Raw genomic sequence first — 230,686 nt, forward strand, 5'->3', positions numbered from 1 at the left:
AAGGCCATCGTGCACTTCGACACGAAGAAGGACGACCAGGGCGACCGCGACATCAGCATCGACAGCACCAAGAACAGCCTCGCCTCGTTCAAGAAACTCGCCGCCAACCCGATCTTCAACGTCAAGCTCGGCTGACCCGACAGACACGACACCGAAAGAGCGGCTCTTCCCTCGTACGGGAAAAGCCGCTCTTTCGTCTTTGATTCTCAAGGCCCGCGAATTACGCACCGACTCGTCCGTTATGCGGCATCATGGGTGCGTACCTGCCATCGTCACCAGTTGCCGCCGGATTGGATTCCTGCCGAGAATCGGACTGCAAGAGGAAGTCGTGGGCATGAAGGATTCTGTCGCGTCATCGTTCACGACGATGCAGGAAGACGTGCTGTTCGATGTTCCGTACAGCAGCGCCGCCCCATTCCACGAGTACTACGGCGACGGTCCGCCACCCAGCCGGCTGGGCATGGGGTGCGGGTGGCAGTCGTTCGAGGTCGCCCGGCGGGTGCGGGAGCGGACCGGGGTCAAGGCCACGCTCCTGTTCTCCGGCCGGCACATCGTCGCGGTGTATCCCGGTGCCGACGACCTGGTAGTGCTCGATCCGTACCTGCTGCACCGCCTTCCGGTGGTGCTGCGCGGGGCGGACGCGGCCGACGGTGTCGTGACGGCGACCGAGGACGCGTTCCCGTTCCGGACGACCGCGAGCGGCGAGCCGAGGCCGTCGAAGCTCAGGTTGCGATGGACTCCCACGAGCGGCGGAATGCACAGCGAATACAGCCGGTACAGCCCGCGGCTGGACCGGTACGTGACTTTCCGGGCGTTCACCTTCCGCCCCGGGTCGAGGCTGCCGGCCTTCCCGCCGCCGCGTGGACTCGTCCTGCGGCTGCTGCTGCACGCCGAGCAGAACAACGTGTCGATCAGGAGCATCGATCGGGACAGCGGCCGCATGCGTGAGCTGGTGCTGCCGTTCACCGGACGGCCGCGCGACCGGCTGGTGGACGAGCGTTTCCTGATCACCAAGGACAACCAGGGAGCGGTGAGCCACGCCGGGACCGACGGGTTCCAGCGCGACCTGACCGAGATCTGCGCGTCCGTCGCCGCCAGCCCGGAGGAGCTGGTCGGCTACCTGCTCGGCGCCGCCGAGATCTACGCCGCGAAGGCCCCGGAGGACCTCGAGGTTCCGGAGTACTCCCTGGAGGACGAATGAGCACCGGTTCGTTCTTCGTCGCCGGACTCATGCAGGGGGCCAGGCCGGGCGCCGACCTGGCGGACCAGAGCTACCGGCAGGAACTCCGCGAGGTGATCGGGCGGCACCGGCCGGACGCCGTCGTGAGCGATCCCGTCGAACTCCTCCTCGAACGGTTCGCCGGCGAGGTGACCCGGATCCGCGCGGCCCACGCGGCGCTCGCCGGGCAACCGGTGCTCCGGCGCGACCGCCTCGATCCCGTCGTGCTCGAGCTGATCGACGCGTTCCACGAGATGACCGAGCTCGCCGCCGCCTCGGACGTGTGCGTGGCCTGGCTGCCCGGCCGGGAGCCGAGCATGGGCACGGCGATGGAGATGTACCGCGCCTACCTGGCCGGACGCACGGTCGTCGCGATCACCGAGATGCGCCAGACGCTCGCGATCCTGGCGTGCTCGACGGTGATCCTGCCGGATCTCGCCGCGTTCGAGGAGTGGCTGGTCGCGGAGGCGCCATGAACCAGGAAGCACTGGCTCCCGGTCCGGCCGTGCTCCGTGCCGCCGCGGAGCGACCGGACACGATCGCCATGACGTTCGTCGACCACTCGACCGCCCGCGACGGTGTGGCGACCGAGCTGACCTATCGTGACCTGGCGGAACGAAGCGCCGCGGTGGCGGCCTGCCTGCTGGAGTGCACCCGCCCGGGGGAACGTGCCGCGATCCTCTGCGGACACGACGCGGACTACGTCATCGCCTTCCTCGGCTGTCTGCGCGCCGGCGTGATCGGCGTGCCGCTGTTCGCACCCGAACCGTTCCGACCGGCCGACCGGCTGCTCGACGTGATCGCCGACTGCACGCCCGAGATCGTGCTGACCAGCGGTGGACACCTCGACGCCGTACAGCGGCTGCTCGCCTCGCCCCGGCTCGCGGTGCTGCCGAAGGAGGTCCTGCCGGTCGATCGGATCGGGCCCGGCTCCCGCCCGGCGCCGCCGGGCCCGCTCGACGGCGATGCCGTCGCCTACCTGCAGTACACCTCGGGATCGACGAGAAGACCGGCCGGTGTGCGGGTCACGCATCGCAATGTGCTGGCCGGTGCCGCGCAGCTGACCGCCTGGGTACCGCCCGACGCGTCGTCGCGGCTGGTCAGCTGGCTCCCGTTCTTCCACGACATGGGCCTGATGTTCTCGATCGTGCTCCCGCTGGCCCGCGCGGTCCCGGTGACCTGCTTCGCGCCGCTGGCGTTCGTCAAGCACCCGCGGCGCTGGCTGGAGCTGCTCACCACCGGGCACGCCACCCACACCATGTCCCCGAACTTCGGGCTCGACCTGTGCGTCGACCGGGTCGGACCGCAACAGCGCGCGGGAATCGACCTGTCCGCGCTGCGGGCGCTGGGCAACGGATCGGAGCCCGTCCGGATCAGGACCTTGAACCGGTTCACCGAAGCGTTCCGGGGCAACGGGTTCCGGCACGAGGCGCACTGCCCCGGCTACGGCCTGGCCGAGGCGACCATGGCGGTGACCGGGCACGAGCCGGGGCGGCCGGTGCGGGTCGGCGCCTTCGACCGGCGGGAACTCTCCGCCGGCCGGATCCGGCCGGTCGACGCGGCGGACCCCGGAGCGCGGCTGATCGTCAGTTCGGGCCGGCCGATCCGGCAGGAGGTCCGGATCGCGCGGCCGTGGGCAGACGGTCCCGGTGAGATCCGGGTGCGCGGCGACAACGTCTGCGCGGGGTACTGGCGGCAACCCGAACGGTCCGCCGAGACGTTCGGCACGGACGAGGACGGGAACGCCGGCTGGCTGCGCACCGGCGACCTCGGGTTCCTTTTGGACGGCGAGTTGTACGTCACGGGCCGGCTCCGCGAGCTGATCGTCATCGACGGCCGCAACCACTACCCGGCGGACATCGAGGCCACCGTCGAGGAGACGTGCCCGCAGCTGCGCCGGGGCCGGGTCGTCGCATTCGCCTCGGAGATCGACGACGCGGAGCGGCTGGTCGTGGTGGCCGAACCGCGGTCGCCGGCGTCCGCCACGGACGTCGAGACGATCCGGGCGGCGGTACGGGCCGGGGTGGCCGGGCGTCACGACGTGCGCGTCCACACCGTGGCCCTGCTCAGAAGGGGCAGCGTGCCGATCACGTCGAGCGGGAAGCCCCGGCGGCGGGAGTGCCGGATCCGGTTCGAGCGTGGGGACTTCGGCCATGGATGACGTACGGCGGTGGCTGACCGAACGGCTCGCGGCGCAGGTCGGCGTACCGCCCGCGGAGATCGACCCCGATCGCCCGTTCGCCGACTACGGCATCGGCTCCCGTGACGCCGTGGGGATCGCCGGTGAGCTGGAGGAGCTGCTGGACCGGCCGATCGAGCCGATCGTCCTGTGGCAGCAGCCGACCCTCCGCAGACTCGCCGACTCCCTCTCCGCGGAGCACCCGCCGCTCACGGCGAGGGCGGCACAGCCGTCGGCGGAGGTCTCCGTGGTCGGCATCGGCTGCCGGTTGCCCGGCGAGGTCGACTCACCGGCGCAGCTCTGGCGCCTGCTGAGGTCCGGCGGTGACGTCGTCACCGAAGTGCCGGCCGACCGCTGGGACACCGGTCCCGTCCCGGAGGGGACGACCACAGCGGGCGCCTTCCTCAGCCGGGTCTACGACTTCGACGCGGAGTTCTTCGGGATCTCGCCGCGGGAGGCCGTCGAGATGGATCCGCAGCAGCGCATCCTGCTCGAGGTGGTGTGGGAGGCGCTGGAGCACGCGGGCATCCCGCCGGACGGCCTCGCGTCCAGCCGGACCGGGGTGTTCGTCGGCGCGTCCACCAACGATTACGGCCGGGAGCGGCTGGCCGACCCGGCGGAGATCAGCGGGTGGACCGGAACCGGCGTGGCGGCGAGCATTCTGGCCAACCGGATCTCCTACGTGCTCGACCTGCGTGGCCCGAGCCTGACCGTGGACACCGCCTGCTCGTCGTCGCTCGTGGCGCTGCACCTGGCGAAACGCAGCCTGGACGCGCGGGAGTGCGACCTGGCGATCGTCGCGGGGGTGAATCTGATCCTCTCCCCGGCGATCACGGTGAACTTCGACCGCTCGGGCGCGATGGCGCCCGACGGGCGGTGCCGCCCGTTCGACGCCGCCGCGGACGGGTACGTCCGTGGCGAGGGCTGTGTCGTGGTCGTGCTCAAGCGGCCCGAGGAGACCGACGGGCGGCACGCGACGGTGATCGCCAGCGCGGTCAACCAGGACGGGCGCTCGAACGGCCTGATGGCGCCCAATCCGTCGGCGCAACGGGACCTGCTGGCCGAGGTCTACAGCGGGATTCCGCACGAGACGGTCTGCTACGTCGAAGCGCACGGCACCGGGACACCGCTCGGCGACCCGATCGAGGCGACCGCGCTGGGGACGGTGCTGGGCCGGGACCGGGCCCGTCCCCTGCTGATCGGCTCGGTCAAGTCGAACCTCGGCCACCTGGAGGCGGCCGCGGGCATCGCCGGTCTGGTCAAGGCGGTGCTGTCGCTCGAACACGGGCACATCCCGCCGACGGTGCACTACCGCTCCCCGAACCCGCACATCGACTTCGACCGGCTGGGCCTCGCCGTGGCGGACGAGACCACGCCGCTGCCGGACGGCGACGCGCTGATCGGGGTCAGTTCCTTCGGATTCGGCGGCACGAACGCGCACGCCGTGCTCCGCCGACCGTGAACACGAGGTGCCACCATGGATTTCGGGGTGATGATGCTGGTCACCGACTACTCCCTGGACGCGGCGTCGGTGGCCCGGGCGGCCGAGGAGCGGGGATTCGAGTCGTTCTTCGTGCCCGAGCACACCCACGTACCGGTGAGCATGGCGACCCCGCTCCCGGGCGGTCTGGAGATCCCGCCGGAGGCCCTGCAGGGCATCGATCCCTTCATCACGCTGGCCGTCGCCGCCGCGGCCACCAGCCGGCTACGGCTCGGAACGGGCGTCTGTCAGGTGCCGCTGCGTCATCCGATCCAGCTGGCGAAGCAGGTGGCCAGCATCGACGTCGTCTCCGGTGGCCGGTTCCTGTTCGGCGTCGGCGCGGGCTGGAACCGCGAGGAGATGCTGAACCACGGTGCGGACCCGCGGACCCGGACCGCCCGGCTGCTGGAGCACGTGGCGGCGATGAAGCGCATCTGGACCACGCACGAGGCGTCGTTCGCGGGCCGGTTCGTCAACTTCGAGCCGCTGTGGTCGGTCCCGAAACCGGTGCAGCGCCCGCACCCGCCGATCCTCTACGGTGGTAACGGACCGCACGCGATCGACCGGGTGCTGGAGCTCGACGCCGAATGGATGCCGTGGCACGCGCTGCTCGGCGAGGACTTCGCCGATGACGTGGCCGAGCTGCGGCAGCGGGCCGCGCTGGCCGGGCGGATGTCGGTACCGGTCACGGTCTTCGACGCACCGGCCGACGAGGAGATCCTCGACGGGTACCGGGAGGCCGGTGTCTCCCGCTGCGTCTTCCCGCTGCCCCCGGCCTCGGCCGACGAGGTCCTCGCCATCATGGACTGGTACGCGGAAGTGGCCGAGGAGCTGAGATGACCGGTCTCTTCCCGATCTCCGCCCGCTCACCCGAATCGCTGGAGGCCAACGCGAAGCGCCTGGCGCACTGGCTGGCGAACGAGGGCGCCACGGTTCCGCTGGCGGACGTCGGCTACACACTGGCCCGGCACCGCTCCCACCTGCACGAACGGTTGACCGTCGTCGCCGACGGCCGGGAGCAGCTGATCGATCGGCTGGGTAGCGGCGACTACCAGCACGGCACGGTGGCTCCGCGAGAGCCCGGTGCGGTGTTCGTCTTCTCGGGTCACGGTTCGCAGTGGACCGGCATGGGCCGGGAGCTGCTGAGAAGTGAACCGGTCTTCGCCGGACTGGTCGAAGAGCTCGAAGCCGTGTTCGCGCGGGAGTGCGGCCGCGCGCTGTCCGACCTGTTGACGAGTGCGGATCTCGGCTCGGCCGGGGCGGATCTGGTGCAGCCCGCGCTCTTCGCCACGCAGCTGGGGCTGGCGAGGATCTGGCGCCACTACGGGATCGACCCGGCCGCGATCATCGGGCAGTCGATGGGTGAGGTCGCCGCTGCGGTCGTGGCGGGTGCCCTGTCCGCGGCCGATGGGATGCGGGTGACCTGCCGGCGGTCGGCCCTGATCGAACGGCGACTGGCCGGTCGTGGCGCTGCCGCGGCGGTGGAGTTGCCCGTCGCGATGCTGACGCGGCGAATCGGCCGCGAGGGTGCCCTCGACATCGCGGTGTACGGCTCGACCAGGGCGTCCGTGGTCTCCGGCGGCTCGGCGGAGGTCGAGCGGTTCATCGCCGGCTGCGAGGCCGACGAGATCACGGTGCATCGGGTGCCGGGGGTCCGATTCGCCGCGCACACCCGGCAGGTCGACCCGATCCTCGACGAGCTGACCGCGGTCCTCGGCGACATCGAGCCCCGCGACCCGGCGATCCCCTTCTACGGCACGGCCGTACCGGAGATCCCGCCCTCGTTCGACGCCGGCTACTGGGCGGCCAACCTGCGCAATCCCGTTCGGTTGGAGCAGGCGGTGCGGGCCGCGGCGGCGGACGGGTACCGGTGTTTCATCGAGATCTCACCGCACCCGCTGGTGGTCGCCGCCATCTCGGACACGCTGGCCGACTCCGGGATCGCGGGAACCGCCGTGTTCGGGTCGCTCAAGCGGGACCAGCCCGCACGGCAGACGCTGCTGGCCGGCGTCGGCCAGGCGCACTGTCTCGGGTTGCCGGTGGCCTGGGACGCGCTGCATCCCGGCGGCCGGCTGGCCGAGTTGCCGACGATGGCGTGGAACCGGAAGCGGTACCGGGCGGCCGCCCCGCGCTCCGACGACCGGCATCCGCTGCTCGGAGTGCACGTCGAGCTTCCCGACCGGCACGTCTGGCAGGCGACGGTCGATCTCGACCGGTTGCCGTGGCTCGCCGACCACAGGGTGAACGGCCGGGCGGTGCTGCCGGGCTCGGCCATGGTCGAGATCGCCGTCGCCGCCGCCCGCGCCGTCTGGGACGCCCCGCCGGCCACGATCGAGGTGTCCGATCTGGAGCTGCGGCGCCTGGTGCCGCTGTCCCGGCCGGTGACGCTGACGACGACCATGTCCGTCTCGGGTGACACCGCGACCGTGGAGATCGCCGTGGACGGGACCGGGCACGCCGGTGCGACCGTCCGGCGGGCGGCGTGCCGGGCCGACGGCGACGTCGTACCCGTGACGCGGTGGGGTGACCCCGGTCCGGCCTATCAGCGACTGCGCGCGGCCGGGCAGGAGCACGGCCCCGCGTTCGCCGCGATGACCGGGGTGTCCGGCGAGTGGTCCAGGGTGTCCTGGCCGGCCGGGTTGCCGCGGGACGGCCGGTTCGTCCTGCACCCCGCGATGCTCGACGCGTGCCTGCACGGGATCGCCGCGGTCGTCGCCGGGGAGACGACCGGGACCGTCCTGCCGGTCGGGATCGGCAGCGTGCGGGCCCGGCGCCCGCTCGGCCGTGACCTGATCTGCCGGGCGAGCGTCAAGCCCGCGGAGGACGGCGACAGCCTGGCGACCGTCGGGGTGTACGAGGTCTCCGGGGAGTGGGTCGCGACGCTCGACGGCGTGCGATTGAACCGGCTCGACGACGTCCCGCGCTGGGAAGACCTGTTGTACGGCGTCGAGTGGGTCGTCTCCCCGCCGCCCACCGGGCCAGCCGAGCAGGTCGGCCGGGTCGTCCGGGTGCCGGCCGGCGTGGACGGCCCGCGCCTCGTGCTCGACTTCGCGACGACCGTGCGGGACCTCCTGGCGGCCGGGCCACCGTACGACCGCGTCTTCGTCGTGGTCGATGCGGCGAACCCGGAGCACGCCGCCCTGCTCGGCCTGGTTCGCACGCTCCGGCACGAGCACCCGGAGCTCCCGATCTCCCTGGTGGACGACCCGGACGGCACCGGGGACGTCACGTCGGGCACGGAGGACGAGGTCAGCTACCGGCACGGGGTCCGCCGGACCGCCCGGTTCGCGCCCCTCGAGCTCCCGGCGCGAACGCACTCCGTGCTGGTCCGCCCGGACGGCGCCTACCTGGTGACCGGCGGCACCCGCGGTCTCGGTCTGCGGACCGCGCAGTGGCTCGCGGAGCAGGGTGCGGGCACGATCGTCCTCTGCGGCCGGTCGGACCCGGACGCCCCGGTCGCGAACACCCTGGTGCTCACCGGCGACCTCACCGAGACCGCCGATCGGGCTGTCACGCTCGCGGAGAGCAGGGGGCATCCGCTGCGCGGGGTCGTGCACGCCGCCGGAGTCCTGGACGACAGCCTGCTGGAGGAGCTCGACGCCGGACGGATCGAGCGGGTCTGGCATCCGAAGGTGCTCGGTGCCGAGCGGGTGCGGGCCGCGCTCGGCGACCGGCGGCTCGACTGGTGGGTGAGCTACTCGTCGCTGGCGTCGTTGGTCGGCGCTCCCGGGCAGGCCGCGCACGCGGCGACGAACGCCTGGCTCGACGCGTTCGGAGCCCGGTTGCGCGACGAGGGGATCCGGGCGGTCACCGTGAACTGGGGCCGCTGGGCGGAGCACGGCTCGGCGGCGGACAAGCAGGTGGCCGGCGTCGCCGGGATAACGGCCGGCACCGGCCTGGCCGTCCTCGCCGAGCTTCTGGCGAGAGACGTCGCCCAGGCCGGCGTGGCACGGTTCGATCACGCCGGGCCGGCGGCCGCGTACCCGCACATCGCCAGGTCGGACTTCTTCCGCCACTTCCACTCCACGGCCCGGTTCTCCGTCGAGGAGTTGGCCGGGCTCACCGACCGGGACCGCCGGCGGGTGATCGGCGGGCAGGTGCTCGCCCGGGCCGGGGCGGTGCTCGGCTTCGGCGCGGGCCAGCTGCTCGAGGACCGGCCGCTGGTCGACGCCGGGCTGGACTCGCTGGCCGCGGTGCAGATCAGGAACGCGGTCCGGGAGGACTTCGGGGTGGACGTCCCGGTCGCCCGGTTGATCGGCGGCTGCACCGCGGGAGAGCTGGCGGACGACGTACTGACCGGGCTCGGGGACGCGGCCGGCGCCCCGGCCGGCGACCTGAGCACGGCGGCCGCCGAGCGCGCCCGCCTCCGGGCGACGCGAATGGCGGAGCACCGCGCCGCGCGGAGGCGATCATGAGCTCGGATCCCGGCACCGGGGAGTCCGTCGCCATCATCGGGATGGCGGGCCGGTTCCCGAAGGCCGGCGATCTCGACGAGTACTGGGCGAACCTGGTGGCGGGCCGGGACTGCCTGGACGACCTGGACGAGCGGGAGCTACGGGCCAACGGTGTCCCGGAGAACCTGCTGCGCAGCCCGGACTACGTGCGCAGAGCGGCCACCCTCGCCGGGTTCGCCGAGTTCGACGCGGAGTTCTTCGGCTTCGCGCCGGGGACGGCCGCGGCGCTCGATCCGCAGCAGCGGTTGTTCCTGGAGAGCTGCTGGCACGCGCTGGAGGACGCGGCCTACGTGCCGGACGACTTCGACGGCGCGATCGGGGTGTTCGGCACCGGGTCGTTCACCGGCTATCTGTACTACAACGTGCTGTCCCAGCACGACCCGCGGCGGTTTCTCGGCGCCGGCACGTCGATGGCGACGATCGAGACGCTGTCCCTGGTGGACAGCAACTTCTTCGCCACCCGGGTGGCGCACACGCTGAACCTGCACGGTCCCGCGCTCACCGTGCAGTCCGCCTGTTCGAGCTCGCTCGTCGCGGTGCACCTGGCCTGCCAGAGCCTGCTCTCCGGCGAGTGTGACCTGGCCCTGGCCGGTGGCATGGCGGTGAAGGTGCCGCATCGGGTCGGCTACCTCTGCGACGTCGACTCGATGATGTCCCCGGACGGTCGTTGCCGGCCCTTCGACGCGGCCGCGAACGGCACGGTCTTCGGCAGCGGTGGTGGTGCCGTCCTGCTCAAGCGACTCTCGGACGCGTCGGCGGACCGGGACAACATCCGGGCGATCATCCGGGGCAGCGCCGTGAACAACGACGGTTCGCTGAAGATGGGGTTCTCGGCGCCGAGCGTGCGGATGCAGTCCGCGGTGGTCGCCGAAGCGCTCGCCGTGTCCGGAGTCGAACCGCGGGACCTCGGATACGTCGAGGCGCACGGGACGGGTACCGTCCTCGGGGATCCGGTGGAGCTGGCCGCGCTGCGCGACGCGCTCCCGACGGCGGCGCGGTGCCTGGTCGGTTCGGTCAAGGGCAACATCGGTCACCTGGAGGCGGCGGCCGGGATCGCCGGGCTGATCAAGACCGTGCTCATGCTGGAGAACGGCTGGATTCCCGGCACCGCGCAGTTCACCGCGCCGAATCCGGAGCTGGGCCTCGACGATTCGCCGTTCATCGTCCGTGCGGACGGTACGAGCTGGTCGCAGCGGCAGAAGATCGCCGGGGTCACGTCGCTGGGCATGGGCGGCACCAACGTGCACATGATCGTCGCGGAGGCGCCACGGCGGCCGGCGCGGCCGGCGGACGAGCGGCCCAGCGTGCTCGTGCTGAGCGCCCGGAACCAGGAAGCGCTCGCGGACATGCGCAAGGCCCTGGCCGCCCACCTGCGGCAAAAGCCGGAGATCCCGCTGGCGGACGTGGCGCATACGCTCGCCGTCGGCCGGCGGCGGTTCGAACATCGCTTCGCGGTATCGGCGTCGACGTCCTCGGAGGCTTCCGAGCTTCTCGAGGCGGGGCAGGCCCGGTCGGACGCGCCACCCGCCGCACCCGACCCCGACGCGATGCGCGTCTCCCTTCCCGGCTATCCGTTCCAGCGGGTACGCCACTGGCTCGAGCCCCGCGCAGCCGTCGCCGAGGCCGATCCGGTGACCCCGGGGGACGTCCACGACGCGCTCACCCGGCTGTGGCGGGAGACGCTCGGTGTGGACGACGCCGCACCGGGCGACAGCTTCTTCGAGCGGGGCGGCGACTCGGTGATGGCGACCAGGTTCGCGTCCCGGGCCCGGGAACAGGGCCTCGACGTGCGCCCCGGCGACCTGTTCGAGCATTCGACGCTCGCTTCGCTCGTCGCGCACGTGAAGGGCAAGACACCACCGCCGGCCCAGCCGGTGGACGACCGGGACGTCCCCCTGACGCCGACGCAGCTGTCGCATCTGCGGACCGCCGGGCCTCGCGGGATGCCGCTGGCGTTCCGGCTCGCGCCGGACGTGGATCGAGCGGTCGTACGACAGGCGGTCGCGACCGTCGTCGCGCGGCACGACGCGCTCGGTCTCGTTCCGGTCGGCTCGCACGGCGTGTGGCGCCAGGAGCGGGGCGGGCCGCCGGAGGACCCGGCGAGCGTCACCGCTGATCTCGCCGGCCTGACGACGGCCGAAGCGGTACTGGACCTCGTCGACCGGACGGCCTTCGCCGGCACCGAGGGCGACGCCCACCTGGTCCTGGTCGTGAATCGAGTGGATCAGGCGTCCGTGCGCATCCTCACCGAGGAGCTCACCACGGCGTACCGCCATCTCGTCACCGGCAACGCGGTGACCCTGCCCGGGACGACGCCGTGGGAGCGATGGGCCCGGTACACGCAGGGTCTGGTGAACGATCGGAGTCTGCTCGCCGAGCTGAACCACTGGGCGGCGACCCTCGATGTTCCGCCCGACGGGCTGTCCGTGCCGGACCGTGCCGGACCGTGGCGGGTGCTCAGGCACGCCACCGGCGCCGAGCCGCTGACCGCCCTGCGCCGGACCGCGCGGGTCAAGTGGGTGGAGATCCTGCTCGCCGCGATGGCCTCGGCCTGGCATCGGATCACCGGGCGGACCACGATGACGGTCGACGTGCTGGGCGACGTCCGCGGCGCCGGCCCGGCGATGGGGCTCGAGCGGTCGGTGGGGCTGTACTCGGCGATCTACCCGGTCACCCTCGCCGCGGCGGAGGACTCGCTCGAGGCCGCTCGGCGGTCCTGGCGGGACGTCCCCCGGCACGGACTGGGTTACGGCGTGCTCCGCCACCTGCACGCCCCGACCGCCGAGTACCTCCGCGACCTGCCCGAACCCAGCGTCCTCGTCGCTCCACAAGGGACGAGAAGCGGATCGGTCCGCGCGTCGGCGCAGCCGCTCACCCCGCTGAGCCTGGACCCCGCGCCGATCGGCGGCCACCCCATCGAGGTGCGTTGCCGGACCGCGGGCGGCGCGTTCGTCGTCGAGTGGTGGCATGACCCGAAGCGGTGTGCCGCCGATTCGCTCGCCGCCTGGAGCGAGCAGACCGCGGCCGTGCTCGACACCTGGTCGACGACGCAGAGGTCGCCCGATCCGGAACCCCCACACTTATGATCACTCCCCGAGCTTCATCGAAACGGGGAAATGCCTTGAGAAGATTGCTGGCCATGGTCGGAGTCACCGCGGCGGTGCTGGCCACCGTCGCGGCCGTCCGGATCGCCGTCCCGCAAACGCGGCAACCGGTCGTACCGGCGGCCGCCACCGACCCGGACGGGCTGGGCTACCAGCGCGAGTCCATCCGCATGCTGACCTGGAACATCTGTGGCGAGGCCGGGGGCAGCCGCGGCAGCCTCTCGTACTGTCCATGGCGGTCACGACCGCAGGCGAAGGCCGCCGCCATCGAGACCATCGTCCGCCAGCGCGACCTCAACGTGATCATGCTGCAGGAGGTCTGCTACCCGGACGACGCCGCCGGCCGCGGTGGCGACCGGAACGACCTGGCGCCGCTGATGGCCGCGCTCGGCCCCGGCTGGACCTATCGCACCGCCGTCGTGGCCCGCCCGGACGGCCGATCCGACTGCCGCGGCGGCGACCTGGTCGGCACCGTCGGTGAGGTCGTCGCCGTCCGCGGCACCATCACCTCGTCGACGGTCACGCCGCTGCTGGTCGCCGGGGACCCGAACTACTACCCGGACGCGACGACCAAACGGACCTCCAACCTGCTCTGCGTACGGGTCGACGGCTGGCAGAACACGCCCTGCGTCACCCATCTGCTGCACAACAGCGACCCCGAGTACGCCCGCGAGACCGCGTCGCTCAAGCAGAAGGTCGGTGCTGTCGCACTGCCGGTGCTCGGCGGCGATCTCAACACCAGTCAGGGCTCGGCCTCGACATCGCCGATCCGGCCGCTGTTCGACGCGTACCCGGAATGCGATCAGCAGGCCTACGCGCCCGGCGACGCGGTCACCGAGATGACCCACTTCAACAGCGAGGACGCCGCACCGGCGGTCGCGCAGCAGAAGCTCGACTACGTCTTCGCCACCTCTGGATTCGCCTACTGCGACTCGCTCACCGAATTCGCCGACACCAACGCCAACACCGCGGCGGCGGACGACCCGGCGGCCCTGTCGGACCACGCGCCGGTCGTCGCGTTCACCCGCGGGCAGTCCCTGACCTGGAAGTTCGACGAGACCAGCGGCGACAGCACGGCGGACGGCTCGATCAACGGCCTCACCGGGACGCTGCGGAACGGCGTCACCCGCTCCACCGAGCGGGTCCACTCACTGCGCTTCGACGGCACGGGAACGGTCACCAGCGGTGTCGACGGCACCGTCAACAAGTTCGACACCCGGCGCGGACTCACCGTCTCCCTGTGGGCGAAGCCGGACACGGCGGCTCCCACCGGATCCCTGATCAACCAGCCGAACAACAGCGGCAGCCCGCTCGACCTCTCCTACACCGGTGGCAAGTGGCGGTTCGCCATGGTCACGGGTGACGCCTCCGGCGCCGCTTCCGATCAGGTCACCGCGACCGCCCAGCCCGGCGTGTGGACGCATCTCGCGGCCACCTACGACCCCGTCGCCGGCCGGATGAGCCTGTTCGTCAACGGCACCCTCGCCGGGACCGCGGCGCACACCAAGCGCGTGCCGAGCGGAACCGCCATCACCATCGGCGCCGCGTACCAGGGTGGCGTCGACGACCTGCAGCTCTTCCCCTACGCCCTGGCCAGCGCGGAGATCACCAAGCTGCGCGCCGGCCAGACCATGCTGCCGGCCGTGCCCACCGGCACGGTGACCATCCCGGCGACCAGCACCGGCAACCCCGGCTGCCACCAGAACGGCGGCTACGGCACGGTGGCGTCGCTGACCCCGCGCCTGAGCGCCGCCGTCCAGGACGACGACCCGACGGTCCCGGTCCGCGGTGAGTTCTCCATCTGGGACAACACCGACCCCAGCCAGCCGCAGCCCATCTACCTGGGCGGGCCGGGCTCGGCCAGCGGCTACGTCACCGGCTCGGGCACCGTCTCGGTGCAGGTGCCCACCCTGATCGCCGGCCACTCCTACGGCTGGTACGTCCGGGCCTCCGACGGCACGAACGTCTCCGCCACGGCCCCGGTCTGCCACTTCGTGGCGGCCGCCTCCTGACAGACTCGCCCTCGGCCGGGGCCGTCGACCCGGCCGAGGACACACCTGGCGGTCAGCGGGCGTGGCGCAGTGCCCAGTCGAGGACGGTGTCGGCGATCTCCTGCCAGCCCTGCTGGGCCGGGAGGAGGTGGGCGTACCCCTCGTACTCGATGTGTTCGGTGATGGTCTTGGACTTGTAGTGCTTGGCGTTGGAGCGCTGGATCGCCGGGGGCATGATGTGGTCCTCGCTGCCGGAGACGAACAGCAGCGGGGCGCGGTCGTCGTTGTGGTAGTCGACCCAGGTGTCCTGGTGGCCGGGCTGGAAGTTGGCGAGCACGCTGCCCCAGAGGATGCCGCCGTTGGCCGGGATGTGGTAGCGCTCGTAGAGCGCCTTCGACTCCTCGTCGGTGAACGTGTTGGTGAACGCGTACTTCCACTCCTCCAGCGACAGGCCGACGGACTTGTGCCGGTTGGCCGGGGACCGCAGCACCGGGAACGTCGACTTGACCTGGGACAGCGGGACCACCTTGACGCCCTCGGTCGGCGCCGAGTTCAGGGCGACGCCGGCGGCGCCGTAGCCGTGGTCGAGCAGGATCTGGGTGAACGCCCCACCGGCGGAGTGACCGATGATGATCGGCGGCTTGGACAGCTCCTTGAGCTGCGTCTCGATCTTGTCGATGATCGCCGGGACGGTGACCGCGGTGATGATGTCCGGGTTGGCGTTCAGCTCCTCGACCTCGACCTCGAAGCCGGGGTAACCGGGGGCGAGAACCCGGAAGCCCTTGTTCTCGTAGTGCGTGATCCAGTGCTCCCAGCTGCGGGGAGTGACCCAGAAGCCGTGAACCAGAACGATCGTGTCGGGTGTGGTGGTCATGGTCAGGCTCCGTAGGTGTCGAGGAAGGCCAGCAGGTCCTCGCTGAGCCGGGACTTGTGGGTGTCGGTGATGCCGTGCGGGGCGCCCGGGTAGACGATCAGCTCCGCGCCCTTGACCAGCGCGGCCGACGCCTTGCCGCCGACCTCGAACGGCACCACCTGGTCGTCGTCCCCGTGGATCACCAGCGTGGGGACGTCGAACCCGGCCAGGTCGTCGCGGAAGTCGGTGGCCGAGAACGCGGCGATCGACTCGTAGGCGTTGCGGTGCCCGGCGGCCATCGACTGCAGCCAGAACGCGTCGCGGATGCCCTGCGAGACGTTCGCGCCGGGCCGGTTGTTCCCGAAGAACGGCCCGTCGGCGAGGTCCCGGTAGAGCTGCGACCGGTCCGCGGCCGAGCCGGCGCGGATGCCGTCGAACACCTCGACCGGTACGCCGCCGGGGTTGTCGTCGCGGCGCACCATCAGCGGCGGGACCGCGGAGACGAGCACGGCCTGGGCGACGCGGGACGTGCCGTGCCGGCCGATGTAGCGGGTGATCTCCCCGCCCCCGGTGGAGAACCCGACCAGCGTCACGTCCCGGAGGTCGAGGTGTTCGAGGAGGGTGGCGAGGTCGTCGGCGTAGGTGTCCATCTCGTTGCCGCCCCAGGACTGGGTGGAGCGGCCGTGCCCACGCCGGTCGTGGGCGATCGCGCGGTAGCCGTTCTCGGCGAGGAACAGCTGCTGGGCCTCCCAGCTGTCCGAGTTCAGCGGCCAGCCGTGCGCGAGCACGACCGGGCGGCCGCTGCCCCAGTCCTTGAAGAAGATGTCGGTGCCGTCGGAGGTGGTGACGAAGGGCATCGTGGTGGTGTCCTCTCGATCGCTGGTCGCCGTACCGGGAACGCTACGGAGCCGGGACCGGTCCGCGCGTGAGTCACATGACTGCGACTCAGCGCTCGTGCTCGGCGGCGATCCGCCGCAGGTCCCCACGCGAGGTGATGCCGAGCTTCGGGAACATCCGGTACAGGTGACTGCCGACGGTGCGGTGCGAGATGAACAGGCTCTTGGCGATGTCGCGATTGGTCAGGCCCCGCGCGACCATCGACGCGATCTGGATCTCCTGCGGCGACAGCGTCTCCCAGACGTCCGTGGCCGGCGAGTCGCTGCGCTCGCCCGCCGCGCGCAGCTCGGTCCGGGCGCGTTCGGCGAGCGGGTGGGCGCCGAGGCTGTCGAACCCGTCACGGGCGCTCCGCAGGTGGTCGCGGGACTCGCGGACCCGCCTGCGGCGGCGCAGCGCCATGCCGTACGTGAAGAGCAGGCGGTAGCGCTCGTACGGCCACATCGTCAGGTCCATCGCCATGGCATCGGCGAAGCTCGGCTCGTCGCCGTCGGCGAGCACGGCCCGCGCGACAGCGAGGTTCATCCGCCCCGCCGGTGACGTCGTCGCGCGCACCTCCGCGGGCAGCCGCTCGAGGAGCGACCGTGCGGCGGCGACCTGGCCGCACGCGACGGCGGCCTCGGCCAGGCTCGCCAGGGACCACAGGGCGTGCGCCGGGTGATAGGCGCTGTCCGCCGGGTCGTGCAGCCGGGCGAGCGAGGTGAACGCCGGCTCGTACCGGCCCTGTCCCGACGCGATCGCCGCCCGTGCGAGCAGGGCCACGGCGTCGATGGTGGCGAACCGGCGGGGGTTGAGGTGCTCCGCGGCGGCGACCAGGTCCTCGGCCGTCGTGAAGTCGCCCCGGAACGCGGCGACCATGGCGTGGGCGACGAGGGACGCCGCCTCCCAGAACGGCTGCCGGGTCTCCGCGCACAGGCGGGTGCTCTCCTCGGCCGCGACCACGGCGTGCGACCAGGATCCGCGGCGCATGGCGGACCAGGCGAGCAACGACAGCGTCCGGCCGAGGGTGTGCAGGTGGCCTTCGGAGCGGGTCCGTTCGGCCGCCGCGGTCAGCAGGCCCTCCGAGACGTCGAAGGCTCCGGCGCACGCGGCCGCGTGGGCGAGTCGATAGGCGGTGGCCGCGTCCCGGGCGGCGGGCGGCACCCGGTCGATCAGCGTACGGATGGTCTCGTCGCTGTCGAAGGGCGAGCCGTAGGCGAGCAGCTGGGCCCGGGTCGGCAGGTCCGCGACCGCCAGTCGCTCCCCCGCGGCGATCACCTGCCTGCCCACCGGCCGGCCGGGCCAGAGGTTCCAGCACCGCAGCGCCGCCGCGCGCAGGAAGTCGGTCGCCAGGGTGTCGTCGCCGAGCACGGTGGCGCGTTCGGCGAAGTCGAGCAGCGTGTGAATGCGCTGCTCGCCGCCGTGTTCGCCGTCGGCCAGCTCGTTGAGCCACTCCTGCCGGAGCCCGTCGTGCCCGGTCTCCACCAGGTCCCGGTGGTGCCGGCGGAGCCGTTCGCCGGCTTCGGGCTGCCCGGCCGTGTAGGCGAGCACGACCGCCCGATAGGTGCGGGCCGCCCTGTCGGCACGGTCGACGGACAGCTGGGCCGCGCGCTCCAGGGCGCGTACCGCGAAGGCCTGCGCCCCGCGCTCGATCGCCTGCTCGGCGCGCAGTTCGAGTTCCGCCGCGAGCGCGGCGTCCGGCCGCAGCGCCGCGCCGGCCCGGTGCCACACGGACCGCTCCGGCCGGTCGACCAGGACTCGGGCCAGTGCGGCATGGCAGCCGCGCCGCCGGTCCGGTCCGAGGCGCTGCAGGATCGCCGAGCGGATGAGCGGATGCCGGAACCGGACGGATCCGCCGTCCACCACGATCAGCCCGGCGGACACGGCCGGATCCAGCGACGGCGGGTTGTCCGATTCGGACAGCAGCTCGGCGGCCGCGACGATCTCGGCCACGTCGTCGGCGTCGCTGAGCGCCGCCACCTCCAGCACCGTCGTACCGGCGACGTCCAGCTCGCCGATCCGGGTCAGGAACGAGTTCTCCAGCCGCGCGGTCAGCGGGAGCCGGTCGGTGTTCGCGCCGTAGTAACCGCCCACGGCGCGAGGTAGCTCCAGCAGGGCGAGCGGGTTGCCGCACGCCGCTTCGAGCAGCAGCGACCTGACCTTCGGGTCCAGCCCACCGGCCACCCCGTCGAGCAGCACGGCTGCGGAGTCCGCGTCGAGCGGGGCGAGCTCCACCGCGGGGATGGCCGCGTCGAGCAGCGGGCCCGGCTCGTTGTCGCGGTGGGTCGCGAGCAGGACGACGCGATCGGCGGTGACCCGCCGCGCGAGGAACGCCAGCGCCTGCTGGCTGGCGAGGTCCATCCACTGGGCGTCGTCTGCCAGCAGCAGGATCGGCCGCTCGGCCGCCGCCTCCACCAGCAGCTCGAGCGCCGCCATCGCCACGGTGTACAGGTCCGGCGGCGCGCCCGGCGCCCGGCCGAACGCGACCTCCAGGGCGCGCCGGTACTTCGGCGTCAACCGGTTGCGATGACCGAGGATCGACCGCATCACCTGATGCAACGCGGCATACGGCAGACCGAATTCGGTCACTGAACCGACCGTGCGCAGCACGCGGAACTTGTCGCCGGCCGTCCCGGCGGCCCAGTCCAGCAGCGCCGACTTGCCCACCCCGGGCGTGCCGCGCAGGACCAGTGCGCCGCCGCCCTCCGTGGCCCGGTCCAGCAGACCGCAGATGGTCGCCTGCTCCGGCGCCCGCCCGACCAGGAAGTGCTGTGCGCTCATGCTCGGCTCCGGCTCCCCCGCGTCCGACCGCGATGCTCCACTCACGACCATGACCAGCATAAATTCCGGAGTGGGCGAGCGGGCTCGGCTGTTGGTCCCGTCTCCGATCGTTCTCACAACGGCCGACGACAGGCCCACAACCATTTCCCGGTACGACCGATGGGGCCCAGTGGCCAGGCTCGAGCCGAGTCCCGTGGCGATCTCGCGCGAGGCCCGCGCCACCCGGGCTGTCGCCGCGCGTCCCGGCCGCCCTCGGATGTGGATCGCTCGGCGCAACACCTTGAGCTAATCCGGAAAGGGCCCTTAGTATTGACCCACGTCACTATTTGAAACGTTTAAATATGTGACCCGGTTTCTTCACCACCGAGGAGATCACATGGTTCGAACCGTTTCACGCCCGCTCTCGATCCTCGCCTGTCTGACCCTGGCCGCCGCCGCCGTCGTGCCCGGTGACCCCGCCCGCGCCGCCGCACCCGTCCCGCTCAACGGCGCACACTGGATCTGGTACCCGGAGGGCAACCCCGCCACCCAGGCCCCGCCCGCCACCCGCTACCTGCGCCGCACCTTCACCGCGCCCGCCGGCCCCTACACCGACGCCCAACTCGTGGTGACCGGCGACGACACCGTCGACGTCTGGCTCAACGGCAGCTACCTCACCGGTTCCGCGCGCCGGACCGACTCCTGGAAGCAGGCGGCCTACGTCGACCTCGGATCCGCGCTGAAGGCCGGGAGCAACACGCTCCTCGTCGCCGCCCGCAACACCAGCCTCAGTCCGGCCGGCGTACTCGGCCACCTGCGCGTCGCGTCCGCCGCCGGCGTCACCGATCTCGTCACCGACTCCTCCTGGCAGGCCGCGCAGACGGTCGACGAACGCCTCGACGGCACCTGGACGGGCGCGGCCGACCTGGGCGCGTACGGCACCGGCCCCTGGGCCTCCGCCGTCGCGGCCCCCGACCCGAACGCCGGCTCCCCGGTCACGGTCACCGGCCTGACCACCGAGCACACAACGAACCCGATCGGCGTCGACCGGGCCGCACCGCTCTTCGGCTGGCGGCTGCTCTCCGGCACGACCGGGCAGACCCAGGGCCGCTACCAGCTGTGGGTCGGCCGGACGGCGGGCGCCGCGGACGTCTGGGACAGCGGTCAGGTCGCCTCCGCCACGTCGACCGACGTCGCGTACGGCGGGCCGGCCCTGACCGCCGACACCACCTACCACTGGCGGGTCCGGGTGTGGGACGCGCAGGGCCGGCCCAGCCCGTGGAGCGCGGACGCGACCTTCGACACCGGGCTGCGGGGCTCCTGGCCCGCCGCGTTCATCGGCGTGCCGAACACCCTGTCGCTCTCCGGGGCGTCCTGGATCTGGCATCCCGAGGGTGATCCCGCGACCAGCGTGCCCGCCGGCACCCGCTACTTCCGGCGCACCTTCACCGCCACCTCGGCCACCACGGCCACGCTCGTGGTCACCGGCGACGACACGGCCGACGTGTGGCTCAACGGAGCGTCCGTCAGCGGCTCGCGCCGGGTCACCGACTCGTGGAAGCGGGCCACCACCGTCACCGTACGGGTACCGGCCGGCACCAACACCATCGCCGTCGCCGCTACCAACATGTCGGCGGGCCCGGCCGGCGTCGTCGCCAAGCTCGGCTCGATCCTCGTCACGGACGGCAGCTGGAAATCCGCGCCGACCGGCCCGTCGGGCTGGGAACAGCCCGGCTTCGACGACTCGTCCTGGGTCCCCGTGCACGTGACCGCGGCCTACGGCGGCGGCCCGTGGGGCACTCAGGTGACCGTGCCGGCTCCCGCCCCGTACCTCCGGAAGGGTTTTGTGATCGGCAAACCGGTCGCCCGGGCCCGCCTGTTCACCACGGCACTCGGCCTGCACGACACCTATCTGAACGGCACGCGGGTCGGCACGGAACGGCTCGCCCCGGGCTGGACCGACTACACCAAGCGGCTCCAGTACCGCGGCTACGACGTGACCGCCCAGCTCCAGCAGGGGGACAACGTGCTCGGCGCGGTGGTCGGCAACGGCTGGTACTCGGGCAACGTCGGCTTCGCCGGCAGCCGCCTCTGGGGAGCCTCACCGTGGTATTCGGCGCAGTTGGTCGTGCGCTACACCGACGGCACGTCGAGCACCCTGCTCACCGACTCGTCGTGGCGGAGCGCGCCCAGCTCGATCCTCGCCGACGACCTCTACCAGGGCGAGGACCAGGACGCCCGGCGGGCGGTCGCGGACTGGAACCGGCCGGGCTTCGACGACGCGGCCTGGGCCACGGCGACCGTCTCCACCGCCGCCAAGCCCACCCTGGTCGCGCAGGTCGACCCCGGGGTGACCGTGCAGCAGGAGATCGCCCCGGTGGCGATCACGCAGCCGAAGCCGGGCGTGTTCGTGGCCGACCTCGGGCAGAACTTCGCCGGCTGGGACCGGCTGCGGGTGCGCGGCGCGGCGGGCACGAAGGTCACGCTCCGGCACGCCGAGATCCTGAACGCGGACGGCACCGTCTACACCGCCAACCTGCGCGCGGCCCAGGCGACCGACACGTTCACGCTGGCGGGCACGGGCGCCGACGAGGTGTTCGAGCCGCGCTTCACCGTCCACGGCTACCGGTACGTGGAGATCACCGGCTTCCCCGGCACACCCACCACGTCCAGCCTCACCGGCCTGGCGGCCTGGACCGCCGGCGCCGCGACCGGCACCTTCACCACGTCCGACGCAATGATCAACTCGGTGCAGCACGCGATCCTGTGGGGTGCGCGCTCCAACCTGCTGTCGATCCCGACCGACTGCCCGCAGCGCGACGAACGGCTCGGCTGGACCGGTGACATCGCGGCGTTCGCGGCCACGTCCACGTTCAACTTCGACACCCGGGGGCTGCTCGGCAAGTTCGCCGACGACCTGACCGACGCCCAGCGGCCCGACGGGGCGTTCACCGACGTGGCGCCGTTCGTCTCGGCGGGGTCGGGCACGGCCGGCTGGGGTGACGCGGGCGTGATCGTGCCGTACCAGCTCTGGCAGCGCTACGGCGATCTGCGGGTGGTCGACGAGCACTTCGACGCGATGGCGCGCTGGATCGAATATCTGCGCTCGACGTCGGGCGGCGATCTGATCCGCGACCACCAGACCTACGGCGACTGGCTCAACGTCGACGACAACACCGCGAACAACCTGACGAGTACGGCCTACTTCGGCTGGTCGACCCGGCTGGTCGCGCGCATGGCGGCGGCGACGGGTCGCACGACGCAGGCCCAGACCTACTCCGCCCTGGCCGACCAGATCGCGGCGGCGTTCGCCAGCCGGTTCATCGCCGCGGACGGGACCGTCAGCGGCAACACGCAGACCGGCTACGTGCTCGCGCTGGCCTTCGGGCTCGTCCCGGCCGCTCGGGTGCAGGCGGTCGCCGACAAGCTCGCCGCGAAGGTGGCCACCCGCGACGGTCACCTGTCGGTGGGCTTCATGGGCGTGGAGAACCTGCTGCCGGTGCTGGCCGAGCACAACCACCTGGACACGGCGTACCAGATCCTGCGGCAGCCCGGCTATCCCGGCTGGGGCTATATGATCTCGCGGGGCGCCACCACCATCTGGGAGCGCTGGGACGGGATCCGGACCGACGGCACGCTGCAGGACCCGGGCATGAACTCGTTCAACCACTACGGCCTGGGCTCGGTCGGCGACTGGCTCTACCGCACGGTCGGCGGGGTCGCCCCGGCGACACCGGGCTACGGCAGGGTGCTGATCGCGCCGCGGCCCGGTGGCGGCCTCACCTCCGCAACCTCGGACCTGACCACGGCGTACGGCCGGACCAGGTCGTCGTGGACGAAGTCGGGCTCGACCCTGACGCTGTCGGTGACCGTGCCCCCGAACGCCACGGCGACCGTACGCGTGCCCGCCTCGTCGGCGGCGTCGGTCAACCCGCCGGCCGAGGCGGTGCCGCTGGGCTATGCCGGCGGGACCGCCTCATACGCCCTGCCCTCCGGCGACTACACCTTCACCGTGACCGGGTGACCATGACGGGGGCGGCGGGCCGGTCCCGCCGCCCCCGGCCGGTGGACGGGCCGCGGCACGCTGGTTGATCATGTGGCGGTGACGAACCCCGTGGAATCGACGAACTTCGGGTTGGCCACCCCACCGCTGTTCGCCGCGCTGGCGCCGGCCCGCCGGGTCCTGATCGCCGGCGCGGGTGGCGGCTTCGACGTCTATGCCGGCCTGCCGCTGGCACTGGCGCTGTGGCACAGCGGGGTGGAGGTGCACCTGGCCAGCCTGTCCTTCTCCGAACTCGAACTGGTCGACCGGGACTCGTGGGTGACGGAGCAGGTGGTGGCGGTGACGCCGGAGTCGACCAGCCCCGACTGGTACTTCCCCGAGGGCACGCTCGCCCGCTGGCTGGCCGCCCACGACCTGCCCTCGACCGTGTACGCCTTTCCGCCGCTGGGTGTCCAGACGCTGCGGGAGGGCTACCGGTACCTCGTCGACCGCCTGGATCTCGACGCGGTGGTGCTTGTCGACGGTGGCACCGACATCCTGCTGCGCGGTGACGAGAACGCGCTCGGCACCCCGGTGGAGGACGTCACCAGCCTCGCCGCGGTGGCCGGCCTCGACCTGCCGGTGAAGCTGGTGACCTCGCTCGGCTTCGGCATCGACGCCTACCACGGCGTCAACCACGTCCAGGTGCTGGAGAACATCGCCGCCCTCGACCGGGAGGGCGGCTATCTCGGCGCGCTCTCCATTCCCGGCACGAGCCGGGAGGCCGTGCTCTACCGCGACGCCGTCGCCCACGCCCAGGCCGCCACGCCGCAGCGGCCGAGCATCGTCAACGGCCAGATCGCCGCGGCCACCAGCGGCGCGTTCGGGGACGTCCAGTTCACCCGGCGCACCAGCGGCAGCACCCTGTTCGTCAACCCGCTGATGGCCGTCTACTTCACTGTCGACCTGGACAAGCTCGCCGCCCGGGTGCTCTACCTGGACCGCATCGAGGACACCTACGGCAGACGGCAGGTGATCAGCCGCATCGAAGCGTTCCGCAACGAGATCCCCAGCACCCGCATCCCCCGAGCGTTCCCCCACTGACACCTACGCTCGACCACCGGTAGCCTGTCCGGCCATGGAGCTGCTGAAACGTTCGGTACTGATGGCGGCAGCGGCCGTTTCGGCGGCGACGTGGGCGATCGGTGTGACCGTTCTGCAGCCGCTGAGCGAACCCGGCGAACCGGACGTCCTCGCCGAGAACAACACCTACTGGGCCCGCGAGCTGCGCTGGGGAGCGCTCATCGCGCTGGTCCTCGCATTGATCGCGCTGGGCCGCGGTGGCCGCTGGGTGACCGTCGGCGCGCTGATCACCGGCGGTGCCTGGATCGGGGTGGACCTCGGTCTCGACCGGATCGACATGGCCTCCGGCACCTGGCAGCTGGCGGCCGGCGCCGTCGCGACGGCGCTCGTCTGCTGCGCCGTCGCGGCCGCCGTTCCGTCCGTGCCACGCCCCGGCGCGTTGTTCACCGCGGCGACCGTCGCGGCCGTCACGGCCGGCCTGGCGACGAGTACCGAGTCGCCGACGGACACCGAACCGGCTCTGAACAGCGGAAGCGCCACGGTCGGCATGGCACTGGCCGTGGTCGCCGTCGCCGCCGCGGTTCGTGCGGCCGGACCGGCCGGCCGGCCGCGGTTCCGCACGGTGGTCGCGGCCGGCTGGCCGCGGGTCCGCACGGTGGTCGCGGCCGGTGCCGTCGCGGCGACGGTGCCCTGGCTGCTCCGCCTGATTCCGGTCGGCGGTGGTCGGCTGCTCGGCATCCTCGCATTCACTGTGCTGCTGGTGGTCACGGTCGCCGTGCTCGCCGCACCCCGCCCGCCGGCCCGGCGGGACCGGCTCCACTACGGGGCCGTCGCGGCCGTCACCGCCTTCGCTCTGCCGGTGCTGTTCCTGCCGCTCGCCCTCGTCTCCATCGTGCTGAAGATCGGCGATCCGTTCACCGCCCTGGCCGCCAACCCGCCGATCGAGGTCGACGAGGACATCGTGATGATCCTCCTGGCGATCCCGATCGGACTGGTCCTGGGCCGCTTCCTGCTGGCCTTCGGCCTCGAGCCGCGAACCGATGCCACCGAGGACTCGAACCCCCGCTTCGCCGCCGGCGCCTGACGGCACAAATCGGCGAATCGCCCCGCGAGTGAGCATGGCCTCGTAGCGTTCGGGACGGTAGGCGGTCAGGTTCCGGAACCACGCGCGGACATTGACATCGATTGATCGCCAATGACAACGTTGTCAGACCCATGTCATGTCCGAAGGGACGGCAACAATGCTCCGTACCCTCGCTGCCGCGGCCCTCCTCACCGCCGCGGTCCTCTCGATGCCACAGGCGGCCCAGGCCGCCGACCTCGACCTCACCGGCTACGTCAATCCGTTCGTCGGCACCGACGACAGCAACTCACCGAACCCCGTCGGCGGCGGCGCCGGCGGCAGCACCTTCCCCGGCGCCACCGTGCCGTTCGGAATGGTGCAGTTCAGCCCGGACACCCCGACCGGCTCGCCCTCCGGTTACCGCGACAAGGACCGGACCATCGAGTCGTTCAGCCTCACCCACTTCAACGGGGCCGGCTGCCCGAACAACGAGGACCTGCCGATCCTCCCGATCACCGGCAACCTCGGCTCCTCCCCGGGCAGCGCCTGGACCTCGTACGCCAGCGCCTACACCAAGACCAACGAGTCGGCCGCCCCCGGCTACTACAAGAACCGGCTGGACAAGTACGGCATCGACGCCGAACTGAGCGCCACCACCCGCACCGGCGCGCTGCGGCTCACCTACCCCGCGACAACCACCGCCCGAGTCCTGATCAACGCCTCGCGATCGGCCACCGGCGACCGGGCCGGCACCGTGTCGATCAGCGGCAACCGGGTCTCGGGCGAGCACACGGCCGGCGGATTCTGTGGCGGCCGCACCTTCAAGATGTACTACTCGATCCAGTTCGACCGCACACCCACCGGCGTCGGCACGTTCAACGGCGGCACCGTCACCGCCGGGTCCACCAGCGTCAGCGGGAACCAGGCCGGCGCCTACGTCACCTTCGACACCAGCTCGAACCAGGTGATCAACGCGACGATCGGCATCTCCTTCGTCAGCGTGACGAACGCGCAGAACAACGCGACCGCCGAGGCGGGTGCCTTCGCCACCGTACGAGCGAACGCCGACGCCGCCTGGAACACCGCGCTCAACCGCATCCAGGTCACCGGCGGCGGCACCACCGACCTGCAGAAGTTCTACACCGCGCTCTACCACGTGCTGATGAACCCGAACATCTCCAGCGACACCAACGGGCAGTACATGGGCTTCGACGGCGCGGTGCACTCCGCGTCGCACCCCGTCTACCAGAACTACTCCGGCTGGGACATCTACCGCTCCTGGGCCGCACTGACCGCGCTGATCGCACCGGACGTGATGACCGACATCGTCAAGTCGATGGTGCTCGACGGCCAGCAGGGCGGCCTGCTGCCGAAGTGGTCGCACCAGACCGCCGAGGACTTCGTCATGCCCGGCGACCCCGGGCCGATCATCGTGGCCAGCGCGTACGCCTTCGGGGTGCGCGACTTCGACACGGCGGCGGCGCTGGCTCTGATGAAGAAGAGCGCCACCGGCGGCAGCACCCAGGGCACCGTGCTGCGCGGCAACCGCGGCTCCTACGAGAGCGCGCACTACATCCCCGGCAACCCGTCGGAGACCCTCGAGTACGCCTCGAGCGACTTCGCGATCAGCCAGTTCGCCAAGGCCCTCGGCGACACCGCGGCCTACAACACGTACGCGACCCACTCGCAGTACTGGCGCAGCCTGTTCAACGGCGAGTCGTCGTACATCCACACCCGCGGCAGTGACGGCGCCTACGCCTGGCCGCTGAACCCGGCGACCGAGAGCCCGTACGTGGAGGGCAACGCCGCCCAGTACACCTGGATGGTGCCGCACAACCTGGGCGCCCTGGTCACCCTGATGGGCGGGCCGGCGACCGCCGTGCAGCGGCTCGACCACCACTTCACCGAGCTCAACGGGGGCCTGTCCCGGCCGTACTTTTATGTCGGCAACGAGCCGGAGCACGGCGTGCCGTGGGCGTACAACTACGCCCGCAAGCCGGCCGGCACCTCCGACGCGGTCCGCCGGGTGATGAGCGAGTCGTTCACCACCGGCGCCGGCGGCCTACCCGGCAACGACGATCTCGGCGCCACCAGCGCGTGGTACATCTGGTCGGCGCTCGGCCTCTACCCGGTCGCGCCCGGCTCCGACCTGCTGACCGTGCACGGTGGTCTCTTCCCGCAGGCGCTGATCCAGCGTCCCGGCGGGAACATCACCATCACCGGCGGCAGCGCCACCAACCGGTACGTGCAGTCGCTCTCCGTCGACGGCACCGCCACCAGCCACAGCTGGATCCGGTACCCGCAGATCGGCGGCGGCGCCACCATCGCGTACACGATGGGCTCCTCCCCCGCCTCCTGGGGAACCGCGGCCGGCGACGTGCCGCCCAGCTTCGGCGACGGCGCGCAGCAGCCGCCCGCCGAGCCGGACCTCGGGCCGAACCTGGCGCTGAACAAGACCGCCACCGGCGGGGCCGCCGCCTGCGGCAGCACCGAGGGCCCGGCCAAGGCCGTCGACGGCCTGCTGAAGGACAACAGCAAATGGTGTACGACCGGAACACCGCGCACGTTGACCGTCGACCTCGGCTCCGCGCAGAACGTGTCCTCGTTCGTGGTCAAGCACGCCGGCCTCGGCGGCGAGCGGACCAACTGGAACACCGGCGCCTTCACCATCGCCACCAGCACCGACAACGCGACCTGGTCGAACGCGGTCACGGTCGGCACTGCGCGGGCCAGTCGCACGTACGCACCGATCCCGGCGCGTACCGCCCGCTATGTTCGCCTCGATGTCACCACGCCGGCCAACGACACCAACACCGCGGCCCGGATCTACGAGCTCGAGGTGTACGGATCGAGCAGCGCCCCGGCCGACCTGGCCCTGCGCCAGCCGGCCACCGCCGATTCCACGTGCGGCGCCAACGAGGGCGCGGACAAGGCGGTCAACGGCAGCTGGCTGGGCGGCTGGAACGACAAGTGGTGCTCGGGCGGCTCCAGCAAGTGGCTGCAGACCGACCTGGGTGGCACCAAGCACGTCGGCTCGGTGGTGATCCGGCACGCCGGTGCCGGCGGTGAGTACCCGGCCTGGAACACCCGGGACTTCGACCTGCTCACCTCCAGCGACGGTACGACCTGGACCACCCGTGCCACGGTGCGCGGCAACACCGCCGACAGCACCACCACGACGATCGACGCGGATGCGCGGTATGTCCGGCTGAACATCGTCACTCCCGCCAGTGACGGGAACACCGCGGCCCGGATCTACGAGTTCGACGTACGCGGCTGACCCGCACCGATGTACCGACCGGCCGGGACAGGAGTCCCGGCCGGTCGGCTATCGCTCGCCCGAGCCGCGCGGGATCAGGGTCGTCGGGATCACGACGGTGCGCGGCGGTCCGGTGTAGCCGCCGATGCGCTCGATCGCCATCCGGGCCGCCATGCTGCCCAGCTCGGTCGTGTCGTGTGAGATCACGGTCAGCCCCAGCACGTCGGCCAGCTCGAAGTCGTCGAACCCGACGAGCGCCGGCTGGAACCGGCGTCCGCGCAGGGCCCGCAGAGCGCCGATGGTGAGCCGGTTGTTGGTGGTGAACAACGCGGTCGGCGGCTCGGGCAGGGCGAGCAGCTCACTGACGACGTCTCCGGCGGTGGCCGCGTCGTGCACATCGGTCCGCAGATACGGTTCCCAGTCCACATTGCCGGCCGACCGCATCGCGGCCGAGAACCCGTTGATCCGCGCCTGCTGCGACGCGGTCCGCACCAGGTCGGCGACCAGCGCGATACGACGATGGCCACGGGCCAGGAGATGCTCGGCGGCGGAGTGGGCACCGCCGGCGTTGTCGATCAGAACACTGTCCGCGACCAGCCCGACGGGCGGCCGGTCGATGAACACGCACGGGATGTTGTGGCTGTTCGCCACGATGCCGCCGCCGCTCGGGATCACCAGCAGCGCGCGCACCCGGCGCTCCACCAGCGCCTCGACGAGGCTGCTCTCCAACTCGCCGTTCTCGTCGTTGTTGACGGTGACCAGCAGCAGACCGCGCCGGCGCAGCTCGCGCTCCACCCCGCTGGCGACCGCGGAGTAGAACGGATTCGCCAGATCCCCGCTGATCAGGCCGACCAGCGCGGAGGTCGCCCCGGTCCGCAGCTCGCGGGCGAGGCCGTTGAGACGGTATCCGAGCTCGTCGGCGGCCGCGCGGACCCGCTGCTCGGTGGCGCCGGAGACGTAGGGCTCGCCGTTGAGCGCGCGGGACGCGGTCTTGAGACTCACGCCGGCCCGGGCCGCGACCTGGCTCAGGGTCGGTGGCCGGACGGGCGGCTCCTCGGCGGGCATGCCCAGAGTATGGCAATAGTTTTCGCGGCACGGCGCGGCTCGACCCGCGCTTCCCACGTCACGTCGTGAGCCGGCGATCCCTGATGATCCGCGGGACTTCGACGTCCCGGTTGTCGATCAGGACGGTGGCCCGCTGCCGGGGCGAGCACGTCCGAAGATAGATGCGCTGCCCCTCGACATAGCGGCGCATGCTCGGGTGCTCGGGATCCGGGTTGGAGCCGTCGCGTACCGCCATCCGCTCCGCGGTCACCGCGAACGGCACGTCCAGGAACACCGACAGGTCCCAGGCCGCGGAGAGTTCGTCGCGGTGCAGGAACAGCCCATCGACCAGCAGCACCGTTCCGGGCACGGCCACATGCGGCTCCGGCTCCAGCACCGTGTCGGTACCGAGGTCGTACGCGACAGACCGGTATCGCCGTGAGCCGCCGGGCCGAAAGGCTGTCAGCACGTCACTCTCGAAGCGCCGGTAGTCGTACGAGTCCGCCCAGAAACCCTCCGGCGAGGTGCGTCCTCGCTGATAACGCACCGCACGGGTGTTCAGGAAATCATCCAGCGAGATGCGCACCACCGGCCGGCCCGACGCCTTGACCACCGCCGCGAGCTCATCGGCGAACACGGTCTTGCCGGCCCCGTCCACACCGTCGACAGCAACCCGGACACAGTCCTCGCCCTCACTCGCGGGAATGCATCGCGCAACCCGCTCGATCACCGCACGCCGCTCCACAGACAGCCTCACCGGCCAACCCTCTCAAAGCCCTTCCACTCAGAACGGGTAGGTGGGCGTTTCCGCGCGGACGGTGACCCAGCGGGTTTCGGTGAACGCGTCGATGTTCGCGGCCGCGCCACCGAGGCGGGACCCGGTCCCGGAGGCGCCGACCCCGCCGAACGGTGCGTTGGCCTCGTCGTTGACGGTCTGGTCGTTGATGTGCACGATGCCGGTCGGCAGCCGATCGGCCAGGGCCAGCCCCTTCATCACGTCCCGGGTCACGATCCCCAGCGACAAGCCGTATTGACCGGCCCCGGCCAGGCGGGCGGCGTCGTCGACGCCGCTGAACCGGGCCACCGGCGCGACCGGCCCGAAGATCTCCTGGGTGAAGGCCGGGGTCTCGGCGCTGCTGTCGGCCATCACGGTAGCCGAGTAGAACAGGTCGTCGTACTTGCCGCCGGCCACCAGCCGGGCGCCCTGGTCGGCGCTGGAGACGACCAGCGCATGGATCTTGTCGCGCTGTCCCTTGTCGATGACCGGACCGAGCGCGACCTGCTGCCGGGCCGGATCGCCGACGGGCAGGGCGGCCGCCTTGGCGGCGAGCCGCTCGACGAACTCGTCGTAGATCCGGTCGTGGACCAGGTGCCGGCCGGTGGTCATGCAGATCTGACCCTGGTGGAAGAAGCTGCCCCAGGTGGCGAGGTTGACGGCCCGGTCGAGGTCGGCGTCGTCGAGCACGATCAGGGCGGAGTTGCCGCCGAGCTCCAGGTGGGCGCGTTTGAGGTGCTGGCCGGCGAGCTGGCCGATGCGGCGGCCGACGGCGGTGGAGCCGGTGAACGAGATGACCCGGACCAGCGGGTGGGTGACCAGGGCTTCGCCGACGTCGACGCCGCCGGGCAGCACCTGCAGCACGCCGGGCGGCAGGCCGGCCTCTTCGAAGACGCGCGCGATGGTGACACCGCCGGTGACCGCCGTTCGCGGATCCGGTTTCAGGATGACGGCGTTGCCCAGGGCCAGGGCGGGCGCCACCGACCGGATGCCGAGGATGATCGGCACGTTGAACGGCGAGATGACCCCGACGACCCCGGCCGGGACGCGCCGGGCCATCGACAGCCGGGGCTGCTCGCTCGGCAGCAGTTCCCCATACGGGCGGCTGGGCAGGCCCGCGGCCTCGTAGCACTCCTGCTCGGCGACGTGCACGGCGAAGCCGGCCATGCCGGGAACCGCGCCGACCTCGCGCACGTTCCACCAGGAGATCTCCTCGGCGTGCCGGGCCCACAGCTCGCCGGCGCGGCGCAGCACCGCGGCACGTTCCGGATGTGGGCGGGCGGCCCAGGCGGTCTGCGCCGCGGCCGCGGTCTCGGCGGCGCGGTCCAGGTCGTCCGGGCCGGCGATGCCGATTCCGGCGAGGCGGGAGCCGGTGGCCGGTTCGACGACGTCCCGGGTTCCGCCGGATCCGGGCACCCAGGAGCCGCCCAGGAAGATCTTGTCCTGCCAATGTGACGCGTCCAGGAACACCACGACGTCCTCTCTCCAGCGGGTGCGGCCGAATGTAGGCCGATGTCCGGACCGGCTCAACAGGCTGTTTCACTTAGCGCGTCAGGTGTTCCGACTGCTGAATCAATTGGCCGGGCGATAGCCGAGACGAGCGGAGATCTCAGCGGCGGTACGGCGGAGCGGCACCTCCAACCGGCCGACCACCGACTCGATCGCGGCGGTCCAGGTCGTCAGGTGCACGGCGACGTTGATCGCGGCGACCACGTGGCCGGTCCGGTCACGTACGGGCGCGGCGATCGAGCGCAGCCCGGGCGCCAGTTCCTCGTCGCTGATCGCGATGCCGGTCTGGCGCACCCGGGCCAGGGCGCTGGTCAGCTGCTCCCGCATGGTGATCGTCTTCGGGCCACGGCGGGCCAGGTCGGTACGGTCCAGCAGGGCCCGCAGGGTGCCCGGCTCCCGGTACGCCAGCAGCACCTTCCCCATCGAGGTGCAGTAGGCCGGCAGCCGCGAACCCACGTGCAGGTTGAGGTCCATGGACATGGTGCCGGCGCGCCGGCTGCGGCACCGTTCAACGTAGACGATGTCCTGGCCGTCGAGCACCGCCATGCTCGCCGCGCAGCCGGTCTCGTCCGACAGCGCCTGCAGGTGCCGCATCGCGACCCGGGTCACCTCCATCGAGGCCAGTGCGGCGAACCCGAGGTCGATCACGCGCGGGCCCAGCGAGTACTTGCGGGTGTCCGGGTCCTGCTGGACGTAGCCGAGCTTGGCCAGGGTGGCCACGTACCGGTAGGCGGTGGAGCGGTTGAGACCGACCGAGCGGGCCAGGTCGGCGATGCCGAGCAGCAGCCCGCCGTCGGCGAACGCGGAGAGGATCAGCAGGCCGCGCTCGAGCGACTGGGAGAGGGCGACCTGGCCGGTGGAGCCGGAGCCGGGATCGTTTTCGGCGGTCATGCGGTGAAGGTAGCAACGGCGTTTCATTAATCGAAACACTTCGTTGACTCTCTCGTACAGACGCTCCTAGATTCCTGCGCACCTAGTTCCCGGAGGAATCAATGATCAACTCCCCGGAAATCCCCTTGTCGTTCTCCGCCTCCCGGCGTTCCCTGCTTCGTGCTCTCGGCGCCGGTGTCACCGGCCTGGGCCTGGCCGCCTGCGGCAAGCTCGCCGACGACGGCGCGCAGGCCACCGGCTCCACTCTCAAGATCGGTTTCGTGAGCCCGCGGACCGGCCCCGCGGCGTCGTTCGGCGAGCCGGACGGATACGTGTTGTCCCTGGCCCGCAAGGCGTTCGCCGGCGGCCTGACGATCGGTGGCACCCGGTACGACCTCCAGATCATCGACCGGGACGGCCAGTCCAACCCGCAGCGCGGGGCCCAGGTAGCCAACGATCTGATCAACAGTGACGGCGTCGACCTGATGCTGGCCACCTCGACACCGGAGACGGTCAATCCGGTCTCCGACGCCTGCGAAGCCGCCGGAGTCCCCTGCATCTCCACAGTGGTGCCGTGGGAGGCCTGGTACTTCGGCCGCGGCGCCAAGCCCGAGGACAAGCAAGCGTTCAAGTACACGTACCACTTCTGCTTCGGGGTGGAGCAGTTCCATCAGGCGTACACCCACCTGTGGCCGCAGGTCCCGACCAACAAGAAGGTCGGCGTGATGTGGCCCAACGACTCCGACGGCAATGCCATCCGCGCGGCGCTCGGACCGCTGCTGGCCAAGGACGGCTACACGATCGTCGACCCGGGCGCGTACACCGACGGGACCAACGACTTCTCGGCCCAGATCGCGAAGTTCAAGGCCGAGGGTGTGGAAATCTTCAACACCTTCCCGATCCCGCCCGACTTCGCGACGTTCTGGCGGCAGGCCGCCCAGCAGGGCTTCCGGCCGAGGATCGCCCAGATCGCCAAGACCGGGCTCTTCCCGTCCCAGGTCGAGGCGCTCGGTGACATCGGGGCCGGGCTGGCCAGCGCGGCCTACTGGACGCCGACCTACCCGTACACGTCCGCACTGACCAAGGTGTCGTCGAAGGAGCTCGCCGACGGCTACCAGAACGAGGCCGGCAAGCAGTGGAGCCAGCAGCTCGGCCCCAGCCTCGCCCTGTTCGACGTCGCGGCCGCGGCGCTGCGGGCGGTCGCGAACCCGAAGGACAGGGCGGCGGTCGCCAAGGCGATCGGCACCCTCGACGTCCAGACCCCGGTCGGCCGGCTGCGGTGGGGCAAGGGCCCGAACGGCAACGTCGTGGCCACCCCCATCCTCGGCGGCCAGTGGGTCAGGACCACCGGCGGCAAGTACCCGCTCGACTTCGTGCTCTGCGAGAACTCGTCCGACCCGAACGTCCCGGTGGCCGCCCAGCTGAAGGCCTACGGCGCGTGAGCAAGGCGATCCCGGCGGCCCGCGCCCTGACCGGGCGCGGCCTGTCCAAACGCTTCGGCGACCTGGTGGTCCTCGACGATGTCGACTTCAGCGTGGTCGCGGGCGACGCCGTCGGCATCGTCGGGCCGAACGGCGCCGGCAAGACCACCCTGCTGAACCTTCTCGCCGGCTCGCTACGACCGAACGCCGGCACGATCACCCTCGACGACCAGGACATCACCACCACCTCACCGGCGACCCGCTGCCGGCGGGGCATCGGCCGGGCCATGCAGATCCCACGACCGTTCGCCGGCCTGACCGTGCTGGAGAACGTCCTGGTCGGCGCTTCGTACGGGGCCGGGCTGCGCGGGCAGCACGCCTATCGGCACTGCGCCGAGGTGCTCGACACCTGCGGCCTGATCGAGCTCGCGAACCGGCGCGCCGACAGCCTCGGCCTGCTGCACCGCAAGCGCCTCGAACTGGCCCGGGCGCTCGCCACCGGCCCGCGGATCCTGCTGCTCGACGAGATCGGTGGCGGGCTCACCGACGCCGAGGCGGTCGACCTGGTGGTCACCGTCCGCAAGCTGCGCGAACGCGGGATCGGCGTCGTCTGGATCGAACACATCGTGCACGTCCTGGTCCAGGCCGTCGACCGGCTGGTCTGCATGGACGCCGGAAGGATCATCGCGGACGGCGACCCGCAGGCGGTCCTGTCCGACGCCGTCGTCGTGGACGCCTATCTGGGAAAGGCCCAATGAACGAGCTTGCGAGCGAATCGGTCAGTTCAGGTGTCAGGTCATGTCGACGCCGGAGCGAAGCGGAGGTGGCGGCATGAGCTTGCTCGAGGTCGAAGGGCTCAGCGCCCGGCACGGCCTGCTGAACGCCGTACGGGAAATGTCATTTTCGGTCGCCGACCAGCAGGTCGTCGCGATCGTCGGCGCCAACGGCGCCGGAAAGACCACCCTGCTGCGTACGATCGCCGGCGCGCACCCGGCAGCCGGCGGCACGATCACCTTCGACGGCCTGGACATCACCCGGATGCCCGCACACCGCCGCGTACGGGAGGGCATCGCCCTGGTCCCGGAGGGCCGCCGCCTCTTCAGTGAGCTCACTGTCGAGGAGAACCTGCGGGTGGCCGGACGCCGCGCCCGCCCCGGCCCGTGGAACGTCGGCAGCGTCCTGGACGCGTTCCCGATGCTGACCCCGCTGCGTGATCGCCGCGCGGCCAACCTCTCCGGCGGCCAGCAGCAGGTCACCGCCATCGCCCGGGCGCTGATGACCAACCCGCGCCTGCTGATCGTCGACGAGGTCTCGCTCGGCCTCTCCCCCACCGCCGTCGACACCGTCTACGCCGGCCTCGGCCGGCTCCGTGACGCCGGAGCCACCCTGATCCTGGTCGAGCAGGACCTGCGGCGCGCGCTGTCGTTCGCCGGTCACGTCCTCTGTGTCCTCGAGGGACGCGTCGTCCTGGCGGTCCCCGCCGGCGACCTCACCCGCGAGCAGGTAACCGAGGCCTACTTCGGCCTGCAGAGTTCGGAGCCGCGATGAACTGGATCAACGCCGTCGTCCAGGGCCTGCTGCTGGGCGGGCTCTATGCCCTGTTCGCCTGCGGCCTGTCGCTGCTGTTCGGGGTCATGCGCATCATCAATCTCGCCCACGGCGACATCGCCGTACTCGGCGCGTTCCTGGTCTGGAGCATCACCACCCGGGCGAACGTCTCGCCCCTGCTCGGGCTGGCCCTGGCGCTGCCGGTCATGCTGGCGCTGGGTTACGCGCTGCAGTACACCGTCCTGGCCCGCAGCCTGCGCGGCGGCACCCTGACCCCGCTGCTGGTCACGTTCGGGCTCAGCATCGTGATCCAGAACGGACTTCTGCAGGCGTACTCGCCGGATGTCCGCTCCCTCGGCGGGTCGGCCGGAACCCTGTCCACCGGCAGCTGGCACCTGACCGCGCAGCTGTCGATCCCCTACCTCGGCGTGCTCACCCTCGCCACCGCCGTCCTGATGCTCGGCGGCCTGCAACTCTGCCTGCGACACACCGGCTGGGGCCGGGAGATGCGCGCGACCGCCCTGGACAGCGACACGGCCGCCCTGGTCGGCGTGCCCGCCTCCGCGGTCTACGCCCGGGCCACCGCGATCGCGGTCGGCGTCGCGACGGTCGCCGGCACGTTCCTGGCCGTGCACTCGACCTTCGACCCGTCCTCGGGCCCGACCCAGCTGATCTTCGCGTTCGAGGCGGTCGTCATCGGCGGGCTCGGCTCGCTCTGGGGCACCCTGACCGGCGGCATCGTGCTCGGCGTCGCCCAGACCATCGGCGCCACCATCGACCCGCAGTACTCCATCCTCGCCGGTCACCTGGACTTCCTCGGCATCCTCGCCAGCCCGCGCGGCCGGTCCCTGATCACCCGGAGCACCACATGACCAGCACCTCAGCGGACGTCCCCGCGCTCTGGGCGGTGCGCCGGTCCAGCACCGGCACCCGGATCTCCTCCGCCGCACTGCTCGCCGCCGGGGTCGCCCTCTTCGCGGTCCCCTTCGGGTTCGCCGCCGGTGTCGTGCAGCAGCTGACCACGCTGTTCATCTTCATGATCCTGGCGGTGATGTGGAACGCCCTGGCCGGCTACGGCGGGCAGGTCTCGGTCGGCCAGCAGGCGTACCTCGGCTCCGGCGCCTACGCGACGATCTTCCTCACCCAGCACGCGGTGCCGCCGTACCTCGCGGTGCTGCTGGCCGCGGTCGCCTCGGCGCTGCTGGCGGTGCTGCTCGCGCCGCTGCTGTTGCGGCTGCGCGGTGGCCAGTTCGCGGTCGGCAGCTGGGTCGTCGCCGAGACCCTCGCCCTGCTCGTCGCGCTCGACGCGGACCTGGGCGGCGGCACCGGCATCTCGCTGCGCGGGCTCAACGCGTACGCGCCCAACCTGCGCCGGGCCTACACCTACTGGATCACCCTCGCGATCCTGCTGCTCCTGCTCGGTCTGGTGGTCTACCTGCTGCGGCACCGGATGGGCGTGGCCCTGCAGGCGATCCGGGACGACGAGGACGCCGCGGCCGCCCTGGGCGTACGCACCGGTCCGCTCAAGTTCGGGCTGTTCGTGCTCGCCGGCTTCGGCTGCGGTGCGGCCGGCGCGCTGACCCTGGCCAACACCCTGTTCATCCAACCGCAGTCGATCTTCGGGGTGCAGTGGACCGCGTACATGATCTTCATGGTCCTGGTCGGCGGGATCGGCACCTTCGAGGGACCGATCCTCGGCGCGATCCTCTTCTTCCTGCTGCAACAGCAGTTCGCGCAGTACGGCGCCGGCTATCTGATCGGCCTCGGCATCATCGCCGCCGGGTTCGCACTGTACCTGCCCCGCGGCCTCTGGAGTCTGCCCGCCGACCGCCTCCACCTGCGACTTCTTCCCGTTGGATACCATCTGCAGCGGCGCGTCGCCCGACCGTCGGCGAGGAGATCTGACGTGTGAGCACCGGCGACGAGCGCCTTCGCGAGGTGCGGCACTACATCGACGGCGAATGGGTCGCATCCCTCAACGGGCGCGACCACGCCGACAACGACCCGTGGACCGGCCGGCCTCTCGCCCGTGTCGCCTCCGGCGACGCCTATGACACGCAACGCGCGATCGAGGCCGCCCACGCGGCGTTCCCCGGCTGGGCGGAGCTGCCACCGGACACCCGCCAGCTCGTCTTCCTGCGCGCCGCCGACGCCCTCGAACAGCGCCGACGCGAGGTGACGGACCTGCTGGCCGCGGAGACCGGCTGCGGCGCCCACTTCGCCGACGTCCAGCTCACCTTCTGCCTGTCCCTGTTGCGGCAGTCCGCGGCCCTGGCCTACTCCCCCTCCGGGCAGATCCTCCCGTCGAACCTGCCCGGCAGCCGCGCCCTGGCGGTCCGCCGCCCGGTCGGCGTGGTCGCCGCCATCGCTCCGTGGAACGCCGCCCTCGCCCTCGCCGGGCGGGCCGTGGCCGGCCCGCTCGCCCTGGGCAACACCGTCGTCCTCAAGCCCTCCGAGGAATCGCCGATCACCGGCGGGACCCTCTGGGCCGAACTCTTCGCCGAGGCCGGGCTGCCGGCGGGCGTCCTCAACGTAGTCACCCACGCCTCCGGGGACGCCGGCCTGATCGCCGAGGAGCTCGTCACCCACCCGCACGTACGCCGGATCAGCTTCACCGGCTCCACCGTCATCGGCCGGCGCCTCGCCGAACTGGCGGCCCGTCACCTCAAACGGCCGGTCCTCCAGCTGTCGGGTCACAACCCGCTGATCGTCCTGGCCGACGCCGATCTCGACTACGCCGTGAGCGCCGCGGCCTACGGAGCGTTCGTCCACCAGGGCGAGGTGTGCATGTGCGCCCGCCGCATCCTGGTGGAGCGCCCGATCGCCGACGAGTTCACCGCCAGGTTCACCGAGAAGGTCGCGTCGCTGCGGACCGGTGACCCGCGGGACCCGGCGACCGTCGTCGGACCGCTGATCAACCAGTGGGCGTTGTCGCTGGTCAGCCGCCGAGTCGAAGAGGCGGTCGCGATGGGCGCGCGGGTGCTCACCGGCGGCACGCCCCAGCCGCCCTGCTACCCGCCGACCGTGCTCACCGACGTGCCCGCCGACGCCGAGATCGCCACCGAGGAGACGTTCGGCCCGGTCGCGATCGTGGCGGTCGTCGAGGACCGCGACGACGCGCTCGCGCAGGCCAACGCCACCCCGTACGGGCTGACCGCGAGCATCTTCACCGGCGACACCTACCGGGCCCTCGATCTGGCCCGCCGGCTCAACGTGGGCATCGTCCACATCAACGATCAGCCGGTCAACGACGAGCCGCAGATGCCGTTCGGCGGGCTCAAGGACAGCGGCTACGGCAGATTCGGCCTCGCCTTCACCGCCGAGGACTTCACCGAACTGCAGTGGGTCTCGCTCCGCGACACCCCGCGTCCGTTCCCGTTCTGAGCCGGCCCTCAGCCCGTCACACGCGTCCATTGAGGACGGATCACCCGACAACGGGACAACCCGCTCGCGGATCAACGGATAGGCTACGGCGTATCCCTTGATCATCGACGCATCAGGAGTCTGTTGCATTGCGCCGCACACTTGCCATGACCCCTCACCTTCTCCTCGCCGTGGCGCTGGTCGCGGCAACGGCCGTCACGAGGACCGGTGGTGACCGGTCTCCCACGCCGGCGCCGGTCGCCGCGACCACCACGAGCACGGAATCGCCGCTGGTGCAGAGCGGTCCGCAGAACCTGGTGACGCGGGTGCAGGACACGTTCATCAGCAACGTCAACAACACCGACAACAGCCGTGGGGCGTTCCTGCACATCGGAACGCCGGACAACGGGACGACGAAGTACCGATCGCTGATGCAGTTCGACCTCTCGAAGCTGGCGGGGGCAAGCATCGAGAGCGCGTCGCTGCGCCTGTACAACTCCTACACCGGTTCCTGCGACGGATGGTGGATGTACGCCACGCCGATCACGGCCAAGTGGAACCAGACGACCGTCACCTGGGCCAGCCAGCCCGCCGTGAGCTCGAACACCGGCCTGCAGGCGGCCGCGAAGTTCGGCATCGGCAACGCCAACGGCTGCCAGGACCACCCGAACTTCGTGGACCCCTCGACGTCCGACGGCCTCAATCGGCTGGACGTGACCGCGATGGTCCGCGCCTGGGTCTCCGGCGATCTGGCCAACAACGGGATCCGGCTGTCCGCCGGCGAGAGCGAGACGAAGGCGTACAAGGACTTCTGCTCCATGAATCCGGGTACGCAGGCGGCCGCCGGACCGTGCAGCATCGCCTACCACATCCCCACTCTGGAGATCCGGTTCAATTCGACGCGTCCGGTGCTCGCCACCACCAACGGCGGGTCGAAGCACATCGAACTCTACGACGGCTCGGACGCGAACGCGTTCGCCAAGGGCCCGTTCCAGCGGTGGGCGCCGGACACCTATCACTCGATCACCGACAGCTCCCTGCTCGCGGGCGGGGCGTTCGGCGGCGGTGTGGACGTCAAGCTCCGCCCGGCCGGTCTCTACGGGTCCGGTCAGGTGATGGTGGTGGCCGACAACAGCAGCGGCTTCGTCGGCGTCATCCCCTACCCCGCGCTGGCCGGGCGCAAATGGGCGATCAACGTCGGCGGGAGCGGCCTTTCGAACATCCACGGCGCCGAGCTCATGCCCGACGGAAACGTGGCGGTGGCGCTGGCCCGCAGCGGCCGGTTGCAGGTGTTCACGGCCGCGCAGGGCGTCAACTGGACGGCCGGCACGAAGCCGGTGGTGGACGTCGAACTGCCCGGCGCCCACCAGGTGCTGTACGACCCGACCGGTCCGTGGCTGTGGGCCATCGGTAACACCGAGCTCGTCAAGTACCGGTACACCGCGGGCACCGGGGCGATCGAGCAGGACACCGCGTACCCGCTGCCGCCGCAGACCACGTTCACGGCGACCACCCCGGCGTACGGACACGACCTGAACTCGGTCCCGGGCGACCCCGACCGGCTCTGGGTCGCCACGAACGGTGGAGTCGTGCAGTTCTCCAAGTCGGCCACCGCGAGCTGTGGGGTAACGGGCACGGCGACGCGGTGGCCGGACCCGGCCAGCGCCGAGGTCGGCAGCCGCTGGTGCGGTGACTACCCGGGCGTCGCGTCGATCAACGCGAATCGGCTGGCCAAGAGCGTCGACACGGAGCCCGGCTCCGGCAGGGTCGCCATGATCTGGGCGGACGAGCCTGAGGGCACCTCCACGAAGGTCACCTTCGTCTCGGGGGCGACTCAGACGACCGGCGGTTCGGGCACCGGCCCGTCGTACTACAAGGCGCGCTGGCTGGTGGCCGCCTACTGAGTCCGCAGCGGCCCGGCCAGCCCGTGCTGGCCGGGCCGGCCGCGAAAATGATTGGCCTGGAACGCGGGCGGCTGGTAGCTTCCCTCGCGCCGTGACACTGCTTGAGGAGGTGAGACCCGTGAACGTTGTTCGATGTGGGTGCTCCCCCTCGTTGTCACGGACCGGCCAGTGACCTAGGTGTCGCCGGGAGCGCCCCCGACAAGGCGATCCCCGAAAGGCACCGATTCATGAGTCCTGTTGAATTCAGCGACGCCGTGCTGCTCTCGCGCGTCGCGCCCGGGCAGTGGCATGCCCTGGAGGACGACCTGGTGGTCGGCCGCGGCGAGGCGTCGCGCCGGCCCGACGGGCGAATGTTCGTCAGCATCGACGCCTGGCACGACGTGGCGTTCGACCGGCTGGCCGCAGCCATGCTGGCGGCGTTGCCGAGGCCGCTGCATACGGTGGTCGACGAGGCCGACCTCGACCTGACCGCCCGGTGGCGGCGAGCCGGCTTCACGGTACGGCGCCGGGAGTGGGAGTACGCCGTGCCCACCGATCCACGCGTCACCGGCCTCGACTCGGTCCCGCCGCCGACCGGTGTGACGATCAAGGCCTTCGGCAGCGCGGAACAGGCCCCGCTGCACGCTCTGGACCGCGCGATCCGTGACGAGGTCGACGCCGGCCCCGGATGGCCGGACATGCCGGCCGAGGTGCTGGCCCGCCCCGTGCTGGACCCGTCGAAATGCGCCGTGGCGGTAGAGTCCGGCCGATACGTGGGCCTGCTGCGGATCGCGATGGTGACCCGGCTGCCACGGATCGGGCTGATCGCCGTCCTCGCCGGTCACCAGCGCCGCGGCATCGCCCGGGCGCTGCTGGCCCACGCGCTGGGCGCGTTGCACCACATCGGCAAACAGACGGCGGCGGCCGAGGTGACCGAGTCCAACGTGGCCGCCACGGCCCTCTTCGCGGGCGTCGGCGGCCGGCGCACCGGCGGCAACCTCGAACTGGTCCTTCGCTGACCCTGACGAAAGAGGAACTGATCATGGCTAGAACGTCGAACGGCATCGAACTCGAGGGCACCGTCCTCGAGTGCCTGCGGAACGCCACCTTCCGGGTGGAGCTCCAGAACGGCCACAAGGTCCTGGCCCACATCAGCGGAAAGATCCGCAAGAACTACATCAAGATCCTGCCGTACGACCGGGTGCTCGTCGAACTCAGCCCGTACGACCTGACCCGAGGCCGGATCCTGTTCCGCTACCGCAACTAGCACAGTCCCGGCGGTGCGGGCGTTCGCACGCACCGCCGGCCTGGTTGACGTCACATCCTCAAGGAAGATCTGTCGCTGTCCTTGACGAACATCAGCGCGTCGATGCTCGCCAGGTGGGCCGGGTTCAGTGGGGCGTAGCCGAACCAGGGCGAGACCCGGGGAGCGGGCGTCAGGTCCCCGAGGGCCGCCGCCAGCCGTCCCGGGTCGACGAGGTACCGGTCCTCCGGGAGGGCATACAGCATTCCCTCGACGGTGTCCGGGGGCGGCGTCTGCACACCGTGGTGGCGGATCGTGCCGAGGGCCGTGGCCAGGAAGGCGTACTCCTCCCCCAGCCGGGCGCCGACGATCGCCCCGGCGCTCCACCATTCCTGCCGGGCCCCGGCCATCCACATGCTGCTCCTGTCCCGCTGCAGATGGCTGTTGTGGGCGTGCACCAGCGTCGGGCCCCGCTCGGCGACGGCGAGCAGATTGGCGGCGATCATCGTGTCCCGCACGCTGAGCAGCCGGATCAGGCGGCTCGGCGAGGTGTCGGCCAGCCAGTAGTGGTACCGCAGCAGCCCGGTGGCGGTGCGACCGTACAGGCGCGCCCAGTCCCACTCGTCCGATGTGGACGCCGTGATCAGGTGTGGCGTCTGCCAGTCGAGCAGGGCCACCAGGTCGTCGGCGAGCAGCCGCAACCGTGCCGCCTCCGGCGTCTGCCCCACCGACCGGGACGGGTCCATCATCGCCCCGGGGTCGGTCCACCGGTCGTCGGCGCCGAGCAGCCGGTCGAGTGTCTCCGCGGTGCAGGGCAGCAGGCCGGCGTCGACCCGGGCGGCCAGGTAGTCGTGGAGTGCGGTGAGGACGGGCCGGGGACTCGCGGCGCCGGTGATCTCCAGCGGGCCGTCGACACCGGCGAAGCGCAGCCGCTCGGAATCGGGCCGGCCGTCGTTGTACGTACGCATCCAGCGCACCAGCTCGCGGTTGCCCTCGAACTCGCCCCATCCGTGGCTGAAGCCGCGCGCCATGGCCTCGTCGAGGGTGCCCGTGCCCGAGGTGACGTAGTCGTCCACGACGAGGCCCATCAGGCAGTCGCTCTCGATCGCGATCGTCCGGTAGCCCTCCCGCTCGACGAGTTCCCGGAAGAGGTCGTTGCGGACCTCGAGCAGGATCTCCTCCCCGTGGGTGGGTTCGCCCAGGGCCAGCAGTCGTGGCCTGGCCCTGAGCGTCCCCATGACCGCGGTAGCGTCGACGACCTGAACGGCGGCTTTGATGGAAGCATTCATTCCCTGAACGGTATCGTTGAACTCTCGGGTTAAACTTTCCCTCGATGTCAGCAGTTCGGTGCGATGCAACCCTCAAACAGCCAGGTCAGCGGCCGGCCAGCTCACGCTTGAGGATCTTGCCGGTCGCCGTCATCGGCAGTTCGTCGACGAACTCGACCACGCGGGGGTACTTGTAGGCCGCCATGGTCTCGCGGCACCAGGCGATCAACTCCTCCTCGGTGATCTCGCCGGCCCGGATCACGAACGCTTTGACCTCTTCGCCGTAGCAGGAATGCGGCACCCCGATGACGGCGGCGAGCGACACCGCCGGGTGGGTGAGCAGCACCTCCTCGATCTCCCGGGGGTACACGTTGAAGCCGCCCCGGATGATCATGTCCTTCGCGCGGTCGACGATGTAGTAGAAGCCGTCCGCGTCCCGCCGGGCCAGGTCGCCGGTGCGGAACCAGCCGTCGCGCATCACCTCGGCGGTCGCCTCCGACCGGCGGTAGTAGCCCTTCATGATGTTGTGGCCGCGGATCGCGATCTCGCCGACCTGGTCCGCGCCCTCGACGGTCTTCCAGTCGTCGTCGATCAGCTTCACCTCGACACCCCAGATCGGGACGCCGATGGAGCCGGGCCGGGGCTCGCGCTCCGGGTCGCTGAACGTGGCCACGGGCGAGGTCTCCGACAGCCCGTACCCCTCGAGGATCTGCACCCCGAACCGCTCGCGGAACTGGTTGATGATCTCCACCGGGAGGGACGCGCCGCCCGAGACGGCCACCCGCATGTTGCGGGCGATCTCCTCGACGTCGACGCCCTCACGCAGCGCGCCGAGCAGGCCCCAGTACATCGTCGGCACCCCGGCGAAGAAGGTGATCTTCTCCCGCTGCAGCAGCTCCACCGCCTGCTCCGCCTGGAAGCGGGGCAGCAGCACCAGCGTGGAGGCGACCGCGAAACCGGCGTTCATCTGCACGGTCGAGCCGAACGAGTGGAACAGCGGCAGCGTGATCAGGTGCCGCTCGTGGTCGGTGGCGAGGTTGCCGAACAGCCGGTTGCAGGTGAGCGCGTTGAACACCAGGTTGGCGTGCGAGAGCTCGGCTCCCTTCGGCTGCCCGGTCGTACCGCTGGTGTAGAGGATGACCGCGGTGTCGGTCCCGCCGGTGGCCACCGTGTCGAAGGTGCCGGACCGGCCGGCGAGCGCTTGGCCGAGCGTCCGCGCGCCCTCGATCGGGCTGTCGGCCGCCGGGTCGGCGGTGATCAGCAGGAACTGCTCGCACCCGGGCGTCTGCTCGAAGCCGGCGAAGCCCTCGGTTCCCATCGGCAGCTCGGCGGTCCCCTCGAAGCACAGGTACGCCTTGGCCTGCGAGTCGGCCAGGTGGTAGGCGATCTCCCGGCCCTTGAGCAGCACGTTGAGCGGGACGACCACCGCGCCGGCCTTGAGGATGCCGTAGTAGGCGATCGGGAAGTACGGCAGGTTCGGGCAGGACAGCGCGACCCGGTCGCCCGGCTGGACGCCGAGCTCCGCCAGGAGGCCGGCCACCTGGCCGGCGGTCCGGTCGACGTCGGCGTACGACAACCGGGTGTCGCCGAGCACGACCGCGTCGCGGTCCGGGTGCCGTCGGGCGCTGTCTTCCAGCAGGGTGGCGAGGTTGAGGATCATGGCAGTGCCTTCACGTGGTCGAGTTCGTTGATCAGCGGTTCGGCGCCGGGCCAGGCGCCGTAGCCGGATGCCGGATTGAGGTGGCCCACGGCGCCGAGCTCGTGGTGGCGGCTGCCCCAGGCGTCGGCGAGGGCGCGGACCCGTGCCGGATCGCCGAGCGAGTCGTCGGAGCTGGCCGCCACGATGCTGGGGAACGGCAGTGGCAGCCGGGGTATCGGCAGCCAGCCGTGTTCGGCCAGGGTGGCGAGCGACGGGTACGGGTCGGGTAGCGGGGCCGCCAGGTCCGGCGGGGTGGCCAGCAGGGCGCCGCGAACCTGCCGGGCCCGGCCGTCGGTCCAGGCGTGGCGGGCGGCCCAGTGGACGGTGGCGATCACCCCGGCGCTGTGCGCCACGATCACCACCGGTCCACCGGCCGTCTCGACCGCGAGTTGCAGGGCCTTCACCCGCTCGTCCAGGCTCGGGTTCTCCCGCCCGAGCGGGACGACCGGACGTACGTTGGGCCGGCTGGCGCCCAGCAGGGTCTGCCAGTGGTCGGGTACGTGCCCGCGGAGCCCGGGCACCGTGATGATCGTCGTGCCCGGGCCGGGGATCACGCCGGGTCGCCGTTCGGGGCGTCGGCGACGGTCGCGGGCTCGAGCCGCCGGATGCTGGACGGGTAGGTCTGCCGTCCCGCGATCAGCAGGACGACGGCGACCACGGCCACCAGCGGGACGTACCGCATGGCGGTCTCCAGGCCGAACCGGTCGGCGAGAATGCCGGTCACCAGCGAACCGGCGGCCAGGCCGAGCACGTTGTTGAAGAACGTGAGGGTGCCGAACGCGGTGGCCCGGATCGATTCGTGGGTCAGCCGGGCCACCATCGCGCCGGTGGGTCCGGTCGTACCGGCGGCGAAGAAGCAGCCCACCGCGAGCAGCAGCTTCTGCGGTCCGCCCGGTTGCATCGCGAAGCCCGCGCCGAGGAAGGCCAGCGTCAGGGCGCCGAAGACGATGGCCACGGTCCACTTGCCGACCGGCCGGGTCTGTCCGACGCGGTCGGTGATCATGCCGCATACGACCATGCCGGCCCCGATGATCAGGATGTACAGGGCGGCGACCTTCGCCGCCCGGTCCGGGGCCATGTCGTACGCCCGGTTGAAGTAGCTGGGCAGCCAGGCGAAGAGCGAGCCGGTGATGAAGAGCTGCAGCCCGCCGCCGAGGTACGCGAAGACCACCGCGGGGGTGGAGAAGAGCGTGGCCAGGCGGGCGCGCTGCTCGCCGGCGGCCAGCGACGGCCCGCTCTCGACGCCGTCGTCGATCTTGTGGGCGGTCAGCTTCCGCTCATTGATCATGGCCCAGTACAGGCCGGCGAGCACCAGGCCGAAGATGCCCATCACCGCGAACGCCCAGCGCCAGCCAAAGTGGGTGGCGAGCACGCCGCCGAGGGCGACGCCGAGCACGGAGCCGAACGAACCGGCGGCCATGAAGGCGCCGGTGAGCGAGGCGCGCCGCTTCGCGGAGAAGACCGCGAGGACGACCGCGAGACCGACGCTGCCGTACGCGGCCTCGCCGACGCCGATGAGCAGGCGGGACGCGAGCAGGTGCCCGTAGCCGGCGGCGAGCGCGCAGCCGAGCGTGGCGAGGCTCCACACCACCGCCATGACGACGATCGCCCGGACGCGTCCCCAGCGGTCGCCGACCAGCGACAGCGGTACCGCGAGGATGCCGACGGTGAGCGCGACGATGCTGGTCAGGCTGCCCAGCTGAGTGTCGGTGAGCCCCCATTCCTCCTTCAGGAACGGGAACACCGCCGACAGAACCTGCCGGGACATGTAGTCCGACAGCAGGAGCCCGAAAGTGAGCGTGAAGACGACCCACGGGAAGACCCGGGAGACCCGGGAGAGGGGGGAGGCCGGGGCCACGACGCCCGCACTGATTGGCAAGGCCATGCTCGCTCCAAGAATGAGCCGGGAGGGGAAAGTGCTATGTGAGACCAGAAGGGGGTGAAGGCGTGGGGTACGACACGGCGCACCCCACGCGAGCGGACGGGCGGATTCGGGCTCAGGCGTGGAAGGTGAAGCCGACCTGGCCGGGCTTGCGGTTGGGTGCGTAACCGAGCTTCGCGAGGGCTTCGTCGGCGCTGTCCCAGTACTCGCCGATCTTGTAGATGTCGCGGGCTTCCTTGCCGTCGGCGACCTTGCGGCCCAGCTCTCCGGCGATCCGGACCAGCTGCTCGACCTGCTTGACCGAGGTCATCTTCTCGCCCTTGGCGTACCAGAGGTTGTCCTCGTTACCGCAGCGGGTGTGCAGGCCCATGGCGATGCCCATGGTGTTGATCGGCAGCACCGCGCGCATGATCGATTCCATGGTCAGCGACGCGCCGTCGGGCACCCGGCGGACGAAGTCCATCATGGTGTACGGGTTCGGACCGTCGAAGCCGCCACCGATCGCGACCCAGCTGATGTTGAGCGGGCCGGTGTAGACGCCCCGGCGGATCAGGCGCTCGACGGTCTCCAGCTGCGCGCTGTGGGCGAGCTGGAAGTGCGGCTGGATGCCGGCCGCGCGCAGCCGCTTGAGGTGCTCCTCGACCCAGGCCGGCTCGGCCGGGACGACCATGTTGCGGAACGCCTCGTGCAGCGCGGGACGCTCGAAGGAGGTGCCGGCGATGTCGTCGGCGGTCATCAACTCCACGATGTTCATCTGGCTGGTGTTGATGGCGATGGTGACCTGGTCCGGCGCCGGGTCCAGGGTGGTCAGCAGGTGGCGGGCCTCGTCCTCGAGCCATTTGGCCGCTTCACCGTCGTTCTCCGGGGTGAAGGAGATCGAGCCACCGATCTGCAGGATCATGTCCGGTACGGCCTCGCGCAGCCGGCCGAGCAGCTCGTTGAACATCGACATCCGCTTGGAGCCCTTGCCGTTGAGCTCGCGCACGTGGATGTGCAGCACCGTCGCGCCGGCGTTGTAGCAGTCGACCGCGGTCTGGACCTGCTGGTCCATCGTCACCGGGATGTCCTCGGGGAAGTCACCCGGCTCCCACTCGGGGCCGTACGGCGCGGCGGTGATGACCAGCTTCTCCTGGTTCTCCGGCCACAGCGAGTCGTCGAGGAAATGCATGAGGGGTTCTCCTGTCCGGGGATGGGCTCAGAACGTCTTGTCGCCGATGACCCCGGCGCGTTCCATCTTGCGGACGGCGGGCCAGTAGTCCTGTACGGCGTAGTGCTGGGTGCTGCGGTTGTCCCAGATCGCGAAGCTGTTGCGGGTCCAGCGCCAGCGGACCTGATACTCCGGGACGGCGGCCTGACGGATCAGGTAGTTGAGCAGTTCGCTGCCGCCGGGGGTGTAGTCGAACCCGAACCGCACGTTCGCCGGGGTGTGGAAGTTGGTGAAGTGCGTGGTGAAGGCGTTGACGAACAGCACCTTCTCGCCGGTCTCCGGGTGCGTGCGGACCACCGGGTGCTCGGCGTCGGGGAACCGCTCGTGCAGCGCGAGCCGCTGCTCGATCGGCATGTTCGCCCCGAAGCTCGCCTCGATGCTGTGCCGCGCCCGCAGGCCCTCGATCCGGGCCTTGACCTCTTCGGGCAGCCGCCGGTACGCCTCGGCCATGTTCACCCAGATCGTGTCGCCACCGACCGCCGGGCCCTCGACCATCCGCAGCACGCAGCCCAGCGGCGGGGCCTCGCGCCAGGTCGCGTCGCAGTGGTAGGCGTTCTCGTAGTGTTCCGCCGGGCTGTCCAGGTCCTTGTAGATGCGCACCAGACCCGGGTGATCGGGGTCGCTGCCGGCCACCGGGTGGTCCTCGAGGGGCCCGAACCGCTCCGCGAGGGCCACGTGCTCGGCCCGGCTGATGTCCTGATCCCGGACGAACAGCACCTTGTAACGCAGCAGCAGTGACCGCAGCTCGCCGAACAACTCGTCGCTGCGCGAGACCTCGGCCAGATCCACGCCCCGCAACTCGGCGCCGATGTGCACCGTCAACGGGTGCACCTCGAACGGGCTCTCCACTGCCGCCACCTGCTCGGCGGTCTGGGCGATGGTGTCCTGCATGTGTGCCTCCCTCAAGAATCGGGATGTCAATCGGTGATGGTGTCCAGGGAGAAGACCGAGGAGCCGATGCTGCGGCCGGCCTCCAGGTCGTGATGTGCCTGTACGGCCTGGTCGAGCGGGTACCGCTGGTTGATCTGGATCTTGATCCGGCCCGACGAGACGTGCTCGAAGAGCTCACCGGCGAGCGCCGCCCGCTCGCTCTCGTCCGCGATGTAGTCGGCCAGCGCCGGCCGGGTGACGAAGAGCGAGCCGTGGATCGCCAGTTGCATCGCGTCGATGGGCGGCACGGCGCCGGACGAGGTGCCGAAGCAGACCAGCAGTCCGCGGCGCTTCAGCGACTTCAGGGACTGCTGGAACGTCGTCGCGCCGATGCTGTCGTAGACCACCGGCACGCCGGCCCCGTCGGTCAGCTCGCGGACCCGGGCGGCCACGTCCTCGCGCCGGTAGACGATGGTGTGCGTGCAGCCGTGGGCACGGGCGATCTCGGCCTTCTCGTCGGTGGAGACCGTGCCGATCACGTTGACGCCGAGCAGGCTCGCCCACTGCGTGAAGATCAGGCCGACACCGCCGGCCGCGGCGTGCAGCAGCACCGTGTCGCCCGGCGCCAGCGTCGCGATCCGCCGAAGCAGGTACGCCGAGGTCAGGCCGCGCATGGTCATGGCGGCCGCGGTCTCGAACGAGATGGCGTCCGGCAGCTTGATCAGCGGGGCGGCGGGCATCACCCGGCTGGTGCTGTACGCGCCGAGCGGGCTGCCGGTGTAGGTGACCCGGTCGCCGACGGCGAAGTCCGCGACGCCGGGACCGACCGCCTCGATGACGCCGGCCCCCTCGACTCCCATGCCGGCGGGCAGGGCGGCGGGGTAGAGCCCGCTGCGGAAGTAGGTGTCGGCGAAGTTGAGGCCGACCGCGTGATGCCGGACCCGGACCTCGCCGGGACCCGGTTCACCCACCTCCACCGACTCCCACCGCATGACCTCCGGCGCACCGGGCTCATAGAAGCGGATGGCCTTCGCCACGAGGTACCTCCAGGGGATGGGCGATGTTCGCCGCCGGGCGGCGAGGCCGCCCGCGGTGCCGTGATGCAGCAAACAGTAGGCGTGACGCCCGTCACCTGCTTTACTCCACGGGACACATTCCTTACCCCTCGGGGACATCGAAGGGGGTAGTTTGCAACCCTGTATCAGGTACGCAACACTCAGCGGCTTTCTGCAGCTCGCCGAGTCCCTCGGAGTCGATCCGGGCTCCCTGATGCGCGCCGTCGACCTCGACCCGGCCGACCTCGCGACACCCGACAAATGGGTGCCGGTGGTCCGCGTCGCCCGGTTGCTGGAGCTCTCCGCCCGGGTGTCCGGCCGTGCCGACTTCGGGCTCCGGCTGGCCGAGTACCGCCGGCTGTCGACGCTCGGCCCGCTGAGCCTCGCCCTGCGCGGAGAGACCACCCTGCGCGACGCGCTGAGCCTGCTGATGCGCTACGAGCTCAGCTACAACGAGGCGATCCGGATCCGGCTCGTGGAGACCGAAGGGCTCGCGTCCATCCGGATGTGGTTCGAGATGGGGGAACCGGCGCCCTCCGCGCAGGCCGAGGCGCTCGCGGTGGGCGCCCTGCACGGCATCATCCGCGAGGTCGTCGGCGGCCGGTGGCAGCCGCTGTCGGCGTGCTTCACGCACGACGCCCCGGATGACGTCAGCACCTACAACCGGCTGCTGGGCGGGCGCGTGCACTTCGGCCACGGCTTCACCGGCCTGGTGCTGTACGCCAAGGACCTCGACGCGCCGAACGTGCTCGCCGCCCCGGAGTCGTTCAGCCGGCGCGACGAGATGCTCGATTCGCTGGCCGCGCAGCGCGACATCACCACCGCCGACCGGGTCAGGGAACTCGTCGAGGTGCTGTTGCCGACCGGACGCTGCGGTGCCGAACAGGTCGCCCGCACTCTGGGCATGGACCGGCGGACGCTGCACCGGCACCTCGCCGCCTCGGGCGAGACCTTCACCTCGACGGTGGACCTGGTCCGGGCCGGGCTGGCCGAGCGCTACCTGTCGAACGAGCGCTACCGGCTGACCGAGATCTCCGACCTGCTCGGCTTCGCCGCGCCCAGCGCGTTCACTCGCTGGTTCCGCCACCGGTTCGGCGACAGCCCGAGCAAGTGGCGCGCACGCCGCGCTGAGCTGCCGGCCCCCTGATCAGCCCCGCGCCGCGCCGGCCAGTTCCAGGACGTACGAGTCCCCGTCGCGCTGGAAGCCCAGCCGGTCGTAGTACGGCGCCCGCATCGCGGGCGGGGTGATCACCGTGCGGCAGCCACGGTCGACGAAGTACCGGTCCCGCCGGAAGACGAACTCGCCGGGCGTGAAGTCCCGGTACCGCTCGGTGACGTAGTCCAGATCCACCTGGGCCACACCGCTCTCCAGCACGTGGAACACCACCACGCCGACCACCTCGTCCCCGCTCGCCACCAGGAACGCCGCCGCGTCACGGCGGGTGAGGCTCGCCGGGGTGAAGGTCGGGTTGAACCGCACGATGTCGTCGTGATGCGACCGCAGGACGTGACCGAGGAACTCGTCGTCGGTGCGCACCTCCACGACCTGGTACGCCTTGTCGTCGTGCCGGGTCGCCAGCATCCGCCACAGGTACCAGATGTTGATCGCGCAGAGGACGACGTTGAGCCCCACCATCGGCCAGACGCCGAGCGCGGCGTTGAAGCCGATGAGCACCAGGCAGCCGAGCAGGTTGAGGGCTCTCAGGCGCAGCAGCCGGCTTTGCAGGAGAGACCAGACGAGCAGAGCCGATCCGGCCCAGCCGATCAAGTCGAGCGATTCCATCCGGGCAGCGTAGAGGGCCGCTCGAAGCCCCTGGTCGGCACACCCGCTCCGGCCGGCCACGGGTTCCGCCGAATCCGCGTACATCATCGAAATCGGTCTTCGACGATTAAGTCGGGAAAGCGGTCCGTAGAATGCCGTAATTCAATTCCGGCACAGATCATCGGTTAATTGCGTCGCCCTCGGCGCCACATCCGACAGAGTTGGCAGGAAGGTTACCTGAAAGCGCTCTCATCCGGCAACACAGCAGGTCAAGGCGCTTATAGATCGGCGCGAAGCTCCATGAAGGAGCCCGGCGCGCCGCCGACCTGCATCGATGCGAATTTCGCACCCCCGACCGGTAGCCGTGACCGGAAGGTGGGTAGCGTGGCCGCGCTGCATGATCAGAACAAATGCGCCGCGCACGGGGAGAAACGGATGCACGCAGGTTCGGTCAACGGTTTCACGGAACCGGCCCACGTACGCAAGGCCTGCCTGGTCCTGCCCACGCACCGGGAGTGCTCCGCCACCATCGCGGCCATGGCGGCGGAGGCCGCCCACGCCACCGCGCACTTCGACGTCGAGGTCGTCTTCCTGATCCTCGACTCCACCGGCGAGACCACCCGCGCCGGGCACGCGGCCGCCGTCCGCGCCCTGCCGCCCGCCCGGAACGTCACCGTGCTGCACCTCGACGAGGAGGCTCAGCGGCGCTTCCTGACCGAGGTCGTCGCCGGCGCCGGCCACCCCGAGCCGGACCTGATCGCCGGGCTGATGCTGCCGGCGGGGGTGTCCTACGGCGCCTGCACCAACCGCGCCTTCCTCATCGCGGCGGCGCTCGGCTGCGACTCGGTGCACCGCCGGGACTCGGACATCGAGTTCCAGCAGCACCACGGCGCCCCGCTCTACCCGATCCACCACGAACTGACCGCGCTGGGACGGCCGGCGGCCGAGGTCGCCGCCGACGTGTCCCGGGTCGACCTCGACCCGGCCGACCTCGGCAAGCCCGTGGTGACCGCCGGCGCGTCGTACGTCGGTGAGCTGTCGGTCGACATCGAGGAGATCCGGCAGCTCGACAAGCAGGCTTACCACGACATCGTCAGCCTGTGGGCCGCCGAGGGGACGACCGAGCAGGAGAAGCGCGACCTGGTCGCGGAGTCGTTCGCCGGGGCTGACTCGGAGGTCTTCGAGCAGGACGACTCGCTGCTCTGCCTGGTCGATCCGATGCGCGTCGACATGGGCAACATCAGCTACCACCGGGTCCACGAGGAGATCCCGCTGCCGCCGATGACCGAGACGATCGGCAGCGACTACTTCCTCATCCATCTGGTGCCTGACAGCCGCCTGCCGGGCGTGCTGCACAACCGGCACGTGATCAACCGGCACACCCCCGACCGCAAGACCGACGCCGCGTTCCACCCGTACCACCTGCGGCTGGCGAAGTTCTTCCTGTCGATGCTCTACCTGCACGTCATCTACGAGCGGATGGGCGACGAGGGCGAGCGCCTGCTGGACGCCGATCACCGGGTCCGGGCCGACCGGGTCGCCGCCATCGTCCGGGAGAGCGTCGATCTGGACCGCGCGCCCAACGTCCGCCGGCTCGACGAACTCGACCACGCGTACCGCAGGCTCGGCGGCCGGTACGCGGTCTTCGCCGAGCGGCTGGCGCCCCGGCGCGAGGAACTGCTCGACGCGGCCGCGCGGGACATGGCTGAGTTCGCGACCCTGATCGACGCCTGGCGGTCGCTGGTCGTCGCGGCCAAGGCGGCGGGGCCGGCCGCGCTGACGGGCCGGGCGCGGTGAACCCGGTCCCCCGGCCGCTCACCGACGACGACTGGCCGGGCGTGCTCGCGCTCGAGACCGAGACGTACGCCGGGAGCGGCCTCTCCGAGGACCCCGCCGCGCTGGCCAGCCGGGCCGGCCGGGACACGTCGTTCGTGCTCGCCGCCGACCGGCGCATCGTGGGCTACGTGCTGGCGCTGTCCTACCCCCGGTTCCACTTCCCGGACCTGAGCCATCCGGACACCACCGCCTTCGCCTCGGACAACCTGCACCTGCACGACCTGGTCGTCGCCCGTGGCCATCGCCGGGTCGGGCTGGGCACGCGGCTGCTGCACCATCTGACGGCCGAGGCGCGGCGGCAGGCGTACCGCCTGATCTCGCTGGTCGCGGTGGGCGACGGCGCGCTCTTCTGGTCGGCCAACGGCTTCCGCCCGCATCCCGGGATCACGCCTCCGGTGGCCTACGGGCCGGGAGCGGCGTACATGTCCCGGCCCCTCTGAGTGAAGGCGATCAAAGCATGTCGTTCCACCGGTCGCGGCTGGCGATCGCCGCGCTCTTCTGCTTCCTGGGCTTCCAATACAGCACCTGGGTGTCGCAGATTCCGGCGTTCCGGGACCGGCTGCACCTCGACGAGGCGGACGTCGGCCTCTTCCTGCTCGCCCCGGGCATCGGTGCCACCGTGTCGTACCCCCTGGTCGCCCGGCTGATGCGGCGGTGGGGTTCGCGCCGGCTGGCCGGGGTCTCCGCGCTCGTGCTGCTCGCCGTGCTCCTCGGGCTCGCCGCCGCGCCCAGCTTCCCGGTGGCCCTGGTAGTGCTCGTCGTCGACGGCCTCGCCGTCGGCTGCCTGAACGTCGCGATGAACGCGCAGGGAGCCGCGCTGGAGGCCGCCTTCGAGCGCAACACCATGGCGCGGCTGCACGCGGTGTTCAGCGGCGGCATCCTGGCCGGAGCGCTGCTGACCGCCGCGGTGACGGCGGCCGGCGGCGGCCAGCGGGTGCATTTCGCGGTGGGCGCGGTGCTCCTCGCGGCGCTGCTGGCGCTGTCGCGCGACGGGACGTTCCGCGAAGACCACCAGCAGCCGGCCGCCGCGCCGGAGAGCCCGCGATGGCGGCTCCCGGGCCGGGTCACCGTGCTCCTCACCCTGGCGATGGTCTTCGCCGAGCTGACCGAGGGGGCGATGAACGACTGGTCGGCGCTCTACCTGCGGGACGTGGCCGGCGCCCCGGCCGGGCTGACCCCGATGGGAATCGCGGCCTTCGCCGGGACCATGCTGGTCACCCGGCTCTTCGCCGACCGCTGGCGATCGCGCTGGGGTGACCAGGCGGTGGTGACCGCCGGTGCGGCGCTGGCCGCCGCCGGGCTCGCCGTCGCCCTGCTGGCCGGCGGCGTGGTACCGGCTCTGCTCGGCTTCGCCTCGGTCGGCCTGGGGATGGCGGCGGTCACGCCGTGCATCTACGTCGCCGCCGCGCGGGTCGCGCCGGAGACCCTGTCGCTGGTCGCCTCGGTCGGCACCGTCGGCCTGCTGGCCGGCCCGCCGATCATCGGCTTCGTGGCGAGCGCGACGAGCCTCGTCGGCGGCCTGACGATCGTGGTGGGCGCCGCCGCGCTCGTGGCGGCCTGCGTCGGCGCCCTGTCGTGGCCGCGACCTCCGGAAATCGCTGCCGCCGACAAACGATCCGGATGGCACGAAGGCATGATTACAGACACCCCGGAGTCGCTTTAGGTTCCAGACAGGAATCGCGTCGTCGGGGGAGCCACAAAATGTCCGCACGTGCAGTTTCCGCCCTTGTCCTGGGCGGCTTTCTGATCGCCGGTCTCGCCGCCTGCGACAGCGGCACCACCACATCGCAGCCGCCGGTCGGCCCGCCCACCGCCACCACCGCGCCGCCCGCTACCACCACCACGCCGCCCGTCGCCGTGACGCACGCGGCGGGCTGCCCGGTCAGTGCGGACACCCTGCTGAAGGTGGTTACGGACAAGTACGGGCGCATCCCGGGGCTGGAGTTGCGCGACGTGCAGTGCTACCAGGACTACGCGATCGCCGGACGGTTCGCCGCCCGTTCCGACAGCGAGGTGGCGACCTTCCACTACGTCTCCGGATCGTGGCGATACTTCACCGGCGGCAGCGGCGGTTACTGCGAGGGCGTGCCGGAGAACGTCAAGAAGCATTTCCGCACGATGGGCTACGGCGGCTGCGACTGATTTCGTCAGTCCTCAACGGGCACTGAGAATCGCCTGTCCGAAACGACTGTTGCTGATCCGGCGAATGAGGTCCGGCAGCAATCGCCGGTCCGCCAGCACCGGCAGCGACTGCAACAGGGCGTACAGGTCACGACCGATCGCTTCGATCTTCTTGTCGCCGTCCTGACTGAGCGGCGCCCACAGTGACGACGGATCTCGTTGCTCTCCGGTGGGCGCCGGCGCGGTGAGCCGTAACGCCTCCTGCTCGATCTCGGCCAGGCGCAACAGCAGCTCGACCACCTTGCGGTGGGTCGCGGCCTCCCCACCGTCGTCGGCGACCAGCATCTGCACGGTCTGGTAGTCGGCCGCGGCCAGGTGGACCAGTTCCTCCCGGTCACCGGGCGGCGCCTGCGGCAACTGGCGCAGCAGGACGTTCTCTGCGGCTATGAGCGACAGCATCACCGGGTCGTCCTCCTGGTTCTCCGCGCGCGGAGGAAGGTTTGCGCCGAAACCGTCCAGACTCCGCAGTATCCCGATCAGTTCGTTCTCCGCGTCCGGGCGCAGCCGGTACTGGATCTGCTGACCGCCACGGCGGCCGTCGGCACGGACCCCGACCCGCTCGACGAGGCGAGCCTCCCGGTTCAGCACCGTCCGGACGGTGTTGTCCTTGACCCCGCTGTAGCGCACGAGGTCGCTGACGGTGAACTCCCGAAGCGCCAGGATGGCGTCGAGGATGCGATAGCGGTGAAGCATGGCCATCGACCTTCTTCCACTGGCTCAGTGCCCGGCTGACTCCAGGCTCCACTCCCGCTATTCGTTCGTCAAGTGAACAGCCATAACGTACCCTCGACCAGGTGAACGAGGTCGTCACCTCGGAGATACTCACGCAGCCGGGCGACGAGCTCGTGGTCGACGCCCTGCAGGGTGCCCTTGTGGACCGCGGCGACGAACCGGTCCCGCTCGGCGTTGCCGAACTCGCTGACGTTCAGCTGCAGGCTCAGGCGCCGGAACGCCGCGGTGGCGGCGGCCGGGTCCCCGCCCAGCTCGGGGAGCCGGAGTAGCAGGTCGGCGAGGTTCCGGGCGGCCCGCACGCCCATCGCCCGAGCCGCCCACGCCCGGTCGTACGGGTTGCGTTCGTAGCGGGCCCGGTGCACCCGGCCGGCGTGTTCCCGCAACGCGCCGGGGCGCGGCACCTCCAGCAGCGACGGCGCGGCGATGCCGCCGGGCAGCGCCTGGGCCTGCTCGAGCGCGATCGTGTACGCGACGTAGTCCATCCAGCCCTCCGCGAACCGGCTGTCGGCGTCCGCCTGGACCCGGCCGGGCTCCCACGGCCCCTGCAGGACATGGCAGACGCACTCGTGCAGCAGCACGTAGGGCAGCGAGAACGTCGTCACCTCGTCCAGCTGGCCGGCGCCGATGACCACATCGACCCGGGCCGACGGTCCGTCCGGGGTGTCACCGATCCGGGTGGTGGCGATCAGCTGGATCGGCAGCGCAGACTGCACCGGTGCGAACTGATGGTCGAAGGTCACGTCCACTCGTTGCACGAGGTCGGCGGGCACCTTCAAGCCACTCGCCTGGTAGACGTCCACAGCGGTCTGCAGCGTGTCGGCGAACGCGGCCAGCAGCAGATCGTGCCGGATCTGGTCGGCGTCCGCGCGGATCCGGCTGGCGTCGGCGAGAACCTGATCGATGTCATCCAGCAACGGGGAACACACCCTCTCCGCGCCGTCCGGGAACGGCAGGACGCTTGCCCGCAGTTCCCGCGCCAGCGTGCGCAGGTAGTCGCCGAGCGGCCCGGGCGGGCAGAACTCCAGCTGCCGCGCCGTCGAGGCGAGCAGCCGTTGCCTGAGGCCCTCCCACAGCAGGCCGTACCCGGCGGCCTCCACCGGCAGCTGGTGCAGGTCCAGCAGCTGATAGACCAGCGCCCGCCCCCAGACCGCCTTCTGCACGTGCGACGGAAGCGGTCCGCCGGCGTTCACGCTTGCGGTGGCCGCTCATCGCGGACGGCGTCACGGCCGTAACGGCGGCGGATCCGCGGCAGGATGATCTGTTTCCACAACGTGATGAGCACGGTGTTGGCGGTCGGCGCGAACGACAGCACGAGGGCGACACCGGTCGGATCCAGGCCCGCGCCCCGGACACCGACCCGTACGGCGCCGGCGCGCTCCTCCGATTCCGGCAACACGTCCGGGTCGATGCCCGCGGCGGCCAGCTCCGCACGCACCTCGGCGCTCCGGTCGAGCTCTTCGAAGAATCGGCGCACATCTTCCTGGATCTCCTCGGCGGAACGAGTTCCTCGCACGTACACCAGCTCTGTCATCTCGTCCTCCCGCTCGCAGGGCCGCGCAGCACGGCGAATCGACCATTTCGCATATAAGCGGCAATAGCCGCAAAGAACACCTAACGGGAGGAACCTAATCAGAAGCGGTCAAGGCGCAACATGGGCCGAACCGATGATCCAGGCCCGCCACCAGGGGTAACCTTGGCTTCGACCGCGGCCACCAGCAAAAAGACCACCCGTAAGAGCTACCTCCTGACCGGACGGTTCGCTCCGGGACCGGTCCGGCGGCGCGAAACAGCGGCGGTGCCCTCCCGATCATCTTCAGGACGCTCGAAGGAGACCGCATCTCCGATGTCGACCACCGACGCGTACCGGAAGAGTCGGCTCTCCCTCCGCGACGAGCCCCGGCACGCCTCTCCCGGCTTCCTCGCCGCCCTCACCCTGGCCCACTTCGGCATGTGGGTCGCGCTGCTGACGCCCGCGATCGCCGCCCTGCAGCTGAAGATCAACGCCATCGGCCCGGCTGACCGGGAGACCAGCCTCTCGCTGGTGCTCGGCCTCGGCGCGGTGCTCGGCCTGCTCGCCAACCCGGTCTTCGGTCACCTCAGCGACCGGACCACCGCCCGGCTCGGCATGCGCCGCCCCTGGCTGATCGGCGGCGCGACGGCGGCGCTCGGCGGTCTGGCCCTGACCGGCGCGGCGAACTCCGTGGTCACCCTCGCGATCGGCTGGTGCGTGGCCAGCCTGGCACTAAACGCGCTGCTGGCCACGATGCTGGCGCTGCTGCCGGATCAGGTGCCGGCGGGACAGCGGGGCACCGCCTCGGCCCTGATGGCGGTGGGGCAGGCCCTGGCCGCCGGTGCGGGCGCGGGAATCGCGAACGGTCTCGCCGGTACGCCCGTCGCCATGTTCGCGGTGCCCGGGGTGATCGCCCTGGTGACGGTGCTCGTGCTGGCGGCCCGCCTCGACGACCGCCGCCTGGATCCGGCCGACCGGCCGCCGCTGGCCCTGCGCGAACTGGCCCGGAGCTTCCGGGTGGATCCGCGCCGCTGTCCGGACTTCGGCTGGGCCTGGGTCAGCCGGTTCATGATCTTCATGGCGATCTACTCCGTCCTCACCTACCAGGTGTTCTATCTGGACGCGCGGATGGGCCTGACCGAGCAGGAGGCCACCCGGGCCATCCTGACCGGAGTGCTGGTGCAGATCGTCGCCGTGGTCGCCAGCGGCAACCTGGTCGGCTGGCTCTCCGACCGGTTCGGCCGGCGACGGATCTTCGTCTGCGTGTCCGCGCTGATCGCCGCGACCGGTCTGCTGACCCTCGCGGTCGCCTGGAACATGCCGCAGTTCTACCTGGCCATGGTGCTGACCGGCCTGGGACAGGGCACGTACTTCGCGGTGGATCTGGCGCTGGTGACCGATGTGCTGCCGAACCGGTGGGCCGACGCGGGCAAGGACCTCGGCGTCATGAACGTCGCGAACACGCTGCCGCAGTCGCTCGCACCGGCGATCGCCCCGCCGCTGCTGGCGATCGGCGGCGGCGGGAACTACACGATGCTGTTCCTGACCGGGGCGCTCTTCGCGCTCCTGTCCGGGTTGAGCGTCCTGCGCGTCAAGGGCGCCCGGTGACCACCCGTCAGGCCCGGCCCGGCAGGCGCAGCACGTCGGCGATCACCGCCCCGTCCCCGGTCAGCCGGGCCTTCGCCGGGCTGTCGTAGACCACCAGGATCCGACCGTCGCCGAACATGCTCAGGCCCTCGGCGTGGTCGTCGCCCTCGCCGAAGGTCAGCTCCAGCTCCCGGCTGATCAGCTCGCCGCGGACGATCGACGGCATCTCCGCGCGGCTCGCGCCGTGCCAGCGGTAGACCCGCACCGGGCCGTCGAGGGCCATCGTCGGGCCGGCCAGCAGGAGCAGGTCGTCGCCGTCCGGGCAGAGGTCCCGGACGCCGAGGCCCTGCAGATCGAGCACGTGCTTGCGGTACGGCTGCCCGTCCTCGAACGGCCGCAGCCGCAGCCGGGTCGGGTCGTCCGGCGTCACGTACGGCCGCAGCTCCAGCACGAACGCCCAGCCGCGCAGCACCGGACCACGCAGGCCGAGATAGACCCGGTCGCCGTGGACCGCGATCCCCTCGACGTCCAGGCCGTTGTCCTTGCCGGGGATCGGCAGGAACGGCGCCAGATGCTCGTCGTCGCGCAGCAGCCGGCGCAGGTCGTCGCGCGCGTCCAGGGCCGCGGCGCGGTGCCGGACGCCGTCCACCACGATCTCCCGCACCGGCGTGGGCACACCGCCGACCTCGGCGATCGGCAGCCGCACCAGGATCTGCCGGTTCTGCTGGCCCTCGACCCGGGCGAGCCGCTTGAGCGCCTTCGGCCCGTCGTGCCGGTCCCGGATCCGCTTGCGGCGCAGGCTGTGCGAGCCGACCGCCCAGAGGAAGTGACCGGTGCGGGCCAGGCCCTCCACATCGGCCTCCTCGTCGGCGTCCGTGCCGGGCAGGTCGACCAGGTCGGCGAGGCGGAAACGGGCCTCGTCCCCGAACTCGGACGGCCGGTCCGGGGAGTCGGCGAGCAGTCGTTCGACGGTCGCGGTCTCGTCGCCGGCGATCCAGAGCACCGGCCCGTCGAGCCGAACCGCCGAAAGGTTGGTATGGGTGGCCGCGGCCTGCGAGTCGTCGGAGAATCGCAGCCGTACGGTGTAGTCGACCGTCATGGTCGACATCGTCGCATCACATGCTGGCGATCAGACGTTCCACCCGCTCGTCATAGGCGCGGAACGGGTCCTTGCAGAGGACCGTGCGCTGCGCCTGGTCGTTGAGCTTGAGGTGGACCCAGTCCACGGTGAAGTCCCGCCGCTTCTCCTGGGCGTGCCGGATGAACTCGCCGCGCAACCGGGCCCGGGTGGTCTGCGGCGGCGTCTCCTTCGCCTCGAAGATCTGCAGGTCGTTGGCGATGCGGTCGACCTGCTTGCGCTTCTCCATCAGGGCGTAGAGGCCCCGGCCCCGGCGGATGTCGTGATAGGCCAGGTCGAGCTGGGCGATCCGCGGGTGACTCAGCGGAATGTCGTGCTTGGCCTGGTAGCGGTCGATCAGCTGGTACTTCGTCACCCAGTCGATCTCGCGGGCGACCGGGTCGAGGTTGCCGGTCTCGATCGCGGTGAGCACCCGCCCCCAGAGCTCGACGATCCGCTTGGCGTTCTGGTCGCCGTTGCGCTCGGCGAACTCGGTGGCCTTCGCCAGGTACTCCTGCTGGATCTCGAGCGCGCTGATCTCCTTGCCGTTCGCCAGGCGGATCTTGCGGCGGCCGGTCAGGTCGTGACTGACCTCGCGGATCGCCCGGATCGGGTTCTCCAGGATCAGGTCGCGCATCACCACGCCGGCCTCGAACATGCGCAGCACGATGTCCGCACTGCCGACCTTGAGCAGCGTGGTGACCTCGTTCATGTTCGAGTCGCCGACGATCACGTGCAGGCGGCGGTAGCGCTCCGCGTCGGCGTGCGGCTCGTCGCGGGTGTTGATGATCGGCCGGGACCGCGTCGTCGCGCTGGAGACGCTCTCCCAGATGTGCTCGGCGCGCTGGGACAGACAGAAGACCGCGCCGCGCGGCGTCTGCAGCACCTTGCCCGCGCCGCAGATCAGCTGCCGAGTGACGAAGAACGGGATGAGCACGTCGGCGAGCCGGCTGAACTCGCCGTGCCGGGAGACCGAGTAGTTCTCGTGGCAGCCGTAGGAGTTGCCGGCCGAGTCGGTGTTGTTCTTGAACAGGTAGATCTGGCCGACGATGCCCTCGTCGTGCAGCCGCCCCTCGGCGTCGACCAGCAGGCCCTCGAGGATCCGTTCCCCGGCCCGCTCGTGGGCGACCAGGTCGGAGAGGGAGTCACACTCCGGGGTCGCGTACTCCGGATGGGAGCCGACGTCGAGGTAGAGGCGGGAGCCGTTGCGGAGGAAGACGTTGCTGCTGCGACCCCACGAGACGACTCGGCGGAACAGGTAGCGGGCCACCTCGTCCGGCGACAGCCGCCGCTGTCCCCGGTAGGTGCACGTGATGCCGTACTCGGTTTCTAGGCCGAAGATTCGCCGTTCCATGTCAGCTCCATCCGGTCACCTGTCGACTTTCAAGGCGCAAGGTTCTACGCCGGCTTGAGGGTGGCCATCGCCTCGTCCAGCAGATCACTCAACGGCTCGGTCCGCCCACTGGCGATCCAGACGTTCTTGGCGGCGATCAGGCAGGACAGGGCTCCACCGGCGAGGACGGACGGGCGTGGGTCGGCGGGTGAACGTTGTCCGATACGTTGCCCGATGAGGTCGGCGAGCTGGTCCTGAACCCGCGAGAGCCGCTCCAGTTCCCCGGCGCCGAGCGCGGAGTTGTCCTGGATGACCTTCTCCACGGCGAGGGTGCGGGGGAGCTGTGTCGCGTCGTCGAAATGGGCGACCACGACGTCGAAGGCCCGCCGGAGCGAATGCCACACCGGCTCGGCGTCGGGACGGGCGGCGAACGCCTCGATCAGCTCCTCGACCCAGACGTCGCGCTTGTCCAGGACGAGGTCTTCCTTCGAGGTGAAATAGCGGAAGAACGTACGTTTCGAGATCCCCGCGGCGGAGACCAGGTCCTCGATCGTGGTCTGTTCGTAGCCCCTGGTCACGAAGAGATCCTGGGCGAGCATCGCCAGCTCGCTGCGCATGGCGCGGCGGGCGCGTTCGCGAACCGGACTGCGCTGCTGCACGTCCCGACCGTACCACTCAGCGGCGCAGTTGCCACTCAGTAGCACTTTCGGCACCGGAAGACACCTACGGCTTCGGGACGGGCTGGAAATCGTTCAACAATCCGGCGATACTTCAATACGGAGCCGGACAGAGGAGAGCCATGCGGATACGCCGGGCCGGGCCGTCGGCCGTCCTCCTCGAAGTGGCCGACACCGCCGCCGTCTTCGCCGCCTACGACCTGCTCACCGCCGCTCGGGCGGAGGGGACGCTGCGCGCCTCGGAGATCGTCCCGGCGGCGCGCACCGTCCTGATCGACGGCGTCGCCGAGCCGGACCGGATCGCCGCCCTGCTGGAGACCGGCCGGTCCGCCGCGCCGCCGTCCGCCGCCGGATCGCCGCCGACGATCGAGATCCCGGTTCGGTACGACGGGGAGGACCTCGACGACGTGGCGCGACTGTGGGACACCGACCGGGCGGGCGTGGTCGCGGTACACACCGGCACCGAGTTCCGGGTGGCATTCTGCGGTTTCGCGCCCGGGTTCGCCTACCTGACCGGGCTGGACCCACGGCACCACGTGCCACGCCGGGCGTCGCCGCGGACCCGGGTGCCGGCGGGCACGGTCGCGCTGGCCGGGCCGTACAGCGGGGTCTATCCGGTCGCTTCGCCGGGTGGGTGGCAGTGCGTCGGTCGTACCGCCGCAATTCTTTTCGATCTTGATCGTGATCCGCCGGCCCTGCTGTCCCCCGGCGCGACCGTGCGTTTCGTCGAGGTGCAATGAGCGAGCTTGCGAGCGAATCGGCTAGCTCAGTTGTCAGCTCATGGTGGCGCCGGAGCGCAGCGGAGGTGACGCCGTGAGCGAGTTGGAGGTGGTGCGCGCCGGGGTGCGGACCACGGTTCAGGACCTCGGGCGGCCCGGGTTCGCCCACCTCGGCGTGCCGCGCTCCGGCGCCGCCGACGCGGGCGCGCTGCGGCTGGCGAACCGGCTGGCCGGCAACCCACCCGGCGCCGCGGGGCTGGAAATCCTGCTCGGCGGCGCGCGGCTGCGGGCCACCCGCGCGCTCACTCTCGCGGTCACCGGCGCACCCTGCGTGGTCACGGTCGGCGGCCGGCCCGCAGACCCGGGTCTGCCGCTCGCCGTGCCGGCCGGCGCGCTCGTCACCATCGGGCCGGTGACCGCCGGGCTGCGCGTCTATCTGGCCGCGGGCGGCGGGATCGCGGTGCCTCCGGTGCTGGGCAGCCGGTCCACCGACACGCTCTCCGGCCTCGGCCCCGATCAGGTGCGGGACGGCGACGTCCTCCCGATCGGTCCGGTGACCGCGCGGCCACCCGGCGTGGACCTCGCGCCCTACCCGCCGCCCGCCGGCGAGCTGCGGCTGCGCGTGTGGCTCGGACCGCGTGCCGACTGGTTCACCCCGTCCGCACTCGCGACGCTGTTCACGGCGGCCTATCGGGTGTCGCCCGAGACGGACCGGGTCGGCGCCCGACTGACCGGCCCGGCGCTGACCCGCGCGATCGACGGCGAGCTACCCAGCGAGGGGCTGGTGCTCGGCGCGATCCAGGTGCCGGCGGACGGCCAGCCGCTGATCTTCCTCGCCGACCATCCGACGACCGGTGGCTATCCGGTGGCCGGCGTGGTCGACCCGGCCGACATCGACCTGCTCGGCCAGGCCCGGCCGGGGACCGTGATCAGCTTCGTTGCGGCGGCATAGTAATGTCTCGTCAAATTTGATCGAATCGGCAGGCAACTTTTCGGGCCTCGGCCGCGTCATGTCATATACGGCCATCATGGGCACGGCCGAGACCCCCCTCGATTGCGAGAGCCATGATTCAGCGACGCAAGGTCATCATCGGCACGATCGGCGCGGCCGCCGCCGCCGCGACCGCCGGTGGTTCCGCGCCGGGTACGGCGAACGCCAGCATCCAGGTCGCGGCCGAGCAGGCGGGCACCGTCCCGCCGCCGCCCGCACCGGTCCTGCTGAACGTGGTTCCGGCGAGCGGCGCCACCGGGGTGTCCCCGGCGAAACCGATCGTCGTCACCGTCGAGAGCGGCACCCTGCGGTCGGTCACCGTCACCGCCGGCAAGACGGAGATCGACGGCTCCCTGCAGGCCGATGGCTCCTGGCAGTCCAGCGACGACCTCGCCTACGGTAAGTCGTACAAGGTGACCGCGACGGCGGTCGACAGCTCGGGCGCGCCGACCGAGAAGACCTCCACCTTCAAGACGATGCAGCCGAGCCACGTCGTCAAGACCACGTTCCGGGTCAACGCGATGACCTCGATGAAGGCCGGCCACACCTACGGCGCCGGGCAGCCGGTGATCATCTCGTTCAGCCGCGCCGTCGACAAGAAGGTCGCGGAGAAGGCGATCGACATCACGACCTCGCCGTCGGTCGAGGGCAAGTTCTACTGGTCGAGCGACACGACCGTGCACTGGCGGCCGGCGAAGTACTGGGCCAAGGGCACGAAGATCAAGGTCAACGTCAATACGCTCGGCGTCCGGCTCGGCAAGGGGCTGTACGGCGAGAAGAACGCGTCGACGCACTTCAACATCGGGCGCCAGCTGATCGCGATCGCCGACAACCGGTCGCACCTCACCAAGGTCTACGTCGACGGCAAGCTGGTTCGCACCATGAAGAGCAGCTTCGGCAAGGGCGGCGGCACCACCGGTGCGAACGGCCAGCGGATCAGCTACTGGACGGCCGGCGGTCCGCACGTCGTGCTCTCCAAGGAGCGCAAGCACTCGATGAGCTCGGCGAGCTACGGCATCACCGACCCCAACGACCCGAACTACTACGACTCCCCCGACATCGAGTTCTGCACCCGGATCACCTACTCGGGCGAGTTCCTGCACGCCGCCCCGTGGAACGGCTCGCTGGGCCGGGCGAACCTCTCGCACGGCTGCGTCAACCTGAGCACCTCCGACGCCAGGTGGGTCTACGAGAACTTCCTGCTCGGCGACGTCGTCGACGTCACGCACAGCCCGCGGAAGCTGCACATCTCGAACGGTCTCGGCGACTGGACGGTCCCCTTCGACAAGTACGGCCGCGACTGAACCTCCGGACCGTCCGGGGGCGCGACCGCTTCAACCATTCCTCCGGTACGACCGATGGAGCTCCGTGGTCGGGCCTCTCGGCCGAGCACCGTGACGGTCTCGCGCGGCGTCTGTGCCGCACCGGGCCGCCACGGCGCGCCGAGGCCCGGCGGTCAGGCCACGGCCGAGTACGCGGCGAGCAGCCGCGCCTCCGCGTCGTCGAAGTAACTTTGCAGCGCCCGCTCGGCCGCGGGCGCGTCGCCCGCGGCCAGCAGCCGGTGAAGCGCGCGGTTCGCGGCCAGATAGGGCTCGTGCAGCTGCCGCGAATCGGGCACGACCAGGAACACCAGCCGCAGCTCGGCCAGCAGCGCCCGGACCGTCCCGGCCACCCGGCGGCTGCCGGACAGGTCGGCGATCGCCTGGTGGAACCGCATGTTCGCGGTGCCGACCGCGACCCAGTCGCCACGTGCCGCCGCCTCGTCGGCCGCCTCGATCGCCGCGCCCACCCGGGCCACCGCCTCCGGTGGCACGGCCGCCAGGTTCCGCAGCGCCCCGCACTCCAGGATGCGCCGGATCGCGTACAGGTCCCGGAGGTCCTCGCTGCTCAGCAGCCGCACGAAGACGCCCCGGTTGAGCTGGTGCTCGAGCAGTCCCTCGTGGGAGAGCAGCCGGAACGCCTCCCGCAGCGTGTTGCGCGAGACGCCCAGCGCGGCTCGCAGGCTCTCCTCGCTCAGCCGGGTGCCGGGCCGGAACACGCCCTCGGTGATCCGCTGCCGCAGGAGGTCCGCCACCCGCTCGGCCGTGCTGCCACGGTCGAGCAGCGCCCGATCCCCCGCCAGCCGGTCACCCCACTCGTCGGTCACGCCGGAATCGTAGAACAATCCGTTGCCCACCACCGGTTAGGCGCCACCGCACGCGAGACAGGCGTCATCGAGCGCGATCGAGCATCTTTTCGCGGCATCACGGTGATCCCGTGACCGGGGCGACCTCCGCCCCCACCACGACCGCGGCGGCCATTGCGGCCGCCGCCGGGCACGTCTGGGTGGTGACCCGCGCCGGCGGCGCGGCGGTCGCCGTCTACGAGGCGGCGACCGCCGCGCCCGGCCTAGCGATCATCCGCTGACGGTGACGCCCGGGCCCCTCTCCGCGTCCGGTCCGGGCTCGAGGCGGTGCAGCACCACGACCGGGATCCGGCGGGTGGTCCGCGCCTGGTAGTCGGCGAAGGCGGGCTGCTGCTCCACCACCTTCGCGAAGAGCCGATCGAGCTCCTCACCCTCGGCGAGGACAGCCGTCGCGCGGTACCGGTCCGTGCCCACCTCGACGGTGACCACCGGGTCACGCCGGATGTTGTGGAACCAGCCCGGGTTCTTCGGGCCGCCCATCGCCGAGGCCACCATGACCGGCTTCCCGTCGACCTCCAGATAGGCGAGCGGCACCGTGCGCTCCAGGCCGGTCCGGGCGCCGGTGGTGGTCAGCAGGGCCAGCCGGGCGTCCTGGAACATGCCACCGACTCTGCCGCCGTTCTCGCGGAATTCCTCGATGAGGCGCCGCTGGAACTCATTGACGTCGAAGTTCTCGTACGTTTCCGTCATGTACTCCCCATCCCTGATCGTGTTCGGTGTCTTGATTGAACTGCAACGTCAGCTGCCGCGTGGGTAGCAGCAGGCTGACGGCGGCGATGGCCAGGGCGACTCCGGCCGCCAGGCCGAAGACCAGCTCGTACCCCGAGGCCAGCGCCGCCGGTGCGGGGCTCGCGCCGGCCCGGGCGGCGGCCACGGTCGCGTACACCGCCAGTGCCACCGCACCGCCGACCTGACCGGCGGCGTTCGCCACGCCACCGACGATCCCGGCGTCGCCCGGCTCGACCCCGGCGGTCGCCGACGCCATCAGCGTCGGGAACACCAGCCCGATGCCGACCGCGACGAGCAGCGTCGGACCCAGCACGCCGGTCACGTAATGGCTGCCGGCGCCGGCCTGCGAGAGCCAGCCGAACCCGGCCACGAAACCGGCGCACCCGGCCAGGATCAGCGGCCGGACACCGGTCCGGGACAGCCGGCCGGCGGCGAGCCGGGCGACCACCACGAACGTGACCGCGGCGGGTGTCTGCCCGAGCCCGGCGGCGAGCGCGCTGAAGCCCAGCACGTTCTGCATGAGCAGCGACGAGAAGAACCACATCGCGACGGCGACGCCCCCGAACAGCACGAGCAGCACGTCGCTGACGGCCACACCGCGGTGCTCGAACAGCCGGAAAGGCATCATCGGTGCCGCCGCGAAGTGCTTCTCCACCAGCAGGAAGACCGCCAGCAGGAGCGCACCGGCCAGGACCGGGACGAGCACCCGCGCGGATCCCCAGGCGTGTTCGGCGGTCTGCATGACGCCGTAGACCAGCGCCGCCAGACCGGCCGTGCCGGTGACCGCGCCGGCCAGGTCGAGCGACCCCCGGCGGGCGGCCCGCGTCGCGGTCAACGACGTCATCGCCACCGCGACCAGCAGCACCCCGATCGGCACATTGATCAGGAACACCCACCGCCAGGAGAGTCCGGTGGTCAGCACGCCGCCGGCGACCGCGCCGACCATGCCGCCGACCCCGCCCGAGGCGGACCACGCCCCGAACGCCCGGGCTCGCGCCGGCCCCGCCGGGAAGCAGGTGTTGATCACGGCGAGGGTGGCCGGGGCCAGCATCGCACCGCCCAGGCCCTGCATGGCGCGGGCGCCGACCAGCAGCTCCGGGGTGCTCGCCAGCCCCGCGCCCAGGCTCGCCAGGGAGAAGAGGCCCAGCCCGGCCACCAGCACGCGACGACGGCCGAACAGGTCGGCCGCCCGGCCGCCCAGGAGCATGAGACCGGCGAACGCCAGTACGTAGCCGTTCACCACCCAGGCCAGGCCGGCGTCGGTGAACCCGAGGTCCCGCCGCACCGACGGCAACGCGACGTTGATGATCGACACGTCCAGAATGACCATGAACTGGCAGGCGCACGCCAGCGCGAGAACCAGCCGGGCCGCCCGAGTCTCGGTACGGTTCTCGATCACGACCTACCGCCTCCTCGCTGCCGGATAGCATTAGTTACGCGCCTAACGGTTATGCGCATAATCTTATGCGCATAACGAATGCGGTTGTCAAGGAGAGCCCGTGGATCCCGACTACGCCGACGCCCTCAACCAGGCGATCCGCCTGCTCAGCCTGCGCCATCGAGCGCGGGCGGCACAGCTGCTGGCCCCGCTCGGTCTGCACGTCGGCCAGGAGGCGCTGCTCCTGGAACTCGACCGGACCGGCCCGCGCAACCAGGCACAGCTCAGCGACGCGCTCGGCTGCGAGCCGCCCAGCGTCACACTGATGACCCGCAAGCTGGAGGCGGCCGGCCACATCCGGCGCGCACCCGATCCGGCCGACAAGCGCGCCACGATCGTCGCGCTGACCGACAGCGGCAAGGCGCTGGCCGATCAGATCCGGCGACTCTGGGTCACCCTCGCGGAGGAGACGGTGCGGAGCCTGTCCGCCGAGACGGTGGAGCGACTGCCCGCCGTCCTGCAGATCATGACGACCAACGTCGATGGCAAGTCGCCGAACCAGCCTGCGGCCCAATCCGCCCATTCAACAACCGATCGGCCGCTAACGTAATACAAAGTCAGCGGGAGAGGCGCCTCGCCATGTCCGCGAAGCGCTATGCGACCCTGCCTGGTGCGTGAGACTTCCTGCAGGGGAGTAGGGGCATGCGGATGTTGCGTCGAGTTCGTGTCGGCGTGCGGCTCGGCGGCGCCTTCGGAGCGGTCGCGCTGCTGTTGATCATCATGATCGGCGTGGCCGTCGCGACCACCCTCGCGCAGCGGCACGCTGACCAACGGGCGTCCGAATCCGTGGCGTTGCGACATGACGCGATGGTCGCCAAGTTCCGCACGGCCGACTTCAACGGCTGGCAGACCGCGTACGCGTTCGACACGATCCGGGGCGTGCCGGAAGCCACCGACGACACCGTGGGGACGCGGGCGAAGTTCCTGGCCTCGACGGCCGCCTTCCAGCAGGATCTCACCCGGCTCGCGTCCCACCAGCTCACCTCGACCGAACGGCAGCAGGTGACCACCGCCGAGAACGCCTTCACCCGCTTCATGGAGGTCGACGCGCGGATCGTATCCGGATACCGGACCGGCACCTCCGCCTCGATCGCGGCGTCCAACGACCTGGTCTCCGGTGAGGCGCTGTACTGGTTCGACCAAGCCGCCACCGCGGTCGATCAGCTCGCCGCCCAGGCGGAGGCCGACACCAACGCGGACGCCGCCGCGGCAGACACGACGAGCAACAGAGGGCTGCAGCTCATGGTCGTGTCCGGCGTCATATGTCTCGGGATCACCGCGGTGCTGGGCTGGCTGACAACCCGCATGATCACGAACGCGGCTCGCAACCGGGCGATCCTGGCCGCGATCGTCGAGCAATCCGCCGACGCCACCCTCGCGGTCACTCTCGACGGAACCATCACGACCTGGAACAGCGGCGCCGAGCGCGTCTACGGCTACACCGCCGACGAGGTCCTCGGCCATTCGGTGAAGATGCTGCTGCTGCCCGACCGCGAAGCCCTGCTCGCCTCCGTACTCGCTGATCTGGCCGCGGGCCGCCAGTTTCAATACGAGGAGGCGCCTCGGCTGCGCAAGGACGGCAGCGAGATCTTCGTATCGGCCCTGCTCGGGCCGCTCTGCGACGACGACGGGAGGATCATCGGTGGCGCCGCCACCGAGCGCGACATCACCGCCCGCAAGCAACGCGAGGCCGAGCAGAAGATCGCCGACCAGCATGCGGCGATCGCCACCCGGCTGGAGAGCCTCGGCCTGCTCGCCAGCGGGGTGGCACACGACTTCAACAACATGCTGGCCATCATTCTCAACTGCACGGAGTTCGTCGCCGAGGACACCGGTGACGAGGTGGCGGAGGACCTGAACCGGATCCGCAACGCCGTCAAACGGGCCCGGGAGCTGACCAGTCAACTACTGGTGTTCGCCAAACGGGAACCGACCCAGGTCGAGATCGTCGACCTCAACGTGGTCGTCACGGACGCCACCGACCTGTTGCGCCGCTCCATCGGGGCCAACATCACGCTGAACAGCCAGACCTGCTCCGGTGCCCTGCCGGTGCGAGCCAACCGCGGCCGGCTCGACCAGATCCTGCTCAACCTCGTCGTCAACGCCCGCGACGCGATGCCCGACGGTGGAGCCGTGACCATCACGACCGGCATCACCGAGGTGCCCGAGGACCCGGCCCGGAACCTGTCGGCGGGGCGTTACGCCGAACTGGCGGTCAGCGACAACGGCACCGGCATGAGTGCGGAGGTCAAGGACCGCCTCTTCGAGCCCTTCTTCACCACCAAGCCGGCCGACAAGGGCACCGGCCTCGGCCTCGCCACCGTCTACGGCATCGTCGGCGACGCCGGCGGCACGATCACCGTGGACTCCACGCTCGGCGTCGGCACCACCTTCCGGATCCTGTTGCCCGTCGTCGTCCACCCGGCCGGCGCCGAGGCCGAAACTCCGGAGACACCCGAATCCGGATGCGGCGAACACATCCTGATCATCGAGGACGAGGACACCGTACGCGAGCTCGTGGTCCGGATCCTGAACCGGAACGGCTACCGCGCGACCGCGGTCGGCGACGCCGACTCCGCCCTCCGCATGGACCTGGACGACATCGCCCTGTCCGTCATCGACATGAACCTTCCGGACCGGCCCGGCCGGGCCATCGCCGCCGAGCTGCAGATTGCACACCCCGCCCTGCCCGTACTGTTCATAACCGGTCAGGGCGACGATTCAGCCGATCCCACGACTGACGCGAACGGAGCGACCCGCATCGTGTACAAGCCGTTCACCGCCGCCGAACTGCTCAGCAACGTCGCCACAGCGCTCCAGACCGCGGGAGCCTGAACCCGGGATGTCGTACCGCTCGCTTACCGTGGTCGGCAGGGAGCGGGCGGACGAAAGGGATCGGGGTGCCTCGACGCAGACGCCGGCGCCGCAAGGGCCGGCACGACGGTTCGCTAACCGTCCTCGGTGGACTCGGGCTGCTCGCACTGTTGACGCTGCTGGTGCGGCAGGCGCAAGCGCACCCGGTGGCGGCGACGCTGATCGCGGTGGGGCTCGCCGCGGTGGCGGCGGCCGGGGTGTCCGTGTGGGTGAGCGGCCGCCGCCGGATCGCCGGGCACGAGCGGGAGGTCGCGGTCACCGACGGCATGTCCGGCGACCAGTTCGAGCACTTCACCGCGCGCTTGATGCGGGCCAGCGGCTTCCGCCGGGTCGAGGTGGTGGGCGGCAGCGGCGACATGGGCGCCGACGTGTTCGCCTACACACCGGACGGCCGCCGCGTCGTCGTACAGTGCAAGCGGTTCGCGGGAAACCTGGGCAGCCCACACGTGCAGCGGTTCGCCGGCACGGCCCGCGACATCCACGGCGCTGACGTGGCCCTGCTGGTGACCACGGGCCGGCCCACCGCGCAGGCCCGCGAGGTCGCGCTGCGCTGCCGGATCACCCTGATCGACCGCCCCGCCCTGGCGGAGTGGCTCACCACCCGATCCCTCGACTGCTGACGCCGCCGGGCGGGGATTTGTGTTCGAGCACCGGCCGCAGCAAGATGCTGAGGCTTCGTGTCGGCCGGCTTGAGGGATGATGATCGATGACTTGGCGACGGCCGTGACCGGCCTGCTCGAGCTTCTCGAGACGCTGCATCCGGGCTGGTTCGCACTGCTGGCCCTCGCGGAGAACGTCGTTCTGGTCGGGCTGGGTGCCCTGCTCGGGCACGGGGCGTTGCGGCTGCCGGGTGCGCGGCGCCTCACGCCGGATCCGGGCCCGGTGAGCACGCTCGAACTCGCGCTGGTCGCCGGCACGACGGTGCTGAACACCGTGATCACCGTCGCCGGCTGGTGGCTGTGGAAGGCCGACGTCATCGTCCTGCGCACCGACCTCGGCCTCGGATCGATCGCCGAGCTCGCGGTGCTGGTCATGGTCATGGACGTGCTGATGTACGCCGGGCACGCGACGGTCCATCTTCGTGCGCTGTTCCCCTGGGTGCACCGGCTGCACCACGTCTTCGCCGACGCTCGCCCCATCACCCTGTTCGCCCTGCATCCGCTGGAGGCGATCGGTTTCGGGGCGATGTGGCTGCTGGTCCTCGCCGCCCACCCGTTCTCGATCTGGGCGCTGGCCGCCTACACGGTGCTCAACCTCGTCTTCGGCATCCTCGGCCACCTCGGGGTGGAGCCGCTGCCCCCACCCGTACGCCGCAATGCGGTCTTCCGATGGGTCGCCACGCCGACCATGCACGTCGGGCACCACGCCGATCCGCGCTACAACCTGGGCTTCTACACCACCGTCTGGGACCGCCTGTTCGGAACCCTGGAACCCGGCTACGACGTCCGGCGGACCGCCCTCACCCCCGAGCCCTACCGCAGCGAACCGCGACAGTCCCCGACCCGATGATCATTACGGCGAGCAGGTCCACACCAGGCTGAGGTAGACGCCGTAGCCCGCGGAGACCAGCGTCAGCAGCCCCAGCACCACTCCGGTCGCCGGGCGGCGGGCCTTCGACAGGGCGGCGGCGATCGGGAGCAGCAGCGGGAAGGCCGGGATCAGCAGCCGGGCCTTCGAGTTGTAGTAGCTGTCGCCGAAGAACGCCATGGCCAGGATCAGCGCGGAGTAGACCGTCAGCTGCCACGGCACCCGATCGGTGACCAGGAGGATCAGCAGGGCGAAGGCCACGGCGACGACCAGCGTGACCACGTACAGGGCCAGCGGTGACGCCTCGGTCAACAGGACGTACGCGCTCCGCACCGTGTACTGCCCGAGGTCGTACGACATCTTCCAGGCTTCGTTCTGCAGATGCAGGTAGCCGTCGGCCCGGTCCACCCGGTGCCCGACCCAGGCGAGGTAGCCGAGCAGGCCGAGCGGCGCGACCGCCCCGGCCACCCACGGCCGCCAGCCGTCGCGACGCCGCACGACGGCGGTGAGCACGGTCAGCTCGAGCACCGCGATCAGCGCGGACCCGGTCGGCCGGGTCGACCCGGCCAGCAGGCAGAGCAGACCGGCGGTGATCCAGTTGCGGCGCAGCATCGCGAACAGCGACCAGGCGGCGAGCGCCGTGAACAGCGTCTCGGTGTAGCCCATCGACTCGATGAACGCGTGCGGAAGCACCGCCCACAGCGCCGCGAGCAGGATCCCCGTGCCGCGATCGCGCAGGTGGGCGCCGATCGCGTACAGGCCCCACGCCGCGGCGAGCCCCGCCAGCCAGGAGATCGCTATGCCGGCCGCGCCCGGTCCGCCCGGCAGCACCGGGTCGGCGGCCGCGATCAGGCCGGGAAAGAGCGGGAAGAACACCAGGTTGGTCATGGCCAGGCCGCCGTCCGGCTTCAACGGGATCGCGGTGTCGTAGCCGTGTCGCACGATGCCGGCGTACCAGCCCGCGTCATAGCCACCCAGCAGCTGCGGCAGGCCGCGACGCCGGTCGATCGCGAACGCCCAGACGACGCCGACGCCGAGGACGCGCAGGACGGCGTACGACGCGATCGCCGGCCACGCCCCGCGGACGCCGAACCGGGGTTCCGGCGCTTCAGCCGACCCGGACAATTGCCCTGTTCTTCCACAGCGACAAAGAGCCTGAAAAGGCATTCATTCCGTAGCCGACCCCCTACCCGCTGCGCATTTTACCAAATGCAAATGAAGCTATATCCTTTTCATGTAACGGCTCCCGGACGCGGGAAATCCGGCACCGCACGCTATCCACGAACGCCTTTGCATGCAGGGCATTCAGTCGCGGTTTCCCGTCTGTTCGACGGCGCTTTCTGGCGCCCGTTTCCGGAGGTCATGGTGGTCTGGTTCATCGGCCAGTCGCTCGTCTTCATCCTGCTCGCGTTCGTTCTCGGCATCATTGTAGGCCGCCTCACCGCGCGCCGAGGCAAGCTCGAGGAAACCATTTCATCAGCCCCGGCTAAATCGAACGGAGCCGCCGGAGAAAAGGCCGCGAAGCCGGGTGAAACAGCGGACGAAGAACTGGAGCGGATCGAGGGCATCGGCCCTAAGATGGCCGACGCACTCAGGGCGGCCGGCATTCGCACGTTCGCTCAGCTCGCCGACACGGACGACGACACCAAACGCCGAGCCGTGAACGCCGCGGGCATGACGTTCGCGCCGAGCCTCGTCACCTGGAGCCGTCAGGCACGCCTTCTCGCCGACGGCGACGAGGAAGCCTTTGCCGAGCTCACCGCCCGCCTGATCGCCGGCCGCGACACGGAGGTCGCCCGATGACGACGACCGCCGCCCACCCCAAGCGCCGGATCTGGCTGGCCGCACTGGTCGCCGTGCTCGGGCTGACCGGGATCGTCGCCGGGCAGGCCGGACCGAACCGGCACCGGATCGAGAACGACCTCGCCCACCGCTCCGTCCAGGCGCTCGCCGCCGCCGGGCAGGACGACGCCCGGGTCTCCTTCGCCGGGCGTGACGCCCTGGTGGTGACCGGTTCCCCGGCCGAGGCCGATCAGGTCCGGACGATCGTGGCGGCCGTGACCGGGGTCCGCGCGGTCCACGTCTCGGTCGAGGCCGCGGAGGTGGCCCGCACCCCGGCGGCCGTGCTGCTCGCCGCGTCCGGCGAGCGGGCCGTGCTGACCGGCACGGTTCCCACCGCCGAGATGCGAACCACGCTGCGCGACGCCGCCGACGCGGCGTTCGGCGCGGGCGTGGTCGACGACCGGCTCACGGTCGCCGGCACGGTCGCCGCCGACAACGCGCTCTCGGCGTTGCCCGCCCTGTTGCGGTCGCTGCCGGCCGGCGTCCCTGATCTGTCCGTACGACTGGAGGCCGGTGCCCTGACCCTCAGCGGGACGGCGCCGTCCGAGGCCGCGCGCACCGCCCTGACCACGGCGGCCGGGCGCACCGGCGTCCCGGTCACGGACCGGATGACCGTCGCCGCCCTGCAGCCGCGCCTGTCCGCCGTGGCCCCGCTGACGTTCCGCACCGGCAGCGCCGAGCTGACCCCGGCCTCCCGGAAGTCGCTACGCCAGATCGCCGACCTGCTGACGGCGAATCCGAGCACGGACCTCCGCGTCGAGGGGCACACCGACTCCCGTGGTTCGAGGGCGACGAACCTTCGGGTCAGCCGCGCCCGCGCCGACGCGGTCCGCTCCGGCCTGCTGAAACTCGGCGTGGCCGCGGACCGTCTGAGCACCGTCGGCTACGGCGAGGCGCGTCCGAAGGTCGCCAACGACTCCCCCACCCACCGCGCCGAGAACCGCCGTGTGGAGCTGGCCGTCGTCAAGAGCTGAGACCGCGGGTCGGCCATTCGGCCGATGCGCTGGACGGCCGGCTCCGACCGGGGTCCGATGCGCGGGGGCGCCGAACTTCCTACGATCGGCGCCCATGAAGATCACCCGAAGTGCGGCCCTGGTGGCCCCGGCGACCGGTCTGCTGCTGGGAGTCCTCGACTTCATCTGGATCAAATACGTGCCGTTCCCGTTCGGCGGGCTCGGCAACTCGATCGCGGTGTGGGCGGTGGCGGCGTTCCTGCTCACCCTGCTCAACCGGTGGAGCCTGCCGGTCTCCGCGGCCGCCGCGGCCGGCCAGCTGGTGATCGCTGTCCCGGCGTACTACCTGGCCGCGACGATCATCCAGCACGACGACCTGTCGAACCTGTACGACGCCAACGCCGTACTGTGGATGATCCTCGGGGTTGTGGCGGGTCTGGTCTTCGGCGCCGGAGGCGCCCTGGCCCGTCGCGCGGACGCCCCGCGGCTTCTTCGCGACGCCGCCCTCGCGCTGCCCGGCGCCGTGCTGTTCGCCGAGGCCGTCCTGGAGATCGGCCGCATCGGCGACCCGTCCTACTCGACCGGCAGCCTGGTCGCGTACGTCACCGTGCTGATCGTTCTCGGCCTCGGGACCACCCTGCTGATCACGCCGGCCGCGCATCGCCGCGCCCGGGTCCTGCTGCTCGCGCTGCCGCTGACCGCGCTCGGGTACGCCCTGCTCAGCCTCACCGGCTTCCGGTGAGAGCGGCGACGCCGGTCCTCGTCCGGGTGCCGCCGATCCCGGCGCGGAGCTCGGTGGGTCACCGGCCGGCGGCCCACCGCGCCACTCGCCACGGCGGTCAGCCGGCTTCCGGGTGCTCCGTGACGTTCTGCAGGTAGAGCGCCTCGCCCAGCTTCTCGATCAGGCCGAGCTGGGTCTCCAGGTAGTCGACGTGGTGCTCCTCGTCGGCCAGGATGTCCTCGAAGATCCGGGCCGAGGTGACGTCACCGATCGAACGCATGTACTCCAGCCCGCGGCGCAGCCGGTCGACCGCCTCGACCTCGATCTTCAGGTCGCACTCGAACTGCTCCTTGACCGTCTCGCCGATCCGCAGCGGAGACAGCTTCTGGTAGTTGGGGAGCCCTTCGAGGAACAGGATCCGGTCGGTGAGGACCTCGGCGTGCCGCATCTCGTCGATCGACTCGGCCCTGGTGTGCTTCGCGAGCACGGTGTAACCCCAGTTGTCCTGCATCTTGGAGTGCAGGAAGTACTGGTTGATCGCGGTCAGTTCCGCGGTGAGCTGCTCGTTGAGGAACTCGATGACACGTGCATCGCCTTGCATGCCGAATACCCCCGTAATGTGACCATTCGGGGGTCAGCGTACTGCGCGTAGTGGCTACGCAGCGGACGGTAGTCGCGTGTCGGCGCGCTCCTCCTCGATCAGCTCCTCGATCCGATCAAGGCAACTGCCACAACCGGTGCCGGCTCCACAGGCGTCGCCGATCGCCTCCTCCGTGCGCGCACCGCAGCGGATCGCGGTGCGCACCTGGTGTTCGCGGACCTGGTAACAAATGCAGACGAACATCGGGCGACGACCTTTACTTGGTTAGCCTTACCTTGCTTAGGGTGCCCTAAAACACCTGGTCGCGCAAACTTTTGGGGCACCTCCGAGGAGCAGGGGCGGTTACATCGATGCCCCGCCGAGCGGGGACATCGAGTCGTACTGATTGCTAACGGATGATGACCCCGTTACGTTGGGAGCGCTCCCAGTCGATCCTTCTCCCCGGAAGGAAGCCCATGTCCACTATTTCCCCTCGCGCCAGATGGCTGGCCGCGGCGGCCGCCGGCGCCACCGCCGCGGCCGGCGCACTACTGATCGGCACCGGCACCGCCGAAGCCGGCACGATCAGCGGCACGCTCTACCGCGACACGAACACGGCGGTCGCCCGCTGGGTCGCCGCCAACCCGGGCGACTCCCGCACGGCGGTCATCCGCGACCGGATCGCCAGTCAGCCGGCCTCACACTGGCTCAGCAACTTCAACCTCAGCACGATCGGATCCGAGGTCTCGACGTACGTCAACGCGGCCAACGCCGCCGGTCAGATCCCGGTCCTGACCGCGTACGCCATCCCCAACCGTGACTGCGGCGGCGCCAGCGCCGGCGGCGCACCCGACCTGACGCAATACCAGACCTGGATCAGAGCCGTCGCCGGCGGGCTCGGCAACCGCACCGCGATCATCGTCCTGGAACCGGACTCGATCGCGCTGCAGACCTGCCTGAGCTCCGCCGAGATCACCGCCCGCGGCCAGGCCCTGGCCACCGCCACCCGCACACTGAAGGCGGCGAACCCGAACGCCAAGGTCTACCTCGACGCCGGGCACTCGGCCTGGAACAGCGCCGCCGACCAGGCCGGAAGGCTGGCCGGCGCCGGCGTCGCCGACGCGGACGGCTTCTACACCAACGTGTCGAACTTCAACGCCAACTCGGCCGAGGTCAGCTACGGCAAGGCGATCATCAGCGCCCTGAACGGGCGCGGGATCAGCGGGAAACACTTCGTCGTCGACACCAGCCGCAACGGCGGCGCGTCCGGAGACTGGTGCGGCGACGACAACACCGACCGGCGGATCGGGACCTACCCGACCACGGCGACCGGGGACGGCGACGTCGACGCGTACCTCTGGGTGAAGCCGCCTGGGGAGGCCGACGGATGCCGGTACGCGGCCGGGTCGTTCCAGCCGGACCTCGCGTACAGCCTGGCCAGCAGCGCGCCGAACCCGCCGGTGACCAGCTCACCGACCGCGTCGCCGTCGTCCTCGTCGGCCTCGCCCTCGCCGTCGTCTCCGTCCCCCTCCGCCTCGTCGCCGAACCCGGGCGCCGGCTGCACCGCGACGTTCAAGGTGACCGGTTCGTGGCAGGGCGGGTTCCAGGCGGCGGTCACGGTCACCGCGGGTGGCAAGGCGATCAGCGGGTGGGCTGTGGGGTGGACGCTCGGTAGCGGGCAGTCGATCAGCCAGGTCTGGAACGGCACACTGACCACCAGCGGGACTGCGGTGACGGTACGCAATGTCTCCTGGAACGGGGCGCTTCAGCCCGGGGCGTCTGCGGAATTCGGTCTGATCGCTTCCGGTAGTGCCGTTACGCCCGCGTTGACCTGCACCACCGCGTAGCCGCGCCGACCTGCATCGTCGCGAAGCCGCGCCGACCTGCACCGTTGCGAGGCCGCGCCGATCTGCGGTTTCGCTGACCTGCACGACCGCGAGGCTCCGCCGACCCGCACCACCGCATGACCCCGCTGAACCGCACCACCGCGCAGCCTCGCTGACCTGCACGACCGCGCAGCCTCGCTGAACTGCACCACCGCGCAGCAGAGTGGGCCCCGGCACAACGCCGGGGCCCACTTGTTGCGTATCAGCTATTGTCGATGCGGCTTTGCTCTCAAGTCCGGAGAGGACAAACGACTGTGCGAGGCAGACACCGCTGGGCCATCGCCGCTCTCACCCTCTTCTGCACGCTCGCCGGCACCGCATCACCCGCGCATGCCGTCGCCAATGGCGAGCCCGTGCCGGACGGAAAGTATCGCTTCTCGGTCAAACTGACCATGACCGGCATCCCGACCGCGTCCGGCGGCAAGCGCAACAGCGCCTGCTCCGGTGCCCTGATCGCACCACAGTGGGTGATCACCGCCGGTCACTGTTTCCGGGACGCGAACGGGGTCCGGGTCGAATACCCGGTAGCCGACCTGACCACCGCCACCGTCGCCCGCACCGACCTCACCGGCACCGGCGGCCACGTCCTGAAGGTGATCGCGGTCCGCCAGTCCGCAACCGCCGACGTCTCCCTGGCCCGCCTGGAAAAACCGATCTTCGACGTACGACCGATCCGGCTCGGCACCCGGCCCCCAGAGCTGGGCACGATCCTGCGGGTAACCGGCTACGGCTCCGTGACCAGCACCAACCCGGTACCGTCGACTCGCCTGCGGACCGGCCAGCTGACAGTGCTATCGGTCGCCGACTCGGTCATCGGGCTCCACGGATACGCGCCGCAGCCGGACACCACACCGTGCCCCTACGACTCCGGCGGCCCGTACTTCACCGAACGCGGAAAGCTCGCCCCAATTCTGGCGGGCGTGGTCAGCAACGGTCCAAGCTGCCCGCACACCGGAACCGAGAACGCCGCCCGCACCGACAACATCACCCCCTGGATCCGCTCGGTCATCTGGGGAAAGCATCAATAACCCCGGCGCGAGCTCCCTCTCTCCCCCGGCGTTACGACTCGTCCGCCCCAGACCTGACGGCTCCTCCACACGACACAACCCCTCGACCCCTCAACCTGGGAGGGTGGTTCGAGATCCTTCGGGTTGGTCTATACGTTGAGTCCGTTTGGAGATCGCTCCGCAGGTTCGCTACAGATAGCGATCGCTCGATGGCGTGAAAGATGAATCCCGGTCATGATCGTGCCGCTAGCTTCGGCGTTGGCCGGTCATGGGAGATCGAAAGCCGTACCCCAGCGATCAAGAAGCGATGGATCGTCGAGCAGGTCTACGGCATCCTGATGCCGCACCGCCGCCTGGCCCGCGAATACGAGAGCCGCCCTGAATCGAGCGTGTCTCGCACCCTGTGGGCGTCGATGGCCGGCATGGTCCGCCGGCTTACCGGCACCAGCACCTCGACCTGGCGCAACGCGTAAGGCCCGCCGGTGCACCTCGACACGATCCTCGGCCTGATCGCCGAACGCGAGACCACCGCAGCAGCGACCGCGGGCAGATCACCCTGCTCACAGCCGAACTCACCCACATCGACCGTGACCTGGCGACCTGGCGACCACCCGCACCATGCTGCAGCGCCTCGCCGCGACCGAGTTCACCGCCGACGACCCCACCATCGTCAGCTCCGCCTACCAGCAGATCCTCGCGATCCTGGGCACCGCGACCGTCGGCATACGAGCCAAAGACGTCTGCCTCGCCCTCGGCATCGAGCCTTTACCGAAACACGTCGAGGGCACCCGAGCGAAGCTGAAACGCCTGGTAAACCGCGAGATCGTGACGGAGAGACAGCCCGGAATCTTCACCGTGATCCATAAACGGACCTAACCTCCCGGAACGTCCTCCAAATACCCCTCAGGAACTCTGCTTGCGGCGTTGCCGAACGACAATCTGGTCGGGGCAGACCGTGGACAGAAAGCGGCCCACGCACAGCGCCAGCCGTTCTGGGACCAGTGAGTAATAGATCTTGTTCGCCTCGCGCCGCTCCTGAATCAGACCGGCTGAGCGCAACGTGCTGAGATGGCGGGAGACAGAGGGACCGCTCATGGGGAAGCGCTCGGCGATCCCGCCGGCGGTCAGCTCGCCGTGCCGGAGGTCTTCGAGAATTTGTCGACGCGTGGGATCCGCCAGTGCACGGAACACGCTCGCATCCTCGGCGCCGATCGACATGTCATCCATTTTCGTCCTTAGCAATCTAGCAATCTAGCCAAATAAGCAACTCAATGCACCGAGCATATCCCGCTCGGGCAGGGTTCAGCTCCCAACCGCCTTGAGGCTCTGCGGTGACTCTGCCAACCACCCAAGGCCCGATCGTCTTCGTGCCGCCCAGGCCCCTGCAAGGTCAACAGCGGCTACGTGGACACCTGCGGCTCTGAACGGCGTCGGCACAGTGGCCGGCAGGAAGTTAGGCGTGAAGCTCAAGCCGGCATGGGCGGCCTGTCGGTTGCCAATGAACTGGTCCGTGCCGGCGAAGGATGCGTCAGCCGCGCGGCGGTCGTCGTCCAGCGACGGCCACCCACCGCCGAGTACGTGAACCGGGGAACGCCACATGGCGCCGTTGCGTGTTCGCGTCGCCAGGCGGTCAACAAGGCGCGTCGCGGTCGACATCCGCCGCTCCCGCCTTGCCGGATCACATGCCGGCCAGCGGTTCCGCCGCCGAAGCGGCGCCGCCGCATGCCGCAGCGGGTTCCGGCCAGGGGTGCCGCGCGCCGCCTCCGACGTACCGTGCTTAGCAATGTAGCTTGATAGCTTCATTGCTAAACTGCTATAAACCCTGGCGTGGATGCGTTACCCCGACACCGGCACCGCACGTCGTCCTGGCCACTTGGTGCGCCGCCGGCCGGTGGCGCTGACGGCAGCGCCGGCTTTGCCAGACCGTGCCGGCCGCCGACGCGTTTCTCCGCAGCCGGCGACCTGGCCGCCGGCGATCCGAATCAAGAAAGCGGGTTCTCATGACCGTGACCGCGCCACCCATCATGCTGTGCCGCCAGAAAATCGCCGACGCTCATTGGCTGCTGTGGCTACCGGCACATCTTGGCCCCTACTACGCGTTCAATCTCGCCTTCATCACGGCGGGAACATACCTGGACAGCAGGGGAATGTCGCTCAAGTTGTCGGCGCTCGAGGCCCTGGTCGGCCTGCTCTGGACCCTACCGTTGACTCTCCCCGCCATCCTGGTGAATTTCAGCCTGATGCGTCTGCTCGCCGACGTCTCACCGCGCTGGTTCCGTATCGCCGCCGTGACGTTCGTAGGCGCCCCGCTGCCGCTTCTGGCCTGGTACTCGCAGATGGACCTGATCGGCTATGTCGCCGCCGCTCACGTCGCAACCGCGCTTATTCTCGTACACCCCGGCCGAAAGCTCCGGTGACCACGTCCGCGCACGGACCTGCTCGGCGGCATGGCGGGCGGTAGCTTCACCTTCAGTGATCAGGCCGAAAGTGTCCACGCGGCCGGCGACCGAGGTGCGCTTGGCCCGCCATGCCTCCAGGCACGGACCGATCAGCCCGCTGCTCGTCGGTAACGTCGCTCGGGTACGGCTTTCGACAACCCATGGACCAGCCAACGTCGCAGCCACGAAACCGGTCGTGACCGGGATCCACTTTTTGCGCCATCGAGCAATCGATACCTGTAACAAAGTCGCAGAGCGATCTCCGAACGGACCCGACGCATAGATCAACCGCAAGGATGTCGAACCACCCTCTGACGACTCCTCCACACGACGCAACCGCTCGACCTCCCCCGACTTTGACGGCTCACTCCACCCCGAGCCCGACAGTTCGACCACCCTGATGGGCGGGAGGAGCCTGTTTCCTCAGGCCCTTGAAGGTCAGGCCAAGCGGACCGGGAGCGAGGCGTAGGAAGGAATGAGGACGCTACGGCGGTAGCGCCGACTCTCGATCCGCCACGGGCGGCCGGTCTCCAGAAGTGTCCGCAACAACCCGGAGATCTCGGCGCGGGCCAACGGCGCTCCGAGGCAGAGGTGGCGACCGGCACCGAACCAGAGTTGGCGCTGGTCGGGCTGGTAACCACGGTCCAGGTCGAAGCCACCGGCCGCGTTGTTGGCGGTGTAGGTGAGCATCAGCACCCGCTCCCCCGCCCGCAGCCACCGACCGTCCACCGTGACGTCCGCGGAGACGGCCCGTCCGATCAGCGGCGCCGGCGTCGTCACCCGCAGCCCCTCGCGAACCGCGTCGGGCAAAAGTTCCGGATTGCCGCGAAGCCGATGCTGGGCACCGGTGTCGTGCAGGATCGCAACGGTCCGGGCCATCGCGCTCGCCGCCGTCTCGGTGCCGGCGACCATCAGCAGAGTCGCCAACCCCTCCGCCTGACGCCGCTCCAGGCCCAGTTCACGGCAGCGACCCAGGACCGTCTCCGCCGGCGCACTCCGCCAGGAGTCCGCGACGTTGGCGGTCAACCTGCTCACGATCGCCTTGGCCCTGGCCACGGTCTCCGGCCCGAGACGGGTGGAAGCCGTGGTCCCAAGAGCCAGCGAAGCAAGCTCCTCCCCGGTAGCGAAAATCTCCCGGTACGACTCATCACGGTCGACCACCGCCAGTTGCAGCAGGTCCGCCACGATCCGCCCCACCAGCACCCGCGCCAAATCGGCAACGTCGACGGTCCCGCCACCCCGCAGTTCAGCCCCGGCCCGCGCAAGCCGCGCCCCGATCACCCGGTCGGTCAGCCGACGAGCGCTCTCGTCGGTGAACAGATCGCGGGTCCGGGCACGCAGTTGATGGTGGCCGGGACCATCGAAGATCTCGTACACCCAGTCACCGAGCACCTGAGCCCAGAGATGCCCCACCCCACCCTCACCAAGCAGGCTGAAATGCTCCGGATCGTTGAGAATCCTCCGAGCAGTCAACGGATCAGCGGTGACCCACCCGATCCTCGGCACCCGCCGCAGCCGCCGCACCAGCCGACCCGCGGTAAGCAGCACGGAAAGCCTGGGATGAGCGGCTGCGAGAACACGAAACTCATGACGCCCGGCGGTGTCCATCACCCCGCCATCATGACCTCATCCGACGCTCCAATCGCACCCCTCACGCAGCATGAACCGAGACGCCCAGCATCCGCCGGCCCAGCACCCCAGCCACCAGGCAGAGCCGCCGACCACGAGCCAGAGCCATCCAGCACTCCCAGCCCAGCACCAAGCCCAGTCAGCAGCCCAGCAACAGGTCCAAGCTCAGGCATCGGCCCAGCACCAGGCCCACGCGCCGAGCCAGCAGGAGGTCCAAGCCCAGGCGCCAGGCCCAAGCACCAGGCCCACGCCCAGGCACCGGCCCAGCACCAAGCCCACGCGCCGGGCCAGCAGGAGGTCCAAGCCCAGGCCCAGGCACGAGGCGAAACCACCGGGCAAAACTCAAAACCACTGGCTACGAGCCAAATCACCAGCGACTGGGCACCAAACATCCGGCAGAGGGCAGCAGACACCAGGCAGAGCCCACCAGCCGACGACAATCGGTCACCGATAGTCGGTCAGCGACTTCGCCACCTGCCGGCAGGCCAGCCAGGTGGTAACCACCTTGACCACTCGCCGCGCGGAACAGAATCCAGATCAGCCGATTTCAACCCCAGCCCGCAAAACGAAAACCAACACCCGGGGCGGCGCGCGATTTCGGCAGACCTTTCGCCCAACCCCTATAGCCCGCTGGGGCAGAAAGAAATACAGAAACAAGGACGAGCAAATTCCGCCTGATTTAACACCATCCCCCGCACAGCAACCATCAGGAACCCGGCCATACCAGATATCGCCGAGTGCCACCAGCACCACTATCCCGCGACGACCACCCTCATTCATGAAAAACCAGCCGTAAGCCGATCGAGGCAGAAGCGACACCCGCAGCCCAGCCCACGAGCCAGGCTGCAGTGCCACCGGTTGCGCCGCCTCGGGCCACCGAACCGCTGCCGTTCGCCCCGGCACCCTCCGACCCGGCGAAGAAGCCGTCGACCACGACACCGGAGCCACTGACCGTTTCCGTTGCGATATCCGCGGTCGCCGTTTCGACACCACCCGCCGAGTCGGCGCCGACGCCGACTGCGGCATGAGAGACCACTCCGCCTGCCGCGACAAGGGCACTACCGACTCCGGCACTGGGGCCGGGGCCGGGGCCGGGGCCGGGGCCGCAGCCGGGGCCGCAGCCGGGGCCGGGGCCGGGGCCGGGGCCGGGGCCGGGGCCGGGGCCGGGGCCGGGGCCGGGGCCGGGGCCGGGGCCGGGGCCGGGGCCGGGGCCGGGGCCGCAGCCGGGGCCGCAGCCGGGGCCGCAGCCGCAGCCGGGGCCGCAGCCGGGGCCGCAGCCGGGGCCGCAGCCGGGGCCGCAGCCGGGGCCGCAGCCGGGGCCGCAGCCGGGGCCGCAGCCGGGGCCGGGGCCGGGGCCGGGGCCGGGGCCGGGGCCGCTCGCGGTGCAGGCGGCATCACGGGTGGTGAAGTGGATGCGGCGGAGTTGGACTGGGAGCTTTCCGGGGTGGGCGCTGTCAGCGGTCCCGAGCGGCTCTGCCGGATTCGACGAAGCTTCGCGGCGTGGCGCTGCTGAAGGCCCCAAGCACGGTGGCGCTCGTGCTCACGACGGAATTCTTCGCGTTCGGCGGAATAGTTGCGCGCGAGGGTTCGATCCCGCATCGCAGCGATTTCCGACCTGCCGAACAGCGATAACTGGCCCATGACATCAATTCTCTCGCGCCCCCGCCCAGCCTGCCAGTAGACGATCATGCCAAAATCAATTTCCGCAATGCGCGCACCAATAGTTCCGCAACGATTTCGGGCACAGCATCGGGCTCGCAGAAATGATTTCTGCCGATAGATTCAGCTGGTCTCCTGCTCATTGGCCGGACGAGGCAGCGCCGAGTCCCACACAATGGCTGACTGATCAAGCACGGCTACCCCGCGCCAGGTAGAAGGGTCACCGATCGAGGATCGGTAACCCCGTGCCAGACACAAGGCTCACCGATCGGGCGCGGTGACCCCGTGCCGACACGACGCCCGACCGCGTCGTCATGGAGCGACGCCCGACCCCGTGGTCACGGAGCGACGCCCGACCCCGTGGTCACGGAGCAACGCCCGACCGCGTCGTCATGGGACAACGCCCCCACCACATCGCTTCGGCATGACGCCGTCTGCCTGGGAGGATTCTCTCGACATCGCGCCGACGACGACACAGACTGTCCACTGTGATCGAAAAGAGCGGGCCGGGTCACAACGACACCGCATCGGCACTCCGCTTCCTCACCGAACTGATCGCCTGGGTGGCTACCCCATGGGCGCTGTGGTCGTACTCGCCGATCCTGGCGATCGCCGCGGTGGTGTTGCTGATCGGGCTGCCCACCGTCTTCGGTACGCCGGGAGACAAGCCGGGTGGCGTGATCGTCCCGGTGCCGGGCGCGGTAACCGTGTTGTTGGTGCTGTTGCAGATCGTGGCGGCCGCGGTGGCGGCCTGGGTGGCCTGGCCGTGGTGGGCCGCGGCGCCCGTGACCGTGCTCTGCCTGGTCGTGCCGTTCACCGAGCTGCCTCGCTGGCGGCGATTGCTGCGCACAGAGGTCCCCACACCAGACCGATGATGGCCACACACACCTGACCGCGAATACCGCCCCACTGACAACGACCGCCACGCGCAGAAGCCCCCACACCAGACCAATCACGGCCACACACACCCGACCGCGAATACCGCCCCACCGACAACGACCGCCACGCGCAGAAGCCCCCACACCAGACCAATCACGGCCACACACACCCGACCGCGAACACCGCCCCACCGACAACGACCGCCACGCGCAGAAGCCCCCACACCAGACCAATCACGGCCACACACACCCGACCGCGAACTCCGCCCCACCGACAACGACCGCCACGCGCAGAAGCCCCCACACCAGACCAATCACGGCCACACACACCCGACCGCGAACACCGCCCCACCGACAACGACCGCCACGCGCAGAAGCCCCCACACCAGACCAATCACGGCCACACACACCCGACCGCGAACACCGCCCCACCGACAACGACCGCCACGCGCGGAAGTCCCCCCAGCACACCAACGAGGGCTGCACGCGGCCACTGCCACGCTGGCAGCGACTGTTGCGCGCGGAGATCTCCGCACCAGGCCAGCGACGGCTGGGCGGACCCCAGCCAGGCGCGGCTGGCAGAAAGAATCCTGCCGAGGTCAGCGCGTTCGAACGAAGCGATCCGTGAGGTCCTATCCTTTCGCGATGCGCCCCCGTTTGATCAACCAGCGGCGACTGGAAGGCGTACGGGATATCACTTCCGCGGCGGGCGTGGGATGGATCGCCACCGAGCCAACCTGCAACGCTGTCAGCCTGTTCGACCATGACCTGCAGCTCCGACGACGGCTTCGGGTGCCGCTTCACGGCCCTCGCATCAACGCCGCTGCCACTGATCGCTTCGTCGTGGCCGGCGACGACAACGGGATGGCGGCTGTCGACCACACCGGGAAGATCATCTGGCAGAGCGCCTGGGACCGATTCGCTGATAATGCTACAAATCGCGATACCACCCTCCACATCGACGCCCAGGGCGTCCTCTGGATCAGGTTGGCCGATGCCCAGCAGCTCCTGGCCCTTGACGCCACGAGCGGCAGGGAGATCCACCGCGTACCGCTGGCCGGCCCCGAGGCCGCCCGCTTCCTGCACCGCCCCGGAGACGCCCGCACCGGCCTGGTTCTTTCTCGGCCGTACCCTTCACCGAGCGCCCTGATCAGCCTGGTGGACGGCCGCATAGCGCTGCACCCGCTGGACGGCTTCGATCTCGACGGCTTCAACCCGGCGGGGTCGCACTACCTGACCGAGGACCTTGAAGGCTTTCTCTCCGTACGGGACCTCGCCACCGAATCAGTACTGGCCTGGCGCCACATCAACGACCTGCCTGAACTGCCGTCCGATCTTGCCGGTTCGAGGTTCACGGACTGGGCGACGTTCCTCACCGACGAATTGATCCTGATCTCACTCAGGCCTGAGGATTCCCCTGACGACGCCGGGCAGCACCTACTGCTCTCCGCACGAAGCCTCAGGTGCCGGTCCGTGGTGCGTTACCCGAACGACCTCAGCCCTGGTTCGATCACCGCAAGCGAACGGCCGGGCCGATGGCTCACCCATCACCATAAGACGGGCACACTGCGGCTGTGGCAGCTGGGAGACCACCTGGACGACGGACCGTTCCCCGGCCAGCTCAGCCTGCTCTGACGTCGGGAGCCGCCCGCCGGGCAGGTCGCGTCAGCGACGGCCGGTCGCCAGGGTGACGAGGAACTGGCCGCCGCCCGCGTCGACGCTCGCGGTCACCGGCAGTCCGGGCATCAACCGGGAGAATCGGTCGACCAGCCAGTCCGCCGCCTCCTGGGCGTCCTTCCGGCTCGGGCAGCGGGCGACCAGCTCGCGGCCGCCCTTGCGCTCGAGCCGCTCGGCGACGGCGATCAGCGGCGCGGGCTCCACCACGTGCAGGCGGTCCGGCCAGGCGATGACGACCTTGACCGCGCCCTTGCGGGTGTTGCAGGCGCGGTGCGCGAGCCGCTCGGTCACCTTGGCCTTCCGGTCGGCGGTGCGGCTGTCGACGCTGGGACCACGCGGGTCGTTCACCGACATGTCGGCGTCGACCGGCTCATCGCACACCCAGCATCGCCAGCCGTCACGCTTCGCCACATCATCAAGAAGAGCCATCCGAACAAGCTATCCCCTCGCCGGGGCGGACCGTCGGGCCAGCCCCTCACCGGGGCGGCCTGTCGCGCGGGCTCCTCGTAGAGTGCGCGGGTGCCTGATCATCTACCTGACTGCTCGTGCTGCGGCACGCCCTTGGACGGTGTCGAGTTCGACATCCGATCCGAGCTGCCGGACGCGTTGCTGACGCTGTCTCCGGAGCAACGCGAATCGGTCTGGGGCAACAAGGATTTCCAACGGCTCGAGGGCGTGGGCGGCTTCCTCCGCTGCCTCATGCCGGTGCACCTCACCGGTGGCGCAAGCGTGACGTACTCGGTCTGGCTGAAGCTCGACGACGACCAGCTGCGCCACGCCCTCAACGTCTGGACCGAACCCGGATACGTCGACCTCAACCTCCGCGGCGAGGTCGCCAACGCCGTCAAACCGTGGGCCGGCCTGCTCGGTGAGGTCGCCAGGGCCGAGGTCCGCGACGCCAAGAGCCTGCCCTATCTGGTCGCCGAGGAGGGCAGCCTGCTGGCCAGGGTGCTGACCGAGGTGTGGGACCGGGACGACGTGCTCAGCCGGATCTGGCACCCGCTGCCGGTCCCGGTGCGGCAGCAGATCACCCCGACCTGGTCGATCGAACGTACCGCGGGCCTGAGGCCGAGAGAAATCAGCAATGCCGTGAGGTTCATCGGCCCCGGCCGGACCGTCCACGTCGAGACGTTCACCGTTCCGGCAGACCACTGCCCTGACGTGGCCATCACGAACATGAGCGGGGGCCTGCCCGAACGATGTGCGGGCGAGGATTCGGAACACGACGGCGAGCTGGTGCGACGCGCGTTCTGGCTCACGGCGACGGTCGACGGCAAACCACAGCACGAGCTCTACGGCTACGCCGCGATACCCGGCGGCCTGCTCGGCGTCACCTGCATGTACGACGACTCGGCCGACCTGGCCTGGGCACAGAACGTCTGGCGTTCGGTGCGGCACGAAGCCGGACGTTGACCGCCGAGCGTGGCGTGTCCGTCAGCGCCGGTAATCCTGATGGACGCGTTCCGCGACCTGGCGGGTCTGCTCGTCGAAGAGCACGAGCCGGACCACCTCCACGGTGGTCTGCTCGGCGTCCAGGGCCGTCAGGGCTTGCGTGACGGCGTCGTCCTTCGGCCACCGGTACACGCCGGAAGAGATCAGCGGGTACGCGACCGATCGCGCGCCCAGACCGGCGGCGATCGCCAGCGACGTGGTGTAGCAACTGCGCAGCAGCGCGGAACGATCCTCGTCCGCGCTGAACACCGGCCCGACGGTGTGGATCACCCACTGGGCGGGAAGCCGCCCCGCGGTGGTCGCCACCGCCTGTCCGACCGGCAGCCCTCTGCCGTACCGGCTGGCCCGCAGCGCGCGGCACTCCTCCAGGATCGCCGGACCGCCCTTGCGGTGGATCGCCCCGTCGACCCCACCGCCGCCCAGCAGCGACGAGTTCGCCGCGTTGACGATGGCGTCGACCCGCTCGGCCGTGATGTCGCCGGTGACCAATTCGATCCGCATCGCACCACCTTTCGCGTCGATGCTATCCGGGGCAGATTCACCGGCGCTGGGTCAGCACCAGCAGCAGTTCGAAGCGGGCGTCCGGATCGTCGAGATCGGGGCCGAACAGCTCACGAAGCCGGTTCAGCCGGTAACTGACGGTCTGCGGATGAACGAAGAGTTCCGCGGAGACCGCCGCCCGGGACCCCCAGTGCCGCAGCCAGGACTCGAGCGTGACCAGGAGCTGTTCCCGCTGGGCGGGACGCAACCCGGCCAGCGGCTCGAGGCGCCGGGCGGAGAGCGCGGCCAGCGCTCCGGTCTCGCCGCGCAGGGCGAGGGCGGCGAAGTGGTCCTCGACGAAGACCGGGACCGGGCCGGTTCCGATCAGTTCGGCGGCGCGTTCCGCGAGGCGGACCGCCTCCGGGACCTCGGTCCAGGGCAGGGCCGGGCCGACCACGGCGTCCCGGCGGTCGAGGGCCTCGGTCAGGGCGCCACGTTCCGCGCGCGGGCCGGAGCGCAGCAGCAGGACCGCGTCGCGAGCCCGTTCGGCGACCACACCGTCCGCGGCGAAGCGGAACCGGGCGTCGCGGGCCTGGTCGGCGGGGAGCAGCACGGGGACGACCCGGTCCAGGGCGGGCCAGCCGATCGCGGCGACCGCCTCGCGGGCCACGTCGGCCGGCGCACCGCCGCGGAGCAGCAGGTCGGCGGCGCGGCGCCGGCGGCGGTCGCCCTCGCCGGCCTGTTCGCGCAGCTGGCGGGCGAGGCCGTCGGTGCAGGCGGAGGCGAGTTCGTCGACGAACGCGCTGGTGGCGTCGGAGAGGTCGATGATCTCGTCGACGGTGACCGGGCGGGACTCGGCGAGGGCCGCCGAGGCGGTGCGCAGCAGCAGCCGCGCGGCGGTGCGCAGGGCACCGAGCAGCAGCTCCGGACCGCGGTTCTCCCGGGCCTCGGCCGCGCCGAGCGCGACGAAGACCTCGCGGATGCGGGGCGGCAGGGCCGGCTCGTCGGTGCCGGCCAGGTCGAGGAAGCGGTCCAGGGCGACCTGGACGGCGGTGCGCATGTCGCGGTCGAACTTCGCGCCGGTGGTCTCCGCGAAGGCCGGGTTGGCGGCGGCGACCGCTTCCGCGATCGCGGGCACGGCCGCCGGCAGGCGCGGTCGCATGGCCGCGACCAGGTCGGTTGGCACCCGCTGCCAAGGCGTCGCGGAGGCGGAAGCGGTGGTCACGGCAGGCTATTTTGTCACCCCGTGATAACGGTACGGCCTTAGATTGCTGCTGAACGGACGGTGCCTTATCCCGGGGCGGGAGTGACGATTGGGCAGGTCACGCCCGACACCCCCCAGGATCGGATCTGCTCGTGAAACACCGGATGTCCCGTCAGCACGTGGTCGACATGTGCCGGACCATGCTCGACCGTGGCTACCTGAAGGCGACCGAGGGCAACGTCTCGGTCCGTGTCCCGGGCCACGAGCTCTACGCCGTCACCCCGAGCAACTACGACTACGACAAGATGCGCGTCGAGGACGTCTGCATCGTCGACTTCCAGGGCAAACACGTCCCGGACGAGGGTGGCGCGGGCGGCCTGGTGCCGTCGATCGAGTGCGGCATGCACGCGAACATCTACCGCGAGCGGCCGGACGTCAACGCGATCGTGCACACCCACCAGCCGTACGCCTCGGCCCTCGCCTTCCTGCGCAAGCCGATCCCGGCGCTCACCGACGAGCAGGTCCGCTTCCTCGGCAAAGAGGTCGCGATCATCGACTACGCGCCGTCCGGCACCGGCTTCCTCGCGAAGAACGTGCAGAAGAAGGTGGTGAGCGGGGACAACGCGTTCATCATCGCCAACCACGGGGTGGTGGCCGTCGGGACCGATCCGTCGCGGGCTGTGTTCAACATGGCGCTGCTGGAGAAGGTCTCGATCGCCTACCTGATGGCGCTGACCAGCGAGGCCGGGAAGGTCTACACGATCCCGGCGACGATCCGGGAGATCGCCTTCAGCAAGCTGAAGAAGGACGAGAAGCGGATCGCCTCGCAGATCGTCGACGCGGTCGAGCCGGTCCGGGTCCCCGAGGACGAGGTGCTGCCGAGCGTCGCCGAGGTTCCGGAGGTCACGCCCGGCGAGGATCTGGGCTACATGATCAGCGAGTACCTGGACGTCCCGGACACCATGCGGCGGCTCAAGGCCCTGGTCGCCCAGCCGGTCCGTGGCCTGCGCCACGACGCGCTGCTGGACGTGCTGAACTACTTCGAGACCAAGTGCACGGCCAGCAAGGAGATCACCGAGCGGGCCAAGCGGCGCATCCCCGGCGGCGTGCAGCACAACCTGGCCTTCAACTACCCGTTCCCGCTGGCGATCGACAAGGCCGAGGGCGCGCACCTGACCGACCGGGACGGCAACGTCTACATCGACTTCCTGCAGGCCGGCGGGCCGACCATCCTGGGCAGCAACTATGGCCCGGTGAACGAGCGGGTGGCCGAGGTGATCAAGGAGAGCGGGCCGGTCACCGGCCTGTTCCACGAGTACGAACTGAAGCTCGCCGAGATCATCAACCAGTACATGCCGCACATCGAGATGTACCGGTCGCTGGGCTCCGGCACCGAGGCCGTGATGGCGGCGGTCCGGGCGGCCCGGGCGAAGACCGGCAAGAAGATGGTGATCAAGGTCGGCGGGGCGTACCACGGCTGGTCCGACACCGTGGTCTACGGCCTGCGCGTGCCGGGCAGCTTCCGGATGAACGCCAAGGGCATCCCGTGGGGCGCCACCGGCCGTACCCGCGAGGCGTTCCCGCACGACCTCGGCACCCTCAAGCGCAAGCTGATCGAGAACCGGCTGCGCGGCGGCACCGCCGCGGTGATCGTCGAGCCGTTCGGGCCGGAGTCCGGCACCCGGCCGGTGCCGCACGGCTACAACGCGGCCGTCCGCAAGCTCTGCGACGAGTTCGGCGCGATGCTGATCTTCGACGAGGTGGTGACCGGGTTCCGGACCGGGCTCGGCGGCGCGGCCGGCTACTTCGGGGTCACCCCGGACCTGACCGTTTTCGGTAAGGCGGTCTCGGGTGGGTACCCGATGGCCGGCGGGGTCGGCGGCAAGTCCGAGGCGATGAGCGTCTTCGGCTCCGGGCTGGACGGCAAGAGCGGCGCGCACATCCAGGTCGGCGGCACCCTGTCGGCGAACCCGCTGTCCTGCGCGGCCGGGTACTTCGCGATCCAGGAGATGGCCCGGACCAACGCGCCGGTCGTCGCCGGCAAGGCCGGGGACCGGCTGACCCGTGGGCTGCAGAAGCTGATCGACAAGTACGGGCTGCCGTACGTGGCGTACAACCAGGGTTCGATCGTCCACCTGGAGTGCAGCGGCGTGATGCTGCTGGACATGCGCAGCCCGATCAAGCTGCTCAAGGAGAACAAGGCGCGCAAGACGCTGATGGAGCAGATGGGCGCGGCGTACGCGGCGCACGGCGTCATCACCCTCGCGGGCTCCCGGATGTACACCTCGCTGGCCGACACCGACGAGGTCATCGACGACGCGCTGAACCGTTTCGACCAGGTCTTCGCCCAGGTCGAGGGGGTCTAGGTGGCGACACCGCCGCAGGTCCTGGCGATCGATCTCGGCACGTCCGGGATGAAGGCCGCCCTGGTGGCCGTCGACGGGACCGTCACGGGCTGGGCCGAACGCCCGGTGCCGTTGCGGGTGCTGCCCGGCGGGGGCGCCGAGCAGGACCCGGTCGCCTGGTGGGATGCGCTGGCCGAGGTCGTCGCCGACCTCGGGCGCGACTTCCCGGAGCACCTGCGCGCGGTGACCACGATCTGCTCCTCGACGCAGGGCGAGGGCACGATCGCGGTGGACGCGAACGGTGAGCCGCTCACCCAGTGCATCTCCTGGCTGGACATGCGCGGGGCGGATCATCTGCGCAAGCAGTTCGGCGGCTTCCCGTCGTACCAGGGAATCTCGGTCTTCAAGATCGCTCGATGGCTCCGGCTGACCGGCGGGATGCCGTCGGTGACCGGAAAGGATCCCGCCGCGCACATGCTTCTGGTGCGCGACGAGATGCCCGATGTGTATGCCAGGACGAAGACGTTCCTCAACGTCCTCGACTGGATCAACCTGAAGCTCACCGGCCGCACGGTGGCGACCGTCGACTCGATCCTCACCTCGTGGGTCACCGACAACCGGAAGGCCGACGGCATCCGGTACGCCCCGTCGCTGGTCGCCGCCAGTGGGATCGACGCGGACAAGTTCCCGCCGATCGTGAAATGCACCGAGGTGATCGGCACGCTAGCCCCCAGCGCCGCCGATCACCTCGGCCTCCCGGCGTCGGTCCAGGTGGTGGCCGGCGCGATCGACAACACCGCGGCCGCGATCGGGGCCGGCACGGTGCGCGACAACGAGCCGCACCTCTACCTGGGCACATCGTCGTGGATCGCGGCGCACGTACCGGCCAAGAAGACCGACGTGGGCAGCGGCATCGCGTCGATCCCGTGCGCGCTGCCGGACCGCTATCTGATGACCGCGCTGCAGGCGACCGCCGGGGCGAACCTGACCTGGCTGCGCGACAAGATCGTCGAGTACGACGACCCGCTGCTGTCGGGCCGGCGCCTCACCCGCGACGAGGGCACCATCTTCGACGCCTTCGACAAGATCATCCCGATGGTTCCGGCCGGCGCCGACGGCGTGCTCTACATGCCTTGGTTGTACGGCGAACGCGCGCCGGTCGACGATCCGAACCTGCGCGCGGGCTTCCTCAACATCTCCCTCGAGACCAGCCGCTCGGACATGCTGCGCGCGGTGTTCGAGGGAGTCGCGCTGAACACCCGGTGGATGGCGAAGTCCGTGGACAGGTTCCTCGGCGCGCCGGTCACGTCGATGGTGATCACGGGTGGTGCGGCACGGTCGAGCTCGTGGTGCCAGATCTTCGCGGATGTGCTGGGGATGGAGATCCGCCGGGACACGAACCCGGTCGCGGTGAACGCGCGCGGCGCCGGGTGGATCGGCGCGGTCGGTGCCGGGATGATCGAGTTCTCGGACATCCCGGCGCTCGCCCGGAACGACGACGTCTTTCAGCCCGGCGAGGATCGCGCGAAGTACGACGACATCTACGACATCTACACCAGCCTGCACAAGCAGCTCGCACCGATCTACAAGAAGCTGCACAGCTGATCAGTCGGCGATCGGCAGCAGGATCCGGAAGGTGGTGCCGACGCGGAGCGTGGAGTCCACGATGATGGTGCCGCCGGTGTCGCTGACGATGCCGTAGACGGTGGCAAGGCCGAGACCGGTGCCCTGGTCGACCGGTTTGGTGGTGAAGAAGGGCTCGAAGATTCGGTCCCTGACCTCCGCGCTCATCCCCGTGCCGTTGTCGCTGACCGCCAGTTGGGCGTAGCGCCCCGCCGGCAGGGTCTGGGCCGGGCCTTCGGACAGCTCGGTGGTGCCGGTCGTCACGGTCACGGTTCCGCCCTCGGGCATCGCGTCGCGCGCGTTGACGACGAGGTTGAGCAGGATCTGGTCGAGCCGGCCACGGTTGGCGCGCACCGGCAGGGCATCGGAACAGGTGTCGCAATGCAACGTGATGTTGTTTCCGATGGCTCGGCTCAGCAGGTCGGTGGCGTCCGTGACGACCACGTTGAGGTCGACGATCTCGACCTGGACCGGTTCCCGTTTGGCGAACAGCAATAGTTGGCTGGTCAGTTCCTGAGCCCGGTCGGCGGCGTTGCGGATCCGGGCCAGATCACCTGCCACCTGGTCGCCGGTGTCCTCGGCGACGAGCTCGGTGCAGTTGAGAATGATGGCCAGCAGGTTGTTGAAGTCGTGTGCCACCCCGCTGGCGAGCTGACCGAGACTCTCCATCCGGGCGGCCCGCGCCGCACGTTCGTCGGCGATCTTCTGTGCGGCCGCGCGTTGTTTGCGGGCGGTGACGTCGCGCTCGGTGGCCGCGCCGCCGATGAGTTTGCCGTCGTCGTCGCGGAGTGGCCAGAGGATGGTCGACACGAAGACTTCGCTGCCGTCCTTGCGCCGCCGTGGCGCCTCGTCGAGTTGGAATTGCCGGCCCTCAGCCAGACCGGTGAGCGCGGTGGCGAGCCCGGCTGTGCGACCGGGTTGCAGCAGCGTCGACACGGAACGGCCGATGGCCTCAGCGGCGGTGTAGCCGTAGACGCGCTCGGCGCCGCTGTTCCAGGTCGTGATGGTCCCGTCGAGAGTGAGCGCCAGGGTGGCATCGGCGGACTGTTCGACGATCGCGGCCAGAATCGCCTTGTTTCGAGCCGTTTTCGCGATCATGCGGGTCACCAGCCAGGCCAGGACCGCAGTGATCAATAGACAGATGGCACCGACCAGAACTTGGAGCCGCAGCCCTCTGGTGTACGTCGTGCGTGCCGCGGCGGTGTCCGCGGCGGCCGTGGCCTCCGCCTGTACCGCAAGCTGATCGACCGCGGAGGCGATCTGGTCGAACCAGTACAGGGCCTCGCCGGAGACCAGTTCGTTGGACACCTTGACCGCGTCGGGCGTGCCGGTCCGGTATCCAGCCACGATCTGCTCGTCGATCTTCATGAAGTGGTCGAAGGCGTTCTCGGCGACGGTCAGCTGCTGCCGTTCGGCGGCGGTGAGCTCGCGTGCTCCGACCCGGGCGAGATCCTCCTGGAAAGCCGCCGTCGAGGCGAGAAACTTCGCGCGCATACGGCCGGCGGCATCGGTGGCGCCCGGCACGCCCCGGATCGTGTCGAACGCGTACGCGGTCTGCCAGCCGTTGAAGTCAGCGGCGCGGAACTTGGCAACCAGCGCATCGCGTCGCAGCGCAAAGGACTCGGACGCCCGCTGGCTCGCGTGGCGCTGCGCGACGCTGCTCGCGACGGCAACGCTGATCATGACGATCAACAACAGCGCAACCGACCCGAAGGCGCCAAAGAGCCGCGTACTGACACGAATTCTACCTAACATACGCATCTCACCCACTCTCTGCAGAAAGTGTCACGCGTACGGCCAGGTCACGTAGCGATTCGCGGATTTCGCGAGGCGCCCGCCGGCGACCGATCGCCTCGCGTCAGCCTCGCTGTCTTCTACTCCTCGAGCAGCAGGTCGTGCAGTTCCGCGACATACTCGGCCGCCCGCGCCACGTATGCGTTGGGGCCGAACGACCGGGGCCGCGGGATGCCGACGTCGAGCACCCGCCGCACCCGGCCGGGCCGGGTGCCGAGGACCACGACCCGGTCGGCCAGCAGGACCGCCTCCGGAATGGAGTGGGTGACGAAGACCGTCGTGGCCGGCGCGGCCAGGTGCATCGCCTGCAGCTGCGTCGCCAGCTCCTCACGGGTGAGGGCGTCGAGCGCGGAGAACGGCTCGTCCATCAGCAGGACCCGGGGCCGCTGGATCAGCGCCCGGCAGAGCGCGACCCGCTGCTGCATGCCGCCGGAGAGTTCGTACGGGTGCCGCTGGTGGAACCCGGCCAGCCCGACCGAGTCGAGCAGGTCGGCCGCCCGGGCCCGGTACTCGTCCCGGGGCAGTCGCCGGATCTCCACCGGGAGCATGACGTTGCCGAGCGCGGTACGCCACGGCAGCAGAGCCGGCAGTTGATGCATCAGCACGACGTCCTGGCGGGGCCGGCCGACCGGAGCACCGTCGATCGTCAGCGCCCCGCCGGTCGGCTCGAGCAGCCCGGCGATCAGGCGCAACAGGGTCGACTTGCCACACCCCGACCGCCCGACGACCGCGACGAACTGGTTCTCCGCGATGTCCAGGTCGAGGTCGCGCAGCGCCGCCACCTCGCCGTCGCGGGTCGGGAACGTCCGCGACACCCCCTTCAGCCGGATCATCCGCTGATCGCCCGCGCCCACGGCACCAGCAGCCGTTCCAGCCCCACGACCAGGTAGAACAGGGCGGTGCTGAGCAACGCCAGCAGCACGATGGCGGCGAACGCGAGCGGCGTGTCGAAGGACATGCCGGAGAGCACGACCACGGCGCCCAGCCCGCCGCCCGGCTGGCTGATCTCGGCGACCACCGCACCGATCACCGCGAGCGAGACGGCGACCTTCAGCCCGGTGAACATCTGCGGGAGGGCCCACGGCAGCCTGATCTTGACGTAGGTCTGCCACCCGGACGCGGACAGCGACCGGCCCAGCTCCCCCAGCTCGGCCGGGGTCGAGGTCAGCCCCGCCATGGTCGCCACCACGACCGGGAACACGCAGATCAGCAGAACCAGCACGATCTTCGGCTGGCTGCCGAAGCCGAGCCACACCACCAGCAGCGGGGCGATCGCCACTTTGGGCACCGAGTTGAGCGCCACCAGCACCGGCAGGGCGGCCCGCTCGAGGGTGCGCGAGGCGGTCAGCGCCACCGCCACCAGCAGCCCGGTCACCACCGCGATAGCGAAGCCGGCCGCGGTCACGCCCAGCGTGGCGCCGGCGGCTCGCATCAGGTACCCCGGCTGGGCGCGGAAGGCGGCGACGATGTCCGGCGGGGCCGGCAGGAACAGCGGCCGGATGCCGAAGACCGCGGTCGCGCCCCACCAGAGCGCGACCGCACCGAGCGTGCCGAGAACCGGCGGTGACCAGCGGTTCACCGGCGGCGCCCGACCGTGGAGTAGGTGAAATGCCCGCGGATCACCAGCCGCGGATCCTCCGACAACCGGCACAGCTCACCGAGGTCCCGTTCGGTGAGCCCGGCGGCGAGGAAACCGGGCCGCAGCTGCTCGATGTTGACCGCGATGAGCCGCGCCCCGGCGGTGCCACCGGCCCAGGACGAGGCCCGGATCTCGGTGCCGACCCCGCAGAGCCCGGCGGCCAGCATCGCGCCGTGCACCGATCCGCCCCACGCCGGATCGCCGCCGTTGCCCGGCAGCAACCGCCCCACCAGGATGTCGTGGTAGCGCTCCACCAGCGCGGCGGCCGTCGCGTCCGGCGCGGCCAGGACGAGCCCGCGATAGGCCGACGCCCACTCCTCGATCACGAGCGTCCCGCCCGGCGCGAGCGCGGCCGCCAGCCGGTCCAGGATCTCGGCGCGGGCGGGCAGGTGTGACAGCACCAGCCGGGCGTGGATCAGATCCCACGGCGGATCCGGGACCGGCTCGGCGCTCAGATCGTGCCGGAGCACCGCGTACCCCAGATCCGTTCGCAGGTGGCGGGGGTTGAGATCGGTGGCCAGCACCGATCCGCCCGGCCCGGCGCGCTCCGCCAGCCAGGTCGCGACGCTGCCGCCACCGGCGCCGGCCTCCAGGCACCGGCGGCCGGTGAGGTCGCCGAGCCCGGCCAGCCGCTCGACCGTGAACGGATCGAGAACCTCGGCGAGCAGCCGGTGCCGGCCCGCCGCGACCGGGTCGTCGTTGTCGAAGGAGTACGTGGCGGGCGTCATCGGCTCAGCTCGCCGGAGCGAGGGCGAAGTCGACGACCGAGTCCGGCGTCAGCCCCGGCGGGATGAGCTTGTTCTTCTCCAGGGTGGCGATCGCGGCGGCGACCCGCTGCCGGTCGATCACGCCGGACGGCTTCACATACGGTTTCATCAGGGTGATCTCGCCGACGGCGGCTGTCACGTCCGCGGCCGGCTGCGCCTTCTTCATGATCTGGGCGGCCTCTTCCGGGTGCTCCAGGGTGTACTGCAGACCCTTGAGCGCCGCGTCGCGGAAGCGGCGGGCTACATCCGGCTGGTCGCGGGTGATCGCGAGCGGCGCGACGAGGCCGTTGCCGAACAGCTCCGGCAGGTACGTGGAGTAGGGCAGGACGACCGTCGGCTTGCCGCCGGCGGCCTTCGACAGGCCCTTCGCACCGATCAGGAACGTGCTCAGGGCGTTCACCCGCCCGCTGGCCAGCAGCGCCGGCAGCTGGGCCGGTGGCGCGTTCACCCATTTCACCTTCGCCGGATCGACGCCGGCGAGCCCCGCGTACGCCGGGAAGAGCAACTGGTTGACCGAGCCGGTCGCGGCGCCGACCTGACGACCCTCGAGATCCTTGGGCTGGGTGACGCCGGCGCCCTCCAGCGACACGATCGAGACCAGGGTCTGCTGATGGATCGCGGCGATCGCGCGGACGTCCGGATACTCCCCCTTACCGGCGAGGATCCACATGCCGGTCAGGTCGAGGCTCGCGAACTGGGCCCGACCGGCGGCGAGCACCTTCAGGTTCTCGCCGGTCGCCGCGCCCAGTTGGATCGTGACGTCGAGCCCGGCGTCCCGGAAGTACCCCTTCTCCTGCGCCACCCAGGCGAAGGCGTCCCGGCCGACGGCGCCGAAGGCGGTGAGATAGGTGACCTTGTCGCCCGGCGCCTTCTTCTCCTCGCCGCACCCGGCAAGCAGGAGAGCGACGGCCAGAAACGCGGAGCACGCAACAGCGAGACGCCTCATCGGACGATCCCCCGTGTGAGTAAAGATATTTATCGGTGACGATACGCCTTGGGAGCGGTCGTGCAACCGGTCAGATCAGGGCCGCGATCTCCAGGGCGGCGCGGCGGACGTCACCGTGCCAGCGGCTCGGGAAGGCGTCGATCAGCTGCCAGCCCGCTCGGTGCAGGGCGCCCTGGCGCTCCAGGTGAGCGTCGGGACCATCCGGGTGTACGGCGCAGAGGACGCCGACGTCCCCCACGCAGAGATCGATGGTCCACGGTCCGACCGGGTACCCCGGCCGGACCTCGACGTCGAGCTGCTTCAACTCGGTGGCCAGGTCGGCGGCCCAGCCCGACGGCTCAGTGCCGGTCTCATCGGCGCGCGGCCCCTCGGCGTGCCGTAGATAGTCGCCGAGCAGACCGGGTGGGCTGGTCAGCGACGTGAGCACGACCAGCTTGCGACGGGCGCGGGTGACCATGACGTTGAACAGCTGTGGATCGGTGACGAAGCGGCGGCGGCTCGGCGGGTCACCGTCGAGCAGGGCCAAAGAGACCACCACAGCGTCGGCCTCGCTGCCCTGGAACGCGTGCACCGTGCCGACCCGCAGCCGCAGCTCCTCGATGCGCTCCACGGACAGCGCCTTGAGCAGGGCCGACTCCAGGGCCTCGGCCTGGGCGCGGAACGGGCTGATCACCCCGATCCCCCGGTGACCGGCCGCCGCCAGCCGCTCCACGGTGGCCAGGGCGGCCGCCACCTCGGCCTCGTTGACGCCCTTGACCAGGGTCGCGTCCGGGACGTGGACCACGTCGATGGCGTCTGTCGTGTCGGCGAGCGGGGTGCGGGTCATCACCGAGACCCGGCCGCCGTAGAAGCGCCGGGCCGGGAAGTCGATCAGATGCGGGACGCTGCGGTGGTGCTCGGCCAGCCAGGTGACCGGGGCGGCCGCGGTGGCCAGGTCGTAGGTGCTGACCCGGCGGACGTCCAGACGCTCGTCGCAGTCGTGCGCCGCGAGGACCTGGGACACGTCGACGTCGCTGACGAACGAGACGAACCGCAGCTGCCGCGGGTCGCCGACGATCAGCGCGCGGCGGGCGCGGGCCAGCACCGGCGCGGCCCGGATCTGGTCCACGTGCGACGCCTCGTCGATCACCACCAGGTCGAACAGCCCGGGCTCGGGCGGGAGCAGATCCTCCACGTCGGCGACCGTGCCGATCCACAGCGGCAGCGCGCGGACCAGCGGGGCGGCCTCCATCCGGGCGAGCAACTCGCGGCGGCGGTTGCGGCCGGCCCGCAGCGCCGCGGCCAGGGCGCCGGCCGCGCGGCGAGCCTCGCGGCTCCAGCGCTCCGCGCTCCGCGCACCGTCGCGCATGGCCTGGCCGACCGCTTCGCGCAGGTCGCGCTCGGCGTCGTGCAGGGCGGCCCAGCGGGCGGCGAGGTCGGTGCCACCGGTGGCCGCGAGGTGGGCGGCGGCACGCTGGGCGGCGGCCGCGGCGAGCGCTTCGGAGAGGATTTCCTCCGGTACGGACTCGGCCGCGCCGAGCAGCCGGAACGCCTTGCGCCGGGCCGAGCGGGCGCGGCGCCTGGACCACCATCCGGCACCCGGCTCGACGGCCAGCAGCGCCCGGATCTCGTCGAGCTTCTCGGTGAAGGCGCCGGGCAGGTCGGCGGAGAGTCCGGGCAGGCGCGGCTGGTGATCGGGGAGCGTGGCGGCGGCCCGCTCGATGTCCAGCTCGGACACGATCTCGGAGCTCTTTGTCCGTACCGCCGCATGGGCGGCCTTGACCCGGGCCTGACCGGAACGGATGACGGCCGCCTCGACCCCCTGATCCGCGCCCGCCGCGAGTTCGGCCTCCAGCCCGGCCCGGCCGCCGGCGTCGCCGAAGAGGACCGGCGGTGAGCCCGGATAGCGGGCCAGCAGGCCCGCGAGGACCTCGGCGGCGTGCGGCGACTGGGTCGCCACCAGCACCGATCCGCCGCGGTCGACCACCTCCAGCGCGGCCGCGACCACCGTGTGGCTCTTGCCGCTGCCCGGCGGGCCGGAGACCACCGTGACCGGTTCTGATCGGGCTCGGATCACTACGCGTTCCTGCGGCCCGGTCAGCGGCAGCGGCGACAGGACCGGTTCGTGATCGGTTCCGGTCTCGCCGGTTCCGGTCTTGTCGGTGTGCGACTCCGTGTAGATCGCGGCGAGCGCGGTCGCCGAGAGATCACGCCCGGCCCAGCTGCGCAGGCTGTCGGCGAGGCCGCCACCGAACACGTCCCGGACCACGAACAGCGCCGGAGCCGCGACCAGGACCAGGCCCTCGGCCGGGACCCGCTGCCTCGGACCGATCATCTCGCCGACGGTGAGGCCGGTCGCGTCGGCGACCGATCTCAGCCACGCCCCGCTGCCGATCGCCTCCAGCCAGCCCGGTGTGGCCAGGCCGGGGGCGGCCTCGAACGCGGCGGCCAGCTCACGGTCGGCGACCAGCGGGGTCACCTCGACGTCGCCGGCCGGGACGACCCGGTAGCCGAGCAGCGAGCGTTCCAGGCGCACCGGCTGGCTGAGCAGCGGCAACCGGATCTTCCGGGGCTTGCCCTCGATCTCGGCGCGACCGGCCAGGAAACCCCAGCCCCGATGGAGGATGCGCTCCTCGCGGTGCAACGCGTCGAGGGCGGCGAGACGCTCGACCGCCTTCTCCCGCGGCGCCTTCTCCGCGATCTCCAGCCACACCATCGGCTGCGAGCCCCGGGTGACGTCCAGGATGCGCTCGGCGGCGGCCGGGGCCAACTCGGCGAGCACGGCGAGCACGGTCCGCGGCTGCATCGCGCGAGACTACCGCCCGTGGTCACCTGCCGGTGCCGGACAGACTCACACCAGCAGCTCGGCGCCGTCGAGCACCAGCGGCGCCCACGCCGGCGCGCCCCGCGTCCCGTGCTTCGGATCCACCCCGACGAACCGGCCGCCCCCGATCCGCGTCACCGTGTGCCGCGCCTGCCAGTCCACGCTCGCCCGCTGCCGGATCCGCTCCTCGCACATCCACCGCCGATGCGGAAAGCTGACGATCGTCGAATGGCCGTGCACCTGTGAGAAGGGCAGCGGCTCCCGGTCGGTCAACCACGACGAGTACACCGGCGCCGCCTCCGCCCACAGCGGTCCGTCGTAACTCCACAGCAGTTCCTCGGGACGGGTGTTCAACAGGTCCGCCGCCGTGCCCGCCGTCACCGGCGCGCCCAGCTCCCGCCAGGCCGCCACCGTCAACCCGGCGTGCGTGACCAGCAACTCCTCGCCCTCGGCGGTCCGCACCGCCGCCGCCACCCGCAGCCGCTCCTTCAACCACCACGACCGCAGCAGCGCCGCCTCCGGTTCCCCCAGCGGCTCCGGCCAGAACGGCTCCCCACCCAGGTACGGCGCCTCGTGATTGCCGATCAGCTGGATCCACCGCGACGGCGCCGCCTCCAGCCGCTCCCGCACGAACGCCAGCACACCAGGGCTGTCCGGCCCCCGGTCCACCAGATCCCCGACCTGGATCACCACGGTGTCCGGCTCGTCCATGAACGAGCCGACCGCCCGGGCCAGCTGCTCCGCGCACCCACCGACGTCCCCGACAATCACGATCTTCGTCATCGCAGCCTCCGCCCGCTCGACGATAGCCACGCACCCCAACGGCGCCCACATCGAATGTTGATAATGGACGGCGGCCATGGTCGAGCGTGAGCAACGGGGGAGTGGGCCGGAGTGCCGATCGAAACGCCGTCCGTGCTGGCGGAGCTGGAACTTTCCGAAATCAGCGAGGCGCTGACGCCGGGCGGTGTCCGACTGCTCAGCGCAGGCTTCCCGGCCGAGCGGCACGACGAGGTCTGGCGCACGCTGTTGCGGGCCCATCCCGGCAACGGGTGGTACCCGGTGCTGGGGCCGGACGCCCATCACGCCGCGCGGCGGGCGGGGAACTACCGGCCGGAGCTTCAGGGGCCCGCGGTGCTGCCGAGGGCCCTGGCCGTCGATCCGGGCGAGCGGATGGACCTGCTGCGGCGTTCCCATCTCGAGTGGATCGAGACGGAGGGGGGCTACGACGCCACGGACGAGTACGACCCGGAGGTCCTGGCTCGCCGGCTCGGCGAGGTGGCCGGGCCCGCGTCGGAACGCCGGGCGGTCACCGGGCCGTACCCGCCGGACTCCGTCCTGCTGGTGCCGGCGGCAGCCGGATATGAGGTGCCGATCCTGGTGCCGGGGCTCATCCAGCCCCCGAACTGGTTCGGCGCCCAGTGGCATCCGGACCTGTCACCCGAGGATCACTCGGCGGTCCTGCGGCACTGGCACCGGCGGTACGGCGCCGAGCTGTACTACACCGGGGGAAACGAACTGGAGCTGGCCGTCTTCCGGCCTCCCGCGACCCGGCTCGAGGTGGCCCGCTGCGCGATCGAGCAGATGATCTACTGCGACGACCTGTCCCAGAAGATCGGCGACGTCGAAGGGGTGGCACGCGAGCAGGCCGGTGGTCATCACTGGTCGTTCTGGTGGGACTGACGCCGGTCGCTGTCAGGGGCCGTGTCAGAGGCGTGTAAGGGGCCTGACAGGGCGGCCCCCGATCGTTGTCGGCATGACAGCGATTGAGGTTTCCGGGCTCCGCAAGGCCTTCGGGGACAAGGTCGTGCTCGACGGCGTCGACCTGACCGTTCCCGAGGGCACCATCTTCTCCCTGCTCGGCCCGAACGGCGCCGGCAAGACGACGACAGTGAACGTACTGACCACGCTGATGGTGCCGGACGCCGGAACGGTCCGTGTCGCCGGCCACGACCTGGCCACCGACGCCCGGGCGGCGCGCGCGGCGATCGGGGTCACCGGCCAGTTCGCGGCGGTGGACGAGCTGCTGACCGGCGAGGAGAACCTGCGGCTGATGGCCGACCTGCACCGGGTTCCCGCCGCCGCGCAGGTGGTTTCCGGGCTGCTGGAGCGATTCGACCTGGCCGAGGCCGGGACCAAGCTGGCGGCCACCTACTCCGGTGGCATGCGGCGCAAGCTCGACCTGGCGATGTCGCTGGTCGGCGACCCGCGGATCATCTTCCTGGACGAGCCCACCACCGGCCTCGACCCGCGCAGCCGCCGCACGATGTGGGAGATCATCCGCGATCTGGTCGCCGACGGGGTGACCATCTTCCTCACCACGCAGTACCTCGAGGAGGCCGACCAGCTCGCCGACCGGATCGCGGTGCTCGACCAGGGCCGCCTGGTCGCCCAGGGCACCGCCGCCGAGCTGAAGCGCCGGATCCCCGGCAGCCACGTCCGGTTCCGCTTCGCCGACCAGGGCGAGCTCGACTCGGCGGCGCGGGTGCTGCCCGACGGCACCCGCGACGACGACACGCTGACCCTGCGGGTGCCCAGCGACGGCGGTACCAAGTCGCTGCGCCTCCTGCTGGACCGGCTCGGTGAGTACTCCCTCGACGCCGAGGAGTTCTCCGTCCACACGCCCGACCTCGACGACGTATTCCTGGCCCTGACCGGCCGCCCGAGCACGGAGGAGAACGACAAATGAGCGACTCGGTGATCATGCTGCGCCGCAACTTCAAGCACACCCGCCGGAACCCGACCGCCGTGTTCAACGCGGTTCTGTTCCCCGTCGTGATCATGCTGATGTTCGTCTACCTGCTGGGTGACGCGTTCAGCGTCGGCGTCGACTATGTGGACTACGCGACGCCCGGCATGATCCTGCTGGCCGTCTGTTACGGGCTCGGCTCGACCGCGACGGCCGTGAACTCCGACATGACCAAGGGCATCATCAACCGGTTCAAGGTCATGGACGTCTCCCGCGCCGCGGTGCTGACCGGGCACGTCGTCTCCAGCCTGCTCAACAACGTGATCGCGGTCGCGGCCATCATCGGCACCGGCTTCGCGCTCGGCTTCCGCCCGTCCGCCGGCCCGCTCGACTGGCTCGGTGTGATCGGCATGGTCGTGCTGCTCGGCTTCTCGATCGGCTGGCTCACGGTCGCCCTCGGGCTGTCCGCGAAGACCGTGGAGACCGCCGGTCTGGCCACCGTTCCACTGATCATGCTGCCGTTCTTCAGCAGCGCGATCGTGCCGGCCGACAAGATGGGCCCGGGTGCCCGGCAGTTCGCGGAGTACCAGCCGTTCACGCCGATCATCGAGACGATCCGGGGGCTGCTGGCCGGCAACCCGTCGGCGAGTGACGCGATCACCGCGGTCGCCTGGTGCGCCGGGATCGCGATCGTCGGTTACCTCTGGGCGGTCCGCACGTTCAAGAAGCGAGCGTGACCTCGGCCAGCTCCGGCCAGCTCGACCCCGCCCCCTCCGCGAGCGCCTCGGTGAACCTCTGGTCGCCGAGGCGCTCGCGGGTCTCCCGCTCGATCCGGGCCGGGTAGGGCTGCGAACGGTCCGGCATGCCGAGCACCGCGGTGCTCGCGCCGAGCAGGCGCGCGGCCTGCTCGTCCCGCCCGGCCCTCAGCGCCCAGTCGGCGACACCGACCAGCGCCCCGGCGATCAGCGGCGCCTGTGCCGACTCGGTCGCGGCCCGCAGCGCCTCGACCCGGTGCTCCCGGGACTCCGCCGGGTCCTCGGCGAGGTAGCCGAGCAGTCCGTGCGTGATCGCCCGGACGTTCGGCTCCGCGGCCTTGTCACCCAGCATCGCCGTGGCGAGGCCGAGCTGGTGGCGGGCCTCCCCCGCGTCGCCGTCCCAGGTGGCCAGCTCTGCCCGGGCCAGGGCCAGCTCGGCCAGCGCGTTCGGCCAGGCGACCCCCTCGGCGTGCCGCTGGGCCTCGGCCATCGCGGCCGCGCTCGCCCGCAGGTCGCCCGCCAGCCAGTGCAGTTTGGCCTGCCGCGGCCGCATCGACACGACGTCCTCGATCGCCCCGGCCTCGGTGACGACCGCGATCGCCTGCTCCAGCCGCTCGCACGCGCCGGCGAGGTCCCCGCGCAGGGCGAACCGTTCGGCCAGCTCGGTCAGCGCGAACGAGATGCCCCAGCGGTCGCCGATCGCCCGGAACTCCGCGAGGGCCGTCTCGAGCTGGGTGTCCGCGTCCCGGGCGTCCCGGCCCAGCGCCATCCAGAGCTTGCCGAGCTGCAGCCGGGCCAGGGCACGTACCCAGGGATCGTCGTCGGTCAGCAGCGGCTCGAACGCGGACGGCTCCGCGGCCTCCAGCAGGTGGCGCAGCGCGGGGAGGAACCGCAGCGCCGGGTGACCGCCCCGGACCCGGAGGCCGATCTCGTAGCCGCGCCGGATCCAGTCCTCGGTGACGAACTGGTCGCCGCGGCCGGAGCCGAGGAAGAGCACGACGAACGCGTACGCCACGGCCAGGGCCTCGTCGTCCGACTCGCCGGGCAGGTCGACCGCGGCCCGGATCAGCTCGTTGCCCTCCACCTTGTGGCCGCCGAACCACCAGTACCACCCCGCGGCGGCGGCTAGCCGCACCGCACCGCGCGCCTCACCGGCCGCGAGCGCACCGCGCATGGCGGCGGCGATGTTGTCGTGCTCGGCCTCCAGCACCGCCTGCCACTCCAGCTGATCGGCGCGGCGCAGGTGGGGTTCCGCGGTCTCGGCCAGCTCGGTGAAGTACTCCAGATGCGCGTGCCGGGTGAGCTCCGCCTCGCCCGCCTCGGCGAGGCGCTGCTGCGCGTACTCCCTGATCGTCCCGAGCATCCGGTACCGCGGCGTGTCCTCTCCCCCGGTCACCACCAGCGACTTCTCGGTCAGCGCGGTGAGCAGCTCCTCGCTGCCGCAGACCCGCTCGGCGGCCTCCAGGCTCGCGCCTCCGGCGAACACCGAGAGGCGCCGCAGCACCACCCGCTCGTCGTCGCTGAGCAGCTCCCAGCTCCAGTCGATCACCGCGCGCAGCGTCCGGTGCCGGGGCAGCGCGGTCCGGCTGCCGCCGGTGAGCAGGCGGAACCGGTCGTCGAGCCGGTTGGCGAGCTGCTCCAGGGAGAGGGTGCGCAGGCGGGCCGCGGCCAGCTCGATCGCCAGTGGCATGCCGTCGAGGGCCCGGCAGACGCGCTCCATGGTCGCCAGCGTGCGAGCGTCGGTGCCGAGGTCCTTGCGGACCGCGCCGGCACGGTCCTGCAGCAACCGGACCGCCGGACCGAGGACCAGCGGCACGACCGGCCACAACGTCTCGCCGGTGATCCCCAGCGGCTCCCGGCTCGTGGCGAGGATCCGCAGCCGCCGGCACTCGCCGAGCACCCGGTGCGCGAAGGCGGCCGCGGCCTCGATCACGTGCTCGCAGTTGTCCAGGATCAGCAGGATCCCGCGGTCCCGGATCGCGGCGACGACCCGCTCGACCGGCTCCGCGTCCGGCAGGTCACCGAGCAGCGCGTCACGCTGGCCGAGCGCGGCGAGTGTCGCCTGCGCCACGTCGCCGTCCGCGCCGATCGCGGCGAGCTCGACCAGCCAGACGCCGTCCGGGAAACCGTCGAGCAGGGTCCGCGCGGTCTCGGTCGCGAGCCGGGTCTTGCCCGAGCCGCCCGGCCCGATCAGGGTGGTGAGCCGGCTTCCGTCGACCAGCCCGCGAACCGCGGTGACCTCCGTGTCCTTGCCGACGTAGCTGGTCAGCTCGGCCCGCAGGTTCGTCCGCCGGGGTTCCTCCCGCCGGCCCAGCTCACCGCGGAGCAGTGCGACGTGCACCGCGGACAGCTCCGCCGAGGGATCGACGCCGAGCGTGTCGGCCAGGGCCTCCCGGGTGCGCTGATAGACCAGCAGGGCCTCGTTGCCCCGGCCGGCGGCGCCGAGGGCTCGCATCAGGGCCGCGACCAGCCGTTCCCGCACCGGATGCGCGGCCACCAGCGCGGTCAGCTCGGCGACCTGCCCGGCGCCGGCCTCCGCGCTCTCGTAGGCGTTGAGCCGCAGTTCCTCGAGCCGGGTGACCGCCGCCTCGAACGCCGCGCTCTCCGGCAGCCCGACGTCCTGCATGGCCGCCCCGCGCCACAGCCCGAGCGCGGTCAGGTCACCGTCGCGCACCAGCCGTTCGAACCGCACCGCGTCCACGTCATCGGGATCCACAACCAGCCGGTAACCGTCGGTCAGCCCCTCGACCGCCCCCTCGGGCAGCACCTTGCGCAGCCGTGAGACCAGCCGGTGCAGCGCGTTGGTCGCGTCCGCCGGCGGTTGCTCGCCCCAGATCCAGTCCACGAGCGTCCCTTTCGGAACGACATGACCGGCCTCCAGCGCGAGCCCGACGAGCAGGCCGCGAAGCCGCGCACCGGGCACGTCCAGGGGGACGCCATCGTCCGCTCGTACCTCGAACGCCCCGAGCAACCCGATCCGCATCCCGCGATGATGCCAGGCCCCCGCGACCTTCCCGCGGCTCACCGTCCCTTCGCGCGCCGCCGGGTCCGCCGTGCTCCTTTCAGACCCATCGTCAGGTACGCCCTACGCCGCCCGTGACCAGGCGACACGCCAAGTCCCGTGCCGCTGAGGCATTACCTGCGGCGTAATTGACCGGCCGCACGCGTGACGGCGATTGTTTTCGCATCACCATTTCCGCACCCCTTCGGGAGCGTCTTCACCATGACCTTGACCAGCACACGGAACGCCTCCACAACGCGCGGGCGGGGACTGCTTCTCACCGTTCTGACCGGCGTTTTCATCACCACACTGGATTTCTTCATCGTCAACGTCGCCATTCCGTCCGCCCAATCGGATCTGTCCGCCGGCCCCGCCCAGATCCAGTGGGTCGTGGCCGGATTCGGTCTCGCGTACGGCGTCGGCCTGATCACCGGTGGCCGGCTCGGTGACCTCTACGGCCGGCGCCGGATGTTCACCCTGGGCCTCGCCCTCTTCACCCTCGCGTCCCTGGCCTGCGGAATCGCGCCGGACGCCGGCTTCCTGGTCGGCGCCCGGGTGGCACAGGGCGTCTCCGCGGCCCTGCTCGCACCGCAGGTGCTCGCCATCCTGCGGACCGGCTACACCGGGCCAGCGCTGGCTCGCGCGTTCAGCGCGTACGGCCTCACCATGGGCGTGGCCGCGGTGTTCGGCCAGCTCATCGGCGGTCTGCTCATCGAGGTCGACCTGTTCGGCTGGGGCTGGCGCGGCTGCTTCCTGATCAACATTCCGATCGGCCTGATCACGCTCGCCTGCGCGCCGAGGTTCGTGCCGGAGTCACGGGCGCCGGGCAGGCCCCGCCTCGACCCGGCCGGCATGCTGCTGATCACCCTGGCCCTGCTGGCCGTCGTACTGCCGCTGATCGAGGGCCGCGAGCTGGGCTGGCCGCTCTGGACCGAGCTCAGCTTCGCCGCCGCCGCCGGGCTCTTCGCGCTCTTCGCGATGGTGGAGTCGAGGGTCGCCGCCCGCCGGGGCTCGCCGCTGATCGCCCCGTCGATCTTCCGCGACCGGGCGTTCCTCGTCGGCCTCCTCGCCCAGCTGGTGTTCTGGATGGGCCAGGGCTCGTTCTTCCTGATCTTCGCGCTCTACGTGCAGCGGGGGCGCGGGCTGGACGCGCTCGGCGCCGGTGTGATCTTCGTGGCGATCGGCGTGGGCTACCTGGTCACCTCGACGAACGCGCACCGGTTCGCCGCTCGGCTGGGCCGTCAGGTGCTGGCCGTCGGCGGCCTCACCATGGTCGCCGGCCTGCTGCTGCTCGCCGTCGCGGTCGGCCGGATCGGGGTCGGCGGGACCGTCTGGTGGCTGGTTCCGGGTCTGATGCTCGACGGTGCCGGCATGGGTCTGGTGGTCGGCCCGATCACCGCGACCGTCCTCATGCGCGTCGCGCCGCACCACGCCGGTGCCGCAGGCGGCCTGCTGGCGACCGCCCTGCAGATCGGCAACGCGGTCGGGGTGTCGATCATCGGCGTGATCTTCTACGGCGTGCTGGGGGAGACACCGTCCCCGGCCGGCTTCGCCGACGCGTTCAGCGCCGGTCTCGTCTGCCTGATCGGAGTGGGTACGACTCTGGCGCTGCTCACGCAGCTGCTGCCGAAGTCCGTACGGGCATAGTGGAAGGAAACGGGGAGCGATGACACTGATGCAGATGCAACGTCCGGTCGGCGAACTTCTCCGGGACTGGCGCGAGCAGCGCCGGCTCAGCCAGCTCCAGCTGGCCGTCCTCGCCGACGTCTCCACCCGGCACCTGAGCTTCATCGAGACCGGCCGGTCCCAGCCCAGCCGCGAGATGGTGCAGCTGCTGGCCGAGCACCTGGACCTGCCACTGCGTGAGCGCAATCAGCTGCTCCTGGCCGCCGGCTTCGCACCGGTCTACAGCCAGAACCCGCTGGACGCCGCCGAGATGTCGCCGATCCGCGCCGCCCTGCGTCAGCTGCTGAGCGGCCACGAGCCCTATCCGGCGGTGGTCGTCGACCGGGACTGGAACCTGGTCGACGCCAACGACAGTCTCGCGGTCTTCACCGGGCTCGCCGCGCCGGAGCTGCTCGAGCCCCCGGTCAACGTGATGCGGCTGGCCCTGCATCCGAAAGGCGTGGCACCGCACATCGTCAACCTCACCGAGTGGCGGACCCACCTGCTGACCCGGCTGCGCCGGCGGGTGGCACTCACCGGTGACCCGAGGCTGACCGAGCTGTACGACGAGTTGACGGTCTATCCGTGCGACCTGTCCGCCACCGGCGGTCAGCACCCGGCGACCGACATCGTGGTGCCGCTGCGCCTCCGCCAGGAAGACGGTGAGCTGCGGTTCTTCTGCACGGTCGCGACGTTCGGCACACCCACCGACATCACCGTGGCGGAGCTGGCGATCGAGTCGTTCTTCCCGGCGGACGACCACACGGCGCAGACCCTGATCCGGATGCGATCGGGGGCGGCCGGCGCTCGCCGCTGATCCGCGGCACCCGTCACAGCTGGGCGGCGGCCCGTTCCAGCCGGCGGGTGAGGACGCGTTCGGTGAGGGTGACCAGGACGATCTTCACGGACTCGCGGCGGCGAGCATCGCAGTCGATCAGGGGCAGGTCGGTGGAGAGGCCGAGTGCCTCCCGGATCTCGGCGTGGTCGAAGTGGCGGGCGCCGTCGAAGGTGTTGACCCCGATGATGAACGGGATGTCGTGGTCCTCGAAGTAGTCGATCGCCGGGAAGCAGTCCTCTATCCGCCGGGTGTCGACCAGGACGATCGCGCCGAGGGCGCCGTCGACCAGGTCGTCCCAGAGGAACGCGAAGCGGTCCTGGCCGGGCGTGCCGAACAGGTAGAGCAGCAGCGCCTCGTCCAGGGTGATCCGGCCGAAGTCGAGCGCGACCGTGGTGGTGGTCTTCGCGGCGACCGCCGACGTGTCGTCGACGCCGATCGACCTCTCGGTCAGCTCGGCCTCGGTGACCAGCGGCTCGATCTCGGAGACCGCGCCGACGAAGGTGGTCTTGCCGACGCCGAAGCCGCCGCTGATGACGATTTTGACGGCGATCGGCGGCGACGCCGTAACCGTTTCAGAGCGCCCGAACACGATCCCGGATCCTCTCGATCAGTGTGGTGGAGAGCTCCCCCGGCGAGTCGTCCACGAGCACGAAACCTTCGGTGATCAGATCCGCGACGATGACGCGGACGACGCCGAGCGGCACGCCGAGCGCGGAGGCGAGGTCCGCGATCGACCTGGGGCGCTGGCACAGCTCGACGATCCGGCGGGACTCGAACCGCAGCGGCGCGGACAGGGCGGCCGGAGCGGCGTACAACTGGGTCTCGATCCGCAGCCCGTCCCGCATCGGCTGGGTCCGCCCGCCGGTGATCATGAACGGGCGGACGATCGGTTCCTCCTCGAACCTCATCGCGGCAGGCGTTGCCTGGACTCGGCGATCAGCGCGGGGGTCAGCAGGTCCCCGAAGCGTTCGGCGAGCCGGGAGATCTCATAACCGACCAGGCCGAGGTCGCTGTCCCCGCCGGCCACCACACCCAGGCAGCTGCCGCCCGGGATGACCGAGATCACCAGGAAGCCCCGGCGCATCTCGATCATGATGAGTTTGAGGCCCTCGAACTCGTAGCGCCGGGACGCGGTCCGGGCCAGGCTCGCCATGCTGGAGACGATCGCGGCGAGTTGGTCGGCCTCGGCGCGGCTGAGGCCGTCGGAGCCGGCGATCAGCAGCCCGTCCGACGACACCGCCACCGCGTCGCGGACCCCGTCGGTCTGGTGGACGAAGTTGCCGAGCATCCAGTTGAACTGATGCCGGTCGGTGGTCGCTTCCACGGTCATCGGTGCTCCTCGGTGGTCGCTGCGAAGGTGCGGGAGGTGCCGCGCTCGAGGCCGTCGCGCAGGGCGGTCAGCCGGTCGCGCACCGCGGCGGGTGAGTCGCTGACCTCGACGATCGGTTCCTGGCGCGGGACCGGTTCGGAACCGGATCGCTGGACCGGCACGGCGCCGGATCCGGCGCGGCGCGCCCGCGGGATGCGTTTGCGCAAACCATTGGTGGTACGAGCGGCCTCCGTCAGTTCCGGCGTCGCGGGACGCTCGGTCACGACCACGTAGTCGACCTCCAGCGCCCGGGGCCTGATCCGCGTCGGATCGGCCGTCCGGGGCTGTTCCAGCCGACCGGCCGGAACCGGGGGCGAGACCGGAACCGGGGGCGGGGCCGAAACCTGTGCCTGGACGGGGACGGGAGCGATCGGTGCGGGCTCGGCGAGCAGCGCGGCGGGCAGGCTGATCCGGGCGGTCACCCCGGTCACCGCCGACGGGGTGACCCGTACCTCGGCGTTCATCTCGGCGGCGAGCCGGCCGACCACGTAGTGCCCGAGGAACCGGGCCGGGCCGGTCATGAAGTCGCCCTCGCCACGCAGTCGCCGGTTGGCCCGGGCCAGGTCCTCGTCGTTCATCCCGATGCCCTGGTCGCAGATCGCGATCAGGTAGCCGTCGCCGATCCGCCGCCCGTGGATCTCCACTTCCAGGTCCGGCGGGGAGAACGTGAGTCCGTTCTCGATCAGCTCGGCGAGCATGTGGGCGAGGCCGCTGGCGACCGATCCCTGGACCTGCGCGTCGTCGAGCCGGCGCAGCACGACCCGCCGGTACTCCTCCACCTCGGACACCGCGGCGCGGATCACGTCGCTCAGCGGCAGGGGGCCGGGCCACTGCCGGAGGCTGGCGGCGCCCACCAAAACCAGCAGGCTCTCCGCGTTGCGCCGCATCCGGGTGGCCAGGTGGTCGAGCTCGAAGAGGTTCGCCAGGCCGTTCGGGTCGGACTCCTCGCGTTCCATCCGGGTGATGAAGCCGAGCTGCCGGCGGAGCAGGTTCTGGTTGCGGCGGCCCAGGTCGGCCAGGGACTCGGCGTTGCCCCGGCGCAGCCGCGCCTGCTCGGTGGCGAGCGCGTACGCGGTGGCCCGGACCCGGTCGAGGGCGTCGGCGACCCGGCGCACCTCGGCGCTCGCGCCCGAGGCCACCGGCACGGGGCCGGGTGGTCCGCTCTCCTCGCCGGCCGCGGCCCGGCGCACCGCCTCCGGCAGGCGCTCGCCGGCCAGCAGGTCGGCCTCCTCGGCGAGCGCGGCCAGCGGCTCGGCGAGCGACCGGGTCGCACCGATCGCCAGGTAGGCGGAGCCGAGCAGGCTGAGCAGGACCACGCCGGAGAGCAGCGCGAGCCGCAGGGTGGCCTGTTCGCGGAGGCTGTGCGCCTGGTCGAGGGTGCGGGCGCCGATCTCGCCGGCCAGGCCGGTCATGTCGTCGAGCATCGTGGCGACCGCGGTCCACCAGGACTCCGGGTCGGCGAGCAGGCTCTGCCGGTCGCCGGCGCGCAGCGCCGCGCTCTCCACGGCGCGGGCCTGCAACGCCGCGCCGCTGTTCAGCAGTTTCGTCTTGGCGTCCTTGCCGGCCGGGTCGGCGAACTCGTCGAACTCCTCCAGCGACAGGTCCCGGGCGGCGACGATGTTCAGCAGCTTGGTGAACTCGCCGGCCTGGAACCCCCCGGCGGTGATCACGCCGTCCAGGAAGACCCACTCCTGCGCGGTCGACTCCTTGACCTCGGTCAGCATCTCCAGCGACTCGGCGCCGCGCCGCAGCTCCAGGTCGTCGACGATCTCCAGGTGCCGGGTGTCGTCGCTGAGGCCCTCGATCAGTTTCGTGAAGGAGTCGAAGATGTCGGTCCGGTCGGCCGCGCCGGCGTCGGCGCTGTTGCGGATCTGGGCGAGGCCGTCCAGTTCGTCGAGGGAGGCGCTCGCGGTGTCGCCGAGCACGGACCGGACGGCGGCCCGCTGGGTGTCGACGCGTTCGCGGGCCGGGGCGATCCGCTCCCGGAAACCACGGTTGCCACCGAGCACCGCGACGGTCAGGCCCCGCTCGTTCTGCAACTCCTGGACCAGGCTCTGCAGGGCCAGGATCGCGGTGATCCGGCTCTCGGTGGCGGCCGCGCCGCGGTAGCGGGCGATCTCGTTGACGTAGATGACCGCCAGCAGCGCCAGCAGGGCGGCGAGCGGCAGCGCCAGCATCCGCACGACGCGCCCACGGATGGTCTGGTCGCGCCGGATCCTGCGCCACATGTCGCTTCCCCTTTGCCGCGGGTGGTCGGCCGAAGCCGTTGCGTAACCGCCGCCAAGGATTGGTGCCGTTCGCCGGAGGGGTCAACACCCCGATCGAGGGACGCGGATGCGACAGCAGGCTGGGCTCGGCGGACGCGAAACGTGATCCCCGAACGGGGGACGAGACCCTGGCGCCATCAGACATCGAAGTTTTAACATCTATGAACTATTTTCGCGTTCGAGCGTACCCCGAAGGGACCCCGCCCATGCGCCGACGCTTTCCCCAGCTCATTGCCGTTCTCACCGTCTCACTGCTGACCTCGGCCGCCCTGGTCCAGGTGAACGAACGACCGGCCACCGCGGCGTTCGCCACCAACGACTACTGCCTCGGCGAATGCTCCGACATCCTGCCGCCCGGGCAGAACGGCGACGCCGACCTCGCCCAGATCCTCGCCCACCAGGTGTTCGGCACCATGCCGGCGCACTCCGACGACCAGCTCGCCCCGTACGCGAACCTCGCGTACAACTACACCGGACTGACCTCACAACAGATCAAGACCTTCTTCAACGACGCGTCGTACGGCGTGGCCACCGCAAATGTGGCCAGCACCAGCACGCCCCGCTCGGACGTGACGATCGTGCGGGACAAGACGCTCGGGATCCCGCACGTCACCGGGACCACCCGTGGTGGCGTGATGTACGGGGCCGGGTACGCCGGGGCCCAGGACCGGCTGTTCCTGATGGACCTGATGCGGCACGTCGCGCGCGGCTCACTCACCTCGTTCGCCGGTGGCGCCGCCGGCAACCGGGAACTGGAACAGAGCGTCTGGCGCAACTCGCCCTACACCGAGGCGGACCTGCAGGCGCAGCTCGACGCGCTGCGCAACTCCGGCACCCGGGGCGCGCAGCTCTACGACGACGTGACGCAGTACCTGGCCGGCATCAACAAGTACATCGACGACTGCATGGCCGCCCGGGACTGCCCCGGCGAGTACGTGCTCACCGGTCACCTCGACTCGGTCACCAACGCCGGCGGGCCGGAGGACTTCGTACTGACCGACCTGATCGCGGTCGGCGGGGTGATCGGCGGCCTGTTCGGCGGGGGCGGCGGCACCGAGATGCAGTCCGCGCTGGTGCGGGTCGCGGCCCGGGCGAAGTACGGCACGACCGCCGGCGACCAGGTGTGGCAGCAGTTCCGGTCGCAGAACGACCCGGAGGCGGTGCTCACCCTGCACAACGGGCAGAGCTTCCCGTACGGATCGGGAAATCCGAACGCCGCCGGCGTCGCCATGCCGGACGCCGGCAGCGCGGTTCCGCAGGAACTCGTCTTCGACAAGACCGGCTCCGCCGTCACCGCCGGGGGCACCAGCGCGATCGCGGAGTCGCTCAGCACGCTGACGATCGACAGCGCGAGCCGGGGCATGTCGAACGCCGCGGTGGTGTCGGCGGCGAACTCGGCCACCGGGCATCCGGTCGCCGTGTTCGGGCCGCAGACCGGCTACTTCGCACCGCAGCTGCTGATGCTGCAGGAGCTGCAGGGTCCCGGGATCAGCAGCCGGGGCGTCGCGTTCAGCGGACTCAACCTGTACACGCTGCTGGGGCGCGGGCCGGATTACGCGTGGAGCGCCACCTCGTCGGTTCAGGACATCACCGACACGTACGCGGTGCGGCTCTGCAACGCCGACGGCAGCACGGCGACCACCGCCTCGGTCTCGTACCTGTACCACGGCACCTGCACGGCGATGGAGGACCTGAACCGGACCAACTCGTGGAAGCCGACGACGGCCGACTCCACGGCGGCCGGGTCGTACCGGCTGACCGTGCAGCGCACCAGGTACGGCCTGGTCACCTGGCGGGGCACGGTGGGCGGCACGCCGGTGGCCTTCACCAGCCTGCGCTCGACGTACCGGCACGAGGCGGACTCGGCGGTCGGCTTCCAGATGTTCAACGAACCCGAGCAGATGGGCACCGCTGCCGCGTTCACCAACTCCGCGTCGCAGATCTCGTTCGCGTTCAACTGGTTCTACGTGAACTCGACGCAGAACGCGTACTTCACCTCCGGCGCCCAGCCGATCCGCCCGGCCACCGCCGACCCGAACCTGCCCACCTGGGCGGACGCGGCCAACGAGTGGAGCGGCTGGAACCCGGCGACGAACACCGCGACCTACGTGGCCGCCTCGGCCCACCCGCAGGCGGTCGACCAGGACTACTTCGTCTCGTGGAACAACAAGCAGGCGGCCGGGTACTCGGCGGCGGACGGCAACTTCAGCTTCGGCGCGGTGCACCGGGCCGACCTGCTGGACGCGCCGCTGAAGGCCGGGGTCGCGGCCGGGACGAAGTACGACCGGGCGTCGCTGCTCAAGGTGGTCGAGCAGGCCGGGCTGACCGACCTGCGCGGCAAGCAGGTGCTGCCGGTGCTGCTGCGGGTGATCGACACCGCGACGGTCACCGACGCCACGCAGGCCGCCGCGCTGACGAAGCTGCGCACCTGGCTGACGAACGGGGCGCTGCGCAAGGAGACGGCGGCGGGCGGCAAGGCGTACACGGACGCGGAGGCGATCCGGATCTTCGACGCCTGGTGGCCGCGGCTGGTGCAGGCGCAGTTCTCGTCCGGGCTGGGCGACGGCCTGTTCGGCGCGCTGGTGGACGCCTTGCAGATCAACGAGTCGCCGTCCGGCGGGCAGACCGGGCCGGTCTCCAGTCTGCCGACCTCCGCCAACGAGGCGCAGGGCCACAAGGGATCGTCCTTCCAGTACGGCTGGTGGGGCTGGGTCTCCAAGGACCTGCGAGCGGTGCTGGGCGACACGGTGCCGGGCTGGTCCACCAGGTACTGCGGCGGCGGGACCGTCAGCGCCTGCCGCGGCGCGCTGCTGTCCAGTCTCAGCGCGGCCCTGACCGAGCCGGCTGCGACCACGTATCCCGGTGACGAGCACTGCTCGGCCGGCGATCAGTGGTGTGCCGACGCGATCCTGCAGAGTCCGCTGGGCGGGATCACGCACGACCTGATCGGTTGGCAGAACCGGCCGACGTACCAGCAGGTGGTGTCCTTCCCGGCGAAGCGCGGTGACACGGTCGCCAACCTGGCGGCGGGCAGGACGGTCACGGCGCTGAGCACCCAGTCCGGATATCCGGCGGCGAACGCGACCGACGGGAAACCGGCCACCCGCTGGGCCAGCTCACGGGCGGACAACCAATGGATCCAGGTGGACCTCGGGGCGAGCACCACAGTGTCCAGAGTGGTTCTCTCGTGGGAGTCGGCGTACGCGACGTCGTACAAGATCGAAACCTCGGGCAACGGGACGGCCTGGACCCAGGCGGCCGCCGTCACCGGCGGCCGGGGCGGCGTGGAGAGCGTCGCCTTCACCGCCACCGATGCGCGGTATGTCCGGATCACCGGACAGACCCGCGCCACCAGTTACGGGTTCTCACTATATGAGATAGAGATCTATTCACATTAATTAGAAAACCAGGTCCGCCAGGAATGGCGGACCTGGTTTTATTACCGATCAGTACTACTCGCGAGTAACCCCTACACCGGTCTGGAGCAGGGCGGTTGCCGCTGAATCGGCTTTACCACCTGTAGTCTCCTGGCGAAGGTTTTCGCTGAAGTAAGGGCTCGATCGGGTGTTCAAACGAATCGCCATCGTCAACCGTGGTGAGGCCGCCATGCGCCTCATCCACGCCGTCCGGGAGCTCGCCGCGGAGACCGGCGTGCCGATCGAGGCCGTCGCGTTGTACACCGACGTCGATCGGACCGCCACCTTCGTCCGCGAGGCCGACCTCGCCTATGACCTGGGTCCGGCCGCCTCGCGGCCCTACCTGGACCTGAAGCTCCTCGAGCACGCGCTGGTCGAGACCGGCGCCGACGCGGCCTGGGTCGGCTGGGGCTTCGTCGCCGAGGACCCGGCCTTCGCCGAGCTCTGCGACCGGATCGGCATCACGTTCATCGGCCCCAGCGCGGAGGCCATGCGCAAGCTCGGCGACAAGATCGGCTCGAAGCTGATCGCCGAGGAGGTCGGCGTGCCGGTCGCGGCGTGGAGCCGCGGTCCGGTGGAGACCCTGGAGACCGCGCTCGAGGCGGCCGAACGGATCGGCTACCCGCTGATGCTCAAGGCGACCGCCGGTGGCGGCGGGCGCGGCATCCGCAAGGTCAGCTCGGCCGAGGAACTGACCGACGCCTACGAGCGGACCAGCCAGGAGGCGGCCCGGGCGTTCGGCAGCGGCGTCGTCTTCCTGGAACGCCTGGTCACCGGCGCACGGCACGTCGAGGTGCAGGTCATCGCGGACGGTCAGGGCACCGCCTGGGCGATCGGCGTGCGCGACTGCTCGGTGCAGCGACGCAACCAGAAGGTGATCGAGGAGTCGTCCTCCCCGGTGATGCCGCCGCAGCGGGCCGCCGAGCTCAAGGCGTCCGCCGAGCGGCTCGCGGTCGCGGTCGGCTACCGCGGCGCGGCCACCGTCGAGTTCCTCTACCACCCCGGCGAGGACCTGCTGGCCTTCCTCGAGGTCAACACCCGGCTGCAGGTGGAGCACCCGATCACCGAGTCGGTGACCGGTTTCGACCTGGTCAAGGCGCAACTGCACGTCGCCTCGGGCAAGCGCCTGGAGGGCACGCCGCCGGTCGAGCGCGGGCACGCCATCGAGGCCCGGCTCAACGCCGAGGACCCGGACCGCGACTTCGCCCCCTCCCCCGGCCGCATCGTCCGGCTCGACTTCCCGTCCGGCCCCGGCATCCGCGTCGACACCGGCGTGAGCGAGGGCGACAGCATCCCCGGCGACTTCGACTCGATGATCGCCAAGGTGATCGCGTACGGGAAGAACCGGGACGAGGCGCTCGGCCGGCTGCGCCGGGCGATGGCCGAGACCACGGTCGTCATCCAGGGCGGCGCCACCAACAAGAGCTTCGTGCTCGACCTGCTGGACCAGCCCGAGGTGATCGACGGCAGCGCGGACACCGGCTGGATCGACCGGGTGCGCGGCGAGGGACGGCTCGTCTCCGACCGGCACTCCGGCATCGCGCTGGCCGCCGCCGCCATCGAGGTGTACGAGGACGAGGAGCAGGTCGAACAGCAGCGACTGCTCTCCACCGCGTTCGGCGGGCGGCCGCAGGTTCGCCACGAGAGCGGGACGCCGCTGGACCTGAAGCTGCGCGGGTCGACGTACCGGGTGCGGGTCGCCCGGGTCGGCGCGCACCGGTTCCGGGTCGGCATCGAGGCCGGCGACGACGTCCGTCTGGCCGACGTCAGCCTGGAACGCTTCGACAGCCACAGCGGCCGGATCACCGTCAACGGCGCGCGGCACAAGCTGCTCACCGGCACCCACGGCGCGATCACCCTGGTCGAGGTGGACGGGGTCACCCACCGGATCAGCCGCGACGAGGGCGGCGTGCTGCGCTCCCCGATGCCGGCGCTGGTGGTCGCCACCCCGCTGGAGCCGGGCGCCGAGGTCGAGGCCGGCGCGCCGGTCCTGGTCCTCGAGGCGATGAAGATGGAGGCGGTGCTCCGCGCGCCGTTCCGGGCCCGGGTCAAGGAGGTGCTCGTCGCGGTCGGCAGCAAGGTCGACGCCGGTGCCGCGCTGCTGCGCCTGGACCCGATCGCCGGCGACGACACCGAGGAGGTCGCCGCCGAGGCGGCCGCCGACGTGGATCTGCCCGCCGCGCCGCGGGAGTCGCCGGCCCGGGTGCGCGCCGCCCGCGGCAACGAGGACCTGCGCAGCCTGCTGCTCGGCTTCGACGTCGACCCGCACGACGAGCGCCGGGTGCTCGACGACTACCTGGCCGCCCGCCGAGCCGCCACCGACGAGGGTCACCGGCCGCTGGACCGGGAGATCGCCCTGATCGAGGTCTTCGCCGACCTGGCCGAGCTGAGCCGCAACCGGCCGGCCGGCGAGGACGGCGGCGACACCCACGTGCACAGCGCCCGTGAGTACTTCCACGCCTACCTGCAGAGCCTTGACGTGGAGCGGGCCGGCCTGCCGCAGTCGTTCCAGGCCAAGCTCGGCAAGGCGCTGGGCCACTACGGCGTCACCGATCTCGAGCGCACGCCCGCCCTCGAGGCCGCCGTCTTCCGGATCTTCCTGGCCCAGCAGCGGTCCGCGGCGGATGCCTCCGTGATCGCCGCGCTGCTGCGCTCCTGGCTGCAGGAGCCGCCGCCGGACGCGACGCTGCACGAGCCGGCCGGTCTCGCCCTGGAGCGGCTGGTCGCCGCGACTCAGGTGCGGTTCCCGGCGGTCGCCGACCTGGCCCGCGGCGTGGTGTTCACCTGGTTCGGCCAGCCACTGCTGCGCCGCAACCGGGCCAAGGTCTACGCGGAGATCCGCAAGCACCTGCGCCACCTGGACGACTTCCCGAAGTCGGACGACCGCGCCGACCGGATCGCCAAGATGGTCCGCAGCACCGAGCCGCTGGTCCGGCTGCTCGGCCAGCGCCTGGTCCGCCACAACCTGGACAACTCGGTGCTGCTCGAGGTGCTCACCCGGCGGTACTACGGCAACAAGGGCCTGACCGGGCTGCGCTCGACCGTCGTCCGGAACGTCGGCTTCGTGATCGCCGAGAAGGGGGACTCCCGCCTGGTCTCGGCCGCCGAGAGCTTCGAGAAGCTGGACGGGGTGCTGGCCGGGCTGGCCGACCTGGCCACCGGGGACGGCGCCATCGACGCCGACGTCTACCTCGCCTGGGAGCGGCAGCCGGCCGACCCGGAGGAGCTGGCGACCGCGCTGCACGAGGTGCTCAGCCGCCACCCGCTGCCGCCGCAGGTGCGCCGGGTGACAGCCACGGTCGCGGGACGCAGCGGTGCGGTCATGCACCACCACTTCACCTTCCGGCCGTCGACCACCGGGGTGGAGGAGGAGCGGCTGATCCGGGGGCTGCACCCGTACATCGCCCAGCGGATGCAGCTGGAGCGGCTGCGCAAGTTCGACCTGACCCGGCTGCCCTCCGCCGACGAGGAGATCTACCTCTTCCAGTGCGTCGCCCGGGAGAACCCGGCCGACGACCGGCTCGTCGCGTTCGCCCAGATCCGGGACCTGACCGAGCTGCGCGAGCAGGACGGCCGGCTGGTCGCCCTGCCGACCACCGAGGACACCATCTCCACCTGCCTGGACGGCATCCGGCGGGCCCGGTCGCGACGCGCGTCGGACAAGGCGTTCAGCACCAACCGCATCGTCATCTACGTGTGGCCGGAGCTCGGGCTCACCCACAACGAGATGGAGATGATCGCCCGGCGGGTGTCGCCGACCACGGCCGGCGCCGGCCTGGAGGAGATCCTCTTCATCGCGCGGCGGCGTGACGAGGAGACCGGTGAACTGGTCAAGATGAACGTGCGGATCATGTTCAGCGCGACCGGCGGCACCGATCTGATCCTCAGCGAGCCGACGGACGAGCCGATCGAGCCGCTGGACGGGTACCGGCAGAAGGTGCTGCGGGCCAGCAGCCGCAACACCGTCTACCCGTACGAACTGACCGAGTTCCTCGGTTCCTTCGCCGAGTACGACCTGGACGAGCAGCACACGCTCGTGCCGGTCGACCGGCCGAAGGGCAAGAACGCGTCGGCGCTCGTGGCCGGTGTGGTGCGGACCGTCACCCCGCGGCACCCCGAGGGCATCAGCCGGGTCCTGCTGCTCGGTGATCCGACCAAGTCGCTGGGTGCGCTCTCCGAGCCGGAGTGCCGCCGGGTCATCGCCGCTCTCGACCTGGCGGCGCGACTGCACGTGCCGCTGGAGTGGTACGCGCTGTCCTCCGGCGCCCGGATCTCGATGAGCTCCGGCACCGAGAACATGGACTGGGTCGCGGCCGCACTCAAGCGGATCGTGGAGTTCACCCAGGACGGCGGCGAGATCAACATCGTGGTCGCGGGCATCAACGTCGGCGCCCAGCCGTACTGGAACGCCGAGGCCACCATGCTCATGCACACCAAGGGCATCCTGGTCATGACGCCCGACTCGGCGATGGTCCTGACCGGTAAGCAGTCGCTGGACTTCTCCGGTGGCGTGTCGGCCGAGGACAACTTCGGCATCGGCGGCTACGACCGGGTGATGGGCCCGAACGGGCAGGCGCAGTACTGGGCGCCGAACCTGATGGCCGCCCGCGACGTGCTCATGGCGCACTACGAGCACACGTACGTCGTACCCGGCGAGACCGGACCCCGCCCCGCCGTCACCACCGACCCGGCCGACCGGGACGTCTCGGACTTCCCGCACATCGTCGACGGCAGTGACTTCACCACGGTCGGGCAGATCTTCTCGGCCACACACAACCCGGACCGCAAGAAGCCGTTCGACATCCGGACGGTGATGCGCGCTGTGTCCGATCAGGATCACGCGGTCCTGGAGCGCTGGGCCGGCATGGCCGACGCGGAGACCTCCGTCGTGCAGGACGCGCACCTCGGCGGCATGCCGGTCTGCCTGGTCGGCATCGAGTCGCGGTCCGTACCGCGGCGCGGCTTCCCGCCCACCGACGGCCCGGACACGTACACCGCCGGGACGCTCTTCCCGCGCTCGTCGAAGAAGACCGCCCGGGCGATCAACGCGGCCAGCGGCAACCGGCCCCTGGTCGTGCTCGCCAACCTGTCCGGCTTCGACGGATCACCGGAATCGATGCGCAAACTCCAACTGGAGTACGGCGCGGAGATCGGCCGGGCCATCGTCAACTTCCGCGGCCCGATCGTCTTCTGCGTGATCTCCCGGTACCACGGCGGCGCGTTCGTGGTCTTCTCCAAGGCGCTGAACCCGAACATGACGGTCCTCGCCCTGGAGGGGTCGTTCGCGTCCGTGCTCGGCGGCGCCCCCGCGGCGGCCGTCGTGTTCACCGGCGACGTGAACAAGCGGACGGCGACCGACCCGCGGGTCCGGGAGCTGGAGACCCGGGCCGGCTCGGCGACCGGGGCGGACCGCAGCTCACTCGCGGCCGAACTGGACGAGCTGCGCTCGTCGGTGCGGGCCGAGAAACTCGGTGAGGTGGCCACCGAGTTCGACCGGGTGCACAGCATCCAGCGGGCCGTCGAGGTCGGCTCGGTCGACGCGGTGATCGGGGCGGCTGAGCTGCGGCCGCGCATCATCGAGGCGATCAGGTCGCACTCCGCCTGATTTCCGCTCCGCCTTTTCGGGGGCCCGGCTCGTGCCGGGCCCCCGAAATTGTCGGTGCCCGCTGGCACAATCCGCCTCACTTCCAGCGAGGGGATTGGCATGGGTTGGATAGCGGCTGGCGCCGACTATGAGGTGAGCCTCGACCACCGCAAGGTGATCGTGCGTACGGCGGCGGGCAAACCGCTGAAGAGCATGCCCAAGGCGATCAAGGACCACGAGGCAGTGGTCGGGCTGCGGCAGCTGCTCGAGTGGCTGAAGCGCCACGAGGCGACCTGCCGGGCCGAGGTCGAGCGGTGGATGATCCGGTCGCTGCCGGTGCCGGCCGCCGTCATCGCGCAGGTGTGGCTCGACGAGGCGTGGCGGGCCGCGCTGCGCGACCTGGTGATCGTCCCGGTCGACGACAAGGGCGAGTGGGACGTGGCCACCGCCGGCCTGCTGCGCGACGCCGGCACCGACACCGGCCTCGGCGTCGTCGACCTGGACGGCGAGTCCACCCGGATCATGGCGGAGAGCGTCGCCATCCCGCACCCGGTCCGCCTGCCCGACCTCGCCGACCTGCGCGAGTTCGCCGCCGACCTCGGTGTCGAACAGGGCACCCTGCAGCTGTTCCGGGAGGTCTGGCACAAGCCGGCCGACCCGGCCGAGCAGGAGCGCGAGCTGAGCCGGTACGGTGGCGCCGCCTTCAAGGAGCTGCGGCACGTGCAGTCCCGGGCCACCTCGGCCGGCTATCGCGTGCAGGGCGGCACGGTCGTCTGCCGGATCTGGGAGGACGGGAGGACCGCCGTCGCCTCGGTGTGGATCGGCGACGGCGACCCGGGCTACGAGACCGAGACCTCCGGTCTCTCCTTCACCGACGCGGCCGGGGAGCAGCTGTCCACCGCGGACGTGCCGGCGGTCGCCTGGTCCGAGGGTCTGCGGATGGCCGCTCACCTGCACGCCGGCCGGGTCGTCGAAGAGACGGCCACGCGATGAGCGTCCTGGAAGCCGGCGGCATCGTGGCCGGCCCGGCCACCGACCGCGCCCTCGACCCGGTCACCGCCCGCGCCTACCGGCATCCGGTGCTGGCCGACCGGACCGTGGTGCGGCTGGTCGGCGCCGCGACCGGCCCCGCCGAGGACCTGAGCATGGAGTTCCTCGGTTTCTCCGGTGCCGGGGCGGTGGAGGTCGGGCACGGGCTGCGGCAGGCGCTGGGCTTCCCGGCCTGGGCGCTGGTGCACGACCCGGCCAACGGGCGGCACGCGCTGGCCCTGGTCAAGGAGATGGAGAGGCTCGCCCGGACGGCGCAGGGCAAACCGGGCAACGCCATGGACGGCTATCAGGTGCTGGCCGAGCGGCTGGGGGCGGCCGCGCCGCAGTTCCTGCCGACCTTCTGGGAGCAGGCCGGCCGCGCGTTCCTCGCCGTTGAGAACAGGCGGACGGCCGGGTCGTGCTTCACCGAGGCGCGGCGGGCCGAGCAGGTGCACGGGCTGGCCGTGGACGAGGACCGGGTGCGCGACGTGCACCTGGAGTTCGCGTTCGCCGGGGCGCTGACCGCGGCGATGCTCGGGGCGTACACCCGGCAGGTGGTCGAGCGGCGGCCGCCGGTGGAGGCGTACGAGCTGGTCAAGACCCTGGCGCTGCGCCGGGTCGCGGGTGGCCTGCCGCCGCACGCGTCGATGGCGGCCGACCTGGCCCGGCTCGCGAAGGCCGCCGGGCTCGACGCCGAGCGGGAGGCCGACGAGGTGGCCGGGCGGCTGCTCACCTACCCCGCGCTGGCCCGGTCGCACCCGTCGGTCTGGAAGTCCTACCGGAAGAACCTGGTCCGGCTCGCCCGGCGGGACGCCGAGGTGCGGGCCCGGCTGCTGCGGATCATCCCGGATCCGCCGGGCTACGACACCGACATGACCGAGCAGTGGCTGGAATTGCTCGAGAGCGCCGGCGCGACCACCGGGCTGACCTCGACGGACATCGTGGACGGCACGGCGAGCCGATGGCTGGAGCGGTTGCTGGAGATGCGGCGCCACGGCCGGCGCAACGGGCGCAGCCTCCGGCTGCTCGGCCTGCTGGAGCGGATGCTGCCCCGGCTGGCCGCCGAGGGCGGGGTGCGGCTCGGCGACACCGCGTGGGTCGCCGAGATCGACGTCCTCGACGTGTGCCTCTCCGGCGGGGTGCCGGTCTCGCTCGGCGAGCGCGACCACGCGTTCCCGCTGGTGGACTGGATTCGGGACAGCAAGCCGGGCCGCCGCGACCTCTCCGCGGTCGCGGCCGACCCGCGATGGCGCGCCCTGCTGGCTCGCAGCATCCGCGCCGCACTCAGCGGGATGCGCACCGGCCACGCGCTGAACAGTCCGGCGCTGCCGGAGGAGACGCTGCGGACGGCGTTCGGTGCACCGGGCGTTCGCGACGTGCTGGTGGAGATGCTTATCGAGCAGACCGGCCGGGCCGGCCACGGCACCGTGACCAGCCTCGACGACGATCTGACCGAGCTTGCGCCGCTGTGGTCGGCGACCGGTGTGGCGCTCGCTCCGGATGGGTTCCGCAAGTTGCTGGCGGTCGACATGCCGGCCGTGGTGGCGCGGACGCTGCGGGCCGGGTTGCCGTCGGAGCTGGCCTGGCCGGCGTACGAGGAGGTCGCGAAGCAGAAGCTGCGCGTGCAGTTCGGCGACGCGTGGCCGGAACTGGTCGTGCACGACCACCAGTCGGCGCACGTCGTCACGCCCGGCGACCGGGTCACCGAGCACGTGTTCCGGCTGCCACCCGCCGGCCGGCGGCCGTACCGGGAGACCGTCTGCCGCCAGGTCGACGGCGATCTGCTGGTCGCGGCGTGGAGCTGGGAGAACAGCGCCGCCTACTGGTCGTCGCGCCCGGACGATCACTTCCAGGGCGACCTGCGATTCACCCCGGTCCGGTGGGGCGTCGCACCGGTGCTGCTGCCGCTGCCGGGCGGTGGCGCGACCACCGGCACCCTGCCGATCCATCCGGGCGACCAGCACGCGCCCTCGGCCCTCTATCCCCTGGCCACCGACGGGCAGGCGTTCTGGCTCTGCGAACCGGTGGACGGCTCGGACCGGTGGCAGTGGCGGGAGTTCGATCCGCTGACCGGCGAGCGCGGCCGGGTCAGCGTGCCCGCCTTCTTCGAATCCGACGGCCGGCGCCTGCTGGCCGAGGTCTGCCGGTTGCGCACGGCCCCGGCCGAGTTCGCCGGATCGCCGCTGGGCTACCGGGCCGGGCTGGTCGGCTGGCGGACCGAGGTCACCGCCGACGGCGACCAGGTCGGCGAGGGCGTCGACGGCCGCCGGGTGATGCTCCCGGGGCGGACCCTGCGCCGGTTCGGCCGCAACGGCCACGGCGCGGCCCAGCTCAGCGGTGCCGTCCTGCTGCCGGGCGCCACGGCGCCGCTGCCGGTGACCCGGTCGCCCGACCACCCGGTCGGCCGCCTGCAGCTCTGGACCGCCGACGGCGAGTACCTGCTCGCCGAGCTGGCCGACGGGAACGGCACGCTGCCGCCGCTCTCCTGGTGGCACGGACTGCGGGCCCGCGACGCGGCGGGATCGGCCGTCCTGCGCGCGCTCGACGAGACGACCGCGGCCGCGCTGCTCGCCGTCGACGACACGGTGACCGGGACGGTCGGGATCAAGGCCGCCGTCACGGCGAACGTCGTGGCCTGCCTCCCGGCGGTCACCGACGCCGCCCTGCGCGAGCGGATCACCGAGGTGGTGGCCCGAGCCGCGCGGATGCGCCGCCGGATCGCTGAACTCGAGCAGCACCTGACCGAGCAGCCCACCGGGCCGGCTCCGATGCCGGCCGCCACCGACGGGGCGCTGGAGACGGCGTGGCAAGGGCTGTGCGGTTTCGACCGCGACAGGTACCAGGGCCACGGGCAGCGATCACAGGTCAGCCACGAGATCCTGACACAGGTCGCGGCGACCGGCGCGCTCCTGGCCGGCGATGATACGGAGCCACTGCGGGTGGTCGACCCGATCTGGACCCCGCTGCTGGCCGGACTGGGCGCGGTCGCGGTGCGGGCGGCATCCGCGGTGACCGGCGACGAGGATCGGCGGGCGCTGGCCGCCTTCCTCACCACAGTGGCCGGTACCCCGATGGACGGCGGCACGCCGCTGCGGGTGCTGGCGCTGACCCAGCCGCCGCACACCCCCGCCGAGCCGGTGCACCGGCTCGGCGCTCAGGTCACCGTGCTGCTACCGGCAGGACACCAGTTCTTCTACCGGCCGGACGACAAGAAGAACCGAGTGGCGGTCCAGGTGTCGGCGGAGCATGCGTTCAAGCCGCCGGCGGGCCTGCTCGTCGAGGAGGAGTTGTCGCCCAGCGGCCGGCTGACCGGCGAGCGGCTGCGCGAGTTCACCGCTCTGCTCGCCGAACGCGGTCCGGCGCCGTGGCGCCCCGCGGCCGCCGAGGCGCTCGTCGAGGCGACCGGCATGACCCGGGCCGAAGCGATCCTGCTGCTGGCCGGCCTGCCGTCGATCGCCTCGTGGGAGGCGAACTTCCTGACCGCCGAGCAGCGCGCGGCCCTCGGCCTGAGCGCGGCGCACGCCAAGGTGGCACACGCCGCCCTGCGGCGACTGACGCCGCCGCAGCGGGTCGCCCTGCTCGACGCGGCGATGCCCGGCGATCCGGCCGTCCTCTGGACGGAGGGTCCGGACGTGGCGGCGGTGGCGCAGCAGTGGATCCGGCTCCGGGGACGGCGGGCGGCGGTGCCCGAGGAACTCCTCGCCGACTTCGCCCGGGTCACCGACCGGGACCTCGCGGCGACCGTGCTGCAGGCGATCGCGGGGCCGTCGGCCGGTGACTGGCTCAGCACCGACGGCCGCGGCCAGGCGGATCAGATCGCCCGGATGGGGGCCGAGGCCGGGGAGGCGTTCGACGGTCGTCACCTGCAGGCCGCCGCCATCGCTCTGCCGTGGCTGGCGTACACCCTGACCTGGGACGATCCGCTGCGGGCCGGATTGCCCGAGGCGCTGCGGCTGGTCCGCGAGCGGCTGCGGAACCCGGAACTGGCGGTCGGATACGGCTCGTGCGAGGTGGCGAAGCGGCCCGAGGCCGGGCCCGCCCTGGTCGACGGCCGTAACAACGGTGTCTGGGTCACCTTCCACGTCACGCCAGCGCGACTGTCCGGGCCGGACGATCCGGCGCTCGGCTTCATCGACGAACACACCGCGGGCGGCCTGCGGACGCTGCTCTCCGGATGGCTCGACGACGTGGTCAGCACGCCGGAGGGTGTGCCGGGGGATCCGCACGATCCGCGGGTCAGCGTGCCGGGGCTGGTCGGCGAGGTGCGTGAGCGGTTCGGGGTGGACGGTGACGCCGCCGCGTACTACCTGCAGGTGCTCTCGCTGCCGGATCCGACCGACAAGGCCGTACAGCGCTGGAACGGGTGGAAGCCCGCCGCGCTGCGCACGGCGCAGGCGGCCCTGACCGGGGCCGGGCTGGTGGTGGCGGCCAAGCGTGAACGGGCCGCCCGGCCGGTGTTCCTGCCCGGCGGCTGGCAGGCCGCCAAGTCGCCCCGGCTTCCGGTGGAGACCTGGAAGCTGCCGCTCTACGTTGACAACGGCGGGCTGCTGTTCGTGCCGCACACCTTGCCGGGGCTCTTCGCCGCCGCGTGGGCCCGGATCGTCGCCGGGGACCTGCCCCGCTATCACGAACTGAAGGAGAGCACCCGATGAGCGGCAAGCTCCTGGACGCCGGGGCGATCCTGCCGGGTCCGCCCACCGACGCCGGCCAGGACGTGATGACCGCGCGCTGCTACCGGCACCCGGTGCTGGACGGGCGGACCATGGTGCGGCTGGTCGGCGCGACCGTCGGGCCGGCGGAGGACCTGAGCATGGAGTTCCTCGGGTTCGCCGGGGCGGCCACGCCGGTCGAGGTCGGACACGGGCGGCGGCTGGCGCTGGGTTTTCCGGCGTGGGCGCTGGTCCACGATCCGGCCAACGGGCGGCACGCGCTCGCCCTGGTCAAGGAGATGGAGAAGCTCGCCCGGACCGCCCGGCACAAGCCGGGCAACGCCCGGGACGGATACGGCGAGCTGGCGGAACGGCTCGGCGCCGCGGCTCCGCAGCTGCTCCCGACGTTCTGGGAGCAGGCCGGTCGGGCGTTCCTGGCCGCTGAGAACCAGCGGATGGCCGGGTCGTGCTTCACCGAGGCGCGGCGGGCCGAGCAGGTGCACGGGCTGGCCGTGGACGAGGACCGGGTGCGCGACGTGCACCTGGAGTTCGCGCTGGCGGGTGGTCTGACCGCGACGATGCTGGCCGCCTATGCCCGCGAGGTGGTGGCGCGCAGGCCGCCGGCGGAGGCGTACGAGCTGGTCAGGAACCTCTCGCTGCGACGGGTCGCGGGTGGCCTGCCGCCGCATGTCTCGATGGCGGCCGATCTGGCGCGGCTGGCCAGGGCCGCCGGCCGGAACCCGGACCGGGAGGCGGAGGAGGTGGTCGCGCTGCTGCTCACCTACCCGGCGACGGCGCGGTCGCACCCGTCGGTGTGGAAGTCCCTCCGCAAGATCTTGATCCGGCTCGGCAAGCGGGACGCCACGGTCCGGGCCCGGCTGCTGGAGATCAGCCCGGAACCGCCGGGCTGGCGCACCGACGTGCGGGAGCAGTGGCTCGAGCTGCTGGAGGCCACCGGGGCGGCCGCCGATCTGACCTCTCCCGCCCCTGGCGCCGTCTCGGCGGGCAGGTGGCTCGAACGATTCCTGAAACTGCATGGCGAGGGCCGCAACGCCCGGCTGATCGCGCTGGTCGAGCGGATGACGGACCGGCTGCGGGCCGAGGGCGGGGTGCGGATCTCGGGCTACGCGCTCGGCGTCGACCTGGACGTTCTCGACGTGTGCCGGGCCGCGGGCGTCCCGGTCGACATCGGTGACGTGCGCCGGGCCCACGGCTTCAAGGTCGACGAGTGGGCTGACGACGAGGGCCCGGGACGCCGCGACCTGGCCGCCATCGCCGCCGACCCTCAACTGCGACCGCTGCTGCGCGCCGGGGTGCGCTCGGCGCTCGGCAAGCTCCGCGACGACGGATCGCTGACCAGCGCGCCGATGCCGGCCGAGCTGATGATGGCGGCATTCGGCGCGGCCGGCGTGCGCGCGGTGCTGACCGAGCTGATCGGTGACCTGACCGGGCAGGCCGGTACGAGCACCGTCGCCGGTCTCCACAAGATCCTGATCGAGCTGGCGCCACTGTGGTCGTCGACCGCCATCGAGTTCGCCCCGGACGCGTTCGGCCTGCTGACGGGCGTCGACATGCCGGCCGTCCTCGCCCGCACGCTGCGCGCCGGGCTGCTCGCCGAGCTGACCTGGCCGGCCTACGAGCGGGCGGCACAGCGCCTCCAGCAGATCGACGTGGGGGTGGCCTGGCCGGAACTGGTGCTGCACGACGAACGCTCGGCGCAGGTGATCAGCCCGGACGGCCGGGTCGCCGAGCACGTCTTCCGCTTCGACTGGGCCGGCCGCCGGTACGCGCCCAACCGCTGGTGGTCCCGCTTCGGCTGCCTGTTCGCGGACGGCGAGCTGCTGGTGTACTGGCACGGCGACAACGGTCAGGTCGGGTACTGGTCGTCGCGGCCGGACGACCTGATCGAGGGCGAGTGGCAGTTCCACCCGGCGCAGGGCTGGTGGCGGCCGCCGCTGCCGGTCCCGGGTGGCGGCAGCACGACCGGATCGCTGCCGATGCACGCCGGGGACGCCCGGATCGTCTCGCCGGAAGGGTACGGGGTGGCCGGCGACGGTCAGGCGTTCTGGCGCCGCGAGCCGGTGGACCCGGACGCACCGCACTGGCGCCGGGAATTGCGGTGGCGGGAGTTCGACCCCCGGACCGGGCAGGGCGGCCGGGTCAGCCTGCCCGCGTTCTTCGCCGCGGCCGGTGACGGGCTGGACCCGGACTACTCGTCGCTGCGGCCGGTGCCGGCCGAGTTCGCCGACTCACCACTGGGTGTCCGGGACGGCCTGGCCGGCTGGCGGGTGACCCGGAGTCCGGAGGGCGTGCCGACCGCTGAGGGCATCGACGGCCGAACGGCCGCCACGCTGATCGGGCCGCACCGGACGCCCGGGGAGACCCCGATCGGCGCGGTGTCACTGCCCGGCTCCACGGCCGCGCTGCCGGTAACCTTGCCGAACAGCACGGTCCGCGTCTGGACCGCGGACGGTGCGCACCTGTTGGACGAGCAGAAGATCTCGACCGGCACGCTGCCACCGTTCGCCTGGTGGCACGCCATGCGGGCGCGCGACGAGGCCGGATCGGCCGCGCTGCGGTCCCTGGACGAGGACACCGCGGCCGCGCTGCTCACCGTCGACGACTCGGTGACCGGCGCGAAAGCGCTGCGGGAGGCGGTGACCGCGAACCTCGTGGCCCACCTGCCCGGGATCACCGACGCCACACTGCGTGCCCGGGTCGCCGAAGTGGTCACCCAGGTGGTCCGGATGCGCCGTCGGATCGCCGAGATCAGCCGGCAGTTGGGCCGGCGGCCGCGGCGGGATCTGCCACGGATCACCGACAACGCGCTCACCACCGCCTGGGACGGTCTGGGCGACCTGGAACCCGCCCACTACCGCAGCATGCCCGGTGAGCAGTGCCTGTTCCTGGAGCAGATCGTCGCGGTCGGCGAGTGCCTGGCCCGGCCGGACAGCGCCGACCCTGCCCAGATTCCATCGGTCGGCGCGACCTGGGCGTCGCTGCTGGCCGGGCTCGGCGCCGTCGCGCTTCGGGCCGCGTCGCCGGCCACGTCCGACGAGGATCGGACGGCGCTGGCCGGGCTGCTCGCGACGATCGCCGGGACGCCACTGGACGGGGAGGCCGCGCCGCTCCGGATCGTGCGGGTGGCCCAGGACGGCATGGTCGACGGGGCGGTCGACTGGCATCGGGACGGCGCCCGGCTCACCGTGGTCTTCCCGCCCGATGGGTACCACCATTCCTACAACCCTGACGGACGATGGCAGCGGGACGTGATCCAGGTGGCCCCGGACGGCGTGTTCACCCTGCCGCCCAGCCCGGTCCTGTACGAGCGCGAGTCCGTACGGCCCAGCGGGCGCCTCGCCGGTGAACGGCTGCGGGCGTTCCTCACCCTGCTCGCCGAGCGGGGGCCCGCGCCGTGGCGCCCCTCGTCCGCGGAAGCGCTGGCCGAGGCCACCGGCATGACCCGCGCCGAGGCGGTGCTGCTGCTCGCCGGGCTGCCCGGGGTGGCCCGCTGGGAGGCCACGTTCCTGAGCACCGAGCAGCGAAGGCTGCTGGGCCTCACCGGACCGCACGCCACGCTCGGCCGAGAGGCCGTGCAGGAGTTGAGCCATCGGGAGCGGGTCGCGCTGCTCGACGCGGCGATGCCCACCGACCCGGTCGCGCTCTGGGAACACGGGCCGGACGTGGCCGCGATCGCGGAGAAGTGGATCGCGTTGCGGGGCCGCCGGGTGGCCGTGCCGGAGGAACTCGTCGCCGGCCTGGCCCGCGTCGTCGACAGGTCGCTGGCGCCCGCGCTGCTGCGGGCCGTCGCCGCCCCGGCTCCCGGCGACTGCCTGACCACCGACGGCCCGGCCCCGGACGGGACCGTGCCGTTCGACGCGGACCACCTGCCGGCCGCCGCCGTCGCCCTGCCCTGGCTGGCCTACCACCTGACCTGGGACGATCCGCTGCGCGCCGCGCTACCGGAGGCGCTACGGCTGGTTCGTGAGCGGCTGCGCAACCCGAACCTGCGGGTCGGAGAGGGCTGGTACCGGGTGGCCGCCCGTCCGGACGCCGGCCCCGCGCTCGTCGACACCTACACCTACGACGGGCACGTGACGGTGAGCCTGGTGCCGGCGGAGCTGTCCGGCCTCGACGACCCGGCGATCGGCCTCGTCGATGACGAGACCGCGGTCGCGCTGCGGATCCTGCTGTCCACGTCGATCGAGGAGGCGGTGGCCACCCCGGAGGGTGCGTCCGGTGATCCGCGTGATCCCCGGGTCTGCCTGCCCACCCTGGTCGATGAGGTGCGCGAGCGGTACCGGCTGGACGGCGACGCGGCGGCGTACTACCTGCAGCTGCTCGCGCTGCCCGACCCGGCCGACAAGGCAGTCCGGGCGTGGAACGGCTGGACGTCCACTGAGCTGAGACGAGCGCAGCGGGCGCTGATCGACGCCGGGCTGGTGGTCACCGCGAAACGGGAGCGCGCCGGACGCCCGGTCTTCCTGCCCGGCGGCTGGCAGGCGGCGCGGGCCCCGCACCTGCCGGTCGAGACCTGGAAGCTGACGATGTACCAAGAGCTCGACAGGGTGCGGCTGGTCGTGTCATCACTGCCGCTGCTGTTCCGCACCGCCTGGGGCCGGATCACCGACGGTGACGTCCCCCGCTATCACGACCTGGAGGAGAACCGGTGACCACCGCTCGTCAGATCGATCCACCCGAGCATCGGTACGCCGATGAGCTGGCCTTCCTCGCCGCCGCCGACGCCGGGGCGCGGCCACCGGGCTGGCGGATGACACCACGGTCGGTGGTCACGTTCATCGCCGGGTCGGGCGGCACGCCGGTCCACGGGCCCGACGGCCGCCGGGTGATCGAGCCGAAATTCGTCGGCGAGCGGGCCCTGGTCGAGCGGTGCGTGGTCACCCTCGCCGGGGAGCGCGGGCTGCTGCTGGTCGGCGAGCCGGGCACCGCCAAGTCGATGCTCTCCGAGCTGCTCGCCGCGGCGATCTGCGGGACCAGCGCGCTCGCCGTTCAGGGCACCGCCGGCACCACCGAGGATCAGCTGCGGTACGGCTGGAACTACGCGTTGTTGCTGGCCAAGGGCCCGACGGCGGAGTCGCTGGTGCCGTCGCCGGTGCTGACCGCGATGACCACCGGCGCGGTCGCCCGGGTCGAGGAGATCACCCGCTGCCTGCCGGAGATCCAGGACGCCCTGGTCTCGATCATGTCGGAGCGGCGGATCAGCGTGCCGGAGCTGGCCGGGCAGGACGGGGCGGTCGGCTACGCCGTGCCCGGGTTCTGCCTGATCGCGACGGCGAACCTGCGCGACCGCGGGGTGTCCGAGATGTCGGCGGCACTCAAGCGGCGGTTCAACTTCGAGGTGGTGCCGCCGATCGCCGACCTGGACGCGGAGGTCGCGCTGGTCACCCGGCAGGCGCGGGCCGCGGTCGAGCGGGGCGGTGCGACCTACGCGGTGGACGAGGCGGTGCTCGAGACCCTGGTCACGGCGTTCCGCGACCTGCGCAACGGGGTCAGCGCCGAGGGTTGGGAGGTGGAGCGGCCGTCGTCGGTGATGAGCACGGCCGAGGCGGTGGCGGTGGCCGCGTCGATCGGGCTGTCGGCGGCGTACCTGCCCGGGCCGGACCCGTTGTCGCTGCTGCCCGGACACCTGCTCGGGGTGGTCCGCAAGGACGACCCGGCGGATGCGGGCCGGCTGCTGGCGTACTGGGACGGTGCGCTGCGGCGGCGGGCCGAGGCGGGTTCACGCATGTGGCGCCAGCTGTGGGAACACCGCGATGTCCTCCGTGACTGACCGCCCGCCGTCGGCCGCCGACCGAGCCGCACCGCGCGCGGCCGTCGACCGGCTCGCCGGTGACGCGCGGATCCAGCTGATCGGCGTGCGGCACCACTCGCCGGTGCTGGCCGCGGCCGTGCCGGCGCTGCTCGACGCCTTCCGGCCCGAGACCGTCCTGGTCGAACTGCCCGCCGAGATGCAGCCATGGATGCGGTGGCTGTCCGATCCGGACACGGTCGCGCCGGTCGCCCTGGCCGCGGCCGGGATCGACCGGCCGATCGCGTTCTACCCGTTCGCCGACTTCAGCCCGGAACTGGCGGCGGTCCGCTGGGCGCGGCAGGCCGGCGTGCCGGTGATCTGCGGGGATCTGCCGCTGACCGATCCGGCCTGGGCCGCCGGTCGCCTCGGCATGCCCGGGGGCGGCGAGGCCACGCCCGGCACGCCGGACGGCACGCGGCAGCCGGGCCGCCGGGGTGAAGCCGATGGCGGGCCGGGGCTCGGGGACGCGGTGCAGATCGCGTTGTCCGGTCGGGCCGGCGACGACCTGTGGGACCGCTGGATCGAGGCGGAGGCCCCGGGAAGTCCGCCGGAAGCTGTCCGGCGGGCCGCTCTCGCGGCCGGGTGGGCACTGCGATTCGACGTTTCCGGGTACGGCGTCGATCCGCTGGACCTGCGCCGGGAGGCCTGCATGCGAGCGCACCTGCACGGTGTGCCCGGCCGTATCTCCGCTGTCGTAGGAGCGTTCCACGCGCCCGTCCTCCTCGACCCTCCGGACCCTGATCCCGCTCCGGCCGGCGCCGGGAGTCGTGGACGGACCGCATCACGCCTCGGCCTCCCGCACCCGGGTCAGCCAGTCGGCCGCCCACGGGTCGCGGAGCCGGTGATCTCGCTCGTTCCGTACACGTTCGACCTGCTGGACGCGCGCTCCGGATATCCCGCCGGGATCCGGGATCCGCGCTGGCAGCAGGCGGTGTTCGAGGCCGGCGCCGAGCCGGGGCGCCTGCGGGCGGCCGCGGATCGGTTCGCCGTCGAAGTCGCGCGGGAGCTACGGGGGCACGGGCAGCCCGCCGGACCGGCCGAAGCGGCCGAGGTCGCCCGCGTCGCCGGAGATCTGGCCGGGCTGCGGAACCTGCCGGCGCCCGGGCGGGGCGAACTGGTGGAGGCGCTGCAGACGGTGCTCGCTCAGGGCGCGCCGGCCGGCGCCGGACGCGGGGTCGCCCGGGCCATGGAGGAGGTGCTGGTCGGGCGGCGGCGTGGGCGCCTGCCCGGCGGCGCGCCGGTCACCGGGCTGCGGCCGGCGGTCGAGCGGGAACTCGCCGGGCTGAGACTGCCCGGGCCGGGACAGCCCGGGCGGCGGCTGCGGCTCGACCCGCTGCGCTCCCCCACCGACCGGGATCGGGAGCTGGCCATTCGCCGGCTGGAAGCGTGCGGCGCGCCCTACGGGGACGCCGGTGCGGCTGGGCCGGTCGCCGGTGGGGAGACGTTGACGAACACCTGGCGGGTGGAGTGGACGCCGACCGTCGACGCGGCGCTCGCGCTGGCCGGCCTGCACGGGGTCACTCTCGCGCAGGCGGCCGGGGGTGTGCTCGGCAGCCGTCGGCGCCGGGAGCGGCAGGCCGGTGGGCCGACCGCCGATCAGGCGCTGGCGGGCCTGGAACGGGCCGCGGTCTGCGGTCTGCCGGAGCTGGCCCGGGAGCGGCTCGGCGACGTGCGGCAGGCGGTCTGCCACGGTGGTGGGATCCAGCAGATCGTCGCCGCTCTGCACCTGATCAGCAGGATTTCTCGAGGCCACATCGCCGGCCTGGGACCCGAGGCGCTCGAGCAGACTCTCGCGGCGCCTCAGGAGAGGCCGCGCACAGAGGCGCTCGACGGGAATCCCGTGGGGCATCAGAGACAGCCCCGCGCAGAGGCGCTCGATGAGCCGGCAACAACCCGGGACAAGACTCCTGCCGAACCTCGGCAGCGGGCGCACGTTGAGGCGCTCGATGGGTTGGGGGCGGCTCGGGACGAGTTGCACGCGGCCGCGGTGGCGGCGGTCGCCGGGCTGGCCGGGTCGGGCCGGATCGAGGATGCCCGGGCGTTGCTCGATCTGGTTCGGGCGGCCGACGAGGCCGGGCGCCGGCTGCGGCTCGGCCGGGCGATCCGGGACCTGGTTCGGGACGGGTCGCCGGTGATGGCAGGGGCGGCGAACGCGGTCGGGGTGCTGCTCGGGCACGAGACACCGGACACGTTCGGGATCCGGCTGGCGTCCTGGGCCGGTCTGCCGGATGCCGGTTCGACGGACCGGTTTCGCGGTGCGCTCAGCGTCGCCGGGGCGCTGCTGCAGGCCGGAAACGAGTTCCTGACACCGCTGCTGGACACGGTGGAAGGGATGACGGACGACGATTTCGTACGCCGGCTGCCGGCGTTGCGCGGTGGATTCGACGTGCTCAGCCCCGCTGATCGGGACCGTCTCCTGCATACGGTCGGTGAGCGGTACGGGACGATCGACGAACGCCTGGTGGCCGATGCCGTGACGGTGGCCGGCTGGATCGCCGCCGATCGGGCGGGGCTGGCCGCGGTGCGGGCGCTCGGTCTTGATCCGGGAGCCGGTGTCACGCCGGCCTCCGGAGCCTCGCCGGGAACAGCCGACAAGGACGATGAGACCGTGGGCGCTCCGGTGAGCCTGGGCGCTCCGGCCGGTATGGACAATGCGGACCATACCGCAGGTACCGGCGATGCCGCAGGTACCGGCGATGCCGCAGGTACCGGCGATGCCGCAGGTACCGGCGATGCCGCAGGTGTCGCAGGTGCCGACGACGCCCGGATCGGCGATGCGGACGGTGGGGTTTCCGCGGTGCAGCGATGGCGGCTGTTGCTCGGGCGGGAGAGCGAAAAGCTGGCGCCACGGCAGCGGCGGCTGGCGACGGCGTTGGACGAGCTCTACGGGGCCGGACAGGGAGAAGGGGCGTACACCGTGGGCGGGGGCGGTGCGGGGCGCGAACCGGCGTACCCGGAGGTCCGCGATTGGCTGGAAGACCTGGAGGATCTCTTCGGTTCCGCCGTACGCGACGAGGTTCTCGCCCGGGCCGCGGAACGCGGCCGTCTGGACGCGGTGCTGGCCGCGGATCCGGAGCGGGTCCGGCCCTCGATCGACCTGTTGCACGCGGTGCTGTCGATGGCCGGCGGGCTGCCGGAGGCGCGGCTGGCCAAGCTGCGGCCGCTGGTCGCCCGGCTCACCGCCGAGCTCACCGCGCAGCTGGCCCGCCGGATCCGCCCGGCGCTGACCGGGCTCGGCACACCACGGCCCACCCGGCGCCCGAGCGGGCGGCTCGATCTGGCCGCGACCGTGCGGCAGAACCTGCATACCGTACGGAAGGACCTGGCCGGCCGGCCGCGGATCGTCCCGGAGCGGCCGGTGTTCCGCAGTCCGGGCCGGCGCAGTGTGGACTGGCAGGTCATCCTGCTCGTCGACGTCTCCGGGTCGATGGAGGAGTCGACGATCTGGGCGGCGCTGACCGCGTCGGTGCTCGCCGGGGTGCCGGCACTGCGCACCAGCTTCGTCACGTTCTCCACCGAGGTGATCGACCTGACCGACCGGGTCACCGACCCGCTGTCGCTGCTGCTGGAGATCCGGGTCGGCGGGGGCACCCACATCGCGGCCGGGATGCGGTACGCCCGGCAGATCACCACTGTCCCGAGCCGGACCATGGTCGTCACGATCAGCGACTTCGAGGAGGGCTATCCGGTCGGCGACCTGCTCGGGGCGGTCCGGGCACTGGTCGACGACGGGGTGACCCTGCTCGGCTGCGCCAGCCTGGACGACAAGGGTCAGCCACGGTACAACACCGGCATCGCGGGACAACTGGTCGCCGCCGGGATGCCGGTCGCCGCGCTGAGCCCGGCCGAGCTGGCCGGATGGATCGGGGAGCGGGTGCGATGAGCCTGCCACCGATCGATCCCGCGGTCACCGCCGAGGCGGTCGCCGCACTCCCCGCCCGGCTGCGCAAACGCCTCGACGAGGTGCTCCCGCAGGTCTCCGCCTGGCCGGTCGGGAGCGGGGACGGCAGCGTCACGGTCCGGCCCGACGACAAGACGACGGTCACGCTGCGAGTGCCGGTCACCACGCCGGAGGAGGCCACCTGCGATTGCCTGCTGGCACCCCGCTGTCTGCACCGCGCCGCAGTCCTGAGCGCCGCACCGATCCTCACGGCCCAACCGGAACCGCCAAACATCCCGGCGGATCCCGGACCGCCGGAGACGCCGGCCTCCGTGACACCTCCCGGACCCGCGGCCGCGCAACTCACCGCGACACCCCCAGAATCCACGACCGCGCAGGTCACAGCGACGTCTCCACAACCGACGACCGCACAGACCACCGCGACACCCCAACAACCAACGACCGCACAAGCCACCGCGACGTCTCCACAACCGACGACCGCACAGACCACCGCGACACCCCAACAACCAACGACCGCACAAGCCACCGCGGCGCCTCCACAACCAACGACCGCACAAGCCACCACGACGTCTCCACAACCGACGACCGCACAGACCACCGCGACACCCCTACAACCGACGACCGTGCAAGTCACCGCGGCGCCTCCGAAACCCAAGACCGCGCAGGTCACTGCGGCACAGCGGAGTGCGGCCGGCGACTTGTGGGCAGCGGGCGCCGCAGTGCTTGTCAACGGCGTTTCCGGGGCGGGCGCCGTGGCCCAGGCCGACCTGTTGCGGGCGGTGCACCAGGCGCGCGCGACCGGGTTGCACGGCCCGGCGGCATCCGCGATCCGGGTGGTCGAGCGGCTGCGGAACGGACGCCGGGAGGATCCCGCGTTCCGGCTGGCCGATCTCACCGACGACCTGCGGGAACTGCTCAGCGCCTGCCACCGGCTGATGTCCGGCGACGGCAGCGTGGCCGGTGTCGCCCGCCGGGACTACGAACCGGTCGGTGATCTGCGCCTGTTCGGCCTGTTCTGCGAGCCGGTGCGAGCCGCGACCGGCCATGCCGGCGCGGCGACCTACCTGGCCGACGGCAAGGGACGGCTGTGGGTGATCTCCGATGTACGACCCGCCGTCGAGCCCGCCACCGCGGCTGCGGTCCGATCCTCGGTCGACCTCGGTGAGGTGCGGCTCAGCCACCACGCTCTGGCCCGCGCCGGCCTGCGGGCGGTCAACGCGCACGCCTCCGCCACCGGCAGACTCAGTCACGGCCGCGCGCGCCAGGCGGTGTCCGCTTCCGGCACCGGATGGTTCGACCCGCCGCTCGACCAACTCTGGCAGGCTGATCCCGGCGATCAGGCCGCACGCTGGCTGGCCGCCACCGCCCTCCCGGCACACGAGCGCCCGGCCCCGCACGACCTCGCCTTCCTCGAAGGCACCATCATCGGCGCCGACCAGCGTGGCCTACTGCTGGCCATCAATCGGCACCATCCGGCGCCAGCCACCGACCGGCACGCCCCGCCACCGCCCATCGACCGCCACGACCCGCCCCCAACCACCGACCGACACAATCCGACGCCAGCCACCGGTCGACACGACCCAGCCGACCGCCACAACCCACCCCCAACCACCGACCGACACAATCCGACGCCAGCCACCGGACGTCACGACCCAACCGACCGCCACGACCCACCCCCAGCCACTGATCGACACGATCCGGCGCCGGCTGCTGGTCGGCACCATCTGGTCGTCGTGGTCGCCGCGCCGCACGAGGACCGGGCCCTGCCCTACATCAACAACCTGCGGCTCCTCGCCAGGCACGGTGTGGGGCAGCGGATCCGGTTGATCGGCCGGTTCACCGGCCCCCGCCGGGTCGATGGCCTGGCCTTCGCCGCGCCGTGGCTCCCGGTCGGGCACGGCGGCCACGTCGACCTCGGCGCTACCGTCCTGGCCCGCGCCGATCTCGCCGACCACTCCGCCCGATCGCCTCTGGATGATGCCGACTGCTCCGCCCGATCGCCCATGGACGGAGCCGACAGCTCCTTCCGAACACCCATGGACGGAGCCAGCCGCTCACCCCGGTCCCCCATGGACGGAGCCAGCCGCTCCCCGCAGTCACCCACGAACGGAGCCGACCGTTCATCCGGGCCGGTTGCGGATGGAGACAGCCATGGGGCGACACCGGACGAACCGGGCGGGGATGGAACTGATTATCAGGCGCTGCCGGGGAGTTGGGCCGCGAGCGTCGGCGGCGACCCGGCCGGGATCACGGCGCCGCCCCTTCATCTGCTGCGCCATCAGGTCGAACGGGTCGTGGCCGCAGGCCGGGCGGTTCTGCTGTCCGGGGTGGGCGACGACACCCGCCGCCTCGCCGCCGCCCACCTCGGCACGGCGAGCGCGGTCCTCACCGGGCTGGGGGCGGCCGGGACACGGCGTACCCGGGATGTCTTCGGCCGCCTGGACCCGCACGACGCGCACCATTTCGCGCGCGCCTGGCTGACCGCGGCGGTCTACGAGCACGCCGCCACGCAAGAGGCCACCCGCCTCGCCTGGACGCAGCAGTGATCGGGCCATTTTGGAGACCCACCACCCGGCCCGCTCACTGGACCCAACCCACCCACTGGCCCCGGCCGACCCACCCAACCCGCCGGCTGACCCGGGCCGACCCACCGGGCCCACCAACTGACCCCGGCCAACCCACCCGGACCACCAACTGACCCCGGCCAACCCACCCGGCCCACCAACTGACCCCGGCCAACCCACCCGGACCACCAACTGACCCCGGCCAACCCACCCGGACCACCAACTGACCCCGGCGAGGATCCCGGCCGGGCCGCTCGGCGGTCCTGGCCGGGGTGTCAGAGGCCGTACGTCTTGCCGATGATGTCCCGCTGGATCTCGCTCGTCCCGCCGTAGATGGTCGAGACCAGCGTGGCCCGGACATGCCGCTCCATGTCGTACTCGGTCGCATACCCGTAGCCGCCCATCATCTGCATGCCGGCCAGCGCGACCTCCTTCGCCACCTCCGTCGTCTTCAGCTTGGCCATCGAGCTCTCCCGCGCCAGCACCCGCCCCGGCTCCCGATCGGCCAGCGCGGCCACCCGGTAGACCAGCAGCCGGCAACACTCGATCTCGGTGGCCAGGTCCGCGATCCGGTGCCGCTGCACCTGGAACGTCCCGATCGGCCGCCCGAACTGCTTCCGTTCGCGGATGTAGGCGAGCGCGTCGTCGAAGGCCCGCTGTGCCGTCCCCAGCATCAGGGCCGCCAGGATCAGGCGTTCCAGGTTGAGCCCGGCCATCAGCTGACGCCACCCCTGACCGATCGCGCCGACCACCGCGTCCGCCGGCACCACGCAGTCGGTGAAGTAGAGGTCGTTGACCTCGCGGCCGCCCATCGTGTCGATCCCGCTGATCCGCAGCCCAGGCGTCCCCGTCGGCACCAGCAGCATGGTCAGCCCGTCGTGGTCGCCCGGGCTGCCGGAGGTCCGCGCCACCAGCAGGATCGCGTCCGCGAAGTGGGCGTTGGAGCACCACGTCTTCTGCCCGTTGATCACCCAGGTGCCGTCCGCGCCGGGTGTGGCCCGGCAGGCGAGGGCGGCGACGTCGCTTCCGGCCTCCGGTTCGGACATCGCGATCGAGAAGGTACGCCCGTCGGCGAGGCCGCCGCACACCGTCGCCTGCTGCTGCTCGCTGCCGAACCGCCGCACCGCACCGGCCACGATGGCCGAGGTGGCGAAACCGCCGATGGGCGCCATCCCGTACGCCGTCTGCTCCAGAAACAGGCACGTGTCGACCAGACACGACTCGGTCACGCCGAGCCAGCCGAGCGCCGCCATCTTCTCGTAGACGGTCTGATCGTGCGGGTGCGTGACCCACTGCTCCCGCTTGCAGAAGTCGGCGACCGCCGCCGCGAAGTCGCGCTGCTCATCCGTAAAGTCAAGATCCATATCAATCCCTTTCCTGTGATCACCTGGGGATTGACATCGAACGTAACATATCAAATATCAAATCTAGCGAGCTCGAGGAGACGTCACATGGCCGACGTGGCAGCCGCGGTGAGCCAGGCCCGTGAAGCGGCCGCCTGGTGGTCCGGCCTCAGCTTCCAAGATCGAGGAACGCGCCTGCTGCGCTGGAAGCGGCACCTCGCCGCCCACTGCGACGGTCTCGCCGACGTGATCCGCGCCGAGACCGGCAAGCCGCACGGCGACGCCCTCCTCGAGGTGATGCTCGCCGTGGAGCACCTGGACTGGGCCGCCCGCAACGCCCGGCGCGTGCTGCGGCGCCGCCGGGTCCGTTCCGGCCTGCTCGCCGCCGATCACGGCGCCGCGCTCGAATACCGGCCGCTCGGCGTGATCGGCGCGATCGGCCCGTGGAACTATCCGGTCTACACGCCGCTCGGCTCGATCTCCTACGCCCTCGCCGCCGGCAACGCGGTCGTCTTCAAACCCAGCGAGCACACCCCCAGGACCGGCCTCTGGCTGGCCGAGGCATGGTCAGAATCGGTCCCGGAGCAGCCGGTGCTGCAGGTGGTGACCGGTGCCGGGGAGACCGGCGCGGCGCTCTGCCGGTCCGGCGTCGACAAGATCGCCTTCACCGGCTCGGCGGCGACCGCGCGGAAGGTCATGGCCGCCTGCGCGGAGACTTTGACGCCGCTGGTGGTCGAGGGCGGCGGTAAGGACGCGATGATCGTGGCCGCGGACGCGGATCTGGACGCCGCCGCCGAGGCGGCCGCGTTCGGCGGCTTCGGCAACGCCGGGCAGACCTGCGCCGGCGTCGAGCGGATCTACGTCGAGCGCGGTGTCCACCAGGCGTTCCTGGCCAAGCTCGCGGCGATCGCCGAAGACCTGCGGCCCGGAGATCAAGAGAGTTCGCCGTACGGCCGGATGACCACCCCGGAGCAGCCGGAGATCGTCCGGCGGCACGTGCGGGACGCGATCGACCGGGGTGGCCGGGCGGTCGTCGGTGGCGTCGAGTCGGTGCGACCGCCGTACATCAGCCCGGTCGTCCTCACCGACGTGCCGGAGGATTCCACGGCCGTCACCGCCGAGACGTTCGGCCCGACCCTGGTGGTCAACCCGGTCGACGACCTGGACCAGGCCGTACGCCTGACGAACGCCTCCCGCTACGGCCTCGCCGCGTCGGTCTTCTCCGGCGATCGCCGCAAGGCGATCGGGCTGGCCCGGCGGCTGCGCGCCGGCGCCGCGTCGATCAACTCGGTGCTGGGGTTCGCCGCGATCCCCGCGCTGCCGTTCGGCGGGAGCGGCGACTCCGGATTCGGCCGGATCCACGGCGCGGACGGGCTGCGCGAGTTCAGCCGGGCGCAGTCGGTGGCGTGGCGGCGGTTCCCGGCGCCGATGGCCCTGATGACCTTCGACCGGGATCCGGCCGTCCTGGCACGCGCCGTGCGCCTGTTCAAAATGCGCCACGCCCGTGGCGGCCGATGAAGGCCGCAGAACCACCGCGACCGCAACACGGGCCGACACCACACGATCAACACGCGGCGCCGCCACGCCCATGGCAGCCAATCAAGGCCGCAGAACCACCGCGACCGCAACACAGGCCGACACCACACGGTCAACACGCGGCGCGGTGGGGATCGCCGTCGTTCGGGGCGGGGCGGCTGTCAGTCCCAGATCCCCAGGCCACGAAGGTGCTTGACCAGCAGGTCGGCGCCGTCGGTGAAGTGCCGGGCCATCGCCGCACGGGCCGCCCCCGGGTCCTTCGCCGCGAACGCCGCCAGCAACGCCTGATGATCGGCCCGCATGGCCTCCCGCCAGCCCGAGTCGGCGGCGTAGAAACGGGCCGGCGTATACCGCGTCGCCACGTGCAGGAACCAGCTCAACTTCCGGGCCTGCGCCATCCGGTTGATGGTCCGGTGGAATTCGTACTCCAGCTGCTCGATCTCGCCCACCTTGCGGGTGCGGGCGGCCCGCTGCAACGCCCGGTCGGCCAGCGCCAGCTCGTCGCGTTCGGTGCCGGTGATCCGCTCGGCGAGCCGCGCGGCCAGCTCCCCCGCGATGTCGCCCTGCAACCGGAACAGGTCGACGACGTCCTGCTCGGACAGTGGTGCGACGACGTATCCCTTGCGGGGCTCCAGCTCGACCATGTCCTCGCCGCGCAGGGTGAGCAGCGCCTCGCGGACCGGCGTGATGCTGACTCCGAGCTGGGCGGCGACCTCCTCCAGCCGGATCCGCGCGCCGGGGCGCAACTCACCGGACATGATCCGGCCGCGCAGCGCCGCGGCCACCTCGTCGGACAGTTGCGGCCGCATGTAGCCACGCTATCAACGCCGAGTGGAAAATGACGCGGCCGGGGACGGTGCCGGCGGACGCCGGTGATCGAGGAGAGGATGACCGATGGGACGCCGACGTTATGAGCTGCGCGACCGGATCGCCGGGCTGGATCCGGAGCGCGACCACCTGGAGATCTACCAGCTGTCCGCCGGGCGCGAGTTCCCGTGGGACTACACCCGGGCCCTGGAGTTCGCACTGTTCCGGACGTATTGCGTGCCGAGCATCTCGCGGCTGCTCGCCGCGACGGGCGAGTTCCGGCTCCGGCCGCAGCAGCGGTACGACGACACGTCCCTGCTGATGGCCGAGATCGCCGCCCACGGGTACGACTCACCGCGCGGCCGCGAGGCCCTCAAGGTGATCAACCGGGCGCACGGACGCTTCGCGATCAGCAACGACGACATGCTGTACGTACTGTCGACGTTCGTCTACGACCCGATCGACTGGCTGGAGCGGTACGGCTGGCGGCCGCCGCACGAGCACGAGAAGCTGGCCGCGTTCCACTACTACCGCGAGGTCGGGAAGCGGATGGGGATTCGCGACATCCCGGCCGGCTACGAGGAGTTCGCCGAGTTCAAACGGGGCTACGAGCAGCAACACTTCGTGTTCTCGGAGACCAATCAGAAGATCGGCGAGTACACGGTCGGGCTCTTCGCCGCCTGGTTCCCGGCGTTCCTGCGCCCCGCCGTACGGCTGGGTGTCCGCGGCATGCTCGACGAACCCATGCTGCGGGCCTTCGGCTTCCCGCCCGCACCGCGCTGGGTCGGCGCGCTGGGTGACTTCGCGCTGCACGCCCGGGCGTACACCCTGCGCTTCTTCCCACCCCGCCGCGCGTCCGTGCTGGGCGTCTCCCCGCGCAACCGCACCTACCCCGGTTACCCGGAGGGCTACCGCCCCGCCGACCTGGGCGCCCCCGAACCCTCCGCCGACCTCCCGGCCGAGCACCTGCGCCGCCCTTAGCGTCCGAAGCCGACGGCCCGGACTCTCTCACCCCCGTACTCCCACTGACGCCGCCGGGTCGAATCGGGATCGCGCTCCGGTGCTCGCGGGCCGCGATACTCGGAGGTACGGCGCATAAAAGGCACGGCGCATGAAAAGATTTCCTCTCGGCGGTAAGGATCGGCTCGCCGCCCGACATGAACATGTCGAGGAGGGCCGATGGGCAACGATCCACCTGAGCAGAGGTTCACCGATCTGTACCGGGCGAGCTACGGGCGGGTCCTGCGGTTCGTCGCACGCCGGGTCGGCGACGACGCCGAGGCGGAGGATCTGGCCGCAGAGGTCTTCAAGATCGCCTGGGGTAGGACCACGCGGGGTGAGGTGCTCTCGCCGGCCTGGCTGTTCGTGACAGCCCGCCACGTGCTGAGCAATCATCGCCGGTCGGTGCGGCGGGGCGATTCCGCGTACCGGAGGTTCGCCGTCACGTCGTCGGCCGATGAGCCGGCCGCCGCGACGGCCGACCTGGTCGCCGAGGCGCTCGCGCGACTGCCGGAGGCTCAGCGCGACGTACTGATCCACCGGTACTGGGACGACCTGGGCGCGAGCGAGATCGCCGCGCTCACCGGCCTGTCCGCGTCAACGGTCTGGGTCCGGTTGCACCGGGCCCGGCAGGCGTTCAAGCGGTCTTTCAAAGCCGTCACGGAGGTCGGGCATGACAGGCGTTAAGCGACTGATCCAGGAGGCGAATCCGGTGCGGAACGACCGTGTCGAGAACGTGGCGCGGGCCGAGGCCCGGCTGGCCGAGTTGCTGGGCGGCCGGGCGGCCGCGGAGACGACCACGCCCCTGCGGACGCCTGTCCGGCGCCGTGCCCTGGTCTGGGGGATGGCCGCGGCGATCGCCGTGGTCGGTGCGAGTGTCGCGGGCGTGATCGTGCTGCGGGATCCGGCACCGCCGTCGTCGTCGTCCGACGAGCCGTTCTTCAGTACGACCGCCGACCTCGAGGATCGCGCCGAGGCGATCGTTCGGGTCACCGTCGTCGCGACCCGGACGGTGACGCGGGACGGGTTCACCGAGACGGCGGCCACCGCCGAGGTGAGCAGGGTGGCCAAGGGCGACCCGCAGCCCGGCTCGTCGATCGAGGTGGTCTACTCGTCGTCGGGCCCGGAGCAGGCCGGTGGCATCCGTCGCGGCGGAGAGTACGTGCTGCTCCTGCAGCGCCGCGACGCCACATCCTGGAACCTGGTCAACACCGTTCAGGGCTATTACACCGTCAAGCAGGACGCCCTTACTCCCACGACGGACAACCCGGTCGAGCTCAGCGCAGGGGTCAGGACCTCGCTGGGGGTGTCCTGAGGGCCCTTGCGCTCAGCCGGCGTTCTTCCGCGCCCCCGGCGAACGCTGGAGGCGGGCCAGCACCCGCCGCGCGGTGAGCGGCACCACCGAGATCATCAGCCGGCCGGACTCGTCGACGGTCGGGGCGATCGCGAAGAGCCGGCCGCCCCGGCGCCGCACCAGCGGCCGTGGCATCCGGGCCCGGGCCGCGCGGACCGCCGCGGCCCCGGCCGCGCCGGTCGCGGTCTGCGCACCCAGCGCGCGAGCCGGGTCGAACGGGCCCGGCTGCGCGGACACGGCCCGGCGCTGCCCGGACTCCCCGGACCGGGCGAGCACCTCGGCCACGTCGAGCCGGATGGTCACGACGTCGCCGGAGACCCCGACCTGCGCCGGGATGTCCTCCGCGCTCACGCTCTCCGGCCGGCCGCCGGCCGCCGTGATCACCAGCTGGTCGCCGGACCAGGTGAACGACTTCGCGTCGAGTTTGGCGTCCCAGTCGGCCCAGCCGGTCACGTCGAAGCACTCGTCGGGCAGCCGCCCGAAGCCCGGGTAGGCCGCGTAGCGGCGGCCGTCACGCTCGACCGTGGGCGGGACACCCTCGGCAGCGTCCTGGCGGATCACCGCGAGCAGGTCGTCGAGGTCGCCGTGCCGGGCCACCGCGAGCCGGATCCGGGTCTCCGGGCCGAGCCGCTCGGCGATCCAGTCGGTCAGGTAAGCCTCGCTGAGCCGGGCCACCGTCCGGTGCAGCTGCTCCTGGGTCGGCCGGTCCAGGCGCAGCACGTCGTCCTCGAGGAGCCGGGCGACCTCGTGGTCGAAGCGGTGCACCATGATCGCGTCGCGGCGCCGGCCGGGCTCGATCAGGTCCGCCACGAACGTCATGATCTTGTCGACCGTCTCGATGCGCAGCCCGTGCCGGCTCAGGTAGGTGATGTTGGTGGCGCTGAACCGGCGTACCGCGAAGTAGTAGTCGTAGTCCGCGAGCACCGAGATCCGCCGCGCGTGATAGCAGGCGGCCAGCGTGAACGGCAGGTCGCTGCCGATCCGCATGTCCTCCGGGTAGCGGATCGCGTGCTGCTCCAGCAGCTCACGCCGGAACAGCTTGGTGTTCGCCAGCGAGCGCGGCAGCGGCGAGTCGAACAGGTCGACGTCCTTCTCGCTCTTCTGGTAGATGTCCTGGTAGATGTGCCGGCTGTTGACGCCGACCACCCGGCCGAGCACCACGTCCGACTCGTACTCGTCGGCCGCCGTCACCAGCCGTTCCAGGGCTTCCGGGCCGAGCAGGTCGTCGGCGCCGATGAAGAACACGTAGCGGCCGGTCGCCGCGTCGATCCCGCGGTTGAACGGCGCCGCCGGGCCACCGGAGTTGGTCTGGTGCAGGACGGTGAACAGGCCGGGGTGGCGGCGCGCGAAACGGTCCAGTTCGGCGCCGCTGCGGTCGGTGGAGCCGTCGTCGACCGCGACGATCTGCATCCGCTCGGCCCCGATGGTCTGCCGCACCAGCGAGTTCAGACACTCGGTCAGGTACGGCATGGTGTTGTACACCGCGATCACAACGGTGACATCGGGGCGGCTGACCACTGAGCCAGCCGATTCACTCGCAAGCTCGCTCATGCCAGAAGCTCCTGATAAAGAGTGTTCAGACGGTCCGCCTGCGCTTCCCACGTCCAGCCTGGCAACGGGCTGTCCGGCCCGTCGTAGACCGCCCGGTAACGCTTCGGGTCAGCGAGAATAGCGCGTACCGCCCGGGCGAGGTCGGCGGCGTCCCTGGCGCGGAAGACCTCACCCTGCCCGGTGGCGCGCACCGTCTCGGCCATCGCCCGGACGTCGCTCACCACGATCGGGAGTCGCGCGTGCGAGTACTCGAAGAACTTCGTGATCAGCGCGATCTCGTGGTTCGGCCAATGGTGGATCGGGATCACCCCGATGTCCGCCGCGGCCAGGAACCGGAAGACCTGGTCGGCCGGTACGTAGGGCACGGCGTGCACCCGCTCGGCGGCGGTCAGCGCGGTGATGTGCGGCGCCGACGGGTTCTCCACCACCAGCGCCAGGTGCACGCCCGGCAGCTCCGGCAGCGCCTCGACGATGGTGTCCAGGCCGCGCTGCGGGCTGGACGACCCGCTGTAGACCAGCAGCGGCGTCTCCGGGCCGACCCCGCAGAGCTTCCGCAGGTCGGGGACGTCCCCCTCGGTGCTCTGGGCCGGCGCGTTGAGCACCACGGCGGGCTTGTCGGCCAGTCCGTGCTCCTGCCGCAGCAGGTCGGCGAGCGCGTCGGAGACGGTGACCACGGCGTCGGCGGCCGGCACGTACTCCCGCTCGTAGGCGAGGTGCGCGGGCAGCCAGCGGGCGTTGTCGCGGCGCGGCCGGGCGCCGGGCAGGAACTCGTGCGCGTCCCAGACCAGCTTGACGGTCCGGCCGGCGGCCGCGGCGCGCTGCTTGGCGCGGGCTCCGACCCCGAGCATCCGGAAGTCGTGCGCGTGGATCAGGTCCGGGGCGAGCTCGTCGATGACCTTGCCGAACGCCCGCTCGTAGTTCCACAGCCCGGGCTCCAGCCGCCGCCAGGCCCGGTCACCCTCCTTGGCCAGCCAGTACCGCACCTGCGCGTGCTCCACCGGCCGGCGGGCCTTGCGGGCCAGGGCGAGCGGCAGCCCGCCGCGCTGGACCAGCTTCCGGCGCAGGCCCCCACCGCCGGAGGCGGCACCGCCGCCCATCGGCAGCAGCCGCACCTCGGCGTCGCCTATCCGCCAGTTCTGCTCGGAGTCGCCGGGCGAGCAGCCCAGCAGGGTTACGTTCCAACCGGCTTCGGCCGCCGACCGCGCGGTCTTCTGGACCCGCGAGTCGCCGTGCACGCCGTTGTCGACGAGCATGACAACCTTCATGATGGCGCGAGTGTACGGTCACCCGAGCCCACGAAGATCAACCGAGGTGCCTCTAAGCCTTTCGGACCTGTTCCGTTCACCCTCTAGCCTCTCCTGGTGAATACCGTGCCGCCCGAAACGAACGTCGTCTACCTGGCTCTCGGCGCGCGGCGGGTCCGCGCGGCCGCCGCACACACCGCCCGGCTGGCCGCCGACGGCCACCGGGTCACCCTAGCCCGGACCGATGACCCCGCCTGGGACAGCGTGGCCGTCGCGCCCGCCGTCGACGTACTCCCGGTCCGCTCGGCCGAGGAGGCCCGCCGCCTGGCCCGGGCCGCGGCCGTGACCTACGCCGGCGACGCCGAGGCCCTCGCCGCCGTCTACGGGCTGGACACCCGCCTGGAGCCGGCCGCCGAGCCAGGCCGCCGGACCGGCCCCGCCGACCTCGCCGTGGTGACCCCCTGGTACCCGTCGCCGGACGACCCGTTCGCGGGCGCGTTCGTCCGCGGGTCGACCAGCGCCGTCCGGGACCGTTTTGAGCGGATCTCGGTGCTGCACACCCAGAGCTGGTACTACCCGCCGGGACGGCTGCGCGGGCAACTGCTGGGCGTAGCCGCGGAACGGCAGGCGGTCCGCTGCGGGAACGCGGTCGTCTCCGACGAGCCCGAGGGCGAGATCACCAGGGTCGCGGTTCCCACCCCGGCCGGCGGCGATTATCTGGCGTACGGCGACGAGCAGACCGTGGCACTCCGCGCGGCCCTGCCCACCGGCCGGATCGAGGCCCCGGTCGTGCACGCGCACACCGGCATCATGGCCGGTGTCGTGGCCGCCCGGCTGGCCCGCCCCGACGCCCGGCTGGTGGTCACCGAGCACTCCACGTTCCTGGCCAAGGTCTTCGCGCAGCCCGGCGCGCGCCGCCGCTACGCCGAGATGCTCGACCGGGCCGACGCGCTGCTCTGCGTCAGCGGAAGCCTCCGCGACCAGCTCGCCGACTTCTTCCCCGGCCACACCGACAAGCTGCACGTGGTCCCGAACGCGATCGACTTCGACGCGTTCGCCCAGCGCCCGGAGCCCCCGAAGGCCCCGGACCGTTGGCTCTACCTGGGCCGGTTGATGGAGCACAAGGGCGTGCTCACCCTGGTCGACGCGTTCACCGCGCTCGCCGCCGAGGAGCCGGAGCTCACGCTTACCCTGGTCGGCTCCGGCCCGCTCGCCGGGACGATCGACGAGCGGGCCGCGGCGGCCGGCCTCACCGGGCGGATCACCGTGCGCCCCCCGGTCGGCCCGGAGGAGGTGACCGCCCTGCTGCACGAGCACGACGTGCTGGCCCACGCCTCCCGGCGCGAGACGTTCGGCATGACGATCGTGGAGGCGCTGGCCACCGGCACCCCGGTGCTGGTGGCGCTGAGCGAGGGCCCGGCCGAGACGCTGGCCGGGCTGCACGAGAGCGCCGGCGCGGTCTTCGAGCCGACCACCGACCCGGCGGCCATCGTCGCCGCGTACCGACAGCTCAAGGACCGCTTAGCGCGGCTGGACCTGCCCGGCGCGCGTGCTGCCCTGGACGCCCGCTACGGCCGGGTGGCGGTGGCGGACCAGCTGCTGGCGGCGTACTCCGGCGGCCACGAACCCGGGGCGCCGATGGCGGCCCCCGCACGGCGCCGGATCGCCGGATCGCCGCTGCCCGAGGCCACCGTCCGGACCGCCCGCCGGGTGGTCCGGAAGCTCTTCTAGGAATGCGCCGCACCTGACGAGGGCCGGGAGTGGCTTCCCCGGTCAGGGCGGCTCAGCAAGGGTCAAATCGGGCCGATAAGGGGAGGTCGGACCCTACACGGAGGTCTCGGTAGCAATGAATTACCGACGCTCTCTCGCGCGAACGGCGCTGTTCGCGCTCGTGTATGTCGCTGCGGTGCTCATCGGGTGGCAGACGGTGCTCGGCCCGATCGGCACCGGCCTGATGTGGCCTGCCGGAGTCGCGGCGGTCTGGTTCTGCGCCCAGCGACGCGCGCGCGCCCGCTGGGCGGACTTCGTTGCTCTCCCGCTGGCCTTGACCCTGACGGTGCAGGCGACCCATTCCGCGTCGCCGACCGCCGCCCTGGCCTTCGGCGTGACCAGCGTCCTCCAGGCGTTGATCTTCTGCTGGCTGTTGTCGTACTGGCGACCGAACCTGTGGGGCGCCGGCGGCACCGAGCCGATGCGTTCCCCGACCGACCTGTGGGGTCTACTCGGCGCGGCGCTCGGTGCGAGCCTATGTGGCGCCGCTGTCGGGGTGATCAGCGAACAGTTGTTCGACGTCAGCCCCGATTGGTCGAACTTCCCGCTCTACCTGACCCGGTACACGGCCAGCATCCTGGTCGTCGGATCGGCCGGGGTCTTCCTGGGGTCGGCCGTCACCACGTTCCGCCTCCACTACGGTTCGGTGGGGGGATGGTGGTGGCACTGTCTGGCGACCCTGCTCAACACCCCGCTGTGGCGAATCGGCGAGTACACCGGGATCGTCGTTGTCAGCACGGGTGCCTACCTGATCGGCTTCGGCACCACGGCGCAACTGCCGCTGACGTTCGTGCTGCTCAGTCTCACCGTGCTGGTGGCCACCCGGCTGTCCACGCCGTTCGTGCTGCTGCACAACACGGTGATGGCGGCCATCGCCGTGCAGTACACGATCAGAGGGAAAGGTCCGTTCTCGTACGTCACGGACCTGCAGACCCAGACCATTCTGGTCCAGATCTTCCTCGCCCTGGTCATGGTGGTCGGGCTGGCCCTGGCGCTGGGACGCGACGAACGCAACACGCTGATGGCCGAGCTGGCCGTCGAGCGGGCCGAGCTGGCCGAGGAGCAACAGCGCGCGGCCGCCCACGCCGACCTGCTGGCCACGATCATCGACTCGATGGCCGGCGGCCTCGCCGTGGTCGAGCCCGACGGCCAATTGTCGCTGCGCAATCCGGCCTTCACCAAGCTGCTCAGCGGGTTCGAGCACCAGGCCACCGATCCCGTCTTCGGGCTGTTCCGCCTCGACGGCACCCGGTACAGCGAGGAGGAGATCGCCCACCTGCGCGCCCACATCTGCGAGGAGGCCCAGGACCTGGACGTGCTGGTCCGCAGTCCGGACATGAAGGAAGGCCGCATCGTACAGATCACCGCCACACCGCTGCCCCATCGGGACGGAACCCGCAGCGCGGTCGTGATCCTGCACGACGTGACCGACGAACGCCGGCACCGCGACGAGCTGGCCAACTTCGCCGGCGTCGTCGCCCACGACCTGCTCAACCCCCTGTCCAGCGTCGACGGCTGGACCACCGTCGCGCTCGCCGCGCTTTCGGACCTGCCACCGCACCCGAACCTGGACCAGGCGATCGCCGACCTGACCCGGTCGACCCGCGCGTCGGAACGGATGCGCGGGTTGATCGACGACCTGCTCGCGTACACCACGGCTCGCGATGCCGCCGTCGCCCCGGCGACGGTGGACCTGGGCGCGGTCGTCGCGGACATCGCCGAGGCACGCACGGACGCCGCCGTGGGCGGCGAGAAACCCGCGCCCCGGTTCACCATCGGCGAACTGCCGCCGGTGGAGGCCGACCCGGTGCTGCTGCGCCAACTGCTGGACAACCTGATCGGCAACGCGATCAAATACACCGCCGCCGAGATCACGCCCACCCTGACCATCACCGGCCACCAGGACGGGGACATGGTCGAGATCTGCATCGCCGACAACGGCATCGGCATCCCGGCCGGGCAACACGACGCCATCTTCGGCAACTTCCACCGCGCCCACACCGGCGGCGGATACCAGGGAACCGGCCTGGGCCTGGCGATCTGCAAGCGGATCGTCGAACGTCACAACGGCACGATCACCGCGGCCGACAACCCGGGCGGCGGCTCCTGCTTCACCGTCACCCTCCCCGCGGCGGTGACCGTGACGCTCCCCCTCCCCGACGCGCACCCTGGCGCGGCCACGGTGACACCGCTCAGAGCAGCGGGCCGTCCGTCACCACCCGGCCGGAGGCTGTGACGCCATAGCAACGATGCACTGATCTCCCCGACGCTGTTCGGCACGCTTTGCAGCGGATGGCGCGGACCGATGCGTCTTCACTGGTGGAAGACCGTCGACGGGAGAGCTCAAGGTGACGTTCGAGGAGTTCGTGGCGCGGCACGGGGCCGATCTGCTGCGGCTGGCGTTCGTGCTCACCCGCGACCGGCATCTCGCCGAGGACCTGACCCAGACGGCGCTGGCCGACGCGTACCGGCATTGGCGCCGGGTGGTCGCGGCGACCGATCCACCGGCGTACGTCCGGCGGATGCTGGTCAACGCGCATCTGAGCTGGCGGCGCCGCCGGTGGACCCGTGAGTACCCGGTCGAGGTGACCGAGACCGACCTGGTCTCGCCGGTCGAGCCCGGCGACGCGATCGCCTCCCGGGACGCGTTGCGGGAGCTGCTCGCGGGGCTCGCGCCACGGGCCCGGACGGTCCTGGTCCTGCGCTACTACGCCGACCTGGACGACGCCGCGATCGCCGCCGCGATGGGCGTCACCGAGAGCGCGGTGCGCGCCACCGCCTCCCGGGCGCTCGCGCTGCTGCGGACGGCGGCCGAGACCGAGGTGAAGGAGATCCGATGAGTCATCAGGTCGAACACGAACTGCGCGAACTGTTCGCCACCGACGCCACCCAGGCCCCCGGCACCTCCGGCCTGGTCGGCGGCGCCCTGCGAAAGGTACGCCGCCGGCGCCGTACCCGGCTGGCCCAGGTCACCGCGGCGGTGGTCCTGCTGACGGCCGGCACCCTGACGGCGGCCGTGACCAGGCCGCGCCCCGACACGTCCGGCCCCGACACGCGGGCCCTTCCCGCGACCGCGGCCCCGTCGGCCAGTCCGGCTCCCACCCGGTCGCCGAACCTGGACGCGGTCGCCTCCTGCGCGTTCGCCTACTCCCCCGCCGAGGTCGCGAGGCGGGCCTTCTCCTTCGACGGCACGGTCGTGGCCTTCGCTCCCCGCAAGAGACGGCCACCACAGGGCGTGCGCGCCCCCGGGATCCAATACGAGGTCACGTTCCAGGTGAATCAGTGGTTCCGGGGTGGCAGCGGTGACCGGGTCACGGTCACCATGCCGCGGCCCGGCAACACCGGCTTCGACGAGGACGGTGCCAACACCGCCGACTACGCCGTCGGCACCCGCCTGCTGGTCTCCGGCGAACCCTGGAAGAGCCGGCAGGACCAGGTCCGCAAGCCGTTGGACGATCCGCTCGCCTGGTGGGGCTGCGGCGGCTTCACCCGCCCCTACACCCCGCAGGACGCGGCCCTGTGGGCCGAAGCCACCCAATGATGCACGCCCAGGAGATTTGATGAAGCACCGGTACGAACAGGCCCTGCGGGGAGTTTTCGCCACCGCGGCGGTGCTTCTGGCGACGGCGAGCAGCACCGCACCCGCATCCGGTACGCCCCGGCACCCCGCGACCGGCACCCCCACCGCCGTCGCCGCACCGACCAGGTACCCCGCACCCCCGTACGACGAGGATGCGCTCGTCTGCTGTGCCCGCACCTACTCCCCGGCCGAGGTCGCCGAACTGCCCTTCTCCTTCGACGGCACCGTGGTGGCCATCGCCAGCCCGAGCGAGGGCTACCGCTACCAGGTCACGTTCGAGGTGCATCAATGGTTCCGCGGTGGCGGCGGGGACCGGGTCACCGTCACCATGCGCAGCCCCAGCAGCGCCTACTTCGCCCACTTCGGCCGCGACGACGCCGGCTACGAGCTCGGCACCCGGCTGCTGGTCTCCGCCTATCCCGAGCCCAGACCCGAGCAGGACCGGCAACGTCAGGTGCGCAGACCGCTGGAGGATCTGAATCTGCACGCCGTGTGGGGCTGCGGCGGCTTCACCCGTCCATACGACCCGCAGGACGCCGCGCTCTGGGCCGAGGCCACCCGATAGCCGTCCGTGAACGGCTCGCTCCTCATACCGGGAAGGGCGAGCCGTTCAGGCGGCTACGACGCGGCGGAAGTGGCCGGGTCGTCGTACAGCGCGCCGATGACCTCCGCGTAACGCTCCTGGACGATCCGCCGGCGCAGCTTCAGCGTCGGCGTCAGTTCTCCGCTCTCCGGCGTCCACCCACTCGACAGCACCCGGAAGCGTTTCACCTGTTCAGGCCGGGAGAGCCGGTCGTTGGCCGCCCCCACCGCCGCGGTGATCTCGGCGAGCAGCTCGGGATGGGTGGCCAGCGCCGTGAGCGAGGTGTCCGCGATCCCCCGCCGGGCCGCCCAGACCGGGGCGGTCTCCTCGTCGAGCACGATCAGCGCGGTCACGTACGGCCGCCGGTCCCCGATCGCCACCGCCTGCGCGATCAGCGGGTGCGCCCGGAGCAGGTTCTCGATCTGGGCCGGCGCGATGTTCTTCCCGGCCGAGCTGATGATCAGTTCTTTCTTCCGGTCGGTGATGGTCAGGTAGCCGTCGGCGTCGATCGTTCCGACGTCCCCGGTGGCCAGCCAGCCGTCCGGGTCGGTGACCGGGTCGACCCCGCCGTCGGCGCGCAGGTAGCCCGCGCAGACGAGGGGCCCGCGGACCAGGATCTCCCCGTCCTCGGCGAGCCGGATCTCCATGCCGGGGTTGGGCCGCCCGACCGTACCGGTACGGAAATGGTCCGGGGTGTTGATCGTGGCTGTGCCGGTCGTCTCGGTCATCCCCCAGACCTCGAGCACGTCGATCCCGATGCCGGCGAGGTAGAGCAGCACCTCGACCGGGATCGGCGCGGCCCCGCTGCCCGGCCAGACCACGTTGTCCAGGCCGAGCCGGGCCCGCAACGGGCGCAGCACCCGGGTGTCGATCACTTCCAGCCGCATCGCCAGTTCGGGGGGCAGGGGCTGCCCGGCCTCCCGCAGCTTGTAGGCCTGCAGGGCCACCTCGCGGGCGGTCTCGACGGCGTTGCGCACGGCCGGGTCGGCCGCGGCGAGCTGGGCCTGGACGCCGGCGACCATCTTCTCCCAGATCCGCGGGACCCCGAAGAACGAGATCGGGCGGACGGCGACCAGCCCGGCGAGCAGTTGCGCCGGGTCGGTGCAGATGGTGACGTGCCCGGCGCGGTAGATCGCGTTGTAGACGCCGAGCATCCGTTCCGCGATGTGCGCCAGCGGCAGGTAGGCCAGCGACGGCGCGTGGTTCGGCGTCTCGACCGTCGCCTCCAGCACGACCGACTGGTAGATCACGTTGTGGTGGGTGAGCACCACACCCTTGGGGTCGCCCGTGGTGCCGGAGGTGTAGAGCAGGGTGACCGGCTGCTCGGGCCGGATCTCCCGCCAGGTCTTCTCGAACTCCTCCGGGTCGGGCTGGTGGGCGCCGAGCTCGGGAAGATCACGGCCGGCGAGCAGGACGTGGCGGATCGCCGGCAGTCCGGGCAGCAGCGGAGTCCACTTCTCCAGCTCGGCCAGGCCCTCCAGGACGAGGATCTTGGCGCCGCTGTGCCGGGCCACGTATTCGAGCTGCCCGGGGGCGAGGGTGGCGTACACGGTGGACGGAACGGCGCCGAGGTGGACGGCGGCGAGGTCGACCAGCCAGTGCTCGGGGCGGCTGGACATCATGATCAGCATGCGGTCGCCGGCGCCGAGGCCGAGCCCGGCCAGGCCGTGGGCGAGCGCGGCGACCCGGTCGCGCAGTTCGCGCCAGGTCAGCGTGCCCTGGACGCCCAGGGTGCTGAGCGCCGGCAGGTCGCCGAACTCGGTGGCGTTGCGGTGCAGCAGTGCGGGAACGGTCAGTCCTCGGGCGGTGTCGGCACACCGTCGGGCGAGGGAGGGATCCATCGGGGTTACCTCCGTCAAGTTGGTCGCCGGCGAAAACCTCCGCGGAGGGGCCTCCGCGTCGAAGAGGCCATCATCAATGCTCAGAAAGTAAACCGTGAATCACCTGATGTGAAGAGCCGCGAACCGCGGCGCGGGAGCGAGTCCGAGAATCCTTGACAGGAAGGGCAAACAAGGGAATAAGTTAATCAAGAATCACAACTGACGGCGATCGATGGGAGACCGGGATGGCCACCGAGGCCTACGTGTACGAGGCCCTGCGCACCCCGCGCGGGCGCGGCAAACCGACCGGCTCGCTGCACGGGGTGAAGCCGGTCTCACTGCTCACCGGCCTGATCGCCGAGCTGCGGCGGCGTCACCCCGGGCTCGATCCGGCGGAGATCGAGGACGTGGTGCTCGGCGTGGTCTCGCCGCTCGGCGACCAGGGCTCCGACATCGCAAAGGTCGCCGCGCTCGCCGCCGGGCTGCCGGACACCGTGGCGGGCGTGCAGCTCAACCGCTTCTGCGGATCCGGGCTGGAAGCGGTGAACACCGCCGCGCAGAAGGTCCGCTCCGGTTGGGAGGAGCTCGTGCTCGCCGGGGGCGTCGAGTCGATGTCCCGGGTGCCGATGGGCTCCGACGGCGGCGCCTGGGCCCAGGACCCGGAGACCGCCCTGGCCACGAGCTTCGTCCCGCAGGGCATCAGTGCCGACCTGATCGCCACGATCAACGGGTACTCCCGCACCGACGTCGACACGTACGCCCTGAACTCGCAGCGGCGCGCCGCGACCGCCCAGCGCGAGGGCCGTTTCGACCGCTCGCTGGTCCCGGTCCACGACCGCAACGGCCTGCTGATCCTGGACCGGGACGAGCACGTCCGCCCGGAGACCACTTTGGACGGCCTGGGGGCGCTGCCCACCTCCTTCGCCACCCTCGGTGACCAGGCCGGCTTCGACGCGGTGGCGCTGCAGAAATACCACTGGGTCGAGCGGATCCGGCACGTGCACACGGCCGGCAACTCGTCCGGGATCGTCGACGGCGCGGCCCTCGTCCTGGTCGGCTCCGAGCAGGCCGGTGTCCGCGCCGGGCTAACCCCGCGGGCCCGGATCGTGGCCGGCGCGGTCAGCGGTGCCGAGCCGACCATCATGCTCACCGGGCCGGCCCCGGCCGCGCGCAAGGCCCTCGCCAAGGCCGGGCTGACCGTCGACGATCTGGACCTGGTCGAGATGAACGAGGCGTTCGCCGCGGCGGTGCTGCACTTCATCGACGACCTCAAGGTGGACCCGGAGCGCGTCAACGTGAACGGTGGCGCGATCGCGCTGGGCCACCCGCTCGGCGCGACCGGCGCCATGATCCTCGGCACCCTGGTCGACGAACTGGACCGCCGCGGCGGCCGGTACGGGCTGGCCACCCTCTGCATCGGCGCCGGCATGGGCGTCGCCACCGTGGTCGAGCGCCTCTGATGGGAGTCCACATGTCCGAGACCATCCGCTGGGAGCAGGGCGCCGACGGGATCGTGGTGCTCACCCTGGACGACCCGGCGCGCGGCGCCAACACCATGAACGCCGCCTACATCCGCAGCATGGGCGAGACGGTGACCCGGCTGGAGGCGGAGCGCGACACCGTCACCGGCGTCATCCTCACCTCGGCCAAGAAGTCCTGGTTCGCCGGCGGCGACCTGGACAAGCTCGGCTCCACCTCCCCTGAACAGGGCAGGGACGCATTCGACACGGCCAACGAGGTGAAGGCGCAGTTCCGCCGGCTGGAGCGACTGGGCCGGCCGGTGGTCGCGGCGATCAACGGGGCGGCGCTGGGCGGCGGCCTCGAGCTCGCGCTCGCCTGCCATCACCGGATCGCGCTGGACGACCCGTCGGTGCAGATCGGACTGCCCGAGGTGACGCTCGGTCTGCTGCCCGCCGGGGGCGGCGTCACCCGTACCGTGCGGATGCTGGGGTTGATCCCGGCCTTGACCCGGGTGTTGTTGCAGGGCACCCGGCACCGCGCGGCCGCCGCCCGCGAGCTGGGACTGCTCGACCGGCTGGTGAAGACGCCCGACGAGCTGCTGACCGCGGCCCGCGAGTGGATCGCGGCGCATCCCGACGCCGCGCAGCCCTGGGACGTCAAGGGCTACCGGATCCCCGGCGGGATCCCGGCCGCCCAGCTCTCCGCGTTCCCGGCCACGCTGCGCAAGCAGCTCAAGGGCGCGCCCTACCCGGCGCCGCGGAACATCCTGTGCGCGGCGGTCGAGGGTGCCCAGGTGGATGTGGACACCGCGTTCACCATCGAGAGCCGCTACTTCATCGAGCTGGTCACCGGGCCGGTCGCCAAGAACATGATCAAGGCGTTCTTCTTCGACAAGAACGCCGCCGACTCGCGGGAGATCGGGGACACCCCACCGGTGCGCAAGGTCGCGGTGCTCGGCGCCGGGATGATGGGCGCCGCCATCGCGTACGTCTGTGCCCGCGCCGGCCTCGACGTCGCGCTGAAGGACGTCACCGAGGAGGCGGCCCGGCGCGGAAAGGAGTACTCGGAGAAGGTGATCGCAAAGGCCGCCGAGCGCGGCCGGACCAGCGTGGCGGACGTGACCGTCCTGCTGGACCGGATCACCCCCACCGCCGATGTCGCCGACCTGGCCGGCGCCGACCTGGTGATCGAGGCGGTCTTCGAGGACCCGGCGGTCAAGCAGAAGGTGTTCGCCGAGATCGAGGACGTGATCGCGCCGGACGCGCTGCTCTGCTCGAACACCTCCACGCTGCCGATCACGCTGCTCGCCGACGGGGTGAGCCGCCCCGCCGACTTCATCGGCCTGCACTTCTTCTCACCGGTCGACCGCATGCCGCTGGTCGAGGTGATCCGCGGGGCGCAGACCACCGACCAGACGCTGCGCCGGGCCCTCGCCGTGGTCCGGCTGCTGCGCAAGACGCCGATCGTGGTCAACGACTCCCGTGGCTTCTTCACCAGCCGGGTGATCAGCACGTTCACCAACGAGGGCATGGCGATGCTCGCCGAGGGGGTGCCGCCGGCCAGCATCGAGCAGGCCAGCGGCCAGGCCGGATACCCGGCACCGGTGCTCGCGCTGATGGACGAGCTGACGCTGACCCTGCCGCGGCGGATCCGCGACGAGACCGCGGCCGCGGCCGGATCGTCCTGGCGGCCGCATCCCGCCGATCCGGTCCTGGACCGCATGATCGACGATTTCGGCCGGCCGGGCCGGTCGTCGGGGGCGGGCTTCTACGAGTACGCCGGCGGCAAGCGCGCCGGTCTCTGGCCCGGGCTGTCCGCGTTCGCCTCGCCGGGCGGAGGCGGGAGCGTGCCGTTCGAGGACCTGGTCGAGCGGATGCTCTTCATCGAGGCGCTGGAGACGGTGAAGTGCCTGGACGAAGGCGTGCTCACCACGGTCGCCGAGGCGAACATCGGGTCGATCCTGGGCATCGGCTACCCGGGCTGGACCGGCGGGGTGCTGCAGTACATCAACCAGTACGAGGGCGGACTGCCCGGTTTCGTCGCCCGGGCGGAGGTGCTGGCCGCCCGCTACGGCGAGCGGTTCACCCCGCCCCCGCTGCTGCTCAAGAAGGCCGAGGAGGGCTCAGTGTTCGTCTGAGACGAGCCCTTCGCGCTCCAGAAGCTCCCGTTCCAGCAGGGCGGAGGGTTTCGCGTCGTCGGGGTCGATCCGCTCCAGGGAGACCGTGCCGAAACCCGGGCAGTCCTGCTCCCGGTGCTCGTCGTGGTGCCGCATCCACAGCACCACGTCGAGCACGCGCAGCAGGCTGACCCGGGGCGGCGCCTCGGCGCGGGCCCGCAGCGCGGCGAGCTCCCCGCGCAGTTCACCGCCCTCGAGGGCCAGTCGGTCGTGCAGCCGCACCCACACCTGCTGCGGCCGGCCGTAGAGGCAGCGGATCACCCGGTCGTAGACCGGGATCAGATGCGGCCGCTTCCGGGCGATCAGCTTGCCGGCGGTCACGAACCCGATGTCCTCCCGGTCCCGGAGCAGCTGCCACGCCTCCAGAACCGCGCTTCGGGCACCGACCGCCTCCCGGGCGTCGCGGGTGCCCAGCTCGAGATCGGCCGGAACCCGGGCCAGCAGAGCGGTCACCTGCCGACCGAGATCGCCGTCGAGCAGGGCGAACGCCGTCTCGGCCGGCACCACGACCGACAGGGTCTGCACCGCCAGCAGGTCCACGGCCGTGATCACGTCCTGGACGGCGGCCAGGTCGCCACCGCCGCCGAACGACTCGAAGCGGCGCCCGGTGTACCTTCGCGCGGCCTTCTCGTCGAAGTAGGTGGCGAGATCGAGGGGCGCGCGCTCGGCGCGGACGACGTCGAGCAAGTCAACAGTCATGCCTGATTCTCCACCGCCACGCGGCTCGGCAGACACGTTTCGTACCGGTGCCACTCCCGGGAGCGGGTGGCCCGGCCGGGCCACCCGCTCGAGATTCAGGATCAGGGACGCATCTCGTACGCGCCGACCAGGGCGAGGACCTGCTCCCACACCGCGGCGGTGCGGGCCTCCCCGGCGACCGGGCGCAGCACCTGGGCGAGCGCCCAGGCCGCCTGCTCGTCGGTGGTCGTGGTCTTGCCGTGCAGGTCCGTGGCGTGCTGGGCGAAGTCGCGGACGAAGACCGCGAAAATCTCGTCCAGGAGGTCACGGTCCAGGCCGGTCAGCTCGGCCTGCTCAAGGATCAGGTGACCGTAGACGACCAGGGCGAACAGCTGGCCGACGGAGAGCAGGAAGTCCAGGTCGGCGTGCTGCTCCTCGGCCACCTGGAGCTCGCAGAGCGCGTCGGCCTGCTGGCGGAAGCGCGCGACGTTCGGCAGGTCGGCGAAGTTGTCGTACGCGGTCCGCCAGTCGTGGAAGCGGATCGCGCCGAGGCCGCGAGCGGGCCCCTGCTGGAACAGGAACTCGTCGTCGGCCGCGTCGTCCCGGGTCGGCACCGCGTCGTACGTCATCGGGTTGTGCAGGTAGTTGGGCATGAACTTGAGGATCAGCGCCAGGTTGACGTGGACCGTGCCCTCGAGCTTCGGCAGGCCCCGGATGTCCATGGCCGCCTTGTCGAAGTACGTGTCGGCCTCGAAGCCCTTGGCCGCGATCACGTCCCACATCAGGTCGATGACCCGCTCGCCCTCGGTGGTGACCTTCATCTTGGTCATCGGGTTGAACAGCAGGTAGCGGCGGTCGAGCGGGCCGGCCGAGCGGAAGTAGTCGACGGCCCGGTCGCTGAACAGCTTCATCGCGACCAGCCGGACGTACGCGTCGGACAGCTCCCGCCGCACGTGCGGGAAGTTCGTGACCGGCTTGCCGTAGAGCATCCGGCGGTGCGCGTGGGTCACCGCCTCGTACATGGCGTGCTCGCAGATGCCGATCGCGGCCGTGCACAGGTTGAACTTGCCGACGTTGACCGTGTTGAGCGCGGCGTCGAAGGCGGCCTGCCCGGTGTGCAGGATGTCCTCCTCGCGCACCGGGTAGTCCTTGAGCTCGAACGTGCTCACGTACATCTGCTTGTTCACGACGTTCTTGATCAGGTGGTAGTTCGGGTGGCGGCTGTCGGCCTTGAAGAAGACGTAGCCGTCCTCGGTCTTGCCGAACACCGACACCAGGCCGGCGACGTTGCCGTTGCCGATGTAGTACTTGGTGCCGTTCGCGACGAAGCCACCGCCGTCGGCCGGCGTGAGCACCATGTCGGTGGCGTAGATGTCCGCGCCGTGCCCGCGCTCGGAGAGGGCGAACGCCATCACGTGCCCGTCGGCGAGCAGCTCGGCGGCATGCTCCCGGGCCGAGGCGTTCGCGGTCTGCCAGACCGGGCCGAGGCCGAGCACGGTGACCTGCCAGACGTACCAGTAGTCCAGGCCGTAGAAGCCGAGGATCTCGCTGAGCGCGGCGTTGCGCGCGGTGTCCCAGCGGGTCTCCCCGGAACCGTCCGCCGCGGGCGTCATGAACGTGGCGAACAGCCGCTCCTTCGCGGCGAACTCGAGGAAGTCCGCGTACCAGGTGCGGTTGATGTAGCTGTCGACCAGCGCCTTCTTGCCGCGCTCCTCGAAGAAGTCGACGGTGGCGCGCAGCAGGCGACGGGTCTCGGCGTCGAACTGCTCGGGGTCGTACGTATTAGGGTTGAACAGCACCGTTCAGGCTTCCTTCCGGAGTTCGGCCAGGACCTCGTCGAGCCAGTCGAGCAGCATCCGCTCGTAAGCGATGCCGCCGCGCAGCACGACGTGTTGAAGTCGCTGACCCGTCGTCAGTTTCGAAATGTCAGGGAAGTCGCGCTTCTCCCCACCCAGGTAGCGTGCGAGCAACTCCTCGTGCTCGTCGCGATATCGCGAGACCTCGCCGATCAGCGCCGCCCGCCCGGCCGCGTCGTCGAACGCCGCCCCACGCACCTTCACCGCCAGGTCGTGCCGGACGGCTTCCGGCTGCACCGGCTCGTGCAGCCAGCCGGTCAGCACCTCCCGGCCGGCGTCGGAGACCGAGAACTCGCGCTTGTCGGGCCGGCCCTCCTGCCCGACCTCGAGGGCGGTGACCAAGCCGTCCGCCTCCATCCGCTTCAGCACGCGATAGATCTGCTGGTGGGTCGCGGTCCAGAAGCGGCCGATGGACCGCTCGAACCGGCGAGCCAGCTCGTATCCGGACCCGGGCTGCTCCAGCAGGGAGACCAGGATCGCGTGCTCCAGCGCCATCCCGGCATCATGCTATGCAACGAGTTGCATAGCAACCGGATCAGCCGACCTCGGGCTTGATCTCGACCGGGATGCCGTTCATGACGGAGTTCCCGGAGAGCGGATCGATCACCAACTCGTCGGTGAGAACGTTGGAGTTCACCCCGGGATGGGCGGCGGCCACCGCGAGCCGGACCCCGGGCAGATCGTGGCCCCAGCCGTGCGGCAGGCTGACCACCCCCGGCATCACCCGGTCGGTCACCTCGACCCGCGCCGCCAGCGAACCGACCCGTGAGGTGACCTCGGCCCGGGCACCGTCGGCGAGGGTGAGCCGGTCCGCGTCGGCGGGGTGCACCTGCAGCGTGCAGCGGTCACGGCCCTTCACCAGCGCCGGCACGTTGTGCATCCAACTGTTGTTGGACCGCAGGTGACGGCGGCCGATCAGGACCATCCCGGGGCTCGGCCGGTCCAGGGCCTCGCGCAGCCGCGCCGCCTCGGCGGCCAGGGGCGGCGCGCAGAGCTCGACCATGCCGCTTGGCGTGCGCAGCACCTCCGGGACGCGGGGCTGCAACGGCCCGAGGTCGACCCCGTGCGGGGCGGCGATCAGGTCGTCCAGGGAGAGGCCGTACGCGCCGGAGCGCAGCGCCACGTCCAGCAGCCGCTCCGCCGGGCCGTCCCCGGACGCCTCCGTCAAGCCGGCCTTCTGGAGCGCTCCGGCCAGCATGCGGTCGTGCAGCGCCGAGGCCGGCGTACCGGCTCCGTGACCGGAGACGATCAGGATCAGGCGGGCCAGGATGTCACATTCGTCCATGCCGCCCGGGTCGGCGGGGAACACCGGCGGGGAGTAGGCCGCGAAGTTCCGCACCGCCAGGGTCAGGAACGAGAAGTCGTAGTGCCCCTTCCGGGTCGCGTCCAGCGGCGGCAGGATCACGTCGGCGTGCCGGGTCGTCTCGTTCAGATAGGGGTCGACGCTGACCATGAAGTCCAGGCCGTCGAGGGCCCGGTCCAGCCGGCCGCTGTTCGGCGTGGAGAGCACCGGGTTCCCGGCCACCGTCAGGAACGCCCGGACCTGCCCCTCCCCCGGCGTGTCGATCTCGTCGGCCAGGGTGGCGACCGGCAGCTCGCCCTTGACCTCGGGCAACCCGCGGACCCGGCTGTGCCAGCGCCCGGTCGTGAAACCCTTCCCACCCGGCTTCGGGTTCGGTCGCAGGTGGGCTGCGAGCGGGAACATCACCCCGCCGGGCCGGTCCAGGTTGCCGGTCAGCACGTTGACCACGTCGACGAGCCAGCTGGTCAGGGTGCCGAACTCGACCGTGCACGTGCCGATCCGGCCGTACACCGCGGCGGTCGGCGCGGCGGCGAGCTCCCGGGCCAGCCCACGGATCCGCTCGGCGCCGACGCCACAGGCCCCCGCGACCCTCTCCGGAGAGAAGGCCGCGGCGAGGCCGCGAACATCGTCGACCCCGCTGACGTACGGCGTGAGCCGCCCGAGCTCGGTCAAGCCCTCCTCGAACAGGGTGTGCACGATGCCGAACAGCAGGAAGGCGTCCGTGCCGGGACGGATGAACAGGTGCTCGTCGGCGTGCTCGGCGGTCCGGGTGCGGCGCGGGTCCACCACCACGAACCGGCCGCCACGCTTGCGCAGCGCCGTGAGCCGGCCGGGGAAGTCGGCGGCGGTCGCCAGGCTGCCGTTCGACTCCCACGGGTTGGCGCCGAGGATCAGCAGAAAGTCGGTCCGGTCCAGGTCCGGCACCGGGATGGCGAACGGGCTGCCGTACAGGTAGCCGCAGGAGACGTGCTTGGGCATCTGGTCGACGGTGCTGGCCGAGAAGACGTTGCGGGTGCCGAGGGCCTTCAGCAGCGGGGTGATGTAGAGGCCACCGGCCATCGTGTGCACGTTCGGATTGCCGAGGTACGCGGCGACGGCCTGGGATCCGTACGCCTCGATGATCGGCCGCAGGCCGCTCTCGACCGCCGCGAACGCCTCGTCCCAGGAGACCTCCTCGTGCCGGCCGTTCCGTTTGAGCATCGGCCGGCGCAGCCGGTCCGGATCGTCGGAGAGCCGGGCGAAGGTCGCGCCCTTCGGGCAGACGAACCCGTGGCTGAAGACATGGTCACGGTCCCCCCGGACCGCGGTCACGGCGTCGCCGGTGACGGTGAGTTCCAGCCCGCAGGCGGCCTCACAGAGCGGGCACGTGCGGTACGCCGTGCGGGTCACGTCCACCATGACGTCTCACCAGCCTTCCGGGCTTTGTTACCCATGAGTACCGGCTGTCCGGGCGGCACGTCAACCGAAGCATTCCGCCGGGCCGACGTCGGTCTGCAGGATCACGCCGGTGACCAGGAACGCTCCGGCGAGCACCATGCCGAGAATTCCGGCCACCAGGAGTGCCCCGGCGAGAACCCGCGTTCCGGACCTGGACAGCCGCCGGAAGGCGAGCACGAGCAGCACCACCGACGCGACCAGCAACCCCGTCGAGGCGAGCGCCAGCGGCAACTCGGCCGGCGACATCTCCGGGCCAGGGGTGGTCGAGCCCTTGCAGATCGCCCGCCAGGCCCGCTGGTACTCGTTGTCCAGCCGGGTCCACGGCCAGACCAGCAGCCAGCCGGCGATCAGCGCGCCCGCGCCGGCCCCGATCAACCCCGCACCCCGGCCGGCCCGGCCTGTCGTCATGCTCATCGCCTCACCCGTCCGATTCCGGTCGAACCACATGGACAACGTCATGTCCCCCGCCGAGTGCCCCGATCGGGGCCCGAGCGCCGAGAGACGCGTTAACTTGGTCGATGTTGTGCTGGGTGTAGCGGAGGTCGCCGTCGACGACCGCGGTGACCATCGCCGAGTGGTGCACGTCGCCCGGGCCACCGTCCGCGGCCGGTGTCTCCCAGTAGATGATGTCGCCGGGTTGTGCCTGTTCAGCGGTCACCTCGGTGCCGTGCGCACGCCAGAATTCATAGGACTGGAAAGCCTGCGCCCAACTCGCCGACCTCGAGCCGCCGTGAAGGTCGAGCCACCGGTTGCCGGTCTGCGGGCCCTCCCACCACGAGTCGTCGGACCAGTAGCCACCCTGCTCCTTCATGCCCGCCTCCGCCAGGGTCGCGGAGACGAAATTCGTGCAGTTGTTCTCGAAGATGTCGTAGCTGGCCTCGGCGTCGTTCCAGTGGTCGATCGCCCACTTGCTCGCGGCGGCCCGGTCGTAGCTACCGCCGCCGTGCAGGGCGGAGCGCACGTCCGCCGGGATGCCGGGCAGGTTCTCCAGGGCCCACGGCACGGCCATCCGCAGGGTCTGCTGATCCTCCGGCGGCAACCCCGCCCACCAGGCGGCCACCTCGTCGGGACCGCCGTCCGGAACCGTCGCGGCGATCAGGTCGACCTCCAGCTTGGAGGCCATTCCGACGTCCTCGTTGAGGGCCGCCCCGGCGTCCGTCTGGAACGTCTGCTGGCTGAGGTGGTCGAGCATCTCGTAGGCCTTCCGGTCGGCCAGGGTGGCCGCGTCCACCGCCTGCTGGACCAGCTTCTGAAGCCGGTCCCGCTGGACCCGGGCCGACTCCGCGAACTCCGGGTCGTGCCGCGCCATCGAGGTGTCGGGCAGTTGGACCAGCCCATCCCCGGTGACGGGGAAGTCGTCCAGCCGGGCCGCGCCGAGCGCCGACCGGAGACTGTTCTGGCTGATCCGGAAGGCGTGGGTGAGGCCGGACAGGACCAGCGAGACCGCTTGGCACTCCAGCGCGTCGATCTCGAGACCGTTGATCACCCCGCGCAGGTGGGCGATCGCCGCGTCCCCGGCCGGTCCGGTCCAGGCGCCGGCCGACACCCGCGGGTCCAGATCCTCGTGCAGGTAGGTGACGGTGGACAGCAGGTTCGTGTAGCGGGCCCTCCACTCGTCCGCGCCGGTCTGCCACGCGGCGACGTCGAGGTCACGAAGCTGGGCCATGCTGACCATGTCACTCACCGGGCACCCGGCTGTGGCCGCGCAGCAGGGCGGCGTGGCGGGCGTCGGCGACCAGGTACTCCCGTACGGCGTAATGGAAACCGTCCCCGAGGACGCTCGTCTCCGTGCCGTGGCCGTCGATCCGATCGGACCAGTTGCGGCGGCAGAAGTCCAGGGTGAGCGCCGACGAGATGCCCGAATGCGCGGCCGTGAGGGCCCGCGTTCCGGTGAAGGACCGGGCCTGCGCCGCCACCGCGCCGCCGGTCTCGGTCAGCCGGTCCCCGCACCGTTCCACCACGTCCGGCTCCATGTGCAGGTCACTCATCGTCACTCCCCGTGCCGTCCACTGCCGACACAGGCGTGTACGCCGGGTACTCACCGCGAGTTCGAAACGATCTGAGTACTCGTACTCATGAATCCGGCGGCGCCGAACGGGATCTTGAGTACATGCACGAGCACGACACCGAACGGGACGCGGCGCGACCGCCCCGGCGCCGCGACCCGGTCTACGCCGCCGTCACCCGGATCGCCGCGTTCGCCCTGGCCCCGGTGGCCGCGGCGGTCACGCCCGGACGGGCGCGGCACACCGCCTGCCGGTGGGCGCTCGCCGCCCGCTTCCCGGCGGAGAGCCTGGACGGCCTGCAGCCGGCGGCCCGCGCGGCCTTCGAGGCGGCCCGCACCCGGGCGCTCTGGGAGCACGGCGTACTGCTCGGGCTCACCTCCGGATATCGGGACCGGGCCACGCAGACCGCGCTCTACCTCGCGGAGGTCCGGCGCTGCGGCTCGGTCGCCGAGGCCCGGCGGTGGGCGCTGCCGCCGGAGGAGTCCCGGCACGTCGCCGGGACCGCGATGGATGTACGACCGACCGAGGGCGCACGATGGCTGGAGCGGCACGGGGCGCTGCACAGCCTCTACCGGGTGTACGACAACGAGTGGTGGCACTTCGAGTACCGCCCGGACGGCCCACCGGCCCGCCTGCCGCACCCGGGCGCCGCGGCACGTGGCACGCGGCGCCCGGAGTGGTTCCGGCAGGCGACCTCGATGACCGAGATCGATCTGACATGCTCAGCGGCGTGAATACGTGGTGGACCGGCCGGTGGCCCGCGGTGCTGGCCGGCCTGAGTGGGGCCCTGCTGCTCGCGAGCACGCCGCCGGCCGCGGCCGGTTTGCAACTGTTCAGCCTGGCGACCCGGCAGGGCCGTGGGTTTCAAGGCACCGAGTGGGTGCTGGCGATCACCCCGGTCGCGGTGATCGGGCTGTCGCTGTGCCTGCTGCGCCGGTGGCCGTACCTGATCGTCGCCGCCGGCCTGTCGGCGGGCTGGCTGCTGATCGCTTCGGACGAGAGTGGACACATCCTCCGGCTGAGCCTGCAACTGGTCCCGCAGGCGCTGGCGCTGATCGGCGTCCTGGGGTGCGCGCAGAGCCTGATCCGCCGCGGGCATGCCGGGCTGGGCGCGGCGATGGCCGGGCTGGCGCTCGGCGCGCGGCTGTTCGGCACGTCGCTGGTCGACCAGTTCTTCGGTTACTACGACCCTCGATCGAGTCTGCAGACCTGGCAGCACGGCCTTGTGGTGGCCGGTCTGATCGGTGCTCTCGCGGCGCTTCCCGGGCTGTGGCGCGCCGACGCCGAGGCGGACGACCGGTCCCGGTCGTGGCGGCGCCTGCGCCTGCCGCTGGCCGGAGCCCTGGTGATGGCCCTGACCCTGCCGTTGTCGTACCTGTCCACCTCGAACGTCGCCGCGCTGATGGGCGTCGACGCGTTCACACTTCAGCGGCATCCGTACGCCGAGGTCGCGATGATCGGCGCGGTCGTCCTGGTGCTGGGCACCGGCCTGGCGGCGGTCGCCGGGCTGTGGTCGCTGGGCGGCGCGCTGACCGCGGCGATCGCGCAGGCGGCGATCGCCGCCCCGCTCTCCCTGGCGGTCTTCGCGCTCGCCGGGGCCGGCCCGGTCCGGTGGATCGGCGCGCTCGTCGGCGCGGCGATCGGCGCGGCGGCCGTGGCGAGCCGGTGGCGGGTGGCGGCGGCGGGCGGGCTCACCGTCGCGGCGGCCACCACGTTGTTCATCGCGTACGCCGCCACCACCGGCCGTCCGGAACGTCTGGCCGAGCAGCACCGGGTGGTCCCGGCCCTGGTGATCCTGGTCCTGGTCGTGGCGGCCGGCACCGCGGTGATCGGCGCGGCCGCTCCGGCCCTGGCGCCGCGCGGCGCGGTCCCGGCCGTGTTCGGCCCGATCGCGGGCGTGCTGGCCGCGGCCGCGATCCAGACGCTTCAGGCCACCTACCTGGAGAGCGACGGTCTGCCGAACTCGACTGTGCTGAACGACGTGTCGCATCTGAACACGTCCGGGGTGCTCCTGCTCGCCGCGGGCGCCGCCGTCGGCGGCCTGGGTCTCGCCCACTACCTGACCGAGCGCTGGGCGGAACGCAAGCGGGCCGAGCAGATCCGCAAGGAGGCCGCCGCGGCCGAGCGGGACCGGCTGGCCCGCCCGATCCACGACGGTGTGCTGCAGGTCCTCGCGATGGTCCAGCGGCAGGACGGCAGTTCCCCGCTGGCCGAGCTCGCCGGCGAGCAGGAGATCGCGTTGCGGAAGCTGCTGGCCGGTGGCGGGACGCTGGCCCCCGACGGCCGGGAGACCGGCGGGACCGACCTGCGGGCCATGCTGACCGAGCTGGCCGCGCCCGGGATCGAGGTCGCGACGCCGGCCGAGGCGGTCCGGCTGCCCGGGCACAGCGCGCGCGAGCTGCACTCGGCGGTCCGCGCGGCCCTGGACAACGTGCGCCGGCACGCCGGTGCGGGAGCCCGGGCCTGGATCCTGCTGGAGGACGAGGGCGACGGGGTGCGCGTGTCGGTCCGCGACGACGGGGCCGGGATCGCGCCGGGCCGGCTGGCCGAGGCGGAGCGGGACGGGCGGCTCGGCGTGACCCAGTCGATGCGCGGCCGGATCACCGACCTGAAGGGCACGATGACCATCGACAGTCGGCCCGGCCAGGGCACCGAGATCGAGTTCTGGATTCCCCGGTGACCCGGCATCGCTGGCCGGCGATCGTCACCGGACTGAGCGGCTGCCTGCTGCTCGCGACCCTGCCGGCGTCGGCGGACTCCGGGATGCCGATGCTGCCCGCGGCCGGCAGCGACTACTACTACGGCATGCCGGCCGTGATGGCCCCGATCGTGATCGGGCCCTCGGTCGCGGCGATCGTGCTGGCCCTGCGCCTGTTGCGCTGGTGGCCGTACCAGTTGCTGGTGGCCGTGCTGCTGGGCGGCCCGCAGATCCTGGTGGAGTCACGGATCCTGCCGAAGGAGCTTGCCGGGGTGCTCTTCCTCTCCGGACCCCTCGTACACTCGTTCGCCCTGATCGGGGTGCTCGCGTGTGCGCAGAGCCTGTGGCGCGGCGGCGCGCCGCGGTGGGGTGCGGTGACGGCCGGGCTGGCCCTCGGCTCCCGGCTGTTCTTCAGCGCGCTGGTCGGCAACAGCGGATCGACCGTCGACCCGGACGCCGACCACTGGCGGCTCGGCCTGATCACGCTCGCGACGTTCGGGCTGCTGGCGTTCTGCTGGCGGGTGGAGCCCGACGACCGGGTGAACGCCGACCCGGTGACCGGGGAGCAGGGCCCGGCACGGACCCGGCTCCCCCTCGTCGCCGGGCTGGCCCTGTTCCTGGTCATCCCGCTGGCGATGGTGTCCCAGGACTCCGCGGCGGGCCTGCTCGGCGTCGACTCGGGCACGTTGCGGCGCCACCTGTTCATCCGCGTCGCCCTGGCCGGGGTGGCGAGCCTGGTCGTGGCCGTCGGGATCGCCGCGCTCGCCGGGAAACGGTCGCTGGGCGGCATGCTGGCCCTGGCGGTCGCGCAGGCCGCGCTCGCCGCGCCGCTGCTGATGGCGTACTTCGCGCTGCAGGACGACATTTCGGCCCGTTTGTGGGGAGTGCTGGCCGGGGTTGCCATCGGGGTCGCCGCTGTGGCCGGCCGATGGCGACCCGCGGCGGCCGGGGCGCTCTGCGTGGCGGCGGCGGTCGCCCTGTTCGCCGCGCAGGCGAGCCCGGCCGGCCCGGAGCCGATCGCCACCCAGCACCTCGCGGTCCCGGCCCTGGTCATCCTCGCCCTGGTCAGCGCCGCCGGGACAGCGGTGGCCGGCGCGATCGGCACGGTCCTGGCGCCGCTGCGCTCGGTGCCGGCGGTGTTCGGCCCCCTCGCCGGCCTGATCGCCTCCGGCCTGCTTCAGGTCCTCGAGGTCACCTACCTGGGGAGCGACGGCAGGCCCGCCGACGACGCCCTGAACTCGGTGCGGCACCTGGCCATCTCCGGCGTGCTGCTGCTGGTCGTCGCGGCGGCGGTGGCCGCGCTGGGATTCTGGCGCCGGGCGGCTGTCGAGCCGGACGACCAGATCCGCGCGGAGGCCGCCGAGGCGGAGCGCGACCGGCTGGCCCGCCCGATCCACGACGGGGCACTCCAGGTCCTCGCCCTGGTCCAGCGGCAGGGTCCCGATCCGAAACTGGCCGAGGAGGCCGCCGAACAGGAGGCCGCGCTGCGCCGGCTGCTGACCGATCGGGACCGGCCAGGGCGTTGACGCCGGTCGCGGTTCGTCAGGAAAGGCCCTGCTCGATCGCGTACCGGACCAGTTCGGCCCGGTTGTGCATCTGGAGTTTGCCGAGCGTGTTCTGCACGTGGTTCTGCACCGTGCGGTGCGAGAGGACCAGGCGCTCCGCGATCTGCTTGTACGACAGCCCCTTCGCGACCAGCCGCAGCACCTCGGTCTCCCGGTCGGTCAGGCGCGGCCCGCCCGGCTTCCGGTACTCGCCGAGCACCAGCCCGGCCAGCCCGGAGGTGAAGACCGGATCGCCTTCCGAGGTCCGCCTCACCGCGTCCAGGAACTCGTCCCGGCCGGCCGATTTCACCAGGTATCCGGTGGCCCCGGCCTTGACCGCCTCGAGCACGTCCCGCTGTTCACCGCTCGCCGAGAGCATCAGGACGCGCACCCCGGGCTGCGCCGCGCACAGGCCCCGGATGACCTCGACCCCGGACAGGTCGGGCAGCTGCAGGTCGAGGACGACCACGTCGGGCCGGGCCGCGGCGGCCACCCGCAGCGCTTGCCGGCCCTCGCCGACCGCCGCGGTGACCAGGTATCCGGCCTCGCCGAGGTCCCGTGCCACCCCGTCGCGCCACATCGGGTGGTCATCAACGACCATCACACGCACCGTCACGGCCACACGATAGCCGGGCGATCGAGGTCGACGGATCAACCGCCCGAGGTCCGGCTTTCGGCCCGCCGGGGTAGTCCTTCCGGCCGTTCCTGGGACGGCCGTCAATCAGCCGACACTCCGCCGCGCACGCCGGGCGCACACTCGGCCGCATGGGTGTCGACCTCGGCGGAATCGAGTTCTACGCGGGTCCTCCGGTGCTGGGCGGGCCGGACGACCTGGACGCGGTCATTCGTGAGTTCATCGACGGCGCGACCACCCGTCTGCTGGTCGCGGTGCAGGAGCTGGACTCCCGGCTGATCGCCGAGTCGATCCTGGCCGCGAAGGCACGCCGGGTCCGGACGCGGATCGTCCTCGAGGGCGACTATCTGCGCGAGGAGAAGCCGGTGGCCGACCCGTGGCTGGCGGCCGGGGAGAACGAGGGCAACCGGGTGATCCACTCGGCGCTGCTGCGCGCCGGGATCGACCTGATCACCGACCTGAACCCGAACATCTTCCACCAGAAGTTCATCGTCCGGGATCCGGGTAAGCCGACCGCGGCGGTGCTCACCGGCTCGACGAACTTCACGCACACCGACACCGGCACCAACCCGCCGGAGGTCCTCGACAAGCCGGGCAACAACCTGAATCACGTGGTCGTGCTGCACGGCAGGTCCGCCGCCGAGCTCTACCTGGCCGAGTTCGAGCGGCTGCGCACCGGCACCTTCGGCGACCTGCACGAGCGCCACGAGCCGAAGCCGCGGGAGTTCCGGCTCGGCGGGATCCGGGTGAAGCCCGTCTTCGCCCCCGAGCAGGGCCCGGAGATGGAGATCATGAAGCAGATGCTGAAGGCGACCGAGCGGGTCGACTTCGCGATGTTCACCTTCGCCCAGTCCTCCGGCATCGACGACACCATGGCGTGGATGCTCAAGGCCGGCATCCCGGTGCGCGGGGTCCTCGACCGCGGACAAGGCTCCCAGAAGTGGGCGGCCACCGAGCCGTTGAAGCGGGCCGGGGCGCGGCTGTACGAGAACACGCCCGGCAACGGCGTCCGCAAGCTCCACCACAAGCTGATGGTGATCGATCGGCGGCTCACCATCGTCGGCAGCTTCAACTACACGGCCCCGGCCGCCACCCTGAACGACGAGAACATCGTGGTCCTCGGCGACCTGGAGGAGAAGGACCCGGACGCGATCGCCGCGCAGCAGCGGCTCGCGGGGTACGCCCTCGCCGAGATCGATCGGATCGTCACCGAGCTGTCCCGCCCCGTGTGAGACCGCCCGGCTCCGCTGGCAGCGAACCTCGGCGTTCCCTAGAGTGGGCGGTCGGGCGACGCGCACGCGGTGCCCGACCGGCGGAGAGGGGACGGCACGATGCGCAAGCTCGTGGCCGCGGTTACGGCCATGACGACGGCGCTGGCGCTGGCCGCCTGCGGCGCTGGGGGCGACGAGCCGTACTTCGTGAGCGAGGGGACACCGGCCGCGCCGAGCCCCGCCACCGCCGCGCGGGCGTACGACGCCGAGTCGTCGAGCCTGCCGGACTCGAGCGCCGGTGCGTCGCCGTCGAGCAGCCCGACCCCCACGAAGAAGCCCGCCGAGTACGTCTTCCCGGTCGTCGGCAACAACTCGTACGCGCGCACCCACCACGACTACCCGGCCAGCGACATCATCACGAACTGTGGAAACACGTTCCGCGCGGTCACCAGCGGGAAGATCCTGGCGGTCAGCAAGGTCGACAGGTGGAAGGCCTCCGTCAACGACGGCGCCACCCGCGGCGGCCTGTCGATCTCGATGCAGGGCGACGACGGCGTGCGCTACTACGGTTCGCACCTGTCGAAGATCGACGCCAAGGTGCAGGTCGGCGCCGAGGTCACCGCCGGCCAGACGATCGGCAAGGTCGGCGACACCGGCGACGCCAGCGCCTGCCACCTGCACTTCGGCATCTCCCCGCCGTGCGCCGGTGCCGGTGACTGGTGGACGCAGCGCGGCGCGATCTACCCGTGGCCTTTCCTGGACGCCTGGAAGGCCGGCAAGAACAAGTCCCCGGTCGACACGGTCGCGAAGTGGAAGGCCTCGCACGGCTGCCCCACCAAGCCACCCGCCGGCGCCTGACCCTCCGGCGGGAATCCGACGCAGCTGCCGCTCGGATGCGAAAACCGTCCGCGTGTCACACTGAGACATCGATGGATCCGGACATTAGCCTACGGCGATGCGCGATTCGCCGCCGCTGAAGGTTGCGCAAACACCAGCATCACTAAATAAACGCACATTTCGGGCACATCTCCACCTGTGCGGGTGAGCGCTTTGTCACTCCCCGTAGCCAGAATGCGCGGCCCGGCCGGTCCGGCCCCTCAGGTCACCAGGGGACCGGTCGATCAGTCCGGCCTGAGCCCAGAGAGTGGAGAGCGGATGCGCTGGCCCCGAGCCACCGCGCCGGCGTGGATCGTCCACGCCGGCTTCCTGACGTGCGCCCTCGTCGGCGGCGGCGCCTACGCTCTGGCCACCCCGGACACCCGCGTGGTGATCTACATGCTGGTGATCGTGTTCTCGGTCGCGCTCTTCGGCCTGGCCCTCATCTCGGGCCACCTGACCCACCGGCGGCCCTGGCTGCTCGCGATCAGCGGTCTGGTGCTGCTGCTCGTCGGGCACCTGCTCTGGCCGCACTGGGTCGTCGACGGGCACCTGGGCCGCGGCGAGGCCGCCCCGGCCGATCTGCTGATCGCCACCGCGCACGGGTTGTTCCTGGCCGGCGCGGCGCTGGGGGTCCGGCGCCGGATGAGCGCGGACGCCGGCGGGATCGTCGACGCCACGCTGTTCGGGGTGTGCGCCGGCAGCGCGCTCTGGATCTGGGTCTTCCAACCTCACCTGCCGGACACCGCCACCCCGGCCGGTCAGGCGCAGGTGCTGATCGACGTGCTGGTGCTCAGCGCGGTGGCCGGCTGCCTGCTCCGGATGAGCGTGGCGGCCACCGGCGCGCCCCGCGGCACGATCGGCTACCTGCTGATCACCGCGCTGCTGACCGGGTCCGGCCTGGCGACCGGGGCGCTCGGCATGCCGCACCGGGACATCTGGTCCGGGGTGCTGATGCTGCTCGCGTTCCTGACCATCGCCGCCGGCGCGGTGCACCCGGGCGCGCCCGCGATGATCGAGCCGCAGGCGGTCGCCGAACGCGAACGGACGGACGGCCGTTTCCGGCTGGTCTGGCTGGGCGTGGCGCTCAGTGTGAACCCGGCCATCGCGGCGATGCAGGCACTCCGCGGCGACCAGGGCGCCGGGCCGCTGCTGCCGATCGCCACGATGCTGGTGATCCCGCTGGTGCTGGTCCGGTTCAACCAGCTCACCGGGCAGCGCAGGCGGGCCGAGCAGGTGCTGGCCCACCAGGCCTCGCACGACGAACTGACCGGCCTGTTCAACCGCAGGCGGATCCTGGCCGCGATCGACCAGGCGCTGGCCGGGCCGTCCGACGTGATCGTGCTGCTCTGCGACCTGGACGGCTTCAAGCCGGTGAACGACCGGCACGGCCATCAGGCCGGCGACGAGGTGCTGCAGACGGTCGCGGCCCGCCTGACCACCGCCGCCTGCCCGGACAGCGAGGTGGGCCGGCTGGGCGGCGACGAGTTCCTGGTCCTGTGCCAGGGTGGCACCGATCTCGAGGTCGCCGCCCTGCGGGAGCGGATCCGCGACGCGATCCGGGCGCCGATCGAGCTGGCCGGCGGCCCGGTCTCGGTGGGCGTCACCATCGGCACGGCCCGCGCCACGGCCGGCTGCGGCCTCGACCGCGCCGGGCTGGTCGCCCGGGCCGACGCCGAGATGTACGCCGGCAAACCCGGCCGCCGGCACCGCTCCGCCGCCTGAGTTGCGTGCGGCCGCGTCGATCGAGCAGGCTGGCCGTCATGGAACCACCTGAAATGATCAATGCTGGGGACATCGTCCTGAAGCGCTGGGAGCCGGAGTGGGCCGACGAGGCCGCCGCCGCGGTGAGCGAGTCGCTCCCCGAGCTCAAGCGGTTCCTGCCCTGGGCGACGGACGGCTACGACACGGCGGAGAGCCGGAGCTTCATCCAGTCCTCGGTGGAGAACTGGGCGGCCGGCACCGAGTTCAACTACGCGATCTTCACCGCGGTCGGCGACCTGATCGGCTCGATCGGCCTGATGACCCGGATGGGCCCGGGCACCCTGGAGATCGGTTACTGGATGCGCACGCCGTGGGCCGGCCGCGGCCACATGACCGCCGCCGTCCGCACCCTGACCCGGGTGGCGCACACCCTGCCCGGCGTGGAACGGGTCGCCATCCGCTACGACGCGGCCAACAAAGCCTCCGCCTCCGTCGCCACCAAGGCCGGTTTCGTCGAGGTGGATCGGGAGCACCGGGAGCCGACGGCCCCCGGTGAGACCGAGATCCTGGTGACGGTGGAGCACCGCGCCTGACCTCCGGGTCAGCGGGCCAGCCAGCCCCCGTCGACCGGGATGACCGCGCCGTGCAGGTAGCGCGCGGCCTCGGAGGCGAGGAAGACGACCGTACCGGCCAGATCGTCGGGTGTGCCCCAGCGGCCCGCCGGGATCCGCTCGACGATGGCCGCGTCGCGTCGTGCGTCGGCGCGCAGCGCCGCGGTGTTGTCGGTGGCGATGTAACCGGGCGCGATCGCGTTGACGTTGACCCCGCCGGCCGCCCACTCGTTGGCCAGAGCCTTGGTCAGGCCGACCACCCCGTGCTTGGCCGCGGCGTAGGCCGGCACCCGCACCCCGCCCTGGAACGACAGCATCGACGCGATGTTGACGATCGAGCCGCGCCCCTGGGCGAGCATCACCCGCCCGGCGGCGCGGCAGAGCCGGAACACCGCGTCGAGGTCGACCCCGATCACCTCGTCCCAGTCGGCGTCGGTGGTGTCGACCGCGTCCGCCCGGCGGATGACGCCGGCGTTGTTGACCAGGATGTCCAGCCGGCCGAAGTCGTTCATCAGGGAGGTGGCGTCGAAGTCCGCGAGATCCGCCGGCACCCAGCGGAACTCCGGGTCGGGCCGGGCCCGCGACAGCACGGCGACCTCCGCCCCCGCCTCCGCCAGGGCATGGGCCATGGCCTGCCCGATGCCCCGGTTCCCGCCGGTGACCAGCGCGACCCGCCCGTCCAGGCGGAACCGGTCGAGGATCATCAGTGCCCCAGGTCCCGGAGCATCGGCACGGCCTTACCCACCCACGACAGGCCGGTGTCCTCCAGCGCGCCCTGGGTGCGCTGCGTCCCGGCCAGGAACCACAGGTAGTAGGTGACGTATCCGGGCGCGCTGACCACGGTGTGATAGCCCTCCGGCATCATGTGCACGCCGTGGTCGCGGACGGTGAAGTTCTCCTCGTACCCCTCGTCGGTGTACATCCGGCAGATCCCGAACCCGTCGCTGGGCTGCACCTTGAAGTAGTACATCTCCTCGTGCGCCGCCTCGGCCGGCAGGTTGTCGACCTTGTGACGGTGCGGTGGGTACGTGCTCCAGTTCCCGCTCGGTGTGAACGTCTCCCCCACGATCAGCCGCCGCGCGGGCAGGTCCGGCTGAGAGATCTCGGTGAGGATCTGGTGGTAGGTGCGCCCGAAGTTGGCCGCGCCCCACCGGCCGGCCACGACCCGTTCGGGTCCGATCACGTACGGGTCCACGGCCAGATCCGAGGGCGCGCTGGGCAGCGCGATCTCCACCGGCCCGTGCGCCTCGACGGTCACCGCCGAGCCGGCCGGGACGTAGACCGAGTGCGGCTTGCCGGAGAACACGTTCGGCCGGCCGCCCACCTCGGCGAATTTCGCGGCGCCGACGGTGAACGTGGCCTTCCCGCTGAGCATCACCGCGAGGATCTCCCGGTCCCCGGACTCCCCCGACCAGGACTCCCCGGCCTCCAGCCGGAGCAGGGTGAAGTCGAGCAGCGAGCACGGGTTGAAGGGCAGTTCGTTGCGCCCGTGCCCGGCCGGGATGTAGCAGTGGTATCGGTAGTCCATGTCTCTCCTCACCAGGGATGGGTCCAGCCGGGGCGGGTGACGCGGGTCAGCGCTTCCAGGTAGAAGTAGTCGCCCCAGAGCGTGCCCTCGTCGACGCCGATGCCCTTCGGCTTGTCGTAGACGCCGTGCCGCAGCAGCGCGTTGCCGGTGCTGGTGCAGTCGTCGATCAGCGAGCCCAGGATCCGCGTGGCGGCGTCGTCTTCACCGAGCGCGGCGAGGCCGCAGACCGCGATCGCGGCCGCGGAGGAGTCCCGCTCGACGCCGGTCAGCGAGAGATCCCAGAACGGGACGTTGTCCGGCGGCAGATGGGCGAGGAAGTAGTCCGCGCAGCGCCGGGCCGCGTCCAGGAACGACGGATCACCCGTGTAGCGGTGGTTGAGCAGGAATCCGTAGATGCCCCAGGCCTGTCCGCGCGCCCAGCACGAGTCGTCCGCGTGACCCTGCTCCGTCTCGCCACGCAGCGGTGCTCCGGTCGCCGGATCCCAGTAGAAGGTGTGGAACGTGCTCCCGTCCGGCCGCAGGATGTGGTCGCGCAGCTGGGCCGTGTGCCGCCGGGCGGCCGCCGCGTACCGCTGCTCGCCGGTCTCCCGCGCCGCCCAGAAGAGCAGCGGCGTGTTCATCAGGCTGTCGATGATGGTCCGCCCGCGCTGCGCCGGATCGCGCAGGTCGCCCCACGCCTGGATGATCCCGGCGGGTTCGAGGACGCGGGACATCAGGTGGTCGGCCGCCGCCAGCGCCGCCCGCTTCGCTTCCTCGTTTCCGGTACGCCGGTACGCCGTCACGCACGACAGCGTGTAGAGGAACCCAAGATCGTGGGTGTCCACATCGGACCCGTTTGCGACCCGGGCGGCGAAGCTGCGCACGTGCCCGCCCGCCGCCTTCAGGTACCGCTCGTCCCCGGTCAGGTCGTGCGCCAGCCAGAGCATCCCGGGCCAGAAGCTGGTGGTCCAGCCGGTGTTCGCGGGCCGGAGAACGTAGCGGTCGCCGACGGTGGTGTCGCCGGGATACCGGTCGCCGAACTCGACCAGATTTTCGTCGATGATGGACAGTGCCGCGGTGACCGCGGCGGCGGTCACGTCGATCGCCGTCATGAGGTCCTTTCCTGAAGGGGACACAGAACAGGCGCCAGCGTGTGCCGGCTGTTCGCCCAGACCGCGTAGAGCAGCGGGCTCGCCGCGAGGCTCAGTGCCAGCACCGGCCGGGCCGTGAACAGCGCCTCGAAGAGCGCGAGCACGCCGAGCGAGGGCAGGGTCAGGTACCACCGGCGCACCCCCAGGTAGAGGCCGGCCCGGAGCACCTCGCGCAGCCGGGCGTCCGGCCGCTCGGCGAGCACTGTCAGGCCGAGCAGCGTGGTGGCCAGGACCAGCCCGATCAGCACGACCAGCACCGGGATCACGGCAGCGCCGGCCGGGCGGCCCCAGGCGGCGCGCAGGTCCGCACCGAGCACGACCAGCGCGCCGGTGGCCAGCGCGCCGAGCGGAACCGCCCGGCGCCAGGAGGCGAGCCAGGCCCGGCCGAACGTGCGGACCACCGGGCCAGGATGCGCGCCGAAGACCGCGAACGTCGCGCAGAGCGCCGGCGCGGCGAGCGGCGCGGTCACTGCGAGCCAGGGGACGTAGAGCGCCGCGAGCACCGGCAGCAGCGCGACGGTGAGCAGCAGGTTCGTGGCGAGCCCCAGGTAGAGCAGGTCGAAGACGTCGCCGAGGGTCTGGTGGCGGAGGCGGAACATGCCGGTCACCCCTTCAGGCCGGTGGTCGCGACGCCCTCGACGAAGTACCGCTGGCCGAGCAGGAAGATCACCACGATCGGCAGCACCGAGAGCACCGAGCCGGTCATAATCAGGGCGTACTCGGCGCTGTACTGGCTGATGAACGTGCGCAGGCCCAGCTGGATCGTCCACAGGTCGCTGGAGCGCAGGTAGAGCAGCGGGCCGAGGAAGTCGTTCCAGGTGTTGACCAGGGTGATCAGGGCGAGGCTGGCCAGCGCCGGGGTGGAGAGCGGCAGCATGATCCGGCGGTAGATGCCGTACTCGCTCATCCCGTCGATCCGGGCCGCGTCGAGCAGTTCGTCCGGGATGGACTCGTAGAACTGCTTCATCAGGAAGACGCCGAGCGCGCCGAACGCTTGGATCGCGATGATCGACCAGCGCGTGTCCGACAGGTGCATCTTCGACAGCAGTACGAACTGCGGGATCATGTACGACTGCCAGGGCACCGCGAGCGTCCCGATGTAGGCGAGGAAGAGCAGGTCCCGCCCCGGAAAACGGACCTTGGCGAAGCCGTACGCGGCGAAGCTGCCGGTGAGCACCTGCAGCAGGGTGACCACCACCGACAGCAGCACGGTGTTGCCGAGCCACCGGGTCATGTCGGAGCGGGTCCAGATGTCCAGGTAGTTGTGCCACTGCGGGCTCTCCGGCCACCACTTCACCGGCACGGTGAAGACCTCGTTGTTCGTCTTCAGCGACGAGACGACCATCCAGTAGAACGGCAGCAGCACGGCCACCGACGCGACGACCAGCGCCAGGTAGCCGAGCAGGCGCGTGACCCGGCTCATCTCACGCCTCCCTTCGGCGGTTCACCACGAACTGCACGACGGTCACCAGGAAGCAGAGCAGGAAGAGCACCACGGACACCGCGGAGGCGTAGCCGAACTGGTTCTCCTCGAAGCCCTTGCGGTAGATGTACTGGGCCAGCACCAGGGTGGACTGGCCCGGACCGCCGTTGGTCATCACCAGGATCAGGTCCAGGATCTTGAAGCTGTTGACCGTCAGCATCACGACGACGAAGAACGTGGTCGGGCGCAGGCAGGGCAGGGTGACCGCCCACAGCCGCTGCCACGCGTTCGCGCCGTCGACCCGGGCCGCCTCGTAGAGCTCGCCGGGCACGGTCTGCAGCCCGGCCAGGAAGATCAGCATGAAGTAGCCCATCTCCCGCCAGGTGCCGACCAGGATCACCGCCGGCATGGACCAGTCCGCGGAGGTGGTCCAGCCCGGTGGATGGTCCACGCCGACCGCCCGCAGCACCGCGTTGATCGGGCCGTACCCGGGGCTGAACAGCATGTTCCAGACCTGGGCGACGGCGACGATCGAGGCGATGTACGGAAAGAACGCCACGGTGCGGAAGAACGCCACGGCCCGCAGCCGCTTGTTCAGCAGCAGGGCCAGCCCCAGCGAGACCACCAGGGTGAGCGGGATGTGGAAGACCGTGTAGTAGAGGGTGTTCTGCACGGCGGCCCAGAAGCCGGCGTCGTGCATCAGCTGCCGGGCATTGTCCAGCCCGGTCCACTCGGCGCCGCCGAAGATGTCCCAGGTGGTGAACGCGTAGTAGAAGAGCAGCGCCACCGGGACCATCGTGAGCAGCGCGAAGCCGAGGAGGTTCGGCAGCAGGAAACTCCAGCCGAGCAGCGTGTTCCTGGTCCGGCGACCGGCCGGCGTCGTCGTCATGGGCACTCCCGCGAAGAGGGGCGGGCCCGGCGTGGACGGAACGCCGGGCCCGCGCCGGTCACTTGTTCAGGACCTCGTTCTTGGCCCGGTCCTGCGCCTCGGTGATCGCGGTGTCGATGTCCTTGGTGCCGGACAGCACCGCGGTGTGCAGGTCGTTGAGGATGTTCTGCAGCGGGGCGGTGTACTTGCCGACCGGGTTCTCCGGCTTGGTGTCGTGCTTGGTGAACGCGAACTTGGAGACCTCGTCGGTGGGCACTCCCGGGACGGCGAAGATCGCGTCGGCCGCGGCGTCGGTGTTCGCCGGGGTGATACCGATGCCGGCGAGCGCCTTCGCGGCGTCCGCGCTCGCCACGTACGCGAGGAACTTCTTCGCGGTGTCGACCTTGTCCTTACTGATCTTTGGGTTGATCCCCATGCCGGTCGGGTCACCGAAGGTGACCGGCGTGGCGGAGGTCCCGGTGGTGGACTTGTCCGCCTGCGGTGCCGGGGCGATGCCCCACTCGAACTTGTCGGCGTCGCCGCTCTTCTGCTGGCTGAGCAGGGTGGCGATGTACCAGGTGCCCATCGTCATCATGGCGGCCTGCTGCTTACCGAACTGCGCCTGGTAGGTCAGGCTGTTGGTGGTCGCGTCGCCGAGCTGGACCTGCGCGCCGGCCTTCTGCAGGTCGACCGCCCGGGTGTAGTACGGCTTCAGGTAACCGAAGTTGCCGCTGTTCAGGTCCGCGCCCGGGGACTGCGCGAGGGCGAATCCCTGCAGCGTCGACTGCCAGGTGTGCTGGTAGATGCCGAGCGCCTTGGACCCGGCCGTCTTCAGCCCGGCGGTCAGCTTCTTGCCGGCGGCGGCGTAGTCGTCCCAGGTCCACGACGCGTCCGGGTATTTCACCTTGGCCTGGTCGAAGAGCGCCTTGTTGTAGTAGATGACCCAGGAGTCCTGCCGGTAGGGGACGGCGAACGTCTTGCCGTCGACCTGGTAGAACGGCAGTCCGTTGGCGGTCGAGCCGAGCCCGGACGCGACGTCCGAGACGTCGAGCAGCTGCTTGCCGTTCTGATAGGTGTAGAAGTTCTTCAAGGTCTTCTGCACGTAGACGTCCGGGGCCTTGCCGGCGGCCAGGTCCGCGATCATCTGGGTGTCGTAGTTCTTCGGGTCGTACTCCTTGAGCTCGACCGTGATGTCCGGGTTCGCGGTGTGGAATCCGTCGGCGAGCACCTTGAACTCGGGCGTGGTGGCGAGGCTCCAGCCCGCGAGGGTCAGCGTGTTCTTTCCGTCGCCGCCGGACTCGCCGTCCCCGGAGGAGCATCCGGTGAGTGCGAGCGAGAGCGCCGTGACGGCGCCGAGGACGGCGAATGTTCTGCGTTTCATCCCTTCTCCTTCAGGGTTGAGATGGCACGGTGAGGTGGTGGCGGGTGGTGACGCCGTCCGGCCAGGTCACCCGCACGTCCTCGTCGAGCTCGACGTGGCAGTGCGGATTCGCCGGCGGTTCGGCGGAGAGGGTGACGAGTGTCGCGGTCCAGGCCCCGACCTGGACCTGGTGGTCGATCCACGGCACCCGGACCGGGTTCTCCAGCGGGCCCGCGTCGTCGTGCGTGGCGAATCCGGACTCGCTCGCGGACGGCAGGATCGCGGTGAGCCGGGAGAGCGGGCCGGGCCAGCCGCCGATCCGCAGCCGGGCCACGTCGGGGACGGCCTCGTCGACCCGCGCGAGCCGTACCTCGAAAGGGCCCCGGACCAGCGAGACGACCGTGATCCGGCCGGCCGGCCGAACCGTTCCGGCCCGTCCTTCGCCGTGGTCCGGGCCGCTGTCGTCGGCGCGGACCCAGTGCACCGGCCCGGCGGAGCCGGCGAGCCCGACAGACCCTTCCGCCCGTACGAACAGGGTGCGCATGCCGGTCCGATGGGTCGTGTTCCCGGCCCCGTCGACGAGGACGACCGACTGGTCCACCGGCGCCGTCCAGCCCGGCTCGTCGAGCACCGGCGCGGTCGCCGTCGAGTAGCCGAGGCGCGCGTAGAGCGGCGAGTCCGCCCGTGCCCGTCCCTCGAACCCGTGATCGGTCCCGTGGTTGATCACCCGGACGATCCCGTCGGCGCGGGTGCCGGAGATCAGCCAGCCCGGTGCGGGCACCGCCCGCAGCACGTCCCCGCGCTCGATCGGCAGCGGCTCGGCCGGGGCGGTCCACACCGGATGCTCCGCGGGCAGCGCGATCCCGAGCAACCCCTTGCTCGCCCAGTACGGCGAACCGGGCCCGGAGTACGACTGCGCGAGCCGCGGCCACGGCCCGTGCCACCCGACGCTGAGCAGGCCGGCGGCGTCCGGCGCCCCACGCTCCACGAAGTGCCGCACGACGCGGTCGGCCGCGTGCCGTAGCTGTCCCACCGGCGTCGACGGGACCTCGGCCAGCACGCCGGCCCAGAACGGCGCGGCCGCCGCGAACCGGTAGATCAGGCTGCGCCCCTGCAGCAGCGGCGAGCCGTCCCCGCCCACCAGGGCGAGCGCGTCCAGCAGATAGCGGTCGAGATCGTCGGTGTACCGCTCGAGACGGCCGGCCGCGAGCTCCGCCGCGCCGGACATCCGGGCCCAGAGGAACGGGTAGAGCTGCAGGGCCCAGCCGCTGTAGTGGTCGAAGGCCCGGCTCGGCCCGTCGGCGAGCCAGCCGCCGGCGCGCCGGAACGAGTCGTGCGCGGCCAGGTCGGCCTCGATCTCCGCGGCCGACCACGGTCCGCCGACCGAGCGCAGGAACGTCTGCACGACCAGGCGGAACCAGACCCAGTTGATCCGCGGGTAGGTGTCGTCGCCGACGACCGGCGACAGGTAGTCGACGATTCGTTCCCGGACCCGCGGGTCGAGGTGGTCCCAGAGCCAGGGGCGGGTCAGGTCCAGGATCAGGGCGATGCTGGCCGCCTCGACCTTGGCCTGGGAGTGCTCGGTCAGCCGGGTCCAGCGCTCGGGCGAGGACGGGTCGGTGCCGGTGGCCAGGCCGGTGGCGTACCGGTCGATCAGCTCGTCGACGCCGGTGCCCCGGGCGCCGGCGATCCGGAAACCGGCCAGCAGGAACGTCCGCGCGAAGCCCTCCAGGCCGTCCACGTCGTGTCCGTATCCGCCCTCGGCGCCGGGCAGGTCGATCCGGGCGTGGCCGGGCGAGGCGTGCCGGTGGGTGGCGGCGAGCATCCGGTCGGCGAGACGCAGCCAGTCGTCGCGCAGCCAGTCCGGCCGCGGCCGACCGTTGTCGATGAACGTTCTCCGGTCCTCGGACACGTGCACTCTCCGAACTCTCCGAGCGGTCCAAACTCGCCGAACCCGCCGAGCGGCAAGTGGACGGCTCGGTTTCGAGGAAGTTAAACGCTCACAATCGAGCATGTCAATGTCTTGAACAGACTGATGCAGTCAGAATCGATCTCGGCGTCCGACCTGGCATTTCTCGATCCTAAGGTCCAGAGTGGGTGGTTGCGGCGGGACTCGACAGCCATTCATCAGCGCCGAAGTGATCTGTTACGATCACATTCGATCAGCGAGGGGGACATGGTCACGCGATTCACCGGACCCCTGGCCGGGGCCTGGCCGGCCGTCGGCCCGGGCCTGCTGCTGCCGCCCGGCCGGTGCCTTCCGGTGCCGCCCGCGACCGATCGCGCCACGTGGGCGGCCGGGGCGCTCGACGCCGTCACCCTGCGCGGCCTGCGGGAGCGGGCCGCCGCCGACCTCGGGTCGACCTGGCCGGTCCCGCTGGCCGGCGAGTTCGCCCGGTACTTCCGGGACGGTGACCGGGACACCTACGAGCGGGTGATCCGGGCCCGCCGGGACAGGGTGAGCCGGGCGACCGTCCTCGCGGCGGTCACGCTCGACGAGCGGTGGCTGGACGAGGTGGCCGACGGGGTCGTGCTCTGGTGCGAGCAGAGCACGTGGTGCTGGCCGGCGCATGACGACACGTTCGCCCGGCACGGGTCGGTGCTGCCGACGGTGACCGAGCCGTACCTCGACCTCGGGGCCGGGGAGGTGGCCGCGCAACTGGCCTGGATCGACCACCTGCTCGGCGCTCAGCTCGACGAGCGGGTGCCGGGGCTGCGGGAGCGGATCCGGTACGAGGTGGAGCGGCGGGTGCTGAGGCCGTTCCGGGAGCGGCGGGACTGGCACTGGCTCGGGCTGGACGGCGACGTGCACAACTGGAACCCGTGGATCCACGGGAACGTGCTGGTCGCGGCGTTGCAGCTGGTCCAGTCGGAGGAGTCGCGGGTGGCGCTGACGCGCCTGGTCGTCGAGGGGCTCGACCGGTACGTCGCGGTGCTGCCGGCCGACGGTGCGATCGACGAGGGGTACGCGTACTGGTGGAACGGGGCCGGACGGCTGCTCGAAGCGCTCGACCTGCTGGCGTACGCGTCGGCCGGCGTGCTGGGCGACGCGCCCGTGGCCGCGCTGCGGGAGACCGTGGCGTTCCCGCACCGGGTGCACCTGGGCGGGCCGTGGTACCTGAACCACGCGGACAGCCCGGCCCGGCCGGTGGGCGAACAGCCCTGGCAGGTGCTGCACCGGGAGGCGCGCCGGGCGGGCGGCCCGGCGGCGGTCGCGCACGCGGCGGCACAGCGCCGGCCGGGTGAGCCGGTCGGGCGGGAGAGCGACGGGCTGGGCCGGCTGCTGCGGGCGCTGACCGATCCGCACTGGCTCGCCGCCGCGCCGGCCGGGAGTGAGTCGTGGCTGGCCCGGGACGTGTGGTTCCCGTCGACCGAGGTGCTGGTCGCGCGGAGGGCGGCGGGGAGTGCGGCCGGGCTGACGCTCGCGGTGAAGGGCGGGCACAACGGGGAGCACCACAACCACAATGACGTGGGCAGCTTCGTGGTCGCGCTGGGCGGTGTGCCGGTGCTGGTGGATCCGGGGCGCCCGACGTACACCGCGGCGACCTTCGGGCCGGGGCGTTACGACCTGTGGACGATGGGGAGCTCGTGGCACAACGTCCCGGAGATCCGGGGCGTCGCTCAGGCCCCCGGCCACGGTTGCTCCGCTCGTAGCGTAGCCACGAGCGTCGGTGATCCGTACTCGGAAATGTCTCTGGATCTTGCCCGGGCCTACCCGGCGGCCGGAGTGCGGACCTGGCGCCGGACCGCCCGGCTCGATCGCGCCTCCGGCGCGGTGACCGTGAGGGATCAGTGGGACCTGGCGCCGGGCGGCCGGGAGCCGACCCGGATCCACCTGATCCTCGCCGGCGCGGTCCGGACCGGCGCCGGGCACGCCGTGGTCACCGCGCTGGACGGCGCGGGCACGCTGCGGCTGAGCTGGAGTCCGCCGGTACCGTGCTCGACGAGCGTGCGCCCGCTCGACGATCCCCTGATCAGCGACGTGTGGGGCGACCGCCTGACCCGGCTGGAGATCGACGTGAGCGGGCTCGGCTCGAACGGCACCCTGGATCTGACCGTGAAGGAGCAGCAGCGGTGAACACATCGGACAAGCGGGGTCCGCTGCCGGAGACCCGTCGTGCCCGGCTGCTGCAGGCGCTGCAGCGCGACGGCGTGTTGCGGATCTCCGACCTGACCGAGGCGCTCGGCGCGGCGGCCGTGACGATCCGCCGCGACATCGCCCAACTCGCCGCGGAAGGACTGGTCCGGCGGGTGCACGGCGGGGTGACGCTGCCCTCGCCGGACGATCCGCCCGCCCCGGACACCGCGACGGCGTCGCTCGGGATGCTGGTGCCCTCGCTGGACTACTACTACCCCGCGGTCGCGCGTGGCGCGGAGGAGGCGGCGCGTGAGTTGGAGATGCGGATCGTGCTGCGCGGCTCCTCCTACAAGACCGAAGATGATCGCCCGCAGCTGCTCCGGCTGGTCGACCAGGGGGTGGACGCACTGATCGTGGCCCCCCGGATGGACGCGCCGACCGCGAGCGGCACCATCGACTGGCTGGCCGGCACCGGCCTGCCGGTGGTGCTGCTGGAACGCACCGCGGCGACCGGCCCGTTCCACGTCGCCCTGGAGTCGGTGGTCACCGATCACGCGCTGGGCGCCGCGATGGCCGTGCGGCACCTGGCCGGCCTCGGTCACCGCCGGATCGGTGTGGTCCTCGCCGCGCCCAGCCCGACCCGCCCGCACGTGCACCGGGGCTGGCTGGAGGCGGCCACCGAGTGCGGCCTGGACGTGCACGCGACGGTCGACGCGCAGATCCCGGACTCGGCGCACCCGGACCTCGCCGCCGCCCTGGACGAGGTCCTCGACCGCTGCCTGGCCACTGGGACCACCGCACTGCTGGTGCACGCGGACGCCGAGGCGATCGCCCTGGTCCAGCGCTGTGAGGAGCGCCGGATCGAGGTGCCCGGGCAGCTCTCCGTCGTGGCCTACGACGACGAGGTGGCCGGGCTGTTCAGCCCGGCGCTGACCGCGGTCCGGCCGCCGCGCCGGTCGATCGGGCGGGCGGCGGTACGGCTGGTCGCCGACCGGCTCGCCGACCCGGACCGGCCGGCGCACCGGGTGGTGATCAGCCCCGCGCTGCGGGTGCGCGATTCGACGGCGGCGCCGGCGGCGTCCTGATCCAACCGTTCGGACAGGCGCGGGAGACTCAAGGTCCTGAATACAAGGATGGCGCACCGCCATGTAACAACACGGGGTGATACTGCAAGCACGAACGGTCCGGCAGGACGGTGGTGCACTGTGTTGAAGCAGCTGATCCACACGGGAGCGGCGGTGATCGCCGTCGCGGCCGTCGCCACGGGATGCGCCGCTCCGGAGTACACGTATGTGAAGAACTCCGACCTGAAGACGTACTTCAAGGTTCCGCACGACTGGCACGCGACCGGCACCGGCGACCTCGACGACACCCTCAGCGGGACCAATCCGGACTCCGCGAACTCGGCCGCGCGCCAGCGGATGTGGTGGTCCGTCGCCTATGACGCGGATGCCGCCCCGACCGCGGCGCACCTGCTCACCGGCCAGGTCACCGACCAGCCGATCGTCTACGCGCGGGTCGCCGACCTCACCGAGAGTCAGCAGAATGTGATCTCGCTGGACACCCTGCGCGACCTGTTCCTGCCGGTGACCGCGGACGCCCGCGAGTCCGCCGCGCAGAGCACCCAGCTCACCGGCTTCGAGCTGCTCCGCGACGAGGTGCTCACCCCCGCCGACGGACTGCACGGGGTCCGGATCGTCTTCGACTACGAGCTCGCCGACGGGGTGCTGCACACCTTCGATCAGACGGCGCTGGTCAACAACACCGGTGACCGGCTCTACCTGCTGATCATCCGGTGCTCCACCAGCTGCTACCGGGACCGGTCCGACGAGCTGGACACGATCGCCGCTTCCTTCACGGTGAGGAGCAACTGATGGAGGGTCTCCGCCCGCCCGACGAGGTGCCCGTGGTCTCCGAACGCGTCACCCGCAAGCGGCTGCCGCTCTGGGACCGGGTCAAATTCCTGCTGCTCTTCGCGGTGGCCTTCTTCGCGCTGGTGTGGACGGACATGGCGGACAATCCGCTGCTTCCGTTCCAGGACGCGATGTACGAGCGGCTGCACAGCGGTTCCGGCATCGCGATCGGAGTGCTGGCCGGGCTCGAGGTGCTGCGCCAGATCCACTACCTGATCAGCGAGCACTCCGCCTGGTACCACCGGCTCTGGACGCACGGCGTCTTCGGCGGCGTCGAGCGCGTCACCCACCGGCTCTTCTCCGACTGGACCCGGTTCCGGCTGGCCCGCGTCTTCAAGTGGCTGCTCTTCCTCACGCTGCTGGCGGTCGTGCTCGGCTCGGTGCTGGACACCTCCCCGGCCCTGGCCATCTTCCAGATCCCGGCCCTGCTCTGGTCCGCCGCGCCGATGTTCCTGCAGGTCATCTTCATCCTGTTCATCGCGGTCGGCCAGTTCGCGGCGATCTTCTGGTTCCTGTCCCGCGGCGGCGTCGAGGTCTACTACCCCGACGACGTGAAGACCCGGTTCACCGACGTGTGGGGCCAGGACCACGTTCTCGAACGGGTCAAGGAGAACATCGTCTACCTCGAACGGCCGGAGGCGATCGAGACCCGGGGCGGGTACGTGCCCGGCGGCATCCTGCTCTGGGGACCGCCCGGCACCGGCAAGACGCTGATGGCCGAGGCGGTCGCCGGCGAGACCGGCCGGCCGTACGTCTTCGTCGACCCGGGCGCGTTCATCAACATGTTCTTCGGCGTCGGCGTCCTCAAGGTCAAGGGCCTCTTCCGCAAGCTGCGCAAGCTCGCCCTCCGCTACGGCGGCGTGATCGTCTTCTTCGACGAGGCCGACTCGCTCGGCAACCGTGGCGCCCTGGCCCAGGGCGGGCCGGGCTTCCCCCGTGGCGCCTTCGGCGACGCCTGTCACGGCTTCACCTACCTGTCCGACCAGTCCCGCTGGGAACTGGCCCGCGAGTCGATGATGTACGGCGGCGGGATGGGCGGGGGCGGCGGGATGGGCACCCTCGAGGCGCTGCTCACCGAGCTGTCCGGGCTGAAGAAGCCACGCGGCTTCATCAACCGGCACGTGCGCCGGGCGCTCGGCATGCGGCCGAAGCCCCCGCCGAAGTACCGGATCCTGGTGATGATGGCGACCAACCTGCCGGAGGCGCTCGACGAGGCGCTGCTGCGGCCGGGCCGGATCGACCGGATCTACAAGGTCGGCTACCCGAGCAAGGCCGGGCGGGTGCGGACGTACCAGGGCTATCTGGAGAAGGTCAAACACGAGCTGACCGAGGAGCAGGTCGACAAGCTGGCCACCATCACGCCGTACGCGACCGGCGCGACCATCAAGGACATGGTGAACGAGGCGCTGATCACCGCGATCCGCGACGACCGGGACACCATCACCTGGCGCGACATCATCAAGGCCAAGCAGCTCAAGGAACTCGGCCCGGCGGAGAACGTCGAGTACATCGAGCGCGAGCGGCACGCGGTCGCCGTGCACGAGGCGTGCCACGCGGTGATGGCGTACCGGACTCGGCAGCACATGGAGATCGACATCGCGACGATCGAGAAGGGCAGCGGCTACCTGGGCATGGTCGCCAGCATCCCGCCGGAGGACCAGTTCACCACCTGGCGCAGCCACTACGAGTCGGACATCCTGGTCTCCCTCGCGTCCCTCGCCGGCGAGCGGATGTTCTTCGACGGCGACAGCTCCTCCGGGGTCTCCGGCGACCTGGAGTCGGCGACCGCCGTCGCCACCAACATGGAGGGCGTCTGGGGCATGGGGTCGACGGTCTCGTCGTACGCCACCTCCGCCCGCCTCGGCGTCGGCACGCCCGGCGGCCCGGCCAAGGGGGACAAGAACGATCTGAGCGCCCGGCGCGCCCTGGCCGACCGGATCGAGGACAACCTGAGCGCGATGCTGGAGCGCGCGGTCACGATCCTCAAGGAGAACCGGCGCGAGGTGCTCGCGCTGGCGCACGCCCTGGAGACCCACAAGACCCTGACCGGCGAGGACGTCATCGCGGTGCTGGAGGCCCGCCCCGGCCCGCTGGTCGACGGCACGGTCTACGCCGACGACCGGTTCATCGCCGAGGTGGAGAGCTATCACCGGGCCGCGCTCGCCGCGCACCGGGGCCACTCCCGGCTGGTCACGGCCCTGCCGGCGCGGCCCGGCGCGGCACCGGTCGTCCTGGAGACCGTCGCCGACCTGCCCGGCAACGAGATCTGGCGCCGGCCGGATCCGATCGATCCGCCCGGCGGCAACGGGTCGGCACCCCCGGCGGGCCGCAACGGCTCCACTCCCCCATCCGCTGACAACGGGTCGACACCTCCAGCCGCTGACAACGGGTCGGCGCCTCCGCCGGGCGACGACGGGTCGGTGCCTCCGCCCGGTGACAACGGGATTCCGCAGCAACGCGATCCCGGCCAGTCCTGACCTCCCACGGTGATCGGCGTCGCGGCTTCCGCGGCGCCGATCATGCTTACCCCGGGCGCCGGGTGGGTAGGGTGACGCGCCATGAGCACTGATGCCATCGTGTCCTACTCCACCAGCGCCGACGGCGGCACGCTCCAGGCGAACCTGCTCGTCCCGGAGCTGGACGTGGACGTCGCCGACGAGCTGCGCGCCGGCTTGGAGAAGGCGGTCGCCGGCTCGACCTGCTGGCAGCTCGCGCTCGACCTGGCCGAGGTGACGTTCATCGACTCGTACGCGCTCGGCGCCCTGGTCGGCGTCCGCAACAGCGCCGCGGCCGCCGGCCTGACGATGGTCGTGACCCGCCCGTCCGCCCCGGTCCGCCAGGCCATCGAGGTCACCGGCCTCACCGAGATCTTCGGCGTCGAACCCGCCTGACACCGCCGCGGCCGGCAATCAGGTTCAAAATCCATGATCCCGCGGTACGGCCGATGGAGCCCCGTGGGCAGGCCTCTCGGCCTCGTTGCCGTGGTGCTCTCGCGCGAGGCTCGCGCCGCGCCGGGCTTTGCCGCGCGCCGCGGTCCGTGGCCTGCTAGGCGGCTTTCCACCAGAGGTAGACGGCGAGGCCGACGGCGGCCACCGCGATGATCACCCGCAGCGGGCGTTCCGGTGTCCGGCGCACCACCGCCGGGCCGATCCAGCTGCCGACCAGGCAGCCGGCGGCGAGCAGTGCCGCGGCGGACCACGCCACCGGGCCGGTCAGGGCATAGAGGAGCGCGGCGGCCAGGTTCGCGGCACCCAGGACCACCGTTTTGACCGCGTTCGTGACCGCGAGCGGCTCGACCGCCGCGACCCCCATCGCGGCGAGCAGCAGCACCCCGGCCGCCGCCCCGAAGTAGCCGCCGTACACGCCGATCAGGAAGATCGCGATGCCGAGCGGCGGCCGCCACCCCGGCCGCGTGTACCAGTCCCGCAGACCTTCACGGAACAGCAGGGCCAGCGCCCCGAGCACGATAAGGAACGGCACGATCACCTCGAAGGCCGTGGACGGCGTGCTCATCAGCAGGACGCCCCCGGTGATGCCGCCGGCCGTGCAGACGCCGCTCGCCCGCAAGATCCGCCGCCGCTGTCCGCGCAGTTCACGCCGCGCCCCGGCCACCATCCCAGCCGGCGCGGCCACCAGCGCAACGGTGTTGGTCATGCTCGCGGCGACCGGCGGCAGCCCGGCCGCCAGCAGCACCGGATAGCTGACAAGCGACGCGAGCCCCGCGATCGACCCGGTCAGCCCGCACCCGACGCCCCCGAGCAACAGCAGCGCCGCCTGTTGATGATCCACGACGGCCCAGCCTACGGAGCCCTCCGCGGGTCCGCTCACCCGTTCTGCGCGGTCCGCACTGGTAGCGGCCCTTGATATGCATCTCGTTCATTCACGGCCGGCGGAGATCCACTCCTTGGCGGTGAAGGTCAGCGCCCGACCACCGTGAACGAGATCGACCGCGGCGTCCAGCCGGGACTTCTGATCCTGGCTGAGGCGGACCGCGAGGGCGTCGGCGTTCTCGGTCACCCGCTGCGCGGATCGGGTACCCGGGATCGGCACGACCGGCAGCCCGAGGCTCGCCCCCTGGGCCCAGAGCCAGGCCAGCGCGACCTGAGCCGGAGTCGCCCCGACCTGCGCACCGACATCGCGCAGCACGTCGACCACCTGCTGATTGGCATCGAAGTGCTCGGTGAAGCGAGGCTGTTCGCGCAACATCCCGCCGGCGACCCGATCCGGCGACAGCGCGCCGGTCAGGAAGCCACGACCCAGCGGGCTGTACGGGACGAACCCCGCCCCCACCTCCCGGGCGGCCGGAACGACGTGGGCCTCCACGTCACGCGACCAGATGCTCCACTCGCTCTGCACCGCCGCGATCGGATGCACCGCTGCCGCGGCCCGCAGCTCGGTCGCGGTCACCTCGGACAGCCCCAGGTGCCGCACCTTGCCCTCGGCCACCAGCTCGGCCATCGCGCCGACCGTCTCCTCGATCGGGATGTCGAGCCGGCGCCGGTGCATGTAGTACAGGTCGATGACGTCGATGCCGAGCCGCCGTAGCGACGCTTCGCAGCTGGCCCGCACGTAGGCCCGGTCGCCGCGGACCGCCGCCGCGCTGGAGACGCCGATCCGGCCGGTGATGCCGAACTTCGTCGCGAGTCGCACCTCGTCGCGCCGGCCGGCGAGGAGTTGCGCGATCAGCTCCTCGTTGGTGCCGGCGGGCCCGTCGGTGCCCTCGCGCGGTTCGCCGTAGACGTCGGCCGTATCGATGAACGTCACGCCTCGATCGACCGCATGGTGCAGTGTCCGGAGCGCCTCCTGCGGGTCGGTGCGGCCGTAGACGTGACTCAGCGCCATGCCGCCGAAGCCGATTCCGCTGACCTCGAGACCGTCGCCGAGCTCGACCGTGGGTACCGTACCTGTCATATTCTGCTCCCCTGGCGGGCACGGAGGCCCGGTTCGGACACCGAACGGCCGTCGCAGTCACGGCCCTGTTCGATGAGTTCGCTGTAATGCGCGATCTTGTCGTCGATCGCCTGCAGATCGCCCTTGAGCTGCGCTAGCTGCGCGATCACCCGGTCGCGGTGCTCATGCAGCAGGGCGAGCCGCCGCCCATGGGTGGCCGCGCCCTGCCGGGTCATGGCGACGAAGTCCTTGGCGTCGCGCACCGGCAGCCCTGTCCGCCGCAGCCGGATGACCAGCTCGATCATCCGCACGGCCTGCTCGTCGTACGCCCGGTAGCCGCTGCCGTCGCGCCGGATGTCCGGGATCAGGCCCTCCGTCTCGTACCAGCGCAGCGTGTCCTTGGACAGCCCGGTCCGTTCGGCCACCTCGCCGATCGTGATGGTGGGGCTCACCGCGACACCAGCTCCGCGGTACCGAGGACCTGGGCCCCGGCCGCGCGCAGGCCCGCCAGCGTGTCGTCGTGGGCCCCGGCGCTGGTGGCCGCACAGGCGTCGGCAACGACCGTGACCGCCAGCCCGCGCGCGGCGGCCGCGCGCGCCGCCAGCGCGACCCCGTGGTCGGTCATGACGCCGGTGAGCACCAGCCGGTCGGTGCCGAGCCGGGCGAGCACGCTCGCGGTCTCGGGTACGTCAAAAATGTCGCGGTCGTGTTTGGTCACGACCGGATCGCCCGGCTCAGGACCGAGGCCGGTGAGGAACGACGCGGCCGGGCTGTCCGGGTCGAAGCGGGGCTGGTCGGCGGGGTCGCGGGACAGGTATCGGGTGCACACCACCGGCCAGCCCCGGACGCGGGCCGCGTGCCGGACCTCACGGGCCCGGTCGGCCGCGGATCGGTCGTGCCCGATGTCCGCGATCCAGTTCTGCCAATCGATCTCCAACAGGGTGGTGGTTCCGACTCGGTCGGTGTGGGTCATGGAGCCGACGCTACGGGTTGGAGTTCACTCCAAGGCAAGCCGCAGGGCCTCCACCCAGCCGGGCAACGGCTCGCGCGCCGCAACCGCGACCGCACCTCGCTGTCCCCGGTCGCGTTGCCGGACCCGCGGGCACTCGACGGTGAACTGGATCAGTCAGGCCGCGAACCTCACCAACTGCCCTGGAGCAGGAGCAGGAACGGCGGGTTGGGATTCGCCATGATGCTCACGTTGGCCGCCACGACCACCAGTGCGGCCACGGTCAGCAGGGCCGTGAGCAGGCCGAGCAACCGACGCCGGCGGCGCCACGCCACGACCGACAGACCGACGAGAACGGCTGCCAAGAGGGCGGCCAGCACACCCTTCGTCACGTGCCACCGGACGTACTCGTCGAGCATCACGTGCAGGGCGGGTGACATCGGGCCGCTGTGGAGCTGGTCGCGGACCTGGGCCAGGGCGTCGGCCAGACCGGCGTCGGCGGGGCCGGACGCCAGATTCGGCAGGAGCGTCCCGAAGGGCGATACGGCCCCCTGGACGTTGGCGATCAGTAGCACCGCGACGGCGAGCGCGAGCGCCCCGATCGGCAGCCGGAACCGCCGGAGCAGGACGGCCAGCGTCACCAGCACGGCGAGCAGCGGCACTGCGATCATCACGCGCGCCAGGTGGTAGTGGAACTGGTAGTCGATGAGGTGCTGGAGGTCGGGCGGGAAGTCCGGGCCGCTCGAGGACCAGTAGGCAGCGAAGGCGCGCGGGAAGCCGGCAAGCCGGCCGGGGCCGAGCAGCAGTGGCGGGGCGAGGAAGAACGCCGCGGTCAGGAGAACGGCCATGGCGAGGAGCCCGGCGTTACGCCGCCGGGCGGTGGTGGTGATCAAGGAGGGCTCCTAGTCGGATCGGCTGCGCAGGTACGCGAGCACCGCGAGAACCCGCCGGTTGGTGTCGTCGCTGACCGGCAGGTTCAGCTTGGTGAAAAGGTTGCCGATGTGCTTGGCGACACCAGCCTCGGTCAGAGAGAGCAACCGGGCGGCGGCCGCGTTCGAGTGGCCCTGCGCGACCACGGCGAGAACCTCGCGTTCCCGGGCGGAGAGCTGTTTGAGCGGGTCGCGGCGGTGTTGCATCAGCTGCCGTACCACCTCGGGGTCGACCACCGTGCCGCCCTCGGCCACCCGGCGCAGCTGCCCGGCGAACTCGGCCACGTCGCCGATGCGGTCTTTGAGCAGGTAGCCGACGGACCGGCCGGAGCCCGAGGCGAGCAGTTCGCCGGCGTAGCCGTGCTGCACGTACTGGCTGAGGGCCACGACCGCGAGCCCGGGATCCTCAGTGCGCAGCGCGACGGCCGCCCGCAGCCCCTCGTCGGTGTAGTCCGGCGGCATCCGGACGTCGGTGACCACGAGCTGCGGGCGGTGCCGGCGGACGGCGGCCAGCAACGTGGGGGAATCTCCGACCGAAGCCACGACCTCGACCCCGAACCGGGGCAGCATCGCGCTCAGACCCTCCCGCAGCAGCACCGAATCCTCGGCGATCACGACACGCACGGCAGCTCCACCCGCAGGATCGTCGGACCGCCGGCCGGACTCGACAACAGCAGCCGGCCCCCGGCCGCGGCGGCTCGGTCGGCGAGGCCGGTCAGCCCCGATCCGCGGGCCGGGTCGGCGCCACCGCCGCCCCCGTCGCGGACCTCGACCAGCAGCCGGTCGGCCTTGCGCCGGACCGTAACGGTGACCTCGGTGGTGGTGGCCGCATGCTTCGCGGTGTTGGCAAGGGCCTCGGATATCGCCGCATACGCCACCGACTCCGCCTCCGCCAGGAAGCGCGACGAGGCGATGTCGACATGTACCTCAAGGGAACTCGCGGCGGCCAACTCCTCGACTGCGGCCTGCAGACCGAGGTCCCGCAGCGCGCGGGGGCTGATCCCACGGATCAGATCGCGCAGCTCTGCCATCAGCGTCTTGGCCTGCTCGTGGGCGGAGGCCATCGCGGCGGCGGCCGGCGAGGACGGCGGCAGATCGAGCCGAGCTACCCCGATCTGCATAGTCAGCGCGACCAGGCGCTGCTGGGCGATGTCGTGCAGGTCGCGCTCTATGCGCAGCCGTTCGGCGTCGAACGCGTGCGCCATCCGGGTCCGGGACCGGGCCACCTCGACCAGTTCCTCGGACGGCTCCGGGACCAGCAGCAGCCGGGCCAGCGCGGCGTGCACCCCGCCGAACAACGCGATCAGGTAGAACAGGACCGGGATCAGCAGCAGCCCGCCCACGGCCCGCCCGACAATGCCGGCCGGGGAGTCCATCACCGAGATCCGGTACTCCACCGAGATCGGCGTCGAAAGAGCGAGCAGCCCGATGACCCCCAGCACCCCGAGCCACATCGGGCCGCCGACGCCCAGCAGTACGGTGTAGGCCACCGCCCGCCAGGTGGCCGGGTCGGTGTAGAGGTTGCCGCGACGCCCTGGCGGCAGCGAGACATCGCCGACCAGCCGCAGCCGCCATCGTTCGGCCCGGGCCATCGAGAGCGCCAGCCGCGGGCCGAGTAGCGCGAGCATGCCTACTCCGACCAGCCCGAGGCCGGCCGCCACGATCAGGTAGCCACCCGTTTGCCCGGACCAGAGCACCACGACAGCCGAGAACAACGGCGCCAGCGGCACCGCAAACAGGAGCCAGAGAACGCCGGAGGCCACCGCTGTCGTGGCGCAATAGGCGAACCCGCGCCACGGCCAGGCCGAGACTAGAAACCGTCTCCCGGTCACCGCCTGGAGCAGCGTGTTTGTCACGCGTCCCAGGTTAGGCGGCCGCCTACACCCTCCGACAGGACGCTGGTTCGACTCCTGGGGTAGACCCAGCACTACTACAGACGTTGGAGTCCGAGCCCGGCATGGCGACGGACGCTGCCGGCCGGGCGCCGCGTGCGGCGCCCGGCCGGCAGCGTTCAGGCAGCGGTGCGCGACCACTGCTGGGTGGTCGCGGTGCCGCAGGTGGACTGTTGGAGATCGATCGCGTCCGCGGCCAGCGCCAGGCACTTACCGGAGTGCCGGGCCTTGAGCAGGTAGTAGCTGCCGCTCGCCACCCACTGCCACTGCTGGTTGGCTCCGGAGCCGCAGCTGTACTGGATGATGTTGGCCCCGTCCGCGGTGGACGCGGACGCCACGTCGAGACACTTGCCGCTGTTGCGGTTGATCACGTGAAGATAGCCGCCGCCGGTGGAGCGGAAGTCCCACTGCTGGTTCGTGCCGCTGTTCGCGGCGTACGTCCGGACCTCGGCGTTGTCGGCCGTGGACGCGTTCCAGACGTCCATCACCTTCGCCGAGCCGCGGTTGGCGACCCGGTAGTAGGGGACCGCGCTGCCGGTGATCGTGCCGGCGGCCGCGTCCACGGTGATCGTCGGTGACCAGGACAGCGACATCGACGTGCTGCTCGGGAACGTGATCGGCAGCCAGACGTACTCGGAGTTGTTCACCGGCGCGCCCCAGGCGCCCGCCCAGCGGTCCCCCATGTAGAGGTAACTGCTGCCCAACTGCAGGACGTAGGCCGGCTGCGAGTTGTAGGTGGTCCCGTCGCCCACGTTGGTCCAGCCGGTCCACGGGCCCGAGATGCTCGACGCGGTCGCGTACTTCGACTGGTTCGGATTCCAGCCGGAGGTCCCCGAGGTCAGCATGAAGTACGTGCTGCCCCGCTTGAACAGCGCCGGCGCCTCCCGCGACGCGTCGTTCCAGAAGTTGCCGACCACCGATTCCACGTTCAGGTAGTCGGCGGTGAGCCGGTAGATCATCAGGTCCCGGTTCTCGTCGGCCGCGGAGATCATGTACGCCGCCGAGCCCTCCTGATAGAGCGTGATGTCCCGGGACATGTAGCTGCCGAACGGACGGAAGCTGCCCTGGTACGTGTAATTCCCGTCCACCGTGTCGGAGACCGCGACCGCCGCCCGGGCCTCGGCGTAATCTGACCCGTTCTCCTTGTGCATCCACATCACATATTTGCCGGTGGACGAGTTGTAGACGACCTTCGGGCGCTCGATCTTCGCGGACGCCAGCTCGGACGCGGACGACCGGGTGAGCACGTTGTTCCGGAACTCCCAGTTCAGCAGGTCGGTCGAGCGATAGACACTGACGGCGTTGAACGTGTCGTCGGCGTTCCGGTTCTCCCCGAACCAGTAGTAGTACGAGCCCACCTTGATCACTCCGCCGCCGTGCGCGTGCACGCCGCCGAACTGGGTGCCGTTGGTGATCGTGACGGCGGCGGCCTGGGCCGGTGCGGCCCAGAGCAGGAGCACGGAGATCAGCAGCGCGGTGAGGGCTTTCATGCCGCGCTCCGCGACCACTGCTGGTTCGTGCCGCCGTTGCAGGTGTACTGGCTGATGTCCACCCCGTCGGCGGTCCCGGACCCGACCACGTCGAGGCACTTGCCGCTGTGCCGCGCGACCAGGGTGTAGTAGCTGCCCGACGCGACCCAGGACCACTGCTGGTTCGTCCCGCTACCGCAGGTGTACTGGATGACGTTGGCCCCGTCAGCGGTCGACGCCGACGCCACGTCCAGGCACTTGCCGCTGTACTGGTTGACCACCCGGACGTACCCGCCGCTCAGGGTCTCGAAGGACCACTTCTGGTTCGCCCCGCTGTTCGAGGTGTACTGCTTGACCTCGGCGCTGTCCGCGACGGACGAGCTGACCACGTCCATCACCTTGCCGCTGTTGCGGTTGGTGACCCGGTAGTGGGTGAGCAGCGTGTTGCCGGTGACGTCCAGGCCCCACGAGTAGCGCAGCTGGTCCCGGCCGGAGTTGTTGGTGGTGGTCAGGGTAAGCGCGGTGCCACTGCCGTTGATCTCCTGCAGCCGGTACGGGTCGGCGATCCGCACGCCCGGCCAGTAGACGGTGCCCAGCCCCTCGGCGCGCGCCTCGGCCGCGACGCCCCGGATGAACGGGATGAAGTTGTCGGTCGTCGACGGCGCGTTGTAGTTGCGCCCGTCGGTCATCGTGGCGCCGAACTCGGTGATCAGCACCCGGCCGGCGTAGCTGCCGACGCTGGTGCGCAGTCCTTCCCGCCAGGCGTCCTCGGTGAGCCGGCTGCTGTCGAAGAACTGGTAGATGTGCCGGGAGATCAGCGTGCCGTCGAAGCGGGTGTCGCTGCCGATCGTGGTGAGCCGCTGGTTGTACCCGGCCCCGCTGATGATGACCCGGGCGCGGGGGACGCCGGAGTAGTTCGTCAGCCACTGGGCGGCGAGGTTCTTCCAGTCGGTGTCGCTGTAGCCGTACGGCTCGTTGAACGGTTCGAAGTAGACGTTGGCGTTCGAGGAGTACTTGGTCACGATGGTCTGCCACATCGACCAGAACTGGGTGGTGTTGTCCACCAGCCCGTTGCGGGAGCTGGCCGCCTCCCAGTAGCTGAGGATGACCTTCATCCCCTTCGAGGTGGCCATGTCGATGGCTCCGGTGTAGGACGCCCAGTACGACCCGGAGACGGTGGGGTAGTTGACCGGCATCCGGACCGTGTTCGCGCCCAGGTTGTTCTGGAACCCGGTGAGGATCGCACTGGCCTTGGCCTGCGTGGTGGCGTAGCTGTCGGAGGTGCTCAGCCCGCCCAGCACCAGGGTGTCGTCGACGAAGTTGTCCCGTTGGTCAGCCCAGTTCACGCCGCGGAAGCCGCTGGTCGCGGCGGCCGCCGGGGTGGCCGGGACGACGAACAGGCCGGCCAGCAGGACCGCGCAGAGCGCGGTGGGGATTCTTGCTCGCATAGCCACATTCGTAATGCCAGCGCAACATCGGCACCACGATGCGAACCGAGCTGTTCAGAACCGTTCAGACTCGAACAACCCGGGCCCGGGACGACTCGCGAACCACCAGTTCCGGGGCGACCAGCACGCCCTGCGCGGGCCGGCGGTCGCCGCTGAGCAACCGGGACACCATCAGCTCCACGGCGATCCGGCCGACGTGGTTCTTGGGCGGGCGGATCGCCGTGAGGGGCGGGTCGGCCAGGTGCGCGACCTCGTCGTCGTAGGAGACGAGGGCGATGTTCAGGCCGGTGCGGGCGATCGCGATGGCATCCGGGTCGCTGTGCACGACGAGGGCGGTCGGCCCGGCCCCGGAGCAGGCCCGGACCGCCGACGACGGATCGGCGAAGACCATGGCGACCGGCAGCCCGAGCTCGGCCCAGCTCCGCGACAGGTATGCCGAGGTCGGGCTCCCCTCGGAGAGGACCAGCCCGATCCGGCTGTGCCCCTGGTCGCGGAGGTGGTGCACGGCCATCTCCAGGCCCCGCGAGTGATCGCTGCGCACCCACTCGATCCGGCGGGCGGCCGGGGACCAGTGCCGGGGCTGCCGCTCGACGAGCACGGCGGGAATCGGCAGCCCGCCGATCCAGTCGATGATCCGGTCCGCGTCGGGGCTCTTCAGCAGCGGCGCCAGCAACAGCCCCTGCACCTGCCGCGCCTCGACGAGACGCCCGATCTGGCGCCGGTCCTCCTCCGGGTCGTAGCTCGAGCCGCGCAGCTGGATCGTCACCCCGAGGGCCGCCGCGGCGGCCCGGGCCCCGGCCACGATCGGCGGCCAATAGAAATCCAGCGACGGTACGACCATCCCGACGGTCCACGCCTGACGGGGCCGGACGACGGGTCGCGCCGGTGACGGCAGGGTCGCCCCGCCGTGCACCCGGGTGACGAGGTTGCGGGCGGCGAGGGCGGCGATGTCCCGGCGGATGGTCAGCTCGCTGACGCCCAGGTCACGGGCGAGTTCGCGGACCCGGATCGCGCCGCTGTCACGCAGGCGGCCCAGCAGCCGCTCGTGCCGCTGCGCCTGGAGAAGCCGGTCCTCCGCCACGCCGCTCCCAAGGGATCGAGTTACGGCGATGTTAACGTAAACCAGACGGGTTGGTCAGGGTGCCCGGCCGCCGGGGCGGGTGAGATCATCCCGCGATGCGCCGCGCGATCGTCACCCTCCTCGTCGTCTGCCAGAGCACCCAGGCACTGATCTTCGGCGGGATCGCGCTCTTCCTCCCGCTGATCCGCGCCGACCTGGGCCTGACCTTCACCCAGGCGGGAACGCTCGCCGCGGCGAGCAACCTGAGCTACGCCCTGATGCAGGTGCCGTCGGGCTTCCTGGCGGACCGGTTCTCCCCGCGCACACTGTTCCTTACCGGCCTGCTCGGCACGAACCTGCTCGCGGCGGCGTTCGCGGTGCTCACGTCGTACCAACTGCTCCTGGTGAACCAGGCCTGCGCCGGGGTCTTCCGGGCGCTGGTCTTCGCGCCCGGCCTGCTGCTGATCAGCGAGGAGTTCCCGAGCGACCGGCGGGCCACCGCGATGGGCCTGTATGTCGCCGGCGGCTTCTCCTCCAACATCCTGCTCAGCTCGACCGGCCCGCTGCTGGTCGAGCCGCTCGGCTGGCGGCTGCTGTTCGGCCTCTTCGCGGCGACCGGCCTGCTCACCCTGGCCCTCTACCGCTGGGCCACCGGGCCGGTGGTGCCGAAGCCACCGGCCGACGACCCGGTCCGCCTCGCCGACCTGGCCGGGCTGCTCCGGCACCGGATCGTATGGCTCACCGGGGTGATCCAGTTCACCCGGCTCGCCGTCGCCCAGGGCTTCACCTTCTGGCTGCCCACCTGGCTGGTCGTCGACCGCGGCCAGTCCCTCACCACGGCCGGCCTGGTCGCCGCGCTCGGCGCCGCGGTCACCGCGCCGGCCAACTATCTCGGCGGCTACCTCTCCGACCGGCTCGGCCGCCCGCTGCTGGTGATCAGCGGCTCGCTCACCATCCTCACGGCCGGGCTGGCCCTGCTCACCTACGTGCCCGGGATACCGGCCGTGCTGATCGTGATCGCGCTGATCTCACTGGTCGTGCAGGTCTACTTCGGACCGCTGTTCGCGCTGCCGATCGCGGTGCTCGGGACCCGGCGGGCCGGGCTGCTCAGCGGATTCGGCAACTTCTGCGCCAATCTGGGCGGCTTCGCGTTCGTCTACGCGCTCGGCGCGGTGAAGGACACCACCGGCTCGTTCCGGGCCGGTTTCCTCAGCCTCTCCGCGCTCTGTGTGGTCGCGCTGGTCGCGGCGGTGCTGGCTCGTCCCCGCAGGGACTTGTCCGCGTACAACCGGGAATCGGCGACCGCGTAGAGGCGGTCGAAGTCCGTCCCGTCCAGGCCCACCACGGCCACCCCGACGCTCGCCGCGGTCCGTTCGCCCAGTGCCGCCTGGAGCCGCTCGGCGGTGCTCGTCGCGGACCCGGCCTCGCGGAGCAGCACCACGAACTCGTCGCCGCCGAGCCGGGCCACCAGGTCGCGCGGGTGCACCGACGCGCGCAGCGTCCCGGCCACCCAGCGCAGCAGCTCGTCCCCCGCGGCGTGGCCATGTGTGTCGTTGAGCTGCTTGAACCCGTCCAGGTCGAAGAGGAGCAGGGCGTGGGCGGGCGCGGCCGCGAAGCCCTCGGCGAACCCACGCCGGTTCAGCACGTCGGTGAGCACGTCCGTCCGGGACAGGTCGGTGAGCCGGCGGCGCTGCTGGGCGGCGGTGCGGCCGAGCATCGCGGTGGCCACGGCCACGACGCCCGTGCCGACCAGGTGGATCAGGACGTACCAGAAACCGGCCCCGCCCGCGATCACCGCGACCAGCGCGTAGAGCGCGACGGCGGTGACCGCGACCGGCCCGGCCACCGCTGGTCGCATGCCGAGCATCAGCAAGGGGATGGCGAGCAGGATGCCGATCCCGAGAACGCCGGATACCCCGCCGTCCAGGATGGCGATCGCGCCGCAGCTCACGAACGAGCTCACCGCGAACGCCAGCATCAGCGGGCGGGCCAGGCGCGAGCCGCTGACCCAGCCCGAGGCGGCGACCAGCGCGAGGCCGGTCAGGAAGCCCCACGCGCAGAGGGCGATCATGCCGGTCCGGTGCGGGTTGCCGGCGGTGAACAGCAGCACGTAGACGGCCGCGACGCTGGTCTGCGCCATGGCCATCCAGCCCGGATCGGCGATCGCGTGCCGCTTCCTGCCGGTCTTCGGTGTCTTCGGCGACGACGGGCCGGCAGCGCGGGAAGCCAGGTCGGTGCGGACCGCGGCGACCGCCTCGGCGGCGGGGGCGTGGCGGTCGCGGGCGGCCTTGTCCGCGTAGAGCTTCCGGTCGGCGGCCGCGTAGAGCTCGCTCGCGTCAGCGGCGTCCGCCGGGAACGTCGCGAAGCCGAGGCTGGCCGGGGCGTAGAGCCGCATCCGCTCCCGGATCCGGTCCACCGCGGTTGCCACGCCGGAGCCGGTCAGCAGCAGCGCGAACTCGTCACCGCCGAGCCGCCCCACCGGGCCCCAGGCGGAGAGCTCCCGCCCGGTCCAGACGAGCAGGTCGTCCCCGGCCTGGTGGCCGTCGCGGTCGTTCACCGTCTTGAAGTGGTCCAGGTCGAGCAGCACCAGGGTGACCGGGCTACCGGCCCGTTCCGCCCCGGCCAGCTCGGCGGCGAGCCGGCGGTCGAAGCCCCGACGGTTGAGGCAGCCGGTCAGCGGATCGGTACGCGACCCGTCCGCGAGGCGCCGCCGTAGCGCGGACAGAACCGCGATGTGTCGCCGGCAGAGCGTCGCCGAGCCGGCGAAGGCCAGGATGTTCACCAGGACGTATCCGGCCGGTGCCGGCTCACCCCAGAGCACCACCGCGCCGTACGCGAGCAGGCTGAACCCGGCCACCACCGGGAACACCCGGCGCGAGAGCACGGTGGCGAGCAGCACCACCGCGCCGGGCACCAGCGCGCCGAACGGTCCGGCCACGCCCCCGTCCAGCAGGCCGAGGACGGCCCCGCCGGCCAGGTTCACCGCCGCCCCGGTGAGCAGCGCGGCCATCCAGGCACGCGGTGCCCGGGCCAGCCGGTCGGAAAGGACCCAGAGCAGCGCCCCGGTCAGTGCTGAGACGACCGCCACCAGCAGGATCAGGCCACGGTTCGGGCTCGACCAGGTGGCGCCCGCGTAGGCGGTCGTGAGCAGGGCCGGGACGGCTCCGTTCCCCGCGACGGCCCGCAGCGTCCAGCGCCGCGACCGGGCGGCTCCCAGCGAGACCTCGGGCATCGGCACCTCCTCAGACCGAGGACTGATCGGCGCTGTCCACGCCGCCTTGACGCTTTCGGCTCACCGCTTTCCGCGGCCGGAGGTGAATCTTCGATGTCCTGGTCGGATTCCGCGACCGGTCGCACCCGTTTCGCAACGAAAAAGGCTTCAGCCGCGCACCACTCGACCGATCTCATGCGGTGCTTCCGCCGCCAGGTGGAGGCTCGCGTCGACAAGAACGAGAGGGCAATGGAGAAGCTGGCCATGCTCGCGGCCCACATCCGCGGCGGTAACGACCAGGGCGCGACCGTCGTCGAGTACTCGGTGCTGGCCGCCATCATCATCGGCATCTGCGTCGTCGCCGTCGCGGGCCTGGGCCATCAGCTCTCGACGATGCTCACCGCGATCCACATCTTCTGATCCTCAGGCCCGGAAGGGGTACGGCCGGCGGTGGCCGCACCCCTTCCCCCGTCAGGGCGTCAGAAGAGCCGGCGGGGAACGGCCGCGGCCAGGGCCGCATAGCCGGCCGGGTTCAGGTGCAGGTGGTCGCCGACGTCGTAGAGCGGGTCGAGCCGGGAGGGGTTCGCCGGATCGGCCACCGCGGCGGCGAAATCGACGTACGAGTCGAAGATCCCGCCCCGGATTACCCCGTTGACCGCGACCCGGGCCCGTTCCCGCAGCCCGCCCGGATCGTCGTACCCGGTGTTGCCCCCGAACGGCGTGATCGTCGCGCCGTAGACCCGCAGCCGCTGCGCGTGCGCCCGCTGCACGATCTGCCGGTACGCCCCGGTGAGCGCCGTGATCACCTGCCCCTGCCCGGCCTCGGTCGCCGGTGCCGTGCCGATGTCGTTGACCCCCTCGAAGACCAGCACCCAGGCGGCCCCGCTGACCCCGAGGACGTCCCGGTCGAGGCGGGCGAGAACGTTCGGCCCCAGCCCGTCGTGCAGCACCCGGTTTCCGCCGGCCGCCTGGTTGAGCACCGCGAGCCGGGGATCCCGGAGCCGGGCCGCGAGCTGGTCGGGCCAGCGGTCGTTGCCGTTGGTGGTCGAGCCTCGCCCGTCGGTGAGCGAGTCGCCGAGCAGCACCACCCCGGCCGCGGCGGAGGCGATCACCTCGATCCCGCTGATCAGATACCAGTGATCGACCGGGGTCGCGCCCGGCAGCTCGGCTTCCAGCGGCCGGGCGCCCCTGGTCAGCCAGGACGTCGTCCGGGAGCCGGGATGCGAGGTGAGGTTGAGCCCGGCCTGCCCCTCGGCGAGATAGACCGAGACGGTCAGGTTCGATCGGGGTGCGACCCTGATCGGCACCGGGTCGGAGACGACCTGCGCCCCGACGGGCACCACGACCGAGTCCTCCCCGCTGAAGGTGAGCGCCCGGGAGCTGCCCGGCACGATCTCCGCGACCCCGGCCCGGCCGCCGGCCGGCAGGGCGACTGCCGCGGAGGTGAGGGTCAGATCGGTCGTCCCGAACGCGTTGGAGAACCGCACCCGCATCAGCTTTCCGCCGATCGAGGTGTGCACGGTCTGCCGCAGCGTGGTGTCCACGAGCACCGAGTCGCTGCCGGTGAACGGTGCCGGCGGCAGGTTCCCCGGCTCGGTCAGCTGCGGCATCGCGGTCCAGGTGTGCACCCAGCACGATGATGACGAGGCGGCGGCGGGCGACGGGACGAGGCCCGCGCCGGCGATTCCGGCCGATCCGGCCAGCAGGGCACGCCGTTTCATGATTCAGAACCTCCGGCTGGTCGGCGGGCCGAGATAGCTGTACTTCACGCCACCGGTGTCCACGATCAACCGTTGCAGGATCACCGCCGGGTCGATCGCCCGGAACGTCACGGTGTGCGTCCCGGCCCGGCCGACCTGGTGCGTGGTGGTGGTGATGTTGACGTTGTCCGAGGTGTTGCGGGCCCACTGCCGGTTCATCGTGGTGTCGATCGCCCCGGTCTCGGCGACCGCGTCGACGACCTGCGGGGCCGCCCCGTCGATCGAGACGGAGTAGCGCAGCTGCCCGTTGCGGGGCATCAGCAGCGCGGAGATCCGCACCGGTCCGGTGGTGGTCAGCGTGACCCGGTAGTCGAGCCGGGACTCGCCGGCGCCGAGCGGCATGACGCCGTCGCCGCTCTTGCCGATGCCGGGCAGCACCCGCCAGTCACCGGCCTTGCGGTCGAATCCGGTCGCCGGGATCGAGACGTACCCGTTGGCCTCGGCGAACCCCCGCGGCGTGAGCTCGGGGTCGCGGATCGGCGCGCGCACCAGGACGCTGCTTCCCGCGCCCTCGACCCGCAGCTGTACGTCGGTGACCCCGGCCGGCGCGCGCTTCCAGTCGACCGAGACCGTGGCCCGCACCTGCTTGTCCACCGTCCCGGAGGCCGGCGTGACGTGCACCCACGGCTGGTCCGCCGTGATCGTGTAGGCGAACGGCGTGGTGCCCTTGTTGTAGACCTCGAGGTACTGCCGCGGCTGGCTCTGCCACGGGCTGAACTCGGGCAGCGTCGTGGCGTCCCCGCCGTCGAGCGCGACCCCCATCGACGCGCCGGCGGGCACCTCGATCCGTTTCAGGTACGGATAGATCTCGTCCGGCAGCGCCACATTGTTCAGTTCCGGCTGCTGCCACGGGGCGTTCGGGCCGTACCGCGCCACGTTCCCGTACCCGATCTTGGGCTGGAGCTGCCAGTCCCGCCACTTCCCGCCCGCCAGCGCGGTGTTGTAGTGCGCGTTGAGCGCCTGGTCCGCGGCGAATCGCGCCTCCGCCTCGGCGGCCAGGTCGTTGGTCGCGGCGCGGCCCTGCGCGGCATACATGATGTTGGTGAACTCGGCCCGCCGCAGCTCGTACAGGTTCGCGGTCGCCGCGACCTGGTAGTACACGAGCTGGTAGTACGCGTCCTGCCAGGCCTCGGGCACGCGCGCCTTGAGCCGCTCGGCCCGGGCGGCGAGAGCCTGCCACTGCGTGACCACCCGATCCATCTCGGCGTAGTCGGTGATGCTGAACGGGTTGCCCTGGTCGTCGTAGACCACCGCGCTCGGGTCGGTCTTCAGGTCCTTGGCGGGGTCGACGGTGATCCGCCGGTTGAGCAGCTCGGGCTTGCGACGCGACTGCAGGACGCCGTACCGGGAGAGGACCTCGGCGATGTCGGCCGCGAGCGGTCCGCCGAAGTTCTCCGCCGCGTAGCGGCGTTCCCAGTCCCGGATGCCGTCGACCCCGATCGCGTCCGGGTTCCAGGCGTAGTCCAGGAAGAACTGGGCGGGCTCCTCCTCGTTCTTCAGGTCGCCGACGTTGGCCACCCAGAGCCGGTCCACCCCGGACCGGTACGCCCGGTTCAGCTGCTCCCAGGTGTTGGTCAGGTTGGCGGTGTCGACCCACTTGTAGTTGCGGCCGTCGCCGACGTAGTCGAAGTGGTAGTAGAGGCCGTAACCGCCGCTGCGGGCCGGCAGCGCCGGGTCGGGCAGCCTGCGCATGTTGCCCCAGTTGTCGTCGCAGAAGACCACGGTCACGTCATCCGGCGGCCGGTAACCCTGGTCCCAGTAGCGCTGCACCTCCTTGTAGAGGGTCTGCACCTGGGGTGCGCCGAGCATGCCCTCCTCGGCCAGGATCCGGCGCTGCGACGAGATGATCGAGTCCATCAGGTCGATGCCGTCACCGTCGGGCAGGCTGACGTCGCCGTTGCCGCGCATGCCGAGCGTGACCACGCCCTCGATGTCCTGGTCGCGCATCCGCTGGATGCCGGTCCGCCAGTAGTCCTTGATCGCATCCGGGTTGCGCCGGAAGCTCCACTCGCGGGTGCCGGCGGGATGCCGGTTCCACTCCTCGATCCCGCGCATCATCGGCGCCTCGTGCGAGGTGCCCATCACCACGCCGTAGTAGCTGGCGGTGGCGTGGTTGGCCGGGTCGTCCTCGGCGAACGCCCGCCCCCAGACCGCCGGCCACAGGTAGTTGGCCTTGAGCCGGAGCATGGTCTCGAAGACCTTGGCGTAGTAGTTCGCGTTCAGCCCACCCGGGTAACCGGGGGCCTTGCCGGGGCCGAAGAACGCGGGTGCCCAGGTCCCGGTGTCCGGGTTCTCGTCGTTGATGAAGATCCCGCGGTACTTCACCTTCGGGGTGCCCTGGCTGTGCCGGCCGGGCAGGGCGTAGAGCGCGTCCGCGTGCGGGACCGGCACGTCGTCCCAGAAGTGCCAGGGCGAGACGCCGATCAGGCGGGAGACGTCGTAGACGCCGTAGATGGTGCCGCGCTGGTCGCTGCCGGCGATCACGAAGGCCCGCCGCACGCCGGGCAGCGGGTGCTCGACGACCTGCTGCAGCGAGGTCTCCCACTTCCCGGCGACGCCGCGGGTGTCGAGCCGGCCGGCGGCGATCATCCGGTCGATCAGGGCGGACCGGCCGATGGTCCCGATGATGATCGGGTCCCGCCCGGCGGGAATGGTGTCCTGCCCGGCCCGTGGGGTGACGCCGGTGGCGGCGCCGAGGTCGGACTGTAGGTCGCCGGCCACGCGGAGCACGCCGGGGTAGTCGTTGGCGCTGGTCACGATAGGCGCGGCGGCACCACGGGCGACCAGCGGGAAGCGGCCGGGCCCGGCCTGGGTGGAGAGGTAACCGGTCGTCTTGTGGTCGTGGTCCGCGGCGGGAGCGGGGGTCGGGGTAAGGACGGCGAGCGCGGCGACTGCGGCCGCTAAGTGCCTTCGCATGGGTACGCCTCCGGTGGATGAAGCGCTCCGAAAGTTTCGGAAACATGCCGATCGGATTCCGGTAACGTATAGCCTTGTGTCTATATACGTCAACCGATGAACAGGTGACCGACTCGAAAGATATTCCGAAACTTTCGGAGCTCCACGATCAGGCGACGGTGCAGGCGGTGCCGTTCACGGTGAAGGCGGCCGGGACCGGGTTGCTACCGGTCCACGAGGCGAGGAAGCCGACCGAGGCCGAACCGCCGGCGGCGATCGTCGCGTTCCACGAGGCGTTGGTGACCGTGACCGTCGCGCCGGACTGGGCCACCGAGCCGTTCCAGAGCTGGGAGATCGCCTGACCGCCGGTGAACTGCCAGCTCAGCTTCCAGCCGCTGATCGCGGACGAGCCGGTGTTGGCGATCTTCACATCACCCTGGAATCCGCCCGGCCAACTGCCCGTCACGCGGTAGGTGACCGTACAACCGGACGTCCCGGGGCTGGTGCTGGTGCTCGGGGAGACCGACACCGAGGCGGAGGGCGAGACCGAGACGGAGGGCGAGGCGCTCGCGCCGATCTTCGAGGGATCGACCACTCCCCAGTACGCCGACTTCGCCTGCAACCGGGTGTCGAAGAGCAGCGGCGCGTCCTTGCGGGCCACCGGGTAGGTGTCCAGCCAGGTGTTGTCGTCGGCGAGACCCCAAAGCGTCACCGAGGTGAGATCGGCCTTGTACTTGCGGAACAGCGCGAACATGTCCCGGTACATGTACGCCTGGGACAGCAGCCGATCGGCCGGCGGCGTCGGGAACGACTCGCCGCTGCTGGTGTAGATGCTCACGTCCATCTCGGTGACCTGCTGCTCGACACCGACGCCCTCGAACTTCTTCAGCATCGCCTCGGTGTCCGAGATCGACGGCCAGCTCACGTTGACGTGCATCTGGTGGCCGACGCAGTCGATCGGCACACCCTCGCCCTTGAGCTTGACGACCAGGTTGTAGAGCGCGTCCCGCTTGGCGGCCACGTTCGTGTTGTAGTCGTTGATGCAGAGCTTGGCGCTGGGCACGACCTCGCGGGCCACCTTGAACGCGGTGCGCAGGTAGTCCAGCCCGGTGATGTTGTACCAGTTGCTGCGCCGCAGGCCGTCCGACTGCGACTCGTCGATCACCTCGTTGACCACGTCCCAGGTGCCGATGGTGTCGCCGTAGTGCGCCGCCACGTTCCGGATGTGGTTCTCCAGGCGCGCGAGCAGCAGCGCCTTGTTCTCCGCGGTCGCGGTCATCGCCGCGCCGGAGGCGTCCTGGAAGACCCAGGCCGGCGTCTGGTTGTGCCAGACCAGGGTGTGCCCGCGCACCTTCATGTCGTGCGCCTTGGCGAACGCGATCAGCGGATCCGCCTGGGTGTAGGTGAAGGTGTTCTCGGTCGGCTCGGTCGCGTCCCACTTCAGCGCGTTGCCCGGGGTGACCGAGTTGAAGTGCCGGGCGAGCAGTTCGCCGTGTTCGGTGGTGATCTCGGCGCCGGTGATCGCCGCGCCGACCGGGAACTCGGTGACCACGCTCTTGACCGCGGGGATGTCGGTCTGGATCGGCAGCGCCGGCACGTAACTCGCGGTCACGTCGTCGATGTAGAGCGAGCCGGTGCTGGACGCGGTCTCGACGTACAGGTTGAGGAAGTCGACGTCGGCGGCGAGCGTGTAGTGGCCGGTCAGGTTGACCCAGCCGGACGAGGTGACAGCGGTGTTGCCGACCACGGTCTCGTAGGTCGCGGTCCCGCTCGTCCGGCGCTCGACGCTGAGCCGGGCGCTGTCCGAGCCCTCGGCCATCCGCACCCAGGCGGAGATCGTGTACGAGGTGCCCTTGGCGAACGTGCTCAACACACTGAGCGCCGGGCCCTGCCAGGTGGCGGTGCGGCCGGTGACGGCGAGGCTATGGGTGCCGCCGTGCGCGACGGTGGTGCTGCTGGCCAGGGTCTCGGCCGAGCGGCCGGTCCAGCCCTGCACCGTGCCGTCCTCGAAATCGCTCGTCACGACGGTGATGGGGGTGGGGTCGTCAGCGGCGTGGGCGGCCATGACGGCGGTGAGCGGGGCCGCGACCACAAGCGTGGCGAGGGCCAGCCGCGCGATTGCGCGCATCTGCGTTCCCTTCTAGGGATGGATCGACATCGTTACATGGGAGCGCTCCCATTACAACGGTGTTAACGACTTGCCGGACCTGGATAGCGTTTCGGGAGTGGAGATCATGGATCTGCTGAACATCGCCCTGGCCGCCGTGAGCCTCTGCCTGTTCGCCTCTGGAACGTCCGCCCTGGTCACCGGCAGGGCTCCGAGCTTTCGCGTCACCGAGCCCGAACAGATTCGCAAGATCGGGGTGGGGCTCCTTCTCATGGGGATGTTCTGGGCGCTTCAGGTCGTCGGTTATGCCGGCGTCCGGCTGGGACTGATCTCCTCGACCGCACGCGGCGTGTTGCTTCTCGCGGCCTTCCCCGTCGGGGCGCTCGCCGTGATGAAGTACCTGCCGCGACCCACCTGGAACAGAGCCGCCGACGACAAGCCGGACCAGGAAGTGACCCGGCGGGGATACCCGTATTGGATCTACGTCGGCGGGCTGTCTCTATTCCTGTTCGTTTCCGTGTTCGTGCTGGGCATGCTCGACGCACCCAGGGTGGTCGGCGTTCTCGTGATCGCCGCTGTGACGACAGCGATCCTCCTGCCGCTGTACGGCCCCGACGCCGTCAGGAAGTGGATCCGGCGCTGACGCCACGCCGCCCCTTCCGGCCGCCCCCGAACCTGTCCACTGCGGACCCGTGGGCAACCTCGGCTGTCGCGGCATGAGCGTTAACACTCCGGCAAACCGGGTCTCCCCTGAACCTGCCTGTCATGCCGGGAGTCGGGGTCAACGGGTGAGCGCCTCGGTGGGCGCGAGACGTGCCGCCGCCGCCGCGGGGTAGAGGCCCGCCACCGCGCCGACCGCGATGGTGGCGACGAGGCCGCCCGCGAGCGCCCAACCCGGTATGACCGCGGGCCATGACCGGTACCAGGCGTAGCCGGCGGTGGCGACGGAGCCGAACAGGACGCCGGCACCGCCCCCGAGAATGGCCAGCAGCAGCGACTCGCACAGGAACTGCAGGCGGATCTGCCCGCGAGTGGCGCCCAGCGCCCGGCGCAGACCGATCTCGGCGCGGCGTTCGAGCACGGAGATCACCATGGTGTTCGCGACGCCGACCCCGCCGACGATCAGGGCGACCGCGCCCAGTCCCAGCAGCATCCCGTTGAGCGTGCGGTCGGCGGCCCGGGCCGCCGACAGCGCGTCCGAGGGCCGGGAAACCTTCACCTCGTTGGGCGCCTGCGGGTTGACCGTCGCGGCGAGTACGGCGCGGACCTCCTCGACCGACGCGTCCGCGGTGCGGGTGTAGATGGTAGTCGGTGAGCCGTCGAAGTCGAGCATGCGCTGGGCCGCCGACCAGCCGACCAACGCCGCCGAGTCCAGCTCGGGCGCGAGCGGTATCGGTTCCAGGATGCCCACCACCCCGAACCAGCGGCCGCCGAGCCAGATCCTTGGCCCGGGCGAGTCGAGGCCGAGGCGTCGCGCGGAGCCGGCGCCGAGCACCACGGTCGGCCCGTCGACCCCCTCGGTGAGCCAGCGTCCCGCGGCCAGCCGAGCGCCGACGTGTCCGAGCAGGTCCGCCCGCGCGGCCAGCACGACGATGCTGCCGGTCTGCCCCGCCGGGATGTACTCGTTGCGGTAGACCTTTGCTTCGAGCCGGCCGGTGGCGGTGACGCTCCGCACGGGCCCGATACGTCGCACCATCGCCGGCGACTCGGGCGGCAGGTGCGCCTGCTCCCCGGTGAAGGTACTGCCGGGCGCCACCGTCAACAGGTTGGTGCCCAGGGCGCGCAGACTGCGGTCCAGCTCGGCGCGGCTGGATGCGGAGATACCGACGACGGCGAGCATCGCGGCGATGCCGATCGCGATGCCCAGCGCCGACAGGACGATACGCAGCGGCCGGGTACGCAGCCCGGCGGCGCCGACCCGGAACACGTCGCCCGGGGCGAGCCGGGCGGGCACCGGCCTCGTCAGCGCGCTCACGACTCACCCAGCCGGCCGTCGCACATGGTCAGACGGCGCGGAAGTCCCGCGGCGATCTTCTGATCGTGCGTGATGATCACGATGGTGGCGCCGTCCGCGTGCAGGTCGTGCAGCAGCTCCATCACCGCGGCGCTGGCGGTCGAGTCGAGGTTGCCGGTCGGCTCGTCGGCGAGCAGCACCGCCGGATCGCCGACGACCGCCCGGGCGATGGCCACCCGTTGCCGTTCCCCGCCGGACATCTCATGCGGCCGGTGGCCGGCCCGGTGGTCGAGGCCCACCCGCCGCAGGGCCAGGGCCGCGCGTCGGCGCCGGTCGCGGCGGCGCACGCCGCAGTAGAGGAGTCCATCGGCGACGTTGTCGAGCGCGGACACCCCGGGCGCCAGGTGGAACTGCTGGAAGACGAAGCCGATGGTGCGGGCCCGCAGGGCGGACAGCGACCGGTCAGGCAGGTCGGCCACGTCGTGGCCGTCGATGCGTACGGTGCCGGCGGACGGGCGGTCCAGCGCGCCGAGCAGGTGCAGCATCGTCGACTTCCCGGAGCCGGAGGGTCCGACGATGCCGACCAGTTCGCCAGCGGACACGGAGGCCGAGACACCGGCCAGCGCGGTGACACCGCCCGGATAGGTCTTCGCCACGTCGATCATCTGGATCATGTGGGCATCCCCACGGTCATGCCTTCGGCCAGGCCGGTACCGCTGACCTCGGCACGCCCTTCGGCGAACATGCCGACGTGCACCGACAGGTAGCGCGACGTACCGCCCTCGACGACCTGCAGGCCGTACCCGCCATCCGCCAGCGCGAGCAGGGCGGGCACCGGCACGGTGAGCACGTTGTCGCGCTTCCGGCCGGTGTAGGTGACCTCGACCGGGGATTCGTGCGGGTCGCCGGTATCCGGATGGCCGGTCAGCGAGATGGTCACCGGCACCGTCGGGTCCTCGCCCTGCGCACCGGTCACTTTCGTACCGACGTGCCTGACCCGGCCGGACACCCGCTTCCCGCCGGGCAGCGCGACGGACACCTTCGCGCCGGGTTCGGCCCAGGCGGCGTCGGCGGCCGGAGCCTTGACGGTGACCACCGGGCCGGCGCCGGTGTAGCTGAGAAGCGCACCGGTTCCTGGGTCGCCGATCCGTGCCTTGAGCTCGGCGATCCGGATGGTGCCGGGCGCCACGATCGCCCAGGACGTGGTGACGGTTCCGGTCCGCGGCAGGCCCAGCCGCTTCTGCCAGCTTCGTACGGCCGCCGCGGTCGAGGCCGTGTACTGGTCATCGACGGTGAAGCCGCCGTGGCCGAGCGCGCTCAGGTTGCGCTCGAACTGGAGCACGTCCTGGCCCTCGGTGCCGGGAGCGAGCGGGCGGTACAGCGGCAGGACGCCGTTGAGCAGCACCACCGGGCGGTCGTCGACGCGCACCACGGTGCCACCGCGGCTGACAGTGGCGCCCTCCTTCGGTAGCCACGTCACGGTGCCTGTGGCGCCCGACCTCATCGGCACCGGTTCCCCGTAGCCGAGGTTCCCGTCGATCTTGATCTGCTCGGCCAGCGTCTGGCGCCGTACCGTGGTGATGGCCGACGGGCGGCCGGAGGCGGGCGCCGGTTCCTTTCCGCGGCTGAGGAAGACCGCGGCCGTTCCCGCACCGCCGAGCGTTGCCAGCGTGATCAGCAACACCGCCGTCCGGCGGGTCATCCGTCCACCCTGACGGCCGGCATGGCACCCCCGCCGAACTGCTGACACTTCGGCGCCGCCTCATCCATCTTGTCGAGAACGCCGGCCTTGTCCTTGCCGACGCTGAACTCGCCGGTCTCCGGATCGGGATCCGGGAACTCCGGCATTCCGTTCTCGCGTAGACATTTGGCGAATTCGCGGCGCTTCGCAACGTCCTCGGCCGGCATCTTCCCGGGCTCTCCGCCGTTGGGCAGGAACTCGCGGCACTTGGTCGACGCGGCCGTCAGCTTCGCCTCGTTCGCCTTGTCCACCTGGATCCCCGGCATCATGCCGTCCGGGCCGGGATCCTCCATGTCGACGCCGTTCTCCCGCATGCACTGCGCGAACTTGCGTCCCTGTGCGGCGTCGTCCCGCGCCGGCGGCGCGGCCGCGCCGGCCGACGGTTTCCCGCCGGCCGATGCCACCGACGGCGCCTCCTTCTTCGCCGCGCAACCGCCGAGCACTGCCGCGAGCAGCACCGGTACGACGATCAGCCGAGCCCTGTCTACGAATGTCATCGTGGCTCCTCCCTCGAATCGGGAACCACCACACCAGCTCGCCGGTTAAATGATCATTAGTGCCGGCGCTAACAGCTTTCTAACGGGTGCACCGGGCACCATGAGCCGATGCGAGTACTGGTGGCGGAGGACGAGGTCGTGCTGGCGGACTCGATAGCCGAGGGCCTGCGACTGCAGTCCCTCGCCGTCGACACCGCCTACGACGGCGACGCCGCCCTCCGGCGCCTCGCCGTCAACAGCTACGACGTCCTCGTCCTGGACCGGGACCTGCCGGTGGTGCACGGCGACGACGTGTGCCGGGCCGTGGTGAACGCCGGCTGGGAGGTGCGCATGCTGATGCTGACCGCCTCCGGCGGCATCACCGACCGGGTCGCGGGCCTGGCGCTGGGCGCCGACGACTACCTGCCCAAGCCGTTCGCGTTCGCGGAGTTGGTCGCCCGGGTCCGGGCGCTGGGCCGGCGCGCACGCCCGGCCGCCCCGCCGGTACTGGAACGCGCCGGCATCCGGCTCGACACGTCCCGCCGTCAGGTGTACCGCGACGGCCATCACGTCCCGCTGTCCCGCAAGGAGTTCGCCGTTCTCGAGGAGTTGCTGCGTGCCGACGGCGCGGTGGTGAGCACCGAGCAACTGCTGGAACGCGCCTGGGACGAGCACACCGACCCGTTCACCGGCGTGGTCCGGGTCACCGTGCTGACGCTGCGGCGCAAGCTCGGGCCGCCGCAGGTGGTGACCACCGTGACCGGAGTGGGGTACCAGATCCCGTGACAACGCACCGGCTGACCATCCGGGCCCGGCTGACCGCCCTGTACGGAGGACTGTTCCTGCTGGTCGGCACCGCGCTGCTCGGCATCACCTACCTGTTGCTCGCGTCCGCGCTGAACAACCCGAGCTTCGGTCGTACCGCCTTCGTCGCGGCGATACCCGGAGTCGCGATCACCACCATCGACACCGGCGTAGCGGAGCCGTCGGGCGACGCCGCAGGCGCCACCCAGCCGACGAGCCCCGACCCGACCTGGACACCCGAGCAGCAGCGGCAGGCCGAGGAGACCATGCGGCTCGCGAAGGCGCTGCAGGCGCAGTTCCGCCAGCAGACCCTCACCTCCCTGCTGCGCCAGGGCGGCCTCGCCCTGGCCGGGGTCGGCATCATCGGCGTCTGGCTCGGCTGGCTCGCTGCCGGCCGCACCCTGCGACCGTTGCAGGAGATCACCGCGACCGCCCGCCGGGTGGCCGGAAGCAACCTGCACGAGCGCATCGGCCTCAGCGGACCGCAGGACGAACTGCGGCAGCTCGCCGACACCTTCGACGACATGCTCGCCCGTCTCGACGCCGCATTCGGCTCCCAACGCCGTTTCGTGGCCAACGCCTCGCACGAACTGCGCACCCCGCTGACCATCAACCGGACCCTGATCGAGGTCGCGCTCAGCCGCCCCGACCCGCCCGCCGAGCTGCGCCGACTCGGTACGGCTCTGCTGGCGATGAATGCCCGGCACGAGAAACTGCTCGAAGGGCTGCTGGTGCTCGCCGGCTCCGAACAGGAGCTCACCACACGCGACTCCGTCGACCTCGCCGCGGTGACGGCCCGCCTCGTCGACGCGGCCCGGCCGGGCGCCGCGGCCGCCGGCGTCGACCTGCGGTTCTCCTCGGCGCCCGCCCGGACGATCGGCGATCCGATCCTGCTCGAACGCGCCGTACAGAATCTGCTGCAGAACGCGATCGCCTACAACGTGCCGGGCGGCGACGTGACGGTGACCTGCGCCGGATCCGTGATCACCGTCGCCAACACCGGGCCGGTCGTCACCGCCGCCGAGATACCCGGTCTCTTCGAACCGTTCCGCCGCCTGTCCGACCGGACCGGCTCCACCGACGGCAGCGGGCTCGGCCTCTCGATCGTCCGGTCCGTCGTCACCGCGCACGGCGGCGAGATCACCGCCGAGCCCCGCCCGGCCGGCGGACTCTCCGTCTCCATGCGGCTCCCGCCGCCGCACGCCGACGTCGCCTGACGACATCAGCACCTGAGCGGCGATGATCGATCTCTTCCGGCCGCGCTCATCGGCAATCTTGACTGTCGCGGTGTGAGCGTTAACACTCAGGCAACCGCTCCGACACGCGCGCGCGACTCGAGGGGAAGCCGTGCGCCGCTCCCCCACGAGGAGATGGGATGCCCCGGCGCACCCGCGCAAAGTTGTTGACGCTTCTCGCTTCGAGTTCCCTGCTGGCCGGCCTGCTGGCCACCACCTCCCCCGCCGCGGCCGCCGACGCGGTCACCGACGGCCTGCTGCTCCGGTACAGGCTGGACGAGAGCTCCGGCACGGTCGCCGCCGACGCCTCCGGCCACGGCCGGGACGGCGTCGTGCAGGGCGCCACCTGGGCCGGCGACCAGGGGCTGACCTTCGACGGCAGCAGCACGTACGTCAAGGCGCCGGACAACCTGATGAGCGGTCTGGACGCGATCACCGTCGCGTTCGACGTCAAGATAGACAGCGCGCAGGTGACTCCGTACTTCCTCTACGGGTTCGGCAACACCGATTCGGCGACCGGCTACGGCAACGGTTACCTCTTCGCGACCGGCGACAGCTTCCGCAACGCGATCTCGCTGAGCAACTGGAGCGGCGAGCAGAACACCCGGCCGGCCACCGGCTACAACCTGACCCGGAACGCCTGGAAGCACTTCGCCTACACCCAGGCCGGGACGACCGGGACGCTCTACGAGGACGGCGTCGCGGTCGGCACGAACACCTCGGTCGGCATCCTGCCCGGCACCGTCGGCGGCGGCGTCACGAGCGCGAACTACTTCGGCCGCTCGCTCTACACCGGCGACAAGTACCTGAAGGGCGGGATGCGGGACCTCCGGGTCTACGACCGGGCGCTCTCCGCCGACGAGGTGAACACCCTGGCCACGCCGGTGAACGAGACAGCGGTCACGGCCGACGAGCGGGCCCTGGACCTCGGCGACACCACCGCACTGACCGCGGACCTGACCCTGCCGGCCACGGGTGCGAACGGCTCGAAGCTGAGCTGGGCGACCAGCGACGCCGCGGTGATCACGGCCGCCGGGCGGATCACCCGCCCCCGGGCCGGCCAGCCGGACGCGCACGCCACCCTCACCGCGTCGATCAGGCGCGGCGCCGTCGTGGCGACGAAGACCTTCGCGATCACGGTGCGGGCCGAGCTGGACGACGCGGCGACGGCCGCCGCGGCGGCCGCGGCTCTGGCGGTACGGAACCTCGACGACGTACGCGGAAATCTCGCACTGCCCAGCAGCGGAGCCGGCGGCACGACGGTGACCTGGACCAGCGCCGATCCGGCGGTCCTCACCGCGACCGGCGAGGTGCACCGCCCGGCCCACGGCGCCGGCGCGACCACCGTGACCCTGACCGCGACCGTGACCAGGGGCAGCGGCAGCGCCACCCGGGATTTCACCGCCAAGGTGCCCGAACTGCCCGCTCAGGAGCCCTTCAAGGGTTACCTGTTCAGCTACTTCACCGGCGAGGGCTACTCGAACGGGGAGCAGGTCTACAACGCGCTCAGCAGCGGCAACGACCCGCTGAGCTGGCGCGAGATCAACGACGGGCAGCCGGTGCTCACCTCGACGCTGGGCACCCAGGGCCTGCGCGACCCGTTCATCATCCGCTCCCCCGAGGGCGACAAGTTCTACCAGATCGCCACCGACCTCAAGATCTACGGCAACGGCGACTGGGACGGGTCGCAGCGCCGCGGCAGCAAGTCGATCATGGTGTGGGAGTCCACCGACCTGGTCAACTGGACCGATCAGCGCCTCGTCAAGGTCTCTCCCGACACCGCCGGCAACACCTGGGCGCCGGAGGCGTTCTACGACGAGAGCCTCGGCGCGTACGTCGTCTTCTGGGCCTCGAAGCTCTACGACGAGACGGACACCGGGCACACCGGCACCACCTACAACCGGATGATGTACGCGACGACCAGGGACTTCTACACGTTCAGCGAGCCGAGGGTGTGGAAGGACCCGGGGTACTCGGTGATCGACTCGACGATGGTCGAGCACGACGGCGAGTACTACCGGTTCACCAAGGACGAGCGGAACAACACCTCGTCCTCGCCGTGCAGCAAGTACATCATCGAGGAGAAGTCGACCTCGATCCTCGACCTGGACTACGACTTCGTCTCGGAGTGCATCGGGTCCCCGGAGTTGAGCCGCGGCGAGGGTCCACTGATCTTCAAGAGCAACACCGAGGAGAAGTGGTACCTGTTCATCGACGAGTACGGCGGCCGCGGTTACGTCCCGTTCTCCACCACCGACCTCGACTCCGGGCAGTGGACGGCGGAGACGGGGTACACGCTGCCGTCGCGGCCCCGGCACGGCACGGTCCTGCCGGTCACCCAGGCCGAGTACGACCGGATCTCCGCGAGGTACGAGGAGCCGCCGCCCGCCCCGGGCCTCCGGCTGCGGTACAGGTTCGACGAGACCGGCGGCACGGTCGCCAAGGACTCCTCGGGCAACGGCTTCAACGGGACCCTCAACCGCGGGCCGTCGTTCACCTCCGGAGTCGACGGCGGCGCGATCAGCCTGGCCGGCGGCGGCAGCTCATCGGCCACCGCGCCCTACGTGACCATCCCGAACGGCGTGCTCAAGGGCGCGACCAGCGCGACCGTCTCGCTCTGGGCGAAGTGGAACGCGTCCACCACGGTCAACCAGTGGATCTACGCGCTCGGGCCGGACAGCAACAAATACCTGTTCACCAGCCCCTCCAACGGTTCCTCACTGCTCTACTCGGCGATCACCAGCGGCAGCTGGCCGGCGGAGTCGAAGCTGGCGAGCAGCGGGCAGCTGCCCGGCGGGAGCTGGCAGCACATCGCGGTCACCGTGGACGGCACGGCCGGCACCGCGGCGATGTACCTGAACGGGCGCAGGGTGGCCTCCGCGACCGGGGTCACCGTCAAACCCGGGGACCTCTACGACGCTTCGAAGAGCTATTCGGGGTACGTCGGGAAGTCGCTCTACTCGGCCGACCCGTACTTCGCCGGGGCGATCGACGACTTCCGGATCTACAACACGGCGCTGACCGGGCCGGAGATCCTGAACCTGGCCGGAAAGAGCACCTCGATCGGCGGGGTGACGCTGCCGCAGCTCAAGGTCGACACGATCGTCGACGACGCCGCGGGGACGGTGAAACTGCCGGTGGCCGAGGGCACCGACGTGACCGCGCTCGCGCCGCGGTTCACCCTCGCCGAGGGCGCGACGATCAGCCCGGCGTCCGGGACGCCTCGGGACTTCAGCAGCCCCGTCACGTACCGGACAACCGGCGGCGATGGCGCACAGCGGACCTGGACCGTCTCGGCGCTCGTGATGAAGAGCCCGGTCCTGCCGGGCCTGTACGCCGATCCGAACATCACCGTCTTCGGCGACACGTTCTGGATGTATCCGACGAACGACGGGTTCGCGGGCTGGTCCGGCACGCGGTTCCACGCGTTCTCCTCGAAGGATCTGGTGCACTGGACCGACCACGGGGTGATCCTCGACCTCGGGCCGGACGTCAGCTGGGCCGACGACAGCGCGTGGGCGCCCACGGTCACTTCGCACGGCGGGAAGTACTACTTCTACTTCTCCGGTGGGCTGGCCGGCGGGAACACGGCCAAACAGCTGGGCGTGGCGGTCGCCGACAACCCCGCGGGGCCGTTCAGGGACGCGCTCGGCAAGCCGCTCGTGGCGGCCGGCTCCTACAGCGGGCAGATGATCGACTCGGCGGTCTTCACCGACGACGACGGGAAGTCCTACCTGTACTGGGGCAACGGCAACTCCTACCAGGTCCCGCTGAACGACGACCGGGTCTCGTTCGACCCGGCGCTGGTGAGGACGTATCACCCGGCGAACTACAACGAGGGCTCGTTCGTGATCAAGCGGAACGGGACCTACTACTTCATGTGGTCGGAGAACGACACCCGCAGCGCGGACTACCGGGTGGCCTACGCGACCGGCAGCTCGCCGACCGGCCCGTGGAGCGACCGGATCGGGGTGATCCTGTCGAAGGACACCTCGCTCGGCATCCTGGGGACCGGGCACCACTCGGTGGTCCGGGCGCCGAACAGCGACGACTGGTACATCGCGTACCACCGGTTCGCGATTCCGGGCGGCGACGGCACGCATCGCGAGACCACGATCGACCGGCTCACGTTCGACGCCGCCGGGAGGATCAACCCGGTCGTGCCGACCTTGGAGAGTGTGGACCCGGTGACCGTGGCGCACGCGGGCCCGGACGTCACCGGTGCCGAGGGCGGCACGATCCCGGTCCGCGGCTCGGTCTCGAACGGTGCGAACGCACCGGTCTGGTCCTCGGGCGGGCCCTGCACCTTCGCCGACCCGCATGCCGTCTCCACGACGGTGACCTGCACCGACGACGGGGCGTACACGGTCACTCTGACCGCCGGCGGCAGTCACGACACGGCTTCGCTCGAGGTGACCAATGTGACGCCGTCGATCACGGCGCCGGGCGGGCCGCCGGCACCCGCCGCGCCGGTCACCACCGGCGAGGAGGTCCGGTTCAGCGTTCCGGTCTCGGACGCCGGGGCCGCCGACACCCTCTCCTGCACGGCGTCGTGGGGTGACGGTGCCGTCGCCGCCGGCACGGTCAGCGCGGGCGCCTGCGCGGTCCGGCACGCGTACGCACGCGGCGGGGTGTTCCAGCCGACCGTGACGGTGCGGGACGACGACGGCGCGGCCGCGACGGTGACCATGCCGTTCGTCGTCACCTACGTTCCCGGGAGCGGGCAGGCGGCCGCGAGCGGCTGGCTGACCGCACCGGCCGGTTGCCTCGCCGGGATCCGTTCCGGCGGCACGGTGGACTTCGCGCTCGCCGCGGGTCCCTCGGGCGGCAGCACCTGGCTCCGGTTCGCGGGCGGTGACCTGTACTTCCGGTCCACGGCGCAGACCCCGGCACGGATCGCCGGGAACACCGCCACCTATCAGGGCACCGGGACGGTCAACGGGACCGGCTCGTACCGGTTCGAGGTGACCGTTGCCGACGGCGCCGACCGGATCGCCGTCCGGATCTGGTCGGCGCCCGGCAGGGTGCTCCTCGACCTGAGACCGGCCCGCCCCGCCGGCGGCGGCGTCGTGGTCAGTCCCCGCAAACACGGGCACTGACCGGAAGCACTCCCGGCTGGTTCGCACGGTGGTGTTCGGCCCCTCGACACCACCGGCCGAACCAGCCGGGAGCGGCGGTTGCGGGAAAACCCTTTCCCGGTGCTGAGAACGTTTCATTTCGGCGTTGACGCACTCGTTAACGCCGTGCAATGCTGCCTCAACGCATTGAAAACAGTTAATTTGCAGGGCCCCCGACGCACGGCGCTGGAGGCCTGAACTCCGCATGCTCTGAAACGTTCCAAGTCAGCGGGAGGCGTCATGTCGGTCAGCAGGCGAACACTTCTGAGGGGCGGACTGGCCGGGCTCGCCCTCGCCGGAACGGGCACGGCCGCCGCCGGGTGCGGCGACTCCGGAGACGACGGCAAGACGCTGCGATTCGCCTGGTGGGGCAGCGAGGAACGGGCCGCCGCCACGCAGAAGGTGGTGGACCTGTTCCACACCAAGCACCCGGACATCACGATCAAGACCACGTACTCGGCCTTCGACCCGTACTTCCAGAAGCTGGCCACCGAGATGAGCGGCGGCAACGCCCCGGACGTGCTCCAGATGAGCGAGCGTTACGTGCGCGAGTACGCCGAACGCAACACCCTGCTCGACCTCACCCCGCACCTCGGCTCGAAGGTGCAGACCGCGGACCTGGAACAGAAACTGTTCACCCAGGGCGTCATCGGCGGCAAGACGTACGGCCTGCCGATGGGCCAGACCACCCACGTGCTCCAGTACGACGCCAAGCGCTGGACGGAAGCCGGCGCGAAACTCCCCGCCGAAGGCTGGACCTGGGACGACCTGCGCGACGCCGGCGCCAAGGTCAGCGCGAAGTTCGGGCCGAAGGTCAGCGGCATCAGCGACTTCTTCGGCATCGAGGACTGGTTCGGCGACTGGCTGCGCCAGCAGGGCAAGGACCTGTACACCGCGGACGGCAAACTCGGCTACACCGAGGCCGAGGTGATCCGCTGGTGGCAGATGTCGGTCGACTTCACCAAGGCCAAGGCGCTCACCCCGCCGGCGGTCACCAGCAACACCACGAACACGCCGTTCCCACGCAAGGAGTCCACCGCCGAGTTCTCGCCGGACTCGACGATCGGGATGAAGTCCTGGGACAACTACGGCTCCGAGTTCAAGCTCTCCGCGTTCCCCACCGCCGGCACCGGGATCGGCCAGTTCACCCAGCCGCCCATGATGATCAGCGTCGCGCAGCGCACCAAGAACCAGGACGCCGCCCTGGCCTTCGTGGACTTCTTCCTCAACGACCCGGAGGCGGGCGCGCTGCTCGGGATGGCACGCGGCCTGCCGCCCAACCTCAAGATCCGCGAGACACTGTCCGGGACGCTGACCGACGAGTGGAAGACGGTCGCCGACTACGAGGCGCTGGTCGGCCCGAAACTGCTGCCCGCTCCCCCGCCGCCGCCGAAGGGCGCGGGCGTGGTGAAGACCCAGTTCCAGCTGATCTACGACGACGTGATGAACGGCAAGGCAACACCCGAGAAGGCGGCGCCTCGCCTGATGAGCGAGATCCAGCAGGCGCTCGGGGCCTGAGCCGGATGACCACGGTGCTGGACCGACCCGTACCCGCCGTCACCGCGGCCTCCGGGCGGCGCCGCTACGGCGAGCGCCCATCGGTGGCCTACCTCTTCCTCTCTCCCTGGGTGGTCGGCGCGCTGCTGCTCACCCTGGGCCCGATGGCCGCCTCGCTGTACCTCTCGTTCACCGACTACGACCTGTTCACCGCGCCGGAGTGGGTCGGGTGGGACAACTACGTCCGGGCCCTCACCGTCGACCCGCACTTCTGGAACGCGGTCGAGGCCACCGGCAAGTTCGTGCTGATCTCGGTGCCGGTGCAGCTGGCGGCGGCGCTCGGCGTGGCCATGCTGATCAACCGCCGCAGCCGGGCGCAGGGCACGTACCGGTCGGCGTTCTACGCGCCGTCACTGCTCGGTGCGAGCGTCAGCGTCGCGGTGGTCTGGCGGGTGATCTTCAACGACTGGATCGGCACCCCGGAGCGGGCGCTGCTCGCTCTGGTGCTGCTCTCGGTCTGGCAGTTCGGCGCGCCGATGGTGATCTTCCTGGCCGGATTGCAGCAGATCCCGTCGGAGTACTACGACGCCGCCGCGGTCGACGGGGCCGGCCCCTGGCGGACGTTCCGGTCGATCACACTGCCGATGCTCTCCCCGGTCATCTTCTTCAATCTGGTGTACGACACGATCCGCGCCTTCCAGGTCTTCACCGGGGCCTACGTGGTCAGCAACGGCACCGGCCGCCCCAGCGACTCCACCCTCTTCTACACGCTGTACCTGTACGAGAAGGGCTTCGTGGAGTTCAAGATGGGCTACGCCTCGGCGATGGGCTGGATGCTGCTGGTCGCCGTCGCCGCGGTGACCGCCCTGCTCTTCCGCCTCTCCCGCAACTGGGTCTTCTACGCCGGGGACGAGTCGTGAACGCCGCCCGTCTCCGGACCGCCGGCTGGCATCTCTTCGTGCTCCTGCTGCTGACCCCGCTGCTGTACCCGATCGTCTGGCTGGCCGCCGCGTCGTTCAAGCCGGGCTCCGAGGTCCTCGAGCAGAGCCTGTCGCTGCTGCCCAGCCACTTCGTCTTCGACAACTACCGGGAACTCGGCGGCGAACTGGCCGGGGTGCCGGTCTGGCGGTTCTTCGCCAACTCGATCCTGGTCGCCGGCGGCTCCGCGCTCGCCAACGTGCTCAGCTGCTCGCTCGCCGCGTACGCGTTCGCCCGGCTGCGGTTCCGGCTGCGCGGGCCGCTGTTCGCGTTCATGCTCGCCACGATCATGTTGCCCGCGCACGCCGTGCTGATCCCGCAGTACACGATCTTCCAGCGGCTCGGCATGGTGGACACGTTCTGGCCGCTGATCCTGCCCAAGCTGCTGGCCACCGACGCGTTCTTCATCTTCCTGATGGTCCAGTTCATGCGGAACATCCCGCGCGAGCTGGACGAGGCGGCGCGGCTGGACGGCTGCGGCTCGATCCGGATCTTCGGGGCGGTGATCCTGCCGCTGGTCCGGCCGGCCCTGGTCACCACCGCGATCTTCACCTTCATCTGGACCTGGAACGACTTCCTCAGCCAGCTGATCTACCTGTCCGATCCGGAGAAGTACACGCTGCCGCTGGCCCTGCGGCTCTTCATCGACACCACGGACCAGGCCTCGTACGGGCCGATGCTGGCGCTCTCCGCGCTCGCGCTGGTGCCGATCCTGCTCTTCTTCGCCGCGTTCCAACGGCTGCTCGTCGAGGGCTTCGCCACCTCCGGCCTCAAAGGCTGACCCGCCGGCCCCGCCACCCCGATCCCCGCATCCCCCTGGAGTTGACATGCCGGAAATGCCGCATGTGTCACGCCGTACCTTCGTCCGGGGAGTCGCCGCCTCCCCCGCCTTCGCGATGCTGCCCGGCGGCGCACCGGCGGCCGCGGCCCCGTCCGTACCGCTGAAGCTCGCAACCGTGCCGGCGCCGGACCGCGTCGCCCTGCGCTGGCTGGAGGGAAAGCCCACCTCGGGCATCGGCAACACCTGGGGCGTGCCGTGGCCGAAGGGCGCGCTGGCGCCCACCGAGAGCTTCGCGCTGACCGCGGCCGACGGCGCCGCGGTGCCGGTGCAGACCTGGCCGATCGCCTACTGGCCGGACGGCACCCTGAAGTGGAGCGCGCACGCCATCCCCGCCGACGCGCCGCTCGCCGAGACCTACACGCTGACCCACGGCGGATCGAACACCGCCGCGGCCGCGCCGGTAACCGTCGTGGAGCGCCGGGAGCGCATCACCGTCGACACCGGCGTGATCGAAGTGGCCGTCGAGCGGCGCGGATCCGCGCTGATCAGCTCGATCACCCGCGGCGGCACGGAGATCGCGCGCAACCTGCGGTTGATCAGCCTGCGGCAGACCAAGATCGAGGACCTCCGCTCCTCCGCCGAGCCGCTCACCAGCACGATCAAGTCCGTCAAGGTGGAGCAGCGCGGGCCGGTGCGCGCGGTGATCCGGATCGACGGCACGCACCAGCGGCGCGGGAGGTCCTGGCTGCCGTTCACGGTCCGGCTCTACTTCTACTCCGGGGCCGAGCACGTCCGGATGATGCACACCTTCATCCTCGACACGGACGGGAGCAGCGAGTTCATCGCCGGGCTCGGGGTCCGCGCCGGCGTGCCGATGCGCGACGCCCTCTACGACCGGCACGTCCGGCTGAGCGGGGACGGCGACGGGCTGCTGCGCGAGGCGGTCCGCGGGATCACCGGCCTGCGCCGGGACCCGGGCGCGACCGTCCGGGCCGCGCAGATCGCCGGCGAGAAGCTGGCCGACCCGGCCACCTGGGACCAGCGGGTCACCACCCGGCTGGAGCTGATCCCGGCCTGGGGCGACTACACGCTCAGCCAGCACTCCTCGGAGGGCTTCACGATCAAGAAACGGACCAAGCCGGGGTACGGGTGGGTCGGCGCCGACTCCGGGCAGCGCGCCGGTGGCTTCGGCTACGTCGGCGGCGTGACCGGCGGGCTCGGCTTCGGGATGCGCGACTTCTGGCAGCGGCACCCGTCCCAGCTGGACCTCCGCGGCGCGGCGGGCGACGAGGCGGAGGTGACGGTGTGGATGTGGTCGCCCGAGGCCGGCCCGATGGACACCCGCTTCTACCACGACGGGATGGGCCAGGACACGTACGCCGAGCAGTTGCAGGGGCTGGAGATCACGTACGAG

Annotated in this window: 176 protein-coding genes and 2 pseudogenes (1 of these 178 cut by a window edge); 95 read left to right on the forward strand and 83 right to left on the reverse strand. The window is 71.3% G+C overall.

Annotated elements, in window-relative coordinates:
* Positions 1-334: 334 nt before the first annotated feature.
* The 8 genes from CHC09_RS05345 to CHC09_RS05380 are packed head-to-tail and all read left to right on the forward strand — an operon-like array spanning position 335 to position 14,448.
* Positions 335-1,201 carry a hypothetical protein gene (locus tag CHC09_RS05345; RefSeq protein ID WP_089291877.1) on the forward strand — a complete coding sequence of 289 codons (867 nt, stop codon included), beginning with the start codon at positions 335-337 and terminating at the stop codon, positions 1,199-1,201.
* A complete protein-coding gene (locus CHC09_RS05350; protein ID WP_089291878.1) occupies positions 1,198-1,695 on the forward strand; it encodes a hypothetical protein in 498 nt (165 codons plus the stop codon). Before CHC09_RS05345 ends, CHC09_RS05350 begins: the two co-directional genes overlap by 4 nt.
* Positions 1,692-3,380, forward strand: a complete 1,689-nt coding sequence (locus CHC09_RS05355; RefSeq protein WP_089291879.1) for a fatty acyl-AMP ligase — start codon at positions 1,692-1,694, stop codon at positions 3,378-3,380. The genes CHC09_RS05350 and CHC09_RS05355 overlap by 4 nt, the downstream gene beginning before the upstream one ends.
* Positions 3,373-4,860 (forward strand): type I polyketide synthase, encoded by a 1,488-nt coding sequence (locus tag CHC09_RS05360; protein WP_089291880.1) that lies wholly within the window; start codon positions 3,373-3,375, stop codon positions 4,858-4,860. Before CHC09_RS05355 ends, CHC09_RS05360 begins: the two co-directional genes overlap by 8 nt.
* Before the next feature lie 15 nt (positions 4,861-4,875).
* Positions 4,876-5,718: an LLM class F420-dependent oxidoreductase gene (locus CHC09_RS05365; protein WP_089291881.1), complete on the forward strand. Its 843-nt coding sequence runs from the start codon at positions 4,876-4,878 to the stop codon at positions 5,716-5,718.
* On the forward strand, positions 5,715-9,293 hold the full coding sequence (locus CHC09_RS05370) for an SDR family NAD(P)-dependent oxidoreductase (protein ID WP_089291882.1): 3,579 nt from the start codon (positions 5,715-5,717) through the stop codon (positions 9,291-9,293). The genes CHC09_RS05365 and CHC09_RS05370 overlap by 4 nt, the downstream gene beginning before the upstream one ends.
* Complete coding sequence (locus CHC09_RS05375) at positions 9,290-12,418, forward strand: beta-ketoacyl synthase N-terminal-like domain-containing protein (protein ID WP_089291883.1); 3,129 nt, start codon at positions 9,290-9,292, stop codon at positions 12,416-12,418. Before CHC09_RS05370 ends, CHC09_RS05375 begins: the two co-directional genes overlap by 4 nt.
* A 35-nt stretch (positions 12,419-12,453) precedes the next feature.
* Positions 12,454-14,448, forward strand: a complete 1,995-nt coding sequence (locus CHC09_RS05380; RefSeq protein ID WP_179276957.1) for a LamG-like jellyroll fold domain-containing protein — start codon at positions 12,454-12,456, stop codon at positions 14,446-14,448.
* A 52-nt stretch (positions 14,449-14,500) separates the two neighbouring features.
* On the opposite strand, the gene CHC09_RS05385 is transcribed toward CHC09_RS05380, so the two are convergent.
* The 3 genes from CHC09_RS05385 to CHC09_RS05395 form a co-directional block, all read right to left on the reverse strand.
* Positions 14,501-15,301: an alpha/beta hydrolase gene (locus tag CHC09_RS05385; RefSeq protein ID WP_089291885.1), complete on the reverse strand. Its 801-nt coding sequence runs from the start codon at positions 15,299-15,301 to the stop codon at positions 14,501-14,503.
* A gap of 2 nt (positions 15,302-15,303) precedes the next feature.
* Positions 15,304-16,137, reverse strand: a complete 834-nt coding sequence (locus CHC09_RS05390) for an alpha/beta fold hydrolase (RefSeq protein WP_089291886.1) — start codon at positions 16,135-16,137, stop codon at positions 15,304-15,306.
* An 88-nt stretch (positions 16,138-16,225) separates the two neighbouring features.
* Entirely contained in the window at positions 16,226-18,934 is a 2,709-nt protein-coding gene (locus tag CHC09_RS05395) for a helix-turn-helix transcriptional regulator (protein WP_179276958.1), read from the reverse strand.
* Positions 18,935-19,310: 376 nt separating this feature from the next.
* On the opposite strand from CHC09_RS05395, the gene CHC09_RS05400 reads away from it, so the two are divergent.
* The 4 genes from CHC09_RS05400 to CHC09_RS05415 all read left to right on the forward strand — a co-directional run bounded on the left by CHC09_RS05400 (position 19,311) and on the right by CHC09_RS05415 (position 28,321).
* Positions 19,311-22,937, forward strand: coding sequence for an alpha-L-rhamnosidase (locus tag CHC09_RS05400; protein WP_089291888.1), 3,627 nt, complete (start codon positions 19,311-19,313; stop codon positions 22,935-22,937).
* A 78-nt stretch (positions 22,938-23,015) separates the two neighbouring features.
* On the forward strand, positions 23,016-23,999 hold the full coding sequence (locus CHC09_RS05405; protein WP_239138891.1) for a DUF1152 domain-containing protein: 984 nt from the start codon (positions 23,016-23,018) through the stop codon (positions 23,997-23,999).
* 34 nt (positions 24,000-24,033) lie between these two features.
* On the forward strand, positions 24,034-25,062 hold the full coding sequence (locus CHC09_RS05410) for a hypothetical protein (RefSeq protein ID WP_089291889.1): 1,029 nt from the start codon (positions 24,034-24,036) through the stop codon (positions 25,060-25,062).
* A gap of 157 nt (positions 25,063-25,219) precedes the next feature.
* Positions 25,220-28,321 carry a GH92 family glycosyl hydrolase gene (locus CHC09_RS05415; protein ID WP_089291890.1) on the forward strand — a complete coding sequence of 1,034 codons (3,102 nt, stop codon included), beginning with the start codon at positions 25,220-25,222 and terminating at the stop codon, positions 28,319-28,321.
* 48 nt (positions 28,322-28,369) lie between these two features.
* On the opposite strand, the gene CHC09_RS05420 is transcribed toward CHC09_RS05415, so the two are convergent.
* The 4 genes from CHC09_RS05420 to CHC09_RS05435 all read right to left on the reverse strand — a co-directional run bounded on the left by CHC09_RS05420 (position 28,370) and on the right by CHC09_RS05435 (position 32,519).
* Complete coding sequence (locus CHC09_RS05420) at positions 28,370-29,365, reverse strand: LacI family DNA-binding transcriptional regulator (RefSeq protein ID WP_089291891.1); 996 nt, start codon at positions 29,363-29,365, stop codon at positions 28,370-28,372.
* 58 nt (positions 29,366-29,423) lie between these two features.
* Positions 29,424-30,101, reverse strand: coding sequence for a nucleoside/nucleotide kinase family protein (locus tag CHC09_RS05425; protein ID WP_239138892.1), 678 nt, complete (start codon positions 30,099-30,101; stop codon positions 29,424-29,426).
* Between the two features lie 27 nt (positions 30,102-30,128).
* Entirely contained in the window at positions 30,129-31,592 is a 1,464-nt protein-coding gene (locus CHC09_RS05430; RefSeq protein ID WP_089291892.1) for a benzaldehyde dehydrogenase, read from the reverse strand.
* A 99-nt stretch (positions 31,593-31,691) separates the two neighbouring features.
* Entirely contained in the window at positions 31,692-32,519 is an 828-nt protein-coding gene (locus CHC09_RS05435; protein ID WP_089291893.1) for an IclR family transcriptional regulator, read from the reverse strand.
* Positions 32,520-32,620: 101 nt separating this feature from the next.
* Between CHC09_RS05435 and CHC09_RS05440 the strand changes: the two genes are divergently transcribed.
* The 9 genes from CHC09_RS05440 to infA all read left to right on the forward strand — a co-directional run bounded on the left by CHC09_RS05440 (position 32,621) and on the right by infA (position 41,980).
* Positions 32,621-33,940, forward strand: a complete 1,320-nt coding sequence (locus CHC09_RS05440; RefSeq protein WP_089291894.1) for an ABC transporter substrate-binding protein — start codon at positions 32,621-32,623, stop codon at positions 33,938-33,940.
* Positions 33,937-34,677 carry an ABC transporter ATP-binding protein gene (locus CHC09_RS05445; RefSeq protein WP_089291895.1) on the forward strand — a complete coding sequence of 247 codons (741 nt, stop codon included), beginning with the start codon at positions 33,937-33,939 and terminating at the stop codon, positions 34,675-34,677. The genes CHC09_RS05440 and CHC09_RS05445 overlap by 4 nt, the downstream gene beginning before the upstream one ends.
* Positions 34,678-34,750: 73 nt before the next feature.
* Complete coding sequence (locus CHC09_RS05450) at positions 34,751-35,467, forward strand: ABC transporter ATP-binding protein (protein WP_089291896.1); 717 nt, start codon at positions 34,751-34,753, stop codon at positions 35,465-35,467.
* The gene (locus tag CHC09_RS05455) at positions 35,464-36,339 is read left to right on the forward strand and encodes a branched-chain amino acid ABC transporter permease (RefSeq protein ID WP_089291897.1); all 876 of its coding nucleotides are present in this window, start codon (positions 35,464-35,466) and stop codon (positions 36,337-36,339) included. Before CHC09_RS05450 ends, CHC09_RS05455 begins: the two co-directional genes overlap by 4 nt.
* On the forward strand, positions 36,336-37,379 hold the full coding sequence (locus CHC09_RS05460; protein ID WP_089291898.1) for a branched-chain amino acid ABC transporter permease: 1,044 nt from the start codon (positions 36,336-36,338) through the stop codon (positions 37,377-37,379). The genes CHC09_RS05455 and CHC09_RS05460 overlap by 4 nt, the downstream gene beginning before the upstream one ends.
* Positions 37,376-38,851 carry an aldehyde dehydrogenase family protein gene (locus CHC09_RS05465; RefSeq protein WP_239138893.1) on the forward strand — a complete coding sequence of 492 codons (1,476 nt, stop codon included), beginning with the start codon at positions 37,376-37,378 and terminating at the stop codon, positions 38,849-38,851. The genes CHC09_RS05460 and CHC09_RS05465 overlap by 4 nt, the downstream gene beginning before the upstream one ends.
* 146 nt (positions 38,852-38,997) lie before the next feature.
* On the forward strand, positions 38,998-40,734 hold the full coding sequence (locus CHC09_RS05470; RefSeq protein WP_089291899.1) for a DUF6528 family protein: 1,737 nt from the start codon (positions 38,998-39,000) through the stop codon (positions 40,732-40,734).
* Positions 40,735-40,961: 227 nt separating this feature from the next.
* Positions 40,962-41,732: a GNAT family N-acetyltransferase gene (locus CHC09_RS05475; protein ID WP_089291900.1), complete on the forward strand. Its 771-nt coding sequence runs from the start codon at positions 40,962-40,964 to the stop codon at positions 41,730-41,732.
* A 23-nt stretch (positions 41,733-41,755) separates the two neighbouring features.
* Positions 41,756-41,980 (forward strand): translation initiation factor IF-1, encoded by a 225-nt coding sequence (gene infA, locus CHC09_RS05480; protein WP_089291901.1) that lies wholly within the window; start codon positions 41,756-41,758, stop codon positions 41,978-41,980.
* A gap of 50 nt (positions 41,981-42,030) precedes the next feature.
* Here infA and CHC09_RS05485 read toward each other — a convergent pair whose 3' ends face one another.
* The 7 genes from CHC09_RS05485 to CHC09_RS05515 form a co-directional block, all read right to left on the reverse strand.
* Positions 42,031-43,245 carry an erythromycin esterase family protein gene (locus CHC09_RS05485; protein ID WP_089291902.1) on the reverse strand — a complete coding sequence of 405 codons (1,215 nt, stop codon included), beginning with the start codon at positions 43,243-43,245 and terminating at the stop codon, positions 42,031-42,033.
* Positions 43,246-43,330: 85 nt separating this feature from the next.
* Complete coding sequence (locus CHC09_RS05490; protein WP_089292582.1) at positions 43,331-44,881, reverse strand: long-chain-fatty-acid--CoA ligase; 1,551 nt, start codon at positions 44,879-44,881, stop codon at positions 43,331-43,333.
* Positions 44,881-45,477 carry an RBBP9/YdeN family alpha/beta hydrolase gene (locus CHC09_RS05495; protein WP_203833430.1) on the reverse strand — a complete coding sequence of 199 codons (597 nt, stop codon included), beginning with the start codon at positions 45,475-45,477 and terminating at the stop codon, positions 44,881-44,883. The genes CHC09_RS05490 and CHC09_RS05495 overlap by 1 nt, the downstream gene beginning before the upstream one ends.
* Positions 45,474-46,808, reverse strand: coding sequence for an MFS transporter (locus CHC09_RS05500; protein WP_089291903.1), 1,335 nt, complete (start codon positions 46,806-46,808; stop codon positions 45,474-45,476). Before CHC09_RS05500 ends, CHC09_RS05495 begins: the two co-directional genes overlap by 4 nt.
* A gap of 112 nt (positions 46,809-46,920) precedes the next feature.
* Complete coding sequence (locus CHC09_RS05505) at positions 46,921-47,973, reverse strand: beta-keto acid cleavage family enzyme (protein WP_089291904.1); 1,053 nt, start codon at positions 47,971-47,973, stop codon at positions 46,921-46,923.
* A gap of 27 nt (positions 47,974-48,000) precedes the next feature.
* Positions 48,001-48,903: a TauD/TfdA dioxygenase family protein gene (locus tag CHC09_RS05510; RefSeq protein ID WP_089291905.1), complete on the reverse strand. Its 903-nt coding sequence runs from the start codon at positions 48,901-48,903 to the stop codon at positions 48,001-48,003.
* A 26-nt stretch (positions 48,904-48,929) separates the two neighbouring features.
* Positions 48,930-49,919: a quinone oxidoreductase family protein gene (locus CHC09_RS05515; RefSeq protein WP_089291906.1), complete on the reverse strand. Its 990-nt coding sequence runs from the start codon at positions 49,917-49,919 to the stop codon at positions 48,930-48,932.
* A gap of 151 nt (positions 49,920-50,070) precedes the next feature.
* On the opposite strand from CHC09_RS05515, the gene CHC09_RS05520 reads away from it, so the two are divergent.
* Positions 50,071-51,084 (forward strand): AraC family transcriptional regulator, encoded by a 1,014-nt coding sequence (locus CHC09_RS05520; protein ID WP_089291907.1) that lies wholly within the window; start codon positions 50,071-50,073, stop codon positions 51,082-51,084.
* Here CHC09_RS05520 and CHC09_RS05525 read toward each other — a convergent pair whose 3' ends face one another.
* Positions 51,085-51,720, reverse strand: a complete 636-nt coding sequence (locus tag CHC09_RS05525) for a hypothetical protein (RefSeq protein ID WP_089292584.1) — start codon at positions 51,718-51,720, stop codon at positions 51,085-51,087.
* A 414-nt stretch (positions 51,721-52,134) separates the two neighbouring features.
* On the opposite strand from CHC09_RS05525, the gene CHC09_RS05530 reads away from it, so the two are divergent.
* The 4 genes from CHC09_RS05530 to CHC09_RS05545 are packed head-to-tail and all read left to right on the forward strand — an operon-like array spanning position 52,135 to position 55,677.
* A complete protein-coding gene (locus CHC09_RS05530) occupies positions 52,135-53,496 on the forward strand; it encodes a DUF6271 family protein (RefSeq protein WP_089292585.1) in 1,362 nt (453 codons plus the stop codon).
* Entirely contained in the window at positions 53,493-53,975 is a 483-nt protein-coding gene (locus tag CHC09_RS05535; RefSeq protein WP_089291908.1) for a GNAT family N-acetyltransferase, read from the forward strand. The genes CHC09_RS05530 and CHC09_RS05535 overlap by 4 nt, the downstream gene beginning before the upstream one ends.
* A gap of 17 nt (positions 53,976-53,992) precedes the next feature.
* On the forward strand, positions 53,993-55,198 hold the full coding sequence (locus tag CHC09_RS05540) for an MFS transporter (protein WP_089291909.1): 1,206 nt from the start codon (positions 53,993-53,995) through the stop codon (positions 55,196-55,198).
* A 38-nt stretch (positions 55,199-55,236) separates the two neighbouring features.
* A complete protein-coding gene (locus CHC09_RS05545) occupies positions 55,237-55,677 on the forward strand; it encodes a hypothetical protein (protein ID WP_089291910.1) in 441 nt (146 codons plus the stop codon).
* Between the two features lie 12 nt (positions 55,678-55,689).
* On the opposite strand, the gene CHC09_RS05550 is transcribed toward CHC09_RS05545, so the two are convergent.
* The 3 genes from CHC09_RS05550 to CHC09_RS05560 all read right to left on the reverse strand — a co-directional run bounded on the left by CHC09_RS05550 (position 55,690) and on the right by CHC09_RS05560 (position 57,979).
* Positions 55,690-56,415, reverse strand: a complete 726-nt coding sequence (locus tag CHC09_RS05550; RefSeq protein ID WP_089291911.1) for a MarR family transcriptional regulator — start codon at positions 56,413-56,415, stop codon at positions 55,690-55,692.
* A gap of 62 nt (positions 56,416-56,477) precedes the next feature.
* Complete coding sequence (locus tag CHC09_RS05555) at positions 56,478-57,638, reverse strand: hypothetical protein (protein WP_089291912.1); 1,161 nt, start codon at positions 57,636-57,638, stop codon at positions 56,478-56,480.
* Entirely contained in the window at positions 57,635-57,979 is a 345-nt protein-coding gene (locus CHC09_RS05560) for a hypothetical protein (RefSeq protein ID WP_143232210.1), read from the reverse strand. The genes CHC09_RS05555 and CHC09_RS05560 overlap by 4 nt, the downstream gene beginning before the upstream one ends.
* Before the next feature lie 312 nt (positions 57,980-58,291).
* On the opposite strand from CHC09_RS05560, the gene CHC09_RS05565 reads away from it, so the two are divergent.
* The gene (locus CHC09_RS05565) at positions 58,292-59,566 is read left to right on the forward strand and encodes an MFS transporter (RefSeq protein ID WP_179276959.1); all 1,275 of its coding nucleotides are present in this window, start codon (positions 58,292-58,294) and stop codon (positions 59,564-59,566) included.
* Positions 59,567-59,573: 7 nt separating this feature from the next.
* Here the strand turns inward: CHC09_RS05565 and CHC09_RS05570 are convergent, their stop codons facing one another.
* Genes CHC09_RS05570 through CHC09_RS05580 form a run of 3 tightly spaced genes read right to left on the reverse strand, consistent with a single transcriptional unit; the run spans position 59,574 to position 62,654 of the window.
* Positions 59,574-60,653: a DUF3616 domain-containing protein gene (locus CHC09_RS05570; protein WP_244911592.1), complete on the reverse strand. Its 1,080-nt coding sequence runs from the start codon at positions 60,651-60,653 to the stop codon at positions 59,574-59,576.
* 7 nt (positions 60,654-60,660) lie between these two features.
* Positions 60,661-62,016: a Pup--protein ligase gene (pafA, locus tag CHC09_RS05575; protein WP_089291916.1), complete on the reverse strand. Its 1,356-nt coding sequence runs from the start codon at positions 62,014-62,016 to the stop codon at positions 60,661-60,663.
* A 44-nt stretch (positions 62,017-62,060) separates the two neighbouring features.
* The gene (locus CHC09_RS05580; protein ID WP_143232211.1) at positions 62,061-62,654 is read right to left on the reverse strand and encodes a TetR family transcriptional regulator; all 594 of its coding nucleotides are present in this window, start codon (positions 62,652-62,654) and stop codon (positions 62,061-62,063) included.
* Between the two features lie 140 nt (positions 62,655-62,794).
* On the opposite strand from CHC09_RS05580, the gene CHC09_RS05585 reads away from it, so the two are divergent.
* The 3 genes from CHC09_RS05585 to CHC09_RS05595 all read left to right on the forward strand — a co-directional run bounded on the left by CHC09_RS05585 (position 62,795) and on the right by CHC09_RS05595 (position 65,686).
* Entirely contained in the window at positions 62,795-63,412 is a 618-nt protein-coding gene (locus tag CHC09_RS05585) for a 5-oxoprolinase subunit B family protein (RefSeq protein WP_089291918.1), read from the forward strand.
* Between the two features lie 40 nt (positions 63,413-63,452).
* Positions 63,453-64,343, forward strand: coding sequence for a 5-oxoprolinase subunit C family protein (locus CHC09_RS05590; protein ID WP_089291919.1), 891 nt, complete (start codon positions 63,453-63,455; stop codon positions 64,341-64,343).
* 113 nt (positions 64,344-64,456) lie between these two features.
* Complete coding sequence (locus tag CHC09_RS05595; RefSeq protein WP_089291920.1) at positions 64,457-65,686, forward strand: L,D-transpeptidase; 1,230 nt, start codon at positions 64,457-64,459, stop codon at positions 65,684-65,686.
* A 152-nt stretch (positions 65,687-65,838) separates the two neighbouring features.
* Here CHC09_RS05595 and CHC09_RS05600 read toward each other — a convergent pair whose 3' ends face one another.
* Complete coding sequence (locus tag CHC09_RS05600; protein ID WP_089292586.1) at positions 65,839-66,528, reverse strand: GntR family transcriptional regulator; 690 nt, start codon at positions 66,526-66,528, stop codon at positions 65,839-65,841.
* A 110-nt stretch (positions 66,529-66,638) separates the two neighbouring features.
* Here CHC09_RS05600 and CHC09_RS46120 point away from each other — a divergent pair, with 110 nt between their 5' ends.
* Positions 66,639-66,788, forward strand: a complete 150-nt coding sequence (locus CHC09_RS46120; protein ID WP_179276960.1) for a hypothetical protein — start codon at positions 66,639-66,641, stop codon at positions 66,786-66,788.
* Here the strand turns inward: CHC09_RS46120 and CHC09_RS05605 are convergent.
* The gene (locus tag CHC09_RS05605; RefSeq protein ID WP_089291921.1) at positions 66,778-67,257 is read right to left on the reverse strand and encodes a nitroreductase family deazaflavin-dependent oxidoreductase; all 480 of its coding nucleotides are present in this window, start codon (positions 67,255-67,257) and stop codon (positions 66,778-66,780) included. The two genes, CHC09_RS46120 and CHC09_RS05605, sit on opposite strands and share 11 nt — an antisense overlap.
* A complete protein-coding gene (locus tag CHC09_RS05610) occupies positions 67,223-68,695 on the reverse strand; it encodes an MFS transporter (RefSeq protein WP_239138215.1) in 1,473 nt (490 codons plus the stop codon). Before CHC09_RS05610 ends, CHC09_RS05605 begins: the two co-directional genes overlap by 35 nt.
* Before the next feature lie 100 nt (positions 68,696-68,795).
* Here CHC09_RS05610 and CHC09_RS05615 point away from each other — a divergent pair, with 100 nt between their 5' ends.
* The 4 genes from CHC09_RS05615 to CHC09_RS05630 all read left to right on the forward strand — a co-directional run bounded on the left by CHC09_RS05615 (position 68,796) and on the right by CHC09_RS05630 (position 73,117).
* Positions 68,796-69,284, forward strand: coding sequence for a MarR family winged helix-turn-helix transcriptional regulator (locus CHC09_RS05615; protein WP_089291922.1), 489 nt, complete (start codon positions 68,796-68,798; stop codon positions 69,282-69,284).
* 92 nt (positions 69,285-69,376) lie between these two features.
* Positions 69,377-71,569: a PAS domain-containing sensor histidine kinase gene (locus CHC09_RS05620; protein ID WP_089291923.1), complete on the forward strand. Its 2,193-nt coding sequence runs from the start codon at positions 69,377-69,379 to the stop codon at positions 71,567-71,569.
* A 65-nt stretch (positions 71,570-71,634) separates the two neighbouring features.
* The gene (locus tag CHC09_RS47070) at positions 71,635-72,228 is read left to right on the forward strand and encodes a restriction endonuclease (RefSeq protein ID WP_203833075.1); all 594 of its coding nucleotides are present in this window, start codon (positions 71,635-71,637) and stop codon (positions 72,226-72,228) included.
* A 91-nt stretch (positions 72,229-72,319) separates the two neighbouring features.
* A complete protein-coding gene (locus CHC09_RS05630) occupies positions 72,320-73,117 on the forward strand; it encodes a sterol desaturase family protein (RefSeq protein ID WP_179276961.1) in 798 nt (265 codons plus the stop codon).
* Between the two features lie 3 nt (positions 73,118-73,120).
* Here CHC09_RS05630 and CHC09_RS05635 read toward each other — a convergent pair whose 3' ends face one another.
* Positions 73,121-74,260, reverse strand: coding sequence for a hypothetical protein (locus CHC09_RS05635; RefSeq protein WP_089291925.1), 1,140 nt, complete (start codon positions 74,258-74,260; stop codon positions 73,121-73,123).
* 90 nt (positions 74,261-74,350) lie between these two features.
* On the opposite strand from CHC09_RS05635, the gene CHC09_RS05640 reads away from it, so the two are divergent.
* The 3 genes from CHC09_RS05640 to CHC09_RS05650 all read left to right on the forward strand — a co-directional run bounded on the left by CHC09_RS05640 (position 74,351) and on the right by CHC09_RS05650 (position 76,672).
* Entirely contained in the window at positions 74,351-74,938 is a 588-nt protein-coding gene (locus CHC09_RS05640) for a DUF4332 domain-containing protein (protein ID WP_203833074.1), read from the forward strand.
* Positions 74,935-75,951 carry an OmpA family protein gene (locus tag CHC09_RS05645; protein WP_089291927.1) on the forward strand — a complete coding sequence of 339 codons (1,017 nt, stop codon included), beginning with the start codon at positions 74,935-74,937 and terminating at the stop codon, positions 75,949-75,951. Before CHC09_RS05640 ends, CHC09_RS05645 begins: the two co-directional genes overlap by 4 nt.
* Before the next feature lie 94 nt (positions 75,952-76,045).
* Positions 76,046-76,672, forward strand: coding sequence for a DUF6518 family protein (locus tag CHC09_RS05650; RefSeq protein ID WP_089291928.1), 627 nt, complete (start codon positions 76,046-76,048; stop codon positions 76,670-76,672).
* Positions 76,673-76,769: 97 nt separating this feature from the next.
* Here the strand turns inward: CHC09_RS05650 and bfr are convergent, their stop codons facing one another.
* Both bfr and CHC09_RS05660 read right to left on the reverse strand, forming a co-directional pair.
* Positions 76,770-77,252 carry a bacterioferritin gene (bfr, locus tag CHC09_RS05655; protein ID WP_089291929.1) on the reverse strand — a complete coding sequence of 161 codons (483 nt, stop codon included), beginning with the start codon at positions 77,250-77,252 and terminating at the stop codon, positions 76,770-76,772.
* A gap of 54 nt (positions 77,253-77,306) precedes the next feature.
* A complete protein-coding gene (locus tag CHC09_RS05660; protein WP_089291930.1) occupies positions 77,307-77,495 on the reverse strand; it encodes a (2Fe-2S)-binding protein in 189 nt (62 codons plus the stop codon).
* Between the two features lie 212 nt (positions 77,496-77,707).
* On the opposite strand from CHC09_RS05660, the gene CHC09_RS05665 reads away from it, so the two are divergent.
* The 4 genes and pseudogenes from CHC09_RS05665 (at position 77,708) to CHC09_RS05680 (ending at position 81,000) form a co-directional block, all read left to right on the forward strand.
* Positions 77,708-79,078: a glycoside hydrolase family 6 protein gene (locus CHC09_RS05665; protein WP_089291931.1), complete on the forward strand. Its 1,371-nt coding sequence runs from the start codon at positions 77,708-77,710 to the stop codon at positions 79,076-79,078.
* 293 nt (positions 79,079-79,371) lie between these two features.
* A complete protein-coding gene (locus tag CHC09_RS05670; protein WP_239138214.1) occupies positions 79,372-80,145 on the forward strand; it encodes a S1 family peptidase in 774 nt (257 codons plus the stop codon).
* Positions 80,146-80,420: 275 nt separating this feature from the next.
* Positions 80,421-80,597, forward strand: a pseudogene (locus CHC09_RS05675) (IS5 family transposase); the annotation flags it as partial.
* 145 nt (positions 80,598-80,742) lie between these two features.
* Positions 80,743-81,000 (forward strand): hypothetical protein, encoded by a 258-nt coding sequence (locus CHC09_RS05680; RefSeq protein WP_239138212.1) that lies wholly within the window; start codon positions 80,743-80,745, stop codon positions 80,998-81,000.
* Between the two features lie 27 nt (positions 81,001-81,027).
* On the opposite strand, the gene CHC09_RS05685 is transcribed toward CHC09_RS05680, so the two are convergent.
* Positions 81,028-81,351, reverse strand: coding sequence for a metalloregulator ArsR/SmtB family transcription factor (locus tag CHC09_RS05685; RefSeq protein ID WP_203833073.1), 324 nt, complete (start codon positions 81,349-81,351; stop codon positions 81,028-81,030).
* 773 nt (positions 81,352-82,124) lie between these two features.
* Between CHC09_RS05685 and CHC09_RS05690 the strand changes: the two genes are divergently transcribed.
* A complete protein-coding gene (locus CHC09_RS05690) occupies positions 82,125-82,541 on the forward strand; it encodes a hypothetical protein (protein ID WP_089291933.1) in 417 nt (138 codons plus the stop codon).
* 459 nt (positions 82,542-83,000) lie between these two features.
* Here CHC09_RS05690 and CHC09_RS05695 read toward each other — a convergent pair whose 3' ends face one another.
* On the reverse strand, positions 83,001-83,975 hold the full coding sequence (locus tag CHC09_RS05695; protein ID WP_239138211.1) for a cytochrome P450: 975 nt from the start codon (positions 83,973-83,975) through the stop codon (positions 83,001-83,003).
* 1,716 nt (positions 83,976-85,691) lie between these two features.
* Between CHC09_RS05695 and CHC09_RS48310 the strand changes: the two genes are divergently transcribed.
* The 3 genes from CHC09_RS48310 (at position 85,692) to CHC09_RS05710 (ending at position 88,363) form a co-directional block, all read left to right on the forward strand.
* On the forward strand, positions 85,692-85,823 hold the full coding sequence (locus tag CHC09_RS48310) for a hypothetical protein (RefSeq protein WP_275407860.1): 132 nt from the start codon (positions 85,692-85,694) through the stop codon (positions 85,821-85,823).
* A 515-nt stretch (positions 85,824-86,338) separates the two neighbouring features.
* Positions 86,339-86,725 carry a hypothetical protein gene (locus CHC09_RS05705; RefSeq protein WP_203833070.1) on the forward strand — a complete coding sequence of 129 codons (387 nt, stop codon included), beginning with the start codon at positions 86,339-86,341 and terminating at the stop codon, positions 86,723-86,725.
* Between the two features lie 660 nt (positions 86,726-87,385).
* Positions 87,386-88,363 carry a PQQ-binding-like beta-propeller repeat protein gene (locus CHC09_RS05710; RefSeq protein ID WP_239138209.1) on the forward strand — a complete coding sequence of 326 codons (978 nt, stop codon included), beginning with the start codon at positions 87,386-87,388 and terminating at the stop codon, positions 88,361-88,363.
* 30 nt (positions 88,364-88,393) lie between these two features.
* Here CHC09_RS05710 and CHC09_RS05715 read toward each other — a convergent pair whose 3' ends face one another.
* On the reverse strand, positions 88,394-88,834 hold the full coding sequence (locus CHC09_RS05715; RefSeq protein WP_089291937.1) for a hypothetical protein: 441 nt from the start codon (positions 88,832-88,834) through the stop codon (positions 88,394-88,396).
* A 90-nt stretch (positions 88,835-88,924) separates the two neighbouring features.
* Here CHC09_RS05715 and CHC09_RS05720 point away from each other — a divergent pair, with 90 nt between their 5' ends.
* Positions 88,925-89,818, forward strand: a complete 894-nt coding sequence (locus CHC09_RS05720) for a DUF2199 domain-containing protein (RefSeq protein WP_089291938.1) — start codon at positions 88,925-88,927, stop codon at positions 89,816-89,818.
* 21 nt (positions 89,819-89,839) lie between these two features.
* On the opposite strand, the gene CHC09_RS05725 is transcribed toward CHC09_RS05720, so the two are convergent.
* Both CHC09_RS05725 and CHC09_RS05730 read right to left on the reverse strand, forming a co-directional pair.
* Positions 89,840-90,358 (reverse strand): O-acetyl-ADP-ribose deacetylase, encoded by a 519-nt coding sequence (locus CHC09_RS05725; protein ID WP_089291939.1) that lies wholly within the window; start codon positions 90,356-90,358, stop codon positions 89,840-89,842.
* 37 nt (positions 90,359-90,395) lie between these two features.
* Positions 90,396-91,562 (reverse strand): PucR family transcriptional regulator, encoded by a 1,167-nt coding sequence (locus CHC09_RS05730; RefSeq protein ID WP_239138208.1) that lies wholly within the window; start codon positions 91,560-91,562, stop codon positions 90,396-90,398.
* A gap of 143 nt (positions 91,563-91,705) precedes the next feature.
* Between CHC09_RS05730 and CHC09_RS05735 the strand changes: the two genes are divergently transcribed.
* On the forward strand, positions 91,706-93,907 hold the full coding sequence (locus tag CHC09_RS05735; protein WP_239138207.1) for an aminotransferase class III-fold pyridoxal phosphate-dependent enzyme: 2,202 nt from the start codon (positions 91,706-91,708) through the stop codon (positions 93,905-93,907).
* Entirely contained in the window at positions 93,908-95,491 is a 1,584-nt protein-coding gene (locus CHC09_RS05740; RefSeq protein WP_089291941.1) for a xylulokinase, read from the forward strand. It abuts the gene before it with no gap.
* Here CHC09_RS05740 and CHC09_RS05745 read toward each other — a convergent pair whose 3' ends face one another.
* The 7 genes from CHC09_RS05745 to CHC09_RS05775 all read right to left on the reverse strand — a co-directional run bounded on the left by CHC09_RS05745 (position 95,492) and on the right by CHC09_RS05775 (position 104,241).
* Entirely contained in the window at positions 95,492-97,270 is a 1,779-nt protein-coding gene (locus CHC09_RS05745) for a two-component system sensor histidine kinase NtrB (RefSeq protein WP_239138210.1), read from the reverse strand.
* Positions 97,271-97,383: 113 nt separating this feature from the next.
* A complete protein-coding gene (locus tag CHC09_RS05750) occupies positions 97,384-98,136 on the reverse strand; it encodes an ABC transporter ATP-binding protein (protein ID WP_089292592.1) in 753 nt (250 codons plus the stop codon).
* Positions 98,133-98,882, reverse strand: coding sequence for an ABC transporter permease (locus CHC09_RS05755; RefSeq protein WP_089291942.1), 750 nt, complete (start codon positions 98,880-98,882; stop codon positions 98,133-98,135). The genes CHC09_RS05750 and CHC09_RS05755 overlap by 4 nt, the downstream gene beginning before the upstream one ends.
* Positions 98,879-99,670: a class I SAM-dependent methyltransferase gene (locus tag CHC09_RS05760; RefSeq protein ID WP_089291943.1), complete on the reverse strand. Its 792-nt coding sequence runs from the start codon at positions 99,668-99,670 to the stop codon at positions 98,879-98,881. The genes CHC09_RS05755 and CHC09_RS05760 overlap by 4 nt, the downstream gene beginning before the upstream one ends.
* A gap of 4 nt (positions 99,671-99,674) precedes the next feature.
* Positions 99,675-100,655 (reverse strand): ABC transporter substrate-binding protein, encoded by a 981-nt coding sequence (locus tag CHC09_RS05765; protein ID WP_089291944.1) that lies wholly within the window; start codon positions 100,653-100,655, stop codon positions 99,675-99,677.
* 70 nt (positions 100,656-100,725) lie between these two features.
* A complete protein-coding gene (locus tag CHC09_RS05770) occupies positions 100,726-103,440 on the reverse strand; it encodes an AAA domain-containing protein (protein WP_089291945.1) in 2,715 nt (904 codons plus the stop codon).
* Positions 103,441-103,485: 45 nt separating this feature from the next.
* Positions 103,486-104,241 (reverse strand): metallophosphoesterase, encoded by a 756-nt coding sequence (locus tag CHC09_RS05775; protein WP_089291946.1) that lies wholly within the window; start codon positions 104,239-104,241, stop codon positions 103,486-103,488.
* Positions 104,242-104,352: 111 nt separating this feature from the next.
* On the opposite strand from CHC09_RS05775, the gene CHC09_RS05780 reads away from it, so the two are divergent.
* The 3 genes from CHC09_RS05780 to CHC09_RS05790 all read left to right on the forward strand — a co-directional run bounded on the left by CHC09_RS05780 (position 104,353) and on the right by CHC09_RS05790 (position 106,884).
* Entirely contained in the window at positions 104,353-105,141 is a 789-nt protein-coding gene (locus tag CHC09_RS05780; protein WP_089291947.1) for a DUF4253 domain-containing protein, read from the forward strand.
* Positions 105,142-105,214: 73 nt separating this feature from the next.
* Positions 105,215-106,147 (forward strand): ATP-binding cassette domain-containing protein, encoded by a 933-nt coding sequence (locus CHC09_RS05785; RefSeq protein ID WP_089291948.1) that lies wholly within the window; start codon positions 105,215-105,217, stop codon positions 106,145-106,147.
* Positions 106,144-106,884: an ABC transporter permease gene (locus CHC09_RS05790; RefSeq protein ID WP_089291949.1), complete on the forward strand. Its 741-nt coding sequence runs from the start codon at positions 106,144-106,146 to the stop codon at positions 106,882-106,884. The genes CHC09_RS05785 and CHC09_RS05790 overlap by 4 nt, the downstream gene beginning before the upstream one ends.
* Here the strand turns inward: CHC09_RS05790 and CHC09_RS05795 are convergent.
* On the reverse strand, positions 106,868-109,885 hold the full coding sequence (locus CHC09_RS05795; RefSeq protein ID WP_089291950.1) for an AfsR/SARP family transcriptional regulator: 3,018 nt from the start codon (positions 109,883-109,885) through the stop codon (positions 106,868-106,870). The two genes, CHC09_RS05790 and CHC09_RS05795, sit on opposite strands and share 17 nt — an antisense overlap.
* Before the next feature lie 240 nt (positions 109,886-110,125).
* Between CHC09_RS05795 and CHC09_RS05800 the strand changes: the two genes are divergently transcribed.
* Together CHC09_RS05800 and CHC09_RS05805 are read left to right on the forward strand one after the other, a co-directional pair.
* Positions 110,126-111,550: an MFS transporter gene (locus tag CHC09_RS05800; protein ID WP_089291951.1), complete on the forward strand. Its 1,425-nt coding sequence runs from the start codon at positions 110,126-110,128 to the stop codon at positions 111,548-111,550.
* Between the two features lie 28 nt (positions 111,551-111,578).
* Positions 111,579-112,385, forward strand: a complete 807-nt coding sequence (locus tag CHC09_RS05805; RefSeq protein WP_089292593.1) for a helix-turn-helix transcriptional regulator — start codon at positions 111,579-111,581, stop codon at positions 112,383-112,385.
* Positions 112,386-112,398: 13 nt separating this feature from the next.
* On the opposite strand, the gene CHC09_RS05810 is transcribed toward CHC09_RS05805, so the two are convergent.
* The 4 genes from CHC09_RS05810 to CHC09_RS05825 are packed head-to-tail and all read right to left on the reverse strand — an operon-like array spanning position 112,399 to position 116,003.
* On the reverse strand, positions 112,399-112,995 hold the full coding sequence (locus CHC09_RS05810; protein ID WP_089291952.1) for a GTP-binding protein: 597 nt from the start codon (positions 112,993-112,995) through the stop codon (positions 112,399-112,401).
* Positions 112,979-113,314: a DUF742 domain-containing protein gene (locus CHC09_RS05815; protein WP_089291953.1), complete on the reverse strand. Its 336-nt coding sequence runs from the start codon at positions 113,312-113,314 to the stop codon at positions 112,979-112,981. Before CHC09_RS05815 ends, CHC09_RS05810 begins: the two co-directional genes overlap by 17 nt.
* Entirely contained in the window at positions 113,311-113,736 is a 426-nt protein-coding gene (locus tag CHC09_RS05820; protein WP_089291954.1) for a roadblock/LC7 domain-containing protein, read from the reverse strand. Before CHC09_RS05820 ends, CHC09_RS05815 begins: the two co-directional genes overlap by 4 nt.
* Positions 113,733-116,003, reverse strand: coding sequence for a sensor histidine kinase (locus tag CHC09_RS05825; protein ID WP_089291955.1), 2,271 nt, complete (start codon positions 116,001-116,003; stop codon positions 113,733-113,735). Before CHC09_RS05825 ends, CHC09_RS05820 begins: the two co-directional genes overlap by 4 nt.
* 245 nt (positions 116,004-116,248) lie before the next feature.
* Between CHC09_RS05825 and CHC09_RS05830 the strand changes: the two genes are divergently transcribed.
* The 8 genes from CHC09_RS05830 to CHC09_RS05865 all read left to right on the forward strand — a co-directional run bounded on the left by CHC09_RS05830 (position 116,249) and on the right by CHC09_RS05865 (position 142,979).
* The gene (locus tag CHC09_RS05830) at positions 116,249-119,440 is read left to right on the forward strand and encodes a penicillin acylase family protein (protein ID WP_089291956.1); all 3,192 of its coding nucleotides are present in this window, start codon (positions 116,249-116,251) and stop codon (positions 119,438-119,440) included.
* Positions 119,441-119,606: 166 nt separating this feature from the next.
* Positions 119,607-125,063, forward strand: coding sequence for an ATP-binding protein (locus tag CHC09_RS05835; RefSeq protein WP_089291957.1), 5,457 nt, complete (start codon positions 119,607-119,609; stop codon positions 125,061-125,063).
* Between the two features lie 99 nt (positions 125,064-125,162).
* Complete coding sequence (locus CHC09_RS05840) at positions 125,163-126,035, forward strand: DUF4132 domain-containing protein (protein ID WP_089291958.1); 873 nt, start codon at positions 125,163-125,165, stop codon at positions 126,033-126,035.
* Positions 126,032-130,723 (forward strand): hypothetical protein, encoded by a 4,692-nt coding sequence (locus CHC09_RS05845; RefSeq protein ID WP_089291959.1) that lies wholly within the window; start codon positions 126,032-126,034, stop codon positions 130,721-130,723. The genes CHC09_RS05840 and CHC09_RS05845 overlap by 4 nt, the downstream gene beginning before the upstream one ends.
* The gene (locus CHC09_RS05850; protein WP_089291960.1) at positions 130,720-135,393 is read left to right on the forward strand and encodes a hypothetical protein; all 4,674 of its coding nucleotides are present in this window, start codon (positions 130,720-130,722) and stop codon (positions 135,391-135,393) included. Before CHC09_RS05845 ends, CHC09_RS05850 begins: the two co-directional genes overlap by 4 nt.
* Entirely contained in the window at positions 135,390-136,511 is a 1,122-nt protein-coding gene (locus tag CHC09_RS05855) for an ATP-binding protein (protein ID WP_203833069.1), read from the forward strand. The genes CHC09_RS05850 and CHC09_RS05855 overlap by 4 nt, the downstream gene beginning before the upstream one ends.
* Entirely contained in the window at positions 136,504-140,415 is a 3,912-nt protein-coding gene (locus CHC09_RS47400) for a DUF5682 family protein (protein WP_239138206.1), read from the forward strand. Before CHC09_RS05855 ends, CHC09_RS47400 begins: the two co-directional genes overlap by 8 nt.
* Positions 140,412-142,979 (forward strand): SWIM zinc finger family protein, encoded by a 2,568-nt coding sequence (locus CHC09_RS05865; protein ID WP_179276962.1) that lies wholly within the window; start codon positions 140,412-140,414, stop codon positions 142,977-142,979. The genes CHC09_RS47400 and CHC09_RS05865 overlap by 4 nt, the downstream gene beginning before the upstream one ends.
* Before the next feature lie 293 nt (positions 142,980-143,272).
* Here CHC09_RS05865 and CHC09_RS05870 read toward each other — a convergent pair whose 3' ends face one another.
* Positions 143,273-144,361 carry an acyl-CoA dehydrogenase family protein gene (locus tag CHC09_RS05870; RefSeq protein ID WP_089291963.1) on the reverse strand — a complete coding sequence of 363 codons (1,089 nt, stop codon included), beginning with the start codon at positions 144,359-144,361 and terminating at the stop codon, positions 143,273-143,275.
* A 54-nt stretch (positions 144,362-144,415) separates the two neighbouring features.
* Between CHC09_RS05870 and CHC09_RS05875 the strand changes: the two genes are divergently transcribed.
* Positions 144,416-145,858 (forward strand): aldehyde dehydrogenase family protein, encoded by a 1,443-nt coding sequence (locus CHC09_RS05875; RefSeq protein ID WP_373871895.1) that lies wholly within the window; start codon positions 144,416-144,418, stop codon positions 145,856-145,858.
* Positions 145,859-146,037: 179 nt separating this feature from the next.
* Here CHC09_RS05875 and CHC09_RS05880 read toward each other — a convergent pair whose 3' ends face one another.
* The gene (locus CHC09_RS05880; RefSeq protein WP_089291965.1) at positions 146,038-146,685 is read right to left on the reverse strand and encodes a GntR family transcriptional regulator; all 648 of its coding nucleotides are present in this window, start codon (positions 146,683-146,685) and stop codon (positions 146,038-146,040) included.
* 85 nt (positions 146,686-146,770) lie between these two features.
* On the opposite strand from CHC09_RS05880, the gene CHC09_RS05885 reads away from it, so the two are divergent.
* The 3 genes from CHC09_RS05885 to CHC09_RS05895 all read left to right on the forward strand — a co-directional run bounded on the left by CHC09_RS05885 (position 146,771) and on the right by CHC09_RS05895 (position 148,997).
* Entirely contained in the window at positions 146,771-147,664 is an 894-nt protein-coding gene (locus CHC09_RS05885; protein ID WP_143232214.1) for an oxygenase MpaB family protein, read from the forward strand.
* A gap of 198 nt (positions 147,665-147,862) precedes the next feature.
* On the forward strand, positions 147,863-148,369 hold the full coding sequence (locus CHC09_RS05890; protein WP_089291966.1) for an RNA polymerase sigma factor: 507 nt from the start codon (positions 147,863-147,865) through the stop codon (positions 148,367-148,369).
* Positions 148,356-148,997 (forward strand): hypothetical protein, encoded by a 642-nt coding sequence (locus CHC09_RS05895; protein WP_143232215.1) that lies wholly within the window; start codon positions 148,356-148,358, stop codon positions 148,995-148,997. Before CHC09_RS05890 ends, CHC09_RS05895 begins: the two co-directional genes overlap by 14 nt.
* A gap of 12 nt (positions 148,998-149,009) precedes the next feature.
* On the opposite strand, the gene CHC09_RS05900 is transcribed toward CHC09_RS05895, so the two are convergent.
* Together CHC09_RS05900 and CHC09_RS05905 are read right to left on the reverse strand one after the other, a co-directional pair.
* Positions 149,010-150,587, reverse strand: coding sequence for a glycosyltransferase family 2 protein (locus CHC09_RS05900; RefSeq protein WP_089291968.1), 1,578 nt, complete (start codon positions 150,585-150,587; stop codon positions 149,010-149,012).
* Positions 150,584-151,840: a glycosyltransferase family 4 protein gene (locus CHC09_RS05905; RefSeq protein WP_089291969.1), complete on the reverse strand. Its 1,257-nt coding sequence runs from the start codon at positions 151,838-151,840 to the stop codon at positions 150,584-150,586. The genes CHC09_RS05900 and CHC09_RS05905 overlap by 4 nt, the downstream gene beginning before the upstream one ends.
* 108 nt (positions 151,841-151,948) lie before the next feature.
* On the opposite strand from CHC09_RS05905, the gene CHC09_RS05910 reads away from it, so the two are divergent.
* From CHC09_RS05910 to CHC09_RS05930, 5 genes are all read left to right on the forward strand, one after another.
* Positions 151,949-153,562 (forward strand): glycosyltransferase family 4 protein, encoded by a 1,614-nt coding sequence (locus CHC09_RS05910; protein ID WP_143232216.1) that lies wholly within the window; start codon positions 151,949-151,951, stop codon positions 153,560-153,562.
* A 115-nt stretch (positions 153,563-153,677) separates the two neighbouring features.
* Complete coding sequence (locus CHC09_RS05915) at positions 153,678-155,837, forward strand: ATP-binding protein (protein ID WP_089291971.1); 2,160 nt, start codon at positions 153,678-153,680, stop codon at positions 155,835-155,837.
* A gap of 112 nt (positions 155,838-155,949) precedes the next feature.
* Positions 155,950-156,441: a sigma-70 family RNA polymerase sigma factor gene (locus CHC09_RS05920; RefSeq protein ID WP_089291972.1), complete on the forward strand. Its 492-nt coding sequence runs from the start codon at positions 155,950-155,952 to the stop codon at positions 156,439-156,441.
* The gene (locus CHC09_RS05925) at positions 156,438-157,142 is read left to right on the forward strand and encodes a hypothetical protein (protein WP_089291973.1); all 705 of its coding nucleotides are present in this window, start codon (positions 156,438-156,440) and stop codon (positions 157,140-157,142) included. The genes CHC09_RS05920 and CHC09_RS05925 overlap by 4 nt, the downstream gene beginning before the upstream one ends.
* A 19-nt stretch (positions 157,143-157,161) precedes the next feature.
* The gene (locus tag CHC09_RS05930; protein WP_089291974.1) at positions 157,162-157,746 is read left to right on the forward strand and encodes a hypothetical protein; all 585 of its coding nucleotides are present in this window, start codon (positions 157,162-157,164) and stop codon (positions 157,744-157,746) included.
* A 53-nt stretch (positions 157,747-157,799) separates the two neighbouring features.
* On the opposite strand, the gene CHC09_RS05935 is transcribed toward CHC09_RS05930, so the two are convergent.
* Positions 157,800-159,605, reverse strand: a complete 1,806-nt coding sequence (locus CHC09_RS05935; RefSeq protein ID WP_089291975.1) for an AMP-dependent synthetase/ligase — start codon at positions 159,603-159,605, stop codon at positions 157,800-157,802.
* Positions 159,606-159,829: 224 nt separating this feature from the next.
* Here CHC09_RS05935 and CHC09_RS05940 point away from each other — a divergent pair, with 224 nt between their 5' ends.
* A complete protein-coding gene (locus CHC09_RS05940; protein ID WP_089291976.1) occupies positions 159,830-161,044 on the forward strand; it encodes an acetyl-CoA C-acetyltransferase in 1,215 nt (404 codons plus the stop codon).
* Between the two features lie 11 nt (positions 161,045-161,055).
* The gene (locus tag CHC09_RS05945; RefSeq protein WP_089291977.1) at positions 161,056-163,182 is read left to right on the forward strand and encodes a 3-hydroxyacyl-CoA dehydrogenase NAD-binding domain-containing protein; all 2,127 of its coding nucleotides are present in this window, start codon (positions 161,056-161,058) and stop codon (positions 163,180-163,182) included.
* Here the strand turns inward: CHC09_RS05945 and CHC09_RS05950 are convergent.
* The 7 genes from CHC09_RS05950 to CHC09_RS05980 all read right to left on the reverse strand — a co-directional run bounded on the left by CHC09_RS05950 (position 163,168) and on the right by CHC09_RS05980 (position 170,483).
* Positions 163,168-163,920 carry a DUF6308 family protein gene (locus tag CHC09_RS05950; RefSeq protein WP_143232217.1) on the reverse strand — a complete coding sequence of 251 codons (753 nt, stop codon included), beginning with the start codon at positions 163,918-163,920 and terminating at the stop codon, positions 163,168-163,170. The two genes, CHC09_RS05945 and CHC09_RS05950, sit on opposite strands and share 15 nt — an antisense overlap.
* Positions 163,921-164,021: 101 nt before the next feature.
* Entirely contained in the window at positions 164,022-165,698 is a 1,677-nt protein-coding gene (locus CHC09_RS05955; RefSeq protein WP_089291978.1) for an acyl-CoA dehydrogenase family protein, read from the reverse strand.
* Positions 165,699-165,701: 3 nt separating this feature from the next.
* Positions 165,702-166,250 (reverse strand): PadR family transcriptional regulator, encoded by a 549-nt coding sequence (locus tag CHC09_RS05960; RefSeq protein ID WP_089291979.1) that lies wholly within the window; start codon positions 166,248-166,250, stop codon positions 165,702-165,704.
* Between the two features lie 40 nt (positions 166,251-166,290).
* Positions 166,291-168,456 (reverse strand): molybdopterin oxidoreductase family protein, encoded by a 2,166-nt coding sequence (locus tag CHC09_RS05965; RefSeq protein ID WP_089291980.1) that lies wholly within the window; start codon positions 168,454-168,456, stop codon positions 166,291-166,293.
* Positions 168,457-168,516: 60 nt separating this feature from the next.
* Positions 168,517-168,909, reverse strand: coding sequence for a hypothetical protein (locus CHC09_RS05970; protein WP_143232218.1), 393 nt, complete (start codon positions 168,907-168,909; stop codon positions 168,517-168,519).
* A gap of 4 nt (positions 168,910-168,913) precedes the next feature.
* Positions 168,914-170,161 carry an amidase domain-containing protein gene (locus CHC09_RS05975; protein WP_218827159.1) on the reverse strand — a complete coding sequence of 416 codons (1,248 nt, stop codon included), beginning with the start codon at positions 170,159-170,161 and terminating at the stop codon, positions 168,914-168,916.
* A gap of 10 nt (positions 170,162-170,171) precedes the next feature.
* On the reverse strand, positions 170,172-170,483 hold the full coding sequence (locus tag CHC09_RS05980) for a hypothetical protein (protein ID WP_143232220.1): 312 nt from the start codon (positions 170,481-170,483) through the stop codon (positions 170,172-170,174).
* A 122-nt stretch (positions 170,484-170,605) separates the two neighbouring features.
* Between CHC09_RS05980 and CHC09_RS05985 the strand changes: the two genes are divergently transcribed.
* Genes CHC09_RS05985 through CHC09_RS05995 form a run of 3 tightly spaced genes read left to right on the forward strand, consistent with a single transcriptional unit; the run spans position 170,606 to position 174,725 of the window.
* Positions 170,606-171,235, forward strand: coding sequence for a D-alanyl-D-alanine carboxypeptidase family protein (locus tag CHC09_RS05985; RefSeq protein WP_089291984.1), 630 nt, complete (start codon positions 170,606-170,608; stop codon positions 171,233-171,235).
* Positions 171,232-173,181: a sensor histidine kinase gene (locus CHC09_RS47080; RefSeq protein ID WP_203833064.1), complete on the forward strand. Its 1,950-nt coding sequence runs from the start codon at positions 171,232-171,234 to the stop codon at positions 173,179-173,181. Before CHC09_RS05985 ends, CHC09_RS47080 begins: the two co-directional genes overlap by 4 nt.
* The gene (locus tag CHC09_RS05995) at positions 173,178-174,725 is read left to right on the forward strand and encodes a hypothetical protein (RefSeq protein WP_089291985.1); all 1,548 of its coding nucleotides are present in this window, start codon (positions 173,178-173,180) and stop codon (positions 174,723-174,725) included. Before CHC09_RS47080 ends, CHC09_RS05995 begins: the two co-directional genes overlap by 4 nt.
* Before the next feature lie 16 nt (positions 174,726-174,741).
* On the opposite strand, the gene CHC09_RS06000 is transcribed toward CHC09_RS05995, so the two are convergent.
* Entirely contained in the window at positions 174,742-175,344 is a 603-nt protein-coding gene (locus CHC09_RS06000; protein ID WP_179276999.1) for a response regulator, read from the reverse strand.
* A gap of 164 nt (positions 175,345-175,508) precedes the next feature.
* On the opposite strand from CHC09_RS06000, the gene CHC09_RS06005 reads away from it, so the two are divergent.
* The 4 genes from CHC09_RS06005 (at position 175,509) to CHC09_RS06020 (ending at position 179,761) form a co-directional block, all read left to right on the forward strand.
* Complete coding sequence (locus CHC09_RS06005) at positions 175,509-176,609, forward strand: phospholipase D-like domain-containing protein (protein WP_089291986.1); 1,101 nt, start codon at positions 175,509-175,511, stop codon at positions 176,607-176,609.
* A gap of 99 nt (positions 176,610-176,708) precedes the next feature.
* Positions 176,709-177,446 (forward strand): M23 family metallopeptidase, encoded by a 738-nt coding sequence (locus CHC09_RS06010; RefSeq protein ID WP_089291987.1) that lies wholly within the window; start codon positions 176,709-176,711, stop codon positions 177,444-177,446.
* A 297-nt stretch (positions 177,447-177,743) separates the two neighbouring features.
* On the forward strand, positions 177,744-179,189 hold the full coding sequence (locus CHC09_RS06015; RefSeq protein ID WP_179276963.1) for a GGDEF domain-containing protein: 1,446 nt from the start codon (positions 177,744-177,746) through the stop codon (positions 179,187-179,189).
* A gap of 38 nt (positions 179,190-179,227) precedes the next feature.
* Positions 179,228-179,761, forward strand: a complete 534-nt coding sequence (locus tag CHC09_RS06020; protein ID WP_089291989.1) for a GNAT family N-acetyltransferase — start codon at positions 179,228-179,230, stop codon at positions 179,759-179,761.
* An 8-nt stretch (positions 179,762-179,769) separates the two neighbouring features.
* On the opposite strand, the gene CHC09_RS06025 is transcribed toward CHC09_RS06020, so the two are convergent.
* The 8 genes from CHC09_RS06025 to CHC09_RS06060 are packed head-to-tail and all read right to left on the reverse strand — an operon-like array spanning position 179,770 to position 188,006.
* Complete coding sequence (locus CHC09_RS06025; RefSeq protein WP_203833063.1) at positions 179,770-180,483, reverse strand: SDR family oxidoreductase; 714 nt, start codon at positions 180,481-180,483, stop codon at positions 179,770-179,772.
* Positions 180,483-181,307: a 5-deoxy-glucuronate isomerase gene (gene iolB, locus CHC09_RS06030; protein WP_089291990.1), complete on the reverse strand. Its 825-nt coding sequence runs from the start codon at positions 181,305-181,307 to the stop codon at positions 180,483-180,485. The genes CHC09_RS06025 and iolB overlap by 1 nt, the downstream gene beginning before the upstream one ends.
* A gap of 8 nt (positions 181,308-181,315) precedes the next feature.
* Positions 181,316-182,398, reverse strand: coding sequence for a glycoside hydrolase family 88 protein (locus CHC09_RS06035; RefSeq protein WP_089291991.1), 1,083 nt, complete (start codon positions 182,396-182,398; stop codon positions 181,316-181,318).
* Complete coding sequence (locus CHC09_RS06040) at positions 182,395-183,036, reverse strand: YesL family protein (RefSeq protein WP_143232221.1); 642 nt, start codon at positions 183,034-183,036, stop codon at positions 182,395-182,397. Before CHC09_RS06040 ends, CHC09_RS06035 begins: the two co-directional genes overlap by 4 nt.
* Positions 183,037-183,041: 5 nt before the next feature.
* Positions 183,042-183,860 carry a carbohydrate ABC transporter permease gene (locus CHC09_RS06045; RefSeq protein WP_089291993.1) on the reverse strand — a complete coding sequence of 273 codons (819 nt, stop codon included), beginning with the start codon at positions 183,858-183,860 and terminating at the stop codon, positions 183,042-183,044.
* A 1-nt stretch (position 183,861) separates the two neighbouring features.
* Positions 183,862-184,749, reverse strand: coding sequence for a carbohydrate ABC transporter permease (locus CHC09_RS06050; RefSeq protein ID WP_089291994.1), 888 nt, complete (start codon positions 184,747-184,749; stop codon positions 183,862-183,864).
* Positions 184,750-184,807: 58 nt separating this feature from the next.
* The gene (locus CHC09_RS06055) at positions 184,808-186,109 is read right to left on the reverse strand and encodes an extracellular solute-binding protein (protein ID WP_089291995.1); all 1,302 of its coding nucleotides are present in this window, start codon (positions 186,107-186,109) and stop codon (positions 184,808-184,810) included.
* Positions 186,110-186,119: 10 nt separating this feature from the next.
* On the reverse strand, positions 186,120-188,006 hold the full coding sequence (locus CHC09_RS06060; RefSeq protein WP_239138202.1) for a DUF2264 domain-containing protein: 1,887 nt from the start codon (positions 188,004-188,006) through the stop codon (positions 186,120-186,122).
* 258 nt (positions 188,007-188,264) lie between these two features.
* On the opposite strand from CHC09_RS06060, the gene CHC09_RS06065 reads away from it, so the two are divergent.
* From CHC09_RS06065 to CHC09_RS06085, 5 genes are all read left to right on the forward strand, one after another.
* The gene (locus CHC09_RS06065; protein ID WP_089291997.1) at positions 188,265-190,166 is read left to right on the forward strand and encodes a heparinase II/III domain-containing protein; all 1,902 of its coding nucleotides are present in this window, start codon (positions 188,265-188,267) and stop codon (positions 190,164-190,166) included.
* Complete coding sequence (locus CHC09_RS06070; RefSeq protein ID WP_089291998.1) at positions 190,163-191,251, forward strand: substrate-binding domain-containing protein; 1,089 nt, start codon at positions 190,163-190,165, stop codon at positions 191,249-191,251. The genes CHC09_RS06065 and CHC09_RS06070 overlap by 4 nt, the downstream gene beginning before the upstream one ends.
* Positions 191,252-191,371: 120 nt before the next feature.
* On the forward strand, positions 191,372-192,040 hold the full coding sequence (locus tag CHC09_RS06075; protein ID WP_089291999.1) for a DcrB/PsbP domain-containing protein: 669 nt from the start codon (positions 191,372-191,374) through the stop codon (positions 192,038-192,040).
* Positions 192,040-194,556, forward strand: a complete 2,517-nt coding sequence (locus tag CHC09_RS06080; RefSeq protein ID WP_239138201.1) for an AAA family ATPase — start codon at positions 192,040-192,042, stop codon at positions 194,554-194,556. The genes CHC09_RS06075 and CHC09_RS06080 overlap by 1 nt, the downstream gene beginning before the upstream one ends.
* An 81-nt stretch (positions 194,557-194,637) precedes the next feature.
* Positions 194,638-194,970 (forward strand): STAS domain-containing protein, encoded by a 333-nt coding sequence (locus CHC09_RS06085; protein ID WP_089292000.1) that lies wholly within the window; start codon positions 194,638-194,640, stop codon positions 194,968-194,970.
* Between the two features lie 154 nt (positions 194,971-195,124).
* Here CHC09_RS06085 and CHC09_RS06090 read toward each other — a convergent pair whose 3' ends face one another.
* The 10 genes from CHC09_RS06090 to CHC09_RS06135 form a co-directional block, all read right to left on the reverse strand.
* Positions 195,125-195,868, reverse strand: a complete 744-nt coding sequence (locus CHC09_RS06090; protein WP_089292001.1) for a sulfite exporter TauE/SafE family protein — start codon at positions 195,866-195,868, stop codon at positions 195,125-195,127.
* 87 nt (positions 195,869-195,955) lie between these two features.
* Entirely contained in the window at positions 195,956-196,990 is a 1,035-nt protein-coding gene (locus CHC09_RS06095) for an aldo/keto reductase (protein ID WP_089292002.1), read from the reverse strand.
* Positions 196,987-197,421, reverse strand: a complete 435-nt coding sequence (locus tag CHC09_RS06100; protein WP_203833062.1) for a MerR family transcriptional regulator — start codon at positions 197,419-197,421, stop codon at positions 196,987-196,989. Before CHC09_RS06100 ends, CHC09_RS06095 begins: the two co-directional genes overlap by 4 nt.
* Positions 197,418-197,942, reverse strand: a complete 525-nt coding sequence (locus CHC09_RS06105) for an isochorismatase family protein (protein ID WP_089292003.1) — start codon at positions 197,940-197,942, stop codon at positions 197,418-197,420. The genes CHC09_RS06100 and CHC09_RS06105 overlap by 4 nt, the downstream gene beginning before the upstream one ends.
* A 167-nt stretch (positions 197,943-198,109) precedes the next feature.
* Positions 198,110-198,811 carry a hypothetical protein gene (locus CHC09_RS06110; protein ID WP_089292004.1) on the reverse strand — a complete coding sequence of 234 codons (702 nt, stop codon included), beginning with the start codon at positions 198,809-198,811 and terminating at the stop codon, positions 198,110-198,112.
* A gap of 9 nt (positions 198,812-198,820) precedes the next feature.
* A complete protein-coding gene (locus CHC09_RS06115) occupies positions 198,821-199,417 on the reverse strand; it encodes a response regulator transcription factor (RefSeq protein ID WP_239138205.1) in 597 nt (198 codons plus the stop codon).
* A 41-nt stretch (positions 199,418-199,458) separates the two neighbouring features.
* Entirely contained in the window at positions 199,459-200,703 is a 1,245-nt protein-coding gene (locus CHC09_RS06120; protein ID WP_089292006.1) for a sensor histidine kinase, read from the reverse strand.
* A gap of 155 nt (positions 200,704-200,858) precedes the next feature.
* The gene (locus tag CHC09_RS06125; RefSeq protein WP_089292599.1) at positions 200,859-202,229 is read right to left on the reverse strand and encodes an RICIN domain-containing protein; all 1,371 of its coding nucleotides are present in this window, start codon (positions 202,227-202,229) and stop codon (positions 200,859-200,861) included.
* The gene (locus tag CHC09_RS06130) at positions 202,226-203,656 is read right to left on the reverse strand and encodes an RICIN domain-containing protein (protein ID WP_089292007.1); all 1,431 of its coding nucleotides are present in this window, start codon (positions 203,654-203,656) and stop codon (positions 202,226-202,228) included. The genes CHC09_RS06125 and CHC09_RS06130 overlap by 4 nt, the downstream gene beginning before the upstream one ends.
* A gap of 64 nt (positions 203,657-203,720) precedes the next feature.
* On the reverse strand, positions 203,721-204,737 hold the full coding sequence (locus tag CHC09_RS06135; RefSeq protein ID WP_089292008.1) for a substrate-binding domain-containing protein: 1,017 nt from the start codon (positions 204,735-204,737) through the stop codon (positions 203,721-203,723).
* A 95-nt stretch (positions 204,738-204,832) separates the two neighbouring features.
* On the opposite strand from CHC09_RS06135, the gene CHC09_RS06140 reads away from it, so the two are divergent.
* Positions 204,833-206,026 carry an MFS transporter gene (locus tag CHC09_RS06140; protein WP_143232222.1) on the forward strand — a complete coding sequence of 398 codons (1,194 nt, stop codon included), beginning with the start codon at positions 204,833-204,835 and terminating at the stop codon, positions 206,024-206,026.
* An 8-nt stretch (positions 206,027-206,034) separates the two neighbouring features.
* Here the strand turns inward: CHC09_RS06140 and CHC09_RS48315 are convergent.
* Positions 206,035-207,948, reverse strand: a pseudogene (locus tag CHC09_RS48315) (GGDEF domain-containing protein); the annotation flags it as partial.
* Positions 207,949-208,176: 228 nt separating this feature from the next.
* On the opposite strand from CHC09_RS48315, the gene CHC09_RS46140 reads away from it, so the two are divergent.
* The gene (locus tag CHC09_RS46140; protein WP_179276964.1) at positions 208,177-208,347 is read left to right on the forward strand and encodes a Flp family type IVb pilin; all 171 of its coding nucleotides are present in this window, start codon (positions 208,177-208,179) and stop codon (positions 208,345-208,347) included.
* Between the two features lie 59 nt (positions 208,348-208,406).
* Here the strand turns inward: CHC09_RS46140 and CHC09_RS06150 are convergent, their stop codons facing one another.
* From CHC09_RS06150 to CHC09_RS06160, 3 genes are all read right to left on the reverse strand, one after another.
* Complete coding sequence (locus CHC09_RS06150; RefSeq protein WP_089292010.1) at positions 208,407-209,648, reverse strand: SGNH/GDSL hydrolase family protein; 1,242 nt, start codon at positions 209,646-209,648, stop codon at positions 208,407-208,409.
* Positions 209,649-209,651: 3 nt separating this feature from the next.
* Entirely contained in the window at positions 209,652-212,603 is a 2,952-nt protein-coding gene (locus CHC09_RS06155; protein WP_089292011.1) for a glycosyl hydrolase 115 family protein, read from the reverse strand.
* A gap of 148 nt (positions 212,604-212,751) precedes the next feature.
* Complete coding sequence (locus CHC09_RS06160) at positions 212,752-214,710, reverse strand: endo-1,4-beta-xylanase (protein ID WP_089292012.1); 1,959 nt, start codon at positions 214,708-214,710, stop codon at positions 212,752-212,754.
* 97 nt (positions 214,711-214,807) lie between these two features.
* On the opposite strand from CHC09_RS06160, the gene CHC09_RS06165 reads away from it, so the two are divergent.
* Positions 214,808-215,332 carry a hypothetical protein gene (locus CHC09_RS06165; RefSeq protein ID WP_089292013.1) on the forward strand — a complete coding sequence of 175 codons (525 nt, stop codon included), beginning with the start codon at positions 214,808-214,810 and terminating at the stop codon, positions 215,330-215,332.
* A 138-nt stretch (positions 215,333-215,470) separates the two neighbouring features.
* On the opposite strand, the gene CHC09_RS06170 is transcribed toward CHC09_RS06165, so the two are convergent.
* The 4 genes from CHC09_RS06170 to CHC09_RS06185 are packed head-to-tail and all read right to left on the reverse strand — an operon-like array spanning position 215,471 to position 218,881.
* Entirely contained in the window at positions 215,471-216,664 is a 1,194-nt protein-coding gene (locus tag CHC09_RS06170) for an ABC transporter permease (protein WP_089292014.1), read from the reverse strand.
* Positions 216,661-217,317: an ABC transporter ATP-binding protein gene (locus CHC09_RS06175; RefSeq protein WP_089292015.1), complete on the reverse strand. Its 657-nt coding sequence runs from the start codon at positions 217,315-217,317 to the stop codon at positions 216,661-216,663. The genes CHC09_RS06170 and CHC09_RS06175 overlap by 4 nt, the downstream gene beginning before the upstream one ends.
* Positions 217,314-218,345, reverse strand: coding sequence for a peptidoglycan-binding protein (locus CHC09_RS06180; protein WP_089292016.1), 1,032 nt, complete (start codon positions 218,343-218,345; stop codon positions 217,314-217,316). Before CHC09_RS06180 ends, CHC09_RS06175 begins: the two co-directional genes overlap by 4 nt.
* Positions 218,342-218,881 carry a hypothetical protein gene (locus CHC09_RS06185; protein ID WP_089292017.1) on the reverse strand — a complete coding sequence of 180 codons (540 nt, stop codon included), beginning with the start codon at positions 218,879-218,881 and terminating at the stop codon, positions 218,342-218,344. Before CHC09_RS06185 ends, CHC09_RS06180 begins: the two co-directional genes overlap by 4 nt.
* Before the next feature lie 108 nt (positions 218,882-218,989).
* Between CHC09_RS06185 and CHC09_RS06190 the strand changes: the two genes are divergently transcribed.
* The 7 genes from CHC09_RS06190 to CHC09_RS06220 all read left to right on the forward strand — a co-directional run.
* Positions 218,990-219,646 carry a response regulator transcription factor gene (locus CHC09_RS06190; RefSeq protein ID WP_089292018.1) on the forward strand — a complete coding sequence of 219 codons (657 nt, stop codon included), beginning with the start codon at positions 218,990-218,992 and terminating at the stop codon, positions 219,644-219,646.
* Entirely contained in the window at positions 219,643-220,881 is a 1,239-nt protein-coding gene (locus tag CHC09_RS06195; RefSeq protein WP_089292019.1) for a sensor histidine kinase, read from the forward strand. The genes CHC09_RS06190 and CHC09_RS06195 overlap by 4 nt, the downstream gene beginning before the upstream one ends.
* A 158-nt stretch (positions 220,882-221,039) precedes the next feature.
* Complete coding sequence (locus CHC09_RS06200) at positions 221,040-225,998, forward strand: family 43 glycosylhydrolase (RefSeq protein ID WP_089292020.1); 4,959 nt, start codon at positions 221,040-221,042, stop codon at positions 225,996-225,998.
* Between the two features lie 258 nt (positions 225,999-226,256).
* Complete coding sequence (locus tag CHC09_RS06205; RefSeq protein ID WP_089292021.1) at positions 226,257-227,534, forward strand: ABC transporter substrate-binding protein; 1,278 nt, start codon at positions 226,257-226,259, stop codon at positions 227,532-227,534.
* Between the two features lie 5 nt (positions 227,535-227,539).
* Positions 227,540-228,433, forward strand: a complete 894-nt coding sequence (locus CHC09_RS06210; protein ID WP_089292022.1) for a carbohydrate ABC transporter permease — start codon at positions 227,540-227,542, stop codon at positions 228,431-228,433.
* Complete coding sequence (locus CHC09_RS06215; protein ID WP_179276965.1) at positions 228,430-229,272, forward strand: carbohydrate ABC transporter permease; 843 nt, start codon at positions 228,430-228,432, stop codon at positions 229,270-229,272. The genes CHC09_RS06210 and CHC09_RS06215 overlap by 4 nt, the downstream gene beginning before the upstream one ends.
* Before the next feature lie 55 nt (positions 229,273-229,327).
* Positions 229,328-230,686 carry the start of an exo-rhamnogalacturonan lyase family protein gene (locus tag CHC09_RS06220; RefSeq protein WP_089292023.1) on the forward strand. Its footprint extends 1,365 nt past the window's final position, so the window shows 1,359 of its 2,724 coding nt (coding positions 1-1,359); the start codon lies at positions 229,328-229,330; its stop codon lies off the right edge, out of view.

It is taken from the genome of Actinoplanes regularis (assembly GCF_900188005.1).
Lineage (GTDB): Bacteria > Actinomycetota > Actinomycetes > Mycobacteriales > Micromonosporaceae > Actinoplanes > Actinoplanes regularis.

Excerpts from the sequence above, each read along its gene's own strand:
- CHC09_RS05345 (WP_089291877.1), top strand. The coding sequence starts at position 335 with ATGAAGGATTCTGTCGCGTCATCGTTCACGACGATGCAGGAAGACGTG.
- CHC09_RS05350 (WP_089291878.1), top strand. The coding sequence starts at position 1,198 with ATGAGCACCGGTTCGTTCTTCGTCGCCGGACTCATGCAGGGGGCCAGG.
- CHC09_RS05355 (WP_089291879.1), top strand. The coding sequence starts at position 1,692 with ATGAACCAGGAAGCACTGGCTCCCGGTCCGGCCGTGCTCCGTGCCGCC.
- CHC09_RS05360 (WP_089291880.1), top strand. The coding sequence starts at position 3,373 with ATGGATGACGTACGGCGGTGGCTGACCGAACGGCTCGCGGCGCAGGTC.
- CHC09_RS05365 (WP_089291881.1), top strand. The coding sequence starts at position 4,876 with ATGGATTTCGGGGTGATGATGCTGGTCACCGACTACTCCCTGGACGCG.
- CHC09_RS05370 (WP_089291882.1), top strand. The coding sequence starts at position 5,715 with ATGACCGGTCTCTTCCCGATCTCCGCCCGCTCACCCGAATCGCTGGAG.
- CHC09_RS05375 (WP_089291883.1), top strand. The coding sequence starts at position 9,290 with ATGAGCTCGGATCCCGGCACCGGGGAGTCCGTCGCCATCATCGGGATG.
- CHC09_RS05385 (WP_089291885.1), bottom strand. The coding sequence starts at position 15,301 with ATGACCACCACACCCGACACGATCGTTCTGGTTCACGGCTTCTGGGTC.
- CHC09_RS05390 (WP_089291886.1), bottom strand. The coding sequence starts at position 16,137 with ATGCCCTTCGTCACCACCTCCGACGGCACCGACATCTTCTTCAAGGAC.
- CHC09_RS05395 (WP_179276958.1), bottom strand. The coding sequence starts at position 18,934 with ATGAGCGCACAGCACTTCCTGGTCGGGCGGGCGCCGGAGCAGGCGACC.
- CHC09_RS05400 (WP_089291888.1), top strand. The coding sequence starts at position 19,311 with ATGGTTCGAACCGTTTCACGCCCGCTCTCGATCCTCGCCTGTCTGACC.
- CHC09_RS05410 (WP_089291889.1), top strand. The coding sequence starts at position 24,034 with ATGGAGCTGCTGAAACGTTCGGTACTGATGGCGGCAGCGGCCGTTTCG.
- CHC09_RS05415 (WP_089291890.1), top strand. The coding sequence starts at position 25,220 with ATGCTCCGTACCCTCGCTGCCGCGGCCCTCCTCACCGCCGCGGTCCTC.
- CHC09_RS05420 (WP_089291891.1), bottom strand. The coding sequence starts at position 29,365 with ATGCCCGCCGAGGAGCCGCCCGTCCGGCCACCGACCCTGAGCCAGGTC.
- CHC09_RS05435 (WP_089291893.1), bottom strand. The coding sequence starts at position 32,519 with ATGACCGCCGAAAACGATCCCGGCTCCGGCTCCACCGGCCAGGTCGCC.
- CHC09_RS05440 (WP_089291894.1), top strand. The coding sequence starts at position 32,621 with ATGATCAACTCCCCGGAAATCCCCTTGTCGTTCTCCGCCTCCCGGCGT.
- CHC09_RS05450 (WP_089291896.1), top strand. The coding sequence starts at position 34,751 with ATGAGCTTGCTCGAGGTCGAAGGGCTCAGCGCCCGGCACGGCCTGCTG.
- CHC09_RS05455 (WP_089291897.1), top strand. The coding sequence starts at position 35,464 with ATGAACTGGATCAACGCCGTCGTCCAGGGCCTGCTGCTGGGCGGGCTC.
- CHC09_RS05460 (WP_089291898.1), top strand. The coding sequence starts at position 36,336 with ATGACCAGCACCTCAGCGGACGTCCCCGCGCTCTGGGCGGTGCGCCGG.
- CHC09_RS05470 (WP_089291899.1), top strand. The coding sequence starts at position 38,998 with ATGACCCCTCACCTTCTCCTCGCCGTGGCGCTGGTCGCGGCAACGGCC.
- CHC09_RS05475 (WP_089291900.1), top strand. The coding sequence starts at position 40,962 with ATGAGTCCTGTTGAATTCAGCGACGCCGTGCTGCTCTCGCGCGTCGCG.
- infA (WP_089291901.1), top strand. The coding sequence starts at position 41,756 with ATGGCTAGAACGTCGAACGGCATCGAACTCGAGGGCACCGTCCTCGAG.
- CHC09_RS05485 (WP_089291902.1), bottom strand. The coding sequence starts at position 43,245 with ATGAATGCTTCCATCAAAGCCGCCGTTCAGGTCGTCGACGCTACCGCG.
- CHC09_RS05500 (WP_089291903.1), bottom strand. The coding sequence starts at position 46,808 with ATGGCCTTGCCAATCAGTGCGGGCGTCGTGGCCCCGGCCTCCCCCCTC.
- CHC09_RS05505 (WP_089291904.1), bottom strand. The coding sequence starts at position 47,973 with ATGCATTTCCTCGACGACTCGCTGTGGCCGGAGAACCAGGAGAAGCTG.
- CHC09_RS05510 (WP_089291905.1), bottom strand. The coding sequence starts at position 48,903 with ATGCAGGACACCATCGCCCAGACCGCCGAGCAGGTGGCGGCAGTGGAG.
- CHC09_RS05525 (WP_089292584.1), bottom strand. The coding sequence starts at position 51,720 with ATGGAATCGCTCGACTTGATCGGCTGGGCCGGATCGGCTCTGCTCGTC.
- CHC09_RS05530 (WP_089292585.1), top strand. The coding sequence starts at position 52,135 with ATGCACGCAGGTTCGGTCAACGGTTTCACGGAACCGGCCCACGTACGC.
- CHC09_RS05540 (WP_089291909.1), top strand. The coding sequence starts at position 53,993 with ATGTCGTTCCACCGGTCGCGGCTGGCGATCGCCGCGCTCTTCTGCTTC.
- CHC09_RS05545 (WP_089291910.1), top strand. The coding sequence starts at position 55,237 with ATGTCCGCACGTGCAGTTTCCGCCCTTGTCCTGGGCGGCTTTCTGATC.
- CHC09_RS05550 (WP_089291911.1), bottom strand. The coding sequence starts at position 56,415 with ATGGCCATGCTTCACCGCTATCGCATCCTCGACGCCATCCTGGCGCTT.
- CHC09_RS05560 (WP_143232210.1), bottom strand. The coding sequence starts at position 57,979 with ATGACAGAGCTGGTGTACGTGCGAGGAACTCGTTCCGCCGAGGAGATC.
- CHC09_RS05565 (WP_179276959.1), top strand. The coding sequence starts at position 58,292 with ATGTCGACCACCGACGCGTACCGGAAGAGTCGGCTCTCCCTCCGCGAC.
- CHC09_RS05570 (WP_244911592.1), bottom strand. The coding sequence starts at position 60,653 with ATGTCGACCATGACGGTCGACTACACCGTACGGCTGCGATTCTCCGAC.
- pafA (WP_089291916.1), bottom strand. The coding sequence starts at position 62,016 with ATGGAACGGCGAATCTTCGGCCTAGAAACCGAGTACGGCATCACGTGC.
- CHC09_RS05585 (WP_089291918.1), top strand. The coding sequence starts at position 62,795 with ATGCGGATACGCCGGGCCGGGCCGTCGGCCGTCCTCCTCGAAGTGGCC.
- CHC09_RS05590 (WP_089291919.1), top strand. The coding sequence starts at position 63,453 with ATGGTGGCGCCGGAGCGCAGCGGAGGTGACGCCGTGAGCGAGTTGGAG.
- CHC09_RS05595 (WP_089291920.1), top strand. The coding sequence starts at position 64,457 with ATGATTCAGCGACGCAAGGTCATCATCGGCACGATCGGCGCGGCCGCC.
- CHC09_RS05605 (WP_089291921.1), bottom strand. The coding sequence starts at position 67,257 with ATGACGGAAACGTACGAGAACTTCGACGTCAATGAGTTCCAGCGGCGC.
- CHC09_RS05620 (WP_089291923.1), top strand. The coding sequence starts at position 69,377 with ATGCGGATGTTGCGTCGAGTTCGTGTCGGCGTGCGGCTCGGCGGCGCC.
- CHC09_RS05640 (WP_203833074.1), top strand. The coding sequence starts at position 74,351 with ATGAAGCTATATCCTTTTCATGTAACGGCTCCCGGACGCGGGAAATCC.
- CHC09_RS05645 (WP_089291927.1), top strand. The coding sequence starts at position 74,935 with ATGACGACGACCGCCGCCCACCCCAAGCGCCGGATCTGGCTGGCCGCA.
- CHC09_RS05650 (WP_089291928.1), top strand. The coding sequence starts at position 76,046 with ATGAAGATCACCCGAAGTGCGGCCCTGGTGGCCCCGGCGACCGGTCTG.
- bfr (WP_089291929.1), bottom strand. The coding sequence starts at position 77,252 with ATGCAAGGCGATGCACGTGTCATCGAGTTCCTCAACGAGCAGCTCACC.
- CHC09_RS05660 (WP_089291930.1), bottom strand. The coding sequence starts at position 77,495 with ATGTTCGTCTGCATTTGTTACCAGGTCCGCGAACACCAGGTGCGCACC.
- CHC09_RS05665 (WP_089291931.1), top strand. The coding sequence starts at position 77,708 with ATGTCCACTATTTCCCCTCGCGCCAGATGGCTGGCCGCGGCGGCCGCC.
- CHC09_RS05680 (WP_239138212.1), top strand. The coding sequence starts at position 80,743 with ATGCTGCAGCGCCTCGCCGCGACCGAGTTCACCGCCGACGACCCCACC.
- CHC09_RS05685 (WP_203833073.1), bottom strand. The coding sequence starts at position 81,351 with ATGGATGACATGTCGATCGGCGCCGAGGATGCGAGCGTGTTCCGTGCA.
- CHC09_RS05690 (WP_089291933.1), top strand. The coding sequence starts at position 82,125 with ATGACCGTGACCGCGCCACCCATCATGCTGTGCCGCCAGAAAATCGCC.
- CHC09_RS05715 (WP_089291937.1), bottom strand. The coding sequence starts at position 88,834 with ATGGCTCTTCTTGATGATGTGGCGAAGCGTGACGGCTGGCGATGCTGG.
- CHC09_RS05725 (WP_089291939.1), bottom strand. The coding sequence starts at position 90,358 with ATGCGGATCGAATTGGTCACCGGCGACATCACGGCCGAGCGGGTCGAC.
- CHC09_RS05735 (WP_239138207.1), top strand. The coding sequence starts at position 91,706 with ATGTCCCGTCAGCACGTGGTCGACATGTGCCGGACCATGCTCGACCGT.
- CHC09_RS05745 (WP_239138210.1), bottom strand. The coding sequence starts at position 97,270 with ATGCGTATGTTAGGTAGAATTCGTGTCAGTACGCGGCTCTTTGGCGCC.
- CHC09_RS05750 (WP_089292592.1), bottom strand. The coding sequence starts at position 98,136 with ATGATCCGGCTGAAGGGGGTGTCGCGGACGTTCCCGACCCGCGACGGC.
- CHC09_RS05760 (WP_089291943.1), bottom strand. The coding sequence starts at position 99,670 with ATGACGCCCGCCACGTACTCCTTCGACAACGACGACCCGGTCGCGGCG.
- CHC09_RS05765 (WP_089291944.1), bottom strand. The coding sequence starts at position 100,655 with ATGAGGCGTCTCGCTGTTGCGTGCTCCGCGTTTCTGGCCGTCGCTCTC.
- CHC09_RS05770 (WP_089291945.1), bottom strand. The coding sequence starts at position 103,440 with ATGCAGCCGCGGACCGTGCTCGCCGTGCTCGCCGAGTTGGCCCCGGCC.
- CHC09_RS05775 (WP_089291946.1), bottom strand. The coding sequence starts at position 104,241 with ATGACGAAGATCGTGATTGTCGGGGACGTCGGTGGGTGCGCGGAGCAG.
- CHC09_RS05785 (WP_089291948.1), top strand. The coding sequence starts at position 105,215 with ATGACAGCGATTGAGGTTTCCGGGCTCCGCAAGGCCTTCGGGGACAAG.
- CHC09_RS05790 (WP_089291949.1), top strand. The coding sequence starts at position 106,144 with ATGAGCGACTCGGTGATCATGCTGCGCCGCAACTTCAAGCACACCCGC.
- CHC09_RS05795 (WP_089291950.1), bottom strand. The coding sequence starts at position 109,885 with ATGCGGATCGGGTTGCTCGGGGCGTTCGAGGTACGAGCGGACGATGGC.
- CHC09_RS05800 (WP_089291951.1), top strand. The coding sequence starts at position 110,126 with ATGACCTTGACCAGCACACGGAACGCCTCCACAACGCGCGGGCGGGGA.
- CHC09_RS05805 (WP_089292593.1), top strand. The coding sequence starts at position 111,579 with ATGCAGATGCAACGTCCGGTCGGCGAACTTCTCCGGGACTGGCGCGAG.
- CHC09_RS05815 (WP_089291953.1), bottom strand. The coding sequence starts at position 113,314 with ATGAGGTTCGAGGAGGAACCGATCGTCCGCCCGTTCATGATCACCGGC.
- CHC09_RS05820 (WP_089291954.1), bottom strand. The coding sequence starts at position 113,736 with ATGACCGTGGAAGCGACCACCGACCGGCATCAGTTCAACTGGATGCTC.
- CHC09_RS05825 (WP_089291955.1), bottom strand. The coding sequence starts at position 116,003 with ATGTGGCGCAGGATCCGGCGCGACCAGACCATCCGTGGGCGCGTCGTG.
- CHC09_RS05830 (WP_089291956.1), top strand. The coding sequence starts at position 116,249 with ATGCGCCGACGCTTTCCCCAGCTCATTGCCGTTCTCACCGTCTCACTG.
- CHC09_RS05840 (WP_089291958.1), top strand. The coding sequence starts at position 125,163 with ATGGGTTGGATAGCGGCTGGCGCCGACTATGAGGTGAGCCTCGACCAC.
- CHC09_RS05845 (WP_089291959.1), top strand. The coding sequence starts at position 126,032 with ATGAGCGTCCTGGAAGCCGGCGGCATCGTGGCCGGCCCGGCCACCGAC.
- CHC09_RS05850 (WP_089291960.1), top strand. The coding sequence starts at position 130,720 with ATGAGCGGCAAGCTCCTGGACGCCGGGGCGATCCTGCCGGGTCCGCCC.
- CHC09_RS05865 (WP_179276962.1), top strand. The coding sequence starts at position 140,412 with ATGAGCCTGCCACCGATCGATCCCGCGGTCACCGCCGAGGCGGTCGCC.
- CHC09_RS05870 (WP_089291963.1), bottom strand. The coding sequence starts at position 144,361 with ATGGATCTTGACTTTACGGATGAGCAGCGCGACTTCGCGGCGGCGGTC.
- CHC09_RS05880 (WP_089291965.1), bottom strand. The coding sequence starts at position 146,685 with ATGCGGCCGCAACTGTCCGACGAGGTGGCCGCGGCGCTGCGCGGCCGG.
- CHC09_RS05885 (WP_143232214.1), top strand. The coding sequence starts at position 146,771 with ATGGGACGCCGACGTTATGAGCTGCGCGACCGGATCGCCGGGCTGGAT.
- CHC09_RS05890 (WP_089291966.1), top strand. The coding sequence starts at position 147,863 with ATGGGCAACGATCCACCTGAGCAGAGGTTCACCGATCTGTACCGGGCG.
- CHC09_RS05895 (WP_143232215.1), top strand. The coding sequence starts at position 148,356 with ATGACAGGCGTTAAGCGACTGATCCAGGAGGCGAATCCGGTGCGGAAC.
- CHC09_RS05900 (WP_089291968.1), bottom strand. The coding sequence starts at position 150,587 with ATGAGCGAGCTTGCGAGTGAATCGGCTGGCTCAGTGGTCAGCCGCCCC.
- CHC09_RS05905 (WP_089291969.1), bottom strand. The coding sequence starts at position 151,840 with ATGCTCGTCGACAACGGCGTGCACGGCGACTCGCGGGTCCAGAAGACC.
- CHC09_RS05915 (WP_089291971.1), top strand. The coding sequence starts at position 153,678 with ATGAATTACCGACGCTCTCTCGCGCGAACGGCGCTGTTCGCGCTCGTG.
- CHC09_RS05925 (WP_089291973.1), top strand. The coding sequence starts at position 156,438 with ATGAGTCATCAGGTCGAACACGAACTGCGCGAACTGTTCGCCACCGAC.
- CHC09_RS05930 (WP_089291974.1), top strand. The coding sequence starts at position 157,162 with ATGAAGCACCGGTACGAACAGGCCCTGCGGGGAGTTTTCGCCACCGCG.
- CHC09_RS05935 (WP_089291975.1), bottom strand. The coding sequence starts at position 159,605 with ATGGATCCCTCCCTCGCCCGACGGTGTGCCGACACCGCCCGAGGACTG.
- CHC09_RS05940 (WP_089291976.1), top strand. The coding sequence starts at position 159,830 with ATGGCCACCGAGGCCTACGTGTACGAGGCCCTGCGCACCCCGCGCGGG.
- CHC09_RS05945 (WP_089291977.1), top strand. The coding sequence starts at position 161,056 with ATGTCCGAGACCATCCGCTGGGAGCAGGGCGCCGACGGGATCGTGGTG.
- CHC09_RS05950 (WP_143232217.1), bottom strand. The coding sequence starts at position 163,920 with ATGACTGTTGACTTGCTCGACGTCGTCCGCGCCGAGCGCGCGCCCCTC.
- CHC09_RS05960 (WP_089291979.1), bottom strand. The coding sequence starts at position 166,250 with ATGGCGCTGGAGCACGCGATCCTGGTCTCCCTGCTGGAGCAGCCCGGG.
- CHC09_RS05965 (WP_089291980.1), bottom strand. The coding sequence starts at position 168,456 with ATGGTGGACGTGACCCGCACGGCGTACCGCACGTGCCCGCTCTGTGAG.
- CHC09_RS05970 (WP_143232218.1), bottom strand. The coding sequence starts at position 168,909 with ATGAGCATGACGACAGGCCGGGCCGGCCGGGGTGCGGGGTTGATCGGG.
- CHC09_RS05975 (WP_218827159.1), bottom strand. The coding sequence starts at position 170,161 with ATGGCCCAGCTTCGTGACCTCGACGTCGCCGCGTGGCAGACCGGCGCG.
- CHC09_RS05980 (WP_143232220.1), bottom strand. The coding sequence starts at position 170,483 with ATGAGTGACCTGCACATGGAGCCGGACGTGGTGGAACGGTGCGGGGAC.
- CHC09_RS05985 (WP_089291984.1), top strand. The coding sequence starts at position 170,606 with ATGCACGAGCACGACACCGAACGGGACGCGGCGCGACCGCCCCGGCGC.
- CHC09_RS06000 (WP_179276999.1), bottom strand. The coding sequence starts at position 175,344 with ATGGTCGTTGATGACCACCCGATGTGGCGCGACGGGGTGGCACGGGAC.
- CHC09_RS06005 (WP_089291986.1), top strand. The coding sequence starts at position 175,509 with ATGGGTGTCGACCTCGGCGGAATCGAGTTCTACGCGGGTCCTCCGGTG.
- CHC09_RS06010 (WP_089291987.1), top strand. The coding sequence starts at position 176,709 with ATGCGCAAGCTCGTGGCCGCGGTTACGGCCATGACGACGGCGCTGGCG.
- CHC09_RS06015 (WP_179276963.1), top strand. The coding sequence starts at position 177,744 with ATGCGCTGGCCCCGAGCCACCGCGCCGGCGTGGATCGTCCACGCCGGC.
- CHC09_RS06020 (WP_089291989.1), top strand. The coding sequence starts at position 179,228 with ATGGAACCACCTGAAATGATCAATGCTGGGGACATCGTCCTGAAGCGC.
- CHC09_RS06025 (WP_203833063.1), bottom strand. The coding sequence starts at position 180,483 with ATGATCCTCGACCGGTTCCGCCTGGACGGGCGGGTCGCGCTGGTCACC.
- iolB (WP_089291990.1), bottom strand. The coding sequence starts at position 181,307 with ATGGACTACCGATACCACTGCTACATCCCGGCCGGGCACGGGCGCAAC.
- CHC09_RS06035 (WP_089291991.1), bottom strand. The coding sequence starts at position 182,398 with ATGACGGCGATCGACGTGACCGCCGCCGCGGTCACCGCGGCACTGTCC.
- CHC09_RS06040 (WP_143232221.1), bottom strand. The coding sequence starts at position 183,036 with ATGTTCCGCCTCCGCCACCAGACCCTCGGCGACGTCTTCGACCTGCTC.
- CHC09_RS06045 (WP_089291993.1), bottom strand. The coding sequence starts at position 183,860 with ATGAGCCGGGTCACGCGCCTGCTCGGCTACCTGGCGCTGGTCGTCGCG.
- CHC09_RS06050 (WP_089291994.1), bottom strand. The coding sequence starts at position 184,749 with ATGACGACGACGCCGGCCGGTCGCCGGACCAGGAACACGCTGCTCGGC.
- CHC09_RS06055 (WP_089291995.1), bottom strand. The coding sequence starts at position 186,109 with ATGAAACGCAGAACATTCGCCGTCCTCGGCGCCGTCACGGCGCTCTCG.
- CHC09_RS06065 (WP_089291997.1), top strand. The coding sequence starts at position 188,265 with ATGGTCACGCGATTCACCGGACCCCTGGCCGGGGCCTGGCCGGCCGTC.
- CHC09_RS06080 (WP_239138201.1), top strand. The coding sequence starts at position 192,040 with ATGGAGGGTCTCCGCCCGCCCGACGAGGTGCCCGTGGTCTCCGAACGC.
- CHC09_RS06085 (WP_089292000.1), top strand. The coding sequence starts at position 194,638 with ATGAGCACTGATGCCATCGTGTCCTACTCCACCAGCGCCGACGGCGGC.
- CHC09_RS06095 (WP_089292002.1), bottom strand. The coding sequence starts at position 196,990 with ATGACAGGTACGGTACCCACGGTCGAGCTCGGCGACGGTCTCGAGGTC.
- CHC09_RS06105 (WP_089292003.1), bottom strand. The coding sequence starts at position 197,942 with ATGACCCACACCGACCGAGTCGGAACCACCACCCTGTTGGAGATCGAT.
- CHC09_RS06115 (WP_239138205.1), bottom strand. The coding sequence starts at position 199,417 with ATGCTGCCCCGGTTCGGGGTCGAGGTCGTGGCTTCGGTCGGAGATTCC.
- CHC09_RS06125 (WP_089292599.1), bottom strand. The coding sequence starts at position 202,229 with ATGAAAGCCCTCACCGCGCTGCTGATCTCCGTGCTCCTGCTCTGGGCC.
- CHC09_RS06130 (WP_089292007.1), bottom strand. The coding sequence starts at position 203,656 with ATGCGAGCAAGAATCCCCACCGCGCTCTGCGCGGTCCTGCTGGCCGGC.
- CHC09_RS06140 (WP_143232222.1), top strand. The coding sequence starts at position 204,833 with ATGCGCCGCGCGATCGTCACCCTCCTCGTCGTCTGCCAGAGCACCCAG.
- CHC09_RS46140 (WP_179276964.1), top strand. The coding sequence starts at position 208,177 with ATGGAGAAGCTGGCCATGCTCGCGGCCCACATCCGCGGCGGTAACGAC.
- CHC09_RS06150 (WP_089292010.1), bottom strand. The coding sequence starts at position 209,648 with ATGAAACGGCGTGCCCTGCTGGCCGGATCGGCCGGAATCGCCGGCGCG.
- CHC09_RS06155 (WP_089292011.1), bottom strand. The coding sequence starts at position 212,603 with ATGCGAAGGCACTTAGCGGCCGCAGTCGCCGCGCTCGCCGTCCTTACC.
- CHC09_RS06160 (WP_089292012.1), bottom strand. The coding sequence starts at position 214,710 with ATGCGCGCAATCGCGCGGCTGGCCCTCGCCACGCTTGTGGTCGCGGCC.
- CHC09_RS06175 (WP_089292015.1), bottom strand. The coding sequence starts at position 217,317 with ATGATCCAGATGATCGACGTGGCGAAGACCTATCCGGGCGGTGTCACC.
- CHC09_RS06180 (WP_089292016.1), bottom strand. The coding sequence starts at position 218,345 with ATGACCCGCCGGACGGCGGTGTTGCTGATCACGCTGGCAACGCTCGGC.
- CHC09_RS06185 (WP_089292017.1), bottom strand. The coding sequence starts at position 218,881 with ATGACATTCGTAGACAGGGCTCGGCTGATCGTCGTACCGGTGCTGCTC.
- CHC09_RS06190 (WP_089292018.1), top strand. The coding sequence starts at position 218,990 with ATGCGAGTACTGGTGGCGGAGGACGAGGTCGTGCTGGCGGACTCGATA.
- CHC09_RS06200 (WP_089292020.1), top strand. The coding sequence starts at position 221,040 with ATGCCCCGGCGCACCCGCGCAAAGTTGTTGACGCTTCTCGCTTCGAGT.
- CHC09_RS06205 (WP_089292021.1), top strand. The coding sequence starts at position 226,257 with ATGTCGGTCAGCAGGCGAACACTTCTGAGGGGCGGACTGGCCGGGCTC.
- CHC09_RS06210 (WP_089292022.1), top strand. The coding sequence starts at position 227,540 with ATGACCACGGTGCTGGACCGACCCGTACCCGCCGTCACCGCGGCCTCC.